149 protein-coding genes, 7 tRNA genes and 1 pseudogene are annotated in these 171,182 nt (G+C 63.2%); 91 read left to right on the top strand and 66 right to left on the bottom strand.

The window, feature by feature from the left end; translation table 11 throughout:
• The 4 genes from HMPREF3157_RS07070 to HMPREF3157_RS07055 all read right to left on the bottom strand — a co-directional run.
• The coding region (locus HMPREF3157_RS07070; RefSeq protein ID WP_168161696.1) for a peptidoglycan-binding domain-containing protein at positions 1 to 624 on the bottom strand (624 nt) is incomplete at its 3' end.
• A 377-nt stretch (positions 625 to 1,001) separates the two neighbouring features.
• Positions 1,002 to 1,078 (bottom strand) — tRNA-Pro (locus HMPREF3157_RS07065).
• 107 nt (positions 1,079 to 1,185) lie between these two features.
• A complete protein-coding gene (locus tag HMPREF3157_RS07060; RefSeq protein WP_016663303.1) occupies positions 1,186 to 2,121 on the bottom strand; it encodes a metallophosphoesterase in 936 nt (311 codons plus the stop codon).
• Positions 2,114 to 4,570 carry a transglycosylase domain-containing protein gene (locus tag HMPREF3157_RS07055; RefSeq protein ID WP_016663302.1) on the bottom strand — a complete coding sequence of 819 codons (2,457 nt, stop codon included), beginning with the start codon at positions 4,568 to 4,570 and terminating at the stop codon, positions 2,114 to 2,116. Before HMPREF3157_RS07055 ends, HMPREF3157_RS07060 begins: the two co-directional genes overlap by 8 nt.
• Before the next feature lie 153 nt (positions 4,571 to 4,723).
• On the opposite strand from HMPREF3157_RS07055, the gene HMPREF3157_RS07050 reads away from it, so the two are divergent.
• From HMPREF3157_RS07050 to HMPREF3157_RS07040, 4 genes are read left to right on the top strand one after another with little or no spacing between them, the layout of a single operon-like run.
• Positions 4,724 to 5,023 carry a WhiB family transcriptional regulator gene (locus HMPREF3157_RS07050; protein ID WP_305790908.1) on the top strand — a complete coding sequence of 100 codons (300 nt, stop codon included), beginning with the start codon at positions 4,724 to 4,726 and terminating at the stop codon, positions 5,021 to 5,023.
• A gap of 9 nt (positions 5,024 to 5,032) precedes the next feature.
• Complete coding sequence (locus HMPREF3157_RS10455) at positions 5,033 to 5,209, top strand: Sp36 family protein (protein ID WP_016663300.1); 177 nt, start codon at positions 5,033 to 5,035, stop codon at positions 5,207 to 5,209.
• Positions 5,210 to 5,215: 6 nt separating this feature from the next.
• Positions 5,216 to 5,677 (top strand): RidA family protein, encoded by a 462-nt coding sequence (locus HMPREF3157_RS07045; RefSeq protein ID WP_016663299.1) that lies wholly within the window; start codon positions 5,216 to 5,218, stop codon positions 5,675 to 5,677.
• Positions 5,678 to 5,679: 2 nt separating this feature from the next.
• Complete coding sequence (locus HMPREF3157_RS07040; RefSeq protein ID WP_070435952.1) at positions 5,680 to 6,525, top strand: MBL fold metallo-hydrolase; 846 nt, start codon at positions 5,680 to 5,682, stop codon at positions 6,523 to 6,525.
• A gap of 114 nt (positions 6,526 to 6,639) precedes the next feature.
• Here the strand turns inward: HMPREF3157_RS07040 and HMPREF3157_RS07035 are convergent, their stop codons facing one another.
• On the bottom strand, positions 6,640 to 7,317 hold the full coding sequence (locus tag HMPREF3157_RS07035) for a Crp/Fnr family transcriptional regulator (RefSeq protein ID WP_016663297.1): 678 nt from the start codon (positions 7,315 to 7,317) through the stop codon (positions 6,640 to 6,642).
• A gap of 163 nt (positions 7,318 to 7,480) precedes the next feature.
• Here HMPREF3157_RS07035 and nth point away from each other — a divergent pair, with 163 nt between their 5' ends.
• The 3 genes from nth to HMPREF3157_RS07020 all read left to right on the top strand — a co-directional run bounded on the left by nth (position 7,481) and on the right by HMPREF3157_RS07020 (position 9,608).
• The gene (nth, locus tag HMPREF3157_RS07030) at positions 7,481 to 8,158 is read left to right on the top strand and encodes an endonuclease III domain-containing protein (RefSeq protein ID WP_051120595.1); all 678 of its coding nucleotides are present in this window, start codon (positions 7,481 to 7,483) and stop codon (positions 8,156 to 8,158) included.
• Positions 8,159 to 8,348: 190 nt separating this feature from the next.
• Positions 8,349 to 8,732 carry a cold-shock protein gene (locus HMPREF3157_RS10885; RefSeq protein WP_016663295.1) on the top strand — a complete coding sequence of 128 codons (384 nt, stop codon included), beginning with the start codon at positions 8,349 to 8,351 and terminating at the stop codon, positions 8,730 to 8,732.
• Positions 8,733 to 8,735: 3 nt separating this feature from the next.
• Positions 8,736 to 9,608: a DUF3027 domain-containing protein gene (locus HMPREF3157_RS07020; protein WP_016663294.1), complete on the top strand. Its 873-nt coding sequence runs from the start codon at positions 8,736 to 8,738 to the stop codon at positions 9,606 to 9,608.
• 6 nt (positions 9,609 to 9,614) lie between these two features.
• Here the strand turns inward: HMPREF3157_RS07020 and HMPREF3157_RS07015 are convergent, their stop codons facing one another.
• The 5 genes from HMPREF3157_RS07015 to HMPREF3157_RS06995 all read right to left on the bottom strand — a co-directional run bounded on the left by HMPREF3157_RS07015 (position 9,615) and on the right by HMPREF3157_RS06995 (position 17,078).
• Positions 9,615 to 10,763 (bottom strand): DNA polymerase III subunit delta', encoded by a 1,149-nt coding sequence (locus HMPREF3157_RS07015; RefSeq protein ID WP_016663293.1) that lies wholly within the window; start codon positions 10,761 to 10,763, stop codon positions 9,615 to 9,617.
• On the bottom strand, positions 10,760 to 11,521 hold the full coding sequence (tmk, locus tag HMPREF3157_RS07010; protein ID WP_016663292.1) for a dTMP kinase: 762 nt from the start codon (positions 11,519 to 11,521) through the stop codon (positions 10,760 to 10,762). Before tmk ends, HMPREF3157_RS07015 begins: the two co-directional genes overlap by 4 nt.
• A gap of 34 nt (positions 11,522 to 11,555) precedes the next feature.
• A complete protein-coding gene (locus HMPREF3157_RS07005) occupies positions 11,556 to 12,656 on the bottom strand; it encodes a Gfo/Idh/MocA family protein (RefSeq protein ID WP_016663291.1) in 1,101 nt (366 codons plus the stop codon).
• A 24-nt stretch (positions 12,657 to 12,680) separates the two neighbouring features.
• Positions 12,681 to 15,377, bottom strand: a complete 2,697-nt coding sequence (gene topA, locus HMPREF3157_RS07000) for a type I DNA topoisomerase (RefSeq protein ID WP_070435951.1) — start codon at positions 15,375 to 15,377, stop codon at positions 12,681 to 12,683.
• A gap of 78 nt (positions 15,378 to 15,455) precedes the next feature.
• Entirely contained in the window at positions 15,456 to 17,078 is a 1,623-nt protein-coding gene (locus tag HMPREF3157_RS06995; protein ID WP_051120594.1) for a DUF7059 domain-containing protein, read from the bottom strand.
• A gap of 55 nt (positions 17,079 to 17,133) precedes the next feature.
• Here HMPREF3157_RS06995 and HMPREF3157_RS06990 point away from each other — a divergent pair, with 55 nt between their 5' ends.
• On the top strand, positions 17,134 to 19,581 hold the full coding sequence (locus tag HMPREF3157_RS06990; RefSeq protein ID WP_016663288.1) for a DEAD/DEAH box helicase: 2,448 nt from the start codon (positions 17,134 to 17,136) through the stop codon (positions 19,579 to 19,581).
• Here the strand turns inward: HMPREF3157_RS06990 and HMPREF3157_RS06985 are convergent.
• Genes HMPREF3157_RS06985 through HMPREF3157_RS06960 form a run of 6 tightly spaced genes read right to left on the bottom strand, consistent with a single transcriptional unit; the run spans position 19,538 to position 23,824 of the window.
• Positions 19,538 to 19,906, bottom strand: coding sequence for an Rv3654c family TadE-like protein (locus HMPREF3157_RS06985; protein ID WP_016663287.1), 369 nt, complete (start codon positions 19,904 to 19,906; stop codon positions 19,538 to 19,540). The genes HMPREF3157_RS06990 and HMPREF3157_RS06985 overlap by 44 nt on opposite strands.
• A complete protein-coding gene (locus HMPREF3157_RS10550) occupies positions 19,903 to 20,310 on the bottom strand; it encodes a TadE/TadG family type IV pilus assembly protein (protein WP_016663286.1) in 408 nt (135 codons plus the stop codon). Before HMPREF3157_RS10550 ends, HMPREF3157_RS06985 begins: the two co-directional genes overlap by 4 nt.
• A gap of 2 nt (positions 20,311 to 20,312) precedes the next feature.
• A complete protein-coding gene (locus HMPREF3157_RS06975; RefSeq protein ID WP_016663285.1) occupies positions 20,313 to 20,519 on the bottom strand; it encodes a DUF4244 domain-containing protein in 207 nt (68 codons plus the stop codon).
• Between the two features lie 55 nt (positions 20,520 to 20,574).
• On the bottom strand, positions 20,575 to 21,567 hold the full coding sequence (locus HMPREF3157_RS06970) for a type II secretion system F family protein (RefSeq protein WP_016663284.1): 993 nt from the start codon (positions 21,565 to 21,567) through the stop codon (positions 20,575 to 20,577).
• The gene (locus tag HMPREF3157_RS06965; protein ID WP_016663283.1) at positions 21,564 to 22,712 is read right to left on the bottom strand and encodes a TadA family conjugal transfer-associated ATPase; all 1,149 of its coding nucleotides are present in this window, start codon (positions 22,710 to 22,712) and stop codon (positions 21,564 to 21,566) included. Before HMPREF3157_RS06965 ends, HMPREF3157_RS06970 begins: the two co-directional genes overlap by 4 nt.
• Complete coding sequence (locus tag HMPREF3157_RS06960; RefSeq protein WP_016663282.1) at positions 22,709 to 23,824, bottom strand: CpaE-like family protein; 1,116 nt, start codon at positions 23,822 to 23,824, stop codon at positions 22,709 to 22,711. The genes HMPREF3157_RS06965 and HMPREF3157_RS06960 overlap by 4 nt, the downstream gene beginning before the upstream one ends.
• Positions 23,825 to 24,199: 375 nt before the next feature.
• On the opposite strand from HMPREF3157_RS06960, the gene HMPREF3157_RS06955 reads away from it, so the two are divergent.
• Positions 24,200 to 24,736, top strand: a complete 537-nt coding sequence (locus tag HMPREF3157_RS06955) for a tetratricopeptide repeat protein (RefSeq protein ID WP_016663281.1) — start codon at positions 24,200 to 24,202, stop codon at positions 24,734 to 24,736.
• 48 nt (positions 24,737 to 24,784) lie between these two features.
• Here HMPREF3157_RS06955 and HMPREF3157_RS06950 read toward each other — a convergent pair whose 3' ends face one another.
• Entirely contained in the window at positions 24,785 to 25,624 is an 840-nt protein-coding gene (locus HMPREF3157_RS06950) for an exodeoxyribonuclease III (protein ID WP_016663280.1), read from the bottom strand.
• Between the two features lie 48 nt (positions 25,625 to 25,672).
• On the opposite strand from HMPREF3157_RS06950, the gene HMPREF3157_RS06945 reads away from it, so the two are divergent.
• Positions 25,673 to 26,518 carry an SDR family NAD(P)-dependent oxidoreductase gene (locus HMPREF3157_RS06945; protein WP_016663279.1) on the top strand — a complete coding sequence of 282 codons (846 nt, stop codon included), beginning with the start codon at positions 25,673 to 25,675 and terminating at the stop codon, positions 26,516 to 26,518.
• A gap of 46 nt (positions 26,519 to 26,564) precedes the next feature.
• Here the strand turns inward: HMPREF3157_RS06945 and HMPREF3157_RS06940 are convergent, their stop codons facing one another.
• Positions 26,565 to 27,479 (bottom strand): KPN_02809 family neutral zinc metallopeptidase, encoded by a 915-nt coding sequence (locus tag HMPREF3157_RS06940; protein ID WP_016663278.1) that lies wholly within the window; start codon positions 27,477 to 27,479, stop codon positions 26,565 to 26,567.
• Positions 27,480 to 27,623: 144 nt separating this feature from the next.
• On the opposite strand from HMPREF3157_RS06940, the gene HMPREF3157_RS06935 reads away from it, so the two are divergent.
• From HMPREF3157_RS06935 to HMPREF3157_RS06920, 4 genes are all read left to right on the top strand, one after another.
• Entirely contained in the window at positions 27,624 to 29,549 is a 1,926-nt protein-coding gene (locus HMPREF3157_RS06935) for an AMP-dependent synthetase/ligase (protein WP_070435950.1), read from the top strand.
• 76 nt (positions 29,550 to 29,625) lie between these two features.
• Positions 29,626 to 30,270 (top strand): DedA family protein, encoded by a 645-nt coding sequence (locus HMPREF3157_RS06930; RefSeq protein WP_016663276.1) that lies wholly within the window; start codon positions 29,626 to 29,628, stop codon positions 30,268 to 30,270.
• Positions 30,270 to 30,902: a TrmH family RNA methyltransferase gene (locus HMPREF3157_RS06925; protein WP_016663275.1), complete on the top strand. Its 633-nt coding sequence runs from the start codon at positions 30,270 to 30,272 to the stop codon at positions 30,900 to 30,902. The genes HMPREF3157_RS06930 and HMPREF3157_RS06925 overlap by 1 nt, the downstream gene beginning before the upstream one ends.
• A 106-nt stretch (positions 30,903 to 31,008) precedes the next feature.
• Complete coding sequence (locus HMPREF3157_RS06920; RefSeq protein ID WP_070435949.1) at positions 31,009 to 32,079, top strand: NAD(P)-dependent alcohol dehydrogenase; 1,071 nt, start codon at positions 31,009 to 31,011, stop codon at positions 32,077 to 32,079.
• Positions 32,080 to 32,086: 7 nt separating this feature from the next.
• Here HMPREF3157_RS06920 and HMPREF3157_RS06915 read toward each other — a convergent pair whose 3' ends face one another.
• Complete coding sequence (locus tag HMPREF3157_RS06915; RefSeq protein ID WP_016663273.1) at positions 32,087 to 32,779, bottom strand: response regulator; 693 nt, start codon at positions 32,777 to 32,779, stop codon at positions 32,087 to 32,089.
• A 118-nt stretch (positions 32,780 to 32,897) separates the two neighbouring features.
• Between HMPREF3157_RS06915 and HMPREF3157_RS06910 the strand changes: the two genes are divergently transcribed.
• Positions 32,898 to 34,907 (top strand): sensor histidine kinase, encoded by a 2,010-nt coding sequence (locus HMPREF3157_RS06910; RefSeq protein ID WP_016663272.1) that lies wholly within the window; start codon positions 32,898 to 32,900, stop codon positions 34,905 to 34,907.
• A gap of 163 nt (positions 34,908 to 35,070) precedes the next feature.
• A complete protein-coding gene (fbaA, locus tag HMPREF3157_RS06905) occupies positions 35,071 to 36,096 on the top strand; it encodes a class II fructose-bisphosphate aldolase (RefSeq protein ID WP_070435948.1) in 1,026 nt (341 codons plus the stop codon).
• Positions 36,097 to 36,199: 103 nt separating this feature from the next.
• Here fbaA and HMPREF3157_RS06900 read toward each other — a convergent pair whose 3' ends face one another.
• Positions 36,200 to 36,601, bottom strand: a complete 402-nt coding sequence (locus HMPREF3157_RS06900) for a YccF domain-containing protein (RefSeq protein WP_070435947.1) — start codon at positions 36,599 to 36,601, stop codon at positions 36,200 to 36,202.
• 63 nt (positions 36,602 to 36,664) lie between these two features.
• Positions 36,665 to 37,225, bottom strand: coding sequence for a YagU family protein (locus HMPREF3157_RS06895; protein ID WP_070435946.1), 561 nt, complete (start codon positions 37,223 to 37,225; stop codon positions 36,665 to 36,667).
• A 260-nt stretch (positions 37,226 to 37,485) separates the two neighbouring features.
• Here HMPREF3157_RS06895 and HMPREF3157_RS06890 point away from each other — a divergent pair, with 260 nt between their 5' ends.
• Complete coding sequence (locus tag HMPREF3157_RS06890; RefSeq protein WP_016663266.1) at positions 37,486 to 39,063, top strand: MATE family efflux transporter; 1,578 nt, start codon at positions 37,486 to 37,488, stop codon at positions 39,061 to 39,063.
• 103 nt (positions 39,064 to 39,166) lie between these two features.
• Positions 39,167 to 39,637, top strand: coding sequence for a MarR family winged helix-turn-helix transcriptional regulator (locus HMPREF3157_RS06885; RefSeq protein ID WP_016663265.1), 471 nt, complete (start codon positions 39,167 to 39,169; stop codon positions 39,635 to 39,637).
• Here the strand turns inward: HMPREF3157_RS06885 and HMPREF3157_RS06880 are convergent.
• The 6 genes from HMPREF3157_RS06880 to HMPREF3157_RS06855 form a co-directional block, all read right to left on the bottom strand.
• Entirely contained in the window at positions 39,634 to 39,957 is a 324-nt protein-coding gene (locus tag HMPREF3157_RS06880) for a DUF2516 family protein (RefSeq protein WP_016663264.1), read from the bottom strand. The two genes, HMPREF3157_RS06885 and HMPREF3157_RS06880, sit on opposite strands and share 4 nt — an antisense overlap.
• A complete protein-coding gene (locus tag HMPREF3157_RS06875; RefSeq protein WP_070435945.1) occupies positions 39,954 to 41,204 on the bottom strand; it encodes an FUSC family protein in 1,251 nt (416 codons plus the stop codon). Before HMPREF3157_RS06875 ends, HMPREF3157_RS06880 begins: the two co-directional genes overlap by 4 nt.
• On the bottom strand, positions 41,201 to 41,638 hold the full coding sequence (locus HMPREF3157_RS06870) for a hypothetical protein (RefSeq protein ID WP_016663262.1): 438 nt from the start codon (positions 41,636 to 41,638) through the stop codon (positions 41,201 to 41,203). The genes HMPREF3157_RS06875 and HMPREF3157_RS06870 overlap by 4 nt, the downstream gene beginning before the upstream one ends.
• Positions 41,639 to 41,654: 16 nt before the next feature.
• Positions 41,655 to 42,746 (bottom strand): CAF17-like 4Fe-4S cluster assembly/insertion protein YgfZ, encoded by a 1,092-nt coding sequence (locus tag HMPREF3157_RS06865; protein ID WP_016663261.1) that lies wholly within the window; start codon positions 42,744 to 42,746, stop codon positions 41,655 to 41,657.
• Complete coding sequence (locus HMPREF3157_RS06860) at positions 42,743 to 43,423, bottom strand: heme-binding beta-barrel domain-containing protein (protein ID WP_016663260.1); 681 nt, start codon at positions 43,421 to 43,423, stop codon at positions 42,743 to 42,745. The genes HMPREF3157_RS06865 and HMPREF3157_RS06860 overlap by 4 nt, the downstream gene beginning before the upstream one ends.
• A gap of 81 nt (positions 43,424 to 43,504) precedes the next feature.
• A complete protein-coding gene (locus tag HMPREF3157_RS06855; protein ID WP_016663259.1) occupies positions 43,505 to 44,308 on the bottom strand; it encodes a hypothetical protein in 804 nt (267 codons plus the stop codon).
• A gap of 130 nt (positions 44,309 to 44,438) precedes the next feature.
• On the opposite strand from HMPREF3157_RS06855, the gene HMPREF3157_RS06850 reads away from it, so the two are divergent.
• From HMPREF3157_RS06850 to HMPREF3157_RS06810, 9 genes are all read left to right on the top strand, one after another.
• The gene (locus HMPREF3157_RS06850; protein WP_016663258.1) at positions 44,439 to 45,374 is read left to right on the top strand and encodes an NUDIX hydrolase; all 936 of its coding nucleotides are present in this window, start codon (positions 44,439 to 44,441) and stop codon (positions 45,372 to 45,374) included.
• A 227-nt stretch (positions 45,375 to 45,601) separates the two neighbouring features.
• The gene (gene pstS / locus HMPREF3157_RS06845; RefSeq protein ID WP_016663257.1) at positions 45,602 to 46,717 is read left to right on the top strand and encodes a phosphate ABC transporter substrate-binding protein PstS; all 1,116 of its coding nucleotides are present in this window, start codon (positions 45,602 to 45,604) and stop codon (positions 46,715 to 46,717) included.
• 110 nt (positions 46,718 to 46,827) lie between these two features.
• Complete coding sequence (pstC, locus tag HMPREF3157_RS06840; protein ID WP_070435944.1) at positions 46,828 to 47,826, top strand: phosphate ABC transporter permease subunit PstC; 999 nt, start codon at positions 46,828 to 46,830, stop codon at positions 47,824 to 47,826.
• Between the two features lie 11 nt (positions 47,827 to 47,837).
• Complete coding sequence (gene pstA / locus HMPREF3157_RS06835; protein WP_016663255.1) at positions 47,838 to 49,022, top strand: phosphate ABC transporter permease PstA; 1,185 nt, start codon at positions 47,838 to 47,840, stop codon at positions 49,020 to 49,022.
• A 33-nt stretch (positions 49,023 to 49,055) separates the two neighbouring features.
• The gene (gene pstB / locus HMPREF3157_RS06830) at positions 49,056 to 49,835 is read left to right on the top strand and encodes a phosphate ABC transporter ATP-binding protein PstB (protein WP_016663254.1); all 780 of its coding nucleotides are present in this window, start codon (positions 49,056 to 49,058) and stop codon (positions 49,833 to 49,835) included.
• Positions 49,836 to 50,062: 227 nt separating this feature from the next.
• Complete coding sequence (locus tag HMPREF3157_RS06825) at positions 50,063 to 50,809, top strand: ABC transporter ATP-binding protein (RefSeq protein ID WP_070435943.1); 747 nt, start codon at positions 50,063 to 50,065, stop codon at positions 50,807 to 50,809.
• On the top strand, positions 50,806 to 52,161 hold the full coding sequence (locus HMPREF3157_RS06820) for an FtsX-like permease family protein (protein ID WP_070435942.1): 1,356 nt from the start codon (positions 50,806 to 50,808) through the stop codon (positions 52,159 to 52,161). The genes HMPREF3157_RS06825 and HMPREF3157_RS06820 overlap by 4 nt, the downstream gene beginning before the upstream one ends.
• Before the next feature lie 97 nt (positions 52,162 to 52,258).
• Positions 52,259 to 52,600, top strand: coding sequence for a rhodanese-like domain-containing protein (locus HMPREF3157_RS06815; RefSeq protein ID WP_034370786.1), 342 nt, complete (start codon positions 52,259 to 52,261; stop codon positions 52,598 to 52,600).
• 54 nt (positions 52,601 to 52,654) lie between these two features.
• Positions 52,655 to 53,371: an SDR family oxidoreductase gene (locus tag HMPREF3157_RS06810; protein WP_070435941.1), complete on the top strand. Its 717-nt coding sequence runs from the start codon at positions 52,655 to 52,657 to the stop codon at positions 53,369 to 53,371.
• On the opposite strand, the gene ppdK is transcribed toward HMPREF3157_RS06810, so the two are convergent.
• The 3 genes from ppdK to purB form a co-directional block, all read right to left on the bottom strand.
• Positions 53,368 to 56,100, bottom strand: coding sequence for a pyruvate, phosphate dikinase (gene ppdK / locus HMPREF3157_RS06805; protein ID WP_070435940.1), 2,733 nt, complete (start codon positions 56,098 to 56,100; stop codon positions 53,368 to 53,370). The two genes, HMPREF3157_RS06810 and ppdK, sit on opposite strands and share 4 nt — an antisense overlap.
• 146 nt (positions 56,101 to 56,246) lie before the next feature.
• Positions 56,247 to 56,588: a metal-sensitive transcriptional regulator gene (locus tag HMPREF3157_RS06800; RefSeq protein ID WP_246816547.1), complete on the bottom strand. Its 342-nt coding sequence runs from the start codon at positions 56,586 to 56,588 to the stop codon at positions 56,247 to 56,249.
• Entirely contained in the window at positions 56,566 to 57,966 is a 1,401-nt protein-coding gene (purB, locus tag HMPREF3157_RS06795; RefSeq protein WP_016663247.1) for an adenylosuccinate lyase, read from the bottom strand. Before purB ends, HMPREF3157_RS06800 begins: the two co-directional genes overlap by 23 nt.
• 55 nt (positions 57,967 to 58,021) lie before the next feature.
• On the opposite strand from purB, the gene hisC reads away from it, so the two are divergent.
• From hisC to HMPREF3157_RS06760, 7 genes are read left to right on the top strand one after another with little or no spacing between them, the layout of a single operon-like run.
• Positions 58,022 to 59,104 carry a histidinol-phosphate transaminase gene (hisC, locus tag HMPREF3157_RS06790; protein WP_070435962.1) on the top strand — a complete coding sequence of 361 codons (1,083 nt, stop codon included), beginning with the start codon at positions 58,022 to 58,024 and terminating at the stop codon, positions 59,102 to 59,104.
• Between the two features lie 31 nt (positions 59,105 to 59,135).
• Positions 59,136 to 60,281 (top strand): thiamine pyrophosphate-dependent enzyme, encoded by a 1,146-nt coding sequence (locus tag HMPREF3157_RS06785; RefSeq protein WP_070435939.1) that lies wholly within the window; start codon positions 59,136 to 59,138, stop codon positions 60,279 to 60,281.
• A complete protein-coding gene (locus tag HMPREF3157_RS06780; protein WP_070435938.1) occupies positions 60,278 to 61,261 on the top strand; it encodes an alpha-ketoacid dehydrogenase subunit beta in 984 nt (327 codons plus the stop codon). The genes HMPREF3157_RS06785 and HMPREF3157_RS06780 overlap by 4 nt, the downstream gene beginning before the upstream one ends.
• A 36-nt stretch (positions 61,262 to 61,297) precedes the next feature.
• Positions 61,298 to 62,671 carry a dihydrolipoamide acetyltransferase family protein gene (locus tag HMPREF3157_RS06775; RefSeq protein ID WP_070435937.1) on the top strand — a complete coding sequence of 458 codons (1,374 nt, stop codon included), beginning with the start codon at positions 61,298 to 61,300 and terminating at the stop codon, positions 62,669 to 62,671.
• 17 nt (positions 62,672 to 62,688) lie between these two features.
• Positions 62,689 to 63,252 (top strand): fluoride efflux transporter CrcB, encoded by a 564-nt coding sequence (gene crcB / locus HMPREF3157_RS06770; RefSeq protein WP_083288096.1) that lies wholly within the window; start codon positions 62,689 to 62,691, stop codon positions 63,250 to 63,252.
• On the top strand, positions 63,249 to 63,641 hold the full coding sequence (locus HMPREF3157_RS06765) for a fluoride efflux transporter FluC (protein WP_083288095.1): 393 nt from the start codon (positions 63,249 to 63,251) through the stop codon (positions 63,639 to 63,641). The genes crcB and HMPREF3157_RS06765 overlap by 4 nt, the downstream gene beginning before the upstream one ends.
• Positions 63,638 to 65,467, top strand: coding sequence for a copper resistance D family protein (locus tag HMPREF3157_RS06760; RefSeq protein WP_070435935.1), 1,830 nt, complete (start codon positions 63,638 to 63,640; stop codon positions 65,465 to 65,467). The genes HMPREF3157_RS06765 and HMPREF3157_RS06760 overlap by 4 nt, the downstream gene beginning before the upstream one ends.
• Here HMPREF3157_RS06760 and HMPREF3157_RS06755 read toward each other — a convergent pair.
• Positions 65,406 to 66,812, bottom strand: coding sequence for an NAD(P)-binding domain-containing protein (locus HMPREF3157_RS06755; protein ID WP_070435934.1), 1,407 nt, complete (start codon positions 66,810 to 66,812; stop codon positions 65,406 to 65,408). The two genes, HMPREF3157_RS06760 and HMPREF3157_RS06755, sit on opposite strands and share 62 nt — an antisense overlap.
• Positions 66,813 to 66,934: 122 nt before the next feature.
• Here HMPREF3157_RS06755 and HMPREF3157_RS06750 point away from each other — a divergent pair, with 122 nt between their 5' ends.
• Genes HMPREF3157_RS06750 through HMPREF3157_RS06740 form a run of 3 tightly spaced genes read left to right on the top strand, consistent with a single transcriptional unit; the run spans position 66,935 to position 72,859 of the window.
• Complete coding sequence (locus HMPREF3157_RS06750; RefSeq protein WP_070435933.1) at positions 66,935 to 68,341, top strand: HAD family hydrolase; 1,407 nt, start codon at positions 66,935 to 66,937, stop codon at positions 68,339 to 68,341.
• Position 68,342: 1 nt separating this feature from the next.
• Complete coding sequence (locus tag HMPREF3157_RS06745; RefSeq protein ID WP_070435932.1) at positions 68,343 to 70,271, top strand: thioredoxin-like domain-containing protein; 1,929 nt, start codon at positions 68,343 to 68,345, stop codon at positions 70,269 to 70,271.
• Positions 70,268 to 72,859 (top strand): hypothetical protein, encoded by a 2,592-nt coding sequence (locus HMPREF3157_RS06740; protein WP_070435931.1) that lies wholly within the window; start codon positions 70,268 to 70,270, stop codon positions 72,857 to 72,859. Before HMPREF3157_RS06745 ends, HMPREF3157_RS06740 begins: the two co-directional genes overlap by 4 nt.
• Before the next feature lie 178 nt (positions 72,860 to 73,037).
• Here HMPREF3157_RS06740 and HMPREF3157_RS06735 read toward each other — a convergent pair whose 3' ends face one another.
• The 4 genes and pseudogenes from HMPREF3157_RS06735 to HMPREF3157_RS06725 form a co-directional block, all read right to left on the bottom strand.
• On the bottom strand, positions 73,038 to 73,634 hold the full coding sequence (locus tag HMPREF3157_RS06735) for a TipAS antibiotic-recognition domain-containing protein (RefSeq protein ID WP_246816548.1): 597 nt from the start codon (positions 73,632 to 73,634) through the stop codon (positions 73,038 to 73,040).
• Between the two features lie 30 nt (positions 73,635 to 73,664).
• Positions 73,665 to 73,901, bottom strand: a pseudogene (locus HMPREF3157_RS10805) (MerR family transcriptional regulator); the annotation flags it as partial.
• Between the two features lie 96 nt (positions 73,902 to 73,997).
• Positions 73,998 to 74,621, bottom strand: a complete 624-nt coding sequence (locus HMPREF3157_RS06730; protein ID WP_070435930.1) for a response regulator — start codon at positions 74,619 to 74,621, stop codon at positions 73,998 to 74,000.
• 64 nt (positions 74,622 to 74,685) lie between these two features.
• Complete coding sequence (locus HMPREF3157_RS06725; protein WP_070435929.1) at positions 74,686 to 75,945, bottom strand: sensor histidine kinase; 1,260 nt, start codon at positions 75,943 to 75,945, stop codon at positions 74,686 to 74,688.
• 140 nt (positions 75,946 to 76,085) lie between these two features.
• On the opposite strand from HMPREF3157_RS06725, the gene HMPREF3157_RS06720 reads away from it, so the two are divergent.
• Positions 76,086 to 77,180, top strand: coding sequence for an ABC transporter permease (locus HMPREF3157_RS06720; protein ID WP_070435928.1), 1,095 nt, complete (start codon positions 76,086 to 76,088; stop codon positions 77,178 to 77,180).
• A 51-nt stretch (positions 77,181 to 77,231) separates the two neighbouring features.
• Positions 77,232 to 77,921: an ABC transporter ATP-binding protein gene (locus HMPREF3157_RS06715; protein ID WP_070435927.1), complete on the top strand. Its 690-nt coding sequence runs from the start codon at positions 77,232 to 77,234 to the stop codon at positions 77,919 to 77,921.
• Positions 77,922 to 78,000: 79 nt separating this feature from the next.
• On the opposite strand, the gene HMPREF3157_RS06710 is transcribed toward HMPREF3157_RS06715, so the two are convergent.
• Positions 78,001 to 78,074: transfer RNA gene (locus tag HMPREF3157_RS06710), tRNA-Gly, on the bottom strand.
• Between the two features lie 82 nt (positions 78,075 to 78,156).
• Between HMPREF3157_RS06710 and dcd the strand changes: the two genes are divergently transcribed.
• The 9 genes from dcd (at position 78,157) to HMPREF3157_RS06665 (ending at position 86,870) form a co-directional block, all read left to right on the top strand.
• The gene (gene dcd, locus HMPREF3157_RS06705) at positions 78,157 to 78,759 is read left to right on the top strand and encodes a dCTP deaminase (protein WP_070435926.1); all 603 of its coding nucleotides are present in this window, start codon (positions 78,157 to 78,159) and stop codon (positions 78,757 to 78,759) included.
• The gene (locus tag HMPREF3157_RS06700) at positions 78,756 to 79,526 is read left to right on the top strand and encodes a hypothetical protein (RefSeq protein WP_070435925.1); all 771 of its coding nucleotides are present in this window, start codon (positions 78,756 to 78,758) and stop codon (positions 79,524 to 79,526) included. Before dcd ends, HMPREF3157_RS06700 begins: the two co-directional genes overlap by 4 nt.
• A 107-nt stretch (positions 79,527 to 79,633) precedes the next feature.
• A complete protein-coding gene (locus HMPREF3157_RS06695; RefSeq protein ID WP_070435924.1) occupies positions 79,634 to 80,335 on the top strand; it encodes a hypothetical protein in 702 nt (233 codons plus the stop codon).
• Positions 80,336 to 80,417: 82 nt separating this feature from the next.
• Positions 80,418 to 83,336 carry a Na+/H+ antiporter subunit A gene (locus tag HMPREF3157_RS06690; RefSeq protein WP_070435923.1) on the top strand — a complete coding sequence of 973 codons (2,919 nt, stop codon included), beginning with the start codon at positions 80,418 to 80,420 and terminating at the stop codon, positions 83,334 to 83,336.
• Positions 83,326 to 83,907, top strand: coding sequence for a Na(+)/H(+) antiporter subunit C (locus tag HMPREF3157_RS06685; RefSeq protein WP_070435922.1), 582 nt, complete (start codon positions 83,326 to 83,328; stop codon positions 83,905 to 83,907). Before HMPREF3157_RS06690 ends, HMPREF3157_RS06685 begins: the two co-directional genes overlap by 11 nt.
• Positions 83,904 to 85,469, top strand: coding sequence for a Na+/H+ antiporter subunit D (locus HMPREF3157_RS06680; RefSeq protein WP_070435921.1), 1,566 nt, complete (start codon positions 83,904 to 83,906; stop codon positions 85,467 to 85,469). Before HMPREF3157_RS06685 ends, HMPREF3157_RS06680 begins: the two co-directional genes overlap by 4 nt.
• Positions 85,466 to 86,029, top strand: coding sequence for a Na+/H+ antiporter subunit E (locus HMPREF3157_RS06675; protein ID WP_070435920.1), 564 nt, complete (start codon positions 85,466 to 85,468; stop codon positions 86,027 to 86,029). The genes HMPREF3157_RS06680 and HMPREF3157_RS06675 overlap by 4 nt, the downstream gene beginning before the upstream one ends.
• The gene (locus HMPREF3157_RS06670; protein WP_070435919.1) at positions 86,029 to 86,316 is read left to right on the top strand and encodes an MrpF/PhaF family protein; all 288 of its coding nucleotides are present in this window, start codon (positions 86,029 to 86,031) and stop codon (positions 86,314 to 86,316) included. The genes HMPREF3157_RS06675 and HMPREF3157_RS06670 overlap by 1 nt, the downstream gene beginning before the upstream one ends.
• Positions 86,313 to 86,870 (top strand): cation:proton antiporter, encoded by a 558-nt coding sequence (locus HMPREF3157_RS06665; protein ID WP_070435918.1) that lies wholly within the window; start codon positions 86,313 to 86,315, stop codon positions 86,868 to 86,870. The genes HMPREF3157_RS06670 and HMPREF3157_RS06665 overlap by 4 nt, the downstream gene beginning before the upstream one ends.
• A 104-nt stretch (positions 86,871 to 86,974) precedes the next feature.
• Here the strand turns inward: HMPREF3157_RS06665 and HMPREF3157_RS06660 are convergent, their stop codons facing one another.
• The 3 genes from HMPREF3157_RS06660 to HMPREF3157_RS06650 all read right to left on the bottom strand — a co-directional run bounded on the left by HMPREF3157_RS06660 (position 86,975) and on the right by HMPREF3157_RS06650 (position 89,174).
• The gene (locus tag HMPREF3157_RS06660; RefSeq protein WP_070435917.1) at positions 86,975 to 88,651 is read right to left on the bottom strand and encodes a formate--tetrahydrofolate ligase; all 1,677 of its coding nucleotides are present in this window, start codon (positions 88,649 to 88,651) and stop codon (positions 86,975 to 86,977) included.
• A gap of 211 nt (positions 88,652 to 88,862) precedes the next feature.
• A tRNA-Phe gene (locus HMPREF3157_RS06655) sits at positions 88,863 to 88,935 on the bottom strand.
• Positions 88,936 to 89,100: 165 nt separating this feature from the next.
• Positions 89,101 to 89,174, bottom strand: a tRNA-Asp gene (locus tag HMPREF3157_RS06650).
• 130 nt (positions 89,175 to 89,304) lie between these two features.
• Here HMPREF3157_RS06650 and hrpB point away from each other — a divergent pair.
• Positions 89,305 to 91,980 (top strand): ATP-dependent helicase HrpB, encoded by a 2,676-nt coding sequence (gene hrpB / locus HMPREF3157_RS06645; RefSeq protein WP_246816545.1) that lies wholly within the window; start codon positions 89,305 to 89,307, stop codon positions 91,978 to 91,980.
• A gap of 9 nt (positions 91,981 to 91,989) precedes the next feature.
• Here the strand turns inward: hrpB and HMPREF3157_RS06640 are convergent, their stop codons facing one another.
• Positions 91,990 to 92,601 carry a biotin transporter BioY gene (locus HMPREF3157_RS06640; RefSeq protein WP_061211595.1) on the bottom strand — a complete coding sequence of 204 codons (612 nt, stop codon included), beginning with the start codon at positions 92,599 to 92,601 and terminating at the stop codon, positions 91,990 to 91,992.
• A gap of 124 nt (positions 92,602 to 92,725) precedes the next feature.
• Between HMPREF3157_RS06640 and HMPREF3157_RS06635 the strand changes: the two genes are divergently transcribed.
• The 4 genes from HMPREF3157_RS06635 to HMPREF3157_RS06620 all read left to right on the top strand — a co-directional run bounded on the left by HMPREF3157_RS06635 (position 92,726) and on the right by HMPREF3157_RS06620 (position 96,970).
• Positions 92,726 to 93,940: a winged helix DNA-binding domain-containing protein gene (locus tag HMPREF3157_RS06635; protein ID WP_083288094.1), complete on the top strand. Its 1,215-nt coding sequence runs from the start codon at positions 92,726 to 92,728 to the stop codon at positions 93,938 to 93,940.
• Between the two features lie 389 nt (positions 93,941 to 94,329).
• Complete coding sequence (locus HMPREF3157_RS06630; RefSeq protein WP_246816544.1) at positions 94,330 to 95,388, top strand: GmrSD restriction endonuclease domain-containing protein; 1,059 nt, start codon at positions 94,330 to 94,332, stop codon at positions 95,386 to 95,388.
• A gap of 363 nt (positions 95,389 to 95,751) precedes the next feature.
• Positions 95,752 to 96,198, top strand: coding sequence for a hypothetical protein (locus tag HMPREF3157_RS06625; RefSeq protein WP_070435916.1), 447 nt, complete (start codon positions 95,752 to 95,754; stop codon positions 96,196 to 96,198).
• Positions 96,199 to 96,316: 118 nt separating this feature from the next.
• A complete protein-coding gene (locus tag HMPREF3157_RS06620; protein ID WP_141740646.1) occupies positions 96,317 to 96,970 on the top strand; it encodes a hypothetical protein in 654 nt (217 codons plus the stop codon).
• A 419-nt stretch (positions 96,971 to 97,389) separates the two neighbouring features.
• On the opposite strand, the gene HMPREF3157_RS06610 is transcribed toward HMPREF3157_RS06620, so the two are convergent.
• Positions 97,390 to 97,599 (bottom strand): hypothetical protein, encoded by a 210-nt coding sequence (locus tag HMPREF3157_RS06610; RefSeq protein WP_070435913.1) that lies wholly within the window; start codon positions 97,597 to 97,599, stop codon positions 97,390 to 97,392.
• Positions 97,600 to 97,727: 128 nt separating this feature from the next.
• Here HMPREF3157_RS06610 and HMPREF3157_RS06605 point away from each other — a divergent pair, with 128 nt between their 5' ends.
• The 4 genes from HMPREF3157_RS06605 to HMPREF3157_RS06590 all read left to right on the top strand — a co-directional run bounded on the left by HMPREF3157_RS06605 (position 97,728) and on the right by HMPREF3157_RS06590 (position 99,384).
• Positions 97,728 to 98,099: a helix-turn-helix domain-containing protein gene (locus HMPREF3157_RS06605; RefSeq protein ID WP_070435912.1), complete on the top strand. Its 372-nt coding sequence runs from the start codon at positions 97,728 to 97,730 to the stop codon at positions 98,097 to 98,099.
• Positions 98,099 to 98,533, top strand: coding sequence for a DUF7718 family protein (locus HMPREF3157_RS06600; protein WP_070435911.1), 435 nt, complete (start codon positions 98,099 to 98,101; stop codon positions 98,531 to 98,533). Before HMPREF3157_RS06605 ends, HMPREF3157_RS06600 begins: the two co-directional genes overlap by 1 nt.
• Positions 98,530 to 98,922, top strand: a complete 393-nt coding sequence (locus HMPREF3157_RS06595) for a hypothetical protein (protein ID WP_070435910.1) — start codon at positions 98,530 to 98,532, stop codon at positions 98,920 to 98,922. Before HMPREF3157_RS06600 ends, HMPREF3157_RS06595 begins: the two co-directional genes overlap by 4 nt.
• A 279-nt stretch (positions 98,923 to 99,201) precedes the next feature.
• Complete coding sequence (locus tag HMPREF3157_RS06590) at positions 99,202 to 99,384, top strand: hypothetical protein (protein ID WP_070435909.1); 183 nt, start codon at positions 99,202 to 99,204, stop codon at positions 99,382 to 99,384.
• Positions 99,385 to 99,498: 114 nt separating this feature from the next.
• On the opposite strand, the gene HMPREF3157_RS06585 is transcribed toward HMPREF3157_RS06590, so the two are convergent.
• A tRNA-Thr gene (locus tag HMPREF3157_RS06585) sits at positions 99,499 to 99,574 on the bottom strand.
• Positions 99,575 to 99,713: 139 nt separating this feature from the next.
• A complete protein-coding gene (locus HMPREF3157_RS06580) occupies positions 99,714 to 101,435 on the bottom strand; it encodes an alpha/beta hydrolase (protein ID WP_070435908.1) in 1,722 nt (573 codons plus the stop codon).
• Positions 101,436 to 101,562: 127 nt separating this feature from the next.
• Here HMPREF3157_RS06580 and HMPREF3157_RS06575 point away from each other — a divergent pair.
• From HMPREF3157_RS06575 to HMPREF3157_RS06565, 3 genes are all read left to right on the top strand, one after another.
• Positions 101,563 to 101,635: transfer RNA gene (locus HMPREF3157_RS06575), tRNA-Glu, on the top strand.
• Between the two features lie 206 nt (positions 101,636 to 101,841).
• Complete coding sequence (locus HMPREF3157_RS06570; RefSeq protein WP_070435907.1) at positions 101,842 to 103,329, top strand: catalase; 1,488 nt, start codon at positions 101,842 to 101,844, stop codon at positions 103,327 to 103,329.
• A gap of 94 nt (positions 103,330 to 103,423) precedes the next feature.
• On the top strand, positions 103,424 to 103,777 hold the full coding sequence (locus HMPREF3157_RS06565; RefSeq protein WP_070435906.1) for a metallopeptidase family protein: 354 nt from the start codon (positions 103,424 to 103,426) through the stop codon (positions 103,775 to 103,777).
• On the opposite strand, the gene HMPREF3157_RS06560 is transcribed toward HMPREF3157_RS06565, so the two are convergent.
• Positions 103,774 to 104,166 (bottom strand): universal stress protein, encoded by a 393-nt coding sequence (locus HMPREF3157_RS06560; protein WP_070435905.1) that lies wholly within the window; start codon positions 104,164 to 104,166, stop codon positions 103,774 to 103,776. The two genes, HMPREF3157_RS06565 and HMPREF3157_RS06560, sit on opposite strands and share 4 nt — an antisense overlap.
• Before the next feature lie 12 nt (positions 104,167 to 104,178).
• On the bottom strand, positions 104,179 to 104,847 hold the full coding sequence (locus HMPREF3157_RS06555; protein WP_083288092.1) for a lysophospholipid acyltransferase family protein: 669 nt from the start codon (positions 104,845 to 104,847) through the stop codon (positions 104,179 to 104,181).
• A gap of 186 nt (positions 104,848 to 105,033) precedes the next feature.
• On the opposite strand from HMPREF3157_RS06555, the gene HMPREF3157_RS06550 reads away from it, so the two are divergent.
• The 4 genes from HMPREF3157_RS06550 to nrdE all read left to right on the top strand — a co-directional run bounded on the left by HMPREF3157_RS06550 (position 105,034) and on the right by nrdE (position 109,657).
• Positions 105,034 to 106,431, top strand: a complete 1,398-nt coding sequence (locus HMPREF3157_RS06550; protein ID WP_070435904.1) for a Gfo/Idh/MocA family protein — start codon at positions 105,034 to 105,036, stop codon at positions 106,429 to 106,431.
• Between the two features lie 393 nt (positions 106,432 to 106,824).
• Complete coding sequence (gene nrdH, locus HMPREF3157_RS06545) at positions 106,825 to 107,082, top strand: glutaredoxin-like protein NrdH (protein WP_034370426.1); 258 nt, start codon at positions 106,825 to 106,827, stop codon at positions 107,080 to 107,082.
• Positions 107,083 to 107,108: 26 nt separating this feature from the next.
• Positions 107,109 to 107,516, top strand: a complete 408-nt coding sequence (gene nrdI, locus HMPREF3157_RS06540) for a class Ib ribonucleoside-diphosphate reductase assembly flavoprotein NrdI (RefSeq protein ID WP_070435903.1) — start codon at positions 107,109 to 107,111, stop codon at positions 107,514 to 107,516.
• A 5-nt stretch (positions 107,517 to 107,521) separates the two neighbouring features.
• Positions 107,522 to 109,657 (top strand): class 1b ribonucleoside-diphosphate reductase subunit alpha, encoded by a 2,136-nt coding sequence (gene nrdE, locus HMPREF3157_RS06535; RefSeq protein WP_070435902.1) that lies wholly within the window; start codon positions 107,522 to 107,524, stop codon positions 109,655 to 109,657.
• Positions 109,658 to 110,065: 408 nt separating this feature from the next.
• On the opposite strand, the gene HMPREF3157_RS06530 is transcribed toward nrdE, so the two are convergent.
• The 7 genes from HMPREF3157_RS06530 to HMPREF3157_RS06500 form a co-directional block, all read right to left on the bottom strand.
• Positions 110,066 to 113,248 carry a glycoside hydrolase family 2 TIM barrel-domain containing protein gene (locus tag HMPREF3157_RS06530; RefSeq protein ID WP_070435901.1) on the bottom strand — a complete coding sequence of 1,061 codons (3,183 nt, stop codon included), beginning with the start codon at positions 113,246 to 113,248 and terminating at the stop codon, positions 110,066 to 110,068.
• 32 nt (positions 113,249 to 113,280) lie between these two features.
• On the bottom strand, positions 113,281 to 114,150 hold the full coding sequence (locus HMPREF3157_RS06525; RefSeq protein ID WP_034370416.1) for a carbohydrate ABC transporter permease: 870 nt from the start codon (positions 114,148 to 114,150) through the stop codon (positions 113,281 to 113,283).
• 1 nt (position 114,151) lies between these two features.
• Positions 114,152 to 115,042 carry a carbohydrate ABC transporter permease gene (locus tag HMPREF3157_RS06520; protein WP_034370414.1) on the bottom strand — a complete coding sequence of 297 codons (891 nt, stop codon included), beginning with the start codon at positions 115,040 to 115,042 and terminating at the stop codon, positions 114,152 to 114,154.
• A 34-nt stretch (positions 115,043 to 115,076) separates the two neighbouring features.
• The gene (locus tag HMPREF3157_RS06515) at positions 115,077 to 116,381 is read right to left on the bottom strand and encodes an ABC transporter substrate-binding protein (RefSeq protein WP_083288090.1); all 1,305 of its coding nucleotides are present in this window, start codon (positions 116,379 to 116,381) and stop codon (positions 115,077 to 115,079) included.
• Between the two features lie 35 nt (positions 116,382 to 116,416).
• Positions 116,417 to 117,394 carry a LacI family DNA-binding transcriptional regulator gene (locus HMPREF3157_RS06510; RefSeq protein ID WP_168161695.1) on the bottom strand — a complete coding sequence of 326 codons (978 nt, stop codon included), beginning with the start codon at positions 117,392 to 117,394 and terminating at the stop codon, positions 116,417 to 116,419.
• Between the two features lie 202 nt (positions 117,395 to 117,596).
• The gene (locus tag HMPREF3157_RS06505) at positions 117,597 to 117,899 is read right to left on the bottom strand and encodes a DUF6199 family natural product biosynthesis protein (RefSeq protein WP_141740645.1); all 303 of its coding nucleotides are present in this window, start codon (positions 117,897 to 117,899) and stop codon (positions 117,597 to 117,599) included.
• Between the two features lie 147 nt (positions 117,900 to 118,046).
• The gene (locus HMPREF3157_RS06500; RefSeq protein ID WP_070435897.1) at positions 118,047 to 118,268 is read right to left on the bottom strand and encodes a DUF6199 family natural product biosynthesis protein; all 222 of its coding nucleotides are present in this window, start codon (positions 118,266 to 118,268) and stop codon (positions 118,047 to 118,049) included.
• A 229-nt stretch (positions 118,269 to 118,497) separates the two neighbouring features.
• On the opposite strand from HMPREF3157_RS06500, the gene nrdF reads away from it, so the two are divergent.
• Together nrdF and HMPREF3157_RS06490 are read left to right on the top strand one after the other, a co-directional pair.
• A complete protein-coding gene (gene nrdF / locus HMPREF3157_RS06495) occupies positions 118,498 to 119,469 on the top strand; it encodes a class 1b ribonucleoside-diphosphate reductase subunit beta (RefSeq protein ID WP_016663133.1) in 972 nt (323 codons plus the stop codon).
• A gap of 307 nt (positions 119,470 to 119,776) precedes the next feature.
• Positions 119,777 to 120,061, top strand: coding sequence for a GlsB/YeaQ/YmgE family stress response membrane protein (locus HMPREF3157_RS06490; protein ID WP_070435896.1), 285 nt, complete (start codon positions 119,777 to 119,779; stop codon positions 120,059 to 120,061).
• A 493-nt stretch (positions 120,062 to 120,554) separates the two neighbouring features.
• Here HMPREF3157_RS06490 and HMPREF3157_RS06485 read toward each other — a convergent pair whose 3' ends face one another.
• Positions 120,555 to 122,510 (bottom strand): glycoside hydrolase family 2 protein, encoded by a 1,956-nt coding sequence (locus tag HMPREF3157_RS06485; RefSeq protein WP_070435895.1) that lies wholly within the window; start codon positions 122,508 to 122,510, stop codon positions 120,555 to 120,557.
• 88 nt (positions 122,511 to 122,598) lie between these two features.
• Positions 122,599 to 123,672, bottom strand: a complete 1,074-nt coding sequence (locus HMPREF3157_RS06480; RefSeq protein WP_070435894.1) for a LacI family DNA-binding transcriptional regulator — start codon at positions 123,670 to 123,672, stop codon at positions 122,599 to 122,601.
• Between the two features lie 204 nt (positions 123,673 to 123,876).
• Between HMPREF3157_RS06480 and HMPREF3157_RS06475 the strand changes: the two genes are divergently transcribed.
• The 4 genes from HMPREF3157_RS06475 to HMPREF3157_RS06460 all read left to right on the top strand — a co-directional run bounded on the left by HMPREF3157_RS06475 (position 123,877) and on the right by HMPREF3157_RS06460 (position 129,550).
• A complete protein-coding gene (locus HMPREF3157_RS06475; RefSeq protein ID WP_070435893.1) occupies positions 123,877 to 125,199 on the top strand; it encodes an extracellular solute-binding protein in 1,323 nt (440 codons plus the stop codon).
• Positions 125,200 to 125,211: 12 nt separating this feature from the next.
• Complete coding sequence (locus tag HMPREF3157_RS06470) at positions 125,212 to 126,093, top strand: carbohydrate ABC transporter permease (RefSeq protein ID WP_070435892.1); 882 nt, start codon at positions 125,212 to 125,214, stop codon at positions 126,091 to 126,093.
• A 2-nt stretch (positions 126,094 to 126,095) separates the two neighbouring features.
• Positions 126,096 to 127,034, top strand: a complete 939-nt coding sequence (locus HMPREF3157_RS06465) for a carbohydrate ABC transporter permease (RefSeq protein WP_070435891.1) — start codon at positions 126,096 to 126,098, stop codon at positions 127,032 to 127,034.
• A gap of 77 nt (positions 127,035 to 127,111) precedes the next feature.
• Positions 127,112 to 129,550, top strand: a complete 2,439-nt coding sequence (locus HMPREF3157_RS06460; protein WP_070435890.1) for a glycoside hydrolase family 3 protein — start codon at positions 127,112 to 127,114, stop codon at positions 129,548 to 129,550.
• Between the two features lie 587 nt (positions 129,551 to 130,137).
• On the opposite strand, the gene HMPREF3157_RS06455 is transcribed toward HMPREF3157_RS06460, so the two are convergent.
• On the bottom strand, positions 130,138 to 131,160 hold the full coding sequence (locus tag HMPREF3157_RS06455) for a LacI family DNA-binding transcriptional regulator (RefSeq protein ID WP_070435889.1): 1,023 nt from the start codon (positions 131,158 to 131,160) through the stop codon (positions 130,138 to 130,140).
• Positions 131,161 to 131,401: 241 nt separating this feature from the next.
• Between HMPREF3157_RS06455 and HMPREF3157_RS06450 the strand changes: the two genes are divergently transcribed.
• From HMPREF3157_RS06450 to HMPREF3157_RS06435, 4 genes are all read left to right on the top strand, one after another.
• The gene (locus HMPREF3157_RS06450; RefSeq protein ID WP_083288089.1) at positions 131,402 to 132,685 is read left to right on the top strand and encodes an extracellular solute-binding protein; all 1,284 of its coding nucleotides are present in this window, start codon (positions 131,402 to 131,404) and stop codon (positions 132,683 to 132,685) included.
• Between the two features lie 69 nt (positions 132,686 to 132,754).
• Complete coding sequence (locus HMPREF3157_RS06445; RefSeq protein ID WP_070435887.1) at positions 132,755 to 133,723, top strand: carbohydrate ABC transporter permease; 969 nt, start codon at positions 132,755 to 132,757, stop codon at positions 133,721 to 133,723.
• Positions 133,716 to 134,534, top strand: a complete 819-nt coding sequence (locus HMPREF3157_RS06440) for a carbohydrate ABC transporter permease (RefSeq protein WP_070435886.1) — start codon at positions 133,716 to 133,718, stop codon at positions 134,532 to 134,534. Before HMPREF3157_RS06445 ends, HMPREF3157_RS06440 begins: the two co-directional genes overlap by 8 nt.
• Before the next feature lie 6 nt (positions 134,535 to 134,540).
• Entirely contained in the window at positions 134,541 to 137,084 is a 2,544-nt protein-coding gene (locus HMPREF3157_RS06435) for a TIM-barrel domain-containing protein (protein WP_070435885.1), read from the top strand.
• Between the two features lie 111 nt (positions 137,085 to 137,195).
• Here the strand turns inward: HMPREF3157_RS06435 and HMPREF3157_RS06430 are convergent, their stop codons facing one another.
• Together HMPREF3157_RS06430 and HMPREF3157_RS06425 are read right to left on the bottom strand one after the other, a co-directional pair.
• The gene (locus HMPREF3157_RS06430) at positions 137,196 to 137,765 is read right to left on the bottom strand and encodes a hypothetical protein (protein WP_070435884.1); all 570 of its coding nucleotides are present in this window, start codon (positions 137,763 to 137,765) and stop codon (positions 137,196 to 137,198) included.
• 95 nt (positions 137,766 to 137,860) lie between these two features.
• Entirely contained in the window at positions 137,861 to 138,169 is a 309-nt protein-coding gene (locus tag HMPREF3157_RS06425) for a hypothetical protein (protein WP_070435883.1), read from the bottom strand.
• A 467-nt stretch (positions 138,170 to 138,636) separates the two neighbouring features.
• Between HMPREF3157_RS06425 and HMPREF3157_RS06420 the strand changes: the two genes are divergently transcribed.
• The 11 genes from HMPREF3157_RS06420 (at position 138,637) to HMPREF3157_RS06370 (ending at position 151,188) form a co-directional block, all read left to right on the top strand.
• The gene (locus HMPREF3157_RS06420; protein ID WP_070435882.1) at positions 138,637 to 139,668 is read left to right on the top strand and encodes a LacI family DNA-binding transcriptional regulator; all 1,032 of its coding nucleotides are present in this window, start codon (positions 138,637 to 138,639) and stop codon (positions 139,666 to 139,668) included.
• A gap of 25 nt (positions 139,669 to 139,693) precedes the next feature.
• Positions 139,694 to 140,998 (top strand): ABC transporter substrate-binding protein, encoded by a 1,305-nt coding sequence (locus HMPREF3157_RS06415; RefSeq protein WP_070435881.1) that lies wholly within the window; start codon positions 139,694 to 139,696, stop codon positions 140,996 to 140,998.
• A gap of 101 nt (positions 140,999 to 141,099) precedes the next feature.
• Complete coding sequence (locus tag HMPREF3157_RS06410) at positions 141,100 to 141,945, top strand: carbohydrate ABC transporter permease (RefSeq protein ID WP_070435880.1); 846 nt, start codon at positions 141,100 to 141,102, stop codon at positions 141,943 to 141,945.
• On the top strand, positions 141,938 to 142,834 hold the full coding sequence (locus HMPREF3157_RS06405) for a carbohydrate ABC transporter permease (protein WP_070435879.1): 897 nt from the start codon (positions 141,938 to 141,940) through the stop codon (positions 142,832 to 142,834). The genes HMPREF3157_RS06410 and HMPREF3157_RS06405 overlap by 8 nt, the downstream gene beginning before the upstream one ends.
• A gap of 11 nt (positions 142,835 to 142,845) precedes the next feature.
• On the top strand, positions 142,846 to 143,943 hold the full coding sequence (locus tag HMPREF3157_RS06400) for a glycoside hydrolase family 172 protein (protein ID WP_246816543.1): 1,098 nt from the start codon (positions 142,846 to 142,848) through the stop codon (positions 143,941 to 143,943).
• Between the two features lie 157 nt (positions 143,944 to 144,100).
• Positions 144,101 to 144,388 (top strand): hypothetical protein, encoded by a 288-nt coding sequence (locus tag HMPREF3157_RS10800; RefSeq protein WP_070435878.1) that lies wholly within the window; start codon positions 144,101 to 144,103, stop codon positions 144,386 to 144,388.
• A gap of 18 nt (positions 144,389 to 144,406) precedes the next feature.
• A complete protein-coding gene (locus HMPREF3157_RS06390) occupies positions 144,407 to 144,910 on the top strand; it encodes an SNF2-related protein (protein ID WP_070435877.1) in 504 nt (167 codons plus the stop codon).
• Between the two features lie 3 nt (positions 144,911 to 144,913).
• Positions 144,914 to 145,078 carry a helix-turn-helix domain-containing protein gene (locus tag HMPREF3157_RS06385; protein WP_141740643.1) on the top strand — a complete coding sequence of 55 codons (165 nt, stop codon included), beginning with the start codon at positions 144,914 to 144,916 and terminating at the stop codon, positions 145,076 to 145,078.
• Positions 145,075 to 146,856 carry a type I restriction-modification system subunit M gene (locus HMPREF3157_RS06380; protein WP_070435875.1) on the top strand — a complete coding sequence of 594 codons (1,782 nt, stop codon included), beginning with the start codon at positions 145,075 to 145,077 and terminating at the stop codon, positions 146,854 to 146,856. Before HMPREF3157_RS06385 ends, HMPREF3157_RS06380 begins: the two co-directional genes overlap by 4 nt.
• Positions 146,853 to 148,028 carry a restriction endonuclease subunit S gene (locus HMPREF3157_RS10650; RefSeq protein ID WP_210386281.1) on the top strand — a complete coding sequence of 392 codons (1,176 nt, stop codon included), beginning with the start codon at positions 146,853 to 146,855 and terminating at the stop codon, positions 148,026 to 148,028. Before HMPREF3157_RS06380 ends, HMPREF3157_RS10650 begins: the two co-directional genes overlap by 4 nt.
• 10 nt (positions 148,029 to 148,038) lie before the next feature.
• Positions 148,039 to 151,188, top strand: coding sequence for a type I restriction endonuclease subunit R (locus HMPREF3157_RS06370; RefSeq protein ID WP_070435874.1), 3,150 nt, complete (start codon positions 148,039 to 148,041; stop codon positions 151,186 to 151,188).
• A 393-nt stretch (positions 151,189 to 151,581) separates the two neighbouring features.
• Here HMPREF3157_RS06370 and HMPREF3157_RS06365 read toward each other — a convergent pair whose 3' ends face one another.
• The 6 genes from HMPREF3157_RS06365 to HMPREF3157_RS10265 form a co-directional block, all read right to left on the bottom strand.
• Positions 151,582 to 152,262, bottom strand: coding sequence for a response regulator (locus HMPREF3157_RS06365; protein ID WP_061211627.1), 681 nt, complete (start codon positions 152,260 to 152,262; stop codon positions 151,582 to 151,584).
• Positions 152,259 to 154,823 (bottom strand): DUF4118 domain-containing protein, encoded by a 2,565-nt coding sequence (locus HMPREF3157_RS06360; protein WP_070435873.1) that lies wholly within the window; start codon positions 154,821 to 154,823, stop codon positions 152,259 to 152,261. The genes HMPREF3157_RS06365 and HMPREF3157_RS06360 overlap by 4 nt, the downstream gene beginning before the upstream one ends.
• A gap of 1 nt (position 154,824) precedes the next feature.
• Positions 154,825 to 155,412 (bottom strand): K(+)-transporting ATPase subunit C, encoded by a 588-nt coding sequence (gene kdpC / locus HMPREF3157_RS06355; RefSeq protein ID WP_070435872.1) that lies wholly within the window; start codon positions 155,410 to 155,412, stop codon positions 154,825 to 154,827.
• Positions 155,413 to 155,503: 91 nt separating this feature from the next.
• Positions 155,504 to 157,591: a potassium-transporting ATPase subunit KdpB gene (kdpB, locus tag HMPREF3157_RS06350; protein ID WP_070435871.1), complete on the bottom strand. Its 2,088-nt coding sequence runs from the start codon at positions 157,589 to 157,591 to the stop codon at positions 155,504 to 155,506.
• Entirely contained in the window at positions 157,588 to 159,225 is a 1,638-nt protein-coding gene (gene kdpA, locus HMPREF3157_RS06345) for a potassium-transporting ATPase subunit KdpA (RefSeq protein ID WP_034370359.1), read from the bottom strand. The genes kdpB and kdpA overlap by 4 nt, the downstream gene beginning before the upstream one ends.
• A gap of 2 nt (positions 159,226 to 159,227) precedes the next feature.
• Positions 159,228 to 159,353, bottom strand: coding sequence for a potassium-transporting ATPase subunit F (locus HMPREF3157_RS10265; RefSeq protein ID WP_082628504.1), 126 nt, complete (start codon positions 159,351 to 159,353; stop codon positions 159,228 to 159,230).
• Between the two features lie 348 nt (positions 159,354 to 159,701).
• Here HMPREF3157_RS10265 and HMPREF3157_RS06340 point away from each other — a divergent pair.
• The 4 genes from HMPREF3157_RS06340 (at position 159,702) to pabB (ending at position 163,965) form a co-directional block, all read left to right on the top strand.
• A tRNA-Lys gene (locus HMPREF3157_RS06340) sits at positions 159,702 to 159,774 on the top strand.
• Between the two features lie 756 nt (positions 159,775 to 160,530).
• A complete protein-coding gene (locus HMPREF3157_RS06335; RefSeq protein ID WP_070435870.1) occupies positions 160,531 to 160,809 on the top strand; it encodes a hypothetical protein in 279 nt (92 codons plus the stop codon).
• A gap of 115 nt (positions 160,810 to 160,924) precedes the next feature.
• A complete protein-coding gene (locus HMPREF3157_RS06330; protein ID WP_070435869.1) occupies positions 160,925 to 161,764 on the top strand; it encodes an aminotransferase class IV in 840 nt (279 codons plus the stop codon).
• Complete coding sequence (pabB, locus tag HMPREF3157_RS06325; RefSeq protein WP_070435868.1) at positions 161,761 to 163,965, top strand: aminodeoxychorismate synthase component I; 2,205 nt, start codon at positions 161,761 to 161,763, stop codon at positions 163,963 to 163,965. Before HMPREF3157_RS06330 ends, pabB begins: the two co-directional genes overlap by 4 nt.
• A gap of 543 nt (positions 163,966 to 164,508) precedes the next feature.
• Here the strand turns inward: pabB and HMPREF3157_RS06320 are convergent.
• Positions 164,509 to 165,753 (bottom strand): dicarboxylate/amino acid:cation symporter, encoded by a 1,245-nt coding sequence (locus HMPREF3157_RS06320; protein WP_070435867.1) that lies wholly within the window; start codon positions 165,751 to 165,753, stop codon positions 164,509 to 164,511.
• A 98-nt stretch (positions 165,754 to 165,851) separates the two neighbouring features.
• The gene (locus tag HMPREF3157_RS06315) at positions 165,852 to 166,550 is read right to left on the bottom strand and encodes an IMPACT family protein (protein WP_246816542.1); all 699 of its coding nucleotides are present in this window, start codon (positions 166,548 to 166,550) and stop codon (positions 165,852 to 165,854) included.
• A 58-nt stretch (positions 166,551 to 166,608) separates the two neighbouring features.
• Here HMPREF3157_RS06315 and HMPREF3157_RS06310 point away from each other — a divergent pair, with 58 nt between their 5' ends.
• Positions 166,609 to 168,072, top strand: coding sequence for a mycothione reductase (locus HMPREF3157_RS06310; RefSeq protein ID WP_070435866.1), 1,464 nt, complete (start codon positions 166,609 to 166,611; stop codon positions 168,070 to 168,072).
• A 35-nt stretch (positions 168,073 to 168,107) separates the two neighbouring features.
• Here HMPREF3157_RS06310 and HMPREF3157_RS06305 read toward each other — a convergent pair whose 3' ends face one another.
• A complete protein-coding gene (locus HMPREF3157_RS06305) occupies positions 168,108 to 170,072 on the bottom strand; it encodes an LCP family protein (RefSeq protein ID WP_070435865.1) in 1,965 nt (654 codons plus the stop codon).
• Between the two features lie 104 nt (positions 170,073 to 170,176).
• Here HMPREF3157_RS06305 and galE point away from each other — a divergent pair, with 104 nt between their 5' ends.
• Positions 170,177 to 171,142 carry a UDP-glucose 4-epimerase GalE gene (galE, locus tag HMPREF3157_RS06300; RefSeq protein ID WP_070435864.1) on the top strand — a complete coding sequence of 322 codons (966 nt, stop codon included), beginning with the start codon at positions 170,177 to 170,179 and terminating at the stop codon, positions 171,140 to 171,142.
• Positions 171,143 to 171,182: the final 40 nt, after the last annotated feature.

Below are 171,182 nucleotides of genomic sequence, written 5' to 3'. Positions count from 1 at the left end.
TACGACGCCGTCGACGCCGATGCCAGCCGACGACTGGAAGTTACGGACCGCGGTATTCGTGCTACGGCCGAAAACGCCGTCCGCCTTGATGTCCGCGCCCGCGGCCTTGAGCAGGTTCTGGAGGCTCACGACCGCATTGCCGCGAGAACCCGGGCGAAGCTTCGGAGTGCTGTTCACCGCGGTGGGGTTGTTCGCCACGAGAGCTGAGCGGGTGCGGGCACCGACAACGCCGTCCACACCGATGCCAGCCGACGACTGGAACGTGACAACCGCATTGCGGGTCTTGCGGCCAAAGGAACCGTCAACGTTGATGCTTGCACCGTGGTGGTTGAGAAGCGACTGAAGTGCTTGAACATGCTTGCCGCCGCTTCCGGTGCGCAGCGGGCTCGTGCCGAGCGCGGAGATGGACGGAAGCTTGGTGCCTGCCTGTGAAACGGGGCCGCGATGCGTGGAAGGTGCAGCATCGGCGGGAGCGAGCCCGAGGCCGGTGGCGGCGGTTGCTGCAACGGCGGTGAGGGCGGCAGCGCCAACGGCACCCTTGGAGACAGGGGCGAGGAGGCTGCTGTAGTCGATGACGGCGGGGCCTTCGGCACGGTGTGTGCCGCGCTGTGCAGTACGAAGCATAGAGAGCAACTTTCCTACCCTCGCGATTGGTGTCCGCACCAATTCCCGCCACAGGGTGCACATCGAGGAAGCTCCCCCCGAAGTGACGGGAAGCGATCGCGGGGGGCAAGTCACGTGCATGACTCGCGCTCCACATTAGGTGAGGGGTAGGGGGCTCGGGGACTCTTAGGAATCAATCAGAAGCCCAAATTTGCCAAACCTTTACCGATAATTGGCCAAAGTAATGCCGTGGTGGCTTTTCAAAAAAACTCCATCATGGTAGTTACATCGATGTAATTTCGCGGCGTGTATTCGTGCTAAAGGTGCTCGACTAAGGACATGAGGAAACTCGAAATGGGGAAAGAAAAAACCCCCGCCGAAGCGGAGGCTTTTGCTGGTGGTCGGGGTGACAGGATTTGAACCTGCGACCTCTTCGTCCCGAACGAAGCGCGCTACCAAGCTGCGCCACACCCCGAAAATTTCGCGAAAACCGTGAAAGGCTCGCGAACCTCATCAACTATAGCGCCTTCGCGCGTCATGACGCGAATCGATGTGGCGTGATCGCCACCACCGTGCCGAGCTCTAGGTCAGGCGAGGCCTGAGGGTGAGGAGCGTGACCTCCGGCCGGTTTGCAAAACGCATGTTGTAGAAGGGGCTCGCGCCAATACCGCCACTGACGTGCAGCGGAACGCCTCGATGGAAACTGAGTCCTTTTGCCTGTGAACGGTGAAGATCGCAATTCGTCACGATCGCGCCAAAATACGGAAGCGCAAGCTGGCCTCCGTGAGTGTGCCCCGCGAAAATGAGGTCGCACCCATCGTCGACAAACTGGTCAAGCACGCGCTTATAGGGCGCATGGGTGACGCCAATCTTGACGGAAGGCCGAGTGCCCCTGGCAGCACACTCCGGATCTACCGGGGGAAACTCGTCGTGCTCGAGGTGAGGGTCATCGACCCCGACAACCTCCACGTCGCAGCCCGGAAGCTCGATGAGGGCTCGAGCGTTCGAAACATTCGTCCACCCGCCAGCGGTCAATTTCGCCACGAGCCGTTCGACCTCGAGCGGCTCATTTTGAACGCCATCACGGAAGTTCTTTGGCCTGGGATCGCGAAGGAGGTAGCGGAAAACGTTCCGCTTCCCCGCCGCGTATTTGTCGTTGGAGCCGAGGGCCAAAATCCCCGGGCGTTCGAGGAGAGGGGCGATATCGCGTGCGATGGCATCGATAGCACCCTCGCTCGCCACGTTGTCGCCGGTATTGACGACGAGATCGGGCTCAAGCGAAGCGAGGCTTCGCAAAAATTCGCGCTTCTTCGTTTGTTCTGGAAGCAAGTGTGCATCCGACATATGGAGCACACGGATTGGCTGAGCCCCGGAAGGGAGAACGTGCAGGTCGAGTGCGCGGATTTCGAAAAGGTTAATCTCGATGTGGCGGGCCCACACGTGGGCAGCCGCAGCGGTTCCGACGGCTGCAAGCGTGCCGGCGCCGCCAATGAGAGCGAGTGGCTTCGCGCTAGTCACCGGGGTAGTACTCCTCGTACTCGGTGTAATCGTCATAATCCGGATCGCCAGGGTAGACGTAAATATAGCCGTCGCTATCGGGGACGCGCTCTTTCACCGGCGTCGTTTCCGCACGCGCAGCATTGGTGTCGCTGTTTCCCTGGTTGGTGTCATTCCCGTTTCTCTGGTTGGTGTCATTCCCGTCGGGCTGCGTGGGAGCTGGAGTGTTCGGGGCCTGCGGCCCTTCTGGAGCCTCTTCGCTTGAGCCTACGGAATCCTGCGTTGGCGGGGCGGATTGGACGCCCTGGGGCTTCGGCGGAAACGGAGCTGAGGGAAGTCCCTCGTGGGCTTTGATCATGAATTCTTGCCACGTGGGGAGTGAGACCGTGCTGCCCCACACGTTACGGGGGAGCCGCTGACCATCGACCATCAGCCCGCTCGGACTGCGGTTAGCCGACGGGTTGCCGAACCACACGGCCGTCGAAAGGTTCCGGGTGAATCCCACGTACCACGTGTGGTACTGCTTTCCCGAGGTGCCGGTCTTACCGCCGGCATCGTGGCCAGGGATTGTCTTGCCCTTACCCGTACCCTTCGGGTCTGAAAGCCCCTGCATGAGGGTCCAGGCCACGGCGTTCGCAACCTCGGGCTTGATGGCTTGAGTGCATTCCGAAGTCGTGAACGGAAGTTCCTTGCCGTTACGGTCAATCACCGCTTCAATCGGCTGCGGCTTACAGTACTTACCCTCGGCCGCGAACGCGGCGTATGCAGCGGCCATGCTCACGGCGGGGATGTTAATCTCGCCGATGACCTGCGATGCCGGAGAGAGGTTCGCTCCGAACATATCGTTAACGGACTTTTCCTTGAGCTTCGGGTCCGCGTCGTCCCAGTTACCCGGGACCGCGCCGAGGATACGCGCGGTATCAGCGATGTTGCACAGATCGGTGCGCAGCGCGATGTTGGCGTACGCCGTGTTGATCGAGAACTTGGTGGCGTCGAGAACGCTCATGGAGCCGTGGATGTCTCGACCGGCGTCCTTAAGACGCCACCCCGTGCCCGAGCGCCAGCGACCTTTCTTGAGGCAGTGCGCCGGGAAGTTGTTGAACGTGTTCGAGCCGCGCGGCACGGAGTTCCAGATCGAGCCGCCGTCGCTCAAGAATGTCGTGAGAACGAATGGCTTGAAGGTCGAGCCCACAGGGAAGCCGTTTCCGCCGCCAAGATAGCTGGGGGCCGTGTAGTTGAGTGAAGTCTCGCCGGGCTTAGCGTCCTTGTAGGGGTTGAAGGTGCGGTTTTGTGCCATGACCCGCACCTTGCCCGAGCCTGGCTCGACGCTCACGATCGCGTGACCGAATCCCGACTCGGAATCCGCGGGAACCTTGCGGTTGACGATGTCTTGGGCGATCTTCTGGCGGGCGGGATCGAGGGTCGTTTTGATCGTGAGACCGCCGCCATAGAGGAGCCTGCGGCGTTCCTCTTTAGTCTTGCCGAACTTCGGGTCGCGCATGAGCGTGCGCGTGACGTAATCGCAGAAGAAGCCGTTGCCTCCGGCGGTCGAGCAACCCGCGCGTGCGTCGGTAATCTTGAGCATGTCCTCGATCGGCTGCTCTTTGGAGGTTTCGTATTCCTCCTTGTTGATGTAGCCAAGCTGGTACATGTCGTAGAGCACTTGGTTGCGCCGTTTGAGGGCGTTTTTCGGATGCTTGACCGGGTCGTTTCCGTTCGGGGAGTTGGTGATGCCGGCAAGCAGGGCTGCTTCGCCCGGCGTCAAATCTTCCGCGCTCTTGGAGAAGTAGTGCTGGGCTGCGGTCTCGACCCCATACTGAGAAGGTCCGAACTGCGCTACGTTGAGATAGCCGTTGAGGATTTCGTCCTTGCTCCACTTTTTCTCAAGGGAGATGGCGATCTTGGCCTCGCGGAGTTTCCTAATGAGCGAGGATTCGGTCGCTGCCTTAATCGCCTCGTCATCGCCGCGCTGGAAAGCGTCCATGAGCAGAGCGTTCTTCACGTACTGCTGGGTGAGCGTCGATCCGCCCTGAAGGCTCTTTCCGGAAAGGTTGGAGACGAGGGCGCGGAACGTTCCCTGCGGGTCGAAACCGTTGTGCTGGTAGAAGCGGCGGTCCTCGACCGCCACTACGGCGTGCTGAAGATCTTCGTCGATCTTGTCGAGCGGCACCATGACGCGGTTCTCGGAGTAGAAGGTCGCGAGCAGGCTGCCATCGGCCGCCTCGATGCGTGAGGCCTCGTTGAGGGGCGCGACGTCGAGCTCACTCGGGAGGGAGTTAAAGAGGTTCGCGCCATCTTTCGCGGCGGCCGACATCGCGGTCACGACAGGAAGGAAGAAGGCGGCAAGCAGCACGCCGGCGAGAAGACACACGGCGAGCAAGCCGCCCACGCCCGTGACGGCTTGGGTGAGAGTGGTGGTCGGTTCGTTCGAATTCGACCGAACCATTGGCTCCTGCTGAGACTGAGGCATGTCCACACCCTACTAAGGCGGGCGCCCAAAGGGCAGTATCGCGCGCGTGAAAGTTGTGGGGAGACCTCGAATTGGGGGTCGCGTCACACTTTTATTAGTATGGAGTCACGCCAAAATTCGAAGTGAGTCAATCCGGGAGGTGCGGCAGGGAGCGTGGGCAGCGTTGACACGATTCACGACACGCGGCATTGGGCGGCCCAAGGGGCGTGTGCGAGCCTCAATCCCGAAGAATTTTTCGTGCAGGGTGCCGATCAACACAAGGCCAAAGTGGTGTGCCGTTCATGCCCCGTGCTCAACCAGTGCCTTGCCGACGCGCTCGACAACCGCATTGAATTCGGTGTGTGGGGCGGCATGACGGAACGCGAACGGCGCCGCCTCCTTCGCGAACACCCGGGAGTCACATCGTGGCTGCCCGTGCTCGAGAACCGGAAAGGTTCAAGCGCCCCCCGCTAAGCTGGGTGCATGGCTACGATTCACAAGTGGGAATACCTCACGACACCGCTGCTGATCCACAACACCAAGGCGATCCTGGACAATTTCGGCTCCGATGGTTGGGAGCTTGTCCAAGTCATCCAAGGGCCGCAAGGGCCCGAATCTCTCGTTGCTTATTTCAAGCGACCCATCACCGAAGGAGCCTGATTTTCTATGAGTACCGTCGAACAAAAGCTTAGCGAGCGCGGCCTTTCCCTCCCAGAGGTGGCAAAGCCCGTTGCCGCCTATGTTCCCGCCGTTGTGACCGGGAATTTCGTGCAGACTTCCGGCCAGCTGCCGCTAGTGGGCGGCAAGCTCGAGGTGACCGGCAAAGTGGGTGCCGAGGTTAAGGCTGAGGAAGCGAAGAAGGAAGCTGAGAAGGCCACCCTCAATGCCCTGGCCGCGATCAAGGCTGAGATCGGGGATCTTGACCGCATCACGCGCGTCATCAAGGTGACGGGTTATGTCGCGTCGGCTCCCGACTTCACTGCCCAGCCCGGCGTTATCAATGGCGCGAGCGAGCTGCTCGGTGACGTCCTCGGTGAGGCTGGTTCGCATTCGCGCGCGGCCGTCGGCGTTGCGGCTCTTCCGCTCGATGCATCCGTTGAGGTGGATCTTCTCGTGGAGTTCCGCTAGTCATGCAGCGCGAGCCCGATTCTTCCGGCGTGCACCTTTCGTGGGTGCTCGCTCCGAATGCAGGGCCGCGAACGCTTGATGGCACGCGCACGTACATCTTTACTGCGGGGCGCACCGTGTGGATCGTCGATCCCGGTCCCGCAGCGCGTGCACATGCGCAAGCTGTCGTCGACGCGGCGGTCGCTACCGGCGCCCGCCGCGTTGGCGGCATCATTGTGACGCATCATCACGAAGGGCACACTGGCGCGACGTCGATGGTGCGGCGAGCCCTTAGTTCCGCAACCGGCATCACTGTTCCCCTATGGGCTGCGGAACCCGCCCTGGTGCCCGGCGCGGCGCCGGTTCCGAGCGAGATTTCTATCGACGGGCGCGTCGTGGCCGATGTCCTCCATCTCCCGGGCCACACCGCCGATTCGATCGGCCTGCTCCTCGAAGGCGGAGAATTCCTCACGGGAGACACACTCCTCGGTGGGGCGCCGAGTGTGGTGGGCGAGGACTGCACGCTCCACGAGTACCTCCAGTGCCTCAACATCATTCGTGTGATGTGCATGGACGGTCGCATTTCGGGTCTCTATCCCGGTCACGGTGACCCGATCGAGGCTCCTCACGAGGCGCTCGTTGCGTCGCAAGAGGCGCTCGCGTACTGGCGCGAACGGCTCGAGCGCGTAAGGCAGGTGCGCGAGCGCGGGGTTCTTACGGTGCGACGCATGTGCAACGAGATCTACGGAGGCGAGCTCGCTGCGTTGAAAGACGATGGCGCGAGCGCGGACGATGTCGCGTTTTACCGCGAAGGCGCTGAGCGCAACATTCGCGCGGCGCTCGAATACATCACGGGCACGGACCGGTAGGAGCGAAAAGACGAACACCGAGCTGCCCAAGGGGCGCGCCAGATAGCACGAAGGGAGCGACCCGCGAGTGGGGCCGCTCCCTTCGTGCTGTCTGTGCCGTGTGGCAGTGAATGCTTAGCGTGCGCGGCGGCGCAGACGCTCGATGTCGAGGAGCAGCACTGCGCGGGCCTCGAGGCGAATCCAGTTGCGGTGTGCGAAGTCGGCAAGCGCCTTGTTCACGGTTTCACGCGAAGCGCCAACGAGCTGCGCGAGCTCTTCCTGCGTAAGGCCGTGGGAGACCATGATGCCCTCGTCGCTCTGGCGGCCGAAGCGCTGAGCGAGGTCGAGCAGGTTCTTGGCGACGCGACCGGGGACGTCCGCGAACACGAGGTCCGCGAGCGAGTCGTTGGTCTTGCGCAGGCGGCGTGCAAGCGAAGCGAGGAGGTGGCGGGCCACCTCGGGGCGCTGCGCGAGAACGCGGTACAGATCCTGCTGGGAGAGGGAGTAGAGGGTCGTCTCGGCGACAGCGGTTGCCGTGGCATTACGCGGGGCCGGATCGAAGAGGGAAAGCTCGCCGAGGGTTTCGCCCGGGCCGAGCACGGCGAGGAGGTTTTCACGGCCATCACCCGAAGCGTGGCCAACCTTGATCTTGCCGCTCGCGATGATGAACAGGCGGTCGCCCTGATCGCCTTCGCGGAACACGACGGAGCCTCGGTGGAAATCCTCCTGAGTCATCGAGTCAAGGACAGCCTGCTTGCCGTCGTCATCGAGCGCGGCAAAAAGCGGTGCTGAACGAACGATGTTCTCGTCCACGGTTCCTCCTGGGGTTGCGCTGGTGTAGCGGAAAATTGTGGGGTGTGCGACGTGCACACGCGTGCTCCTTAACAGTAATACCTGATCTGTGACGGGGCCCAGGGAATTCCCGAAACTGCCCGTGCTATTTCTGCTTGGCTGGACACACGTGCACAATGGCAGCATGAATTCGGGACTCAAGGACCACGCTGTGCCCGCGGTAAAGCGCGTTGATGAGGAACTCGCAAAGCTCTACCCCGACGCGCGTTGCGAGCTCAATTTTTCGAGTGCCTTCGAACTGCTAGTCGCGACGGTTCTCTCGGCACAGACCACCGATGCGCGAGTGAATTCTGTGACTGCGGAATTGTTCAAGCGCTGGCCGAGTCCAGAGGTCATGGCGTGCGCCCCCGAAGCAGAGGTTGAGGCCGTTGTGCGTCCGCTCGGAATGGCTGGAAGGCGCACCGCCCACGTGCGGGAGCTTTCTGCACGCCTAGCTGCGAACTTCGGAGGCGAAGTCCCCGATGACCAAAAGGCGCTCGAATCCCTTGCGGGCGTTGGTCGCAAAACCGCCCATGTGGTGCGCGGAACGTGGTTCGGCCACTCGCTACTCACGGTCGATACCCACGTGGGCCGGCTCGCGCGCAGGCTCGGCTGGAGCGAGAGTTCCGCTCCGCGGACGGTGGAGGAAGACGTGGTGGCGCGCGCTGGGGCCGACGGTTGCCAGGTTCCCGTCGACCTCACGATGCTGTCGCACCGGCTGATCTTTCACGGGCGGAATCTATGTACGGCACGAAAACCCGCGTGTGGCGAGTGCCCACTCGCGGCCCTCGAGGTTCCGTGCCCGAGCGCCTTTCGGGACTAGCCGGAAGGAGCAACAAAAAGCCAAGAGACGGCGGGGTGAAGCCGACGTCGGACACCGCGCCGCGGGTGCCCGCGTGAGCCGAGCGGGGAGGGTGACCCAGGCCGCGGATCTTTCGTCCAGCGAAGGGCGCACGATAGAATGGAGCCTGTTTCATGCGCGTGAGCGCTCGAGAGTAAAGGCAGGAATCACTGTGCCGAACGGCAAGGTCAAATTCTTTGACGCTGAAAAGGGCTTTGGCTTCCTCGTAAGCGAGGATGGCCAGAGCGTGTACGTGCACGCGTCGACCCTCCCCGAGGGGGTTCAGCAGCTCCGTAAAGGCCAGCGCGTCGAGTTCGACATGGTCGACGGCAGCCGCGGCCCCCAGGCGCTGACGGTACGCCTCCTTGATCCTGCACCCAGCATCGCCCGTGCGCGTCGGGTCAAGCCGGAAGACATGGCCGTTATGGTCGAGGACCTCATCCAGCTTCTCGACGGCGCCTCGAACGGGCTCCGCCACGGTCGTTATCCCGATAGGGGCCACGCGCAGAAGGTTGCGGCCGTCTTGCGCGCCGTCGCCGACAACTTTGAGGCGTAGTCGATGACTTCTACCGCTCCCGCGAAGGCGCGCACGCGCGCCCCGAAACTCGATGCCGTTTGTGCGGCGGCGATCGAACAGGCTGCCGCCGCCGTGATCGAGGTTGCCGAGCCCGATCAGGTCGGCGCGCACGTACGCGCCGAAGCGAGCGGCGAGCGCCTTGTCACGCACTTTTTTGAGGCCACGATGCCCGGTTACGCGGGGTGGACCTGGATCGCGGTGCTTGCGCGCGCCCCGCGCGCGAAGGTCGCGACCGTCTGCGAGACCGCGCTCATTCCGGGCGAGGATTCCCTTCTCGCACCCGAGTGGGAGCCGTGGGCGGAGCGTCTTCGCCCCGGTGATGTCGGGGAAAACGACGTCCTGCCCTACAGCGCCGACGACTCTCGCCTGGAGCACGGTTACGAACAGACCGACGACGAAGAAGCCGATCGAGTGGCCATGTGGGAGCTCGGCCTCGGTCGCAAGCGAGTGCTGTCGCGCGAGGGCCGCGAAGACGCCGCAAAACGCTGGATGAGTGGCAATTTCGGCCCGCGCGAGGTCAGCAAGCGCGGCCGCAAAGGCACCGTGAAGGCCCAGTGCCGCTCGTGTGGCTTCCTCTCCCTGCTCAACGGTTCGCTGCGCCAGGAATTCGGTATTTGCACGAATGAGTGGTCGCCTGCCGATGGGCGCGTAGTGTCGCTACAGTACGGCTGCGGCGCGCATTCCGAGACCGACGCCGAGAAGCAGAACATCGCGGGGGACCTGCCCGAGAAGGTTCTCGACGAAGAAGCCGTCGACTACGAAGATCGCTTCGAGGAAAAGTCGATCATCGACGAGGCTCTTTTGAAGAAGGAGCAGGAGAAACTCGCGGCGAAAAAGGCCAGCGAAGAGAAGTAGCGTCTCCTAGCGGGCGGCGACGACCGAGGCGAGCAGCGCCTCAAGTGCGAGCTGTGGTGGCACGTTCATGCCCACCCGTTTGCGGGCCGTCCCCACGGCATCGAGTAGAGCGAGCGTGGTCTGCGCCGAGTGCACGCGCGTGCGCTCGGTCAGCTCCCGCTCGATGCCGGGATTGACGAGCGTCGCACCCGTGTCGAGTTGGAGTGCGAGAACGTCCCTGAACACCGAGTGAATGTCGAGCAGAAAGCGGTCGATGACGTCGCGCACGAGGCGGGTCGCGCGTCGCTTCGCCTCGTCGTCGAGGGCCTTGACCTGGGCGCGTAGTGCCGGAGGGATACGCCCGCCGGGTTCGATGCCTGCACCGCGCATGAATGCTTCGCGCTCGCGGGCGCTCGTCTCGTCCGCTTCGGCGTGCGCCTCGGTTTCGGCGCGTTCGATGAGAGCCTTCGCGAAGGCGATCGCGTGCCCAACACTCGTGAGGGCGAGAAGCCTTCGCGCAGACTCTTCGCGTTCCTCGAGGGTTTCGGGGTGCAGGCCGTAGCGGCGGGCGATCCCGATATGCCCCTGCGCGCTCGCCGCGGCTCGATGCGCGAGTTCGGGTGCAATGCCATCGCGGTTGATGAGGAGCGTCGCGACAGCGTCCGCTGGTGGCACCTGGAGGTTCACCACTCTGCAGCGTGAGCGAATCGTCTGTGCGAGATCCTGTGGCGAGGGAACGCACAGCAGCCACACGGTTCGCGGCGGCGGTTCCTCGATGGCTTTAAGGAGCACGTTGAACGTGCCCGGGCTCATGCGGTCGGCATCCTCGATGATGAGAACGCGGTGGCGCCCTGATGCCGGTGCGCGCTGCGCAGTCGCCACGAGCTCACGAACGTCGTCCTTCGAGATCGTGAGCGTCTCGGTTCGCACGGCGGTCACGTCCGCGTGGGTTCCCGCGAGAACGGTGCGGCACGGCTGGCACTGTCCGCAGCCAACACCCTCACGCGGGGCGTCACACAGGAGACTCGCCGCGAACGCACGCGCGATGCTTGAGCGACCCGATCCCGGCGGGCCGGCGATGAGCCACGCCTGGGCGAGAGAGCCGCCCGGTGAGGCAGCGCGCGAGAGCTGTGTGACCGCGGCCGATTGGCCAACGACCGTGTCGTAGACGTTCACAGGAGCGAATCCGGGGTCGTTGTGCCCTCGACCGGGTGTTCAGCGGCGCCGGTGAGGGTGTGGGCATTGACGCGAACCCAGTCGGCGAAACGCTGGGTGATTTCCGCGTGGACGTCCTCGACCGACTGCGAGGCGTCGATCACGATCCACCGTTCGGGCTCGCGGCGCGCAAGGTCGAGGAATGCCGCGCGCACGGCCTCGTGGAACTCGCGCCCTTCCCTTTCGAGGCGGTCCAGGGAAGCGGCTTCGCGTCGCTGTGCGAGGGTCTCGGGCGAGACGTCGAGGAGAATAGTGAGGTGGGGAAGCAGCCCTTCGGTGGCCCACATCGACAGCTCGTACACGTCGTTTGGGTTCAGTGCGCGGCCTGCGCCCTGGTAGGCGACGGAGGAGTCGAGGTATCGATCGGCGATCACGATCCCGCCTGAGGCGAGCGCCGGACGTACGACGCTCTCGACGTGGTGGGCGCGATCAGCGGCGTAGAGCAGTGCTTCGGCACGATCGGAAACGTGATCCGAATGGAGGATCAGCTCCCTGATCTGGGCACCGAGCGGGCTCCCGCCCGGCTCTTTCGTCACGGTGACGTCAGCACCCGCAAACGGGGAGCCCTCGCCACGAAGCCACTTTTCGAGCAGCGGGATCTGCGTGCTTTTGCCGCCGCCGTCGCCGCCCTCGAACGTGACGAAAAGGCCCGTTTCCGACGGTGAGGCTGAGGCGGTCGTCAGAGGCGTACGCGGTGCAGTGGAATCGATGCTCGACATGACGCCATTGTCTCAGGTGAGGATGAATGCGCCCCTATTTTGCCTCGCTCGGGTAGCGCACACCGACAATCTCACGTACACGATCCATGACCTCGAGGACCGCGAGCGTGTCGCGCGCACCCCATCGAGGTGATTCGAGAAGGCCGGCGCGAATGTTGCGCGCCGCCTCCGCGATTTCGAAGGCCATACCGTAGTTGCCGCCGTCGGGATGAGCAGGCAGGGAGTAGGGTAGCGAGTCCTCGTACGTGAACCGCTCGGTCACGTCCTTGCCGTTGTCTCCCGCTTCGAACTGGGTCACGGTAAAGGAATTCGGAACGAAGAACCACGAGTCCACGTCGATTTTGCCGCGCGTGCCGAGTACGTGCGCCTCGACTGAACTGCGCGCACCAAGCCCCGTCTGCACTGCGTATACGGTGCGGCCCGAGAGGCCCGAGATCGAGACCATCTCGTCGACCCCCGTTGCGGTGAGGGTTCCCGTCGCGTGCACCTGCGTGGGCGATCCCGCGGCCCAGTGCGCAAACGCGAGCGGGTATACGCCGAGGTCAAGGAGTGCCCCGCCGCCAAGTTCCGGGGCATACAGCCGGTGCTCGGGGTCGAAGGGGAAATACTGGCAGTGATCGGCGATCACCGCGGTGACCTCGCCAATCACGCCGGATTCGATGACCTGGCGGATGACGTCGTAGTGCGGCATGAAGCACGACCACATCGCTTCCTGCACGTATGCGCCCGTGCGTCGAGCAGTCTCGAAAAGCTCGCGCGCCTCGGCGGCGTTGAGCGTCATCGGTTTTTCGATCACGACGGGAATGCCAGCCTCGACGACCTTTGTCGCAAGCGCGAAATGCTGAGCGTGAGGCGAAGCGACATACACGGCCTCAAGGCCTTCGTGGGCGAGGAAATCGTCAACACTCGCATAGGCGTGGGCGAGGCCGGCGTCGGATTCGAAATCCTCCGCGAAAGCCTGCGCGCGCTCGAGCGAACGCGAGCACACGGCGGTGAGGCGGGAAGTGGTCGCCGCGTGCATCGTGCCGATGAAGTTCCTGGCAATCCCGCCGGGGGCGATCACACCCCAGCGGAGGCCCGGCGCCTTGGCGGGATCGGGAACGGACGTCGTGGGCAGCGTCAACGGTGCAGTCATGACACCACCGTACGCGAGCCGCCGCTACTTTTTCGTGGACTTCGCTCGCGAGCTGGACTTTCGCGTCGTTTTCCGCTTTGCAGGGCCCTTCGCGCGCTTCTCCGCAAGACGCTCGACGGCGCGCTCGTGAGTCATCGTCTCGGGCGACTCATCCTTGCGAAGCGTGACGTTCGTCGTGCCGTCGGTGATGTACATGCCGAAACGACCGTCTTTGATCACGATCGGTTTCTCGCTCGTAGGATCCACGCCAAGTTCCGCGATCGGGGGTTTTGCCGCCGCGCGCCCGCGCCGCTTGGGCTGGGCGTAAAGTGCGAGGGCCTCTTCCTCGGTGATCGTGAACAGCTGTGCTTCGGTTTCGAGCGAGCGCGAATCCGTGCCCTTCTTGAGGTACGGGCCATAGCGGCCATTCTGCGCGGTGATCTCGACGCCCTCCGCGTCCTTGCCGACGACACGGGGGAGCGAGAGGAGTTTGAGGGCGTCCTCGAGGGTCACGGTCGCAAGGTCCATGTCCTTGAACAGCGAAGCCGTGCGGGGTTTCGGCTGTTTCGTTTTCGGGAGCGCCTTAGTGGCCTCATCAAGCTCAAGGTTTTCCGTGACGTAGGGGCCGTAGCGACCGTCCTTTGCGAGGATTTCAAAGCCCGAATCGGGGTCGCGGCCAAGCACGCGACCGTCGTCCTTTGCGCGTGCCATGAGCTCTTCGGCCTTCTCGAGCGTGAGCTCATCCGGTGCGAGATCGGCGGGAACATTCGCTCGCTGAGGCGTATCGGAACCCTCGACCGCCCTTTCGATGTAGGGGCCGTACTGGCCCATGCGAAGGTCGATGCCGTTGCCGATCGGGACGGTGTTGATCGCGCGCGCGTCGATATCGCCGAGGTTGTCGAGGGTCGCCTTGAGACCGTCCTCGGCGGGGGTGTCGAACGAACCGGACTTGCCGTAGTAGAAGTCGCTCAGCCAGTGCACGCGGTCCGTGTTACCTGCGGCGATTCGGTCGAGCCCCGCTTCCATATCGGCCGTGAACTCGTAATCGACGAGCGTCCCGAAGTGCTCCTCGAGAAGCTTCACGACGCTGAACGCGAGCCAGCTCGGCACGAGGGCCGAGCCCTTCTTTTCGACGTAGCCGCGATCCTGGATCACGGAGATCGTCGCCGCGTAGGTCGAGGGGCGGCCGATCCCGCGCTCCTCGAGTGCGCGCACGAGTGACGCCTCTGTGTAGCGCGGCGGTGGCGTTGTTTCGTGACCGTTCGGCGTGTACTGAGCGGCCGTGAGCTGCTGCCCCTCCTTCATTTGGGGCAGGCGCTTGTCCTTGTCATCGTGTTCCGCATACCGCGACTGGTCGCGGCCTTCCTCGTAGGCCGCGAGGAAACCGCGGAACGTAATGATCGTGCCCGAGGCGCCGAACTGGGCGGTGCGCCCCTTGCCTTCAACATCGAGCGTGACCGACGTGGTCGTTCCCTTGGCGTCGGCCATTTGAGACGCCACGGTGCGCTTCCAGATCAGTTCGTACAGGCGGAACTCGTCGCCACTGAGCTGGCGAGATACCTGCGCGGGTGTGCGGAAGTTCGAACCCGCCGGGCGAATTGCCTCGTGGGCTTCCTGCGCACCCTGCGACTTGTTCGTGTACACGCGAGGGCGATCCGGAACGTACTCCGCACCGTACATTTCCTGGATCTGTGCGCGGCTCGCGCGAATCGCCTCACCGGACAGCACCACGGAGTCGGTACGCATGTAGGTGATGTAGCCGTTTTCGTAGAGCCGCTGCGCGGTCGACATCGTGTGGCGGGCACCCATGCGCAGTTTTCGGCTCGCCTCCTGCTGGAGGGAGCTCGTCGTGAAGGGAGCGGCGGGCCGCCGCGTGTAGGACTTGGACTCGAGGTTTCCGACGGTGGCCTTCGCGCCGTCGAGCGCCTCGATGAGCAGTCGTGCACTCTCCTCGGTGAGAACCGTGACGTTTGCCCGGAGGCTCTTTTTGAGCTCACCCGCGTCGGTGAAGTCACGCCCCGTGGCGACCCGCTGGCCGTCGAGGGTTCGTAGCTGAGCGGTGAAGGCGGGGGTGTCGACGCTTCGATCCTCCAGCTCAGAGGTGATGAACTCGCCCGTCACATCCCAGTACGAAGCGGCCTTGAACGCCATGCGCTCGCGCTCGCGGTCGACGACGAGGCGTGTCGCCACCGACTGGACGCGGCCTGCGCTCGTGCCGCGGCGAACCTTGCGCCACAGCACGGGGGAGAGCTCGTAGCCGACGAGTCGGTCGAGAATACGGCGGGTTTCCTGGGCATCGACGAGCGGCATGTCGAGCTCGCGCGTCTCGGTGAGCGCCTTTTGGATGGCTTCCTTCGTGATCTCGTGGAACACCATCCGGTAAACGGGAAGCGACTTCTTGGGTTTCAGTGCCTCGAGGAGGTGCCAGGCAATCGCTTCACCCTCGCGGTCCTCATCGGTTGCGAGGTAGAGAGCATCGGCCTCTTTGAGGAGCTTCTTGAGCTCGGAGACAGTCTTTTTCTTGTCGGGATTGACGACGTAGTAGGGCTCGAAGCCTTCTTCGACGTTGACGGCGAAGCGGCCGTAGGGGCCCTTCTTAATGTCGGCGGGCAGCTCTTTGGGCAGGGGAAGGTCACGAATGTGTCCCACTGACGCGGCGACCGTGAAGTCGTCCCCGAGGTATTTCCCGATGGTCTTTGCCTTCGCGGGGGACTCGACGATCACGAGGTTGCGAGCGCTCACTCGATGTACTTCCTTACTGCGGTGTGTGCGTGGCGGGGGTGTGTCCCCGCGTGGTTTACCCTGCCCCGTACGGTAGCACTAGGCGGGGTTTGGCTGCTCAACGATGTGGAGAAACCCCCATTTGACGAGGACGCGGAGTGTGCGGTTGATGCTCGCGCGTGCACTCGCGATTTCAGCGCCTTGATCGGCGGCTTCGAGGAGTGAGGCGTAGGCCGTGAGGAAAATATCGAGCGGGTATTCACCGGTGAGGGGGCCGACGATGGCCGCGGTGTGGGTGTCGATCTGGATGGTGCGGCCGAAGCCGCCGCCCTGAACGAGGTCGATCACCATGGGATCGTCGTCGCCGGGTGTGTAGTGGCGCCGCTCGATGACGTCATCGGCGCGTGCGAGTGTGAGCGAGGCGAAAGCCTCGTCGTCGAGCTGCGCGAGGCGCGTGCGCGCGCGAAGCATTTCGGCATAGCGGGGGCCGAGAGGGCCCGCTCCCGTCGTTTCGACGTGGGTGAAGTCGGCGAAGCGCTTTTCTCCCTCGCGCGGTTGCGCGAGGAGCACGTGGCCGAAACCGATGCCGCGGACATCGCGCGAGGCGAAGTCGTCGAGCCATGCGTGGGTCATCGGTTCCCAACGCTCGTCGCGGTCGGTGACGCCTCCGTCGCGAAGCCAGGTCGAGGCGTAGGAGGCCGGGTCCTCGATGTCGCGCTGGACGACGAGTGCGCTCGCACTCGAGTTCGCGAGCCACGTGCGTGGGCGCGCATCCCATTCGGAGCCGCGGGTGATCTCCCAGTTCGCCAGCATGGCGGCGACGCCGCCGGGGGCGAGGTAGGCATCGATCTCGGCGAGGAGGTTCGCGACGAGTGCGTCGCCTTCTGCTCCGCCGTCGCGATACGTCCAGGTCTCCGCATCCTTCACGCGGGGTGTGATGACGAACGGAGGGTTGGAGACGATGAGATCGAAGGTCTCGCCCGCGACAGGTTCGAGCATTGAACCCTGGCGCGTTTCGATCGTGTGTCCTTCGGGCAGTGTTTCGCGATTGAGGGCGACGTTGAACTCGGTGATCGCGAGAGCGCGTTCGGAGATATCGGTCGCGACAACGTGCTGGGCGTGACGCGCAGCGTGGAGCGCCTGAATGCCGCACCCCGTGCCGAGGTCGAGCGCGCGGGCGACCTCGTCGCGAGGCGTGATCGAGATGAGCGTTGAAGTCGCCCCGCCGATGCCAAGCACGTGTTCACCGTCGAGCGCGCGGCCAGTCGCGAGTTCCCCGAGATCGGAAACGATCCACCAGAGGATCTCGCCGAAATCATCGGTGGCCTGATATGGGCGAAGATCGACGGTCGCGGCGAAGGCGGAGGTGGCGTCGGAACCCGTCCCTTCTGCTGGCGCCACGAGGCCGAGGGCGAGAAGCCCGTCCGTACCGAGGTTAGGGAGGGCGCGGTCGAGTTCGGCGCGCGTGGCGGTGCGGCCGAGCGTGAAGAGGCGCATGAGAGTCGCGGCCGCATTGCCCTGATCGGCTAGCGGATCAAGTTCGCGACGTGCGGGCAGCGGATTTTCGCGTTCGAGAGCTGTGCGAGCGGGAGCGCTCAGGAGATCCTCGATTCCATCCGCCGTGTATTGCGCGTGAGCGAGATCCGCGCGCAGAACCGCGAGAAGATTGGTATCGGGCGTGGGCGTCGGGAAAAGCTCGGTGGTGTGGCCTTGCGTGCTCATGCCTACCATTGTTGCGCTACGACGCGAACAGATCGAACATGAGTGGAGGCGGCACGTGAGGAGCGAGGCTTTCGATGCCGAACGGGCGCTCGCGCGCCTCACTACGCCCCCGCATCGCACTGACTCCCTCCGGCATATCGAGCGCCGGCCCGCTCGCGAGGCACGCTTCGCTGAGTGGCCGAGATGGACAAACCCCTCACTACGCGCCTACCTCGAAGACAGCGGGATCGAACGCCCGTGGTGGCACCAGGTTGAGGCCGCCGAGTTTGCGCACGCGGGTCGCGACACGGTCATCGCTACCTCTACCGCTTCGGGAAAATCGCTCGGTTATCTCTTGCCCGCGCTGACCGATATTCAGGCACGCCGAGAGGATCCGTCGGCCCGGCGCGCGAGCGCCCTCTACATCGCCCCCACAAAAGCGCTTGCCTACGACCAGTACACGTCGATCTGCCGGCTTGTGGACGGGGCCGGCCTCGGGGACGTACGCGCCGCCGTATTCGACGGCGACACCCCGACCGAACAGCGTCGCTGGGTGCGCCGCCACGCAAATTTTGTGCTCACAAACCCTGACATGCTGCATTACGGGATCCTTCCCGGTCACGAGCACTGGATTCCGTTCTTTCGAACGCTGCGATACATCATCATCGACGAATGCCACGTCTACCGTGGCGTGTTTGGGGCACACGTTTCCATGCTGATGCGACGCCTCGCCCGCATCGCCGAGTACTACCGCGCACGGCCCACCTTCGTGCTCGCGTCGGCAACCTCGGCGAGCCCGGAGGTGAGCGCTTCCCGGCTCGTGGGTAGGAACGTCACGGCTGTCACCGAGGACGGTTCGCCGAAAAACCCCCTCACGATTGCGCTGTGGGAGCCGGGAATCGCCGATCTCGACGAGGGCGAGGACGCGCGCGAGGCCGCGCGCAGGGCGAAAGAGGAGCGCGAGCAGGCGGAAAAGGCCGGGGTGAAAGCCCACGTGGAGGTCCGACGGCGGCCTGCCCCCACCGAGGCCGGCGCTCTACTCGGTGACCTCGTATGCGAGGGGGCGCAGTCGCTCGTCTTTACTCGCTCGCGGCGTTCGAGCGAGCTCGTCGCGAAGGGGGCACAGCGCGCCGTCAACGCTGCCGCGGAAGCGACCGGATCCGCCATGCTTGCCGATCGGGCCACGCGCATCGCCGCCTATCGCGGCGGCTATCTTCCCGAGGAGCGCCGCGCACTCGAGGCAGCGCTTCGTTCGGGACAGCTTCTCGGCCTCGCCTCGACCAACGCCCTCGAGCTTGGCATCGACATCTCCGGTCTCGATGCCGTGCTCGTGACGGGGTGGCCGGGGACGCGCGCGTCCCTGTGGCAACAGTTCGGGCGCGCGGGCCGGGCCCACGGAACTCAGTCGCGCGAGGCGCTTGCAATGTTTATTGCGCGCGAGGATCCCCTCGACACGTACGTTGTGCGTCACCCCGAGATGATCCTCGAAGCCGACGTCGAGGCCGCCGTGTTTGATCCCTCCAACCCCTATGTCATGACGCCCCACCTGTGCTCTGCCGCTGCGGAGATTCCCATTCGCGACGGCGAGGAGGAGCTTTTCGGGCCCACGAGCCGGGAGCTTCTCGAGAACCTAGCAGGAAGGGGAATCCTCAGGCGTCGCCCTCACGGGTGGTACTGGACCCTTGACGAGCGCCCCCACGACCTCACCGATTTACGTGGAAGTGGAGGTGAGAGCGTGCGGATCGTCGATCAGGCGAGCGGGCAGCTGATCGGCACGGTCGATGCCGCGACCGCCCACCAGTACGTCCACGACGGCGCCGTCTATCTCCACCAGGGAGTCTCGTACGTCGTGAACCACCTCGATGTCGAGAACGCCGTCGCGATGGTGCGTCGGGAGAGCCCGCAGCACACAACCCAGCCGCAAGAGACCTCGTCGATCAGCGTGCGCCAGGTCGAGCGCAGCGAACAGTGGGGTGACATCGACGTGTGCTTCGGGCAGGTCGAGGTCACCGACCAGGTCACCGGTTACCAGGCGCGCGACATCTACACCTCCGCCGTGCTCGGCGAACACCCGCTCGATCTGCCCGCGCGCACCCTCGTTACCAAGGCCGTGTGGTTCGAGATCCCCGCAGACCTCCTCCACGCATGGAGCCTCGAGGAAGCCGATTTCCCTGGCGCCCTCCATGCGGCCGAACACGCACAGATCGCGATGCTTCCCCTCCTTGCCACGTGCGACCGCTGGGACATTGGCGGCGTGTCTACCGCCCTGCACGCCGATACCGAAAAGCCCACGGTCTTCGTGTACGACGGCGCTCAGGGCGGCGCCGGCTTCGCGGAGCGCGCCTACGAGAGCGCCCCTGCATGGATCCGCGCGACCGCCGACATGATCGAGACATGCGGATGCGAGGCGGGCTGCCCCGCATGCGTCGTCTCTCCGAAGTGCGGCAACGGCAACGAGCCCCTCAACAAGAAGGGCGCGCTCACGGTTCTGCGGGAGCTGGGCCGGCACGCGCCGCCTCGGTAAGGGGCTGGCTGCCGAGCAGCGGCACGTGCACTCTCACGGTGACTGTCACGTGTGCCTCAAGACCGCTCACGTCGCAGCTCTGGAGAAGGGCGCCGTGCCGTTCAGCGACCTCCAAAGCGATCTCGCATGCCCCGCTCGAGGCGCCGCCGGCCAGTGCATCCGCAGCCGAGAGTGCGGAGAGTTCAGCGGCTGAGGCGGCAAGGGAGCGACCGTGGTGGACGATCCCGAGCCCCACGAGGACCGTGAGGATCGCCGAGATGATTGCGATCGCCCCGAGAGCGGTGGCCGTCGCGTTACCGCGCTCCTCGCAAAACCCCGCCCTCACGGCCCGTTCCTTACGAGGTGTGGTTCGAGGCGTGTGTGGGCACTCGCCTCGAGCGGAATTGTGGCCCCGAGGATCGGCCCGCCGACGTGCCACGTTGCGTGTGCTTCCACGGTGACCCATTCGCCGCTCGTGCTTATGGTGAACGTGGCCTCCTTGCCGCTTACGACTTCCGCTTTTGCGATCGCAGCATGGGGATCGGCCGAGATCATCATTTCGCGTGCGGCGGTACGTGCCCCCTCCGCGAGACGCGCGTGGCTGATGAACAGGCCACCCAGTGACATGACCAGTGCGAGGAGGGCGAAGACGGCGATGAGGACCACCGCCGTCTCCGCCGTGGCCGCACCGGAATCCGCACGAAGCGCCCGCCTCAAGGTGCGCGCACGTGTCTCGGCTTCCGGTGTCATGCTCAGCCCGCCGAGTGGAGGGCGCCCTGAATGAGGCTCGTAAGGATGCCCTGCATCTCGCCGCTCGTGAGCACGGCGAACAACAGCGCGGCAAAGGCGCACGCGGCGACGATCGTCACCGCATATTCCGCGGTTGTCGCGCCAGTATCATCCGCGAGAATGTCGCGGGTCCGTAGTTCCGTCTTTTCTGTCGTGTGGTTGTCGATCATTGATGTATCCCCTTCAAGGATGTGTGTGGTGCTGCACGCGGCGGATGCCGCGCGCCTACGGCCACAGTTGGCCGAAGTGTGTGGTGACGAGATCCGTGATGATCGGGACGATACCGAGTAGCACGAAGGCCGGCAGAATCGTGAGGCCGGTGGGGAGCACGAGACGCACCGAGAGCCGCGCGGCGGCTTCATCGACCTCGCGCAACCGCGCACGGCGACGGTCGCGAGTGACGGCCGCCAGGATCGGCGCGAGGCGTGCACCCGTCACATGAGAGAGGCTCGCCGCGCTTGTGAGAGCCGAAAGGTCCCCCTCGAGCCTCGATAGCGCCTCGGCGGGGGCCATGCCCCGAGCGAGCGCACGGCCGGCCTCGAGGAGCGCAGGCCCCGGCTCCGTGTCGTCAAGGGCCTCGCCCACGCGCGTGCACGCCGCTGCGAGTGGGATCCCAGAGTGCACAACACTCGCGATCAAATCGATCACGATCAACGGGTCGATGTCCGCGCCCTCTCCGCGCGCTGCAGCGAGCATGCGGTTCATCCACGCGAAACCGGCCGCGGTGAGGACGATTCCGGCCGCGAGCATGAGAAATCCATGCGGCGACGCCAGGAGCACGCGCAAAGGATTCGCCCCCATTGCATACCCGAGAGCGATAGCGAAAAGCGGCAGCGCCATGAGCACTCGGGCCGTCGTCTTTGCGCCCGCGAAGGCTGCTGTGCGTGCCCTGGTGGCGTCGGAAGAATCGCGAAGTCCACCGGAGAGTGAGGTGAGTAGACCGGAAAGCGGAGCCCCCGTGCTCTCGCACATGACGTGGCACAAAACGACCGCGCGCACCGCCTCGCGAGGCGCGTTGAGGACCCCGTTCATGCGCTGCACCAGTGCGGGAGGAATGCGCGCCATAGTTTCGGCAAAATGCTTTTCCCGAGGCGTGGATGTGGCATCTGCGACGGCGGCCCACGCCTGCGGTGCCGTCACCCCCGCGCCGAGAGCCATCGCCACGTGGTCGAGAAGGCCGGCGAGCGCATCGTCCGATAGTCGAGCGTGGCCTTTCACCTCGCACCCCCGTGCCCGAGGCGTGCCTCGAGCGCATCGAAGGCGGGAAAGCGCCGCTCACGGGTCCCAAAACTGACTGCGGGCACGCATTCGAGCCGCCCATCCTTCCCGCGCTGTAGGAGGGAAATGGTTGAGAGGGCACGTCCCTCGCGCGAACGGTGCATGTGGAGAACGACCGTGATTGCCGAGAGTGCTTGCGATGCAAGCGCAAGTGGATCGAGGCCGGCGAGCGCACCGAGGGCCTCAAGCCTCGCGGGGACATCCGCCGCCGTATTCGCGTGGAGCGTTCCGCACCCGCCCTCGTGCCCCGTATTGAGTGCCTGGAGGAGCTCGCGGATGTCTGCGCCTCGGCATTCGCCGACGATGATCCGATCGGGCCGCATGCGCAGGCACTGCCTGATGAGGGTCGCGAGGCTGATCTCTCCCATGCCCTCCGCATTAGCGTGGCGCGCCTGAAGGTGCACGACGTGGGGATGAGCGGGCCGAAGCTCGGTGGAGTCTTCGACGATAATGATGCGCTCGCGGGGATCGACGGCGCCGAGCATCGCGCCGAGCAGGGTCGTCTTTCCGCTTCCGGTTCCGCCACTCACGAGGAAGGATAGGCGCGCGCGAATGATTGCATCGACGAGAGCGCGGCCCGTGGCCGTCAGAGTTCCTGAGTTCTCAAGATCATCGAGGCAGTAGGGGAGGGTGGCGGCGCGCCTAAGGCTGATGCTCGCTCCGCCCACGGATAGTGGCGGCAGCATTCCGTGGAAGCGAAGGTTCCCGGGCAGCTGCGCGTCAGCCCACGGCATCGCGTCATCGAGCCGGCGGTTGCCGAGTGAGGCGAGCCTGGTCGCGAGGGCCCGCGCATCGTGCGCGGAAAGAGTAAGGCTCGTACGCTCGAGACCGTTGAGTGAATCGATCCACACGCTGCCGTCGGGGTTGACGAGGATGTCACTGACACCGTCGGTCGCGAGATCATGGAGCGGGCCGAGACCCTCGAGATGATGCCGCACCTGATCAGTGAGATCGAGGAGGCTCGCGCGGTCGAGGATGAGCCCGTGCGAGTGAGCGACGCGCGCGATGCGGCGCGCATCGATTTCCCCCGGTTCTTCGCGAAGCGATTCATGAATTCCGGTGAGGAGCTCGTCGCTGAGAATCATGCGCTACCCCCGCCCATTCCGGAATCGGCGAGCTTTGCGAGAAAACGTTTGCAGGCGGCTTTGATGCCCATGCGGTCTCGATCAAGGCCGGGAACGAAGCCCTCGCGGGCACTTCGGTACTCGAGCACGATGGGCGCGCCGAGCTGCTCGGCCACGTCGCGCGCCCGATAGCTCTCGCCGCGCCGGCGCGTGCGCAGAGCGATGCCGATGCGGGTGCGCGGATGCACCCCGCGAAGTACATCGAGGGTTCGTGCCGTCGCGGCGAGTGCGTGTTCGCTCGGATGGACTGAGACGAGAGTGATGTCGGGACTCACGTGCGGTTCGATCCCCGTTCCGAGCGGCGCGTCGAGAACAAGAGTGCCGGGTGCATTCGCAAGACTTGCGATGACCTGGGGATTCACGGATTCCTCTCGCGCTCCCGAAAAGGTGAGCAGGCGGTAGCCGTCGATGAGAGGAAGAGCGTCGAGGAGCACCTCGGCTTCCGTTGTGCCACTTGCCGCTCCCAGATCACTCCACCGCGCGCCCGCCACGTGCCGGGCCTGCACGAGCGTGTCGATTCCGCCGCCGAGGGGATCGGCATCGACGAGTGTCGCGGGCATGTTTCGGCTTGATGATGCGAGGGCGAGAGCGATCGCGAGAGACGTCGACCCTGCGCCTCCATGTCCCGAAAGGCACGCGAGCACACGGCTTCGGCCGCTGCTCGTGGCGAGAGAGGAAAGGTCGCTAATAAGCTCCGAGGATTCCTCCGGAAGAAAACGAAGTGAGCGCGCTCCGTGGGCAAGCGCTTGCTGGTAATCACGCTGTTCGGGCTCGTTCTCGCACGCGGCGAAGAGGGGGAGTGCTGGGTATGCCTCCGCTGCGCTAGCGAGGAGCGACGCCTCGCACACGACTGCACGCACGTGCCCGCGAGGCGTTTTCGCCGTGGCGACGTCGAAGCCAGCCGCTTGAACGCGGTCGCGCACGAGGGTTTCAAGCTCGCCGCTATTGCCGAGCCACGCGATCGTGGCGCTCGCATGTTCGTGCGGGGAGGGCGGAGCGTCAAGCGGAATGCGGCCCACGAAGGTCGAGGGATCGCGGCGTCCGTGCTCAACCCGAGGAAATACGTGTGTCATGGCTCCATGTTTTGCCGCTCCCTGGGCTCATTCCAGTGCCTGGTCATTCTTGGGGGTAGAGGCGGATTGTGGGGTCAGACCGGAGGCGAAAAACACGAAGCGAAATGGGGGTTGCGTGGCTCACATCGAGTGTGTAAAGTGGGGGACATCACAAGCAAGGGAATGATTCGAAACCCACGTGCGAGTGGTCCTCGTTCGGACCGGTGCGGATTCGTCGAAAGCGGATACCACACCACCAGGTGCACGCTTGATCCCGGATCGGCCCCGGGGAGGCGCTCGAAAGGGCGCCTCCTTTTTGGCCCGGATCCCATCCCCCGCACACGCCTCTTCTTTGCTGATCATCGCCGCGCCCATTAATGAAGGAGGAACGCGCCTATGCTCGAAACAACGCTCAAGCGCCCATCACCACCCTCCGTTCCCGGCGCCGAAGCGGGCTGGCACATTGACCCCACGACCCTGCGCCCCGTGATCGATGACGTCGAGGCGTTCGATCGGGAATTCGCCCAGGACGACGCGCGCGACATTATTCGAGCGCTCTGGAGCGGCGATCCCGTGACGGCGCTCGAGAGGTGTGAGGGCAGGCTCGCTAAGGAACCTTCATCGGTGCGCTTACGCGCGATTTCGGCTGATTGCCACCGGGATCTTGGCGAAACCGATCGAGCGATCGCTGAGTACCGTGTGCTGCTCGAAGAGTGCCGCGGCACCTCGTGGGAGGCCGTTCTTCACCAGCACCTCGGGAAGGCGCTATTCGCGGCTGGCCACTACGACCTTGCCCTGAATGCCTTCGCGCAGGCATACGAGGCGCGCGTGTTTACGGGGGCTGATCCGAGCCTCATTGATTCGAGTATGGCGGCGATGTCACGCACGCAGCACATGCTCGAGATCCAGCACCGCGCGCGGCGCCGCCGCTAGACCCAGCCGTCTGGCTATTTCCGACGCCTGCTGGCGCCCAGGCGATCCCTAGAGCTCAACGTCGACGATCACGGGTGCGTGATCGCTCGTGGATTTCTGCGCCCGTTCGGCAAGGTCGATCATCGCCCCGGTTGTTGCCGTGCGCACTGCGGGCGAGCCAAACATGAAGTCGATGCGCATACCCTGCTTCTTCGCGAACTTGAGACCCTTGTAGTCCCAGTACGTGTAGGTCCCGGGGGCGTCGAGCCAGTCGCGTGTGAGGTCGGCGTAGCCCGCGTTCTCGAGCGCCGCGATGGCGTCACGTTCGGGCCCGCTCACGTGGGTTTTCCCCTCGAAGGCCGACATGTCCCAAACGTCGGCGTCGGTGGGAGCGACGTTGAAGTCGCCCGCGAAGAGCGTCGCCGAGTTCTCGCCGGGCGCCTCGCCCGGCCCGCCGGCATCGAGGCGCGAGGCCGCGTAATTGCGCACGGCCTCGAGCCACGCGAGTTTGTACGGATAGTGCGGATTGTCGAGTTCTCGCCCGTTCGGGACGTAGAGGCTCCACAGCTCAAGAGGTGCGCAGTCGCTCGAGGCGTCTCCCACGACGGCCCCAATGGCGCGGGCCTCCACGACCCCATCATCCCCTTCGCCCCAGGCGGGAATCGAGGGGATCTCGCGGCGCACCTCGCGAAGGCCCACGCGCGAGGCGATCGCGACGCCGTTCCACTGGTTAAAGCCGTGGGCGGCGACTTCGAATCCGCGCTCGGTGAGCTCGCTGAGGTCGAGCTGCTCGGGTTTGGCTTTGATCTCCTGAAGTGCAATGACGTCGATATTGCGGGTATCGATCACCTCGAGGAGGCGGGGCATCCGTGCGCGAAGGGAATTGATGTTCCAGGTGGCAATTCGCATGCGTCCATCCTATGGGTGCATGAAGGTTCGCGTGGATACGCTTAAGGCATGACTCTCGCGCTCATCACCGGCTCAACCTCCGGCCTCGGCCTCGAATTTGCGTGGCAGCTCGCAGGCAGCGGTCACGACCTCGTGCTCGTGGCGCGAAACGAGGATCGCCTCGCGGCAGTGGCCGCGCAGATTGAGGCGGTGTCTGGCACTCGCGTCAGCATTCTCCCGGCGGATATTTCGGTCCAGGCCGATGTGGAGCGCGTGGCCCGCCGCCTGCTCGACCCCGTTGATCCCATTGGTTTGCTCGTCAATAACACCGGGCATTCGGTGCGCGCCTCGTTTCTTGAAGGAGAGATCGAGGAGTTTCTCGAAGAAGTCGATTTCGACGTGCGCGCGACCCTGATCCTTGCACACGCAGCGGCGACGGCGATGACACGTAAGGGCGCCGGGGCGATCCTCAACGTCTCGTCGATGGCGGGATTCACCGCGACAAACCTCTCGGCGGCGGCGAAGAGCTGGGTCGTTATTTTTACGGAGTACCTCGCGCAGGAACTCGAAGGAACGGGCGTGAGCGCGACCGTGCTGATCCCGGGTTTCGTGCACACCGAGAGCCACCACAACGCCGCCGTCAACATGGAGGGCGCGCCGCGCGTGACGTGGCTAAAGGCCCCGTTCGTCGTGCAGCATGCCCTCAAAGACGTGGCGGCGGGAGAGGTCGTCTCGGTGCCATCGCTGGCCTACAACCCCGAAGCGCTCGGGCGGGCGACGCCCGGGGCGCTCAGGCGTGCACTCCAAAGTGAGGCGATTGCGCATGCGATGAGTAAGGCGCGCATGCGTAAGGTCGAGCGGGCCGCGGCGCGCAGATCGATGTTCGATCGATTGCTGCGCAAACGTCGGGACTGAACCCACGCCTGAAGGCGGAGAAAACGCCCCGACGGCGCCGGGATTGTTACGGCTGCTCAACCGCGAACGTGTCGCACGCCTTGTAGGTGCCCTCGTTGTAGCCCTTCACGAACCAGTTGCGACGTTGCGCTGAGGAGCCGTGCGTCCACGTGTCAGGCATGACCTGCCCGCCCGTCACTTCGCCCTGAATGTGGTCGTCGCCCACGGCGCTCGCGGCGCTGAGCGCATCGTCGACGTCCTTGTCGGTGAGGGGTTCGAGCATCGTCGTGCCGTTATCGTCGACCGTTGTCGCGGCGTGGTGAGCCCACATGCCGGCGTAGCAGTCCGCCTGAAGCTCAAGTCGCACCTGATCCGAGTCGGGGCCCGTTCCCGAACGATCGATTGCATTCATGGTGCCGTCGAGGCGTTGAATGTGATGACCGTATTCGTGCGCGACAACGTAGGCCTTCGCGAGCTGACCGCTGCTCGCCCCGAAGCGCGAGCTGAGCTGCTGGTAGAACGAGGTGTCGACGTAGATCGTGGAGTCGGCGGGGCAATAGAACGGGCCCGTCGCAGAGGTGGCGGGCCCGCAGCCCGTGTTAACCGAGTCGGTGAACACAACCGCCTGTGGTTCCTGAAACTTGAAACCGGCATTCTTAGCCTGGCCTTCCCACAGGGAGTCGGCGGACTCGACGGTGGCCTGCACGAGGCAGTCGTCGTTGTCGTTTGCGTCGGCGCCGGTTTGGCATTCCTCGAGAACGGTGCCCTGCTGAGGCTGCTGTGCACTTGGGGCGGGGCCGGCGCCGCCACCAAGCAGCATCGACGGATCGACTCCGAGGAAGAGCAAGACGATCACGAGGACGAGCGTGCCGAGGCCACCGCCACCGAGGGCGATTGCGCCTCCGCGGCGCATGCCGCCCCCGCCGCCGGAGCTGCGGCGGGTGTTGTCGGAGCGGATCTCGGAATTGGGGTTGAAGGTCATGCCGCCAATCTACCGTTTCATGCCGGATTTTCCCCGGGGTTTGCGACCCGGAGGCGACGTGGCGATGTGATTCAGCGTCTAACCTTTAGACTGGTTACGGTTCCGTAGCCTGCGGTTCCGTATCCGACGCGAAAGTACCTGTTTATGCCCACCTCTTTGCGCGAATACACGAGCCCGCTGCTTGTCGAGTCGAACGATAGTGAGCGCCTCACCGACCTCTTCGTGAAACGGGATGGCGAGACCCCCGAGCACATCGCCTTCCAGGTCCCTGCCGGCACCGATGCTGCGGGAGCGACCGTGTGGAGCGACGTGACCACGCGGGAGTTCTTCGATTTCGCTCGCGCCCTGGCGCGTCATTTCATCGCTGCAGGCGTGAGGCCGGGTGACGCGATTTCGATCATGGGGCCCACGCGCTACGAATGGGTACTCGCCGACGTCGCTGCGCTGTGGGCGGGTGCGGTCGTCGTGCCGATCTACGATACGAGCGCCCCGGCCCAGGTGGAGGCGATCGTCGAAGACGCGGGGGTTACGCGCGCCATTGCCGGCACCGCGCAGCAAGCCGAGTCGCTCACGCATGCCCTTGGCGGGGCGGATCGCGTGTGGACGATGGAAGAAGTGAGCGGCTACGAATGCGTGAGCGCGCTCGCGGCACGCGACCCCGAAACACCGGTGAGCGAGGCTGATCTGGAGCGTGCACGCACCTCCCGCACTCTCGAGGACGTCGCCACGATCGTCTACACGTCGGGAACGACGAGCGACCCGAAGGGCGTGCAGCTCACGCACGGCAATTTCGTGGCGCAGTTGCAAAATATCGGCGTCTCCCACGGGGAGGTGCTCAACGAGCGCGGGTCGACGATCCTTTTTCTCCCGCTTTCGCACGTGCTCGCGCGCGGCGTGCAACTCATTTGCCTCGCGCTCGGGATGCGCGTCGCCCACCTCTCCGATACGTCACGCGTCATCCCCACCTTCGCGGAGATCCGCCCGACGTTTGTCATGGTCGTTCCGCGCGTGCTCGAAAAAATCCTTAACGCGGTCGCCGCGCAGGCCGATAAAAAGCATGTGGGGCGCCTGTGGAAGGACGCGCGTGAAACAGCCGTGCGGATCGGCATGATTGGGGAAGGTTTTCACGAGAAGGAACGGCCGAAGCTTCCGTTCCACCTCGCGGTGAAGCGTGCGCTTTACGAGCGCGTCTTCTATCGAACCATTCGCACGCTCTTGGGTGGGAACATTCAGTACATCCTGTGCGGCGGCGCGAAACTTCACCCCTCGCTCGCGCTCGCTTTTCGCGGCTTCGGTATCCCGATCATCGAGGGCTATGGCCTCACGGAGACGACCGCCCCGATCGCCGCGAACCGCCCGGGCGACCTCACGGCGGGCAGCGTGGGTGTCCCCGTTCCCGGCACGACGATCCGTATCAGCGAGGAAGGTGAGGTGCTTGCGAAGGGGCCCGGGGTCTCGCCTGGTTACCGCAATCCCGAGCACACGGCGGCGGCATATTCCGACGGTTTCTTGCGCACCGGTGATTTGGGAAGTCTCGATAGTTCCGGCCGCCTCACGTTGAGCGGTCGCTCGAAGGATGTCATCGTGACCTCCGGCGGTAAGACGATCGAGCCCGCCGGCTGGGAGGGCGCCGTCGAACAGCATCCGAGCGTGGCGTACGCGGTCGCCGTTGGCGATGATCGTCCCTACCTCACGGCGCTTCTCATCGAGCACACGGAGGACGGCGAGGTCTCGGGTGACGACATCGAGATCATTGAAAATCCCAAGCTCATCGCGGAAATCCTGCCCTATCTCGAGAACGCGAACCTCGACGTGTCGCGAACGGAGCGCATCAAGAAGTTTGCGCTCGTGAGGGCGAATCTCGCGGACCCGAACCTAGTGACGCCTTCGCTCAAGCTGCGTCGCGCGGCCTTCCTCGAGAAGGCGAAAGCGGCGATCGAGGAGCTTTATGAGAAAGCGCCGAAGGCGTCGATTCACGAAATCGTGAAGCGTGAGATCGTCGAAAAGGCCTCGGAGATCAAGGCGAAAAGGGCAGACAAGCCGGAAAAGAGTGAGTCCTCTGGCGAGTAGTGCCAGCTAAAGGGGTACGTACACTTGTACGGCCGAACATGCGCTTCGGCCCGCGCACGAAAAGAAGGGTTTTTCCGTGAACGTTGTTGAATGGGCGATCAGCATCATGAGCTCGATGGGGGGCTTCGGCGTGATGCTCCTGCTGCTGCTCGAATGCGTGTTTCCGCCGATCCCCTCGGAAGTGATCCTTCCGCTTGCGGGCGTAACCGCGGGAACGGGCGAACACTCGTTCTGGGTGTTGCTGATCTGGTCGGTGATCGGCTCGACGCTGGGCGCCTACATCCTTTACGGACTCGGGCGAATTCTCGGTCCCGAGCGCACGCGCGCCCTGTTCATCAAGCTCCCGCTTATCAACGTCGAGGATTACGAAAAGACGAACACCTGGGTCGACAAGCACGGGATGCAGGGCGTTTTCTTCGGGCGTTTCATTCCGGGCATCCGCTCGCTCATCTCGATTCCCGCGGGCATGTTTGCGATGAAACTCCCCATGTTCACACTGCTGACGGCCCTGGGAAGCGCGATATGGAACTCGATCTTCCTCGCGTTCGGCTACTTCCTTGGCACGCAATGGCACGTGATCGAGCCTTACACGGACATCTTCTCGAAGGTCTGCTACGTGCTCGTCATCCTCGTGGTGCTCTACTTCTTCGTGAAGCTCGTTCGCCGTGAGCGCCGCCGCAAGAGCCTCGGCCTTCCCGACCCAGACGACGCCGTCAAATAATGTCTGGCGAGCGCGAAGTCGGCGTGGGGCCCTGGCAGGGGGACTGGCCGAAGGAACCTCACTACGATCCGGCACTGCTTGAAGCAGGCGACCGTCGGAACGTTCCCGACCGATACCGGTACTGGCGCCGCGAAGCGATTATCGCGGACCTCGACGCCCACTACCGCAACGGCCTGCACGTCGCGATCGAGAACATCGACCACGACTTCAATATCGGCTCGATCGTGCGCACCGCGAACGCGTTCGGGGTCGCAGCCTTCCACATCGTTGGAAAGAAGCGGTGGAATCGACGCGGAGCGATGGTCACGGATCGATACCAGCACGAGTTTCACCACGCGAGGCCCGAAGACTTCCTTCAGTGGGCTCGCGACAACGATCGCGCGGTCGTCGCGGTCGATATCGTCCCCGGCGCCGTCCCTCTCGAACACACGCGCTTGCCGAAAAACGCCGTGCTCGTGTTCGGCGAAGAAGGCGGGGGAGTGTCGAAGCCGCTTATCGATGCGGCTGCGCTCACGGTCGCGATTTCTCAGTTCGGCAGCACGCGCTCGATCAACGTCGGGCACGCCGCCGCGATCGTCATGCACACGTGGGTGAGTCAGCACGTCGAGATTCCGCGCGACCTAACGCTGTAGCTGCCAGAGCCGCGAGGGTCGTCAGAAAGGTCTCTGACCTGCGCAGTAGGCTAAAAAGGCAACGCTATGAGTTGCTGACAATCCGAACCATGGTTAGGAGCACACCATGAGCATCACCGTCAAGGCCCTCCAGAAAACCGGCCCGGATCAGCCCTTCAAGGTCGTCGCCATCGAACGCCGTGAGCCACAGGGGACCGACGTCCTCATCGACATTAAGGCCGCCGGCGTGTGCCACAGCGATATCCACACGATTCGCAATGAGTGGGGCCCCGCGAAGTTCCCACTCGCCGTGGGCCACGAGATTGCGGGAGTGGTCGAGGCCGTCGGCCCCGACGTCACGAAGTACAAGGTCGGCGACCGCGTTGGCGTCGGCTGCCTCGTCGGTTCGTGTGGCGAGTGCGAGCAGTGCAACAAGGGTTTCGAGAACAATTGCCTGAACGGCGCGATCAGCACCTACAACGCGATCGATGAGGACGGCACCGTCACTCAGGGCGGCTACTCGCAAAAGGTCACCGTGCGCGAGCGTTTCGTGTGCCGCATTCCCGACTCACTCGACTTTGATGTGGCCGCACCGCTTCTGTGCGCAGGTATCACGACGTACTCACCACTCGCGACGTGGGAGGTTGGCGAAGGCCAGAAAGTCGCGGTCGCGGGTCTCGGCGGGCTCGGCCACATGGGCGTGCAGATCGCCACGGCGAAGGGCGCCGAGGTGAGCGTCATTTCTCGCTCGCGTAAGAAGGAAGAGGACGCACTCTCGCTCGGGGCGAAGGAACTCCTCGCCACCGGTAAGGACGAGAACTTCTTCGAGACCCACAAAGGCAAGTTCGATTTCATTCTCAACACGATCAGTGCTGAGTTCGACCTCCCGGGCTTCATGGATCTGCTCAAGCCGGGCGGAAAGATGGTGCTCGTCGGCCTTCCTCCCGAGGGTATGCCGATCCCCACCCGTGCCCTCACGGGCGGTCGCAAGGTTCTCGCAGGCTCGAATATTGGTGGGCTCCCCGAGACCCAGGAGATGCTTGACTTCTGTGGAGAACACAACATCGGCGCGAAGATCGAGGTCATCGGCGTGAACGACGTCGACGCGGCCTACGATCGCGTCGTCAAGGGGGATGTGCACTTCCGATTCGTCATCGATACCTCGACGTTCGACGACGCAGAGGTTGAGGAGGTCTGAGCCCCGCTCAGTCTTCGCCGATTTCCACGAGTCCTGACTCGTAGGCCGCCACGACAATCTGCGTGCGGTCGCGAAGGCATAGTTTTTGCAGGATGTGGGACACGTGGGTTTTCACGGTGGGCTCCGCGAGAAACATCGTGGAGCCCACTTCGGCATTAGAGAACCCTTTCGCGATGAGTTTCGCGACCTCGCGCTCGCGGTCCGTGAGGGCAGCGATGGCCTTGGTGAGGGCGGGATCGGTCCGACGCTGGCTGCGCGAAAGCGCCCCAAAATCTTCAATGACTTTCCGCGTGATGGAGGGGGAGAGGAGGGCCCCACCGCGATAGACCTTCCGCACGGCATCGACGAGTTCCTCGACTTCGGCGTCCTTGAGCAGGAAGCCGCTCGCGCCTCCCTTGAGAGCCGTGAACACGTAGTCGTCGGCGTCGAATGTAGTGAGGATGATGATGCGCGGCGCGGGATCGAGGCCAGCGCGGAAGATTTCCTCCATCGCGGCGAGCCCGTCGAGGTTCGGCATACGGATGTCCATGAGGATGATGTCGGGTCGATTCTTGAGCGCGGCGTCGATAGCTTCGCGGCCGTCGGCGGCAGTGGCCACGACGTCGATGTCTGCTTGCGCTGCGAGGAGTGCCTCGAAGCCGGCGCGCACCATGGGCTGGTCGTCAGCGATGATGACGCGGATGGGGGAGTTCTGGCTCATGTCTTAAGCCTAGGTCACAGGGCGCGCCCTCACGCGAATAACGGCTCATCCATAAGTATTGCCGTGATCAAGACCGGGGAGTGATGCCGAGTTCTGTCGGGGCCTCTACGGTTAACCCATGGCAGAAGTGGGAGAGAAGGCACCCGGCGCACACACGGTCGCGCCGTGGTCGAAAGCGCCGCTGAGAGCGCACGCCAAGCAACTGGGACGCGACTTCCTCTACGTCTTCCCAAGTCTCGTGCTCGGCCTTCTCGTGGGTGGCGCGCTCTTTATACTCGGCTTTCTCACCGTCTTTTCGCTTGCCTTTCTCCTCATTGGTCTTCTGTTCTTACCGGGCATCCTGCTCGCGGGCGGTTTCGCTGCTGACCTCACGAGAATTCGCTCCAACGTGTGGAGCGGTGAAAAGGTGCTTCGCCCTCGCACGAAAGTTCCCGAGTTTCACTCGTTCGCCGACTACTTCCGTCTCCTCGGAAACCTGCGACTGTGGCTCGACTTCATCAGCGAAGCCCTCGTTCTCAACACCGTGCGCGTGAGCGCTGCGTTGGTCCTGGGCACCCAGGCTGTTTTCACGCTTCTTTGCGGTCTGTTCTTCCCGTTCGTCACGCTCATTGATTTCTCGTACGAGTCGGGAATGGCGAGTTTTGTTATTCGAAGGTTCAACCCAAACGTGGGTCTCGAGCCATACGCGCGAACGCTCGCCTTAGTTGACTCGGCGCTCTATGTCGGCCTTGGCCTCGTGCTCCTCGCCCTGTTTCCCTTCACCCTGCACATTGCCGCGCGTCTTGAGAACGGCCTCGTGCGCGAGATTCTCGAAGGGGACTCCTTCGCGACGATCAGCTTCAAGGGATGGGCGACCGCGGTCATCGCGGTCATCGCGCCGATTCGCATCACTTTTTCGGGTGACGGTGCCCTGTGGGAGCACATCGCGCCGCGGTACCTTCCCTTCGGCCTGTTCACGATTCCGGTCGCGGGGCTGTCCTTTTCTTTGCTCGCGCTCACCTGGACGCTCGCCTTCATCTTCCTCGTGCGGCGGCCAAAGCTCGGCTCCGTGCTCGCCTGCGTCGCGTTTGTGGTGTCCTACGGCGGGATCATCACGCTCACCATCGTGAAGTTCAATGGCCAGGTGTTCATGCCCGGCACGGAGGTTCCGGTTCTACTCGCCGGACTCGCCCTCTTCACCCTGAGCCTTCACCGGAACGTCAAACACAGCACCGGGGTATTTGGTGCCTTCGGTGTGATCGCGCTGATGGGAACGATTGCGAGGTGCGTGGTGACGCACGGGCGCGCCTCCACTTCCGTGGACTTCATCCAGTGGAGCTTCCTCATTCTGGGCGTCATGCTTGTCATGTGGATCGTCGCGGCGGCCTTCGGATACGGGCTTCGCTGGCTCGCCGATTCGGCTCGCGACGTTTCGCGTGAACGGGCGGCACGCCGCGAAGCCGAAGAGCGCCAAGAGCGTGCCTTCGCCGAGAGCGCCGAGCTCAGCGAGAGAGCCCGTATTGCGCGCGAAATGCACGACGTGGTCGCCCACTCGATGTCGGTCATCAGCGTCCAAGCACAGACCGCTCCCTACCGCCTCGCAGAATCACAACTCGACGAAGCGACACGCGCCGAATTCGCCTCAATCGCCGCGACCTCGCGCAACGCCCTTCAAGAAATGCGTGCTCTTCTCACGATGCTGCGCGGAACCGGTAGCGAAGAAGACGTCGCGAGGGCCCCGCAGCCCGAGCTCAAGGATCTCCCCGAACTCGTGCAGCGCTCGCGCGATGCCGGCGCCCACGTGAGCCTCACCGTGCCAGAGGCGGGCATCCCCACAGTCCCCGCAACCGTCGGACTCGCCCTCTACCGCGCCGCCCAGGAGGGACTCGCCAACGCGCTCAGGCACGCACCCGGAAGCGACATTCACATCACGCTCATGACGAGTGAACATGTCACCGGCATCGACGTCGTCAATACCGCACCGCCCGAGGACTTCGAGCCTGCGCCCGGCTCCGGAATGGGGCTGCGCGGCGTTCGCGAGAGGGCCAACGCGCTCGGCGGCACCGTGAATGCGGGGGCGCATGCCGACGGTTCCTACAGCCTCATCGTGCGAATTCCGCACGCCGGAACGTGGGCAGCCGTCGGATAGCCCACGCCCCAGTGACCACTCGTGTGGCTCAGCTCTCACGTTTCGTGCTGGGAGTGGCCCGTCCCTGAGCGTCCCGAACGACGTGTGGAAGAATGAAAGGGCAAACGCAACGTGGATCTGCGAGGTACACGGGTGCCCGCGATCCCCACTCGAAGGAGCACACATGCCTGTTGCAACCCCGGAACAGTTCAACGAAATGATCGACCGCGCGAAGGAAGGCAAGTTCGCCTACCCCGCGATCAACGTGTCGAGCTCGCAGACCGCGATCGCCGCACTCCAGGGCTTCGTCGAAGCTGAGTCTGACGGCATCATTCAGGTGTCCGTTGGCGGCGCCGAGTACCTCTCCGGTTCGACCGTGAAGAACCGCGTTCGCGGCTCGATCGCTCTTGCGAAGTTCATCCACGAGGTTGCCGAGGACTACAACACCACGGTTGGCGTTCACACCGACCACTGCGCGAAGGAAAACCTTCCCACCTGGGTTGAGCCCCTCATCGAATGGGACCTCAACGAGCGCGTCAACAAGGGCCTGAACCCGCTGTTCACCTCCCACATGTGGGACGGCTCGGCCGTTCCGGTCGACGAGAACCTTGAGATCGCTAAGCGCCTCCTCGAGAAGACCGTGGAAGCGAAGAAGATCCTCGAGATCGAAGTTGGCGTCGTCGGCGGCGAGGAAGACGGCTACTCGGCGGACGTCGACGAGTCGAAGCTCTTCTCGACCCCTGAAGACGGTCTCAAGACCGCCGAAGCCCTTGGCCTCGGCGAAAACGGCCGCTACATCACCGCCCTCACCTTCGGTAACGTGCACGGCGTGTACAAGCCGGGCAACGTTCGCCTCACGCCGTCGATCCTCCTCGATATCCAGAAGGCCGTTGGCGAGAAGTACGGCAAGGACATGCCGTTCGACCTCGTGATGCACGGTGGCTCGGGTTCGACCCTCGAAGAGATCCAGGAAGCTGTCGACAACGGCGTCATCAAGATGAACGTTGATACCGACACTCAGTACGCCTTCTCGCGTCCCGTTGCGGGCCACATGCTCGAGAACTACGAAGGCGTTCTCAAGATTGATGGCGAGGTCGGCAACAAGAAGATGTACGACCCGCGCTCGTGGGGCAAGAAGGCCGAGGCTGGCATGGCAAAGCGCGTCGTCGAGGCGTGCGAGAACCTCCGCTCGGCTGGCCACAAGATGTGATCCTCGCCTGAGGTAGCGAAAGCGCCCTTCCCGAATAGCGGGAGGGGCGCTTTCGTATAGCGGGAGGGGCGCTTTGTATCGCCAGGTGTTTAAAGGCGGGTGCTCAGATCACGCGTGAGTCGCCCGTCGAGATGATCTCCTTGCCGAAGGGGAAGCAGGTGATGGGGATGAGCTTGAGGTTCGCCCACGCAAGCGGAAGGCCGATGATGGTGACGGCCTGTGCGAGTGCGGTCGCGACGTGGCCTGCCGCAAGCCACAGGCCCGCGATGAGGAACCATACGACGTTGCCGAGAGTCCCGACTGCACCGGGGGACCGCACCTGTACGGCTTCGCGGCCGAACGGGAGGATCACGTAGCTCGCGATGCGGAAGCTCGCGACACCGAACGGGATCGTGACAATGAAAATGCACGCGAGGATACCCGCGAGGATGTAGCCAAGCCACAGCCAAAGGCCGGCGGTAAGAACCCAAATGATGTTGAGAATGACGTTGATGATGGTGCGCATACCACCAACGTACTCCCCGAAACGAAAGAGCGCGAGGGCCGTCCGGGCCAGCGTGCTACGGCATTAGCGAGCGCCGTCCGTGGCATCGAGCGCAACCCACGGATCCGGCTCGTGAGTGAAACGATTGCGAAGGTCGCGACGCACGATTTCAATACTCCACATCCAGATGATGTGGCCGAAGAACTCGCTCACGTGCTCCTGCCACGGCTGATCCCACGGCGCGGGCACCGTGCCGAGCGCAGGCATGAGCAGAACGTGGAAAACGACGTGGATGACGATGCCGAATGCTGCACCCTGCCACAGAGTGATCTTGGGGAAACGCTCGGCAACAACGCAGTAGAGAACCGCGAAGACAATCGCAAAGCTGAAGTGGACGATGAAGCTCATGATTGGCAGGCCGTTGCCATTGAAATGAACGAGCGTGTGGGTGAAGTCCTCGCTGAGTCCCAGTTGCTGTAGGAGCTGCTGCGGCGGGTTGGTGGCGTTGCGCTCGGGTGTGCGCGGTGGGAACGGCACCTCCCAGCCGAACTTCACGATTGCGGAGAACAAGCCGCCGATGAGGCCCACGAGGAGAGCGGTCGCGTAGCGGCGGCGAGAAGGATCTGTGGTCGAAGGAAGTGCCATGATTGCCTTTCGAATGTGGCCCGACGGTTGCCAGGCCACCGTCGGACTCAAAAGCGCACCCTGGGCGCGCGCCTTTCACCCTAGCCACCCATGCACCCGGTAGGGAGGTCGAAAGTCCGCACGCCGTGAACCTCCGCGGATCAGTCACGGAAGCGGTCTCACAATGTGGGGGAAGCGCCCTTTATCCCTGCATCGGGGGCCCGCGCGACTAGACTAGATCCGTTTTCAACGATCCGGAGGGCGAGGAAGGCGGAGCACGCGTGTCACAGTCGCAGGGCCTCTTGAGGGGAACGCCGTGGAAAGCGATCGTGCTCTTCTCGGTGCCGCTTTTGATCGGCAACGTCGTGCAGCAGCTCTACCAGTTCGTCGATGCGATGGTCGTGGGCCGCCACCTCGGTGTCCTCGCTCTTGCCTCGGTGGGGGCGAGCATGAGTCTTCTGTTCCTCATCACGGGTTTTGCGTGGGGCATGACGAGTGGTTTCGCGATCCCCGTCGCGCAAGCGTTCGGCGCGAACGACATCAAGGGGCTCAGACGTTCGGTTGCGGCCGGAGCGATTCTCTCAGGCGCCACGAGCCTCCTCATGACACTCGTCGGCACTATATTCATTCGCCCGTTGCTCCAGCTCATGAAAACCCCGCCGGAACTCATCGACGACGCCGCGACGTTCGGGTTCTGGAGCTTTCTGTTCATGTTTACGCTCGTGTTCTTCAACTTCCTCGCGGCGATTATCCGCGCGGTGGGGGACTCGCGCACACCTCTCGTGTTTCTCGCGATTGCGTGCCTTCTCAATGTCGCCCTCGTGATCGTCTTTGTGGCGGTGCTCGACTGGGGTATCGCCGGCGCGGCGTTCGCCACGGCGGTCTCGCAGCTCACATCGGTGCTTCTCTGCGTCACCTGGGTGCGGTGGCGCATCCCCGTGCTGCACATGGGCCTCGACGACTGGAAAGTGACGATGCCTGAGCTGCGAGAGCATTTGAACCTGGGCCTTCCGCTCGGCTTCCAGACCTCGGTGATTGCGATCGGCACGATCGCCGTCCAGGTGCGCCTCAACGACCTCGGTCCCAACGCGGTCGCTGCTTTCACCGCGGCAGGAAGGGTCGATGGCATCGCCGTCACCTTCCTCGCGTCCCTCGGGCTCGCAACCTCGACCTTCGTCGCGCAGAACTACGGTGCGCGCCAGATCGATCGCGTCAAGCACGGTGTGCGGCAATCGCTCGTCGTGAGCATCATCGTGTCGATCGCGATCGGCCTTGCCCTGTTCCTCCTCGGCGCAGTGTTCGTCGAGCTCTTCATCGGGAATGAACAGCCGGTGGTGCTCAACCTTGCCCATGACGCCCTCAAGATCTACTCCGTGGCCTATTGGACCCTTGGAGTGCTGTTCGTGGTGCGCGGCGCGCTTCAGGGACTCGGTCATATGAAGCCTCCGTTCTACTCGGGCATCGCCGAGCTCGTCATGCGCGTCTTCACCGCCGTTGTGCTCGGCGCTCTTTTTGGCTTCATCGGTGTTGCGTGGGGCGCGCCGCTCGCATGGATCGGGTCGATCGCGCTGCTCATTCCCTCCTACATCGTCATTAGCCGGAAGCTTGATGAACGCACCTACCGCTCGGGGCCGCGCACCGAAGAGATTGAGGTTCTCTCCGCGCCGTTGCTCGCCGAGAAAGGCGTCGTGGCTGACCCGACGATCCTTCAGGGCGAAAGCTTCGAGGACGTGCGCACGGGCCCGATCCCGATCGTCCGTGACCGCGGTGAAACCGGTCAGTTCCCCGCTCTTGACGAGACCTATGTCCTCATGGATGACCAATCCACATCCGAGAATCCGGAGGATGAACAGCGGTAGAACCACGAGTGACGCAAGAGTGAGTTTCTGCCAGGTTTGATGGTGCATACTTGCCTGTGCCCCGCGCGGGAAGAGTGCCCGCTGCCGAGCAGGAAGGTTCACCGTGTCCGCACAAGGCCGCACATTGACACCGCTCGTCGAGATCATCGACGAGATGCTGCTTATTTCGCGCCGAATCCAGGCTCTCGACGTTGACATTCCTGGCATGCGAGGGCTCTCAACGGTCGAAGCGATGATCCTTCGACATATCGGCCGGACCCCGGGTATTACGCCGGGAAAGGTGGCCGAAGACATCATCCTGCGGCCATCAAACGCGAGCGCCGCGATCCGCGACCTCGAGAGCAACGGGCTCGTCGGCCGCGTGCCAGACATGGTTGATCGCCGCTCCAACCACCTGTTCATCACCGAAAAGGGCGAGCGGGCCGTCGCAGCTATGCACGAGGCATGGGAACAGTACTACTCGGGAACGCTCGCTGCCGATGACGTTGAGGACGCCCGCGCCCTCGTGCGTGCGATGGGTGAGCGGGTGCGCGCCACGATGACGGGCGAGGACGCCGAAGAGGAAGGGGCCTAGCGCGAGCCTCGCCCCTGCGCGTTACCCATGACCTGGCGCAACGCGGGAAGAACATCGGCAAGGAATACGCCTGCCATGACGAAACCGATGATCTGAAGCATGATCGTGAAAGGCCCCACGCCGCGCCCGAATCCTGTGACAACACCGATCACGAGCGCACCAGCGGTCATAAGCGCCCAAAACGTCTTCGTCCGCTTAAAGGCTGCGTCGTAAGCCCTCGCTGGGAAACGCAGGGCATTCACGAGTGCCCACGCCTCGATCGCCACAAAAACGATGGCGAGGGCGAGCGACAGGTAGTACGCGATGGTGTAGGTAATCACGGATTCATTCTACGGTCGGGATCGGTGCGGTCGGTGATGAGAAGCTCGAGCGCTTCGGTCGAGGCGGGAGGCTCAACCGCCTTCATTTCGCGCGTAATGGGGCGCGGGCCCACGATATCCGCGTCGGCGACGACGATGAGGGACGGCAGGAAGCGGCGCGCGTCAGAGCTCGGAAGGCCGGTCGCCTCGAGGAGATCGACCGCGAGGGCACGCAGCTGAATGACGAGGGAGATCCCCTCAAAATGGCCGAGGCGCCCGACGGTCCCCTCCGCCGTAGCGAGCAGAGTTTCGGGAGTGAGATGAGCGCAAAAGAGGCGAAGCTTGCGCCGAGCCTTCGTGAAGTCCGCCTCCGTGTCGACACCGGCCTGGATCTCGTCGATGGCGTCGACTGCCGCGGTGAAGGCCTCGGCCAGATTTGGAAACGTGTGGGGCTGCGTGACACGCAAGAATTCGGCCTCTCGTCGCGCGATCACTCGAGCGTTGCGCATGGCGCGGTCGCTTCCCACAAGCAGGTGCTGCACGCGGTTGACGTGTTCGTGATGGCGGTGGAGGGTCGGCGAGTAGCTCGTGAGCTCATTAGCTGTGTCGTTCGCGAGGGCCCAGGCATCGGTATGAAGCTGCGATGTGTTCCTCAGGTGCGTGAGCGCCTTCGTCGCGAGCCGCATGTCGCCTACGCGCGCCGCCTCAGCAAGCTGCGTGAGAGTGTCCTTGAGCTCGGTAAAGAAACTATCGGCAGCCTTTCGCTGCTCCCGGCGAGGGTCGCGTGAGAAAGCGATGTGGACGATAAGCCCGAGCGAGATGCCCGTAATCGCATCGAGTGCTCGCCCCTGCGGTGTCATGGTCGGGGTTTGCGGCAAAAGCAGCACGATCATCGACTGGATGCCCACCTGGATCGAGAAGATGACGCTTGCCTTGATGAAGCGCGAGAACATCAGCGACACGAGGAGTGTGACGAAGAGTTGCCATGTGCCCGATCCAATGACGAGGCGGGCGATTTCGCCGAGGATGATCCCCGGGAATACGCCCGTGCTCATGTCGATGCTCTTGCGGATTTTCGTTTCGAGCGTGAGCCCGATGATGAGGAAAGCGGTGATGCCGGCGTAGAACGGCGCGACGTGGCCCCACAGATGCTGCGAGAGCCAAAAGGCGGCCGAGGCAGTGAATGCCGCAAGCAGAATCTGCCAGGCGCCGTCGCGGGCGCGGTTAGCACCGGAGCGCGCCCATTTTCGATACCGGGACTCCTTCACTCCTTCACCCTCCTCGCGGGGGCGACGGGTTCGCGAAGGCGCAGCTCAAGAAGCTTATCGATCTCGAACCACTCCCCGTCGCGGCCGCCGCGGCCCACGATGAGAGGAGCGCTCTTTGGCTCGAGCGTCGCCCCCTTGAGGCGCGTGAGGAGGTCGCCCGGGGCTGAAAGGATGTAGTAGTTGCCGTCGGTATCGATCCCGACCGTGCGATCCGACTTCAGGTACCAACCGACGTGAGTGGTTTTCACGGGACGCGAGCCCTTGTAGGGGAGTGCTCGCAGGGGGTGCGGTTCGATTCCGGCTTCGCGCAGGCGTGCAATCCCGTCGCGGATGATCGCCGTGGCCTTCTCGTGCTCCTCGCGCTCGGCTCGGCGCAAGTTACGTTCCTGGACCTCGAAGATCTCCGCTTTGCGGGACTTCCACTCCTCGTCCACGTGGGACTCCTTTTGACTATCGGCGAAGCTGCGCCGTTTTCGGGCGTTGGCCGTGGTCGCGTTCGGCAACGATCGTGACTTGCGAGGCGTCGAGCCGCACGGTTGCCTCACCGACCTCGAAGGCAACGATGAGGGCGGCATCGTGGGGGACCGCGCGCTTGAGAACAGCCAGTGCAACCGGCCCTTCGTCGGCATGGAGCGCACTCGAGGTGAGCTCTCCCACCTTCTTGGATCCGAAGAAGACGTCCGCTCCAACGGGGGCGGGCATGTCCTGAGAGCCGTCAAGGTGGAGGCGCACGAGCCTCCGGGGTGGCTGACCAAGATTGAGAACCTTCGCGACCGTTTCTTGGCCACGATAGCAGCCCTTAGCCGTGTGAACGGCGGTGCGCAAAAGATCGAGCTCATGCGGGATCGTTTTTTCATCGACCTCCCGCACGAGACGAGGGCGATGATTCACGATGCGCAGCGCCTCCGCTGCCCACAGTCCCGCGAAGAGTTCGGGTTTTCTCAGTGGCGCGTCCGGCTTGCGAAGCTCGGCGTCGCTCACGAGCGACAGCCGCCAAGGCTCGGGAAACTCCGGATCGGGACCATAGGCCACACCGCCGACAGCGACCTTAGGCCAGTGCTGGATCCACACGGCTGCGGGGGCGGGCGCCTCGCCGCAGACGTCCGCAAGCGGAGCGCACGATCCGAGCACGTGGAGGTCGTCGCGGTCGACGAGGTCGATACGGTTGGCGAACGTCATGAGCTCGAGATACGCGCGAAGACGCTCGCGCGTGCCCGGATCGGTGATGAGGAAGAATGAGTCGCCGCCAGTTGCCACCTGCATGAATGCTTCCACTCGCCCCTGTGGGCTGAGCACGCATGCCTCGAATGAGTCGCCCTCGGCGCGATCGGTAAATACCTGGGAGGTCACGGTCGTGAGCCACGGGGCGCGATCTTCACCTCGCACTTCGAGAACCTCGAAGTGGCCAAGATCGACGATGGCCCTGCCCGCTACAAGCCGCCGCTGCTCACGCAGGGGAGCACCGTAGTGCGCGGGGACCGCGGCATCGGGCCCGGTCTCCTCGTGGATCGCGCGAAAACTGATGAGGGGAGCGGGGCTCACGCCTCTGCCTTACCTTCATCGGCGGCACGGTCGAGCTCGACCGAAAGATACGGGCGCAGCGACGCGGGGGAGGAGCCGACCTCTTGAAGCCACATGAGGCGCCCGCCCACGAGCCCAAACATGCGCGCACCGTGAGAATCGGCGCCGTTTGCCCCACCGAGGTCTTGGGTCGCGAGCTGGATACGCGGGCCGCGCACCTCTCCCGCCCAGTGTTCTGCGGGCGTGAGGCCAAATGCGCCTCGGCGCTGCATGGTCAGGCTCACGCCGTGAGACAGATAGCTTTCGGGGCTTCCGGGCTTCGCGTTTTGCGCGGCCTCTTCGTCCTGGCCGGGAAGCACTCCCGTCGTGCGCCACGTGCCCTTTTCCTCAAGGAGAAGCTCGCGCACAAGCTCGGTCGCGTTCGTTGATTGGGAGGCGTCGGGCCCTTCCTCACCCTTCTCGTAGAACGCCGTTGTTGGCGGTTCGGGAGCAGGCGAGTCGAGAACCCACGTGCGCATCGACCATGCGAGCCCACCGGAGGAATCCGGGGCCACGGTGAGACGCTGCTCGATCGCGCGACCGACCTCGTCGCCGTTTTCTCCCCTGAGCTGTACGGCGCCGGTGCCCTCCCAGGCGCCCACGAGCCACGCGAGCGGGTAGAGCGACGGGTCGAGATTCTCATCGATGACGATGGGCACAAGAACTCCCTACTGACTAGTGGTGAAAGAACACGTCATTAACGTTTCGCGCGGTGGGCGTATTCCCCGGTACGCACATCCCTACGCGGTGGGGATGACGGTGAGTCCGAGGTCGGCGGGGACGTAACTGAGGGCGACCTCGAGGAACAGTAGCGCGAGGATGCCCGTAAGGGCGATCGGCGCGATGGCAACGGCGAGGGACCGGCGCGGATCGGACGCTCCGATCACGCGCGAGAGGAGGAAGAACACGAAGAGTGCAGCGGTGCACAGGACCGCCCCTGCGAGTGTCGACATCGCGATGATCGACGGGGGGTAGTGGAGAGCCCACCCGAGGAACCCGGAGGTGAGTGCACCGAGCGTGATCGCGCCGCTGACACGCGCCGGGGCGGGAAGCGGAAGCGCGAGGAACAGGGTGCCGAGCGCGAGTCCCATCGTCATAGCAAGGAGGAATCCGACGGTTGCGGGCCCGTTCGTCGAGGCGAGGGACCAGCATTTCAGCCAGATGACGGTGAGGGTCGCGATGAGGGCGCCGCTTGCCGTTCCCGAAATGGACAGCGTGAGGCGTGAGCGCTCGCGGCGAAGCATTTCGTGGGCAAAACTCAGAAAGAGTGAAACGGCGATGACGATGACGAGCTTCGATGTGAGGCCCGTCGTGCCGAAGATGAGTGCGAGGGCGAGCGAGCCCAGGCCTGCGAGGGCCATGATGATCGCGCTGCCCGTTCGACTCGGAAGTTCGAGCAGGCGCGGCCAACTCACGCACATGAGCACAACGAAAAGAGCGAGGATGCCGGCGAGGGTCTCGCCGCTGTAGACGGGAAGGGCCATGGCGGCGGCGAGTGCGAGTGCACACGCGCCCGTGAGGGGTGCTCGCTCACTCGGTGTCATGCTTCAACCAATCATTTCTATGGATTACGCCTCATGGAAGTCTACGGTCCCGCGTGTGCCAAACGCACGTGGGAGGGGCGTACTACACTTGGGGAGGCCCTGAGCTGTCGTTTCGAGGAGAGTTAATCCCGTGGCACGCGAACAATCCCCGATCCTCGCGGCAGGAGCGCTCGTTTGGCGTGAAAAGCGCGGTAAGCTGCAGGTTCTTCTCGTGCATCGGCCGAAGTACGCAGACTGGTCGATTCCGAAGGGGAAGCTTGAGGCGGGTGAGTCCTTCGTCGCGGCGGCGATTCGCGAAGTGGAGGAGGAGACCGGGTACCGGATCCGTCTTGACCGCCCTCTTCCGACGGTTGACTACCGCACGAACGGCCGACCGAAAACGGTGCGGTACTGGGTAGCGCGGGTTCGCGCCCAGGCGGGCCCGGGCCCTAAGAATCCCAAGGAGATCGATAAGGTCGAGTGGGTCGAGGCATCAAAAGCTCTGGAAATTCTCACGCGCAAATCCGATCGGGATCTCCTCACCCGCCTTCTTGATTTCGCGAAGGAGGGTGAGCTCGATACGACGCCGGTGATCGTCCAGCGTCACGCCGCCGCGCAGTCGCGTGCGAAGTGGCGCAAGGGGGATGAGAGAACGAGGCCGCTCAGGCGCAAGGGACGCAAGCAGGCGGCGGCGCTGCCCCCACTACTTGGCGCGTACGCCCCGAAGACCGTCGTGACCTCGCCTTGGCGTCGCTGCCTCGAAACGATCGAGCCGTTTGCGCACGAGGGTGGGATTGACATCGTTGAGAAACCCGAGCTCACCGAACACGCGCATGAGAAGCGGCCGGCGCGTGCTGCCGCGGTCATGGAGCGAGCGATTGCCGAAGCGGCACGTACCGTCGTCTGTACTCACAGACCCGTGCTGCCGACCATTATTGCGGCTGCGAAGCACGCGTGCACGAAGGAGGCGCGGGGGAAGCTCCCTCGCGAGAACCCGTACCTCGCGCCGGGGGAGATGCTCGTGTTGCACACGAGTGAACGCGGTCGCATCGTTGATGTGGAAAGGCACCTTCCCAACATCGGTTAGAGCCCATGACAGCGGTGATGTGCCCCACGTTGAACGGGCGCAATTAGTGGCAAAGGATGCCTCTGAGCAGGGAAAAGTCTGTTATACGAGACGCCTGGCTGAAAATTCTCGCATGAGTTCACCGTTTGTTTACCTGGGAATACTCGCGGCGTCACTTGGGGCTTCTACGTTCGTTGTGTCCACCTACGACCCGTATCCCAGGCTTTAGCAGCCTCGAAAGGACACTCGTGAACCTCAAGAAGAAGTTCGTTTCCGCAACCGCCCTCGGCCTCGCAGGCGCCTTCGCTCTCGCAGCGTGCGGTGGCGACTCCTCCGACAAAGGCAAGAGCGAAGGCACCAAGGGCTCGTCGAGCGCATCCGGTGACGTCTCGGGCACCCTCGCAGGCGCCGGCGCTTCCTCGATGGAAGACGCACAGGGCGCGTTCATCGGTGGCTTCATGGCTCAGAACTCGGGCGCCACGGTGACCTACGACGCTGTTGGCTCGGGTAAGGGCCGCGAGCAGTTCCTCGCTTCCGCCACCAACTTCGCCGGCTCGGATGCCTACCTCAAGGATGAAGAGGTTGCCAAGTCGAAGGATCGTTGCTTCGGCGGCGAGGCTTTCGACATCCCCGTCTACATCTCCCCGATCGCGGTTGTGTACAAGCTCGACGGCGTGAAGGATCTCCAGCTCTCGCCCGACACCCTCGCGAAGATCTTCGCTGGCGACATCAAGAAGTGGAACGACGAGGCCATCAAGGCTGACAACCCCAACGTTGAGCTCCCTGACCTCGACATCGTTCCGGTGCACCGCTCGGACAAGTCGGGCACCACCGAGAACTTCACCGAGTACCTCGCTGCCGCCGCCCCCGATTCGTGGAAGCACGGCGCTATCGAGACTTGGTTCGAGGATGGCGGCCAGTCGGGTGAGAAGACCTCGGGCCTTATCAACACCGTTCAGGGCGGCAACGGCACCATCGGTTACGCCGACGCCTCGAAGGCTGGCGACCTCGGCACCGCCAAGATCAAGGTCGGCGACGAGTACGTCGGCTACAGCGCTGATGCTGCTGCCAAGGCCGTTGAGGTTTCGCCGAAGGTTGAGGGCCGTAGCGAGAACGACATCGCCCTCGAACTCGCTCGCGACACCAAGGAAGCCGGCTCGTACCCGATCGTCCTCGTGTCCTACATGGTCATGTGCGACACCTACGAGAAGAAGGAAGATGCCGATCTCGTCAAGGCTTACGCTTCCTACGTGATCTCGGAGCAGGGCCAGAACGACGCTGCTCAGGCTGCCGGCTCGGCCCCCCTCTCGGCTAAGCTCCGCGAGGACGCCCAGAAGTCGATCGACGCCATCAAGGCTAAGTGATCCGCAGCTGACGCCTAAGGCGTAACGGTGCGCCGCCGAGCCCACCAGGGTCGGCGGCGCACCTGTCGTTCAGTCCATTCTTTCCATCCCCTACCGTCAGGAGCGTGCGCGTGAGCACAGCGGCTGCCGAAAACAGCACACCCGCCAAGGGCGCCCCCGAACCTCCGGGCAACGAGAAGAAGGCGAGCTTCAAGAGCTCGGGTGCGCGTCCAGGCGACGCAATTTTCTCGTCGTTGAGTGTCGGGTCTGGCCTCATCATTTTTGCCGTGCTCGCGGCAATCTTCATCTTCCTTCTTATTCAGTCGCTCCCGGCGATTGAGAACTGGAATGCGATCCCCACCAACTCGGGCAAGCAGAACCTCCTTGAGTTCGTCGGCCCACTGGTGTTCGGCACGGTGCTCGCCTCACTTCTGGCGCTGATTATTGCCGCCCCGATCGCTATCGGGATTGCGCTCTTCATCTCCCACTACGCGCCACGCAAGCTCGCGATGCCAATCGGATACGTGATCGACCTCCTTGCCGCGGTGCCGTCGGTTGTCTTCGGTCTGTGGGGTGGCGTGTGGCTCGTGCCGCTCATGCAGCCGCTCTACACGTTCCTCAATACCAGCCCATTGACGAGCTGGATCCCGTTCTTTCAGGGCAACCCGCACGCCCCGATGCGTAACGTCATGACCGCCGCGATCGTCCTCGCCGTCATGATCCTTCCGATCATCACTGCCGTGAGTCGCGAGGTCTTTCTCCAGACCCCGGGTCTCCAGGAAGAAGCCGCGATTGGACTCGGCGCCACGAAGTGGGAAATGGTGCGCATGGTCGTCCTTCCCTTCGGGCGCAACGGCGTCGTATCGGCGTGCATGCTCGGCCTCGGCCGCGCACTCGGTGAAACCATGGCTGTGCTCATGGTGCTCAGCCCCGGCTACACCTATTCGCTCCACCTCCTTGAGGTCGGTAGGCACATGACGATCGCCTCGTTCATCGCCTCGCAGAATGCCGAATCCACCGGCATTGACATGGCAAAGCTCATTTTCGCGGGTCTCGTCCTGTTCCTCATCACGTTCGTCATCAACGCGCTCGCCCGCTGGATCGTGGCCGCTAGCGCACGTAAGAAGTAGGGGGATCAGAAATGAGTGAAGCAACCGCAACCCTCAATGCCTCCAACCCCGGCCCGAAGGGCAAGAGAAGCTCGAGCTTCCTGAACGCTGGCGAGCGCCGCTTGCCCTGGTGGCACATGGTGCTCACGGGCGTCGTCGCCCTCGTACTCGTCTCGATCCTCCTGCTTGTCACGAACTCCTTCACCCTTCCGGCCGTCATCGTCCTGGGCTTCTTCGCCCACCTCGTGATTGGCTACATCTACTCGCGAGTGCGCGAGGGTGAGCGATGGGCGAAGGATCGCCTCATGACGCTCATTCTCATTGGCGCTTTCGCCACCGCGATGATCCCGCTCGTGTCCCTCCTGCTCGAGGTGCTCTCGAAAGGTGGGCCGCGCCTGCTCACGCCGGGCTTCCTCACGGGAGACATGCAGGGCTTCAATGGCGGCGCTGACGGCGGTGGCATTCTCCACGCCATCGTCGGAACGCTCATCATTACTCTCGGGGCGTCGATCATCTCGATCCCCATCGGCCTTCTGACCGCCATCTTCCTCGTGGAGTACGCCCAGACCGGGTGGCGGAAGACCCTCGGCAAAGGCATTACCTTCCTCGTGGACGTTATGACGGGTGTCCCGTCGATCGTCGCGGGCCTGTTCACGCTCGCGCTTTTCACGACGCTCACGGGCGAGGCCGGCCTGCGTATGGGTGCCATGGGTTCCGTTGCCCTGTCGGTTCTTATGATCCCGACCGTCGTTCGATCGAGCGAAGAAATGATTCGTCTCGTTCCCCTCGAACTGCGCGAAGCCGCCTACGCCCTCGGCGTACCGAAGTGGCTTACGATCGTTCGCGTCGTGCTCCGTACCGCGATCGCCGGTCTCGCCACTGGCGTTACCCTCGCTATCGCTCGTGTCATCGGCGAAACAGCGCCGCTCATGTTCACGATCGGCGTGGTCCAGATGCTGAACCCCAACCCGTTCAAGGACCGCATGATGGCGCTGCCCACCTACATCAACCAGCAGTACAGCTTCGGCCATGCTGTGTGCGGCAAGTCTGGCGAGAAGGTCCTCAACTACTTCACGCGTGAAGAATTCGCGTGTAATCCCGATATCAACTATCAGAGGGCGTGGGCTGCTGCGCTGACGCTCATCATTATCGTGATGGTGCTGAATATTTTCGCCCGCCTCGTTTCCCACTACTTCTCGCCGAAGACCGGCCGCTAAGCCCTCACAGGCTGATCTTTGAAAGGATCTCAGATGTCACAGAGCATTGACGTGAAGAACCTCAACGTCTATTACGGCGACTTCCTGGCCGTCGAGGACGTCAACGTCAAGATTGATTCCCGTAGCGTCACCGCCCTCATCGGCCCCTCCGGCTGCGGCAAGTCCACCTTCCTGCGCACCCTCAACCGCATGCACGAGGTCATTCCCGGTGCATACGCCGAGGGCGAGGTCAACATCGGTGGCGAGAACATTTACGGCCCCGGTATCGACCCCGTGAACGTTCGTCGCCGCGTCGGCATGGTCTTCCAGAAGGCGAACCCGTTCCCGACGATGTCGATCGCCGAGAACGTTCTCGCGGGCGCCAAGCTCAACAACAAGCGCCTCTCGAAGAGCGAGGCCGATCAGCTCGTTGAAGAGTCACTTCGCGGCGCGAACCTTTGGGAAGAGGTCAAGAACCGCCTCAACAAGCCCGGCGGTGGCCTCTCCGGTGGCCAGCAGCAGCGCCTGTGCATTGCCCGCACGATCGCCGTGAAGCCGGACATTGTTCTTATGGACGAGCCGTGCTCGGCGCTCGACCCGATCTCGACTCTCGCGGTCGAGGATCTCATTCATCAGCTCAAGTCTGAGTACACGATCGTCATCGTGACTCACAACATGCAGCAGGCCTCGCGTGTGTCCGACAAGACCGGCTTCTTCAACATTGCCGGCACAGGTACCCCGGGCAAGCTCATCGAGTTCGATGAAACGACCAAGATCTTCAACAACCCAGCGATGGAAGAAACCGAGCGTTACATCTCCGGTAAGTTCGGCTGATCGGCACGCCCCACATGGGGCGCCACTCGCAACGCAAGGCGCGGTGACGGGATAACCCCGGGCCGCGCCTTTCGCCTACCCGGCGTATCGCGCCGAAAGTATGAGGGCTGATCCGTCTGGGGGTGGAATCGACGCGGCGCATCGTCGCGAAACATCCTCCCAGCGACAGGGATGAATGGTCCCGAGGGGCGATGCGTGAGCGCCCGCCTCCGCGAGAGCGTAGAGGCATGACAACACCACACAATATTCAGCCTTCCTCTACTGTCCAGCCAGCCGTCGGAACCGTCCCCGGCGCTCGCCCGATCGTCCTTTCTGCGCGCAACCTCGCGCTTGCCTATGACGCGCATACTCACGCCCTGAGAGGCGTGGATCTTGATATCTACTCTGGTCAAAGTCTCGCCATTATGGGGCCGTCGGGCTGCGGCAAGTCGACGCTGCTGCACTGCCTCGCAGGCATCCTCGCGCCGACGGGCGGCCGGGTTCTTTACGGCGAGCGCGATCTACGAGACATGCGCGATGCTGCGCGAACGAAGTTGCGCCGCACCGATTTCGGTTTCGTGTTCCAGGACGGTCAGCTGCTCCCGGAACTGAGCGCTCTCGAGAACGTGATGCTCCCGCGGATGCTTGCGGGTGTCTCGCGGCGGAAGGCAAAGGGAATGGCGAAGCATTGGCTCGCTGCGCTTGGGCTTTCGGGGCTCGAGGAGCGCCGGCCCGGTCAGCTCTCGGGCGGCCAGGCGCAGCGTGTCGCTATTGCCCGTGCCCTTGCGGGGGAGCCGTCGGTTGTGTATGCCGATGAGCCCACCGGGGCGCTCGATCAGAAGACCGGCCAGGAGGTTCTCCATCTGCTCCTGCAGGCGACCGCTGATGCCGGTAGCGCGCTCGTGATGGTGACACACGACGAGGGCGTTGCGGCTGCGTGTGCGCGCACGATCGTGATGCGCGACGGCCAGATCGAACGGGAGGTTGCCCGATGAGCGCCCTGCTTATGCTTGTGCGGGGGAGACGATCTCTCGCGAATGCCCTCCCGGTGATCGCGTTCGCGGCGGCGACGGCGATCGTGTGCACGGTGCTTGCGGGCACGGGCGCTTTCTATGGGCGGCTGGGTCCGAGCGGTTTTGAAGCGACAGATCCATCGGCGTCGCCCGAAGCACAGATCACACCGCTGCTGGTGATCTGTGCGGTCTTCGCGTGCGTGCTGCTCGTCCCGAACGCGATCGCCCTCGGTGGGGCGGCGGCTCGTCTGTCCCTTGCGCGCCGCGAAAAAGACTTGGCTGCGGTTCGGCTCGTTGGGGGCACGCGCGCGCAGGTGGCGGGGGTCGCGGTGTCCGACGTCGCCTGGCAGTCCGTCGTAGGTGCGGTGATCGGCGTAGCCTGTCACATTGCACTCGCGTGGCCGCTTTCGCATCTCGATTTCGGGATCCGGAAATTTACGGCTGCGGAGCTCATCTTGCCGTGGTGGGCTCTCGTTCTTACCCCTTGTGCTCTTGCACTGTTTGCCTCGGTCTCCGCGTCGATCACCCTCACGGGGGTTGCCTTGAGTCCCCTCGGAATTGCCCGAGGTGCGCACAAGGTGCGCATGTCGGTCATGCGCCTTCTCGTATGGGTGTTGAGCATCATTGTGTTCTTCGCGGTGGCGCAATTCCTTCCCCGCATCCAGGGCGTGTCGCTCGGCGCTGTGATCGTGGCGGTGGTGTTGACCGTGGGAATAATGGTCTTCTCCGTGAATCTCGCTGGTCCGTTTATCGTGTGGGTCATCGCGCGCATCGTTGCGTCCCTCGCGCCGACACCGAGTCTCCTCGTGGGGGCGCGGCGTCTGTGCGCCGATCCGCGCGCGGGCTGGAGGGCGGTCTCGGGCGTGACGATTGCGCTTGTCGTTTCCGGCTTTGCCTCGATTGTGACTTCGCTGCCGAGCGTGGATGAGTCCTCGCGGCTCATGAACCAGGCGCTCTTGACGGGTGCTGTGCTGACGGTGGGGATCGCGACGGTGCTCGCGGCTGTGAGTACCGGTGTCACCCACACCGCGCGAGTGATCGATCAGGCGTCGAGGTACCGCTCCCAGCACGTTGCTGGCGCGAGTATCAGCCAGCTGCACCGTGCACGAATCGCGGAGATTGCGATTCCCGTCGCGATCTCCCTCGCGGTCTCCGTGTTCATGGCGGCGCTCGTTCTTTTCTCGCTCATGGGCTCGGCAGCATCGGATCCTCTTGTCGCAGTGGGGTTCGTCGTGAGCGTCGTGGCCGCACTCGGGCTCGTGTCGGCGTCGGCCCTCGTGAGCTCCCCGCTCGTGGCCCGGGCGGCGCGCGCCCGCGTGCGCGCAGCCGGCTGAAACCTGCCGTGGGCGAAAATGAGCACCGGCACGTCGGAACTTCCCGAAGTGCCGGTGCTTGTGGTCAACACGGAGCGAATCCCTCTAGGCTGAACGCATGGATTTCGAAACCGTTGACCCGCTGAGCGTCCCCGAGGGCGCCCTCCTTTTCGACATACGTGAGCAGGATGAGTGGGACGCGGGGCACGCGCCAAGCGCTCGCCATCTCCCCGCGAGTAGCCTCGCCGCACATCTCGATGAGCTCTTTGTGGAGGATGACGAGGGACGCGAGCGGGACATTTACCTCGTGTGCCGCTCGGGTGGGCGCTCCTCGCAGGTCGCTCAGTGGCTCGCCATGCAGGGAATCGAGGCGATCAATGTGGGCGGTGGAATGGATGCGTGGCTCATGCAGGGGCTGCCCGTTGTCACCGATGAGGGGGAACCCGGGCGCGTGCTTTAGCCCCGAGTGTTCCGAGGGCAGGCTTCCTCGAGGCGAACGTGACACAGTGGGGTTATGACGAATTCGAAGCCCCGCATCCTGATCACGGGCGCGACGCGCGGCATCGGCCGCGCAACCGCCTTCGCGCTCCAAGACTTCGCCCACCTCGTGCTCGTGGGCCGCGACGAAAAGGCGCTCGAAGCGCTCGTCGCCGAGCTACCGTCGGCCGAATATGTCCTGGCGGACCTTTCCGATTCGCAGAAAATTATCGACGGCATGCGCGAGGCTCGCGAGAGCGGCGCCCTCGGAACGGGCAGCGGCGGGCTTGACGGCGCCGTGCTGAGCGCGGGCGTTCTCGCCGGCGACACGGTCGAAAACACCAAGCCGGGCGACTGGGAGTTCGCTCTCCACATGAACGTGACAGCGCAGGCCGTTCTCACCGCCCAGATCCTCCCGGAGCTTCGCGAGGCGCGCGGCACAATCGTGTTCGTGAACTCCGGCTCGGGCTTCACGTCGAAGCCCGGCAACGCCGTGTATTCCGCGACCAAGTTTGCCCTTCGCGCTCTTTCCGATGCGCTGCGCGAGGAAGAACGCGAGCGGGGCGTGCGCGTCGTATCGCTCCACCCGGGGCGCGTCGCGACAGACATGCAACGCGAACTGCGCGCCTACGAGGGTGGCGAATATGTGGAGAGCGACTACATGAAGCCCGAAACGATCGGCGGGGCCGTGCGCTACGCGCTCACGGCCCCGCCCGAGGCGAACGTCGACGTGCTCTCCATCCGCCCGCGCTAGTGGCTCATCTCGAAGTCATCCACGCTGAGCGTCGCGCGCCCCGCCTCGAGGCGGGCGACGGGCACGCGGAACGGTGAGCACGAGACGTAGTCGAGCCCGAGCCAATTGAAGAAGTGAATCGAGCTCGGGTCGCCACCGTGCTCGCCGCACACGCCGACGTGGAGGTCCGGGTTGACGGCGCGGCCGCGTTCGGTGCCGATGCGTACGAGTTCACCGACGCCGAATTGGTCGATCGACTCGAACGGGCTCGTGAGGAGGATGCCGTGCTCCTTGTAGGTGAAGAAGAAGCCAGCCTCGACGTCGTCGCGCGAAAAGCCCCACGTGGTTTGCGTGAGATCGTTCGTGCCGAAACTGAAGAATTCGGCTTCTTCGGCGATCTCGTCGGCACGAAGGGCTGCGCGCGGCAGCTCGATCATCGAACCGATCACGGTGGTGAGCTTGAGGCCCGTTTCCTGCGTGACCGCGTCGCGAACGGCGAAAATTTCCTTCTTGATCTCACGCAGCTCACGCACGGAGCTTACGAGCGGAATCATGATCTCGACCTGCGGATTCAGTCCCTCGGCGCGGGCCTGTGCCTCGGCCTCGAGGATCGCGCGGGTCTGCATGCCGAAGAGGCCGGGGATGGAAAGCCCGAGCCGCACACCGCGAAGGCCGAGCATCGGGTTCTGCTCGTGTAGGCGCTTCACGGCCTCGAGCACTTTGATCTCGTGATCGTTGTGCTCGCCGCGCTCTTCAGCCTTCGCGATCCGCACCGAGAGTTCGGTGAGGTCGGGGAGGAACTCGTGCAGCGGCGGATCGAGGAGGCGCACGGTCATGGGCAGGCCGTCCATCTCGCGGATCATCTCGAGGAAGTCTCCGCGCTGGAGGGGCAGGAGCGCGGCGAGCGCACCTTCGCGTTCCTCGGGGCTTGCGGCGAGGATGAGGTTCTCGACGAGCGTGCGGCGGTCGCCGAGGAACATGTGCTCGGTGCGCGTAAGCCCGATGCCCTGGGCCCCCATGTGGCGTGCCCTCGCGGCGTCCTCGGGGGTGTCGGCGTTGGCACGGACGAGGAGAGCGCGTTCGCGATCGGCGATGCGCATGAGCCGGTCAACGCTTGTGACGAGCTCTGCCTCTGCTTTGTCGAGCCCCTCGAGGCTCGTGGCATCACCGTCGTCGAGGCTTGCACCCGACTCGAAATAGGCGGCGACGGCACTCGGCTGCACGGGGACCTCTCCGAGGAATACTTCACCGCTTGTGCCATCAATCGACACGAGATCCCCGTCGCGCAGCACCACTTCACCATCGACGCGTACTTCGCGGGCGGCCTCATCGACCGTGAACGCCTCGACACCGCACACGCACGTGCGGCCGAGGCCGCGGGCGACGACGGCCGCGTGGGAGGTCTTGCCGCCGCGTGCCGTGAGCACGCCTTCGGCGGTGATCATGCCCGCGAGGTCGTCGGGGTTGGTCTCGCGGCGCACGAGGATCGACCGCGTGCCCTCTTTAGCGCGCGCGAGCACGTCCGCGGTGGTAAAGGCGACGTGACCGGTAGCGGCCCCCGGGGAGGCGTTCATGCCGCGGGCGAGGAGTACGCGCTCGGCATGAGAATCGAAGGCGGGGAACATGAGGCGCGAGAGTTGGTCGCCGGTCACGCGCATGAGCGCCTCGTTCTCGGTGATCGCTCCCTCGTCGAGGAGGGCGGTGGCGATACGGAACGCGGCAGCGGCGGTGCGCTTACCCACCCGGGTTTGAAGCATCCAGAGTCTGCCCGATTCGACCGTGAACTCGATATCGCACAGGTCGCGATAGTGCCGCTCGAGCTTTTCCATGATGCCCACGAGCTCGCGATAGTTCTCGGGAAGCAGGTTCTCCATATCGGGAAGGCTCAGAGTGTTGCGAATGCCCGCAACGACGTCTTCGCCCTGAGCGTTGAGGAGGAAGTCGCCATACACGCCGCGTGCGCCCGTCGCGGGGTCGCGCGTGAAGGCGACACCGGTCGCGCTCTGGTCATCGAGGTTCCCGAAAACCATCGAACACACGTTGACGGCGGTGCCGAGATCGTGGGGGATGCGCTCGGTGTTGCGGTACACGATCGCGCGCGGCGAATTCCACGAGTCGAACACCGCGTGGATACTCATGGTGAGCTGCGTGAACGGGTCCTGCGGGAAGGGCGAGCCGGATTCTTGCTCGATGATCTCTTTGAAACTCGCGACGACCCGCTCGAGGTCGCCTTCCGAGAGCTCGACATCGCTCGCGGCTCCCGCGGCTTCCTTCGCGTCGTCGAGAACCGCCTCGAATAGTTCGGCATCGATATCGAGCACGGTGCGGCCAAACATTTGGAGGAGCCTGCGGTAGGAATCGAGCGCGAACCGCCTCGAATGCGAGAGCGCCGCGAGACCCGCGAGCGTCTCGTCGTTGAGGCCGACGTTCAGAACCGTCTCCATCATGCCGGGCATCGAGACCTTCGCGCCCGAGCGCACGCTCACGAGCAGGGGGTTCTTTGGATCGCCGAACTTGCGGCCAAGGGTCGCTTCGACGGCTCCGAGTTCGCGTTTAACCTGGTCGGCAAGCGCGCTCGGCTCATGGCCGTAGCGCATGTAGTACCGGCAGGCGTCGGTCGTGATCGTAAAGCCTGGTGGCACGGGAAGCCCAAGCTGGGTCATTTCGGCGAGATTCGCGCCTTTACCACCGAGCAGGTCGACCTGCTCGCGCGAGCCGGCGCTGAAAGGGTATACGTACTGATCACTCATAGCTGACCGTCCTCAAACACATCATTGTGGGGCTGGGGTGGCACCATTGTGCGCCCGGGTGAGCCAGAGCGCGAGGACTTTAGGGCGCGCGGAATCCGGTGGGCCGGAATTTTGGGTCCGACGGTTACCGGCAACCGTCGGACCCTTTACATCAGGCGTTTGACGGCCGTGAGCACCTCGGTGAGTTTGGCGTCGATGACGGCGGGGGAGCCGTCGGCGGCCGCATCGCGCACGCAGTGGCGTACGTGGTCCTCGACGAGCTCGAGCGAAACCGACTCAAGGGCGCGCTTGACGGCACTGACTTGCGTGAGGACGTCGATGCAGTACGTGTCGTCCTCGAGCATGCGCTGGAGTCCCCGCACCTGCCCCTCGATGCGCCTCAGGCGGCGTACGTAGGCGTCCTTGTCGGCGTGATAGCCAGGCGTGGTCCCGTGCGGGGTCGAGCAGCAGTCGTTCATGCGCAGATCAGCCCTCGAGGTAGTCGACAAGCGAGGAGGCGAGCCCCACGTAGGTCGCGGGGGTAAGAGCGAGGAGTCGCTCGCGCTCCTTCTCGGGCAGGCCGAGCGACGTGATGAACTCTCGCATCGCGTCGCCGTCGACGCGCTTGCCGCGCGTGAGTTCCTTGAGGCGTTCATACGGTGAATCCATACCCTCGACCCCCTGAATGCCGAGGGTACGCATGACGGATTGGACGGCTTCCCCGAGGACCTCCCAGTTGGCGTCAAGATCGCGTGCCATCTGCTCGGCGTCGGTATCGAGGCCGGCGAGCCCGCGCTTGAGGTTAGAGATCGCAAGGAGCGAGTGCCCGAAGGCGGGCGCGATGTTGCGCTGCGTTGTCGAATCAGTGAGGTCGCGCTGAAGGCGCGAGGTCACGAGGGTCTGGGCGAGGACGTCGAAGAGCGCCCCCGAGATCTCGAGATTGGCTTCGGCATTTTCGAAACGGATCGGGTTCACCTTGTGCGGCATGGTGGAGCTTCCCGTGCCGCCCTGGGCGCTCAGGCGCTGGCGGAAGTAGCCGAGCGAGATGTAAGTCCACATGTCGGTCGCGAGGTTGTGCAGGATCCGGCCCGCACGCGCGACATCAGAATAGATCTCTGCTTGCCAGTCGTGGCTCTCGATTTGGGTCGTGAGCGGGTTCCACGTGAGGCCGAGGTGCTCCACGAAGCTCTTCGCGATCGCGGGCCAGTCGGTGTCGGGTACGGAGATGACGTGGGCGGCCCACGTGCCGGTCGCACCGTTGATCTTCCCGAGGATCTCGTCGCCCCTCAGACGCGCGATCTGGCGCTCGAGGCGGTAGGCAAACACGGCGAGTTCCTTGCCGAGGGTCGTGGGGGTCGCCGCTTGGCCGTGGGTGCGGCTCAGCATGGGGATGTCGGCGCATTCGCGTGCAAGCTGTGCGATGTCGGCCGTCAGGTCCGTGAGCGCGGGCAGCCACACGTCGTGAAGGGCGCCCTTGACCATGAGGGCGTAGGAGAGGTTGTTGATGTCTTCGCTCGTGCAGTAAATGTGCACGATTTCGGCGAGGGGCTCGAGGCTCGTGCCCGCGAGGCGGCGTTTGATGTAGTACTCGACGGCCTTGACGTCGTGCACGGTTTCACGTTCGATCTCGGCGTGCTCGGCGATGCCCTCGGCGCCGAAGTCCTCGGGAATTCGGCGAAGGAGCGCGCGCTCGTCGTCCGTGAGCGCGCGAAGGCCGGGAATCGCACCCTGGTCCAGGAGGTGGATCATCCATTCGGTCTCAACGACGATGCGGGTCCGGTTGAGGGCTGCTTCGCTGAGGTGGTCCACGAGCGGGGCGACCTGGGCGCGGTAGCGTCCATCGAGTGGGGTGAGCGGGAGGGCGGGGTCAATGTCACTAAGGCGCATGCTGCCATTTTGGCATGGACCGCGCGTGAGTGCCCCCGGCACGTACCATTCGTGCATGGCCGAAAACATTCACGTGCGCGCAACCCTCGAGACAATTCCCTCGTACGTTCCGGGCAAACCGGCGCCGGCGGACGCCTTTAAGGTGAGCTCAAACGAATCGCCTTTCGCGCCTCTCGCGCAGATCCGCGAGGCGCTCGAGAGGGAGCTCGCCGGTCTCAACCGCTACCCCGACATGTCCGCGACCCGGCTTCGCGAGGCCCTCGCTGCCCTCCACGGTGTCGCGCCGGCCCAGATCCACGTCTCAACGGGTGCCTCGGCCGTCCTCGGCGACCTCGTGCGAGCGCTCGCCGACCAGGGGGATGAGGTGGTCTTCCCGTGGCGTAGCTTCGAGGCCTACCCGATCCTCGTCCAATCTCATGGCGCGAAAGCCGTCCCGGTCCCTCTCAACGCGCGCTACGAGCACGATCTTGAGGCGATGGCCTCGTGCGTCACCTCGCGCACGCGCCTGATCCTGCTGTGTTCGCCGAATAATCCGACGGGAACGGTGCTCGGAACTGCCGAGCTCGAGGCGTTTCTCGAGTCCGTACCCGATACCGTCACGGTCGCGCTCGATGAGGCCTACATCGAGTTCGCGGATCCTGACGTGCGCGCGGACTCGGCGAGCCTTTTCGAGCGCTTCGCAAACCTCGTGCGCGTGCGCACGTTTTCGAAGGTCCACGGCATCGCGGGACTCAGGCTCGGCTACGCGATCGCCCACCCGCGGCTCGCGGATGCGCTGAATAAGGTCGCGATTCCATTCGGCGCCTCGAGCCTCGCGCAGGTAGCGGCGTGCGCCGCACTCGAGGAGCCCGCGTGCAGCGAACTCGAGCGGCGAGTCTCGTGGATCCGTGCGGAGCGCGCGCGAGTCGAGAGTGCGCTCGCGGGCCTCGATCGTGGCTGCGCGTACGTGCCCTCGCACGGCAACTTCGTGTACCTCCCGCTTGGACAGCGCACGGCCGAGTTCGTGGAGTTTGCGCTTGAGCGCGGCCTCGTGGTGCGTGGCTATGGGGCCGACGGCTGCCGGATCACAATCGCGGAGGAAGCCGCAAACTCGCGCCTGATCGATGTCGTGAAGGAGTGGGGGGACCAGACAAGCTGAAACCTACGCGACCGTAGGTTAGGCTTGGGGGGTGAGTGTTTTCCAGACCGCGATACCGAATCCAGCCTCAAGCGAGCCGACGCTCCAGCTTCTTTCGCCTGATGGCACGCGCACGCCACACGACGAGCTCGATGCCGCGCTCGCGCACCTCGACTTCGACGACCTGCGCGGTTTTTACCGTGACATGGTGATCGTTCGCGCCGCCGACCACGAGGCAACCTCCCTCCAGCGCCAGGGGCAGCTCGGCCTGTGGGCGAGCGCCGTGGGCCAGGAGGCCGCGCAAATCGGTGCCGGGCACGCGGCCCGTGCGCACGACTACCTCGTCCCGACCTATCGCGAACACGGCGTCGCGTGGGCGCGCGGGATCGAGCCGTGGAAGCTTCTCGAGGTATGGCGCGGAATCAACCATTGCGGCTGGGACCCGCGCGAGCTCATGACCCACCCGTACATGATCGTGCTCGGCGCTCAAGCCCCCCAGGCTGTTGGTTATGCCATGGGCATCACCCGGGATGGTGCGTGCGCAACGGGCGACCCCGAAACCGACACGGCCGTTCTCGCACTCTTTGGTGACGGTGCGAGCTCCGAGGGCGAGGTGTCCGAGGCTTTCACGTGGGCCGCGAGCTTCGAGGCGCCGATCGTGTTTCTCACGCAAAACAACCAGTGGGCGATCTCGACCGCAACGAGCGTACAAACGCGCGTTCCGCTCGCGCAGCGCAGCCGTGGCTGGGGCATCCCTTCGGTGCGCGTTGACGGCAACGACGTGCTCGCGAGCTACGCCGTGAGCCGTCTCGCGCTCGATGCCGCGCGCGGGGGGAAGGGGCCGCGCTTCATCGAAGCCCTCACCTACCGTATGAACGCGCACACGACGAGCGATGAGCCGCGCATTTACCGCGGTGAAGATGAAGAGAAGCACTGGGCGACCCTCGATCCGATCGCGCGTTTCGAGGCGTACTTGCGGCGCGAGGATCAGCTCGATGACGCCTTCGTGGAGCGCTGCAAGGAAGAGGGTCACGATCTGTCGATGAGCCTTCATCACCACATCCACGCGCTCGAGGATCCGGATCCGGTCCAGATTTTCGATCACGTGTACGTTGACGAGCATCCTCTCGTGGCAGAAGAGCGCGCCGAGTACATTCGCTATACCGAACAGTTCGAAGAGGAGGGCGAGGGCAAGTGAGCGTCGAAAAGCTTCCGATCGCCCGAGCGATCAACCTGGGGATCCGCGATGCGATGCGCGCGGACGAGAAGGTCATGCTCATGGGCGAGGACGTCGCCCGGCTCGGCGGCGTATTCCGCGTGACGCAGGGGCTGCTCGACGAATTCGGTGCACTGCGTGTCGTCGACACGCCGCTCGGCGAGGCCGGAATCGTCGGCACTGCGGTCGGACTCGCCTATCGCGGCTACCGGCCAATCTGCGAGATCCAGTTTGATGGCTTCGTGTTCCCCGCCTACAACCAGATCACGACTCAGCTTGCGAAGACTCACTACCGCACCGAGGGGCGCGTGCGCATGCCCGTCGTTGTCCGCATTCCCTACGGAGGCGGCATCGGCGCGGTTGAGCACCATTCGGAGAGCCCCGAGGCACTCTTCGCTCACACCGCTGGCCTGCGAATCCTTACCCCGTCGAACGCTAATGACGCCTATTGGTTGACGCGTCAGGCGATCGAATCCGACGATCCCGTCATCATGTTCGAGCCCAAGCGCCGCTACTGGGTCAAGGGCGAGGTCGACACCGACAACCGCCCCGCCCTCAAGCACTACGAGGCGAACGTTGTGCGCGAGGGTGCGGATCTCACGCTCGTGGCATGGGGTCCGACGGTTCCCGTGGCCCTCGAAGCTGCCCAGGCCGCAGAAGAGGACGGCCTGTCACTCGAAGTGATCGACCTGCGAAGCCTCAACCCGATCGATTTCGACTGCATTCAGCGCTCGGTGACGAAGACGGGCCGGCTCGTGATCGTGCACGAGGCGCCCGTGTTTGGCGGCCTCGGCGGGGAAATCGCGGCGCGCATGACCGAACGCTGCTTCTATAGCCTGGAGGCGCCAGTGATGCGTGTGGGCGGTTACCACACGCCGTACCCGCCGGCACGCATGGAGCACGCCTACCTCCCCGACCTCGAGCGCGTGCTCGACGCCGTTGACCGTTGCCTCGATTACTGATTCACCGAGCACTGATTCACCCCGAAAGGTTCCCTCATGAGCAGCATCACGCAGATTTGCCTCACCGACCCCGGCGAGGGCCTCACCGAGGCTGAGATCATCGAGATCAAAGTCAAGGAGGGGGACCGGGTCGAGATCAACGACCCGGTCGTGACGGTCGAGACGGCCAAGAGCGCCGTCGAGCTTCCCTCGCACGTCGCAGGCATCGTCGCCAAGGTGCACGTGAAGGAGGGCGATGAACTGAACGTGGGCGAGCCCATGTTTGATATTGAGACCGATCCGGAGGCTGGGGAGGCGTCGGAATCCGACGCTCCCGAAAAGGCCGACGCTTCCGAAAAGCCCGAGGAGACTGAACCGAAAACCCTGGTGGGCTACGGCGCGCGCGAGACGCCCACACCGCGTCGCAAGAAGCGCGCGATCGCGCAGAGCGGTGCGGAACCGCAGGTCCCGATCGATCGCATCCTCGCGAAGCCTCCCGTTCGCAAGCTCGCGAAGGATCTTGGCGTTGCCCTCCACGACGTGCTCGCGACTGGGCGCGGCGGAGTTGTGACTCGCCAGGACGTGATTGCAGCGTCCCAGCGCTCGCTCGACGGCGCCCCCGAGCAGGCGGGCAGCTACTTCCCGAGCGAGGAGAAGCAGGCACCCGACAACCTCGCTGGCCACATGAAGACCCCGAAGAGCCAGCCGTTCCCCGGCGTGACGAGTGACGAGGAGACGACGCGCGTCCCGATCCGCAGCGTGCGTAAGCGCACCGCGGAGGCGATGGTGAGCTCGGCGTTCACGGCTCCCCACGTCACGGTGTTCAACGAGGTCGATATGACCGAGACCCTCGAGCTTCTCGACACGCTCAAGAAGAGCCGCGAGTGGAAAGACGTCAAGATCTCCCCGCTCGTCGTGCTGGCGAAGGCACTGCTCGTGGCGATCCGCCGCAATCCCGAGGTGAACGCGTCGTGGGACGAGGACAACCAAGAGATTGTTTATAAGCACTTCGTCAACCTCGGTATCGCCGCGGCAACCCCGCGCGGCCTCATCGTGCCGAACATCAAGGATGCGCACCTGCTCACGCTGCGCGAACTAGCGGTGAGCATCAACGATCTCGCCCAGACGGCACGCGCGGGCCAGACGCCGCTTTCGGCAACTCGCAACGGCACGATTACGATCACGAACTTCGGCGTGTTTGGCATTGATTCGGGCACCCCGATTCTCAATCCCGGCGAATCCGTCATCCTCGGCTTCGGTGCGATCAAAGACAAGCCGTGGGTCGTCGATGGCGAGATTGTCCCGCGCAAGGTGTGTTCGCTTGCCTTGAGCTTTGACCATCGTCTGATCGATGGCGCGCTCGGCTCCGAGCTTCTTCGCGACGTCTCTGCGGTTCTCGAAAGCCCGAGCCTCGGGCTTGTGTGGGGCTGACGTACGCTAGAGCGGTGATGGACGACCAAGAAAGACGCGAACGCCTCCGCCGCGAAGACCCGCTCATGCGCACGGCCGAGTTTTCGGCCGTCACGAGCACTGAGACGACCGCGATTCGCACCGTGCGCGTGCAGCCCAAAGCCCTTCCTTTCCGCAGGGGATTTTGGTGGGTGGCACTCGGTGGCGCCATCGGCGCGGTTATGCGCTACGCACTCGCCGTCATCCTCCCCACGACGACGACGCTCACACTCGTTGATCTCCCGTGGGGAACCCTCGCTGCAAACATCCTCGGCTGCTTGATCCTCGGGGCGCTCACCGGGTACTGGGATGAGAACCCTCCGAAATACGCGCAGCTCCAGCTCGTGCTCGGCACGGGCTTTTGCGGTGGGTTCACGACGATGAGTACGTTCACGGGGGAGATTGCCGCGATCATTGGCGCGGGCTTTCCCCTCGAGGCCTTCAAGTACGTGACCGCGAGCGTCCTCGTGTGTGTGCTTGCGGTCGTGGGTGGGCTGCTCGCCGGCGCTCGCGTGGGCGCGATGAGCGCACGCGAGCATATCGAAAGGGGCGAGGAGTCATGATGACTGCGTTGATCGTCGCGTTCGGTGCCGCCGTCGGCTCCGTCGTGCGGTACGGCCTCACGTTCATCCCGGCCCTCACGCGCCCCTCGGGTCCCGATCAGGAACCCTCGCCTATCCCGTGGCCGACGTTCGTCGCGAACGTCGTCGCCTCGTTTTTGCTCGCGATTGTGTTGCGCCAGCTCGGTGGCAGCACCGACTTCGTGTCCGCGAGCTTTGCGGCGCTCTTCGGCACGGGCTTTTGCGGGGCACTCTCGACCATGTCGACCTTCATGCTCGAAGTTGTGAAGCTCGTGCGGTCGCGTGCGACGGTGACCGCCCTCGGCTACTACGCGCTCAGCCTCGGATCGGCACTCGCGGCGTTCTGGCTCGGCATTGTGGTGACCGCGTGAGCCGTGCGCACTCGCGCGCGGTGCTCGCCGCGCTCCTTATCGCGATCGTCGCCCTCGCGGGCGGCGCAGCCGTAGCGCTGGCCGGTGCCCGTTACGCGGCGGGAGACGCAGAGATTCTCCTCGTCAACGCTGGCCGCGCGACCGAGGCCCTGCTTCCCGTAAGCGCAGCTCTTGCCGCGGCCGCGGGTGCGCTCACGCTCGGCGGGTCGATTCTTGCGGGGTGGCTGCTTGATGCTTCGCCGGAGAGCGGGGCGTGGTCGGCTCGCGCACGAGCGCGCGCCATGACGATCGCGTTTACGAGCGCTATCGTGTGGACGCTCCTGCTCGTTGTGCAGTTCATTCTCGCGTACTCGCTCTCGTCTGGACAGCCGCTCTTTTCCGCACATTTCGGCTCCGACATCGGCGTGTTTGCCGCGAGCGACCTCGGAGTCTGGAGCATGACCGCGATCGTCGCTGCGGCCCTCGCAAGCGCGGTCGGGGTCTCGGGGACAAGCGCGCGCACGGCGCGCGCAACGACGCTCACGGCCCTCGGGGCGATCGTCGCCAAGGGAATGACGGGGCACGCCGCGGGAAGTGTGAGCCACGAGAGCGCGACGAGTTCCATGTTCTTCCACCTTTTGGCGTTCTCGGCCTGGGTGGGGCCGCTACTCGTGCTCCAGTTTCTTCCCGCTCTTGAGCCGGGAGACGAGCCTGCAATGCGCCGCACGATCGGGCGCTTCTCCTCGCTCGCCCTCGTCGCGTGGATCGCCCTCGCGGTCTCTGGACTCCTCGCGATTCTCGCGCGCCTGAGCGCCATCAGTGAACTCCTCACCCATCCATACGGCCAGCTGGGCCTCGCCAAGGCGCTGTTGCTCCTCGCGCTCGGCGCGTGTGGTTATGCTCAGCGTCGCGTCCTCGCCCGGCGCGCCACGCTCGGCCGCTCCGGCTTCCGCGAATTGGCGCTCTTTGAAATTCTCCTCATGGGTGCGGCGATTGGGTTGGCCGCGGCGATGTCGAGCGCGCCACCACCCGCACAAAACATTCCGCCGCCCGCCACCCCCGCGGGGATCCTCACGACCTATGCGCTCCCGCCCGATCCGCGCAGCCTTGCCGTGCTTGCGCAGATAAGGCCCGATATTTTCGCGATTGGCGCCTCGATCCTCGCGCTCACGTGGCTTCTCATGCGCGGCATCGCTCGGGGCGTAAGCGTGGCTGATCGCCGCTGGCTCATCCTCGCGCTCGTGCTCTACCCGCTGCTCGCCTCGAGCGCGCTTGCGGTCTATTCCCGCGTGCTGTTCAGCGCGCATCTCGCGCTCGCGCTTGCGCTTGCGATACTGCCCGGAAGCGCTCTTGGAATGGGGGTGGACGATGCCGCGCTCGCGAAGATTCGGGGTGTGCTCAGCAAGCGTCGGGCCCTCGCGTTTGCCCTTTCGCTGGTGCCAGCGCTCACCCTCGCGTGCGCCTACCTCATCCCGGCGCTTATGCGGCGGCTTCTCGAATCCCACCCGGCGAACCTCGGGCTTGATCTCGCGATGATCGCGTGCGGCGCCCTGCTCGTCGTACTTGTACGCGCAGGGCAGAAGTGGGCCTTCGGGACCGGACTCGCGGGGATTGTCCTTGTTCTCGCCGTCATGGCACTTACGCCGTACGCGATCGCACCGAGCTGGTTTGGTGCGACCGGCCGCACGTGGCTCGCCGATACGCTCCGCGACCAGCATTGGGGCGCGAGCGTCGCCGGAGCCATCATCGTGCTCTACGGCGCCGCGGTTTTCGCCGCTTTAGCCCTTACTTCTCGAAAATCGCGCGTGCGGTCGACAGGCGCGCCAGCAGACGTTCGCGGTCGGTGAGCGGGAGACGAATCGGCTGATCCTCGGGCAGTGAGTCGAGTGCGTTCTGCTCGGCCCACGGCGAAAGCTCCGCGATGCGCGTCGAACGGGTGGCGGTGCGCACGCGCGAGGCAACCCCTGAGAATGCGCCGCGAAGCCCCTTTTCGCTCGAGCGGGGAGCGGTGCGGCGCACGTCGGCGTCGGCGCGCGACTTGAGCTTTTCAAAGCGTGCGAGAGCGGGGGAGGTGGTGCCGGTCTCGATTTCGTCGAGGAATTCCTTCGTGGCATATGCCGCGATGTCCGCCTGTTGCGTGAGGATCGGCGTGACACCGCCGAGCGCGCGCACCTGGCCAAGGACGGCGAGGTCGCGGCGCGAACGCGGGAAGGCGCCGAGGAAAAGATCGCTCGTGTATTCGGGATCGAGGTAGTCGGCTCCAGGTTCGTAACCGGTCGCGAACACGATCAGCTCGAAGCGGTCAAAGGGCAGGTGAGCCGAGTCCTGAAGGATTTCGATACGGCGGTCGTTGACGAGTGTGAGGAACGAATCCGACACGATCGGTTCATCCTCCATGACCGAGACCTCGGGCTTGGGCAGCCCCACGTTTTCGGGGCGGCCGATCGCGCGCTCAATGAGCTTCTCGGCGACCGTGTCATTAAAGGCTCGGCCGAGGAAGGTCGGCTCGAGGCGGGCAAGGGAATCGCCCGCGAACGGACCCCACGTGCGCGGAACGACCCAGTGCGCTTCGGTGGGATGAAGGGCCACGCGACGATTCGCCTTCGCGAGCTCGACGGCGATATCGGCCGCCTCCTGGCCACCGCCGATCACGAGCACGTCCTTTTCAGTAGTGTCGTCGCCGCCCAGGAAGTTCTTCGAGTGGATTGTGCGAACGCCAGACTCGCGGGCCTCGTGCCACAGTGGCGGCAGGAAGGGACGCTGCGAGACCCCGTGGGCCGCGATGATCGCGGTGTACGGGCGCACCTCGCCCGAGGAGAAATCTACTTCCCACTCGCCCTCGCCGAACGAGCGGATGCTGCGCACCGCTTTGTTGGGTTCAAACCGTTCCGTGAGGCCGTGATGGGAGGCGTAGGCGCGAAGGTAGGTCGCGTATTCGTCGGTCGAGGGGAACGAGGGGAAGCTGACGGGCATGCGAAGATCCTCGAACTGCGTATGCGACTTCGAGGTGGCAAGCTTCATGTTCGGCCAGGTCGGGGCGTCCTCGTTAGCGATGTTCCACACGCCACCCACGTGGTTTTGCGCATCCACAAGGTCGAAATCCACCCCGAGGGAGGAGAGGGCGGCAGCGGCCGCGAGACCCGAGGGGCCGGCTCCGATCACGAGAACGGATCCGCGTGTGAGTGCAGTCATGGCGGGGGTGTGCCTTCCAGAACGACGCAAGATTAACGTTCCACATGTTAGGGCGCTCGTGTGCAAAAAAGCTGTGATGGGAACGGTCTCCTTTCAGGGCCGCTGCGTATGGTGGGGGCACTATGAGCGACTATCAAGAGCCTCTCTCGCCCGGTCTCGCACCCTTCCGTGAAACCTTCGGCACGTTCACTCCCGAAGCGATTGTTTTTGACTGCGATGGTGTTCTCCTCAACACGCAAAGCCTGTGGGAAGAAACCCAGGTCGAATACCTCGAGGCCCGGTCCCTCGCGATGGAGGAGGCGCGCCGTCGTTGGCTCGTGGGCCGTGACGTGATCGACGTCGTCGTCGCGATCGCGGAGCTCACGGGGGAGAAGCCCGAAGACGTTGGCGAAAGTCTCAAGCGGAGCTACTTTGCAAAGCTTGCCGATGACATCCCCGTGCTTCCGGGCGCAGCGGAACTGCTGAAGGCCGCGAGTTCGCGGATCCCCGTTGCCGTGGCATCTAACAGCAACCGCGCCCCGCTCCTGAGCGAACTTGCCGACGTCGGCCTCCTGCCGTATGTCGATCACGTCGTCTCCCTCGACGACGTTGCAAGCCCCAAGCCCGCCCCCGACATCTACGTGCGCGCGTGCGAACTGCTCGGCGTCGCCCCCGAGCGAGCCCTCGCGATTGAGGATTCGGAAACGGGGGCGCAGGCCGCCGCAGCCGCCGGATGCCGGCTCATCGTTGCCCCTACGATTCCCGGGCAGCGACCCGAAGGCGAGCTTGAGATCGCTGCGATCGGCGACCCGGGGCTGCGCGAATGGGTAGCGACGTGGCCCGACCGCCGCGGTGGTTATTCGCCCGTGTACAACGCGCTCGGTCTCGTGCGCCACGAGATTCCCGACGCGATCGTGACCGACTGCGACGGCCTCCTCCTCGACACCGAGGCTCTATGGACCGAAACGCAGCTCAAGGTTCTCTACGACGCGGGCGTGACGCCAACCGAAGAGGACCTCGGCGCGCTCATGGGCACGACCCTCGAACAGACCGCCGAAATTCTCGGCGACATGACGGGCCAGGATCCGGCTCGCGTCGAGCAGATCGTGACCGACGACTTCCAGTCGCGACTCAGAGCCAATGTGCCGACCATGCCGGGCGCACGCGAATTCCTCGAACTTGCCGCGACCAAGGTGCCGATCGCGGTCGCCTCGAACTCGTGGCACGAGATTCTCGAGAAGAAACTCACGGCCGCTGGGCTCCTCGGGTATTTTGAGAGCCTTCAAAGCTCGAGTACCGTCGGAAACCCCAAGCCCGCCCCGGACATGTACGAGGCTGGCGCGAAAGCCCTCGGGTGCGAGCCCTCGCGGTGCCTCGCCTTCGAGGATTCCCCCCTTGGGGCGCGCGCGGCGAAAGCGGCGGGTATGACCCTCATCGGGATTCCCTCGACGGGGCAACCGATCGACGTGGCCGATTTAACGCTCTCCTCGCTGAGCGATCCCGACCTCCTCGCGTGGGTGAAGAGCTGGCCGAACCGAAAGCAGGACTGACATGACGAGCGAGAACTTTCGCGAAAATGCACGCCCCCACGCGTCCGAGTTGCTCGGCCGCGGGTGGCTCAACACCGGCGGGGTCGACCTGAGCCTCGAGGATCTTCGCGGCAAGATCGTGGTCCTCGATTTTTGGACGTTCTGTTGCGTGAACTGCCTGCACGTGCTCGACGAGCTGCGGCCGCTCGAGGAGAAGTGGTCCCAAGAGATTGTCGTGATCGGTGTGCATTCGCCGAAATTCTCGTTCGAGCGCGACCACGACGCACTCGTCGCCAACATCGAACGCTACGGCGTCGAACACCCCGTTCTCGACGACCCCGACCTACGCACGTGGAGCGAGTACGGCGCGAAGGCTTGGCCGACCCTCATGGTCCTCGACACGCACGGTCGCATCGCCGCGTCGATGTCGGGCGAAGGCCACGCGGCGAATCTCGACTCGACCATCGCACGGCTCGTGAGCGAGGGGGAGTCCGACGGCACCCTCGTGCGCGGCGATGCCCCTACTGTTCTCGAGCAATCCGAACTCCACACCCTGCGTTTCCCCTCGAAAGGCGGGCTTTTGCCCGACGGTCGCATCGTCGTGAGCGACGCGGGGCAAAACCGTATCGTCGTGTTCGAAGCCGACGGCGTGAGCGTCGACGAGGTGATCGGCACGGGTGTGCGCGGCTGGGCCGACGGTGACGCGGGCGAGGCACAGTTCTCGCAACCGAACGGCATCGCCGTTCTTCCACCCGAAGTTGCCGACCAGGTGGGCTACGACCTCGTGATCGCCGATACCGGCAATCACCGCCTGCGCGGTGTGCAGCTCGGCAGGCGTCGGCTCCTGCGCCCCAGGATCGAAAGCCACGTGTTCACCCTCGCCGGGAACGGCGAGCAGTGGATGCAGGGCCAGAGCCTTCCCACGGGGGTTGGCACTCCGATCCAGTTCGCCCTCTCGACACCGTGGGATGTCGAATGGGACGACGTATCCGGGCAGATCATCATCGCGATGGCGGGAATCCACCAGATGTGGACCTACCGGCCGGCGGCGCTCAACGACGACGGCGAGTTCGTTGACGAAGGCGCGCTCGCGGTTCTCGCGGGAACGACCCAGGAGGGCCTCGTAGACGGCGCTCTCGTGCGCTCGTGGTGGGCGCAGCCCTCGGGCGTCACGGTCGACGCCAACGGAACCGTGTTCGTTGCCGACGCCGAAACGAGTGCGGTGCGCGTGATCGCCGCGGATCGCAGCGAGGTCACGACTCTCGTGGGAGAGGGCCTCTTCGATTTTGGTCACGTCGACGGTCCTCTCGACAAGGCCCGCCTGCAGCACCCCCTCGGCATTACGGTTCTCGCCGATGGCCGCCTCGCGGTCGCCGACACCTATAACGGCGCGGTGCGGATCATCGACCCGATTCACGACTCGGTTGTCACCGTTGCGACCGGGCTTTCGGAGCCGAGCGACCTCATCGTCGTCGACCCGATCGATGGGCTCGCGCAGCTCATCGTCGTTGAATCCGGCGCGCACAAGCTCACGTGGGTGTCCATTTCGCCCGCTGCCGAGCAGATCATCGACGAGGGCCCGCAGCAGACCGAACGCCCCGCGACCGCGGTCTCGAACGCCGGCCCACTCACGGTCACCGTCGCGTTTACGCCGCCCGAGGGGCACAAGCTCGACGACTCCTTCGGCCCGGCAGTCCAGGTGAGCGTCTCGACGACGCCACCGGCGATGCTCGTGAGCGGAGGCGGGACCTCGAGCGAACTCGAGCGCGAGATTGAGCTCGACCCGAACTACAGCGAAGGCGTCATTCACGTCAGTGCGCGCGCTGCCTCGTGCGACGCCGACCCGAGCGTAGAGTTCCCCGCGTGCCACATGCACCAGCAAGACTGGGGCGTGCCGATCACGCTGACCGAGGAGGGCACGCGCGCGCTCGTCCTCTCGCTTCTCGCATGAGCGCCTTCGCCTTGGGGGCCGACACCGCATGGATGCTCGTTGCGGCCGGGGTCCTCTCGCTCGTAGCCCTCGCCCACCCGTGGTTATGGATCGCGCGCGGTAGAGCCGGCGTCGATGATCGCGCGCCGCGGATCGGCACGCTCGTGACGGCCGCATCGCATTCGGCCCTGTGGGGCGGGTTCGGCGCGGGAATCCTCGTGGCCCTTGCGCCCGGCGATGCCGGTGATCGGGTGTTGCGCGGCGGTTCCGTTTTCTTCGGCAGCATCCTCGCGGTCGCCGTGGCGGCCCTCGGGGCGCTGCTCGTCGCACGGGCGAATGTCGATGACCCCGATCCGGACGCCACTGATGAACCGCGAAAGCCACGCCTTTCTGCGGCGAGAGCTCTGCCCGGGAGCGTGCGTGGAATCGGCGTGGGCGCCGCAACGCTCATGCTCATTGCCCTCATCGTGGTGAAGCATGCCGATGCGGGGCCGCTCCTCCTCCTTGTCGCGCTCGGCCTCGCGATCGGTGGGGCGTCGCTGCGCTCGGGCGTGGCGCTCTCCTCACTGGGGGAGACCGGTGCACGGATTGACGTTGGCACGCTTGAGCAGTCCCGAGACCGGGACGATCTCCCACTCGAGCCCCTGTCACCGCCGCTCGCGCGCGGTCCGCTGCGCGCGGTCGATTCCGCTGCGCTCGCGGCTCTCCTCGCGGGCGCCGTCATGACGCTCGGTGCGCCCATCGTGGGACTCGCCGGTCTCGTTTCCGCCATTGTGCTGGCGTGCGGTGCGCTCGTCGCCCTGATTGGCTCTGCGTTTGTGCCCGCCGGATCGACGCGCTCCTCGCGCTTCGTGAGCGCCGGGCTCACGGGGATCATTCCGCTCGCTCTCGTCGGCTCTGTGCTCTCCCTGTGGCTGCCCACTCGCTACGCGAATCTCCGCATGGCCGAAGTGGGGCTCGGAAACTTCAACGACCCCTTGCTCGTGTCGCTCTTCGTCGACTCGGATACCCAGCAGGCACCCGCGTCCGTCGCGCGCGACGAGGTCGAACCTCTGATCGAGAAAATCGCTGCGCAGTTCTCCGGCTTCTACGCAAACGTGGGAGACGCCCCCGAAGCGCAAAGCGTTGCCGACACGATCATGCTGCACGCGATCAACCCCTCGTTCGTGACGGGCCTCGCGCTCGTCATTGGAGGCGCACTCGCCCTCCTCGCTGGCCTCGCGATCGTGTGGCCGCACGTGCGAACCGAGACCGCCATGGGAGCAGGCCCTTCCCGCGGGATAGTTGCCGCTCGCTTTGGGCGCATCAGCCCGTCGTCGGTGGGTCTCGGCTCCAGTCGCGCACTCGCGCTGCTCGCCATTGCCGCTTTGCTCGGTATCGCAGCGGCGTGGGGCCTCGCGACTGCCGCCGCCGGCATTGCCTACCTCGGCTACTACCTTCTCGCGCTCGCCGCGGCAGGAGCCGCGGCTGTGTGGGGCGGCTTCTCGGCGATCGCGGGCGCCGGGTATTCTCGCGAAACCGCCGTTTCGGTGCGCGACGGTGACGCCACGGAGCAGTCCTCTCACGAGGCGCTCGCGGGCTCTCTTCTCGCGCTGCTCTCGAGTGCGGCTGCCCTCCCGCTCGTGGCACCGATTGCGGGAGCGATGCGCGCGGCGCCGCAGCAGGGTGTGCTGTGGGCCGACAGGCAGCTACGCGTGTTGAGCGTTGATTCGCCAACGGTCGTTCTTGGTTTCGCGTTCGGTGTTGTGGCCGTTCTGGCCGTGGTCGCGTTCATCGCGACGCCCACGCGCGCTGTTCTTGCCAATGCCGTGACCGAGGCGCGCATTGCGCTTGCCGAACAGTCGAGCGCTCGAGGTTCATCCGACGGCCCCGATGATTGTGGCGACGAGGTGCTCTTTGAGGGGCTCGAGAGTGCGCTTCGGCGCACGTCAGCGATCGTGGTGATGTGTGCGTTGCTCGCTCCGGCCGTATGTGGCTTCGGGATCGGAGCGGCATCGCTGCCCGCCTTCGCCGTCGGTGTTGTGGTGGCTTCCGGTGTAGTTGCGGCGGCTGCGCACATGCGCGTCGCCTCAAGTGAAGCGGCCCTAGCGCGGGTTGAGTCAGGGGTGGCCGGTGGCACCGCGTCGCTTGCCTACTCGTCTGTGCTCACCGAAGTATCGGAGGCCCGAGCTCGAGTGTCGCTCATGTCTTCACTTGCCGGCGCGTCTGGCTTCGGTGCCATCGCGGTGCTCATGACGCTCGCGGCTGCTCCCGCAGTCGTGTCCCTCACGGGAGATGAGGGGACGCATCCTCTCGTGCGGGTCATCATCGTGGTCGCGGCCCTCATGGTGCTCGTCGTCTCGATCGTGCTGTCGCGGGGCCTCGAGCAGGTCGACCTCGCCGACAATCTGCGAGATGCGACTGATCGGGATGACCAGGATTCCCGCGCCTCGACCACGGTGCGCGAGAAGACCTCGAGTGCGCAGGCACAGTCGAAGAAACGGGCGGCGCAATCCAAGCGAAACTCGGATGCCCGCGAGGAAAATCGGCCCGAATCCAACGATCTTGTAGACGACATTTTCGGCGAGTCTGAAGTCTCGAAGAAGAAGCGTGGGCGCAAAAGGAAGTAGGGATAAAGGACGGTTTCCAGCGTAAGTCCCACCTCGACGTTCTTGTTGAGGCGCGAGCGTCGACGTGAGCTTCCCGTGCTCCAAAAGTACCGGTGCTGGGTGCTCAAGAGATCTTTCCTCTCAAGCGCCCAGCACCGGTTTTCCTTACTGTGATGAGCTCAATGTTGTGAGTATCGCTCTATTGCCATTCGGCCTTAGCGGGATCGACTCCGTATTTTCGAGCGTTCTCGTCGATTGCGAGCGTGAGCCATTCCGCCATACCCGATTGACGTGACTCAAACCTTTCGCGAAAGCGTGGGTCCTCGACGTACCCTCTCGCGATCAGAACATGCTTGGCGGGCGTGACCTCGAACCAGGTCAGTGCTCTGCGGTACTCATCGGCGAGGCTAATAGCTTCGGCGCTTCGCGGATCCACACCGCGCTGAATAGCTGCGGCGATTTTCTCTTCAACAGCATCGATTTGAATCTTGTCACGCTCCAGGTCTTCTGCTGTTTGGGATTCTTGGTATTGACGAGATGTTGCCCAGTCCTCGGTGTGCCCCCATTTGTTTTTCGCTTCGTCGTCCCATTCGGGATTCCAATCCTTTCCCAGGATTTCTGCGCGTTGTTCGGGGGTAATTTTCTCTCCCATATCAATCCTTTCGATCAGTGAATCTACTGCCCGCAGCATGCGGTGCAGGTGATCGACTTTGCCCAGCAGTGCTTCGCGTTGCTGAACGAGCCGTTCCCGCTCCGAAGCGACCTCATAAGCCGTTCCAGCACGTGCATCAGTCATCCCACGACTCAATCCTTGTGCGGCGAGGAGGTCGCGAACCTCTGCGAGCGACATCCCGGTTTCCCGGTAGATGAGCACCGCGTGGAGACGTTCGAGATCTCGCTCGCTGTAGAGGCGATACCCCGCCCGGGACCGTGCGCTTGGACTTACCAAAGCGATTTCGTCCCAGTAGTGAAGAGTTCGCACGCTCACCCCAATGAGCGCGGCTGTTTCGCCAACGGAGAGGTCTTGATGCGAGCTTTGGTTCGGTTCAGGAGTGTTCGGCATGTCGTTCACGCTACCGATCCTGGTGCCTCACGTGACGTGAGGGTCAAGTCCTTTTCGCGGTGGCGAACCCGCGAGATCGGTTCCGAATTCGTAAAGCTAGTCGAGCAGCCCCTCTTCACGCGCCCGCGCGAGCGCCGCCGTCCGGCTCGACACCCCAAGCTTTCCGTAGAGCCGCGCGAGGTGAGTCTTGATGGTGGTGGGGGAGAGGAATAGTTCCTCGCTAATCTCGCGATTGCTCAAACCGCGATCGAGCGCATTGAGCACGTCCCTTTCCCGGCCCGTGAGCGTGATGCGGTCCTTGCGCATCTCGCTCAGGAGCTTGCCCGCAACGACGGGTGCGAGCACCACCTCGCCGCTCGCTGCACGCTGCACCGCGCTCGTGAGGTCGGCTGGCGCGGAATCCTTCAAGAGGTAGCCTTGGGCGCCGGCCTCGACGGCGGCGAGAATCTCGGAATCGTCGTCGTAATTGGTGAGAACGAGAATCCGCGGGTGATCCCCGCGTGCGCGAATAGCGCGGATCGCCTGCACGCCGCTCATGCCGCCGTCGGCGAATCGAAGATCCATCGTTACGAGATCCACGTCGCCCTCGCTGGCTCTTTTGACTGCCTCTTCAGCGCTGGGGGCTTCGGCGACGACGGTGAAGTCCTCGTGGCTTTCGAACACGGCGCGCAGCCCCGCGCGCACCACGGGGTGGTCGTCGGCGATGAGGATCGAGATCATGCGTGCGCTCCTTGAAGGGTTGGAGAGGTGGAGTGGGTAGCGTCCTGGGACTCGGGGGCGGGTTTCACGAGGCTGGAGCGGGCTCGGTCAGGGCCGACGGTTCCTGCGCCACTGGGATCGCCACGCTTACGAGCGTGCCGTCGCCGGGCGAGGCGATGATCGCGGCGTTTCCGCCGAGTTCTCGCGAGCGTTGCACGACGAAACCGAGGCCGTAGCCGCCGCTGTCGCAGCGCGGGCCGAGCAGCGCCTCGTCCACGTCGAAGCCGCGGCCGTCGTCTTCGATATCGACATGCAGCTCGCCACCGTCAGCGTAGGCGCGAACCTCGATGCGTGAGGCGCGCGCGTGGTCGAGGGCGTTGGCGAGCGACGATTGGACAATACGCACGAGACTCGTCGCTGTCGTCATGTCGAGCTCCGGCAGATCGTGAGAGACGTGGCATTCGATGACCGGGGCTGCTTCACCGGGAACGGCGACCACTCTGGACCGAGCGGTGTCAACAACACGGGTGAGAGCCGTCTCGAGGCGCGCGGGTCCCGATTCGTGTGGCGTGAGGTGGGAGATCGCGCTGCGAAGCTCGCTCAGGGCTTCCGAGGTGGCGTCGGAAGCGGAACGCACGTGATCGAGCGCAAGTGGCACCTCACCCGAACCGAGTGCCTCGTCCGCGAGCCCGAGTCGCAAGATGACGCTCGAGAGAGACTGGGCCGTGGTGTCGTGAAGGTCGCGACCAAGCCGCTCGCGCTCGGTTATGCGTGCTTTTTCGCGTTCAGACTCGACGAGCTGGTCTTGGGCGCTTCGAAGTTGCGCGATGACGGTATTTTTCTGAAGCGCCTCGAAGCGCATCGCGCGGTACATGTGCATGAACGCGAGCATAAGCACGGCGATGAGGAGCGGCCCCACGACAGTGCCCGTCGAGGCGCCATGGTGGAAAACCTGTCCTGCGATCGTAAAAGCAGTAAGGCCGAGCGTTACGAAAGCTCCGGTGTGCTCAGGCAGAAGCCACTGGGCGATGCCGATAAGTGCAAAGAGGAAGTAGGTCGCGTGGGGTGTTTCTGCAATAACCATCGCCCATGCCGAGGCGAGCACTGCCACGTACACGAGGGGGCGCCACGAGAGAACGGTTGCCGGCTCGGCGTGAATATCGCCGGCACGCACGAGCCACGCGCCGCCTCCGAGCATCACAAAGAGCGTCACGAGGCTGAAGATCACGACGCTCGTGGTGTGTGACGCCGCAGTGAGAGTGCTTTCGAAGACGGGGATCGCAAGGAGAACACATGCGAGAGCGGCTGCCCCCACGACGTGTGAGGTGCGGGCTGAAGTGGGCATGTCTTCGATCCTAATTCCCGTACCCGAAGAGCTGTTCCTCCAAAAGGATGAACGAAGTGGGTACCGGCAGGAGGTACCGGCGAATGGGCCCCGATAGGCACAGTGGAGACATCATCAACCGCGCATAAGGAGTTCGCCTCATGTTTCTTGCCATCCGCGACCTACGCTTCGCGAAGGGACGTTTCTCCCTCATCGTCGCCGTCGTGTCCCTCATGACGTTCCTCGTGACATTCCTGGCCGGCCTCACGGGCGGCCTCGCGATGCAGAACATCTCGGCGATTCTCTCGTTGAATCCCGACAAGGTCGTCCTGTCGGTCGACGATGGCGAGCAGGAGCAATTCGCGAACTCGACCATCACCGAGGAGCAGTACACGGCCTGGGCTGACAAGGCCGGAAAGGACGCCGTCACCCCGCTCGGCATCTCGAGCGCACTGCTCGATACAGGTGAGAAGACCGAGTCGGTCGTCCTCATGGCCGAGCCGTTCGGCAAGGACTCCCGCGTCCCCGAGGCCGGCAAGCTCGTGCTTGGCGAGACCACTGCCGAATCCCTCGGAGTGAACGCCGGCGACACCCTCGAAGTTTCGGGTGAGACCCTCACCGTCTCACGCGTGCTCAAGGATGAGTTCCATTCACACCGCCCGGTCGCCTTCGCTGACCTGACCACGTGGCACGACTACCTCGAGCGCACCCATCAGCCGCAGGATTACGCGACCGCGCTTCTCGTGGGGGAGGGAGGGGCCGACGCTTCCTCGGCTCTCACTGATTCCGAGGTCAAGACCCTCGATAGCGATCAGTCCACGACCACGAAGTCGCTTCTCCCGTCGCTTCTCGCGATTGGCTCGTTCCGCTCAGAAATCGGCTCGCTCGCGATGATGATCGCTCTCCTCGTCGTGATCTCGACGCTCGTGATCGGCGTGTTCTTCCTCGTGTGGTCGATGCAGCGTCAGCGCGATATCGCCGTGCTCAAGGCGATCGGCGCGCGCACGAGCTGGCTCGCGAGCGACTCGCTGTGGCAGGCGCTCATCGTGCTCGGCATCGGTTCGCTCATCGGCGTTGGTCTCACCGCTGGCCTGGGTGTTCTCGTCGCCAACGCGATGCCGTTTGTCATGAACGTGGCGACGCTCGTGGGCGTCCCCATCCTCATGCTTCTCGCGGGTCTCGTGGGCTCGCTCGTGTCGGTCCGCACGATCACGAAGGTGGATCCGACGAAGGCCCTGCAAGCGTCTGCGGCCTAGCCACTCCGGAAGACTCCGCGCCCCTCACACTTTGACGAAAAGGACAAAGCAATGCTGAACCTCAACGACATCAGCCTCACCTACCCTGATGGCGGCTCGACCGTCACCGCAATCAACCACGCGAACCTCACCGTGAACCCCGGTGAGTTCGCCGCCGTGACCGGCCCCTCCGGTTCGGGCAAGTCGAGCCTGCTGTCGGTCGCCGCGACCCTCACGAGCCCCGATTCGGGAAGCGTGACAATCGCCGGTATCGAAACAACAACGCTTAACCAAAAGCACAAAAGCGAGGTGCGCCGCGACCACATCGGCATCGTGTTTCAGTCGCCGAACCTCATCCCATCGCTCACCGTTGCCGAGCAGCTCGAGATCGTCGCACGTCTCGGTGCGGGCACCTTGAAGCGCGTATCGAAGAAGGAACGCCAAGAGCGCATCGAGGCGGCCCTCGATGCCGTGGGCATGCTCGACCGTGCCCATCACCGCCCGGGAGCTCTCTCCGGTGGTCAGCGGCAGAGGGGCAATATTGCCCGTGCGATCATCCACCAACCCGAGGTTCTGCTCGTGGATGAGCCGACGAGCGCCCTCGACCAGGAGCGCTCCAAAGCGATCATCGAACTGCTCGCGGAGACCACCCGCAAGCGCGAGCTCGCGACCATCGTCGTGACCCACGCGCAAGAGCAGCTCGAACAGTTCGATTCCGTTTATCGCATGGTTGACGGCGTTCTGTCGCGCGAGCGAAACTGAATTCCCGAGGGTTTGTGGGGGTTATTCCGGTCGTGAAGGCTGGGATAACCCCCGCAACGTCTATGCAATTCGGTGAAAGTGGAGCGGGTGACGGGAATCGAACCCGCGCTGTCAGCTTGGGAAGCTGAAGTTCTACCATTGAACTACACCCGCGAATGTGCCTCCCTAGTGTAGCCGCCGCGCGGCGCACCTCCAAACCGGCGTGAGGGAAGCGACCACGCGTTAAGATAGAGGCGTGCTTCTCAGTGATCGTGATATTCGCGCGGAAATCGAGGCGGGCCGCATCGGCATCGCCCCCTTTGGTGACGAGTTTATTCAGCCCGCGTCAGTGGACGTGCGGATCGATCGATTCTTTCGCCTCTTCGATAACCACAAGTACGCGATGATCGACCCTGCGAAGGAGCAGGCAGAGCTTACGCGCCTCGTGGAGGTGGCCCCGGATCAGCCCTACATGCTGCATCCGGGCGAATTCGTGCTCGCGTCGACGTATGAGACGGTGAGCCTTCCCAACGACATTGCGGCGCGCCTTGAGGGGAAGTCGAGCCTCGGCCGCCTCGGGCTGCTCACGCACTCCACGGCGGGCTTTATCGACCCCGGGTTCGAAGGGCACATCACCCTCGAGCTGTCGAACATGGCAACCCTCCCGGTCGCACTGTGGCCGGGCATGAAGATCGGCCAGCTGTGTTTCTTCCGGCTTAGTAGCGAGGCAGAAAGCCCGTACGGCTCGGAGGGGAACCTCAACAGGTACAGGGGCCAAAGGGGTCCGACGGCTTCCCGCTCATACATGAACTTTCACCGCACGCAGATCCCCGCAACCCCCTTGGAGGAGACCCCGTGACGCACACCCTTGTTCTCGACCGAAGCTACGGGCTCGATGATCTCTTCGCGCTCACGCTCAACCGTTACCCACTCGCGCGGAAGAAGAAGAAAACGATCCGGGTCAGTGACACGACTTCGCTTGTGTGGAACCCTTCGGCGAACGAGGCAACGATCGAGGTTCCCATGCATCGCGATGGCGGACCTTCGGAGATTCCCGATGGATTCGGCTTCGATACGGCCTTCCCGAACGGTGTACCCGCCGGTGAGGAGCGCGAGATTCTCGAGTTCGCGCTTAACGCGGTGCGTCGCCTCGGCGGGAAGGTCGTGACCGACACGGGCCACGAGCTCGCCCCGCATCAGTTCATGCAGCCGAGCCTCCACGTGATTGCCGCGTATGAGCTCGCGCCGAAGGACCTGCTCGAGATCGTGCAGAAGATCGTGAAGGAGTCGGAGCTTGTGGGAGAGCCTGAGGGCTTCCCGTACATGATCTCGGCCCCGATTTTCGCGCACGCCGATCTCGTGGTTGAAGCGACGACGCTCGAGGAAGACATCCCCGCGATTGAGCACGTCGAATGGGTCAAGGAAGGCGCGGCGCTGTACACGGTGGCCTATCGCCCCGATGATCCCTCGAGCCTCGTTGCCGAAAACCCGGAGAAGCCGCAGATTCGTGAATGGCGTGAGGCCTACCTCGGGTGCAGTGCCGTGGCGCGCGCGATTTGGGACGAGACTGGCGGGTTCGTGCTCGACTACGAGAATTTCCTCGTCAACCCGAACGAACTGTTCTAAAGCAGCGTGAGACCCATTGCACAAAACGGGACTTAAGTTGTATTCTTGAGGTGGTTCGCCGGACAGCCATGCGGAGTGAAGCCTGGTCTTGCGATGAGGAGAAGTCGATGACGAAGATGTTGTCCGCAGTCGCTTCGTGCGCCACCGTCGCGCTCATGGTCGCGGGATGCTCAAGCTCTCCCGTGAACTCGGAATCTTCACCGAAAGTTGCTCCTTCCACGGCTCACGAGCAATGGGTACAGGACGCCCGAGTTCGCCTCGACGGTCAGGGCAACCGCTACTTTCCGAAGGTCAGCCGAGAAGAAGCGCTCGATGCCGAATGGGCACGTATCGAAAGTGCTTATGCATCGCAAGGCCGCACAGCACCCGAGAAACCAGACAGCCCTGCGGAAGTGAAGGACGATCAAGACGCCTGGGTGCGGTGTATGCACGACGACGGCTGGAGCGACACCGATGTTTCCTCCGAAGGTATTGTGACGCGGGGTGAGTTTTCGCTGAGCAAGCCGCTTGAATGGTCCGTTTCGGAATATGGATGCTCCGCGAAATTTACATCGTTGGGGGAGATGCCAAACGAGAAGCAAGCAAGCGAATTGTGGCAGTTCCAAAAAGATGTCGTCATTCCGTGTCTCGAAAAGCAGGGGGCGACTATCGCGGGCTTCCCGTCCGAAGAGGAGTACCTGGACCGGTACTTCAGTGATGGTTCGCTCGAGCTCGCGAGCGCATACGCTCCCGGTGATGTCCAGCAGCGACTACTCGAAGGGAAACTCGAGTGTCGCGCACTTCCCGAGGGATGGGATTATTCCGTGTAGCGGGACGGCTCGCCGCGTCGCGCCTATGACTTGATAAGGTTAAGCGTCCCCGCACCGTAGTCACGAGGACGGAACCACCTGCATGATTATCGCCATCGTCGCGCATTTCGCGATGGCACTTGTGGCGCCCTTTTTCGTGAAGTGGTGGAAACAAAAAGCATTTCTACCGATCGCTCTCGTTCCCGCGGGAACCGCCGCGTACCTGCTCGCGCACTCACCCGCCGTCCTCGCCGAGGCGCCCCTCGTCGAGTCCCACCCGTGGATTCCCCAGTTCGGCATCACTCTGAGCTTTGCACTCGACCCGCTCGCGTGGCTGTTCGTCCTCATCGTTTCGGGTATCGGAACGGTCATCATGCTGTACTGCTCGCGGTACTTCAAGGAAACGGAGCCGTCGCTCGCGCGTTTCGCAGGTGTGTTCACGGCGTTCTCCGGGGCGATGCTCGGGCTTGTGCTCGCCGACGACGCGATGATGCTGTTCGTGTTTTGGGAGCTCACGACCGTGTTCTCCTACCTGCTCATCGGCCACTACGTCACGAAGCAGGCCTCGCGTCGCGCGGCGATCAACGCGCTCATTTCTACGACCGCGGGCGGCCTCGCCCTCATGGTGGGACTCATCATGCTCGGCGTTGAAGCCGGCAGCATGCGAATCTCCGAGATCCTCACGTCGCCCGCGTTCGCCGCAGTCTCCCCGTACCTCGTTGTGGCCCTCGTGCTCGTGCTCATCGGTGCGGCTACGAAATCGGCACTTGCCCCCGGGCACTTCTGGCTCCCCGGTGCAATGGCCGCACCCACGCCCGTGTCGGCGTATCTTCACGCCGCGGCGATGGTGAAGGGGGGAATCTATGTTCTCTTGAGGTTCGTCCCGCTCCTGGCAACCGTCGGACCCCTCACGATTACAGTTTCCGCTCTCGGTGCCGCGACCATGCTGCTCGGTGGGTGGCGCGCCCTCAGGCAAACCGATATCAAGCTGCTGCTCGCGTACGGCACCGTGTCCCAGCTCGGATTCATGGCGTCGATCGCGGCCGTCGCCACGCGCGAAGCGGTGTTTGCCACAGCCATGCTCACCCTCGCACACGCGCTTTTCAAGGCGCCGCTGTTCATGAGCGTCGGCGTCGTAGACAAGTGCTACGGCACTCGCGACCTGCGCGAACTCAGCGGGGTGTTCAAAGACCTGCCGATTATCGGGATCGTCGCCTTCGTGAGCGCGGCTTCGATGGCGGCGATGCCGCCGCTATTTGGATTCGTCGCAAAGGAAGCGGTGTTCTACACCCTCGCCGAGGGTGAGCCCTGGGCTCGTGCGATCCTCGCGGCGACCGTCGCTGGATCCGTGCTGACAGTCGCCTACTCGTGCCGATTCTTCTTCCACGTGTTTCCCGGCGAAGGCGGGGCTCCGCACAAGCAACCCACGCTGCGATTCCAGCTCATCCCAGCGATCGTCGCGACCGCGAGCCTTTTCGCTCTCGCGCTCACTCCCCAGCTTGAGGTACTCGCGACGCTCATCGCGGGCGGCCCCGGCGCCGCCGTGGGGGAGGTCGGTCACCTCGCCGTCGTTCCCGATCACGTGTCGCTTCCGCTCATCTGTTCGCTCCTCGCACTTACCCTCGGTGCTGCCCTCGCGGTGTGGCACGCCCCGTTTGAGCGCTTCCAGAAGGCCGTGAGCCCCCAGCGCACGGCGCTTGGGCGATGGTGCGATGCGGAGCGCCTGTTCCGCGCTTCCATGCGCCAGGTGGACTCGCTCGCCGTGCGCACAACCGCCTTCTTCCAGCGCGGCTCGCTCCCGGTGCACCTCGGCGCGATCTTCCTCGTGTTCGTCGTGATGCTCGGTGGCGCACTCGGCTTCACCGGTAAGCTCCCGGACACGGTCGTCCTGTTCGCACATCCCGCAGAGTTTGCCGTGGTCGGCTTCACGGCGCTCGCAGCGCTCGGCGCGGCGCGCGCCCGTCGCCGGCTGAGGGCCGCGCTTCTGATTTCCGGCACGGGCTTCGGCGCTGCGCTCCTGTTCATGATGTACGGCGCCCCCGATGTCGCCGCGACCCAGCTTTTCGTCGAGACGATGATGACCGTCGTGCTAATCCTCGTGCTGCGACGCCTGCCCGCGCACTTCTCGATTCGCCCGCGCCGCTTCGACCAAGTCGCGCGCTGGTCAATCGCCATCTGCACGGCCATCGTGATCGTCACCGTCTTCGCGTATGCGGCGGGAGCGCGCCTCACCGCCCCGGTCGGCCCCGAGCTCATCGAGGCCGGTTACGAGATCGGCAAGGGGCACAACGCGGTCAACGTCACCCTCGTCGACGCGCGTGTGTGGGACACGATGGGGGAGATCGCCGTAGTCCTCGTCGTTGCCTCGGGAATCGCCTCCCTCATCTTCGTGCAAAAGCGTGAGCAGCAGATCGTGCGCGTAGGGGACCTCGAGGGAGAGCTCTCGATCTGGCGACGAACGTCCGACGCCTCCATCCCCGAAAATACGCTCCGGTTCCACGACGAGAGCGGGGACCTCGAGGGCAATCGCGGCTCCACGTGGCTCCTCGCGAGCCGCACCCTCGCGCCCGAACGCCGAATGGTCGTCCTCGAAGTCATCACGCGCCTCACGTTCCCGATGCTCATGGTGCTGAGCGTCTACCTGCTGTGTGCAGGCCATAATTTCCCCGGTGGCGGATTCGCCGGTGGCCTGGTTGCGGGTCTCGCGATCACGCTTCGCTATCTCGCCGGCGGCCGCTACGAACTTAACGAGGCCGCGCCCGTGCAGGCCGGGGCGCTTCTTGGCATTGGCATGGTGCTCGCCCTTTTCACGGGCATCTCACCGCTCCTCTTCGGCGGCACGGTGTTCCAAAGCTACGTGTGGATCGGGCACCTCCCCGTTCTCGGCGAGATCGAACTCGCGAGCGCACTCATCTTCGATATCGGCGTGTACCTGATCGTCGTGGGCCTCGCCCTCGACGTCTTGCGCACTCTCGGCGAGCAGATCGACCGGCATCAGGAGGCGGAACTCGATGCACGTTAGCCTCCTCATTCTCCTTCTCGCGGCAGTCTTGATCGCGAGCGGAATCTACATGCTGCTCGAACGCACCCTCTCGCGCATCATCATGGGCGCGGTCCTCGCGGGCAACGGCATCAACCTGCTGTTTCTCCTCGCGATCGGGACCCCCGGAACGCCGCCATTTGAAGGCTCGGGCGCGCTTGAGGCCATGAGCGACCCGCTGCCCATGGCGATGGTGCTCACCGCGATCGTCATCTCTCTCGCCCTCACGGGCTTCGGCATGGCGCTCTCCTACCGCTCGTGGCAACTATTCGGCCACGACGAGGTTCCCGACGACGTCGAGGACCTCCGCGTCGCCGACCGCTCGCGCAGGCTCGTCGAACGTCACCGCCACGAAGTCATCGAGAAGGTCGGATTCGAAGCCGACGAGCGACGCAAGGAACGCGAACACGCGCGCTTGGAGGAAGAGGCCGAAAAGGCACGCGCGAACGCGCGCGAGGATGCGGACGACGATATTTCCGACGACTTTACGTCCGACGAAGAAGTCGAACAGAGCCCGACAGAAAGCGACAGCGACGAGGAGGAGACGCCATGAGCCCCGAGATTCTCCTCGCCGCGCCCGTGATGCTTCCGCTCCTCGGCGCCGCCGTCGCTCTCCTCACGCGTCACCGCGCTGGACTCCAACTCATCGTCACGATCGGCACCCTCAGCGTCAACCTCGTGATCGCGGCGCTCCTCATGTACTGGATCAACGAGAACAGCATCCTCGTGCTCCAGATTGGCAAATGGACGCCCACGCTCGGCATCGTGCTCGTTGCCGACAGACTCACGGGCCTCATGCTTTTAGTCTCGTCCTTCGTGACCCTCGCCGTGCTCATCTACGCGAGCGCCCAAACGATCTCCGAGCACATCGAATCCACCCCCATTGCGATCTTCCACCCCTCCTACCTCCTGCTCGTCGCGGGCGTCTCAAACGCGTTCCTCGCGGGCGACCTCTTCAACATGTACGTGGGCTTCGAGATCCTGCTCGCCGCGTCATTCGTGCTGCTGACGCTCGGGGGATCCGCAAGCAGGGTTCGAGCCGCGACGACATACGTGATCGTGTCGATGGTGAGCTCCATGCTGTTTCTCGTGGGGATCGCCAGTTGCTATGCGGCCGTCGGAACCGTGAACCTCGCGGAGATTGCCGCGCGCATGGACCACGTGGACCACCACGTGCGCCTGCTCATCGAGTTCGTGCTGCTGATCGCCTTTGGGCTCAAAGCAGCGATCTTCCCGCTGTCAGCCTGGCTGCCCGACTCCTACCCGACGGCGCCCGCCCCCGTGACGGCCGTGTTCGCGGGACTGCTGACCAAGGTGGGGATCTACGCGATCATCCGTCTCGAAACCCTCATGTTCCCCGAGTCGGAGATCTCGACCGTCCTCCTGGTCGCGGCCGGTTTGAGCCTCGTGATCGGCATCCTCGGGGCTATCGCCCAAACTGACCTCAAGCGTGTGCTGTCGTTCACGCTCGTCAGTCACATGGGCTACATGATGTTCGGCATCGGGATTTCTTCGCAAATCTCCATGACGGCAACCGTGTTCTACGTTGCCCACCACATCACCGTGCAGTCCACGCTGTTCCTCGCGGCTGGACTCATCGAGCACGTGGGAGGAACAACGAATCTCGCGAAGCTCGGTGGGCTCGCGAAGGCCGCGCCGTGGCTCGCGATCCTCTTCTTCGTGCCGGCCATGAACCTCGCGGGTGTGCCGCCGCTCAGCGGGTTCATCGGGAAAGTTGGTCTCATTATTGGCGGTATTCACCGCGGGAGCGCACTCGCGTGGATACTCGTTGCGCTGAGTGTGATCACCTCGCTTCTGACCATGTACGCGATCGCGAAGGTGTGGAACCGCGCGTTCTGGCAGGAAACTCCCGAGCAGATCGTGGTGGAGAAGCCCGTCACACCGCTGCTCATGAGCGGTTCGACCGCGGCGCTCGTCGCGTTCTCACTCGCCCTCACCGTGTTCGCCGGCCCCCTCATTGCGTACAGCGAAACGGCCGCGTCCTCGCTGCTTGAGCGAGCCCCCTACGTGAGTGCAGTGCTCGGTGACGACGCTGCCGATCGCCTCGTGTACAACATCGACGACGCCGGTGGAGGGCAGGTGGCGCCCGAATGACCCGCTTCACCGGTCGAATCCGCGACCTTCCTTCGCACACGCTCGGCATCCTCGGAGGTGCCCTCACGTGGTGCCTCCTGTGGGGAGAATTCAGTGTCCTGAGCGTCCTCGGCGGACTCCTCCTCGGCGCCCTCATCTACGTTATTTTCCCCGCGCCACCGCTGAGCCGCGAAGTCACCCTACGCCCCGTAAGCGCGCTCGTATTTCTCGCCGTTTTCGCGAAAGACCTCGTCGCGGGCAGCATCCAGGTGGCGCGCTTCGCGCTGCGCCCCTCCGGTAGCCCGGGCTCGAGCGTGATCGCCGTGCAGCTACGGTCACGAAGCGACCTGTTCCTGTCGTTCACGGGTATTCTCGCAACCCTCATTCCCGGCTCGGTTGTCGTCGAGGCGCAGCGCGCCACGGGAACCCTGTTCTTCCATGCGATCGGCGTGACCACGAAAGAGCAGATCAAGGCGCAGCACGAGAGCATTCTTCGCCAAGAAGAACGTTTGCTGCGGGCCTTCGCCGCGCGCGACATCCTCGAAAGCGCCGGATACGGGATGAGAAGGAGGCACGGCTGATGTTCGAGACGATTCTGCTCTGCGCCGCGATCGCGCTCGGCCTGATCTCGATCCCGATCGTCTACCGGATGATCGTGGGCCCCACCGTTCTCGACCGCGCCGTCGCGCTCGACATGCTCGTTGTGCAAGTCATCATGGGGCTCGCGCTCTACTCGGCATGGACCGCAACGACCTTCGCGATTATCCCCGCCCTCGCCCTCTCGGCGACGGCCTTCATTGGCACGCTCGCGCTCGCCCGTTTCGTGGCCCGCGCCGACGTCCCGGAGCGAAAGGACGCCGAGCAGTGAGCATCCCCGAGATTATCGGCTCGATTCTCATCGTGATCGGCGTGATCGTCGCCGCGATCGCGATGGTTGGCCTCATTCGCTTCAACGACGTTCTCTCGCGCATGCACGCCGCGTCCAAACCTCAAACTCTCGGTCTGGTGCTCGTGCTTGCGGGGGCGGCGATTGCCTCGCAGTCGTTGGCAATCGCGGGCATGCTGGCCCTCGTGCTCGCCGCTCAATTCCTGACCATGACAGCCTCGAGCGCGATGCTGGGTCGAGCCGCATTCCGCCGCGGCTTCCTCCTAGGAAGCGACTACGCCTTCGACGAACTCACGCCGCGACTGTCGATCGGTGGCGAAGGCGACGACGATGACGACGGCTTCATCGATCCTGAGGCGGACGCCCACCCCGATACCGAGACCGAGAACGCCCTCCCCTCGAACGTTCTCACGCACACGATGGGGCTTGAACTCGCCGGCCTCAAGGAATACTTCGACGAGGAAGAAGTCAGCGAAGGCGACGAGAGCGACGCCGGTGCACACCCCCGCACGGGAGAGTACGGCGGGAAACAGTAGCGCCAGTAGGGCGGTAAAGGTTCCGACGGTTGCCGGGTTAACGAGGGAGCGGGGGCGGCCCGGTGGCCACCCCCGCTCCCTTACGCGTGGGAGTCGATAGTCCCTTAGAAGAGGCCGATCGCGTTGCCGTCCTCATCGACGCCCATGCGCAGAGCCGCGGGCTCCTTCGGCAGGCCGGGCATGGTCATGACCGAACCGGTGAGAGCAACGACGAACCCTGCGCCGAGGCGGGGGATGAGGTCACGAACGTGGAGCACGTGGCCCTCGGGCGCGCCGAGCTTGGTCGGGTCGTCGCTGAACGAGTACTGGGTCTTCGCCATGCAGACAGGAAGCTTGTCCCAGCCGTTCTTCTTGAGGCGGCGAAGCGCAGCGGGGGCACCGTCGACGTACTGGACTTCGGAAGCACCGTAGACCTCTTTGGCGATGGTCTCGATGGCGTTTTCGACGCCGTCTTCGGTCTCGTAGAGGTGGTGGAAGTCGCCGGCCTCTTCGATCGCGGCGAGCACCTGGTCGGCGAGGTCGAGAGCGCCTTCGCCGCCCTTGGCCCACACCTCGGAGAGGGCTGCCTTGTAACCGTTCTCCTTGGCCCAGTCGAGAACGGCGTTGAGCTCGGTCTCGGTGTCCGACGGGAAGCGGTTGAGGGCGATCACGGGCTCGAGGCCGAACTTGCGGATGTTCTCGAGGTGCTTGCGGAGGTTCGAGGTGCCCTCGAGGGCTGCCTCGACGTTCTCGGTTTCGAGGTCGTCCTTCTTGACGCCGCCGTGCATCTTGAGCGCGCGTACGGTTGCGACGAGCACGACCGCGTCGGGCGAGAAACCGCCGAAGCGCGACTTGATGTCGAGGAACTTCTCGCCGCCGAGGTCCGAGCCGAAGCCGGCCTCGGTCACGGCGATCTCACCGAGCTCGCGGGCGAGGTTCGTCGCGATGATCGAGTTGCAGCCGTGCGCGATGTTGGCGAACGGGCCACCGTGAACGAGGGCGGGGGTTCCGCCGAGGGTCTGCACGAGGTTCGGGTTGAGGGCGTCCTTGAGGAGCATCGTGATGGCGCCTTCGACCTTGAGGTCGGCGACGGTCACGGGCTTGCGATCGAACGTGTAGCCAACGACGATGCGCGAGATGCGCTCCTGGAGGTCCGCGAGGTCCGTCGCGAGGCAGAGGATCGCCATGATCTCCGAGGCAACGACGATGTCGAAGCCGTCTTCGCGTGGCATGCCCTGGGCGGGGCCGCCGAGGCCGACGACGATTGAGCGAAGTTCGCGGTCGTTGACGTCGAGGACGCGCTTCCACTGGATGCGGCGCGGGTCAATGTTGAGGGGGTTGCCCTGGTGAATCGAGTTGTCGATGAGGGCCGCGAGGGTGTTGTTGGCGATCTGGATTGCGTGGAAGTCGCCCGTGAAGTGGAGGTTGATGTCTTCCATGGGGACGACCTGGGCGTAGCCGCCGCCGGTCGCGCCACCCTTGACGCCCATGACCGGGCCGAGGGACGGCTCACGCAGGGCCACGACGGTCTTCTTGCCCTTGAGGGAGAAGGCGTCGGAAAGGCCGACGGTCGTTGTCGACTTGCCTTCACCGGCGGGGGTGGGCGAGAGGGCCGAGACGAGCACGAGCTTCGCCTTCGGCTTGTCGCTATTGCGGTCGATCTTCTTCATGTCGACCTTGGCCTTGGTCCAGCCGTAGGGGATGAGGGCGTCGTCGGGAATACCGGCGGCCTCGGCGATCTCGGTGATCGGCTTGAGGGTGTGTGCCTGGGCGATCTTGAGATCGGGGTTTTCGCTTGCCATGGGGCAAATCTCCTTTGATTCTTCTCGGTTCCTGCGGGGGCGTTCATCCCTCACTGTGACCTAGCAAACGGGAAATTCCCTGAGCGTGCCAGCGATTCGCCGGCTCGTGCGGTGTTCCGGCGCGCTCGCGTGACCGAGATTTCGGAAATATGGTGCGGGCAAGGGGCATACAAAAATCCCCCGCCCGGTACGACCCGGCGGGGGATTGCTGTGGCTCCGACGGGCGTCGATCCCGTGACCTCTCGATTTTCAGTCGAACGCTCTACCAACTGAGCTACAGAGCCTTATGTTCCAGAAGGAACAGCGAACAGCCTACCAGTGCACGCGAGCGCGTGCGAAATCGACGGGGGAGGGGGAGAGGTAAGACACGTTCGTTCGGGTGTGGGCGCAAAGGGTGGGGGGGCATGGAAAAACCCCCTCGATTCTTCGAGGGGGTTTGTCGCTTTTTGCGACCCTGACCGGGCTTGAACCGGCGACCTCCGCCGTGACAGGGCGGCACTCTAACCAACTGAGCTACAGGGCCTTTTTCGTCGCGCTCTCGCTTCGACTCGAATTACTTTACACACCCTGTGCACCAAATGCCACCTGAGAGCGGAGAGGCTCGTCACATTCGTGATTCCGCTGGTCTTCGCATGCTTGGCACAATGGATGGGGTGAGGAGCAGAGCACAGTCCGACGGTTCACCCGCCACCTTCGATCTCGAAGTAATCGGGGCGCGCCTCGCCTTCGCGAGTGTCGCTGCTGACCTCGCCGAGGCGATCGCGTCGCCCGGTGCGAGCGCAGTCGTACAGGCCCCTCCGGGATCGGGCAAAACGACGCTCGTGCCGCCCATCGTCGCGAACGCTCTCGCGGGTGAGCCTGGCGCGGGCCGCGTGATTGTGACACAGCCGCGGCGGGTAGCCGCGCGCGCGGGTGCCTCAAGGCTTCGCGCTCTCGCCTCACAGTCCAATCCGGCACTCGCCAACCGCGTCGCCTATACGGTGCGCGGCGACTCTACGCTCACGCGCGACTCCCTCGTGGAGTTCGTGACACCGGGTGTCCTCGTGCGACGCTTCCTCGCCGATCCCGAGCTCGTGGATGTGTCGGCGATTGTGCTCGACGAGGTGCATGAGCGTTCTCTCGAATCTGATCTCGCGCTTGCCTTCGCGCTTGACGTGCGTGATCTGAGTGGGGATCTGAGGCTTCTCGCGCTGTCGGCGACCCTCGATGCCGAGCGCTTCGCGGGTCTCATGGGGGAGGGGCTCGAGAATCCGGTCCCGGTGATTGATTCGCCCACAGCGCTTTTTCCCGTGGATACGCGGCGCGCCCCCTTCGCCTCGCGCATGAGCGAGCGCGGGGTCTCAAGGGAGTTCCTCGCACATGCCGCGCGGGTGGCGGTTGAGGCACTTGAGGAGCCGGGCGAGCTCGCTGACTGCGATGTTCTAGTGTTCCTGCCGGGGGCGTGGGAGGTTGAAAACGCGGCATCGGCGGCGCGAGATCTCCTCGCGCGTCGTGGCGCGCGGGTCGACGTATGTGAGCTTCACGGCCGCATCGATGCGCGTGAACAGGATCGGATTGTGCGGGGCCGCGGAGCCGGCGAGCCGCGCAGGATCATCTTTTCCACGAATCTCGCCGAGTCGTCGCTCACCGTGCCGGGCGTGCGCATCGTCGTGGATTCGGGGTTGAGCCGCGAGGTGCGCCGCGATGCCGCACGAAAAATGAGTGGCCTCGTGACCGTCACGGCGTCGCGTGCGAGCATGGCGCAGCGCGCCGGTCGCGCGGGCCGACTCGGCCCCGGCCTCGCTATTCGCCTCTTCGATGACCTCGCCTACGCCGGCGCGCGAGACTTCACCCTCCCCGAGATTGCGAGCGCCGACCTCACCGATACGGCACTGCTCATGGCGGCATGGGGGACGCCCGGCGGCTCGGGCCTTCGCCTTCCCGACCCGCCCCCGGCGGACGCGCTCGAGGACGCCCACGAGACACTCCACGCCCTCGGAGCCCTCGACGCCGATGGTGCGCTCACGCCCCTCGGCCGTACGCTCGCCTCTATCCCCACCGACCCGCGGCTTGCCCGGGCGCTGCTCGCCTCAACACCGGTCGTGGGGTCCGACGCCGCCTCGCGCACCATTGCAGCCCTGTCCCTTGAGGCGCCACTCCCGCTCGACGGCCGCAGCATCGACGGCCCGCGCGCGAGCCGCGAGCGTCTCGCGAAAGAAGCCGAGCGTTTCGCCCGCATCGCTCGCCGCCATGCAGGCGATGCACGCCCCGAAACGAGGGGCGAACTGGAGGGGCTCGAGACGCCGTATGATCCGGCGCACGCCGCCGGAATCGTCGTGGGCCTCGCCTACCCGGAGCGGCTCGCGCGGCGCGTCGAGCCGGGAATCTACGAGTGCGCAGGCGGGACCCGCGCCGGCACGGACGAGACGAGTCTCGGCGAATGGATCGCGATAGCCGAGATGCAGCGATCGAACGCGAAGGCCGCCCGCGGCACGGGCGCGATCATCCGCTCGGCCGCACCCCTCACCGAAGAGGAAGTCCTCGCATGCGCGGGCGCCCTCATGCGCGAGAGAACCGAAATCGACTTCGGCGAGAACGGCGCGAAAGCGCGCCGCGTACGCGCGCTGGGCAGCATCGTTCTCTCCTCGACACCCACGAAAGCTGAGGGGGCAGGTGCGCGAGAGGCTGTTCTCGCGGGCATTCAACGCGCCGGACTCGGCATGTTCACGTGGAGCCCGAGCGCCGCAAACCTGCGCTCGCGCCTCGCGCTTCTTCACCGCGAGCTCGGCGAGCCCTGGCCCGACGTGAGCGACGCGGCGCTACTGTCACGCCTCGAAGAACTTGCGGGTCCCGAAATCGACGCGCTCGCCGGCATCGGCAGAAAAAACCCGCTTCCCCCCTCAAAAATCGACATGCGCCCCATCCTCGAGCGCGCCCTCCCATGGCCCGAAGCCGCGCGACTCGAAGAACTCGTGCCCGAGAGAATCCAGGTGCCGTCGGACTCCAAAATTCGCCTTGACTACCCGAGCACCGACCAGATTGCGCACGACGATGAGAGCGGCGCGGACGAGGCGCCCGTGAGGCTCAAGGTCAAGCTCCAGGAAATGTTCGGGCTCGAAGAGACCCCGCGCATCGTCGAGGGCAGGGTGAGCGTGCTCATCGAGCTGCTCTCACCCGGTGGCAAACCCCTCGCGATCACCAAGGACCTGCGCTCATTTTGGGCGGGGCCGTACGCCGAGGTGCGCAAAGAAATGCGCGGCCGCTACCCGAAACACCCCTGGCCCGAGGACCCGATGGCGTTCGAAGCGACCGCGAAAACGAACCGCGCACTCAGGCGCGGCCCGCACTAGGGGCGGGGACTACTTCTCGAGTGCCCGCACGCCCTTCCAGGCAAGAGGAATCAGCCCGGCGGCGATTGCGGCCTTCACGATTCCACCCGGAATGAATGGGATGAGACCCGCGTTCATGATGCCCGCGAAGTCGAGGCCGAGGCCCATGATCGAGTTGAGCACCCACGCCATGTACGGCACGCCCACGACGAACGGCAACGCGCTCGCGGCAATAAAGCCGAGAAGCGCGAGGGCGAACTTGCGATCCCACGCGCGCTCCGCCATCCAGCCCGCCACAAAGGCCGAGGGGATAAAGCCGATGATGAAGCCGAAGCTCGGCTCGAGAACCATGCCCGGGCCGCCGCCGAACTCGGCGAAAATCGGGGCGCCCGCAAGACCCGCCACGAGGTAGGTGGCGAGCGATGCCGCGCCGCGCTTCGAACCGAGCGCCGCACCCACGAGAATCACGCCGAGCGTCTGGCCGGTGATCGGCACATACGGAAGCGGAATCGTGACCTGTGCGAGGAGCCCTACCACAACGACACCGGCCGCGATGAGCGAGAGATCGGTGAGCAGCGTGCGGTGTTTAACGAGCGAATCGGCGAGCACGGGGCGAGTGCCGGCAAGGGGTGCGGTGGTCATGGATCTCCTTCATCTCACGAATAGGGCCGCACTAATACTAGGCCCCGCTCCCGTTCAACGTGGAGAAGAGCGCGGTCGCCTACACCTGAATCGAGGCGCATGTGGCGCTCTATAGGGTGGGATCATGCCACCACGATCCCGCACCTCCGATACTCGCACCGAGCGCGCCCGCCTCATATATGCGCGCCTGAGTGCACAAGGACTCGCCCTGCCGAGGCATCGCAACGCCGGGAATCTCGTGCACGCGATGGGCGCGATGCAGGGGCAGGATCTGCCCGGCCTGCTCTCCTCGATCGCCCTTCGGCTCGATGCGGAAAAGGTCGGTGAAGCACCAGGCCAGGATCAGGTTCCGACGGTGGCTCCCCAAGCGTCGGATTCTGAAGCTTTCCCGAGCGACGCGCGCATGCGGGAAGTACTGCGCGCGTTTGACGCAGGCGAGATCGTGCGCGGTTACCCGATGCGAGGGACCGTTTTCGCCATGGCCGCCCGCGATGCGCGGTGGATGACCGAGCTGTGTGCGAAGAAGGGAGAGTGGGAAGCAAGGCGCCGCCGCTCGCGCAATCTATCCGACGCCCAGGTTGAGCACGCGCTGAACCTCACCCTCGAATTCCTCGCGGGGAAAGTGCGAGGTGTGACACGGGCCGAACTCCTCGAGGCGTGGAAAAGCGGCGGCATCGAGACGGACGGCGGTCGCGGCTACCACCTCATCACCTACTTCATGGCATCCGGCCACCTGATCTACGGGCCGATCGACGGTGCGGAACAGCGAATCGCCGACGCCACGACGTGGCTCCCCGACGGGGCTGGACTCGAGGAGCGTTTCGGAGGAGACAAAGTGGCGGCAACCGCGGCATTGCTCGAGCGCTACCTCGCAAGTCATGGGCCCGCGACGCTGCGCGATTTCGCGTGGTGGACGAAACTTCCGCTTCGCCAGATCCGCGCGGCTGCCCTCCAGATCGGCGACGGAATCGAGGAATGGGGCAGTGACGCCGCAGGCGAGACGTTATTCTGCCGCGCGGGGCTTGCCGATGAGGTCAGCTCTGCCGCCGCACGCGTTCGGGGTACCTTCCTGCTGCCCGGTTTCGACGAGCTCGTGCTCGGATACCCCGACCGCCTCGCCCTCATGACCGAACAAGAGCACGCGCTGCTCGTGCCCGGAAACAACGGGGTGTTCCGGCGGGGAATCGTGCGTGGCGGGCGCATGGTTGCCCTGTGGCGCACCGTCAAGCGCAAGAGCGGTCGTGCGCTCGTGGTCGATGCCTTTGGTGAGGAACTCTCCGCTGCGGCCTCGCGCGACATCGACAATGTCTTCGCGGCTTTTCCGCATCACGACCAGTAGGTGGCGCCCACGCTCGGCGTAGGGGTGTCGGAGCTCACCGCGTGGAGTGTGCGGAAGGTGTACCAAGGTCCCGTGAAAAAGGGAGCGGGCGCAGGTAATTAATTATCTAGCGTCCAACGCCGTTGGCAGAACCCCCACCGATCATTCACGGAGAAAGCGCCATGGGAAAATTAGCGAAGAATCGCAATGGCATTAAAAAAGGCGGCATTGCCGCAGGCTCGTGCTGTGGCTGCACGGGACTCGGAGTTGTGGGGCTGCTCGTCCTCGGCGTTATAGGGTCGCTCGCGGCTCCAAGCGAACAATCGCCGACACCGGTCGCATCCTCTTCCGCTGCCTCCTCCGCAACGCCTGCACCTTCTTCGGCGGAAGATGCTCACGAAGCTGGTTCGGTGCCAGTAACACCGGATGCATCGCCCGCACTCAACTCAGACGTGAATGCCGCCTCCGTGCCCGGTGAGAACAATGCCACCGTCGCCCCCGCCGGCCAGCAGGCGGCCCCCACCGGTACCGCTCTCGCCCAGCTCCGCACGCTCGAGGTGAAAGGGAGGGCCCCGAAAACGGGGTATGACCGTGAATCCTTCGGTTGGCGCGACGACGTCGACCGCAACGGCTGCGATACGCGCAACGACATTCTTCGACGCGACCTGAAAAACATCACCACGAAAGCGGGCACCCAGGGCTGTGTGGTGCTCTCGGGCCGAGTCGACTCGCCGTATAGCGGTTCAAGCTACGACTTCGTGCGCAACCCCACTAACACGGACATCGACCACGTCGTTGCCCTCTCGGATGCGTGGCAAAGTGGCGCCTCTAGTTGGGATGCACAAAAGAAGATCGCCTTCGCGAATGATCCTCTCAATCTTCTTGCCGTCGAGTCGACGCTGAACCGGCAAAAAGGCGACGGCGATGCCGCGACGTGGCTACCGCCGCACAAGCCCTATCGCTGCGAGTATGTGGCACGCCAAGTAGCGGTGAAAGCGAAGTATGGACTCTGGGTGAAACCGGCTGAGGCCGAAGCCATCGAGCGCGTACTGACGGCGTGCCCCGACATGAAGGCGTTTGACCAAAGCGTCGAGCCGCCCGCCACCGACTCCACCACGGAAGCAAAACCGGCACCAACCGAAAAGCCTCGACGGACGGAGAAGCCAAAACGCGCTGACAAGCCTCGGCAGGCTGACAAGCCCGCGCCCCTCGTCAGGGAAGTGGAGAGGGAGGCACCCAAGAAGGAGGCGCCGAAGAAGGCTGACACCAAGAAGAGCGCCCCTAAGGCAGAAGAGTCTAAGAAGAGTTCTTCGAAGAAGAAGAAATCTTCCAGTAGCGGCGGCTTCCGCAATTGCAAAGCTGCTTGGGAAGCCGGAGCTGCGCCGCTCCACAGGGGAGATGCCGGCTACGCACCGAAGCTCGATCGGGATAACGACGGCGTGGCATGCGAGATTCGGCCGCGTTATTAGGTTTCAGCCTCGGGGCTTTTGCCTGGGACGCGACCTTGCTCTCGTCGCGCCCTCGTGGCCCGCTCGCCCTGTTCTCGCGACGTGCCCTCCCGGTCCATCAAAGTGGTGAAAATAGCCGCCAACCCTCGGGTTTCTGTGTTAGGTGTCGGTTTTTCACCACCCTCGATGAGGAGTAGGCAGAGAGGTAGGGGCGCTGTACGGCCGAAAAGGCTTGACCAGTCGATCAATGCCGGCGTTTGAACTGCTGGGAGAAAAGCGCTCGTGGAGGGTGGGAGTCTTTTTGCAATCAGGTCAATTGCCGTAGTTGCTACCTATGGTGAGAAAACGTCCTAGTAGAACGCGAACCATATGGATACTTGAGTCATGAACATTGAGCAGTGGGCGGCTGTCGTATCTGCCGTGGCAGCGGCCGTATCGACCGTGTTTGCTATCGCGTCAGCGGTTTACTCGCGTGTGTCGAAGCGTGCGCGAGCGCAAGCCGAAGCTCACGAGCGACTTGCGAATGAATCGTTAGCTTCAATGAAGCGGCTCGCGGCAGCGGTCGAGGATGCGCCTTTTCAGGCAGTCGAGGAACAGGATTCGATGTTTCGTCTCACTAACCGGCGAGCCTTCGATCAGGAAATTGAGGCGGTGGAGAATCGGGACGAGTTCACGCGGCTGCTTTTCGAGACGCCTGTACTAGTGCCTGCGTATGGGTCTGAGACTTTCTATGTTCTTACCGCTTGGGGTTCGAGTTGTCCGAGCGATCTTGTTTTGCGGGTTGATGGTCGGATGGTTCATGTGCCGCTCGTTCGTCGCGTACGAGATTGACGAACATGAGGATTGAGAACAGTGCACCCACGACGGCGATAGCGGCGCAGGCGACAGTAAAAACGTGAGCATCAGGCAGCTCCTTTCGAGTCGGAGGTGTCGGGTGATAATGGGCGTCATGGACGTAGATATTGCTGGCTGGGCCGGTGCTGTTCTAACGGCGGTCACCTTGGGTTACGTGGTGCTTGAGAGGAAAGAGCGGAAGCGTGAAGCGGCATCCGCTTTCCTCTGCGTTGACAGCTACAAGACGATTAGTGAGCCCAACGGGGGAGTAGCGCCGATTCTGACCATCACCAATACGGGTGCTGTAGCGGCACATATCAGAATGATGGCGATAGCAGGGGCCTCAGAGGTCCGGCACCAAGAGGATCCGGCTTTCGAAGTGAAGTTTGCGCTTGGCCCGAATCAGTCCTTCGACATGGTTCTTGACGAGGGGGCTCGGAAGGACGCCTGGGTTTTATTCATGTACCGGGCTGGCACTCAGCCCTACATCGTCTTTTCTTGGCAACGATGTTTCATCCCCTATGAGCCTGACGACTACCCGAAGCGGGGTAGGGTCGTTAACTTCTTTTTCCGAAGGTGGGCATACTGGACGAAGCGCCCGCTTAGCGTCGGTCCAGGAGCAGAAGCAGGCCTGCGGTTACGGCACTCGCGAGCGACAGACGCCCAGATGAAAGCTGCGCAGGAAAGGTGGCAGGAAGCTGAGCCGCGATTCCTAGTGACAAGCCAAGTGACGCCACAGCTACCTGGATGGCTGGAAGAGGCTGACTAGCAAGAGCTTTCAAGGTGGCTTCTTGATGCTCGATTTCGCTTCTTAGGCGCTTACCTGTACGTGCTGAGTCGGCGTCTCTGTTCGGGTAGGTGCAGGCGCGCTCACGGGGTGTGCTGTTGACGGCTTTTTGCGGCATCTCGTCGCGGTGTGTTCCGAGGTCACGCTCTGACCGTCTGTGCGAGGACGCGGCGGACGACTTGTTCGCCGGTGGGGTCGATGTGGGCTGTGGTTTTGGCGTTGAGGACGTTCCACCAGTCGAGGTAGTGAACGGCATGTGATCGTAGTTGGCGTTTGGAGAATCGCAAGCCTTCGCGGGGCGCGATCTTCCTGACGTGGCGCATGGCGTCGCTTAACAACATAAAAAGGCTCCTAAAGGAGGAGTGCTGTGGGAAGTCACAGGCTTTGAGGGGGGAGGAGGGTTAGGCGGCGGTTGGAAGTAGCTCGGAGGTGTCCACCCGCAGGGCGCGAGACAGAGCCTCAAGTTCGCGCACCCGGAAATCGCCGGTTGCGAGACGGCGGCGGAGCGTCACTTCAGGAATTCCCGCCTCGCGCGCTACTCCTCGGATAGTGCTGATTTGTTCTATTTCTCGGATCGCGTTTCGTGCGATCTGTTCGAAGTAGGTGTTCATGGCGAACACGTTATGTAACCGTGTGGCGCGTTATCCATCCAAAAAGGGGACAAGCGGGACGTGCGTTACGATGAAGTGGTTCAGGGGCTGAACGGTTACATTTGTTGCTATGCGGTTATGCTTTAGGCATGGAAACTGAAGCGTTCGTGAGAGCCCTTGGCGCGGAAGTGCGCACCGCTGCCACAGTCGCGCAGGTGAAGATCGGAGACCTTGCCGAAGCTGTAGGCGTAAGTCGAATGTCGCTCACGCGATACCTGAACGGCGAGCGAGAGATGACCGTCCCGACGCTTTGCCGCATCGCGGATGTGCTTGGTGTTTCAGCCGCCACACTAATTGAACGCGCCACGCGCCGCGCCGAGGAAGACGCGCGCCCCACCGCCAAAGTAGCCTTAGCCCTCGCCGCACACGAGACACCGAATCAAGGCGCGGCGGTGCGCGACAAGCTCGACCACGAAGCCGAGGCACCTGAACCGTTCTACGACGGAGACGAACCCGCGTAATGCAGAAAGGCAAAAGCAACCGAAAGTTGCCGAACATGAGCGGGATAGGCCAAGCCCACACCGATGACGCGCCGCCTCGGTACACCCCACCACCGCGCCATGCATGCAGGATCGAGGAGTACCCGATCGAAATCAACGCTCAGCTTGAATCGTTCTCTAGGATCTGGGTCTACAAAGGGCGCGTCGTCGATTTTGCCGTAATGTTGTTCTCAGTTGAGCACGGCGACCGTGTCCAGGTTGCCAGAATCGACACAAGTCATGGCGAAGTGCACCGACATCGGCTTACAGTTGGCCAAGGTACCGTAGGAGAACGGGTCCACATAGCGACGATCCCGGTCGAAAACGGCTGGGACTTTGTTGACCAGCAGTACGGTGCAGCGTTGGACTACATAAGTACCCAGGCGGAACAGCTCTACCGGAGGTGGAAGCAATGACGACGATCGATCGTCCAGCCATCGCGAGAAGTATCGCCGCGCTCACAACGACAGAGGACGGGCGTACGTACCTTGCACGGGCAGGCTACAAAAGTGGGATGCCCGTCATCGTTGCGGACTTCGACGATGCCGTCGGGGCAACCTTGGATCGAATTCGCGCCAAAGGACTAGCGGGCCTTGTAGTTACGGCCCAAGAAGCAGGCGATCTACTGGTTGGGGTTTTTGAGCAGATTCTGACAGGCGATTCGGTTAGCGATGAAGTCTCGCGCTACTCCTCAATTGGCCTGCTCCTGACTGCCGCGCAGCAGAGCCGCCAAGGACTCACTTTTAAGGTAACGAACGTGCAGGTGTCTGCTAGCGCCCCTGTGAAGATTCCCGAGTTCGCCTAGCTCACGCTAGTCCCCGCGCACGAGCTTTAATGTCTCACCCTCCCGTCACTGTGGGAGGGTGAGTTTTTATAACCCTTGGGATCATCTACGCACAGCGTTTCCGCGCGTGCGCGTCGAATACGCGCGCCTTGACGGGCGGTGTGGCGAGACGAACGGCCGCGACCTAATCCGGCTGGATTAGCGTCTGCTTCAGGTGGAGCGGCGCTGCACTCTCGCTCATGAGCTCGTGCACCTCGAAGCGGGGGAGAGCGGGCCTGTAGCGCCGCCCGCGAGCGCGAGGTGGATCGGATTGCGGCGGCGCGCCTGATCTCGCTGGAGGCGCTCGTGAAGGCCGCTCGGTGGGCGCGTGGCCCGATAGAGCTCGCGGAAGAGTTGTGGGTCACGCCGTCGGTGCTTGAAGCGCGCTGCGAGACGCTCACGGCGGCGGAACTGTTCGCGGTGGCGGGGGTCGAAAATGAATAGGTCGCCGGTGGGGTCATTTCGAGATGTGTAACAAGATGTGTAACAACCCGCCACTTCGATTTGGGTAAAGAGAACCCCCACCGGGTGTTTGTCCTGGTGGGGGCTGCTTTTTTGTGGAGCCTCCTGCCGGAATCGAACCGGCGACCTATTCATTACGAGTGAATCGCTCTACCGACTGAGCTAAGGAGGCGTGTGCTTCGCTCACGCGTCGCGCACGAATCACAACTTTACGGGAGAAACGGCCCGGGTACCAAACTGTGCCGGTGATGGACCGGTCACATCTCGTGCGGGGTGACGTGCGAGCCGCCTCGCTGACCCGGGCTCAGTTTCTACTCACATTTCGCGCCGTCGTCCGGGACCTTGTCCTCGAGAAGGTACGCGTCGACCATCTCCTCGATGCAGCCACCCGAGCGGCTGTAGGCGGTGTGGCCGAAGCCGTCCCAGGTAAGGAGAACCGAGTTGTCGAGCTGTTTGTTGAGAGATTCAGCCCACGCATACGGTGTTGCGGGATCGTGGGTTGTGCCGATCACGACGATGGTGCTCGACCCCTTCGCATGGATTTCCTCGGGGTAGCGCACGGGCTTCGCGGGCCAGTTCGCGCAGCCGTCCTCTTCGCTGCCGAGCGACGGACCAAACGTCGGGTACTTCTTCGCGAGGCGTTCACCTTCGGTCTTGAGCCACTTTTCGTCGGTCACCCCGATGTGGTCGAGGCAGTTCACGGCGACGTTGGCGAACGTGCTGTTCGACTTGAACGTGCCGTCTTCTTCGCGCTCGTTGGCGAGGTCGGCGAGCATGAGGAGGACGTCGGCGGAGTTGTTGTTCTTGGCGCTTTCGATCCCGAGGGCGACGTACTCCCAGGTCTCGTTGCTGTAGAGGGCGGTAAGGATCGCCGTTGAGGCGAGGGTCTCGTTGAGCTTGCGGCCGCTCGCCGTGGGAATGGGGTTCTTCCCGGCGTTCGTCATGAAGTCGCGAAGCTGCTGAATGCCTTCGTCGACGCTGCCCGTGAGGGGGCAGGTGCCGCGTTCGTTCTGGCACCACGTCACGAAGTCTTTAATCGCCTGCTCGAAACCGGCGGCCTGACCGGCGACAATCTCGTTTGTCGTGAGCGCTGGGTCCATCGCGCCGTCGAGGATGAGGTGTCCGGTGCGTTCCGGGTACATTTCGGCGTAGGTGGCGCCGAGGTACGTGCCGTACGAGAAGCCGAGGTAATCGAGCTTTTCGGATTCAACAGCCGCGCGGATCACGTCCATGTCGCGCGCAGCGGAGTACGTGTCGACGTACTGAATGCGGTCGCTGGACTTCGCTTTGCAGGCTTTCGCGAGCTTGTCGGCCCACTCCTTAGCTTTCTTCTTACCTTCCTCGGTGTCGGGAATGTCTGTCGATAGCATTTCGTCGGTCTCGGCATCGTCGAGGCACTGGACACCGTCGGAATCCTTCACCCCTCGCGGGTCGAAGCCGATCAGATCGTACTGTTTGCGCACGGTGGAGCTGATCGTCATGGAACCGTAGGCGGCGACGTGTTCCGCCCCTGAGCCGCCGGGGCCGCCGGGGTTGATGAGAAGCGAGCCCTTCTTGTCGTCGCCCGTTGCGGGAACGCGTGTGAGCAGGAGCGAGAGGGTGGCACCTTCGGGGTCGTTCCACTTGAGGGGGACCTCGATCGTGGCGCATTCAGCGCCTTGATACTCCGCGCGTTCGCATTTTCCCCAGTCGGCGCGCTGGTCGTAGAACTTCTTCCAGCGCTCGTCCTTTGCGGGGTCGGCGCCGAGGTCGTAGGCGGCGGATTCGACGACGGGAGCGATCGATTTAAGGGGCGCCATGCCTTCCGTGCCGTAGGCCTTGGAGGTCGAGTTCTCGAGCTCCTTGATGGCTTTTTCGGCGTCCTTCTCGAAGTTGCCGCTGCCGGTGGCTGCCGAGTTACTTGGCGTGGCCTTGTGCCCCGCTTGGATGAGTGCTCCGCATCCACTGAGCGAGAGTGCGGCAAGCGTGAGGGCGCTGAGGGCGGCGGCGGCACGTGCGCGCACGCCGAAGCGGGAGGGGTGAGTGGGTGTCACGAAGAAACCTCGCGGATCGTTGGGAAGGCAAATTAGCTGCCATTATTCAATCACGCGGTGCCGTGTGTCACCGTCAGGCTCTCCCAGTTGGCGTTCCGGCATCGACATGGGTAGAGTATTTCCGCCCGCCCCGTTCGTCTAGCGGCCTAGGACACCTGCCTTTCACGCCGGCAACACGGGTTCGAATCCCGTACGGGGTACAGCATGAAACCGCCCACCAGAATTGGTGGGCGGTTTCGTTTTAACGGCACGTGCGCAGGGTCCGACGCCTGCCCGCCTTCATCGCGCGGACTTTGTGAGTGTGCTCAAGGAGCGCCAGCTAGGGTGGAGGTACGCGGTCCCTCCTCGATGACGCCGAGGCGATTGATCGCCCCTACTCCTACCCCACGAGATAAGGACAGGACGAATGAGCACTTTTGATCCGAACCTTCCGAGCACGAACGAAGCCGGTGCCGTGCGTGAATCCGATGCCCATTCACTGAGCGTTGGCGCGAATGGCCCCCTCCTTCTTCACGACGTGAACCTTGTGGAGAAGCTCGCGCGTTTCGATCGCGAGCGCATTCCGGAGCGCAGCCCCCACGCGAAGGGCTCAGGCGCTTTCGGCGAACTCCGCGTGACCGAGGATGTTTCCCAGTACACGAAGGCGAAGCTTTTCCAGAAGGGCCAGAAGACCCCGATGCTCGCGCGTTTTTCGACCGTTGCCGGTGAGCTCGGTTCGCCCGATACGTGGCGCGACGTTCGCGGTTTTGCCCTTAAGTTCTATACGGAGGAGGGCAACTACGACATCGTCGGCAACAACACGCCAATCTTCTTCCTCCGCGACCCCATGAAGTTCCCCGACTTCATTCACTCGCAGAAGCGCCTTCCCGATTCGGGTCTGCGCGATGCCACCATGCAGTGGGACTTCTGGACCCTTTCGCCTGAGAGCGCCCACCAGGTCGCTTACCTCATGGGCCCGCGCGGTCTTCCGAAGACCTGGCGTCATATGAACGGCTACAGCTCGCACACCTACATGTGGGTGAATGAGGCTGGCGAGAAGTCGTGGGTCAAGTACCACTTCCACACCCAGCAGGGCGTCGAGTACCTCTCGAACGAGGACGCGACTCGCATTGCGGGCGAGGATGCCGATGCGCACCGCAAGGACCTCTTCGACGCGATCAAGAACGGCGATTTCCCGAAGTGGGATGTCTCGGTGCAGATCATGCCGTACGAGGACGCGAAGACCTACCGCTTCAACCCGTTCGACCTCACGAAGACTTGGTCGAAGAAGGACTACCCGCTTATCAAGGTCGGTGAGTTCGAGCTCAACCAGAATCCGGTGAACCACTTCGCGCAGATCGAGCAGGCGGCCTTTAGCCCGTCGAACCTCGTTCCGGGCATCGGTTTCTCGCCCGACAAGATGCTTCTCGGCCGCGTGTTCTCCTACCCGGATGCACAGCGCAACCGCCTCGGCACGAACTACAACCAGCTGCCCGTGAACCGCCCGGTGAACGACGTCAACACCTACTCGAAGGAAGGGGCGATGGAGTTCTTCCACTCGGGCGATGCTCCCGTGTATGCCCCGAACTCGTTCGGTCGCGCTTACCAGGATGAGCAGGGACCGGTCGACAACGGCTGGGAGTCCGACGGCGAGATGGTGCGCGCCGCGTACACCCTCCACGCCGAGGACGACGACTTCGGCCAGGCCGGCACCCTCGTGCGCGAGGTGTTTAGCGACGAGGAGCGCGAGGAGTTCGTGAACACCGTCGCGGGCGCCCTCGACGGCGTGATCGAACCCGTGCTCTCGCGCGCATTCGAATACTGGAAGAACGTTGATCAGGAGATCGGCGAGCGCATCGAGAAGGCCGTTAAGGCCAACGCGGGCGACGCCGAGGTTCCCGGTAGCGTCCAGTAACGCACGACTCAGAAGTTCGGCCCCGTTCCTGCCGCGTTCGGTGGGGGCGGGGCCGACGTTTGCCCGCACCACGCCGCTTTGGGATTCTTGAAGCATGGATGTCATGAGCCGTGAAGAATTCGAGGCCGCGGTTGACGACGCCCTCGATTCGCTGCCGCTCGATGTCGTCACCCAGATTTCCGATTCGAACACGGTGATCCTCGTAGAGGAGGAACCCGAGGGTGATGAGGAGCTGCTCGGAGTGTTTGACGGGGTGCCGCTCACGGAGCGCGGTCATTTCGACGGTCTCATGGAGCCGGGCCGCATCATCGTGTTTCGCGGCCCGCTCACGCGCATGGCTGCGAGCCGCGAGGAGCTCGAGGAGCAAATCCGCGTGACCGTGCTCCACGAGGTCGGTCACCTCTTCGGGGTCGAGGAGGAGCGCCTGCACGCGCTCGGCTGGGGCTAAACGATCAGGACGTCGGCGGGGGAGTCCGCGATCACCGTTTGAATGGTGTTGCCGAGGTAGCGAGGGTCGTCCGTTCCCCCAAAGCGGGCCCCGAGCACGAGGGTGTCCGCGCCAGTTTTCTCAATCTCGGTGATGATTGCGTGGGCGACCTCGTCGCCGTCGTCGATGTGCCTGGTGCGAGAGTCGACATCGCGCACGCCCGCGCGGCGCGCCGTCTGTACCGCGAACGCGAGCTGCTCCGCGCTCGCATGTCGAGGGTCCGACTCGACAGAGTCGCGCACGACGTTCACGAGATGCAGCGAGGTGCCGAACTGCACGGCGCGTTCAATTGCGGCGTCGAGTGCTGCCTCGCCCTTGGGGGTGGGGATGTAGGCCACGAGGATGCTCACCGTTGATCTCCTTCAGTGTTCCGTCTTCGGCTGTGGGGTGTCGCGTTCTTGCCCGCTGAGTTTTTGAATCTCATCCATCACTCTGTCCGTGATCGCGCGGCGCCTGCGGTTTTCAGGCAGGGAACGATCGATGTCGCTGAGGTCGATGGGGGTGCCGATGCGCACCTCGAGTTTCGCGCGACGCGGGCGGGGGAGGGTTTTTCCGGGAACGAAAAGCTTCTCGGTTCCCACGAGCCCCACGGGGATGATGGGCGCTCCCGTGTGTTCTTCGAGCCACGCGACACCCGTGCGGCCACGCCCGAGCTTGCCCGTTTTTGAGCGTGTGCCCTCGGGGTAAATCGCGAAGACCTCTCCTTCATCGAGTACCTCGCGGGCTTTTTCGAGCGAACCTTGCGCCGACTTAAGCGTTCCGCGCTCGACGGGAATCGAGCCCACTGTCTCGAAAAAGCGCTGTTTGATGCGGGCCGTGAGCCCGCTCTTGTGCCAAAAATCGGCTTTGATGATGTAGCGCACCTTGCGGTTGAACACGACCGGCACGAGGAATGAATCCACATTTGCGAGGTGGTTCGCGGCAATGATCACGGGGCCGGTCTCGGGCACATTCTCGAGTCCCGTGACCTTCGGCCGCCACCACGCCTTAATCATTGGGGCGACGAACGTGTGGGCGGTTTCGTAAAACACCGGCCTGCTCCTTCGGCTCGCTCTCTCGCACATGCGCCTCGCGCATGTTTCTCAGCGTAATCGCTCGGAGGTGCAGTTCCTAATGCGGGCCCGCGTGTTTAATGGATGGGGGTCCGACGGTTGCCCGGCAGGCGTCGGAACCCTTTTCGCAAGGTGCACCCCGCCACGACCGGAAGGATTTCGCTCATGCCCTCGAAGATTAACGTTGCCGTTGTGGGGCTCGGGACGTGCGCGCAAGCGGTGCATCTGCCTATGCTTCAGCGCCGCCACGATCGCTTCCAGCTCACCGCGGTCGTGGATATTTCGCCGCGCCGACTGCGTGAGGCAGCCGAAAAGTGGGGCATTGAGGAGGAGCGCCGCTACGGCAGTGTGAAGGACCTGATGGCGGCTGCGCGCAGCAAGGACGTTGAGCTGGATGCGGTTGTGTTCAGCGCCGATGGCGTGAAGGGGGAGGATATCCTCCAGATCATCAAGCGCGGCATCCCCGTTCTCGTCGAGCCGCCCGTCGCGTATGGCACCGAGGAACTTCAGGCGATCGCCGAGTTTGAGCAGATGGCCGGGCGTCCCCTCGTGATGCTCGCCTACGGCGCTGTGTACGACTCCTCTGTGAAGTTGCTCGTGGAGGAAAATCAGGCGCGCGACCTGCGTACCCTCGAGTTTGAGACGCTCATGCCGGCGAGCTCCGTGATGCACGGTAAGCACCACGTGACGTCGGCCGCCTATGATTTGCCGTCGGAGCAGCGCATTGAGCGCCGCGAAAACCTCAAGGTCGCCGTCGAGAAGGGGGCGGGGCCCGGTGCGAATCAGCGTGACCGCGACATTTACGTGAAGGGGTTGCTCACGGGCGTTCTCGCACAGCTCGCCCTGATGCGCGCAACCTACGGTCCGTTGACCGAGCTGCACGGGGTGCGCCACTGGCCCGAGCAGGTGATTCCCGGCTCGATCGAGGTGCTCGGCGCGCTCGAGAAGGGCGTGCACGTTCGCCTCGTGTGGCACTACCTGCCGTTTGCGCCCGAGTTTCACGATGCGATTCGTGTCGTGACGAACCGCAGGCAGGGCCGGGTCGAGATCCCCGCCGTGGCAGATCTCGATACGCGCGGCTCGTTCACGTTCACCCAGAAATCCGACGGCGCGATTGTGAAGAGCGAGCGCCTCTCCGAGCACTCGCCTGCCTATGGCCTTCACGAGGCGTTCTACGCCTTTGTCGCGAAGGGAAAGGCGCCCGCCTACGGTCTTTCCGAGGCACTCGAGGATCTCGAGATTTCACGAACGATCCTCGCCGAGCTCGCGCTCGTTGACGGCCGCGACATCAACGAGGCTCCCGAGGTCGAAGGCGAGGCTGACGACAACGAAGGCCGCGGTCACGGGGCTGAGGCGCGCGAGGGAAGCACTGTCGTCGCCGAGAACCCGCTCACGGAGACACCTATCGCGACCGCGCCGGAACCTGTCGAGGACGAGTTCGGGTCCGTGAGCTCGAAAGGTGCCGAGCAGGGCGAGGTCGAGATTTCCGAGCAAAGCGCACCCGCGCAAGCGGAGCCCAGCGAGGCGGAGGGTGCAAGCGGGAACGAGCCCAGCGGGGCGTAGCCCACACGCCGCGGCGCGACACGCCGAAGGGCGGGAATCACACAAGAATTTTTTGGGGACGTCGATGCGGATCGGCGTCCCCAATTCGTCGTGGAAAACCCCGGAAATTCACCAACGAACACAGGTTGTCCACAACTCCATCCACCGTCGAGCGCGCCTGCGACGTGCATGGTTCGTGGATAACACCATCGCTGTTCACCGCGCGTTCACATGAGGCCACAGCGTGTCCACACACCATCCACATCACATTCGTGTAATTCAGTACATCTTGTGGTGTTCCCATCGATCTGCCACTAGGTGTAGTGTTGAGGACGTTGGTTCGCGCAGCCCCACAGTTGGGCTTCACGTCCCCCGTGAACACGAAGAACACCCCGCATTTTTGAAAGGCCTCTCATGGAGATCACCGTCTACACCAAGCCCATGTGCGTCCAGTGCGACGCCACCAAGCGCGCCCTCAACAAGGCTGGCCTCGAGTACACGCTCGTGGACATCACCGAGGATGCCGCGGCCCTCTCGCACGTCAAGTCGCTGGGCTTCATGCAGGCGCCCGTCGTGACCACCCTGAACGATGCCTGGTCGGGCTTCCGCCCCGACAAAATTAAGGCGCTCACCGCACAGGCGAGCGAGATTCGCCAGGCTGCAGGCTTCTAAGCATTTAAGCGTCGTGACCTTTTGCCATGAGTAAGCTCGTCTGCTTTTCGTCTGTTTCGGAAAACACCAAGCGATTCATCGAGAAGCTTGAGCTGCCCGAAGGAAGCGTCGCGCGCATCCCGCTGCGGCGCACCGAAGAGCCGCTCGTCGTTGACGAAGACTTCGTGCTCATGGTGCCCACCTACGGTGGCGGCAATACCGGGGGAGCGGTCCCCAAGCAGGTTATTCACTTCCTCAACGACAAGCGCAACCGCGCACACATCAAAGGCGTGATCTCGGGAGGGAACACGAACTTTGGCGAGGCATACTGCATTGCCGGCGACATCATCGCTCGCAAATGCAACGTGCCGCACCTCTACAAGTTTGAGCTCCTTGGGACATCAAGGGACGTCACCACAGTCAAAGAAGGGTTGGAACGGTTTTGGCAGAGCTAACCGAGATGCCGGGCTACGAGCACAACAAGGCGATGGACTACCACGCGCTCAACGCCATGTTGAACCTGTACGACGCGGACGGCAAGATCCAGTTCGACAAGGACCGCGAGGCGGCCCGCGAATACTTCCTCCAGCACGTTAACCAGAACACGGTCTTCTTCCACTCGCTCAAGGAAAAGCTCGACTACCTCGTCGAGAAGGAGTACTACGAGAAGCACGTTCTCGACCAGTACACGTTCGAGTTCATCAAGTCGCTGTACAAGCGCGCGTACGCGAAGAAGTTCCGCTTCCCCACCTTCCTTGGTGCATTTAAGTACTACACGTCGTACACGCTCAAGACGTTCGACGGCAAGCGCTACCTCGAGCGGTTCGAGGATCGCGTGTGCATGGTCGCCCTGACCCTCGCCGCCGGCGATCAGGCGCTCGCCGAGCGCATCGTCGACGAGGTTCTCGACGGGCGTTTCCAGCCCGCGACCCCGACCTTCCTCAACGCCGGCAAGGCGCAGCGCGGCGAGCTCGTGTCGTGCTTCCTTCTGCGCATCGAAGACAACATGGAGTCGATCGGTCGTTCGATCAACTCCGCCCTTCAGCTTTCCAAGCGTGGCGGCGGCGTGGCCCTCCTGCTGTCGAACCTTCGTGAGCACGGCGCTCCCATCAAGCAGATCGAGAACCAGTCCTCGGGCGTCATTCCCGTCATGAAGCTCCTCGAGGATTCCTTCAGCTACGCCAACCAGCTCGGTGCACGCCAGGGCGCCGGTGCCGTGTACCTCCACGCACACCACCCCGACATCCTCCGCTTCCTCGACACGAAGCGCGAGAACGCCGACGAGAAGATCCGCATCAAGACCCTCTCCCTCGGCGTGGTGATCCCCGACATCACCTTCGAGCTCGCGAAGAACAACGAGCCGATGTACCTGTTCTCGCCGTACGACGTCGAGCGGGTCTATGGCAAGCCGTTCGCGGACATCAACGTGACGGAAAAGTATCGCGAAATGGTGGACGACCACCGCATCGCGAAGAAGAAGATCCGCGCACGCGACTTCTTCCAGGTGCTCGCCGAGATCCAGTTCGAGTCGGGCTACCCGTACATCATGTTCGAGGACACGGTGAACCGCGCCAACCCCATCGGCGGCGGCAAGGTCACTCACTCGAACCTGTGCTCGGAGATCCTCCAAATCTCGACTCCGTCGACCATGAACGCGGACCTCTCCTACGAGACGCTCGGCCGCGACATCTCGTGCAACCTCGGCTCGCTTAACATCGCGAAGGCCGTGGACTCGCCCGATTTCGCAAAGACGATCGAGACGGCGATCCGCGCCCTTACGGCAGTGTCGGATTCCTCCGACATCTCCTCGGTGCCCACCATCGCGAACGGCAACAAGGCCTCCCACGCGATCGGCCTCGGCCAGATGAACCTCCACGGGTTCCTCGCGCGCGAGTCGATCCACTACGGAAGCGAGGAAGGCCTCGACTTCACGAACATGTACTTCTACTCGGTCGCGTACCACTGCATTAAGGCGTCGACCAAGATCGCTCAGGAGCGCGGCGAAACGTTCATGGGCTTCGAGGATTCGAAGTACGCGAGCGGCGAGTACTTCGAGAAGTACATCAACGAGGTGTGGGAGCCAAAGACTCAGCGCGTCCGCGAGATCTTCGAGAACTCGAGCATCCACCTGCCCACGCAGGACGACTGGAAGACCCTCGCGGCGGAGGTGAAGGAACACGGTATGTACAACGCGTACCTGCAGGCCGTTCCGCCCACCGGTTCGATTTCCTACATCAACCACTCGACGAGCTCGATCCACCCGATCGTCTCCAAGATCGAGATCCGCAAGGAAGGCAAGATCGGCCGCGTCTACTACCCGGCGCCGTACATGACGAACGACAACCTGGAGTACTACCAGGATGCGTACGAGATCGGCTACGAGAAGATCATCGACACGTACGCCGAGGCGACCCAGCACGTCGACCAGGGCCTCTCGCTCACGCTGTTCTTCCCGGACACGGCGACGACTCGCGACGTCAACAAGGCCCAGATCTACGCGTGGCGTAAGGGCATCAAGACCCTCTACTACATCCGCCTGCGTCAGATGGCGCTCCAGGGCACGGAAGTTGAGGGCTGCGTGAGCTGCATGCTCTAGCAGGGCAATCCCGGAAGGCGCCCCGCTCACCGTCATGGTGGGCGGGGCGCCTTGCTATCCACGGGCGCGACGGGAGCTGGGCCACCGTCGGACCCATGCCGCAATACCCGGCCCCGTGCCGGCCGGTCCCGCTGGCCCTGGCCCCTTGCCTGCCCTGCCTCTGGATAGGTTTTCTGAAGGTGGTGAAAAACGGCGTAGGCCGGCTGATTTTTAACGTGTGGGGGCGATTTTTCACCACTTTGGTGAGGTGCAGGAGGTGCAGGCTTGGGGAGAGGGTGTAGGCAAACGAGCGAGCAGGCCGAAAGCGGCGTGCAATGTCGTTCGTCTACACCCTCCGGAAGTGGGTGCCAGGCCAGACGGCGGGTGCCGGTCAGGTGGCAGGCGCCAGGTCAGGTGCCAGACGCCGGGCTACACCTCGAACGCGAGCGACCAGGAACCCGAGCGCGGGCGCAGCTGGTACTCGGGCCTCACGTCGGGGCCGCACGAGCGCGACCCCAGGCCGTGCTGCGCCACATCGAAAATGAGATGCGTGCGCTCCGGTGTGCCCAGCTCATGCGGGTGGCGAGCCTTAGTGATCTGCTCGATCGAGTGCTCACGCACCTGGAAGCCAGGCCGTTCGCGGTGGGGTCCGACGGCATCCGCGCGCACGGTGAGCCCAAAGCCCGACAGCTGAAGCTCGCGCAACCCGGGGCGGTAGCCCGACTCCTGCGGAACCGCGTACTCGACATTCAGATCCGAGACGGGCATCGAGAAGCGGCCAATGCGCGCGGCGCGGCACGAATCGACGTAGTTCTCGAGCGGACCCGAGCCGAACCACGAGGCCTCGCCGGCACCGAGCGGCGCCGTGAACTCGAGCCCGAGGCGCCCCCACACGTACTCCCAGTTCGCCGAAGGTGCGGCGTCGGCATACAACCGAAGAACGCGCGAGGCACCACCCTTCGCCCCACCGGCAGCGTCCTCGAGGCGCCACGTGATATCGAGATCGACGTAAGCGCGGCCGGCAGGCGTGCTGTAGCGGTGCACGGCGCGGACCTCATGCTCGTCGAGCCACACGCCAATGACGCGGCGCTCGAGCTTATCGATGCCGATCTCACGCCACAGCGCCGCGGTGGGCGGGGCCTGGGTTCCCGAGCCGGTCGTCTCGGCCGGGTCGGCGAGGATGTACGAGCCGAAGTCGCCAAGTGAGTCGTTCTCGGTGGGGGCGCGGAACAGGCGAAGCTGAGGACCGGCGAGATCGAGGTCGCCCAGCTTCACGAGGTCGCCCGTGCGCGGATCGAAGTGGGCATCACCGAGGGCGAATGAAGCGTCGGAATCCTGCACCTGATCGACCTGCGAACCGGTCTCGCCGTTTGCCGAAGCGCACAGCGCAGCCGGATGCGACGGCGCCACAATCCTGGTCGTATCTTCCACCGGGACCTGCGTGAATGCTACTTCGTGGCCGGCGTCGGCCCAAGCGGTGCTCTCGCGCAAAACCGCGCGGATCGTGCGGAACTTCTCGCCCGAAAGTTCACCCTCGTGGCCCTCGGCGAAGGGTGGCAGAGTCAACTCCCCGGCGTAGCTGTTCCAGCCGCTTGCGGAAACTTCCTCGACGGGGCATTCGCGGCGCAGCACCTCGTGGCCGTCGACCTCATCGACGACCTCAAACACGAAGTCGTGGAGATCGCCGGCGTGGCGGAGGTCCTGGATATATGCCGCGGTGATGATGACATCGTCGAAATCGCCATCGAGGGCCCGCTCGGTATCTCCCTCCATAGCGAGGTCGAACTCAAGCTTGATCGGGCTCACGATCGCGCCGAACTCCACGAGCCCCGGAGTTGCCTCACCCGAGGAGAGCACGAGGCCATCGCACACAAACGACGAGTCGTGAACCTGCTCGCCGAAGTCGCCGCCGTAGCCGAATAACTCGGTGCCGTCTTCGGTGCGGGTCGCGATGCCGTGATCGCGCCACTCCCACACGAAGCCGCCGTGCCACTGCGGGTAGGTCTCGAAAATTTCTTCGTATTCAGTGATGCCGCCCGGGCCATTGCCCATTGCGTGCACGTATTCGCACAGGATCATGGGGCGCTTCGCGAGCTCGGCGTTACGGCCGGGCATTGTGCCGCCAAACTTGCCGTGCCCGAGAGACATTTCGCGCATTGCCTCGATCGGCGGATACATGCGCGACACGAGGTCGGTGTACTGACCGTCGTAATCCTGCTCGTAATGCACGGGGCGCTCCGGATCGCGGCGGCGAAGCCAGTTCGCCATCTGTGCCATGTTCGCGCCCGTGTGGCCCTCGTTCCCGAGCGACCACGACACGATCGACGGGTGGTTCTTGTCGCGCTCGAAGAACCGCTGAACGCGGTCAAGAAGCGCGTCCCGCCAGCGCGGATCGTTCGCGGGAACATCCCGCCAGTTTTCGCCAAGGAAGCCGTGCGCTTCGTAATCGCACTCGTCCATGACCCAAAAGCCCAGCTCATCGGCAAGGTCGAAGAGTTCGGGGTGCGGCGGGTAGTGGGAGGTGCGGATCGCGTTCACGTTGTGGCGCTTCATGAGCAGAAGTCCCTCGCGGGCCTTCTCGCGGTCCCACACGCGGCCAAGCTTCGGATCGTACTCGTGGCGATTCACGCCGCGAATGCGCAGCTTCTTGCCGTTGACGCGCCACTCGTGCCCCACGATCTCGACGCGCCTGAAGCCGGTGCGGATCGTGAGCGTCTCGGCGGCGTTCGAGATGGTCGCGGTGTACAGGCGGGGCACGTCGGCACTCCACGGCTCCACTTCAGGAATGGGGATTGGTCCGACGGCTGCCGGGCTCTCGAACGTTTCGGAGATTCCAAGCTCGTCGATCGCGATCGTGACGGGGAAGGCGGCTTCCTCCGCGCGGATTTCCGGAATGAGTGTGCCGGGTCCGGGGGCAGAGGGGCCGTTCTTCGGATCGAAATCGGCGCGCAGCCACGCGTCCTCGATGCCGGCGGCCGGGCGGAACAGGAGCTCTACGTCGCGGTAGATGCCGGGCAGCCACCACTGGTCCTGGTCCTCGAGGTAGGTGTTCGAGGACCACTGATGCACGCGCACGTGCAGCACGTTCTCGCCCTCTGCCACGAAGTCGGTGACGTCGAGTTCCTGCGTGAGGCGCGAGCCGCGCACGACGCCCGCCCGCTCTCCGTTCAGGCTGATGATGGCGAGGGATTCGATGCCGAGAGTGCGCAGGTACACGCGCGTGCCGTTCTCGATTTCCGCGATCGTGTCGGCGCTCAGCGTGAAGTGGGTGCGGTAGTCGCCCGTCGGGTTGTCGTCGGGAACGTTCGGGGCGTCGACGGGGAACGGGAACTGCACGTTCTGGTACGCGGGGGCGCCGTACTTGCCGAAGTCGCCGTATTCGCCGCCGCCGGTGAGAACCCAGTGCGAGGGCACGGTGATGTCGTCCCAGCTCGAGTCGTCAAAGTCCACCGTCGGAGCCGAATCGCCCGCGCCCTCGGCGCTGCGGAAATACGCGAACTTCCACGTACCCGCGAGGCTCATGGCCTCAGCGGTAGTCGTGAGGTGGCTGCGCGGCGAGATCCGCGCACCTGAGCCGGGGGAGTAGGAGGTGATTTCGTGAAGTGTACTCATGGGGTCATCCTTGTCCGGTTGAGTGGGTGGTTCTAGCCCTTGGTCGAGCCCATCGTGAGTCCCGAAACGAACTGACGTTGCAGAACGAAGAACAGGATCAGGATGGGGAGGGCTGCGAGGATCGAGCCCGCCGAGAGCAGGTTGTAGTCGGTGAAGAACGAGCCCTTGAGGTTATTCAGGGAGCTCGTCACGGGGAACTTGTCGCCCTTTTGCAACAGCACTGTAGCCCAGAAGAATTCGTTGTAGATCCAGGCCGTTTGCAGGGTCGCGAGGGCGGCGAGCGGGGTGCGGCACAGCGGAATCGTGAGGGTCCAGAACTGCGACCACACCGAGGCGCCGTCCACGTCGGCCGCTTCGTAGATTTCCGCCGGGATCGCCTTCATGTAGTTCGCGAGCACGAACGTGCAAAAGCCGGTTTGGAACGCCGTGTTGACGATGATGACGCCGAGGTGCGTGTCGAGAAGTGAGCCCGAGGCCGAGAGAAATTCGGGAATCGGGATCCACATGAACATGCGGTAGACCGGCACGAGAAGCGACTGCGGTGGGAGCAGGTTCGCGGCCACGAAGAACGCGAGCATCGCGAGGTTGAACTTGAACGAGAAGCGCGCGAGAACGAACGCCATGCATGAGCTCAGCGCGAGCGTGAAGAGCACCGCGAGAGCCGTAATGATGAGGGAGTTGAGGAACGACTGGGTGAAGCCGCCCTGCTCCCACGCGTTCACGAAGTTGTCGAGCGTGAAACCGCCGAAGCTGAAATAGCCGTGCTGGCTCGTGTAGCTGTAGTCGCGGAACGAGTTGAACAGCGCCCACAGGAGCGGGAACAGCCACGCGAGCGCGACGATCATAAGGAAAACGTTGAGGAACGCCCTCGAGACGGTGAGGTTCTTTTTCTTCGGGGTCATGTCAGTTCTCTCCCTTGAGCATGATGCGCAGCTGAATCACGATGAAGACCGAGCTCATGATGAGCATGATCGTGGCGAGCGCACTACCGAAGCCGATACGGCTCGCTTCGCCCACGACGTTTGACGTCACGAGGGTCGAGATGAGCTCGAGGCCGTTGCGGCCCTTGTTGATGATCCACACGATGTCGAACGCGCGAAGTCCCTCGATGAACGTGATCACGAGCAAGAGGATGTTCACGGGCCGCAGCACCGGGAAGATGATCTGGAAGAACGTGCGGGTGGGGCTTGCGCCATCGAGGGCGGCCGCTTCCTTGAGCGCCGGGTCCACGCCCTTGAGGCCCGCTAAGTAGAGCAGCATGATGTAGCCAACGTGACGCCAGCCGTTCGCGATGATTGCGGCGTACAGGTTGATGTTTGGGTCGCCGTACCAGTCGATCTGGGTTCCAAAAATGGCGTTGATGAAACCCTGGTCGCGGCTGTACATGAGCTGCCAGATGAAGCCGATGAGCGCGGCCGAAAGAACGACCGGCAGATAAAGGGAGGTCTGGTAGAACTTCGTGAGCTTGAGTTCCTTATCGAGCAGCACCGCAAGGAACATCCCGAGCGGGGTGAAGACGAAGAACAGCACGAGAAGCCACACGACGTTGTGCCACAGCGCCGGCCAGAACGGCGGGTAGATCGTGAACATGTCGATGTAGTTCTGGATGCCAACGAAATGAATGTCGCCGAGGCCGCCGATGCCGTCCCAGTTGCTGAAGGACAGGATCACGGTGCATAGGGCGGGAATCCACACGAAAACGCCGACGATCACGAGCGGGATGATGCTCATCGCGATCACGGTGAATTTGTCCCAGCCGTGCAGCTTGGCTAGCGGTCCGATCTTTTTGGACACGACTCGCTCCTTGGATAGAGGTCGAAAATAAGGGTCAGGACTCGGCAGGGAAGATGGACTTCTTCTGCTTCTCGATATCGCGCAGGATCGAGTCGATCGAGTCAGGGTTCTTCAGGAAGTTCTGCAGCGACGGACTGATGACCGTCGAGGCGAAATCGGGCCGCGTGTCGCGGTCGAGGAACTGCGAAATCGCGCTCGCGTTGCTAATGAGCTCAACGGCCTTCTTCTGGAGCTTCGAATAGTTGCTCTGATCCTGGTCCGTGCGCGGCGAAATCACCGACGGATCGGCGTCGAGCTTGTACTGGATGGCGTCGGCCGTCGCGAGGTAGGTGAGGAGTTCCTTCGCCTTCTTTTCATTGTGGGGCTTTGCCGCCATCATCCAGCCGTCAATCGGGGCTTCGACGACGTCTGCTCCGATCGAGGGATCGAATTCGGGGAACGTGAAGAAGTCGAGGTCGTCCGGGTCGTCGCTCTCTGCCCACTGCTGGTCGATGAACATGCCGATCGTGTACATCGCCGTTTGCTCCTTGAGCATGGACTGCGCGGCTTCCTGCCACGTGCGGCCAAGCGGATCGGCCTGCTGATAGGGGAGGAGCTCACGCCACGCGGCGAAGATGTTTTTGACCTCTTCGCTTTCCCACGATTCTTTGCCGGCCATGAGCGAGACGTGGAAGTCGTAGCCGTTGACGCGCAGGTCGAGCATGTCGAACGTGCCCATCGCTTCCCAGCCGTCCTTGTCGCTGAACGCGATCGGGGTTATTCCCGCGGCCTTGATGTCCTCGTTAAGAGCGAGCCACTCGTCGAATGTCGTCGGCTCGCTCCAGCCGTGTTTCTCGAACACGCTCGGCTTGTAGAACACGGCCCACGGGTAGTAGTTCCACGGGATGAACACGAGGCGCCCATCGTCGGCGGAAGAAGCGACCTTCATCGACTCGGGCATCCCGTCGATGTTCTCCCACACGTCGCTCAGGTCGCTCACGAGACCGCGCTCGGCGAAGAAGCGCGCGCGGTAGCCCGCGAACCACGTGAATACGTCGTCGGGGTTGCCCTGGAGGTAGTTGTTGATGCTTTCCTTGAAAGTCTCGTGGTCGACCGTGTTGATCTCGACCTTGCCGCCCTTCCACGACTCGAGCATGTCCAGCACGGCTTTTTTCGGGATTGCATCGCTTTGGTGGGATCCGACGGTGACCGTGTTCGGGTCGTTGTTGGCGCCGCAGCCTGCGAGCAGGGCGAGCGCACTCACGCCGGCTCCCGCGCCGAGCACGGCGCGACGGCTCGCGGTGGCCTCGCGGATTGCGCGGACCGACGCGGGGATCTCGTGGATCCAACTGTCGTTCATGTGGTTCTCCTTTGAATCTTTCGTTCGTGGAAGTGCTAGGTCGTTTCGCGCACCACGAGGGTCGTGGGAAGCGTGAGCGAGTGGATTGGTTGGCCCTCGCCGATGGCGTTGAGCAGACGCGCCCCGCTCGCACCGACGTCGAAGATCGGCTGCGCGATGGTCGTGAGCGCCGGGGTCGTTTCGGCGGCGAAGGCGTGGTCGTCGAATCCCACGACCTTGACGTCGTCGGGGATGCTTCGACCTGCTTCGCGGAGCGTGGCGAGAACGCCGAGGGCTTGGCGGTCCGAGCCGCACAGGATCCCATCGATGTCGGTGTGGCGCGCGAGCAGCTTGCGCGTGGCCGAGGTGCCGCCGCCGGTTGAATAAGGTGCGTGGATGACCTCGAGCGGGGCGGTGTCGAGTGCCGAGAGCTGGCCCGCGACGCGATCGTGGGCACCCTGCGCCGATTCCGGACCCGCGATGATCGCGATGCGACGGGCGCCGCGCTCAACCAGGTGGCGCGCGCCGAGCTCGCCGCCCTGGCGGTCATCGATCGTCACGGTCCATGTATTCTCTCGGCCGTCAACGAGGGGGCCGAGCACGATCGTGGGGATCGCGGTGCTCATTGCTTCGAGCAGCGGATCGTCGATGTGGGGCGAGAGCACGAGCGCGCCGTCGACCCGGTTCGGGGCGAGCTGGCGCAGCGTTCGCTCTCGCTCCTCATCGGTTGTGGCAAAAAGAAGATTGAGCGCGATGTCTCCGCCCACGAGCGCGGAGTTGATGCCCTGGAGCATCCGCCCGAAAGTCGGGTCGTCGAAAAGCTCGCCGTAGGGTTCGGTGAGGATCGCGGCATAGACGTTGCTCTTGCCCGAGGCGAGGGAGCGTGCGTGCGCGTTGGCGCGATACCCGGTTTCAGCGATGGCCTTTTCCACTCTGGCACGCGCTTCGGGGGAGGAGATCTGACCGTTGAGCACGCGTGAGACCGTGCTGCGGGACACGCCCGCGGCGCGTGCGACATCGTTGATCGTGGCCACGCGTGTCCTCCTCTTCGCTGAGTTGCGCACCCCCATGCATTGCGGAGTTTTGCGCGCCTCGCGGCCGAAGAGCCACCTGACGCACACCCGGTGGGAGCGCTCCCAGTCACTGTAGCGTGGGCCACCAGAAGAATGTCAAATCCACCACTCAGCGGGCTAGAAAGCGCGTTTTACGTGCTCGCGGTGTAAGCGGGGGTGATGGTCACGCTTCTGGGAAGTGGCCCACCGTTTGGACCTGTAGCTGCTGGCCTTCGATCTGCTTCCTCCGCTCGTACTCTTTTGCCTGGCCGTCGAGCGCGAGGGCAATGATCACGATGATGCCGATGATCGCAAAAATTGAGCCCACGATGCCGCCGATGCGCTGAAGAAAATACGTCGTCTCGCTCGGCTCGTTCGCGTCGCGGTCCCGATAGCGCCACGCATAAAAAGTGCGCCACACGTGCTGTGGCGAAATCGCGTACCACAGCGCGAAAAAGAGACACAGTGCAAGCGCGAGGATCGCCAAGACCACCATAATTGAGCTCCCGTCTGCTGACGTTCTTAACCATTCTTGATTGCGTTCGTGACCATACCGCCCACAGACACACGAGAATGCAGGCGCCAAAGAAAATGAACGCGAGGATCATGGGCGGCAGTGGCACGAGCCCTACCCCTACCTCGCGGCCTGAAGGTAATAACCAAACATTGCGATCGCCCCCATGACGATGATGGCACCGCCTACCCTCATGAGCGCGAGACGCGCCGAGCTTGGTTCGTTTGCTTCACGATCCTTATATGCCCACCCCATGGTGATTTCCCACGTCTGGAAGGGGAAAACAGCCATCGCTGCTCCGTAGACGATGAGCAGGATAAACACGAGCGACATGAACGGCATGAGGTCTCCTGACTACTGCGGGCGTGATCTACGGCTCACCCTAAGACGCGCCGCTGAGAGCAAGTCACGCGAACCCATCGAGTCGTCGACTCGACTCGCTAGGATGGGCAAGGTATGCCGCGTGGGCAAGCGTCGGAACCCCCGAGCTTACGCTGGCAGGGATGGGGCAGCCGGCTGAGCCGGCCTGGAGTCCGACGTCTGCTGGGACCATCGTTGCGAAAGGACGAGCGTGAACACCGATCACATCAAACACAGCGTGCAGGCCATCAACTGGAACCGCATCCAAGACCCGAAAGACCAGGAAGTGTGGGATCGCCTCACGGGCAACTTCTGGCTTCCCGAAAAGGTGCCGCTCTCGAACGACATCCAGAGCTGGTCGAAGCTCAATGAGCAGGAGCAAGAGCTCGTGATGCGCGTCTTCACCGGGCTGACGCTGCTCGATACCGTGCAGGGAACCGTCGGCGCCATTTCGCTGATCCCCGACGCGGTGACCCCCCACGAAGAAGCCGTGTACACCAACATCGCGTTCATGGAATCCGTGCACGCAAAGAGCTACTCGCAGATCTTCTCGACGCTCTCCAACACCAAGCAAATCGATGAAGCATTCCGCTGGAGCGAGCACAACGAGGCCCTCCAGAAGAAGGCGAAGATCGTTCTCGAGTACTACACCGGTGACGATCCCGAAAAGCGCAAGGTCGCCTCGACCCTCCTCGAGAGCTTCCTGTTCTACTCGGGCTTCTATCTGCCGATGTACTACTCGAGCCGCGGCGAACTCACGAACACCGCAGACATCATCCGCCTCATCATCCGCGACGAGGCCGTTCACGGCTACTACATCGGCTACAAGTACCAAAAGGCTGTGGAGAAGCAGTCGCCCGAGCGCCAGGCGGAGCTCAAGGACTACACGATGAGCCTGCTCATGGACCTCTACGACAACGAAGAGGAATACACCGAAGACCTCTACGACCCGGTCGGCTGGACCGAGGACGTCAAGATGTTCCTTCGCTACAACGCCAACAAGGCCCTCATGAACCTCGGCTACGAGGCACTGTTCCCACAGGAATCGACCGAGGTCAACCCCGCGATCCTCGCCTCGCTCTCGCCGAACGCCGACGAGAACCACGACTTCTTCTCCGGCTCCGGCTCGAGCTACGTCATGGGCAAGGCCGTCGAGACCGAGGACGACGACTGGGACTTCTAATCTGAGCGGTTTTTCGCAACCGTTAACGCAGTGGGCGGCACGTTTGACGACGTGTCGCCCACTTTTTCTCGATGTGGGGCCTTGGCGGCTAGCGTGGCGGAAGCGTTTCAGCAAAGATGTACTGTGTGTCCGGTAAAGAAGCATGAAACTTCAGGTGACGTGCAGCTTTGCTTAGTTTATTCCCAGGTAGGATTGAGGTTGGTTGACGATCTTTCAACCACCCGGGCACCGTTAGCAAACCCAGGTTCGCCAACACCGCCCGGGACATTTGTGGACCTGGTTCACTTCAACAGAAAGTAGTCATTCCATGTCTCTTATTTGGGGAATCATTTCCTGGATCATCATTGGCGGCCTCATCGGTCTTATTGCTCGCGCAGTCATGCCGGGCAAGCAGTCGATGGGCATGGGGATGACCATCATCCTTGGTGTCATCGGCGCAATCGTCGGTGGCCTCATCGGTGGTCTCTTCGGCGACGGTGGCTGGAGCTCGCTCCTTGACAACCCGTGGTCGCTGTGGACGATCCTGCTTTCAGTGGTCGGTGCGCTCGTGGTCATGTTCGTCTACGGACTGCTCACGAAGTCCGACAGCTGATCGTGACGCATCAATAGGAACACGCGCATAGCGCAAGCGCCCACCTCCGGATCTCCGGGGGTGGGCGATTTTCATAGGCAAAGCAGCCCGGATTTGTGCGGCGGTCCCAGTTTTGCCGGCGCAGCGCCGGCTTGTTCCCGGCGCAGCCCTCGGCCTGTTCCCGAGCCCCGGGCCTCCCCGTCACGGATTATGAAGAATCTGGGCTCGGGGCGAGGTGTGAGGCTTGGAGTGCGGCGGTTTCTTCATGAAGTGGCACGGTGTTGAGGGGCGGGGAGATTTGGCGGCCCCTGCGCGAGGTTTGGTTGGTCTCGCTGCGGTTTTGGGCTGGCCCCGTCACGGATTATGAAGAATCTGGGCTCGGGGCGAGGTGTGAGGCTTGGAGTGCGGCGGTTTTTTCATGAAGTGAGTCGACCAAGGAGATAGCAAAAGAGATGGGCCAGGCGCGAGACAGGGACGCGGAACTGCCCGGCCCGAGAGGCCGGGCAGCCAGTGCCTACTCTTCGTAGGCTGCCTTCCTGGTTTGCACGGCTCGCAGACGCGCGAGATCGAGTTTCGAGCCGCGATCAAAATCGACGACGCCATTCTTTTCCTGGAACACGTCGGTGAGCTGCGTGTAGCAGTAGCCGAACATGAGCGGGTTGGTCAGCAGAACGTTCGTCAGGGCCTCGAAACGCTCGTACAACTCTTCTTCGCTGCGAACCCTGTTGCCGTAACCCCACGACTCGGCCTGGTCTTGACCGGTAAATTCGGCGGCGCGGGCCTCTTGCTCGTTCCACCAGATGCCGCCGTACTCGGAGACGAAGAATGGCTGGCCCTCGTAGGGGACGGAGAAGTGACCGTCCGCGAACGGCATCTCGTTCGGGGCGAGCTCACGCCTGTTGACTTGCGGCTTTCCTTCGGCGAGTGGTGCCTGTTCGCGAGCGAATGCTTCCGGATCCTGTTCGTAGGAGTGCGAGTCGTAAATATCGGCGCCGCGCACGCGGTGGCTGTAGCCCGAAGCGTCGATGACTGGGCGCGAGGGATCTGCGAGTTTCGTGGCGTTGTACATCGCGTGGGTGACGTCGTCGAGCACGGTGATGCGGTCGTGCAGCACCTGGTGTGTTTCATTGAGGGGGCACCAGCCGACGATGCTCGGGTGGGAGAAGTCGCGTTCGAGTGCCTCGATCCACTGCGCCACAAAGCTCGACGTGGGCTCCTGGTTGTAGCCGAGAGGACCTCGCCCGGATACGCCCCAGTCACCGAATTCGCCCCACACGAGGTAGCCATATAGGTCGGAAAAGAACAGCATGCGTTCCTCAAACACCTTTTGATGTAAGCGAGCGCCGTTAAAGCCAGCAGCGAGGGCAATCTGGATGTCGGCGAGCATCGCCTCGTCGGAGGGTGCGGTCATGAGGGTTTTTGCCCAGTACCCCTGGTCGAGCACGAGGCGCTGGAACACGCGCTCACCGTTGATGCGGAATTCGGTGCCCTCGAGGGCGGTTGAGCGCAGCCCAGCGTAGGAGTGTACTTCGTCGATCACGCTACCGTCGGAATCGAGTAGCCGCGCCATCACGCTGTACAGTTCCGGCTCGCCAGCCGCCCAGATCCGCACGTGCTCCTCGGGAATGGCGACGCGCACGCGTGGCGCGAGGTCAAGGTCTGCGCGGGCGCTTGCGGTGGCCAGGGGGGCACCTTCGGGGGTTCCGACGGTGACTTCGACTCGTGTGCCCTTCGTGTTGTGGGTGAGCGGCAACGTGATGTCGAAGGAGTGGTCGGCGAGTGATGGCGTGGTGCGAACGGCCCGGATGGCGTGCGCGGGCACTCCTTCGAGCCACACCGTTTGCCAGATGCCGGTTGTGCGCGTGTATTGGCAGTGCGTGGAGTCGTGCCACGTGGCTTGTTTGCCTCGGGCCTGGGCATCCCAGCGGGAGTCGCGAGCGCGCACGACGATCGTTGCCGTGTCGCCGGGACGCGCGACGCCGCGGAGGTTTGCGTGGAAGGGGGTGAAGCCGCCGCGGTGGCGAGCAACTTCAACGCCGTTGACCCACACCGTCGCATCGTGGTCGACGGCACCGAAGTGCAGGACGGGGACGAGAGGTTCGCCGGCGGGACCGTCGGCCCACTCGGCTGGGATTTCTATCTCGCGGCGGTACCAGACGGCTTCCATGAAGTCGGTGTGCTCGATGCCGGAAGCTTCCGATTCGGGCGCGAATGGGACGAGGATCGAGCCTTCAAGGGGGCGGTCGAGAAGACCGCGCTCGCGGCCCGTGTCGCCGGCGTCGATCTCGAATTCCCACGTGCCGTTGAGGTTGAGCCACGTGGGGCGGTGGCACTGGGGGCGCGGGTGTTCGGGCTTGGGGACGTCGGTCGCGGCGGAGAGGGGAGCGTCGAGGAGGCTCGCGAGGTGCTCGGCTCGTTCAGCGAGTGCCTTCAGCTCAGGGACTGCGGCGAATTCGGGAAGGAGTGGCATGGTGGGTTCCTCACGTCGTCGTGTGTTCTGGATGAGGCCCAGTCAATCACGGCAACACGAAAAACTGCAACGTGAGAAAAATGCCGGATCAGCTGCCGAGGGTGGAGGCGCGGGTCACGAGTGTGTGCGGCACGAGGAATGTCGAGCCTGACCCGAGCGCGGTGGCCTCGGCGGCTTCCGCGCCTTTCGCGAAGGAATCATCGCCGAGGGCCGCGAACAGCGCCGCCGATACGAGGCACTCGAGGTCCGGTGCGACCGAGGTGAGCGGGGGAGTGGCGTGTGCCGATTCCGGAATGTCGTCCCAACCGGTCACGAGGACATCGGTGCCGATTGAGAGACCGGCCTCTCTCAGAGCTTCGCAGGCGCCGAGGGCAAGCAAGTCATTCCCGCCCACGATGGCGTCGAACGGAAGGGTCTTCGCGCTACCTGAACCTGAAATGAGGGCCTTCACCTGCGCGTACCCTTCGCGTCGCGTCCATTCGGTGGTGTGGATCAAAAGCTGATCGGCGGGGGAGATTCCCGCGAATCGGCAAGCTGCGCGAAAGCCTGTGAGTCGCTCTGCTCCCGTGGAAGCAACGCCTTCCTGGGCGCCGAGAAACAGGGGGCGCGTGGCGCCACGCTCGGTTATGTGTCGCACGACGTCGACCGCGCTCGCGGTGTTGTCGATGCTCACGTGGTGAATGCTGCCGTGGTCGGCAACCGCTTCTCCCAGGACGACCGTGGGAAGCGGCGAATGCTCGGCGAGTTCGCGAACAGTCTCGGGAAGAAGTGGGGCCATGATGAGCGCACCGAAAGAACGTTTAGCGAGGCCGCGCGCGTATCGGCGTTCAATGTCGGCGTGCTCGCCCGTGAGCTCGATGCTCACGCTGTAGCCAGCACGTGCCGCGACGTTGTGGAACGTCTCCGCGAGGCGCGCAAAATACGGATTGAGCAGGTGGGGGATCACGAGCGCTACCGTGCGGGTGGCCTTACCGCGGATCTCTCGCGCCGACTCGTTTGGCACGTAGCCGAGTTCGTCGATCGCCGCGAGAACCTTGTCGCGCGTCGCGGGCTTCACAACGGGGCGGTTGTTGACGACGTTGGAAACGGTCTTCCACGACACGCCAGCGCGAGCGGCGACGTCCTTGATGCTTGCGCGTTTGTACGGCTCAGGCTCGTTCATGGTGCGCCCCCTTTCTGGACGTGAGAAGTGGTTTCAGTCTAGGGCCAGTAGGCGTCGGACCGCGTGTGTGGCCCTCCCGTGCAGTGCGAGGGGCCCGCGTTCGGGGGTTGACGGGAACTTGAACGCGGTGGCAGAATCTCACGTGAGAATCAAAGGTGAGTTACACCGCACACCTGTCAACGATGACGAGGAAGGTGAAGCGCCATGCCAAGCGCGCACAACAATCACACCCCGCCGGGGCTCAGTCGCCGGTCGCTCCTTGCGGGTTTTGGCGCCGGCGCACTCGGGCTTGGGCTTGCCGGATGCGGAGCCGCGCAAGCGGACCCGTCGAAGGTTGCCGTGTGGGATCTCTTCAGCGGTGCCGACGGTGAAAAAACTCGCGGCATGATCGCTGAGGTTGTCGAGGAAAATCCCGGCCTAAATGTTGAGCCCACGACCCTCAGCTGGGGAAACCCCTACTACACGAAGCTCGCGATGGCCGCCGCATCGAGTGCGCCGCCGAGCACAGCAATCATGCACGTGAGCCGCGTCGCCGGCTTCGCGCCGGGCGGCCTTATCGAACCGTGGGACATGAGCCTGTTCGAAGAATTCGACGTCTCGACCGACACGTTCACCAAGGCCCTTTTGGAGGCGTGCCAGTACGACGGCAAACAGTACGCAGTCCCGCTCGACACGCACCCCTTCATCAGCTTCTTTGATCGGGACGTTGCGGAAAAAGCCGGGGTACTCGAGTCCGACGGTACCCTCGCGATCGACTCGCCCGAAGCGCTCCAGGAAGTCGGCACCAAGCTCGGCGAAGTGACTGGCGGGCCCGGAATCGCGTTCGGCTATCAGCTCGACACCGCGCAAGCGTGGCGGCTCTTTTGGGGTCTGTTCCACCAGACCGGTGGTGAGTACAGTTTCGAGCCGGGTGAAAAGGCCGACATGGACATCGGCGCCGCCGCGCGCGTCGTTGCCGCGGTGAACTCGTGGATGGACGACAAGTGCATGGCGTCCTCGCAGGACTATCCGGGCGCGCTTTCCGCCTTCAACGGTGGGCGCAACGCCATGATTCTCTCCGGCGTGTGGGAGCTCAATGGGTTCAAGGAAAGCGTCAAGTCGCTTGCGGGCGCACCTATGCCGACGATGTTCGGCACCCCCGCGAACTACGCCGACTCCCACACCTACGTGTTCCCGAAGAACCGCCGCATGACCGACGAGCTCAGGCGCAGCACTTACCTTTTCGTGTCGTCGATGCTCAAGAAAGGTGACCAGTGGGGCGCCGCCGGGCACATTCCCGGTTACCTCCCGTCGCAAGAGGAGCCCGCCTACCGCGAGCTCGAGATTCAAAACCAGTACAAGGATGCTGCCGAGACCGTCGTCGTGGACCCGAAAGTGTGGTTCGCGGGTGCTGGTTCCGATTTCCAAAACCGCGTGTGCCAGCGGCTTATCGAGGGCTTTCGCGGAAGCGTCGAACCGCAGCGGGCGATCGAGGGAATGCTCGACGTCATCAGCGGCATCGCTATGCAACCCAACCCCACCGAATAAGGAGGTCACGCCATGAATGAACGCGCACGCTTCACCTCCCGCGGTGCGGGATGGTTCGCCCTTCCCTACATGATTCTTTTTATTCTCTTCCTCATCGCCCCCATCGTGTGGGGCCTGTGGATGAGCTTCACCGACCAGTCGCTTGCGTCGACGAACAGTGGTTTCGCGGGGATCGATAACTACCTCGAGGCTTTCACGAGCGCCGACATGTACTCGAGCCTCTTGAACACGCTGTTCTTTACGCTCATTTCTTCAGTTCCGCTCGTCATTCTCTCGTTTGTGCTCGCCTACCTCGTTGTCACGGGTCTCCCGGGCCAGTGGCTGTGGCGCCTCACGTTCTTCGCGCCGTACCTTCTGCCCGTGTCCGTGGTGACCGCGATGTGGGGAATGATGTTCGCCAATGACTTCGGGTTCATCAACGGCATCCTCGTGCATTGTGGAATTGACCAGATTGGCTGGCTTAGCGAAAAGCAGGTTGCGATGTGGTCGATCGCGCTCACGACCGTGTGGTGGACGATCGGCTTCAACTTCCTGCTGTATCTCTCGGCCCTCCAGAACATTCCCGACACGGTGTACGAAGCCGCGCAGGTGGATGGCGCGGACGCGTGGCGCCGCCTGAGGTCAGTGACGCTGCCGATGATGCGCCCCACGACGGTGCTCATCGTCCTGCTGCAGATCCTCGCCTCGCTCAAGGTCTTCGACCAGATCTTCCTCATGACGGCGGGCGGCCCCGACGGCGCCACTCGCTCAATCATTCAGTACATCTACGACCAGGGTTTCTCCGGCTACCGCGTCGGATACGCCTCGGCCGTGTCCTACATCTTCTTCGCGATGATCGTTGTCGTCTCACTCATCCAGGTAGCGATCACGAACCGTAACGCAAAGGAGCGTTAGACATGAGTACCGCAGTAACCACCCTCGAAACCCCGGCCAGGGACAGGCGTAGCTTGAAGACACGTGTGAGCCAGAAGCGTGAAGAGAACGCGCGCCAGCGCTCGCTGACCCTAGGCTCCTCAAAAGCGTCGCGTGTGATCGCGTTCGTTGCGCTCGCGTTCCTCGCTCTGTGCTGGGCGATCCCTATCCTGTTCGCCCTTCAGCTTTCGTTGAAAACGGAAAGCGATGCCTCGGCTGCACCGCTCACGTTCTGGCCGTCGCAAGGATGGACCTTCGACAACTACGCGAACGTCATCGCTGCGGGGGACATCCCGCTGTGGATCTGGAACTCGATCCTCGTTTCGGCGATCGTCACGATCATCACCCTCGTGACCTCCGTGCCCGCCGCCTACGTGTTCTCGCGCTACAACTTCCGTTTCAAGAAGCTGTGTTTCGCGCTCACGATCGCCGCGATCATGGTGCCGCCGCAGATTCTCATCGTGCCGCTGTTTGAGCAGATGAAGTTCATGCAGCTTTCGGACACTCTCGCGGGCGTCGTGCTCCCGCAGGTCGTCGCACCACTCATGGTGATTGTGCTTAAGAACTTCTTTGACCAGCTCCCGATCGAACTCGAAGAAGCTGCAAAGCTCGATGGTGCGTCGATGCTGCGCACCCTCACGTCGGTGATCCTTCCGCTTTCGCGCTCGATCATCGTTGCCGTGGGCATCTTCGTGTTCATCGGTTCATGGAACAACTTCCTGTGGCCGTTCATCATCACGAACTCGCCCGAGCTCATGACGATCCCCGTTGGCCTCGGCACCGTCAAGAATGCCTACGGTGTGCAGTACGCGCAGGGCATGGCGAGTGCCGTGATCGGCGCATTGCCGCTGCTCATCGTGTTCGTGCTCTTCCAGCGCCACATCGTGCGCGGTTTCGCCACGACGGGCATGGGTGGTCAGTAGAACGGTCAGTAGACTGGGTTGACGGTGAGGCGCTGGGGCCGCCCGGCGCTTCGAATTGAGCATCAACGAGGAGCAGCATGAGTCACGAAACGATGTCCCAGCATTCGACCGCCGCCGATGGTTCGGGGGATCGCAGTCTCGATCCGCGGCTTGCGGCAAAGGCGCGTGAACTTGCGGCGCAGGGCACGGTGCTTCTTCGCAATGATGGCGTGCTTCCCCTTGCCCCCGAGAGCCGCGTCGCGCTCTTTGGTCGCACGGCGAAGGACTGGCTCGCCGTTGGGTATGGCTCGGGCGGTGATGTGAACCCTCCGTACATCTCGAATCTCACGGATGCGCTGCGCGAATCGGCTGCTGTGAAGGTCGACGAGGAGCTCGCAGCGGCCTACGACCGCTTCAGCGAGGAGCAGCCCGCGGATCCGGGCACGGTGTGGGGCAAGTGGCCCACGCACTATCCGGAGCTCGAGCTCGCCGATGAACAGATTAGTGCCGCCGCGGGGCGCAACGATGTGGCCATTGTCGTGATCGGCCGCGCGGCGGGGGAGGACCGCGATGCGGAGCTCGCGCCCGGCTCCTACTTCCTCACTGAGCAGGAAGAATCTCTGATCGCGCGGGTCAGTTCCGCGTTTGAGCGCACGGTCGTGGTGATCGACGCCGGCAACGTCATGGACCTTTCGTGGGCGGAGCGCTACAGCATTTCGGCGCTCCTCATCGCGTGGGCGGGCGGTATGGAATCGGGCAGCGCCCTCGGCGAGGTTCTCACGGGCGTGCGCGAGCCCGGCGGGCGCCTCACCGCCTCGATCGCGCGCCGCTACGAGGACGCCCCAACCGCCACAAACTTCGGCGACCCCGACGTCACGAATTATGTCGAGGACGTCTTCGTGGGCTACCGCTACTACGAAACCTTCGCGCCCGAGGCCGCCCAATTCCATTTCGGCGAGGGTCTCGGCTACACGTCGTTCTCGCTCAGCTTCGGGGAGTTTAGTTCCGACGCCACCCGCGCCCGCATCGACGTCACGGCGAAAAACACGGGCGAGCGCGACGGCGATACTGTCGTGCAGGCCTACATCGAAACCCCAGACGGGAAGCTTTCCCAGCCCGCGCGTCGCCTCGCGGCCTTCTCCCGCACGGGCAGCGTTGCCGAGGGCGAGAGCGCCGCAGTGAGCCTCGAGGTGGACCTTCGCGACTTCGCCTCCTACGACGACTCCGGCGCGACCGGCTACCGCAGCGCCTACGTTCTTGAGCCCGGCACGTACCGCCTCCACGTTGGTCAGAGCGTGAAGGGCACCGAAGTTGCCGGGGAGATTGAAGTCGGCGAGCTTATCGTCGTGAAGCAGCTTGAAGAGGCCTCCTCGATCCAGAAGGGCTGCGGGTTCGACCGCATGGTTCTGAATCGCGGCGATGATGGCCGGGCAATCGTCGGATACGAAAAGACCCCCGAAGAGGAGCGGGACCTTGCCCGCCGCATTCTCGAAAGGCTGCCCGAGGAGCTCCCTGCGCCGGCTGAAGGTGGCAGCTTGCCCTCGTTTGAGGAGGTGCGCGCCGGGAAGGTGAGCCTCGAGGAATTCGTGGCAACCGTCGGAACTGAGGATCTCGTTGCCCTCGCCTACGGTGACACGACCATGGACAGCCCCCTTGGCGTGCGCGGCAATGCCGGTGCACTTGGCGGCGTGACCGAGTCCTTGCGCGAGCGGGGTGTGGCGCCCGCGATCACGACCGATGGCCCCTCTGGCCTGCGTGTTTCCGCGTTCGCCTCGCTTCTGCCGTGCGGCACCGCGCTCGCCTCCACGTGGAACCCCGAGGGGGTGCGCGAGCTTGCCGAGCTTCACGCGGAAGAGATGCTCGCCAAGGGCTCCGACATTCTGCTCAGCCCCGGCATGAATATCCAGCGCGATCCGCTGTGTGGCCGAAACTTCGAGTATTTTTCGGAAGATCCGCTGCTCACGGGCCTCATGGGTGCCGCGATCGTGAACGGCGTGCAGTCCAAGGGCGTCGCGGCGTGCCCGAAGCACTACGCGGCGAACAACCAGGAGCACAACCGCATCTTCTCCGATTCGCGCGTCAGTGAGCGCGCACTACGCGAGATTTACCTGCGCGGTTTCCAGATCATGGTCAAAGAATCGCAGCCGCAGACCATCATGACCTCGTACAACAAGATCAACGGAGTGTGGGGCCACTACAGCTACGACCTCGTGACCACGATTCTGCGCGGAGAGTTCGGCTTCGACGGCCTCGTGATGACCGATTGGTGGATGCGCATGGTGGAGGATCCGAACTTCCCGGCCCTGCGCGACAGCGCCTACCGCGTGCGCGGTGGCATCGACGTGCTCATGCCCGGCAGCAAGAAGCACGGTGGCGATACATGCGATACGGGCGTGAAGGATTCGCTTGGTTCCGACGGTGGCCTCACCCTCGGCGAGCTTCAGCTCACGGCGCTTCACGTGCTGCGGTTCATCCTCGAGGCCAACCCGCAGGGGCACGCGACGAGCACCGAAAAGGGCCGCCGCAACCTCATGTAAGGCTCCGGCGGTGATTGTCGCCAGAGGCTTCGGTGACGCAGCGATGGCCCCGATGGCTCCGGAGGCGCCGGTGGCACACACCTTGCGTCGCTCTCGATGAACATTCCAGGGCTGCGGTCCCCTCCCAGGGACTGCACGCTCTGGTTTTTTCATAAACTCGCACGGCATCGGCCCAGATCGACGTGGTGCGAGGGGGACGAATGGGGCCAGCACTGTAGACGACGGCTCTTTGCGAGTTTGCAAGGAGAAGCCGGGAACTGGTGGCCCGGTGTGCCGCCCGGGTTTAGCAATCGCCGATACGAACCCATCGTGCTAGTTCGGAGGGGAGAGTTGCGAAGCCGAGCAGCCGGAAGCGTACGCCGCTTCGGCCACTCAAGAGCCTGACGATGACGTGACTGGGTGACGTTAACATTCTCGTTGGCTAGACCGTCTCACCCTACTTTCGCACTTAGAGGGGTACGCGAGCTCTGACGGATTGCTGGAGTTGATTCCGCTAAGGCGTTTTTCCTATGAAAATTCCTAGGTCGCGACGCCTGTTTAACTGTTACTAGAACCGGTATTTTTATGGTGTGAAACGTTTGCAAGCTCTACGTAGTTACGCTCGCGACGGTTTCGCGTTCGAGTAAAGAGACCTCGAGCGGAGCATCGTGGCACGAATCCTCGAGTGTTCCGGAGCCGCCAATAGCAGCAAGGAGACGTGAGACGGCAAGACGCGCTTTGTTTTCAACGTTCTGGCCGATGGTGGTGAGTGCCGGTGTTGCCGTGAGAGAAATGTCGAAACCGTCGAAACCCACTACCGAAAGATCGCGTGGGACCACGACTCCCTCGCGGGCGAGGCTGCTCATGAGGCCAACGGCGAGATCATCAGCCGAGCAGAAAACTGCTGAGGGGCGTGGGTCTAGTGCAGCGAACTTTGGGGCGAGTTCGATTCCAGTACGTGCAGTTGTGTCAGAAATGCTGAACGGGACCACTGGTTTAGGTAAATCGTGGTCGAGGTAAGCGTCAGTGAACCCTCTGAAGCGCTCGTCGACAACGCCCGTGTGGCCTCGGATCGGCCCCAGGAAGCACACGTGGTCCCTGTGACCGTTGGCAATGAGGTGTTCTGCAGCGAGACGACCTCCACCGTAGTCGTCGGTGCGAACAGAAAGAAGCCCTGGCCGCTCGATGTAGCTGTCGACGAAAAGTAGTGGAATGTCTTCACGCTCGTGCAGGGCTTCAAGCTCGTGTGCAAGGGTATTGAGGACGATGCCGCCATCGACACGCCATGACCTCAAACTTGAGATGGTTTTACTTATGTCGCTTGCTGCGATGAGCATCGCGTTATATCCGTGTTTTTGGAGTTCGGCAGTGATGTGCCCAACCATCCGTGAATCATGAGCGCCTCGCAAAATGGGCCCATTCCCTGCAACCACGATCGCCACAATGTGAGAGTTTTTGGCGGAAAGTGCACGAGCCGAGGCATTCACGACATACCCGGTTTCGGCGACGGCATCCAGGACGCGTTGCGCCGTCTTCTCCGAGACCTTCCCAGATTTGCCGGTGAGGACGTTCGAGACGGTCATGGTGCTTACGCCTGCTTTGGCAGCGACGTCAGCGAGCGTGACGGACATGGCGACCTTTCGTTGAGTGACTCGACGATTGTATGGGGACCAAATGCCTTGACATTACGCCTGTGGCGTACGTAACCTTATGGAAGAGTTTAGCGCTAAACCAACGAGGTTGAGCGCGATGAGTTTTCAGCAAGGATGGTGAACTCCAGTGTTCAATCGTCGAACATTTATCTCCGGTACCGCGCTCGCTACCACCACGCTAGTGGCGCTCTCGGCGTGTGGTTCTAAGGGGCCCGAAAAAATGGCAGAAGCCCCTAGCGGCCACCCTGTACAGGGCGAAACCCTAAAGTACGATCCGAACCACCTTGTTAACGATGGTGAACCCATTAGTCTTGAATGGTGGCTCTGGGACGGTGATACGATTTTCCAGAAGTTCGTGGACGAGTACACGGCGATTCACAAAAACGTCGAGATCAAGATCGTGAAGCAGCCGTGGGAGGACTACTGGACGAAGCTTCCGCTCTCACTCAAGGACGGCGACAAGCCCGCAATCTTCAACATTCACAACAGCTACCACTCGAACATCTTCCCGTATCTCGAGCCGTATGACATTCCCGTCGAAGAGCTTGCAGCCGATTACACGGGCGCGGAAGCGCACGTGATCGACGGCAAGATCTACTATGTTGACTTCGGCATGATGACCGGCGTGATCTACTACAACACCGATCACTGGAAGGAAGCGGGCCTTACGGACGCCGATATTCCTGAGACGTGGGATGAGCTTCGTGAGGTGGCCAAGAAGCTCGTCAAGAAGAACGGCGACACGATCGAGCGTGCGGGCTTCAACTTCAACAGCCAGTTCAACGCGTTTAGCCCGGGCCTGCCCTACCAGCGCGGTCAGAACCTCTTCGCTGACGACCAGAGGACTCCGACGGTCGCAAGTGACGCGATGATGGAGCTCATCGAGCTCTTTACCTCGTTCTACGACGTGGATGGTGTGGGCTCGAAGGACTTTGGCACGAGCTCAGGTGAATCGTTTGGCCAGCAGCAGTCGTCCATGATCTACTCCTGGACTCACCACGGCGGCCTTATGGCGGCGGATTTCCCGGACGTCAATTACGACACCTTCCGCACCCCTGTGCACGTTTCGGGCGAAACTCCGTACGCGTTTGACCGCTACAACGGCGAATCGACCCTTGGCATCAATAAGGCCGCGGATGAGAAAACGAAGGCCGTTGCCCAGGACTTCCTGAAGTTCTATCTGACCTCGAAGGAAGCGCTGAAGGCCGTGTGCCTCAACTACCACGTGTTCCCGAGCTATAAGCCGCTTGCTGAGGATCCGGAAATTCTTGATGATCCGCAGCTGAGCTCGCTTGCCGATGGCATCGACCGCTACATCTGGCCAGGTGCAATGCCTGCCACGATCGAGGAGAACCTCAAGACGATGTGGGAGGACGTTCTGTACAACGGTGCAGATCCCGCAACTGCCATGGGCGCGGCGCAGGAGGCGATTGAGAAGGACCTGGCGAACAGCGACTTCGAAGCCGTCGAAAACTTGTACGCGCACTATCAGCCTTCTAAGTAGTCACAGCAAGAACCTCGGGAGGTGCCCGGGTATCCCGGGCACCTCCCTCTTTATCCCTTGAGGTAACACATGAGCACGTCAACTCTGACAGCGAAAAAGAAGGCGCGCGCGATCAGCTACAAAGGCGAGCGCGGAGTGCGAAACTCCGTCGTGATTGCGCTCATCGTCTTCAACCTGCTGCTCCTCGTGATCCCCGTGGGGATCGCTTTCGTGGGGAGCTTCCATAATTGGAACCCGCTCAACGGGACGTTTGATCCGGTTGGGCTCGAGAATTACAAGCGAATGTTCCAGGATCCTCGCCTTGGAACATCCATTGTGAACACTCTGATTTTCTCCGCGGTCGCGATCACCGCCCGAGTGATCCTCGGGCTTGCGCTTGCGATTGCGATCTTCACAAAGGTCACGCGCTTCAAGACTTTCTTCCGTGCACTGTTCTACATGCCCACGGTGACTCCACTTGTGGCAGTCGCGTATGTCTGGAAGATCATGTACGACCCGCAGGTGGGTGCGATCAATACGTTCTTCGGCCTTGACATCAACTGGCTGTTTGACACGAAGTTCGCGCTTCCCGCGATCATGTTGATGACGATCTGGAAAGATTTCGGCTATGCGGTGATTCTGTTCCTCGCTGGGCTCTATTCGCTGCCAGAGGACGTCATGGAAGCGGCGGCCGTGGATGGTGCGAGCCCATGGAAGCGGTTCTGGCATGTCACCCTTCCCCTCCTGCGCCCCATGACGATCTTCGTGATCATTACCTCGCTGATTTCCTACCTTCAGGCGTTCATCCAGGTCATGGTGCTCACGAAGGGTGGTCCCGGAACCTCGACATACATCCTCTCGTATCTCATCTATGACGAGGCGTTCGTGAAGTACAACTTCGGCTACGCCTCGACCATTGCCTTCGGTCTGCTCGTGGTGACTGCATCGCTTACTGCCCTGTCCTTCGCTGTTTCCGGGATGAACCTCAAACCGCGGCACCGTCGATCGAAGTCTGTAGCTTCAGTGGCGGCATTCAATGAGGAGGCCAGCAATGCGTAAGTTCAATGTCATCCTGCTCCACGTGGGCCTCATCGTTGTCGGCATTATTACGGTTTTCCCGTTCGTGTGGATGCTGCTCAGCGCGTTCAAACCGAACAGTGAGATTCGCGCGCTCGATCAAACCTTGATTCCGCGTGAATGGACGTTCGAGAACTTCCTCAACATCCAGGACAAGTTCGATTTCATGCAGTTGTTCGCGAACTCCGTGATCCTCTCAGTGGTGATCACCGCGATCTGTATCTATACCAGCTGTATCGCCGGATTCGTCCTTGGAAAGTATTCCTTCCGTGGCCGCGGCGTGCTGTTCGGCTTCATCCTCTCCACGATGATGATTCCGTGGGCGGTGACGATCATTCCGCGCTACACGATGTTTTCTGCCGCGCAGCTCAAGGGGTCATGGCTTTCAATCATCATCCCGGCGCTCTTCAGCGGGTTTGGCATTTTCATGATGAAACAGTCGATGGATTCGATCCCTGACTCGGTTCTTGAAGCGGCCCGAATTGACGGCGCCTCTGAGCTGTACATTTTTCACCGGATCGTGCTGCCTATGAGCGGGAACTCGATTAGTGCCTTCGCGATCTTCCAGTTCCTGTGGGTGTGGGAGGACTACCTGTGGCCCTACCTGATGATCGATGACGATAAGCTCCAGGTCCTCGCTGTAGGGTTGACGACGTTCAACGGGCGCTATGCGACCGATTTTGGTGGCCTGTTTGCTGCCACGACCTTGTCGATTCTTCCTGTTCTTACCGTCTACCTCATTTTCCAACGCCGCTTTATTGCTGGCGCCGCGAGTGCGGCCGTGAAGGGATGATTTTCCGTGCAGAAGTTTTCTCAAGAATTGCCCGCTGAACTCGTCGGCGAGCATTTCCGGATCACGCCGGTCACGCCGCGCGTGGTGCGCCTCGAGTATTCGCCGAGTGGCGCTTTCGAGGATCGCCCGTCGACCTTCGCGATCAATCGCGACGTGGTGCTTGATCCTTCGGAATACACGATCGGCGAGTACCAGGGCCGGCTCACGGTTGAGACGGAGAACTTTTACCTCGAGTATGATCGCGGCCCGTTCACGGCGAATGGCCTGAAGGTCGAGGTCAAGGGCGGCGTTTCGGCGTATCACTCGGTGTGGCGGTACGGGCAGGATCTGTCACTGCCGGCGGATCGCCAGCTTGCGCTGAACGGGGAGACGCAGCGCGCGCTTGACGGGAACCTCGGCGGCGCGGCCCGCACGCTCGATGTCGCTGACGGCAAGATCCCGCTCGAGCCGGGCGTGAACTCGTCGGTGGGGTATGCGGAGATCGACGATTCGAGCTCGATGGTGTTTGATGCCGACGGTCGCCTACGCGCCCGCGCTGCCGAGGAAGGCAGCATCGATCTTTTTGTGTTCGCGGCGGGTCGCGACCACGTGGCCGCGGTGAGGGATTATTTCGCGATTAGTGGGCCTCAGCCGATCGTGCCGAAGTTTGCGCTCGGCAACTGGTGGTCGCGCTACCACCGCTATAGCGAGGAGAGCTACCTCGAGCTCATGGATGCGTTCCGCGCGGAGGATATTCCGTTCTCAGTGTCGGTGATCGACATGGATTGGCACCTCACCGACGTGGACCCGAAGTACGGTTCGGGTTGGACGGGGTACACGTGGAATCGCGACCTTTTCCCTGATCCGGAGCGTTTCCTCGAGGAGCTGCACAAGCGCGGCCTTCGCGTGACCCTCAACATTCACCCGGCCGATGGCGTGCGCGCTTTCGAGGAAGCGTACGAGGCGATGTGCGAGGCGCTCGGCAAGCCCGCCGATGGCCAGGCGATCCCGTTTGACGTGAATAACGACGAGTTCATGGATGCCTATTTCGATGTGCTGCATAAGCGCCTCGAGGATGAGGGCACGGATTTTTGGTGGATCGATTGGCAGTCCGGCCCCTACTCGAGTGTGGAGGGCGTGGACCCGCTGTGGGTTCTCAACCACGAGCACTTCACGCGCAGCGCGCGCTCGGTTGAACGTCCGCTCACGTTCTCGCGTTTCGCAGGTCCCGGGTCCCACCGTTACCCCGTGGGTTTTTCGGGCGATGCGATCGTGACGTGGGAGTCGCTCGCGTTCCAGCCTGGCTTCACTGCGGCCGCGGCGAACATCGGCTACGGCTGGTGGAGCCACGACATCGGCGGGCACATGGAAGGTTTTCGCGATAACGAGCTCGCGACTCGCTGGGTGCAGTTCGGTGTGTTCTCGCCGATCAACCGCCTGCACTCGTCGAACTCTCCGTTCGCCGTGAAGGAGCCGTGGAACTTCCCGGCCCCGCACGGCGAGATTCAGGCGGCGCATCTGCGCCTTCGTCATCGCCTCGTGCCGTATCTGCACTCGATGAATTACCGCGCCCACCACGAGGGCCGCTCGATCGTCGAGCCCGTGTATTTCGAGGCGCCGCAATACCCCGCGTATCGCAACGACCAGGGATACCTGTTCGGTTCCGAGCTTCTCGTTGCGCCGATTACGCGCCCCGCCGCGAAGGGTGTGGGCCGCGGCAGCGTCGAGCCGATTCTGCCCGGCGGCATGTGGTTCGATCTGTTCACCGAGCAGCGCTACGGCACGCCCGATTCTGGTGCGTTCACGCAGGAAATGTTCCGCCCACTCGGCTCGATTCCCGTTCTCGTGCGCGCCGGCGGCATCCTCCCGCTCACGCCGGCAGGTGAGGTTCCCGAGAAAATCGAGGACAACCCCGAGGTGCTCGAGCTGATCGTTGCCGCGGGCGGCGATGGCGAGTTCACGCTTCACGAAGAGTGGAAGTCGGGCGACGACCTCGTGTGGAGCCACGTGCGCGTGGCCGTGCAGGCGTCGGAAAACACGCTCAGCATCACGATCCCCGCCGACACCCCCGAGGTGGCGCGCGAGGCGCTTGAGCAGCGCGAGTGGCGCGTGCGGCTGCTCGGGCATGACCCGGCTGCCTTTGGGGATCTGGAGGCGCAAAGCTCCGACGCCACCTTCGCCCCCGGCGCTGAAAAACTTGCTGATGAGCTCCGCATTCGCAAGCTCAGCCCGGCTGACCGGCCCGCGCCGCATGCCGCGACGATCACCGTCACCGGCCTCAAGGTCGGCGAGGAGGCAACGCTCACGAGCGCTGGATTCGGCACCGTTCTCGACGACACCGAGAAGGGCCGCGAGGTTCGCTACGCGCGCCTGCGTTCCCTCGTGAACGATGCCGAAATTGGCTTCACGCTCAAGCAGGCGATCGCCGGCGTGGCCGCGAAGCGCCCCGAATCGCTCATGCGTGAAATTTCGGCGTTCGGCAAGGCGCCGTCGGGCCATTTGCCGAAGACGTTCGACTACGAGCAGGCGAGCCCCGAGCTCATCGCGGCCGTCGCGGAAATCTGGGGCTAGCCCAGCGGTTCGCCCCGTTCCGGGAACATATCGAGCCCTCCCTTCGCGCCGCCACGAGGTGGTGCGGGGGAGGGCTCTTATGTGCCGTGAAACGAGTTTCGGCGAACCTGGTTACAGAGAACTCTGAAGGCCGTGGGCGCCATAAAGCTCGAGCAGCTCGGGGAGCACCACCGCGGGATCCGGGTCGGGACCCACGAGGCGGGAGCCTTCGGGGGTGAGCTTCGCGCGGAACCTCACCCTCGACGTGCCCCATCTGTAGTAAACGGGAACCCTGAGGCTCTCACCTTCGGACGTGTGCGCGATGAGGGTGCGAACGCGTGTGCCGATGAGCTGGCCCGGCTCCAAAGAGGTGATCTCGCTCCACGGGAGGAACTTTCCCGTGCCCGGTAACGAGCGCATGAGAATGCCTTCTCGTGTGGCCCACACCCCCTGCGTGGTGAAAAGCAGAAATCCGAAAACGAGAAACAGGATGAGGCCGCTAAAGACGACCGCTTGAACGGCGCGCTCTGCACCAGAAGTGTCGTGGGGGAAGAGGTTGGTCATCACGAGTGCGACCGCGATGAGCACGGCGAAAAACGCGCACGTTCCGCCGTAGATCCAGCGGTAGATAGCGCCGGGGCCGGACGAGAGGAGAACATCGCCGCGCTCTTTGGCAGGTGGGATGGGCCAGCGTGATGCCATGGGCGCGCTCCTTCGTGGTGGGAGGATTTGACTCAAGTATGGCAGGCGACCGGTGCGACGAGACGCTGTTGTAGGGGATCGGTGCACGAGCCCGGCTATGCCCCGAGCTGCCCCTGGCGATGCAGGTCAAGCAGTTGGGGCAGCACGACCGCGGGGTTCACGTCGGAGCCCACGTAGCGGGCGCCGTCGGGCGTGACTGTCGAGGAGAGAAAGTCTCGTTGCCCGTCCGTTCGATAGAAAATGGGCACCATGAGACTCGTGCCATCGACCATGCGTGCCGTGAGAGATCGCAACTCCACTCCATCGTGCATGCCGGGTTCGGAAGCGGCGATCGCAGCCCACGGGAGGAATTTCGTTCGGCCCGGAATGTAGCGCACGAGCACACCGCGCTGCGTAGCCCACACTCCAAAGCGCCTGCACCACACGAACCCCGCGAAAAAAGGAAGGCAAGGCCCGCCAGAAAGATCGCCCCGATGACGAGCTCCGCTTGCGTGGCTTTCCCAGGATCGAGAACGAGACACGTGGCAAACCCTCCGAAGAGAACCGCGGCAATCGCGGAGGGAAAGCTGTAAATGCAATGGAAAACGCCGCTTGGACCACTCGCAAGCAAAACCTCGCCGCGCTCATGCGCAGGCGGGACGGGCCAACGACGTGCCATGGGCGTTCTCCTTCGCGATCGGTGCAGCCTGGCAGTTGGCGCTGCCCTTACTGGACAACAGTCCCGATCCTAGTCGCCGAAAGACGAGCCAAGCCGTAACGGGGAGCCCATAACAAAATTCTTCAGATTCGTCGTTGCGTCAACCGTTTGACGTCTCTAACGTCACGAGTAAATCGATTGACCCACGGCAACGGCGCAAAGGAAGTGGCGGCAATGGTGCGTATGCGAGACATCGCCGAACAGCTCGGTGTATCAGTCTCGACGGTCTCGCTTGCCCTGAATCGCAAGGATCAGGGGAGAGTGAACCCAGAGCTCGCCGAGCGTATTCGCACAGCGGCCATGGACATGGGGTACACGCCCAACCTCCATGCGATCGGACTCAAGCTCAATAAGAGCCACGCGATTGCCCTCATCAGTTACACGAGCGCTGATGACCTCTTCCTTCCCGGCCTTGTGTTGGGCGCGCAATCAGCGGCGACGGAGGCCGGGTACATTCTCGTGACGATCCCCGTCCTCGAGGGGCCGAACGCCGAGCAGGACGCGATTCGCACGGCCCTTCAGCGCGATGTGGACGGCATCATCTTTGCCGCGGACTACTTTCGCAGACGGCAGATACCCGAGGTTCCGCACGGTGTGCCCTTTGTCTTCCTCGACTGTGTCAGTTCTGGACTCTCACCCGTCGTGACTGAGGTTATCGCCGACGAAGTTCAGGGTGCCTATGACGCGACAAAGCACCTCATCGATGCGGGCCACTCTCGCATTGGTTACATCGGAATCGACGAGGAGAAATACATCGCTCGGCATTTGCGTGAAGAGGGTTACCGCAAAGCGATGCAGGAGTTTTTCGGGGACGAGAGCTCAGCCGTCGTGATTAATGCGCTAGACCCTTCGATTTCTGCTGGCGAAAAGGCAGCTAAGGACCTTCTTAGTGGAAGTTCTGAGGAGCGCCCGACAGCCCTGTTCTGCTTCTCCGACCGAACAGCTTTTGGCGTCGCTCGCGCAGCCCAAGCCATCGGCCTTTCGATCCCGAATGATCTCAGCATCGTGGGATTCGACAACGTGCAATACACGTCCGAATTTTTTGAGCCGCGACTCACCACTGTTGAGCTTCCCCACCCTCACATGAGCGCCGAGGCAGTACGTCAGCTCGTGCAATTGATCGACAACGGACCGACGGACCCGTCTCGCATTAAAGTCCCCTGCCCTCTAATTTCTCGAAACTCCGTTTCCACCACTGCGGAATGAACCGCATCAAGTGAAAGGTAAGAAAATGAAAATCACGCGACGTCAGACTCTTGGCGCACTCGGCATCGCCGCCGCAGCGCCGATGATCGCCACTGGTCTCACCGCATGTGGATCGTCGGGCGAGGGTGACGGCAAGTCGCTCAAGATCCTCCAGTACGAGGACCCGACCTCGGCCCAGGGCCAAGGGTGGAAGAAGGCGCTCGAAATCTTCAAGGAGAAGCACCCTGACGTGGAGGTGAGCTTCGAGCAAACGAGCTTCGACGCCGTGCGCCAGAACGCAAAAATTACGCTCTCGGGCAATGACGTTCCCGATGTCATCGAGTTCAACAAGGGAAATGCCGACGGTGGCCAGCTCGCCATGCAAGGCCTGCTCACCAACCTCACTGACGAAGTCAGCACGCGCGGTTGGGACGACAAGGTCGGCCCCTCAATGCGTTCGTTCGCACTCTATGAGAACGGCATGGCTGGCTCGGGCGATTGGTACGGAATTCCGAACATCGGCGAGTACGTCACGCTGTTCTACAACGAGGATCTGCTCAAGGAGCACGGTGTAGAACCAGACTTCAGTGACCTCGATGCGCTCGAGGCCGGCATGGACACGCTCATGGCGGCTGGGGTCACCCCGATTGCAAGCTCGGCGGCGACGAGCCAAGGATTCAACCAAATGTGGGTGTGGTACTCGCTCGTGTCGGCAATAGCGACACGCGACGAAATCGATGACTTCATGTTTGTGAAGAATCCCGTGGACTTCACCTCTGGCCCGTGGGCAGAGGGCGCCAAGCGGTTCCAGTCGTGGATCGAGCGGGGGTACGTCGGCAAGGACATCGCGGGCCTCAACTTCGAGCAAGCGACGGTGAACTTCCTCAGCGGTAAGGCCGCGATGGTTGTGTGGAACCACGGCGTCTTCCACCGGGCAGTGAGTGAAGCAAACTTCAATTGGGGCTACACAACCTTCCCCGGAGCGAACCTCGTGATGGGCTCGTCGGGCCACCTGTGGGGCGTCCCAGAGCGCGCGAAGAACAAGGAGCTCGCGTACGAGTGGATCGACATCACGCTCTCGGACGAGGTGCAAAATGTCATCGGCGAGCTCGGCGGCCTGCCGATCGCAGGTGACCCCTCCGCAATCAGTGATGAACGCACACGCGAGTACACCGAGCGTTTCGTTGAGCTCATGGACGGTGATGTGCTGTCGTACTACCCCGATTACCCGGTGATTGGGTTCCTCGACTTCATCCAGGAACACATGCAGGCGATGTCGAACGGGAACGAGACCGCGGACGATTTCATCAAGGCTCTTCAGGACTTCTATGACGCGGGCGTTGGGAAGTGACCGCGATGAGCGCAATAAGCGTCGAGGGTCGTGCTCGACCTAGAGACCGGGATCGTCACAACGCTCGGCACAAGGAACGGTATTGGCCGTACTTGTTGCCGATGACAATCGGCTTTTCGGTCATCGTCTTAATCCCACTGTTCGGAAACCTCTTCATCAGTCTCTTTGACTGGCGAGGCGGAGCCGCGCAGATGAATTGGGTCGGGCTCGAGAACTACACCACCTTGTTCCAGGACGATGCCTTTTGGATGTCGTTCAAGAACTCGCTCTTGATGATCGTGGCGATCGTCGTCGTTCCCACACTTCTGGGTCTTCTCCTCGCCGCGATCCTCTTCAACCTCGTGGCCCCGCGATACGGAGCTCGCATCGCAAGCTTCTTGCGCGGATGCTACTACCTTCCGCAGATCCTCCCCATTGCCGTTGCCGGCTTTATTTGGAGCTGGGTGATGAATACGGATGCGGGTGCGGTGAACGCGGTCCTTCGCAGCGTGGGGATCTCCAATCCGCCGGATTGGCTCGGTGACCCGAAGGTCGCGATCGTCACGGTCATGCTCATGCTCGTGTGGTTGCAGCTCGGATACCCACTTGTCATCTTCATGGCGGCGCTCGGGCGAGTCGATCCGTCTCTCTATGAGGCGGCAGACCTTGACGGCGCTTCATGGTTTCAGCAACTTCGGAAAATCACCATCCCGGAGATCCGGCCCGAAATTTTCATCGTGACCCTGACGGCGACCGTCGCCGCTCTCAAGGTCTTCGCGCCCATCCTCATCCTGACCGGAGGCGGGCCCGAGGGATCGACGGTAGTGCCGAGTTACTACGCCTACCGCAACTTCTTCGAGCTCTCTCGTGTGGGATACGGCGCGACTATCGCCACGGTGATGGCGGCGGTGATCCTCGTGGTTGCACTCGTCATGCTGTGGGTTCAAAGCAGGAGCGAAGATGCGTGATTCGGTGACTAAAGACCCGTTGAGCGACGTCAAAATCCAGAAGCGGGAGCGAGGGACGCTGTGGGAGCGCGTGAGACCCGGATCCTTGCTCATGCTTATCGCGACATGCGCCGGCGCCCTGCTCGTTCTTTCGCCGTTCCTTTTGGTTGTGCTCAATGCTTTCAAGAGCCCGGCGGACTACTCCACGAGGGGCCCCTTGGTGCTGCCGGAAAAGTTTGATCTAGGGCCGCTTCAGAGTTACCTCGACATCATCGATTTTCCGAAAGCCCTCACGAATTCAATCGTGATCTCGGTCGTCGTTGCCGTTGTTGGTGTGTTGATTTCGGTGCTCGCTGCCTATGCGATCGGTATCGGCAGGATCAAAATGCGCACCGGTGTTCTCGCGGTTCTTCTCCTCGGGACCATGATTCCGCAAGAGGCGCTCATTTACCCGCTGTTCTACATCGCGCAAGCAACGGGCACTCTCAACACGATTTGGTCAGTCATCATCATCTTCATCGTGCTGCAGGGAGCATTCGGCACCTACCTGCTCGCAGGGGTGCTCGGAACGTTCCCGCGTGAGCTTCTCGAAGCCGCACGTGTTGATGGCGCGAGCCGCTGGAGGATTCTGTGGACGGTTGTCGTTCCGGTGATTCGCCCGACGCTTGCTGTCTTGATGGTGTTCTTCTTTATTTGGACATGGAACGAGTTTTATATCCCGGTTGTGCTTTTGAATAGCCAGGATGCACAAACGATTCCGATCGCGCTTGCGACACTTCGCGGTCAATACACGGTGGATATGACCGTCGTGAACGCCGGTTCGTTCCTCTCCCTGCTGCCCACCATCGTGTTCTTCCTTATTTTCCAGAAAACCTTGAGCAACGGCGTGACCGCCGGCGCTGTGAAGTAAAAGGAGCAAAAGTGCTGAATATTTTCGATCCCACACACATGAAGTCGGACGTTGTGACCCGCACCTTTAACGCGGAGAATCCTCGCGGTGAGAAGGGAAAGGCCGCGCAGGCCGCATCGCATCTCGGTGTTGCCCGCAAGGGATCGCCCTGCGTGGACCTCAAGCCGGGGGAGGAGCTCGTTCTCGTCGACGTTGAGGGTCCCGGTGTTGTGCGGCATATCTGGATCACCTGCAATGCAGTGACGAAAGCGAACCCCTTCGTCTACCGGAATCTCCTCGTGAAAATGTATTGGGATGGCGAGGAATCGCCTTCGGTCGTGGCGCCCCTCGGGGACTTCTTCTGCTGCGGCGGCGCGATCTCGAGCCGCGTCGAGTCTCTTCCGATCGTTGTGGCACCGAATTCGGGATTCAATTCGTTCATCTCGATGCCGTTCCGTTCGCATGCCCGGATCGTCATCGAAAGCCAACATCCGGACGTCATCGAAGGGGTCTTCTACCAGGTGGATTGCACGCTCGGCGATGAACTCGATGAATCATCAGGCTACTTCCACGCACAGTGGCGCCGAAGCAATGGCGACCTCGGCAAGGGCAACGATCACGTCGTTCTCGAGAACATTAAAGGCAGTGGCGTTTACCTGGGTTCCTTCTTCACCCTGACCTCGCTTGAGCGTTACTGGTGGGGCGAGGGCGAGCTCAAGTTCTTCATCGATGGAGACGATAAGTGGCCCACCCTCACGAGCACGGGCCTTGAAGATTATGTGGGTGGCTCCTGGGCATTCCAGGATGCTTTGCGGAAGGATCCAGAACCGATCCCTCAGACCTACTCGAGCCACTCATTCGGTTTCACGCGCGTCGACGTCAAGGACCGCTCAAAGTTCTCAAACTACGAGCACGGCATGCCGCCGCACTTCGATATGTACCGCTGGCACCTGCTTGATCCGATCTACTTCGCTGAGAATTTGCGGGTCACGCAGCAGATGATCGGCGACTGGGATAACGGACTTTTCGAGCGTAATGACGACATCGCGAGCGTTGCCTATTGGTACCTCGACCATCCGACGGATGTGAGCGGCACGGTGGGCTCTGCCGAGGATCGCCGGCCGCGCTAAACCTTTTCCGCTCACCGCTACCGTAGGGCCGCCGTAAAGGTATCCGTACGGGAAGGAACACCAAAGAGGTGCTGAGCCCGCTTGGGTTCGGCACCTCTTTCGCGCTGCCCGTGACACAATGGTTTCGCCCCGTTCACGCCCCTCGAGGAAGGAGCCCGTGAGCGCGACCCCCATTGACGCCACGTCTAATGTGAGCGGCGTTGCCGCGATGAGTCCGCCGGGTTCGCTCGTACGTGTACGCGATGAGACGTGGCTCGTAATCCCGATGGAGAGGACGTCGGATGGCGCGTTTTTCACGGTGCGGGGTGTGAGTGACTTCGTGGAGGGCATCGAGGCGCAATTTTACGAGAGCCTCGACCGGGTTGTCCCGGTGAATCCGCGTGAGGCGCGGCTTGTGGGTGATGCGTCTCCGCACTATCGAAAGACTCGCCTGTGGCTCGAGTAGACTTTGCGGAAAACACCTGTGCCGATCGCGCATCCGGGGCTCACGGTGGCGCCGCGGATACTCGCGGATGATTTGCCGTATCAGCGTGAGGCGGTTGAGCGGGCGCTGGACCCGGAGCGGCTGAGGCCGTGGCTCCTGATCGCGGATGCGGCTGGTCTCGGGAAGACTCTCGAGATCGGCATGATTTTGACGGAGCTTATGCGCCGCGGTCGGGGCCGGCGCGTGCTCATCGTGTGCCCGAAGCACGTACTTGAGCAGATGCAGCACGAGATGTGGGTGCGCTTTGCCCTTCCGTTTGTACGCCTTGATTCGCAGAGTAAGCAGGCGGTGAAGCAGAATCTTCCGGCAACCAGTAATTCTGTTTCATATTTCGAGAAGGTCGCCATCTCGATCGACACGCTTAAGCAAGAGCGTTTCGTTCACGACCTTCGCTCGCACACGTGGGATGCGGTTGTCATTGACGAGTTGAATGATGCTTTATGTGTATCTCCGACTGTGAACTGGAAGGACAGGCTCAAGTAAAATTTGCGTGAGGTAGCCAAGCTTTCATCCACAACGATGGCCAGGCTCAACAACGGCGACAACGTCACCACCGACGTGCTCCTGCGCATCTGCCAGGTCCTCAACTGTCAGATCGGCGAAATCGTCGAAGTTGTTCCTACTAGCGAATCGAAAGAACACAACGAATGAGCCAACTGGGATCTTTTATCTGGGGCACCGCCGACATTTTGCGAGGCCCCTACAAGGCAAGTCAGTACGGCAATGTCATCTTGCCCATGACAATTCTGCGCCGTCTTGACTGCGTCCTTGAAGAGCACCGAACTACCATCGAGCCACTGGTCGAGCGCTTCGGCAACAATCCTGAACTCCTGTCCGCACAGGTGCAGCGCGCCACCGGCCTGCCGTTCTACAACACCAGCCCTTGGACGCTCAAAACCCTCCTGGGAGATCCCAAGGGCATCGAAGCGAACCTGAAGCACTACGTCAACGGCTTCTCCGACAACATGGACGTTTTCGAACGCTTTAAGCTCGCTGACGAGATCGCCACCATGGCCGAGAAGAACATCCTGTACATCGTGGTAGAGCGCTTCTCCAAAATCGATCTGCACCCCAAGACGGTAACGAACGCTGAGATGGGCGACCTCTACGAGTACCTCATCCGCACGTTCAACGAGTCCTCTAACGAGGCTCCGGGTGAGCACTTCACTCCGCGTGATGCCATCCGGCTGCTCGTGGATCTTGTCTTTGCTGGTGACGACGAGGCGCTGAGCACTCCAGGCACCATCCGGTCGATCTACGATCCCACGGTCGGCACAGGGGGAATGCTCTCCATCGCTGAAGAACATCTGATCGGCAGCAGTGACAGGCCCGGCTTGAATCCACAAGCCCAGCTTCGGCTTTACGGGCAGGAATGGAACGATCACTCCTATGCGGTGTGCAAATCCGACCTGCTGATCAAAGGCTATGACTCCAGCAACATTCAGCTCGGCGACACGCTTGCCGACGACAAATTCGCTGGCCAGACCTTCGACTATTGCATGTCGAACCCACCGTATGGCGACGACTGGAAAGCCAGCCAATCGGCCGTCATGGAGGACCTGAAAGAGCTTGGCAGTTCCTCTCGTTTCTACGCTGGTGGCGATAAACCCAAACAGAATGTTCCCGCCGTCAGCGACGGGCAGATGCTCTTCCTTCAACACGTGGTGGGCAAACTGCGCCCCAAGGTCAAGGGCGGTGGCCGGGGCGGTATCGTCATGAACGGCTCACCGCTGTTCAATGGCGCTGCGGAGTCAGGACCGTCCAACATTCGCAAATGGCTGCTCGAACATGACCTGGTGGACGCCATTGTGGCCTTGCCAACCGACATGTTCTATAACACCGGCATCGCCACCTACATCTGGATCGTCGATAACAACAAGCCCGAAGAACGTAAGGGCAAGGTGCAACTGATTGACGGGACCGAGTTCTACGAAAAGATGCGAAAAAAGCTCGGCGACAAGGGGCGTGAAATTAGCGAGGCCAACCGCTCCACGATCGTTAAGCTCTACGACGCCTACGTTGACACTGAACACTGCAAGATCGTCCCCATCGAGGAGTTCGCCTACTGGCTCGTTACAGTGGAGCGCCCCCAACGCGACGAACACGGCGAGGTCATCACGAACACTCGTGGCAAGAAGCAACCAGACACGGCGCTGCGTGACACCGAACGCGTCCCTTTCACCTACGGTGGCAACACCATGGGTGGCGGCGGGCGGCAGGAAACCATCCAGGCATACTTCGATGCTGAGGTGAAGCCCTACGTGCCAGACGCATGGGTCGACGAGAAGAAGACAAAGATCGGCTACGAAATCCCCTTTACGAGGTTCTTCTACCGCTACCAACCGCCACGACCACTCGAAGATATCGACGCCGAGCTCCACCAGGTGACCTCGCAAATCCTGCAGTTGCTGAACGAGGTGACCGAATGATGGTCAATAGCCCGGCTCAGCGCTCACTTCCGCTCTTTGCTGTATTTGAAGAAACCGCCGTCAAGAACGATGGAATGGCGGAAACGAATCTTCTGTCCCTAAGCTACGGAAGAATCGTGCCGAAGAGTATTGATACCGTCGGCGGGCTACTGCCTGCCTCGTTTGAGAGCTATCAGATAGTTAATCCGGGCCAAATAGTGCTCAGACTCACCGACATGCAGAATGATCAAAAAAGCCTGCGATCTGGTCTTGTTCGAGAACGAGGCATCATTACTTCTGCGTACTGCGCCCTCCAGAGCAGAGGATGGGGCGAAGAATGGAACCGCTACTTTGACTACTTTTTTCACGCGCTGGACGTTTCAAAGCAACTCTATTCCCTAGGCGGAGGCGTACGTCAGTCCTTAAAGTATGCGGACATCAAGCATGTTCGAGTTTTGATTCCGTCGGAGAGCGCTCGGGATCAGATTGTTCGTTACCTCGATGTGGAGACGGCGAAGATCGACCACCTCATCGCCAAACAACGAGAGCTTCTCAAATTGCTCGATCTTCGCGACGAGGCACGCTGGAATGAGGCCTTCACGGGGTTCACGCCCTTGAAAACGTTGCCGTTGAAGCGTTTACTTGTCAAACAATATCGACCGGTGGTTGAAGGGGCCGGCGTCGTCACTGCTTTTCGTAATGGCGAGGTAACACTGCGCTCAAACCGTCGGGAAGAAGGGTTCACTTTCTCAGAGTCGGAAGCTGGATATCAAGGGGTAGTTGCGGGCGACTTGGTGTTCCACGGCCTGGACGGCTTTGCGGGTGCCGTCGGTATCTCTGATAGCGATGGTCAGTCGACACCCGTTTATCACATCTGTCGCCTCCGTAATGAAGATGACAATCTTCAATTCATTGCTTACTTGCTCCGATATCTGGGGAATAGTGGATTCTTGGCTACCCAAGCACCGAGCGTTCGCCAACGTGCCGTGGACTTCAGGAATTGGCAGACTTTTGGTCGGATTCCGCTTTCGCTGCCCGACGGGAAAGCACAGCAAAGGATTGTGTCTGAGCTAGATGAGAGCGCGGAAGCGCTTGCTCGCGCTAGGACCACAATTGAGCGGGCTTTGGGACTCTTGCAGGAGCGACGGTCAGCTTTGATTACGGCTGCTGTGACTGGGCAGATTGAGGTATAGGGAGACGAGCATGGGTGTTCAGCACGAGAAGAACTTCGAGACCGAGATTTGTGAGTACCTCGGTGCGAATGGTTGGTTGTACGAAGAGAATTTCACTGGATATGACCAGGAGCATGCACTGATTCCGGAGGATGCGTTTGCCTGGCTTCAGGGGACGCAACCTGAACAGTGGGCGCGGGTCATGCCGGATAACGGTTCGGCGGTGGAGACTGCTCTTGCACAGCGGTTGCTGCTGGATCGGCTCGTGAAGGAGCTTGACCAGCCGCTTGAGCATGGCGGCGGTCTGCTTGCCGTGTTGCGTGGTGGCTTCAGGAAGACTCCAGCGAAGTTCTTCATGTGTGCGTTTAAGCCTGCGACCTCGATGAACCCCGTGGCTCAGCAGCACTACCAGGCGAACCGGCTGCGGGTGGTGCGGCAGGTGCACCACTCCAAGAAGCGCCCGCAGGATTCGATCGATCTGGTGTTCTTCGTCAACGGCCTACCGGTGGCGACCGCCGAGCTCAAGACCGACAACACGCAGTCGATTGATGACGCGGTGCGTCAATACCGTCGAGATCGTCTGCCTCAAGGTGAACCGTTGCTGAAGTTCGGCTCCCGTGCGCTGGTGCACTTTGCGGTTTCCACTGATGAAATCCGGATGACCACGAAGCTAGATGGTGAGAACACGGTGTTCTTGCCGTTTAACCTCGGCAATGATGGCGGTGCCGGTAATCCGGTCAACCCGAATGGCGCTGCCACCTCGTACCTGTGGGAGCGGGTGCTCCAGCGTGATAACTGGCTGCAGATCCTGGAACGATTTGTGCACCTGCAGATTACCGAGAAGGTCGACCCAATCACTGGCGCTCGCTCGCGTAGCAAACAGATCATCTTCCCGCGCTTCCACCAGTGGGAGGCCGCCACTAGCTTGCTCGAGACCACGAGCGCTGAGGGACCAGGGAGTAAATACCTGATTCAGCACTCTGCAGGATCAGGAAAAACGAACTCGATCGCGTGGCTTGCTCACGGGCTCGCGAACCTCCACAACAGTGACAACTCGAAGACCTTTGATTCGGTCATCGTCGTGACTGACCGCACCGTTCTCGACGACCAGCTTCAGAAAGCCATCAAGGGAATCGAGGGCACGAAGGGAGTCGTCGGAACGATCAACGCTGACGAGGTACGTAAAGCGTCAGCTACCTCAAAATCCGACTTGTTAGCCAAGGAACTAAGCAGCGGAAAACTCATCATCATCGTCACGCTTCAGACGTTCCCGTTCGTGCTCGAGGCGCTTGCGCAGCAGGGTGGGCTTGCCGATCGCAAGTTCGCGGTGATCGCGGACGAGGCTCACTCGTCCCAGACCGGTACAAGTGCTCAGAAGTTGCGACAGGTTCTCTCACAAGCAGAGGTCGAAGCCCTCGAGGACGGTGGCGAAGTCAGTGTCGAGGACGTGCTTGCCGCTGAGATGGCAGCGCGGGCGACAGCCCAGAACATCTCGTTCTATGCCTTTACTGCGACCCCTAAGGGCAAGACACTGGAGATGTTCGGCCGTCCGGGTGCCGATGGTTTGCCACAGCCTTTCCACGTGTACACGATGCAGCAGGCCATCGAGGAGGGCTTTATCCTCGATGTTTTGCGTAACTACACGACTTATAAGACGGCTTTTCAGCTCGCCCAGAAAGCTGGTGGGGCTGTTGGCGCTCAAGATCTCGTTGATGAGGGCACCGCGAAAAGGGGCCTGATGCGGTGGGTGAGTCTGCATCCCACCAACATTGCTCAGAAAGTTCAGATCATCGTCGAGCATTTTCGTGAAAACGTTGCTGAGCTCCTCGATGGGCACGCTAAGGCGATGGTAGTGACCTCGAGCCGAGCAGCTGCACTGAAGTACAAGATGGCAATCGACGCCTACGTTGAAAAACACGCCTATCCGTTGGGAACCCTGGTGGCGTTCTCCGGAAGCTTGAGCGCTGAGCAGATTGATGATGCCGTGCCCGGCGTGCAGGAGCCGTATACAGAAGCGAACATGAACCCTGACCTGCGCGGGCGTGGGATTCCACAGGCGTTCGCGGGCGATCAGTTCCAGGTTTTGATCGTCGCCAACAAGTACCAGACGGGCTTTGATCAACCACTGCTGTGCGCGATGTACGTGGACAAACGCCTTGACGGGATCGAAGCAGTCCAGACGCTTTCCCGCCTAAACCGTACCCTGCCGTCCAAGGGTAAAGACACCACGTACATTCTTGACTTCGTCAACGACACGGACACGATCCTCGACGCATTCCTGCCGTACTACCGCACTGCCGAAATCGTCGAAACTACCGACCCAGATCTCGTGCATGACCTTGCGCGGAAGCTTGAAATTGCCGGGATTTATACGAAGGATGACGTGGATGCTTTCGCGCGGGCATTCGTCATCGAGAAGAAGCACGGTAAGCACACTGCACCGCTGAAGCAGGCCGCTGACCGGTTTAATGATCTCTACGTGGCCGCCTTGGCCGACGACTCAAAAGCCGAGACCGACGAGCTTGACCTCTTCCGCAAGGACGTTGGCTCATTCGTTCGCCTCTACGATTTCCTGTCTCAAGTTGTCGACTATCAGGACACCGACCTCGAGAAGGTTGCCCTGTTTCTCCGGCTGCTGCGACCGCGACTTACGGGCCGCAAGACTCCAGCAGAGCTGGACTTTAGCAACATCGAGCTCACCCACATCAAGCAGACGCGCAAGAGCGAAGGGGCTATTTCACTCGGGGGCGACGGTGAGAAGCTCAAACCGATGGGAGTTGGTGGTGGACGTTCGCGCGACCCGCACCTGGTGGCCTGGGAAGAAATCCTGAACAACATCAATTCCCTGTTTGAAGACGAAGACTTCGATCCTGGTTCAGTGGAGTCCTGGGTGCAGGGCGTCGTCACGATTCTCGTTCAGAATGAAGAAATCAAGGATCAGGTCAACGCAAACACCAAGGAGCAGTTTCGTGAGTCGCAGACGATCGAAACTGCCGTCACGAACGCGGTGCTCGATCACCAGGACTCTCAGCAAAGCATCATGGAGAAGTTCTTCGAAAGTGCTCATCGTAAGGGCCGGATCATTAAAGAGATCTCCGATCTTGTTTACTGGGAACTCCGACACCAGGCTGAGTACAATACACAGTCTGAAGACGACGGAGAGGACGGCGACCAGGAGTAACCATTACTGCGCGAGAAATTCCGACTGGTTCCCCCTTCTGCGGGCGCCAGCTGGGGTAGCGACGTGCCGGACACACGGCGGTTCAGCAGCCTAATTGCAAAACGATAGCGGCAGCCAAAAACCTTAGTTCATAGCCGGTATCGGTGCGGGTGCGTTCGCGATTGAACCGATCTGGAGGCACTATTGCCGAGGGCCTCGATAGTGTGATCGTTGTGCTGCCTTCGTAGGCCGAGCACCTGAGTGGAGGCGGACACAAGCCCCTGCATCGGAGTCTTCAACTGGACCAAAAACACTCCGCGAACGCTTCCTTCTGTATGTGGGGGCGACCCGAGCCCGCGAACGCCTCGTCGTCACCTGGACGAAACAGCGCAGCGCCTACCTGCCACGCTAACGCTAGCTGCCAAGCACGAAGCGGTGGCCGAGGCCGGGCTCGGTGAGGAAGTAGCGAGGGGCGGAGGAATCCTCCTCGAGTTTCTGGCGGATCTGCGACATGTAGACCCGCACGTAGCCGGCCTCGTTCGTGTATTCGGGGCCCCACACGTTCTCGAGCAGCTCGTCCTTGCGCACGAGCTGATTGGGGTGGCTCACGAGGTAGCTCACGATGCCCCACTCGTGCGGGGTGAGGCGCGCGGGCGTGCCGTTGACGGTTGCGGTTTTCGCGGCGAGGTCGATCGTGAGGCGCCCGTCGGTGGTGGTCACGACGGGGGAGGGGGAGCCCGACGTTCGCCGCCGGAGGTTGGCGCGCAAACGCGCAAGGAGCTCCCCGAGCGCGAAGGGTTTGGTCACGTAGTCGTCGGCGCCGCGATCGAGTGCCTCGATCTTCGTGTGGGTTTCGTGGCGGGCGGTCACGACGATGATCGGGACGTCTGACCAGCCGCGGATCCCGTCGATGACGTCGAGGCCGCTCATGTGCGGCAGGCCGAGGTCGAGGAGGACGGCCTCGATCGGGTTGTCGGCGGCCATGACGAGCGCCTGTTCCCCGGTCGTGGCCGTGAGCACCTGGTATTTGCGGGCCGTGAGGTTCACGGTCATGGCCCTGGCCAGTGCCGGATCGTCCTCGACGATGAGAATCATGACGCGCTCCCAACGGTGGTGGTCTCGTGTGTGGGGGTGGGCGCACTGTCGGCGGTGGCTGGGGTGATGGTGAGCGGCAGTGACAGCACCATTGTGAGCCCACCTCCTGGAGTGTCGTCGGCGGTGAGCGTGCCGCCCACGCCTTCCGCGAGCCCGCGCGCGACCGCGGCGCCGAGGCCGAGCCCGTGGCTGTTCGTCGTGTCACCGAACCGCGTGAAGGGCGTGAACAGGCGCGCCTTGCTCTCCTCGGTGAGGCCGGGTCCGTAATCGATCACGCGAATGAGGATACGCTCGCCGTCCTGTGTCGCGTCGATCGTGACTCCCGCGTCGGTGTGTTTGGCCGCGTTGCTGATGAGGTTCTCGAGCACGCGCCCCATGAGCGCCGCATCCGTCGTGATCGCCGGCAGTTCGCGCGGAACACGCACTTCGAGCGAAGGCGGCACGAGGGAGGGGTCCATGTGGTGGAGGGTTTGGGCAACCAGCTCGACGGGTCCGACGGTGACTGCCTTAACCTCGAGCTTATTCGTGTGGATGCGCGACATATCCAGGAGGTCCGCGACGATCCGATCCAGCCTGTCCGAGGACGATTCGATCGTGCGCAAAAGCTCCACCTGGGCGTCGCGGGGAAGATCAACGTCGTCGAGGAGGAGACCGGACACGGCCGTTTTGATCGTCGCGAGTGGGGTGCGCAGGTCGTGCGAGACGGCCGTCAAAAGCGCCGTGCGAACGGAGTTCGCGGCCTCGAGCTGCCGGGCCTGCGTGCGGGCCCGGTTGAGCTGCGCGTGGGTCATGAGGCTCACGAGCCGGCCCGAATAGGCCTCGAGAAGCTGCTGCTCGCTCGACGTGAGCGGGCGGCCAACGAGGGCGAGAACATGCTGGTCGTCGAGCGAAAAGGCTTCGTCGGCGAGCGTGACCGATTCGATCGGGATGCCTACTTTGTACTCGGGCACGAGTGCCGTGCCCTCGACGGTGGCGAGGGCGACGCCATCCTGGCCGAACGTCGTGGCGATCTGTTCGAGGATCTCCTGGATCCCGATGCCGTCGCGGATCACGGAGCGGGCAAGCTCCGTCATGAGCTGCGCGTGCCGGCGCGCCTCCTGGGACTCGCGCTGGCGGCGCACAGCGCCATCGACAACCTGGGCGACGAGGACCGCGACGAGCACGAACACGATGAGCAGGAAGATGTTCTTCGGTTCAGTGATGGACAGCGTGTGCGTGGGCGCGGTGAAAAACCAGTTGAGCAAGAGCGCGCCACCGATGGCGGTCGCGAGAGCCGGCCACAGACCACCCACGAGAGCGACGACGACGGACGCGAGCACGAAGCTCATAATCGCCGTGGACAGGTGCGCCGTGGGTTCGCCGAGCGCGAGGTTCGCGAGGGTGACGACGATTGTGAGAATGGCCGCGAGTGCCCAGCCCGTCGCGAGCCGCGCGGGGGAGAGGCTCGTGGGCGGCGCGGGAGCCGACCAGTGCGTGGCGGGCGGGTCCACGGCGACGATGTGCACGTCGATGTCGCCGGCACCGTCGATAATCGCGGCGCTCGTGGACCGCATGAGCAGCCGCTGCACGAAGCCCTGACGTGAAGCACCCACGACGAGCTGGCTCGCGTTCACGGTCGTGGCGAAATCGAGGAGCGTTTGCGGTACGTCATCGCCCGAAAGTACGTGCCACGAACCTCCGAGAGATTCGGTAAGGGAGCGCGCCTCACTCATCTGCTCGGGCGACATGCGCGGCGGGCCATCCGCCGCGAGGACGTGAACGACGAGGAGCTCGCGACCAGCGATTCGCCCGGCGATGCGGCGGCCACGGCGAATGAGCGCCGCAGTCTTCGGGCCACCGCCAACGGCCACGAGGATCCTCTCGCGCGCCGCCCACGGCTCCTTGATGCCCTCCTCGCTGCGGTACTTCTCGAGACCATCGTCGACCTGATCGGCGAGCCACAAAAGCGCGAGCTCGCGAAGCGCCGTGAGGTTCCCCTTGCGGAAGAACTTACTGAGCGCCGCATCCACGGTCGCCGGCCCGTACACCTGCCCCTGCCGCAGCCGCACGCGCAGCGCATCGGGGCTCAAGTCAATCAGCTCGACCTCCTCCGCTTCACGCAAGACCGGATCGGGAATCGTCTCGTTTTGCACGTGGCCCGTAATGCTCGTGACCACGTCGTTGAGGGACTCAAGGTGCTGAATGTTCACGGTCGAGATGACATTGATGCCCGCATCGAGCACACGGTGAACATCCTGCCAACGCTTCGCCGTCGTATCCTCACCGTGCACGGTATGGGCAAGCTCGTCCACGAGAACGACGTCGGGCTTACGCTCGATAATCGCCGGAACATCAAGCTCGTCATACATCGAACCGCGATAGCTCACCCGCCGAGGCGGAATCACCGGCAGCCCCTCAAGCCTCGCGGCGGTCCCCGAACGCCCGTGGGTTTCAACGACACCCACGACGACGTCCTCGCCGCCCTTCAGGCGGTCATGGGCCTCCTCGAGCATCGCGCAGGTCTTACCTACGCCGGGGGCAGCCCCCAGATACACCTTGAGTACACCGCGCACCGTGTTCATGTCAGTCCTTCGCCGCAAGCAGGGCGAGGTTCAGCTCATTGACGTTGACGACCTCTTCACCTGCAAAGCCGAGGGTTCGACCCTGGGTGTGCTGCGCGACCAGCTGCGCAACAGCCGACCGCGAAAGCCCCGAGTTCTTCGCCACTCGTTCGATCTGGATGCGAGCATACTCCGGGCTGATGTGCGGATCGAGGCCAGAGCTGCTCGCGGTCACCGCATCAGCGGGGACAACAGCCTCATCCACGCCGTTCTCGCGGGCGATAAGGGCGCGCTGCTCAGCGACCTGAGCGGTGATCTCCTCACCGACGGGGCTCAAGTTCGAGCCGCCCGAAGCCAAACCGTCGTAGTTGCCCGCCGACATCCGGGGGTGGAACAGAGCGGGATCCTTCGACGTGTCCTGAGCGATCAGAGACGACCCGACGGTGCGGCCATCGAGGGTCATCATGGAACCGTCGGCATTGTGAGCGAACGCCCGGCCCGCGACCCACACGGCCGCCGGATAAAACAGGCCAAGCACAACGAGAAGGGCAAGAAGAACGCGCGTGGAACGCCACACGGCGGAGACGATGCCCGAGAGTGTCGAGTTCATGAGTTTTCCAATCGAGAGAAAAACGACAGTGGTGGTGTGGCCGAGCCGGAGAGGTCACCGGGAGCGTTGCCCTCGCGGCTCGGCCACGAATTTAGAGACCCGGAATGAGGCTTACGACGATGTCGATGAGCTTGATCCCGATGAACGGAACGATGAATCCGCCCAGGCCATAAATGAGCAGGTTGCGGCCGAGAAGCTGATTCGCTGAACCCGGTCGATACTTCACGCCCTTGAGCGCGAGAGGAATGAGCGCAACGATGATGAGCGCGTTGAAGATGACAGCCGAGAGGATCGCCGACTCGGGTGACGAAAGGCGCATGACGTTGAGCGCGTCGAGACCCGGGAAAACACTCACGAACATCGCGGGGACGATCGCGAAGTACTTCGCCACGTCGTTCGCAATCGAGAAGGTCGTGAGAGCACCGCGCGTGATAAGAAGCTGCTTGCCGATCTCGACAATCTCGATGAGCTTCGTCGGATCCGAATCGAGATCGACCATGTTGCTCGCTTCCTTCGCGGCCTGCGTGCCCGTATTCATGGCCACGCCGACGTCGGCCTGCGCAAGCGCCGGGGCGTCATTGGTGCCGTCACCGGTCATCGCGACCATGTTCCCGCCGCGCTGCTCACTGCGAATGAGCGCGAGCTTATCCTCGGGCTTCGCCCCCGCGAGATAGTCATCAACTCCGGCTTCCTTCGCGATCGCGCGAGCGGTCAGCTCGTTGTCACCGGTGATCATGACGGTGCGGATGCCCATCTTGCGAAGGTGCGCGAATCGCTCCGTCATGCCTTCCTTGATGACGTCCTTGAGGTGGAGGCTGCCGAGCACGCGGCGGGCCCCGGCCTTCTCTTCGGCCACGACGAGGGCCGTGCCACCGTCGGAAGAAATCTCCCGCACAGTGTCGTTGACATCCTCCGTGACGGTTCCGCCCTTCGCGGTGACCCACTTGAGGATCTCGGAAGCCGCGCCCTTGACGATGCAGTGCTCGGGAGTGCGCTGCACGCCGCTCATGCGCGTTTCCGCGCTGAACGGAATGAACTCAGCGTTTCGATATTCGCTTTCGGGAATCGGGCCAACGCCCATGGTCGTCGTCGCGAACTCCACGATCGAGCGACCCTCGGGGGTCTCGTCCGCGAGAGAGGACAGTAGTGCGCCGTAGGCGATCTCGTCCTCGCTCACGCCCTGGGCGGGAATGAACGCGCTCGCCTGGCGATCACCCACCGTGATCGTGCCGGTCTTGTCCAACAGCAGAGTCGTTACGTCGCCAGCGGCCTCGACCGCGCGGCCCGACGTCGCCATGATGTTGCGGCGCATGAGCCTATCCATGCCGGCGATGCCGATCGCCGAAAGGAGCGCGCCGATCGTCGTGGGGATAAGGCACACGAGCAGGGCGATGAGAACCTCGATCGGCTGCTTCGCGCCCGCGTAATCGGCCATGGGGACGAGCGTCGCGACGACGAACAGGAAGATGAGCGTGAGCACCGAAAGGAACGCCGAAAGAGCGATCTCGTTCGGGGTCTTCTGCCGCTGCGCGCCCTCGACGAGGTCGATCATGCGGTCCACGAACGTGTTGCCCGGCTCCGAGGTGATGCGCACCTCGATCTCGTCCGAAAGGACGCGCGTGCCGCCCGTGACTGCTGAACGGTCGCCGCCGCTTTCGCGGATCACGGGAGCGGATTCGCCCGTAATCGCAGACTCATCGACCGTCGCGGCGCCCTTGACGACGTCGCCATCGCCCGGGATCGTCTCGCCCGCACACACCACGACGATGTCGCCGGGGCGAAGATCCGCGGCGGGCACCTCATCGATGCTTCCATCCTCGCGGCGCACGCGGCCCACGGCCGCTGTCTTCGCGGAACGGAGCGCATCGGCCTGCGCCTTACCTCGACCCTCGGCCACAGCCTCGGCGAGGTTCGCGAACACGACCGTGAGGAACAGCCAGATCGCGAGCGAGAACACGAACACGCTCGGCTTGAAAAAGCCCACGATGATCGTGATGAGCGCGCCCATCTCGACGATAAACATGACGGGCGTGCGCACCATGTGCGCGGGGTTCAACTTGCGCAGCGCCTGCGGGAGCGCCTTGGCAAGAGCGCGCGGCGTGAAGCCTGATCCGGAATTCGCGGTCTTCTCCTCGTGAGGCTGCGAAGAAACGCGGTCGGTCACCTGTACCTGAGTCATTTCATGAGTCCTTCAGCAAGTGGTCCAAGAGCGAGCGTCGGAAGGAAGGACAGGCCGGTCACGATGAGCGCGATGCCGGCCATGACGCCTGCAAAGAGAGGTGTGTGAGTGCGCAGGGTGCCGCGGTTAGTTGCGACAACCTCCTTGGCGGCGAGCTTGCCCGCGAGCGCCACCACGAACAGCATCGGCAGGAAGCGGCCAAGCAGCATGGCGAGGCCGAGCGCCACGTTGAAGAACGGCGTGTTCGCATTGAGGCCCGCGAAGGCAGAACCGTTGTTGTTGGACGCCGACGTGAACGCGTACAGCACCTCGCTGAAACCGTGGGGACCGCCGTTGGCGAGCGACGCCGCCGTTGACGGCAGGGCGATGGCGACTGCCGAACCCACGAGCACGAGCACGGGCACGACGAGGATGTACAGGCTCAGAAGCTTGACCTCGGTCGGGCCGATACGTTTGCCCATGTAGACCGGCGTGCGGCCCACCATGAGCCCGCTGATGAACACGCTCATGATCGCGATGACGAGCATGCCGTACAGGCCGGAACCGACGCCGCCCGGCGCGATTTCACCGAGAAGCATGTTGAAGATCAACACGCCACCGGAGATCGGCTCGTAGGAAGAGTGCATCGAGTCCACGGCGCCCGTTGAGGTGAGCGTCGTCGCGGTCGCAAATAAGCTCGAACCGACGATCCCGAAGCGCGCCTCCTTGCCTTCCATCGCGGCGAGGTGATCGCCCGCGAAGTGAAGCTGGAGGGCGGTCGTGGCGGCGAGCGAACCGATCGCGAGAACAGCCATCGCGCCGAGAACAGCCCAGCCCTGACGCTTGTCGCCCACCATGATTCCGTAGGTACGGGGGAGGGCGAACGGGATGAGCAGGATCAGGAAGATCTCGATGAGGTTCGTGAGGCCGTTCGGATTCTCGAACGGGTGCGCGGAGTTCGCGTTGAAGAAACCGCCACCGTTCGTGCCGAGCTCCTTGATCGCTTCCTGGCTCGCGACGGGCCCGCCGGGAATGATCTGTGTTCCACCGGTGAGGGTGTGCACGTGCTGGGCGGCATTGAAGTTCTGGATAGCGCCGCCGGCGATCAGGAGGATCGCGCCGATGAACGCGATCGGCAAAAGGATGCGGAAGTTACAGCGCACGAGGTCAACCCAGAAGTTGCCGAGCTTATCCGTGCCGTGGCGGGCAATACCGCGGATGATCACGATAGCCACGCAGATTCCGACGGCGGCCGAAATGAAGTTCTGGAACGACATGCCCAGCATCTGGGTGAGATGGGACATCGTCGTTTCACCGCCGTACGACTGCCAGTTCGTGTTGGTCACGAACGAGGTTGCCGTGTTCCACGCCTGCGTCTCTTCGACGGGGCCGAGGCCGTGTGCCATGGGCAGCCACTGCTGAACACGCTGCAGGATGTAGAGGCCGAGCACACTCAGGAGAGAGACGGCGAGAATGTTGCGAAGGTAAATTCGCCACGAGTGCTCGCGGTCGGTTCGGATCCCCGCGAAGCGGTACACGAGCCGCTCCGGCCACAGGTGGCGCTCAGAGGTAAAGGTGCGCGCCATGTACGCGCCGAGCGGTCGATGCACCGCGACGAGTGCCGCGATGAGAACGAGGATTTGAACGAACGCCATGACTACCCGAACCTTTCCGGTCGAATGAGTGCATAGGTCACGTACACGATTGCGGCTGCGCAGATGAGCAGCCAGGCGATATCGAGGATGGTCACAGCAGGCTCACCGCCGATGCGAGGCCCAGGCATCCTCCGAAGAACACGGTCGTCAATACGACAAACACAATGTCGAGCACGGTATGGCTCCTGAATGGTGCTGCCGGAAACCCTCCGGCGTGGCGGATCCGCAACCGGGGTACCCGGTGTGCGAAGTCGCTCGGTTGAGCGGCACTGCTATCGAACGTCGAGGTCGCCCAGGCCCGAATGAAAACTGACGCGTTCTTGACGCGGCGCCGATTTTTCCTGACACATTCTTGACACCGCCTGGTCAGGGCTCACATTTTTGACCTGTTTCTCGCCGTGCGCATGCGTGAGGTGCGCCCCGCGAACGTGGAGGCGGGGCGCGGGCCCGCTATGCTGTTGTAGTTCGAGTAACAGGGGCCTTTAGCTCAGTTGGCAGAGCATCGGACTTTTAATCCGCGGGTCGCGGGTTCGATCCCCGCAGGGCCCACTCGACATGTGAACGGGCGGCTTGGTCATCATGACCGGGCCGCCCGTTTTCTGTGCCCGCCAGGTCGTGGTCGCCCGTTTTGAGCCGTCGTCCGCGCCCCGCTCTTCCTGTCTCTGTTTATGAAGAATCTGTCTCATCCCGGCCCTGCCGCTGCTTGGGTTGGCTGGTTTCTTCATAAAGAGCAACCGGGCCGGGGCTGCTGCTGCCTTCTCCCGCCGCCAGTCGCCGCCCCGCCGCCGACCTTTGTCGGCCGTCGCTTTGTCCTGCCCTTTTCGTCTCTGTTTATGAAGAATCTGTCTCATCCCGGCCCTGCCGCTGCTTGGGTTGGCTGGTTTCTTCATAAAGAGCAACCGGGCCGGGGCTGCTGCTGCCTTCTCCCGCCGCCAGTCGCCGCCCCGCCGGAGGGGGAGCACCGAATCGTGCGAGAGTACGGAACAGTTCAAGCTCGGCGTGACTGCTCCGCGTATTCCTCGAGCGCCTCGGGTACATCGCTGGCGTGACGGGCGACGTGAGGTCACGCTGCGGGGAATCTCTCATCTTTCGGGTAGGCGCTCAACCGGAGGCACAGCCAGGGATCTGCTCATCATGCCCCCCTTACGGTCACTTTCTTCGAAAAGTGATCGTAAGACCAGCCGCCGTCGTCACTTTCTGTGGACGCGGTGAGGGTCGGAACATTCGCGAAAGAGGTTGCACCCCGCGAAGTATTTTTTTATTGTTACCTAGACCACACGTGCTGACGACTGAGAGGGAACCTCAATGATTAATTACGACGACCTCCGCGACAACGACGACTTCATGCGCGTGCTCTCTGCGATACGAGAGAACTGCATCGCCACCGAATACGAAATCGCTGAAATAGCGGACATGGACTTTGACGTCGTCTGCGAGCACCATCGGCTCGCGCAAGCGATCGTTGCCGAGGAAATCGATCACGGCATCGTCCACGACCCGTACGGCGCGAGTGTCGCCCAGGGGTTCATGGCCTGGCTGCGCACCGAGTACCCACAGGGAGCATGGGCCCAGAAGGAGGAGTAGCGCGCGCTGACGCGGCCCACGCGCGGGCGGGTGTACCTTTATCACTGCAGTCAGCAACTGCCGCTGGCATCCCCTTGCCTACCTGCCCGTTCGACCCACGTAAAGGAGCCCTGCCGTGCCACTCGTTGATTCCTTCCTCGTGAGGGACGGTCGCGCGGTGGCTCCGAGCGCACACCGGGATCGCATGCGTGTGGCGGCGGGCGAGCTGTGGGGTGCCGAGGTGGACCCGCGCGTGATCGACGACGCCGTCACGGCGCTCTACGAAAAGGCCGCGCACGTACTCGGGGGAGCGGCAGGCCTGTTCTTCCCAAAACTTACCCTCGAGCAGGTTGGCGGCGAGCTCAGCTACACCTTTGATCCGCGTTCCATCGCGGAGGAGCGCCTGGAGACCACCGCGCACCTCATTGCCTACCCCGGCAACGACGAACGCACCCACCCGCGCCTCAAAGGGCCCGATTTCGCGTGGCAAGAGCGGGTTCGCGCCTGGGCCGTGGGCAACGGCGCGAGCGATGCCCTCCTTCGCACACGCTCAGCGGGAGTGAGCAGCTCGGGCACCTCCGACGGCACCTCGCACCCTCGCGCCCCTCAAATCCACTACAGCGAAACCGCATACGGGAGCGTCGTCCTGTGGACGAACGGCGTGCTCGTCACGAGCATCGATACCGACCGCCTGCCGAGCGTCACCGAACGCCTGATCGTGAAGATCGCGTGCGAGCGCGGCCACGAAACCCTCGCGGCGCCCCTCACCAAGCAGCGCCTTCTCGAGGCCGACGCCGTATGGCTGCTCAGTTCTCTGCACGGGGTGCGCGAGGCAACCGTCGGACTCACGGACCTGCCCGCCCCGCACATTGCCGACACCTACGCCCCTCCCCGCGGCCCCTTCGCTCCCGCTGCGCGGGACTTCCAGGCCGCGCTGTGGGAGCGCGCCGAACCGATCGGGGAGCTTGCCGCATGAGCGTGCTGATCATCGACAACCACGACTCGTTCACGTTCAACATCGCGCACCTCGTCGCCGAAGCCTCGGGCGAGATGCCGCAGGTGGTGCTCGCGAGCGGGCCACGCCCGAGCCTCAATGGCGTGAGCCACGTGATCATAGGCCCGGGCCCCGGCACACCCCACAACCCCGGTGACCTCGGCTGCTCCCCAGACGTCTATCGAGAAGCACTCGAACGGGGCATCCCCGTGCTTGGTATTTGCCTTGGCCTGCAGCTCATGGCCGTTGCCCACGGCGGGCGCGTGGACCGTGCGCCCACCCCCATGCACGGCCTCGAGGATGAAGTGCGCTTCACGGGCGCTGCCGCAAGCGACCCGGTGTTCGCCAACCTTCCGCGCGAGCTGCGCATCGTGCGCTACCACTCTCTCGCGATCGACGATTGCCCGCCTGAACTGGAAGTTCTCGGTACCACCGCCGACGGCGTCATCCAAGCAGCGCGCCTGCGCGGGCACGATGCGTGGGGCGTGCAATTCCACCCCGAATCCATTCGCACGGAAGGCGGCCTCGACCTCATGCGCGCCTTTCTCGCCGTCGGCGGCGGGGCCGCACCATGTCCTCGCCCCACGGCCGCGCAGTGTGAAAACAGTGCAGGGGCGGGCTCGGCCCGGCCCTCGGCGGTGGGGTCCGACGTTGGCGCGGCGAGCGTCGGCCCAGAGTTTTCAGCGCCGACGCTCGCCTCCGCACCCGATTCAGCGCCCGCGACCCACACGTTGCTGCTCGGCAGCGAGGTGACGTTGACGAATGTTTTCACAGAGGCTGAAGCGCTTTACCGCAACCTTTTTTCAGCGCACGAACGGGCGGTGTGGCTCGACTCGGCAAGCGAGGATCACCGTTCGCGCTTCTCGATCATGGGCGCGTGCGATGGCCCAGGGGCGCACCTTTTCGAGTATCGAGTTCCGGAGGACGAACGCGTCGAGGGCGTTCCCGCAAAGGACGGGTTCTTCAGCGCGATGCGGATGAGGCTGAACGCGGTGCGGCTCGATGAAGAGGGGCGGCGCGCGTCGCAGACCCTTGGCGGCTTCGCCCTCGGATACGTGGGCTACCTCGGCTACGGGCTCGGTGCCGAAACCCTCGGGCTCGAGCGAGAGTCTCGCGAGGACATGGAACCCGATGCTCACCTGGTGTTTCTCACGCGCGCACTCGTGATCGACCACGATCGCGGCACGGCGCGGACCGTGGCGCTCGCGGACCTCGACGGCGGCGCGGATCATCCCGGAACGGTGGGGGAACAGCATTCGTGGATCGTTGAAACGACTCGGAACCTGGTCAGCGTGCTCACGGGGGCAAGAGAAGCACACGGGGAAGATCAGGGCGGTGAGGCGGAAGCTGGCGTCGGACCCTCACCCGCGCCCACCTACCGGCACACCGCGGCGGAATACGCGAAATTGATTGACCGTTGCCAGGAACTCATTAACGAAGGCGAAAGCTACGAGCTGTGCCTCACGAATGAGGCGCAGGTGCCGGGGGAGTACGACCCGCTTGACGTATACGCGCAGCTGCGCAGCGTGGCGCGAGTTCCCTACGGGGCGTTTCTTCAGTGTGGAAAGTGGAGCGTCGCGAGCGCATCGCCCGAGAGGTTTCTCGAGGTGAGCGCCGCAGGTGAGGTTGAATCGCGCCCGATCAAGGGAACGGCGCCGCGCTCCGCGGATCCGGCGGAGGACGCGAGGCTGCGCGCCGAGCTCGCCGCAAGCCGCAAAGACCGAGCCGAAAACCTCATGATCGTCGACCTCGTGCGGCACGACCTCTCGCGCGTATGCGAGGCTGGCAGCGTGAAGGTGCCCCACATCTACCAGGTGGAATCCTTCCCCACGGTGCACCAGATGATCTCCACCATCACCGGTCGGCTCGCGCCCGGCCGCACCGCCCTCGACGCCATCGAGGCAGCATTCCCCGGCGGCTCGATGACAGGCGCGCCGAAACTTCGCACGGTGCAGCTTCTTCGCGACTTGGAGGGAGGGTCGCGTGGCGTCTACTCCGGCGCGATCGGGTGGATCTCGCCGAACGGGGCGGCGTCTCTCAGCATCGTGATCCGCACGGCGGTGCTCGATGAGGCCGGCGCTCGCTTCGGCGTTGGCGGTGCGATCACGAGGCTCAGCGATGTCGAGGCTGAGATCCAGGAAACATTCACGAAGGCCCGCACGGTGCGGGCTGCCCTCGGCTGAGCGCTGCGACCTATCGGCTGAGCGCTGCGACCTGGGAGACGGGGCTTCGGGCGCGCCGGTTGAGGTGTTGCGGGTGGGGGCTGCGCCGCGGTCCAAGGTTCTTCCGTCGCGGTCTAAGGCTGTGTCGGTGTCTCGCGTCGCGATCTGAAGCTTTTCCGCCTCGACCTGAAGCTTTTCCGTCGCGGATGATGAAGAAAGTGCGGGGTTGCTGGCTTGGGTGGGGGTGGTGTGGCCAGTTTCTTTATGGAGAGTGACGGCAATGGGGGCGAGCCGAGGGAAGAGGGCCGGCGGGAATGGGGGCGAGTTGAGGAGGAGGGGCGGCGGGGAGAAGGGCTGCGGGGATCGGGCGAGCTGCGGCAATGGAGGCGAGCAGCGGGTAAAGGCGAGTGAGGGAAATAGATGGGCCCGCGACGAAGGAAAGGCGCGGCCGAAGCCACGCCTTTCCAATTGCTCACTGCAGCGGTGCTGTGCGATGCAGTGGTGCTGTGCAGTGGTGCGGTGCAGCGGTGCTGCTATGTTCAGCGGTGATGCAGTGTGCAGCGCTTAGGCCGCAGCCGACCCCTTAGCGGTAGCCGACGAAGCAGCGTTGCCGGCGGTGGCGACTTCCTCGTCGTCATCGGCGCTGACCTTGCCGCCCGAGAGGCGATCCACGATCGCCGCGATCGCACCGTCGCCCGTGACGTTCGTGGCGGTGCCGAACGAGTCGAGCGCCACGTAGAGGGCCACCATGAGGCCCACCTGCGATTCATTGAACGCGAGCTGCTCCGCGAGAAGCGCCGAAGCCGTCACGATCGCGCCGCCGGGCACGCCGGGAGCGGCGATCATCGACACGCCGAGCATTGCCACGAAGCCGAGTAGGCTCGCGAAACTGTAGTCGCCGTGGGTGGTCCACAGGATCGCGAAGGCGAACAGGGTGATCTTCACGGTCGAGCCGGCGAGGTGGATCGTGGCGCACAGCGGAATCACGAAGTTTGCCACGGGCTTCGACACGCCGGCATCCTCAGCGCAGCGAGTCGTCACGGGAATCGTCGCGGCACTCGAGCTTGTGCCAAGCGCGGTGGCGTAGGCGGGAAGCATCTTGCCGAGCATGACTAACGGGTTCCTGCCCTTGGCAACACCGGCCGCAGTGAATTGAAGAACGAGCATGATCGCCGTGAGCACGAAGGCGAGCACCACGATCGGGAGCATCTTCATGATGATGTCCCACACTTCTTTCTTCGCCGTCATGTTTTCGAAAATGGCGAAAATGTAGAGCGGCAGAAGTGGCACGATGATCTTCGAAATCGTGGTGTTCACGATCTTGCGCAGCTCGAGGAAACCCTCGTGAATGGTGGTGGCGCGCACAGCCACGATGCCAAGGCCGATCACGAAGCTCGTAATGAGTGCCGTCATCACGCCAAAGATGGGATCCATGGCGATCTCGAAGAATGGCTCGAAGCTCGTTTCTGGCTCGCTTACCCCGCCGAGTTTCGTGCTCTCCCCGAGGAGCGTGGGGAAGGTGAGGTAGCCGGCGGCGATTGCGTAGGTGCCAGCGACGAGCGTCGAGGCGTACGCGAGCGCGGCGGTCACGCCGAGCCACTTGCCGGCGCCTTTACCGAATTCGGAAATGGCGGGCGTAATCAGGCCGATGATGATGAGCGGAATGATGAAGCTCAGGAAGTTACCGAAAAGCTTCGAAAACGTTGCCGTCCCCCGCGACAGCCAATCCGGCGCAACAAGTCCCACGAGAATGCCAAGCACAATCGCGATGACAATCTTCGTCAGCAGTGAATTCAGGATCTTTTTCATCAAGACTCCATTGTCAGCGTTAGGCGCGCGGTTCCGCGGCCTCCAAGCACTATAGGCCTCTGCGGGACTTTTCGCACACTCGCGGTGTTTCGCGGGGGTTAAAATCCGGCGGGCACATCGGCGTAGGTATATCCGACGGTTGCCGCGTTCACAGCGCCGCTCGATAGTTCCGCCGTAGCCCGCTCCAGGTCAGGAGCAGCGTCCACGCGGTGGATGAGGCGCAGGGTGAGCCCGTGCGCGGTGTAATCGGCTCCGCCGATGCTCACGCCTTCGGCGCTGTCTGCCCACGCGCGGATCGATGCCTCGAATGTCCCCGCGAGGTCGTAGCCGACGCTCAGGTCCGTGACCTGGCGAACGACGCGCTCGCGCACGAGCTTCTTTGCGCTTGCGGCATCGAGTGCGTCGGTCACGGCGCTGCCGTAGGCGCGGACGAGGCCGCCCGCTCCGAGCTTGATCCCGCCGAAATAGCGCGTGACAACGGCGAGGATGTTCGTCATGTGCCGCCCTCTAAGGGCCTGCGCCATGGGCATCCCGGCCGTGGAGCTTGGCTCGCCGTCGTCGTTGGAGCGCTGTAGGTGTACCGGTGTGCCGAGCGTGAGGGCCGTGCAGTGGTGACGCGCGTTCGGGTGGAGCGCGCGGCGTTCGCGGATCAGATGGTCGGCTTCCTCGACGGTTTCGACGGGCGCGAGGTAGGCGAGGAATCGGGATTTCGTGATCACGAGTTCATTCTCGATAGGGGCCGTGAGCAGCAGCATTCGCTCGCTGGCTTCTGGCATAGTGTCGAGAATTTCGCGCATGGTGGACATTGTTTCACGGTCTCGAAGCTCGCGGCGGGCGGCCCGTATCCTTGAGACCATGAGCGCCCCAGAACATTTCGATATCGCCCTAATTGGCTCCGGTTCAGGCAACTCCTTCCCGGGCCCCGAATTCGCCGACAAATCCATCGTCTATATCGATCGTGGCGTGGGCCCCGCGCACATCTTCGGCGGGACCTGCCTCAACGTCGGGTGCATTCCCACGAAGATGTTCGTCCACACGGCCACCGTCGCTGAAAACGCGAAAGAGGAGCACGCGAAGAAGTTCGGGGTCGACTCGAGGCTGGGCGGCGTCGGATTCCCGGCGGTGCGCGAGCGGATTTTCAACCGGATTGACCCGATCTCCCACGGGGGTGAGGAGTACCGCGCCTCCCACCCGGACAACGCGAACCTCACGCTCATTCGCGGTACGGCGCGGTTTACGGGCCCTAAACGCCTCGCGGTCGAGACCGACGGCGGCACGCGCGACATTACCGCCGACACTGTCCTTCTTGCCGCCGGCTCGCGTCCCGCGATTCCCGGCATTCCCGGGCTCAAAGAGGCGAAACCTCTCACGAGCGACACGATCATGCGGCTTGAGGAGCTTCCCGAGTCAATCGCGATCCTCGGCTCGGGCGTGATCGCCCTCGAGTTCGCGCACATTCTCGACGCTTTCGGCGTGGACGTGCACCTCATCGCTCGTTCCGGAACCCTCCTTCGCGCCTTCGATGAGGACATCGCGCGCCGCATCACCGAGGTCGCTTCCGCGCGCTATCACGTGCACCTCAATGCCTCGACCACCCGGGTGCGGCGCACAGCAAGCGGGGTTGAGATTGACCTGGAACCGTCGGACCCCGCCACAGGCGAGGCGGCCCGAACCCTCACCGTCGCCGACATTCTCGTGGCGACCGGCCGCATGCCCAACGGCGACCTCCTCGATGCCGCGGCCGGAGGCATCGGCGTCGATGATGCCGGCCGGGTCATGGTCGATGCCTACCAGCGGGCCCTCGACCCGAGCGGCCAGATGCTCGACGGGATCTACTCGATCGGTGACCTCAGCTCACCGGCGCAACTCAAGCACGTCGCGAACTACGAGCTGAAGGTTGCGCGTCACAACATCCTCAACCCGCACGATTTGCGCCGAAGCGACGACATGCCGATCCCCGCCGCTGTCTTTACCGACCCGCACATTGCGCAGGTGGGCATGACCGAGCGCGAGGCGCAAGAGTGGGCGGCAACGGCCGGGCGGGAGATCCGGGTGGCGCGCCAGGAATTCGCCGACGTCGCCTACGGGTGGGCGATGGAGCTCGAGGCACCGGGCGACTTCGTGAAGATCATCGCCGAAGCCGACACCGGGCGGATCCTCGGCGCGCACATCATCGGCCCCGAGGCTGCGACGCTCATTCAAGTGCTTATCCAGGCGATGAGCTTCGGCCTGAACGCGCGCGACGTCGCGACCAAGCAGTACTGGATTCACCCCGCCATGCCCGAAGTTATCGAAAACGCCCTGCTGCAGCTCGCCTAAGCGAGCCGCACCAGGGCGCTATTCGCGGTGAGGGGTTAGCCCATCGGGTCTTCGTTGCCCGGCATGCACGGTGCGAGCGGGTCCTGATTGACCGTCGGGGTCTTGGTCTCGCCCGAGTCGGTTGAGTCACCGTCGTTCGAGTCGCCATCGGTGGTCGGCTCAAGCGGAAGAACGATCCGGATCCGCTGTGGCGCCGAATTGCGAGCACCCGCACCCGAGGGCGTGCCACCCGCGGCGCCGCTTGAGGGCTTGCCGCTCACGGGCACCTCGCCGTAGCCGACCATCGAATCGGCAATCGACGCCTGCACCCACTTCTTGATGTACGGGTAGTCGGGGTTGCCCGAATGCGTCACGGTCGGGTTGATCGGGTACGACTTGAAGCCACCCTTTTGGATGCGCTGTGCAAGGTCCGCAAACGCCTCGACCTGGCTGCGCGGAATGTCCGTCTCGATATTGCGCTCGGTCGCACCGATCAGCTTCGGGATGTTGAGTACGAGCGAGGATACGTTTGCTTCCTCCGCGACGGTGCGCACGATGCGCTGCTGGCGGCAGTTGCGGTCGAAGTCGTTCGAGCCGTGGCGCGAGCGGGCATACCACAGGGCGTGGAAGCCATCGAGGTGCTGCCAGCCCTTCTTGACGTAACCCTCGACCTTCGACGCGCCGCCGCCGATCGGGATGTCACGCTCCACTTCGATATCGACGCCGCCGATCGCATCGACGAGGTCGGCGAAGCCCTGGAGGTTCACCATCGCGTAGTAGTCGACCTTGAGGCCAAGCGTTTCCTCGACGGCCATTGTGGTCGCAGTCAGACCCGGGTTGTTGTCGCCCGGGAATAGATCGGGCCGCACGCCCTCGGCCCACGACCAGACCGCGTTAATGAGGTTCTGGTCCTTGCCGAAATACGTGAAGCCGTCCGGGAACTCTTCCGCAGGAGCCGAACCCTTCGGGAAGCGCACGTACTGAAGGTTGCGAGGGATCGAGAAGAGCGCCGTGCGGCCCGTCTTCGTGTCGATCGAGGCGACCATGATGGTGTCGGGGCGAGTGCCCGTGCGGTCGGGACCGGCATCCTGGCCGAGCAGCATGATGTTGACGCGTTCGCGGTTCGCCCACGGATCGACGCCGGGGGCAAGCTTGTGTTTGTCCGAGCCCGCAAAAACCTTCGAGTTACCAAGCAGCGCTTGGGTGGCGTAGAGGCTATGGGCGGTGTACACGCCCGGAATCGCCACGACGAGTGCAAGCATGTAGGCGAGGGACCGCGACGCAGTGCGGGCGGGCCCGCGCAGCTTCTCGCGCACGTTGTGTAGCTGGTTCGTGAAGAAAATCGTCGAGACCCACGCGAGAGTGCCCACGATCACGGCAATGAGTGCGGCGATCACAACGGGGCGGCGCGTGCCGTAGCGGAACACGAGGGTGGCTGGATCACCAAACGCAAGGAGCGCGGCGCCGGCCCCCACGATGAGCACAGCGAGCACCATGAGCGCGATACCGAGCTTGCGCCACATGGTGGGGATGAGGCCGAATCCGGGGAACACGCTGCCGCTTGTCGTCCACACCGACGCTCGCGCGAGCGAGCCTTCCTCAAGACTCGTTCGACGGCCAATGCCGATGCTCGTGGGTGCGCCCGTGGGAATCGAATCGTCATCGTCGCGCGCAGCAGCGCCCTCGTGGCCGCGTGGGCGCACGTTCGGAAGCGGCTCGGTGCGCATCACGCCCTCGGGAAGCGGAGTCACGGCCGCGCCCTCGGCGAGGCGGGCAACAGTCCCAGGCTTCTCCGTTTCGGTGGTGGTTCCGACGGCTGCCTCAGCCCTCGTGCTGCCGGGCTTCGGGAATTGAGAAGCTTGCCTGCGGGAGAGGTCGAAACCATGCTCCCGCTGCGCCGCCTCATGGCGTTCCCGGGCGTTTTTTTGTGCGATCGAATCGGCCTTGGTGGGCCTCACGTATCGATGTCGACCGGCGCTGCGCTTGGGCAGCGTGGGTTCGGACGATTCTGGCACGGTCATGCCCGTCAGTTTACGGCGCGAAATTTCTATTTCATGGTTGCGGCGTGTGATTTGCGTGGAGATTCCGGGGAGGTTCCAGAGGGCGGGGCGTTTAGACTGAGGCCATGACAACTTTGGTTATTGGTGGTGCAGGTTACATTGGCGCACACGTTGTGCAGCTTCTTCTCGAGGGCGGCGAGTCCGTCGCCGTTGTCGATGATCTCTCGACTGGCTTTCGCAACCGCATCGGCGATGCTCCGCTCATTGAGCAGGACGTCACCGCCGACGGCGCCGTTGAGGTTCTCGAGCGCGAGATGCGCGAGCGCGGTGTGAAGGCCGTGATCCATTTCGCTGCCCACAAGCAGGTGGGCGAATCCGTCGAAAAGCCCGAAATGTACTGGCACGACAACATCGGCGGCCTCGCCAACGTGCTCGAAGCAGCGGCGCGTGCAGGCGTCCGCGACTTCGTTTTTAGCTCCTCCGCGGCCGTGTACGGCACGCCCGATGTTGACCTCGTCGATGAGGAACTCGAGTGCCGACCCATCAACCCCTACGGCGCGACCAAGTACGTGGGCGAATGGATGCTTGCCGACGCCGAGCGCGCTCACGGCATGCGCACCGTCGCCCTGCGCTACTTCAACGTAGCCGGCGCCGGTTCCCCAGAGCTCGCTGACAGTCTCGTCATGAACCTCGTGCCGATCGTGCTCGACACCCTCGAATGCGGGAAGAACCCGAAGGTTTTTGGTAACGATTACGACACCCCCGACGGCACCTGCATCCGCGACTACGTCCACGTCGAGGATCTCGCCGACGCGCACGTCGCCGCCCTCGGCTACCTCGAAAACGACGAGCGCGAATACCGCGTATTCAACGTCGGCACCGGAAAGGGCTCGAGCGTTCTCGAAGTAATTGACGCGATCGGCCGCGCTAAGGGCATCGAGATCACGCCCGAGATTGCCCCGCGCCGCGCTGGCGACCCGGCCCGACTCGTGTGTTCGACCGAGCGCATCGAAAAGGCACTTGGCTGGAAGAGCTCGAAGGACCTCGACGACATTGTGCGTTCGGCGGTCGAGGCGACGACCTGCCACTGAGCCGGCTGATTGCTGATTGTTGAGGGCGGCGGCCCGCCAA

Source organism: Dermabacter sp. HMSC06F07, assembly GCF_001807345.1.
In the GTDB taxonomy this organism is placed as follows: Bacteria; Actinomycetota; Actinomycetes; order Actinomycetales; family Dermabacteraceae; genus Dermabacter; species Dermabacter hominis.
This window is presented reverse-complemented; position numbering and strand designations above follow the sequence as displayed.

Bases quoted from the DNA above. Each gene is read 5' to 3' on its own strand.
- HMPREF3157_RS06460 (WP_070435890.1), top strand. From the start codon at position 127,112: ATGAGTCACGAAACGATGTCCCAGCATTCGACCGCCGCCGATGGTTCG.
- nth (WP_051120595.1), top strand. From the start codon at position 7,481: ATGAATTCGGGACTCAAGGACCACGCTGTGCCCGCGGTAAAGCGCGTT.
- HMPREF3157_RS06670 (WP_070435919.1), top strand. From the start codon at position 86,029: ATGTTCGAGACGATTCTGCTCTGCGCCGCGATCGCGCTCGGCCTGATC.
- purB (WP_016663247.1), bottom strand. From the start codon at position 57,966: ATGCGCCTTAGTGACATTGACCCCGCCCTCCCGCTCACCCCACTCGAT.
- HMPREF3157_RS06820 (WP_070435942.1), top strand. From the start codon at position 50,806: ATGAGCGCCCTGCTTATGCTTGTGCGGGGGAGACGATCTCTCGCGAAT.
- HMPREF3157_RS07005 (WP_016663291.1), bottom strand. From the start codon at position 12,656: ATGACTGCACCGTTGACGCTGCCCACGACGTCCGTTCCCGATCCCGCC.
- HMPREF3157_RS06625 (WP_070435916.1), top strand. From the start codon at position 95,752: ATGAACATTGAGCAGTGGGCGGCTGTCGTATCTGCCGTGGCAGCGGCC.
- HMPREF3157_RS06720 (WP_070435928.1), top strand. From the start codon at position 76,086: ATGTTTCTTGCCATCCGCGACCTACGCTTCGCGAAGGGACGTTTCTCC.
- HMPREF3157_RS06470 (WP_070435892.1), top strand. From the start codon at position 125,212: ATGAATGAACGCGCACGCTTCACCTCCCGCGGTGCGGGATGGTTCGCC.
- HMPREF3157_RS06610 (WP_070435913.1), bottom strand. From the start codon at position 97,599: ATGAACACCTACTTCGAACAGATCGCACGAAACGCGATCCGAGAAATA.
- HMPREF3157_RS06955 (WP_016663281.1), top strand. From the start codon at position 24,200: ATGCTCGAAACAACGCTCAAGCGCCCATCACCACCCTCCGTTCCCGGC.
- HMPREF3157_RS06380 (WP_070435875.1), top strand. From the start codon at position 145,075: ATGAGCCAACTGGGATCTTTTATCTGGGGCACCGCCGACATTTTGCGA.
- HMPREF3157_RS06465 (WP_070435891.1), top strand. From the start codon at position 126,096: ATGAGTACCGCAGTAACCACCCTCGAAACCCCGGCCAGGGACAGGCGT.
- HMPREF3157_RS07040 (WP_070435952.1), top strand. From the start codon at position 5,680: ATGCAGCGCGAGCCCGATTCTTCCGGCGTGCACCTTTCGTGGGTGCTC.
- HMPREF3157_RS06490 (WP_070435896.1), top strand. From the start codon at position 119,777: ATGTCTCTTATTTGGGGAATCATTTCCTGGATCATCATTGGCGGCCTC.
- HMPREF3157_RS06310 (WP_070435866.1), top strand. From the start codon at position 166,609: ATGAGCGCCCCAGAACATTTCGATATCGCCCTAATTGGCTCCGGTTCA.
- HMPREF3157_RS06620 (WP_141740646.1), top strand. From the start codon at position 96,317: ATGGACGTAGATATTGCTGGCTGGGCCGGTGCTGTTCTAACGGCGGTC.
- HMPREF3157_RS06605 (WP_070435912.1), top strand. From the start codon at position 97,728: ATGGAAACTGAAGCGTTCGTGAGAGCCCTTGGCGCGGAAGTGCGCACC.
- HMPREF3157_RS06935 (WP_070435950.1), top strand. From the start codon at position 27,624: ATGCCCACCTCTTTGCGCGAATACACGAGCCCGCTGCTTGTCGAGTCG.
- HMPREF3157_RS06730 (WP_070435930.1), bottom strand. From the start codon at position 74,621: ATGATCTCGATCCTCATCGCCGACGACCACCCCGTGGTGCGCGCGGGG.
- pabB (WP_070435868.1), top strand. From the start codon at position 161,761: ATGAGCGTGCTGATCATCGACAACCACGACTCGTTCACGTTCAACATC.
- HMPREF3157_RS07020 (WP_016663294.1), top strand. From the start codon at position 8,736: ATGACTTCTACCGCTCCCGCGAAGGCGCGCACGCGCGCCCCGAAACTC.
- HMPREF3157_RS06360 (WP_070435873.1), bottom strand. From the start codon at position 154,823: ATGAACACGGTGCGCGGTGTACTCAAGGTGTATCTGGGGGCTGCCCCC.
- HMPREF3157_RS06600 (WP_070435911.1), top strand. From the start codon at position 98,099: ATGCAGAAAGGCAAAAGCAACCGAAAGTTGCCGAACATGAGCGGGATA.
- ppdK (WP_070435940.1), bottom strand. From the start codon at position 56,100: ATGAGTGATCAGTACGTATACCCTTTCAGCGCCGGCTCGCGCGAGCAG.
- HMPREF3157_RS06370 (WP_070435874.1), top strand. From the start codon at position 148,039: ATGGGTGTTCAGCACGAGAAGAACTTCGAGACCGAGATTTGTGAGTAC.
- HMPREF3157_RS06450 (WP_083288089.1), top strand. From the start codon at position 131,402: ATGGCAGAAGCCCCTAGCGGCCACCCTGTACAGGGCGAAACCCTAAAG.
- HMPREF3157_RS06715 (WP_070435927.1), top strand. From the start codon at position 77,232: ATGCTGAACCTCAACGACATCAGCCTCACCTACCCTGATGGCGGCTCG.
- HMPREF3157_RS06910 (WP_016663272.1), top strand. From the start codon at position 32,898: ATGGCAGAAGTGGGAGAGAAGGCACCCGGCGCACACACGGTCGCGCCG.
- HMPREF3157_RS10550 (WP_016663286.1), bottom strand. From the start codon at position 20,310: ATGACACCGGAAGCCGAGACACGTGCGCGCACCTTGAGGCGGGCGCTT.
- HMPREF3157_RS06895 (WP_070435946.1), bottom strand. From the start codon at position 37,225: ATGGCACTTCCTTCGACCACAGATCCTTCTCGCCGCCGCTACGCGACC.
- HMPREF3157_RS06415 (WP_070435881.1), top strand. From the start codon at position 139,694: ATGAAAATCACGCGACGTCAGACTCTTGGCGCACTCGGCATCGCCGCC.
- HMPREF3157_RS06915 (WP_016663273.1), bottom strand. From the start codon at position 32,779: ATGAGCCAGAACTCCCCCATCCGCGTCATCATCGCTGACGACCAGCCC.
- HMPREF3157_RS06305 (WP_070435865.1), bottom strand. From the start codon at position 170,072: ATGACCGTGCCAGAATCGTCCGAACCCACGCTGCCCAAGCGCAGCGCC.
- HMPREF3157_RS06745 (WP_070435932.1), top strand. From the start codon at position 68,343: ATGACGAGCGAGAACTTTCGCGAAAATGCACGCCCCCACGCGTCCGAG.
- HMPREF3157_RS06735 (WP_246816548.1), bottom strand. From the start codon at position 73,634: ATGACTGATGCACGTGCTGGAACGGCTTATGAGGTCGCTTCGGAGCGG.
- HMPREF3157_RS06675 (WP_070435920.1), top strand. From the start codon at position 85,466: ATGACCCGCTTCACCGGTCGAATCCGCGACCTTCCTTCGCACACGCTC.
- HMPREF3157_RS06365 (WP_061211627.1), bottom strand. From the start codon at position 152,262: ATGATTCTCATCGTCGAGGACGATCCGGCACTGGCCAGGGCCATGACC.
- crcB (WP_083288096.1), top strand. From the start codon at position 62,689: ATGGACGACCAAGAAAGACGCGAACGCCTCCGCCGCGAAGACCCGCTC.
- HMPREF3157_RS06410 (WP_070435880.1), top strand. From the start codon at position 141,100: ATGACAATCGGCTTTTCGGTCATCGTCTTAATCCCACTGTTCGGAAAC.
- HMPREF3157_RS06725 (WP_070435929.1), bottom strand. From the start codon at position 75,945: ATGCCCACTTCAGCCCGCACCTCACACGTCGTGGGGGCAGCCGCTCTC.
- HMPREF3157_RS06475 (WP_070435893.1), top strand. From the start codon at position 123,877: ATGCCAAGCGCGCACAACAATCACACCCCGCCGGGGCTCAGTCGCCGG.
- HMPREF3157_RS10265 (WP_082628504.1), bottom strand. From the start codon at position 159,353: ATGCCTGGGCCTCGCATCGGCGGTGAGCCTGCTGTGACCATCCTCGAT.
- nrdI (WP_070435903.1), top strand. From the start codon at position 107,109: ATGAGTAAGCTCGTCTGCTTTTCGTCTGTTTCGGAAAACACCAAGCGA.
- HMPREF3157_RS07045 (WP_016663299.1), top strand. From the start codon at position 5,216: ATGAGTACCGTCGAACAAAAGCTTAGCGAGCGCGGCCTTTCCCTCCCA.
- HMPREF3157_RS06335 (WP_070435870.1), top strand. From the start codon at position 160,531: ATGATTAATTACGACGACCTCCGCGACAACGACGACTTCATGCGCGTG.
- HMPREF3157_RS06405 (WP_070435879.1), top strand. From the start codon at position 141,938: ATGCGTGATTCGGTGACTAAAGACCCGTTGAGCGACGTCAAAATCCAG.
- tmk (WP_016663292.1), bottom strand. From the start codon at position 11,521: ATGTCGAGCATCGATTCCACTGCACCGCGTACGCCTCTGACGACCGCC.
- HMPREF3157_RS06940 (WP_016663278.1), bottom strand. From the start codon at position 27,479: ATGACCTTCAACCCCAATTCCGAGATCCGCTCCGACAACACCCGCCGC.
- HMPREF3157_RS06440 (WP_070435886.1), top strand. From the start codon at position 133,716: ATGCGTAAGTTCAATGTCATCCTGCTCCACGTGGGCCTCATCGTTGTC.
- HMPREF3157_RS10650 (WP_210386281.1), top strand. From the start codon at position 146,853: ATGATGGTCAATAGCCCGGCTCAGCGCTCACTTCCGCTCTTTGCTGTA.
- HMPREF3157_RS06455 (WP_070435889.1), bottom strand. From the start codon at position 131,160: ATGTCCGTCACGCTCGCTGACGTCGCTGCCAAAGCAGGCGTAAGCACC.
- HMPREF3157_RS06420 (WP_070435882.1), top strand. From the start codon at position 138,637: ATGGTGCGTATGCGAGACATCGCCGAACAGCTCGGTGTATCAGTCTCG.
- HMPREF3157_RS06565 (WP_070435906.1), top strand. From the start codon at position 103,424: ATGGATGTCATGAGCCGTGAAGAATTCGAGGCCGCGGTTGACGACGCC.
- HMPREF3157_RS06825 (WP_070435943.1), top strand. From the start codon at position 50,063: ATGACAACACCACACAATATTCAGCCTTCCTCTACTGTCCAGCCAGCC.
- HMPREF3157_RS06320 (WP_070435867.1), bottom strand. From the start codon at position 165,753: ATGAAAAAGATCCTGAATTCACTGCTGACGAAGATTGTCATCGCGATT.
- pstB (WP_016663254.1), top strand. From the start codon at position 49,056: ATGTCACAGAGCATTGACGTGAAGAACCTCAACGTCTATTACGGCGAC.
- HMPREF3157_RS06315 (WP_246816542.1), bottom strand. From the start codon at position 166,550: ATGCGCGAAATTCTCGACACTATGCCAGAAGCCAGCGAGCGAATGCTG.
- hisC (WP_070435962.1), top strand. From the start codon at position 58,022: ATGGCCGAAAACATTCACGTGCGCGCAACCCTCGAGACAATTCCCTCG.
- HMPREF3157_RS06680 (WP_070435921.1), top strand. From the start codon at position 83,904: ATGAGCCCCGAGATTCTCCTCGCCGCGCCCGTGATGCTTCCGCTCCTC.
- HMPREF3157_RS06995 (WP_051120594.1), bottom strand. From the start codon at position 17,078: ATGAGCACGCAAGGCCACACCACCGAGCTTTTCCCGACGCCCACGCCC.
- HMPREF3157_RS06570 (WP_070435907.1), top strand. From the start codon at position 101,842: ATGAGCACTTTTGATCCGAACCTTCCGAGCACGAACGAAGCCGGTGCC.
- HMPREF3157_RS06750 (WP_070435933.1), top strand. From the start codon at position 66,935: ATGAGCGACTATCAAGAGCCTCTCTCGCCCGGTCTCGCACCCTTCCGT.
- HMPREF3157_RS07055 (WP_016663302.1), bottom strand. From the start codon at position 4,570: ATGCCTCAGTCTCAGCAGGAGCCAATGGTTCGGTCGAATTCGAACGAA.
- nrdH (WP_034370426.1), top strand. From the start codon at position 106,825: ATGGAGATCACCGTCTACACCAAGCCCATGTGCGTCCAGTGCGACGCC.
- kdpB (WP_070435871.1), bottom strand. From the start codon at position 157,591: ATGACTCAGGTACAGGTGACCGACCGCGTTTCTTCGCAGCCTCACGAG.
- HMPREF3157_RS06480 (WP_070435894.1), bottom strand. From the start codon at position 123,672: ATGAACGAGCCTGAGCCGTACAAACGCGCAAGCATCAAGGACGTCGCC.
- HMPREF3157_RS06525 (WP_034370416.1), bottom strand. From the start codon at position 114,150: ATGACCCCGAAGAAAAAGAACCTCACCGTCTCGAGGGCGTTCCTCAAC.
- HMPREF3157_RS06690 (WP_070435923.1), top strand. From the start codon at position 80,418: ATGATTATCGCCATCGTCGCGCATTTCGCGATGGCACTTGTGGCGCCC.
- galE (WP_070435864.1), top strand. From the start codon at position 170,177: ATGACAACTTTGGTTATTGGTGGTGCAGGTTACATTGGCGCACACGTT.
- HMPREF3157_RS06430 (WP_070435884.1), bottom strand. From the start codon at position 137,765: ATGGCATCACGCTGGCCCATCCCACCTGCCAAAGAGCGCGGCGATGTT.
- HMPREF3157_RS06635 (WP_083288094.1), top strand. From the start codon at position 92,726: ATGCCACCACGATCCCGCACCTCCGATACTCGCACCGAGCGCGCCCGC.
- HMPREF3157_RS06900 (WP_070435947.1), bottom strand. From the start codon at position 36,601: ATGCGCACCATCATCAACGTCATTCTCAACATCATTTGGGTTCTTACC.
- HMPREF3157_RS06550 (WP_070435904.1), top strand. From the start codon at position 105,034: ATGCCCTCGAAGATTAACGTTGCCGTTGTGGGGCTCGGGACGTGCGCG.
- kdpC (WP_070435872.1), bottom strand. From the start codon at position 155,412: ATGAACTCGACACTCTCGGGCATCGTCTCCGCCGTGTGGCGTTCCACG.
- HMPREF3157_RS06485 (WP_070435895.1), bottom strand. From the start codon at position 122,510: ATGCCACTCCTTCCCGAATTCGCCGCAGTCCCTGAGCTGAAGGCACTC.
- HMPREF3157_RS06815 (WP_034370786.1), top strand. From the start codon at position 52,259: ATGGATTTCGAAACCGTTGACCCGCTGAGCGTCCCCGAGGGCGCCCTC.
- HMPREF3157_RS06660 (WP_070435917.1), bottom strand. From the start codon at position 88,651: ATGGCAAGCGAAAACCCCGATCTCAAGATCGCCCAGGCACACACCCTC.
- HMPREF3157_RS06920 (WP_070435949.1), top strand. From the start codon at position 31,009: ATGAGCATCACCGTCAAGGCCCTCCAGAAAACCGGCCCGGATCAGCCC.
- HMPREF3157_RS06640 (WP_061211595.1), bottom strand. From the start codon at position 92,601: ATGACCACCGCACCCCTTGCCGGCACTCGCCCCGTGCTCGCCGATTCG.
- HMPREF3157_RS06855 (WP_016663259.1), bottom strand. From the start codon at position 44,308: ATGACACCGAGTGAGCGAGCACCCCTCACGGGCGCGTGTGCACTCGCA.
- HMPREF3157_RS06960 (WP_016663282.1), bottom strand. From the start codon at position 23,824: ATGACACACGTATTTCCTCGGGTTGAGCACGGACGCCGCGATCCCTCG.
- HMPREF3157_RS06950 (WP_016663280.1), bottom strand. From the start codon at position 25,624: ATGCGAATTGCCACCTGGAACATCAATTCCCTTCGCGCACGGATGCCC.
- fbaA (WP_070435948.1), top strand. From the start codon at position 35,071: ATGCCTGTTGCAACCCCGGAACAGTTCAACGAAATGATCGACCGCGCG.
- HMPREF3157_RS06445 (WP_070435887.1), top strand. From the start codon at position 132,755: ATGAGCACGTCAACTCTGACAGCGAAAAAGAAGGCGCGCGCGATCAGC.
- HMPREF3157_RS06925 (WP_016663275.1), top strand. From the start codon at position 30,270: ATGTCTGGCGAGCGCGAAGTCGGCGTGGGGCCCTGGCAGGGGGACTGG.
- kdpA (WP_034370359.1), bottom strand. From the start codon at position 159,225: ATGGCGTTCGTTCAAATCCTCGTTCTCATCGCGGCACTCGTCGCGGTG.
- HMPREF3157_RS06685 (WP_070435922.1), top strand. From the start codon at position 83,326: ATGCACGTTAGCCTCCTCATTCTCCTTCTCGCGGCAGTCTTGATCGCG.
- nrdE (WP_070435902.1), top strand. From the start codon at position 107,522: ATGCCGGGCTACGAGCACAACAAGGCGATGGACTACCACGCGCTCAAC.
- HMPREF3157_RS06945 (WP_016663279.1), top strand. From the start codon at position 25,673: ATGACTCTCGCGCTCATCACCGGCTCAACCTCCGGCCTCGGCCTCGAA.
- HMPREF3157_RS06740 (WP_070435931.1), top strand. From the start codon at position 70,268: ATGAGCGCCTTCGCCTTGGGGGCCGACACCGCATGGATGCTCGTTGCG.
- HMPREF3157_RS06500 (WP_070435897.1), bottom strand. From the start codon at position 118,268: ATGCCGTTCATGTCGCTCGTGTTTATCCTGCTCATCGTCTACGGAGCA.
- HMPREF3157_RS06595 (WP_070435910.1), top strand. From the start codon at position 98,530: ATGACGACGATCGATCGTCCAGCCATCGCGAGAAGTATCGCCGCGCTC.
- pstA (WP_016663255.1), top strand. From the start codon at position 47,838: ATGAGTGAAGCAACCGCAACCCTCAATGCCTCCAACCCCGGCCCGAAG.
- HMPREF3157_RS06515 (WP_083288090.1), bottom strand. From the start codon at position 116,381: ATGAACGACAGTTGGATCCACGAGATCCCCGCGTCGGTCCGCGCAATC.
- HMPREF3157_RS06765 (WP_083288095.1), top strand. From the start codon at position 63,249: ATGATGACTGCGTTGATCGTCGCGTTCGGTGCCGCCGTCGGCTCCGTC.
- HMPREF3157_RS06755 (WP_070435934.1), bottom strand. From the start codon at position 66,812: ATGACTGCACTCACACGCGGATCCGTTCTCGTGATCGGAGCCGGCCCC.
- HMPREF3157_RS06975 (WP_016663285.1), bottom strand. From the start codon at position 20,519: ATGATCGACAACCACACGACAGAAAAGACGGAACTACGGACCCGCGAC.
- HMPREF3157_RS06775 (WP_070435937.1), top strand. From the start codon at position 61,298: ATGAGCAGCATCACGCAGATTTGCCTCACCGACCCCGGCGAGGGCCTC.
- HMPREF3157_RS10455 (WP_016663300.1), top strand. From the start codon at position 5,033: ATGGCTACGATTCACAAGTGGGAATACCTCACGACACCGCTGCTGATC.
- HMPREF3157_RS06810 (WP_070435941.1), top strand. From the start codon at position 52,655: ATGACGAATTCGAAGCCCCGCATCCTGATCACGGGCGCGACGCGCGGC.
- HMPREF3157_RS06695 (WP_070435924.1), top strand. From the start codon at position 79,634: ATGACGAAGATGTTGTCCGCAGTCGCTTCGTGCGCCACCGTCGCGCTC.
- HMPREF3157_RS06965 (WP_016663283.1), bottom strand. From the start codon at position 22,712: ATGATTCTCAGCGACGAGCTCCTCACCGGAATTCATGAATCGCTTCGC.
- HMPREF3157_RS06530 (WP_070435901.1), bottom strand. From the start codon at position 113,248: ATGAGTACACTTCACGAAATCACCTCCTACTCCCCCGGCTCAGGTGCG.